We start from the raw sequence: 230686 nt of genomic DNA on the forward strand, positions 1-230686 counted from the left end.
TTGTTTTCGATTATAAGTCTTTTTTCTTTACTTTTCTGCATAAAAGCTGCGGATATCCGTATAGCCCTCTTTTTCAAGCTGGTCTATCTGGAATTTCCGGTTTTTCTTCATCTGTACCACATTGACCTGTACGCCTTTGGCTCTCTCTGCCTTTGCTTCCTCGAAGACTTTGATCAAAGCCTCTCCTGCAATGCCTTTCTCAATCAGGAAAGCTTTTTTCTCCTTTCTGGTAGGGATCTGGTAATCCTTCTCCAGAAGCAGCATAACAATACGCTCAAATCCGACGGAAAAGCCGCAGGCCGGTGTATTCTGACCGGTGAAGCGTCCGATCATCTCATCATAACGTCCGCCTCCGCCTACAGAACCGCCAAAACCGTCAATACTGATCTCAAAAATAGGACCGGTGTAATAAGACATTCCGCGTACCAGGGTCGGATCAAATACCAGATGGAAGTCCGCAGTTTTTACTGCCTCCACGCTGGAAATGATGGTTTCCAGATCTTCTGCGCATTTCGGATCCAGGAAACCGGTAAGTTTCTCCTTCAGATAACGGATACCGGAAAGATCCGGTGTCACTTCCCGGTAAAGCTCCAGATATTTCTCTGCTTTCTCTTTCTCATAACCTGCTTTTACCAGCTCTTCTTCTACACCATCCAGACCGATCTTGTCCATTTTGTCCAGAATGATAAAGACTTCATCGTATGCTTCTTCCGGAAAACCACTGTATGCTGCCATGGCCTTCAGGATCTTCCGGTCATTGATGCGGATGGTAAAGCCCTGGAAATCCAGTTTTCCCACAAGCGTGGAGGTGGCCTGGATCAGTTCGATCTCAGCCAGGATCGTGGGCTCACCCAGAATATCAATATCACACTGCATAAACTGACGGTAACGGCCTCTCTGCGGGCGGTCTGCTCTCCAGACATTTCCCATCTGCAAAGCCTTGAACGGACTGGGAAGCTCGTTGGCATTGTTGGAATAATAACGGGACAACGGAACCGTCAGATCATAACGGAGACCGCCATCCACCAGGTCTGCCTCGCTCTGAGCCGTATCCAGTTTCAGTTTTTCTCCTCTTTTCATGATCTTAAAGATCAGTTTTTCGTTTTCTCCGCCCTGTTTGCTGGACAGGTTTTCAATATGCTCCACACAGGGAGTTTCAATATTTGTAAAACCGAACATTCCATAAGTTTCCCTGATCAGATTCATCACATAATTGCGGATCTCCATCTCCCTGGGCAGAATGTCTTTCATACCGGTGACCGGTTTCTTTTTCAATGCCATTATCTTATGTCCTCCTCATTCAGGTCCAGGACCTGCTTATTGATTTCTATAATTTCTTCTATATGCGGCCCGTGGACCACTCTCTGAAAAGCCAGAAAAACACCCACATCAAAATCCTTGATCTCATCGATCATCAATGCCACTGCCTCTTCCATGGAAAAAGCCTTGCGGTACGGCCGGTCTGAGATCAGCGCCGCAAAGGTATCACAGACTCTTAAAATCCTTGCCCCCAGAGGGATCTCTTCCCCTGCCAGGTTGGAAGGATATCCGGAACCGTCATAATTTTCATGATGATGCAGAATGGACTGCAGGATAAATTCCGAATAATGACGCTCATTCAGGATGGCATATCCCATAGTGGAATGTGTTCTCACATATTTCAGCTCTTCAATCGTCAACGGATCCGACTGCCTGCTGTAAAGATATTTGGAAATTTCAAGCTTTCCGATATCATGGACGACTCCCGCCACTGCCAGCTCGTGGCAAATCTCCGGTTCCAGTCCCATTTCACACGCCACCTGAAATGCCAGATTGCTCACGCACATTCCGTGGGTCAGCTCTGAGGCAAGGTCCAGCCGTAAAATGTGTCCTGTTGTTCTTTTCTCCATTTTAAAAAATCCTTTGTATTTTGTATCTCTGGGGTCTTTTTTTCAGACTTCTGCAAAAAATTTCTTTTTCCGCTCGATCATTTCATCAATACGGGAAAGATACGATGCCACATCTTTCACATTTTCACACCGCTCGATGCGATGTGTTCCGTCTTCATTGGCTTCCGGCCAGACACGCTTGGTGGAGGCACCGGCTCCAAGAGCAAGAATAGACTGCTTTTCCTCCATGATCAGAATGTTGTAAATTCCTTCTTTTCCCGGACGGGCGTAACCCACGTTCTCCAGATTACCGGCCATATTTTTCTGACGGTAAAGATAATAGGGAAATAGACCGGATTCCATACAGGCCTTTTCGGTCATATCCATGATCTCCATATTATTGATAAAGGACATTTCCTTATACTGATCTTTAAACATATTCAGCCGGGCGGCCCGTTTCACTGCCAGAGAGTGGACTGTCACACTGTCCGGATCCAGTTTCCGGATTTCCTGAAGGGTATGCTCCACTTCCTCTTTTCCTTCACCGGGAAGACCAACAATGAGATCCATATTGATATTATCAAAACCAAGCTCTCTCGCCAGAAGAAATGCTTCTTTTGTCTCTTCCACCGTATGTCTCCGGCCGATGATCTCCAGCGTTTTCTGGTTCATCGTCTGTGGATTGATAGAGATCCGTGTGACCGGATGCTTCCGGATCACTTCCAGTTTTTCCCTTGTAATGCTGTCCGGTCTTCCTGCTTCTACCGTAAATTCCTGAACCTTGCTGAGATCAAAATACTTCCCGATCTCCGTAAGCAGCCGGTCCAGCTGCTCCGGTTCCAGAGTCGTAGGCGTTCCGCCGCCAATATATACGGTATCCAGCTGCCGGTCTCTGTAAACCTCCGCTCCATAAGCGATCTCTTTACAGAGTGCATCCAGATAATCATCGACCTTCTTTTTCCAGACAGAAAGAGGACTGGAACTGAAGGAACAGTAGAGGCAGATACTCGGGCAGAACGGGATCCCCACATAAAGGCTGTAACCGTTATCATAATCGATATCTCTCAGAATATGCCTCTCCCGATTGGCAATGGAGATGCCAAGTGACGTTTTCTCCGGACTGATCAGGTACGTCTTTCGCATATGATCTGCAATCTCACGGTTACTCATCCCCTGCTCCAACAGGGCCATAGGGATCTTGGTCGGGCGGATCCCGGTAAGTGTTCCCCACGGAAGGGTCATTCCTGTGTAATCGCTGAGCATCTGGTATACCCGATACTTCAGGTGATTTTTTGTCTCCTTCCGGTTCTTTTCATATTCCACGGTCTCCGTATCTTCTTTTACTGTCTGACCGTCTTTTTCAAACCGGATCTTAATTTCCTGTTCTTTATAGATCACAGAGATTTTCAACAAAGCCTCACCGGCATTTTCCGGTTCTTCATAACAGACCGTCACATCCTCTCCCGGATAAAAAGACTTCACCAGAGAATGCAGATCATACTCAAAATCCTGTTTGTTCAGCTGTATTATGATCATTTTGTTTCTTCCTTACGCATAGGGATTCCAACGCCTTTCCTGTTCAATGCTCGTGTCACCTTCATGCCCCGGATACACTTCCGTATCTCCCGGAAGCTCTTTCAAAAGCCGGCGCACAGAAGTCCTCAGTGCAGAACCGCTTCCCCCGGGGAAATCGGTTCTTCCTACGGAACCGCAGAAAAGCGTATCGCCGGAAAAGAGTACCTTCTCCTCCGGAAAATAAAAGCAGCAACCTCCCGGCGTATGTCCCGGCGTATGAAAAACACGAATGGAAAATCCTGCCAGTTCCAGCTGATCCCCATCCTTCAGAAGCTTATCCGCCTGCATGGTAAACGTCTCTCCGAAAAGACCGGAAGAAAGGTTTTTATCCGCACTCCCAAGCATTTCCTGATCCGCCTCTCCCACATAAACCGGGATTCCGTAATGTTTCCGAAGCTCCGGCACTGCTCCGATATGATCTCTGTGCCCATGTGTCAGCAGAATTGCTTTTGGTGTCACGCCTTCTTCTGTGAGTTTTGCCGCCACAGCAGCCGCTCCGTCTCCCGGATCAATGATCAAAGCTTCTTTTTTGTCCGTCCGGATCATCAGATAACAGTTGGTTCTGATCGGTCCGAGATGGAGTTCCAACAGCTTTCTGTTCTTTGCTTCCTTCATCCTGTCTTCCTTTCTGTCAGCCCGTACTTCTCTCAATATCAATAACGCTCTCAACCTGACGGATCTTCGCAATGATGGAATTGAGTTCTTCTTTACTGTGTACATCAAAACTCATGGTGATCGTTGCTTTGCCCTGCTTGTTGGTTCTGGAATTGACTCCTGTCAGATCGATCTTCATTTCTGTGAGGATCTTGGAAATATCTACCAGCACGCCGGTACGGTTGTTGACATAGATTTTAATCTCTGCCGGGAACCGCTCATTGGGATTCTCGGATTCTGCCTTCTGCCACTCCGCATCGATCAGACGTGCCCTCTCTTCTGCACTCAGATTGATGATGTTGATACAGTCCGTCCGGTGGATGGAAACACCTCTTCCTCTGGTAACGAAACCGACGATCTCATCTCCAGGCACCGGAGAACAGCATTTGGAATAACGCACTGCCAGATCATGGAGGCCCTTTACCACAATGGCACTGTGGTTTTTGCTGCTGCGGTGCTCAATGTCCTGTGCATGCTCCACAACAGATTCCACCAGTTTTTCATCTGTCAGTTCTTTCTTTTTCTTCTTCTCGTAGCCCTCCATGAGCTTATTGACCACCTGGCCCTCTTTAAGGCCGCCGTGGCCAATCGCCGCAAGAATGGAATCCCAGTCCCGGAAACCGTACTTCCGCATGACAGTCTCCATGAACTCGTTCTTCAGGATGTCATTTAAAGGGATCCCTTTTGCTTTACAATAAGCCGACATGAGCTCTTTTCCTTTGATGATGTTATCATCCTTCAGCTCATTTTTAAACCACTGGTTGATCTTGTTCTTTGCCTGTGTACTCTTGACGATCTTCAGCCAGTCACGGCTGGGGCCCTTGGAATTCTGGGAAGTAATGATCTCGATCCGGTCTCCGTTCTGGATCACATAGTCAATGTTTACCAGTTTTCCGTTGACTCTTGCACCTACCATCTTATTTCCGACAGCACTGTGGATGCTGTAGGCAAAGTCAATGGGAGTGGAACCATTGGGCAGATTTTTCACGTCTCCGGCAGGCGTAAAGCAGTAAACACTCTCCGCAAAAAGGTCAAGATCACTTTTCAGAAGACCCATAAACTCCCGGTTATCAGACATGTCTCTCTGCCATTCCAGAATCTGACGGAGCCAGCTTAACTTTTCTTCCTCCTGCTGGGCTGCCGGTTTCACACCATTGGCTGCCTCTTTGTATTTCCAGTGCGCTGCAATACCATACTCAGCGGTACGATGCATCTCAAAGGTACGAATCTGTATCTCAAAAGGCTGCCCGTTAGGACCGATCAGTGTGGTATGAAGAGACTGGTACATGTTCTGTTTGGGCATGGCGATATAGTCTTTAAAACGTCCCGGGATCGGCTTATACATCTCATGGATGATACCAAGGGCCGCATAACAGTCCTTTACCGTATCCACAATGATCCGGACCGCAAAGAGGTCATAGATCTGATCCAGGGTCTTTTCCTGGTTGACCATCTTTTTGTAAATGCTGAAGAAATGCTTTGCCCTGCCGTCGATCTCCGCTTTGATACCGGCTTTATCCATCTGTTCCCGGACATCCTTTACGATGCACTGGACAAACTGTTCCCGCTCACTTTTCCTAAGAGCGATCTTCTCCACCAGCTCATAATAGACCTCCGGCTCCAGATATTTCAGAGAAAGGTCATCCAGCTCTACTTTGATCTTGGAGATACCGAGCCGGTGAGCGATCGGTGCATAAATCTCCATGGTCTCACGGGCTTTTTCTTTCTGTTTTTCCGGCTTCATATATTTCAGCGTACGCATATTGTGAAGACGGTCTGCCAGTTTGACCATGATCACACGGATATCCTTGGCCATGGCCAGAAACATTTTTCTTAAATTCTCCGCCTGCTCTTCTACTTTATCCACTTTGTAGGACAGCTGTGTCAGTTTGGTGACACCATCAACGATCACTTCTACTTCCTCACCGAATTCCTCTTTGATCTCTTCCGGTGTCATGACGGTATCTTCCACTACATCATGAAGAAGGCCTGCCACAATGCTCTCTTTATCCAGCTCCAGATCTGCCAGGATGATCGCCACACAAAGAGGGTGAATGATATAAGGCTCCCCAGACTTACGAAGCTGTCCTTTATGTGCATCGTCAGCGATATGATAAGCCTTCTCTATCATGGAAATATCTGTGGAAGGATGGTATTTCTTTACACTGTCGATCAATTCCTTATATAGAATATCCGGGCTGGTAAAATCTGCCATGGTCTTTACGCTGGCATCCGCTTTTTTCACTTCATCTACTTTATAGTTTCCGCTCTCGTCTTTTGCCATATCTATCACCGCTTTCCGTATCGTTTTTTCACAGTCTCAGACCGTTATTTTCCTTCATAGCTGATGACAGAAGCCACATCATAACCGTTCAGACGTTCTCTGCCCTTCAGACCTTTCAGCTCCATTAAAAAAATCACCTTGACAACTTCTCCACCCAGACGCTCGATCATTTTGATACAGGCCTCCACGGTTCCTCCGGTAGCAATGAGATCATCTACGATCACAACCTTCTGTCCCGGTTTGATCGCATCCTTATGCATCTCGATGGTCGCACTGCCATACTCCAGATCATAATCCTGAGAAATGGTCTCCAGTGGAAGTTTTCCTTTCTTTCTCACCGGAACGAAGGGTTTCTTTTCTTTATAAGCGATGGGTACACCGAAAATAAAACCTCTGGATTCGGTTCCGACTACCACATCAAAATCCGTGCCTTTCAGAAGATCATCCATGGAATCAATGGCCAGCTGCAGACCGTCTGCGTCATTCAGCACACTCGTGATATCACGGAAAATAATACCCGGTTCCGGAAAATCCGGAATACTTCTGACATACTCTTCAATTTTTTTCATCGTCTTGTCCTCCAGTTTTATCTAAGGCGTCTTTCCAACGCACTTTTATTTTTTATGCTGTTGTGTCCAAAAGGCATTTTCGCCACAACGGTTACCTGGGAATTTCTTTGCTGTAGAACAGCAGCTTTTGAACGCAGATAAGCATTCCCCCGCTTCAAGTGCGCGGAGCACTAAGCGGCGGGTGAGGGGGGATGCTTATGTCAGTGGGAGTTGAAAGCTCCCACTGACAGATCGCGAAGCGACTGCGTTCATGAGCAAGTAGCGAAGCGGATTGCGAATGTCCGCTTTACATCATTCGTTTCTAACTATAGTAGTATAACATCGGAAAATCATGATTGCAAGCCGAGATACACAAAAAGGCTTCATAGAACATCCCTGTTCCATGAAACCCTGCTTTCTGCATTGTCACAAAAAGAAAAAGTGCGGAAGGCGGGACTTGAACCCGCACGGTATTGCTACCACAGGCACCTGAAGCCTGCGCGTCTGCCAATTCCGCCACTTCCGCATTTTTGTTCTTATGAACTTTTCTGTGCTGTCTCTCAAGCACAGACCTATCATACAACAGGATCTCTTGTTTGTCAACACCTTTTTTGAATTTTTTATTTTTTTCGCAAATTTAAAAAATTTTGAAAAATTTGAAAAAAGTAGTTGACGAGTTGAAAAAACGATGCTATAATCTGTCTTGTTCCTGAGGAACACAAAACTTAATAAAGTCTGCGGGAGTGCTGGAATTGGCAGACAGGCTAGACTAAGGATCTAGTGTTGGCAACGACGTGTGGGTTCAAGTCCCATCTCCCGCATCCTTCTTAAAAAGTTGGATGCAGCGAACGAAATGCGGAAGTGGCGGAATTGGCAGACGCGCAGGCTTCAGGTGCCTGTGGTAGCAATACCGTGCGGGTTCAAGTCCCGCCTTCCGCATTCTTTTTTTATTTGTAACTGTTCAGAGTCAAGCAGATTTTCATGCAAAAGTGTGAATCATGCTTGCATGAATGAACACTTTTACATGGAAATCTATTTGGCGGATACGCCACACCGACGAAATGCATAGCATTTTGGAGGTGGTTCTGAATCGTTACTTTTATTTATATATATTTTCTTTACACCCTCTTCTATCTTACCATTCATTACCGTCTGCAACACTCTGTCCTCTCTTCGTGACTGACATATACAAGCAGCTCCAATCGCATCCTTAATAAAAACAAAAAAAGATTCAAAACATTCCATTTTTATTCTCCCTGAAATGTTCTGAATCTTTTGTTTCGTTTCTATAGAAGCCTGTAGGAGCACCTGTTTTTTGTATCATGATCTGCAAAAGTTTTCTCTCCCGCCCATTGCCTTACACAATAGAAACAAGAAAGATATTGAAGCAAAAAAAGAATGCGGAAGGCGGGACTTGAACCCGCACGGTATTGCTACCACAGGCACCTGAAGCCTGCGCGTCTGCCAATTCCGCCACTTCCGCATTTCGTTCGCTGCATCCAACTTTTTAAGAAGGATGCGGGAGATGGGACTTGAACCCACACGTCGTTGCCAACACTAGATCCTTAGTCTAGCCTGTCTGCCAATTCCAGCACTCCCGCGCATTCTATGAAGTTTTCTGTTCCTCACGAACATTTAGTATTATACATGCAATTGCATCATCTGTCAACTGTTTTTTTCAACTTTTTTCCATATTTTTTATTTGCAAAATTTAAACGTGCATCTATATGCAAAAAAGCCACTCTCCTACCGTACGTAGAATCCGTTTTCCTCTATGATCTCCATATCAACACAGCTCATGCGGTCGATCCAGGCATAGCTCATACGGTTCAGCCGTTCCAGAAGAGTTGTAATAGCCGCTGGATCTCCCTGCACTTCCATTTCCACACTCCCATCCCATTCATTTTTCACCCAGCCGGTAAGTCCCAGACCGGAAGCCATCCATCTGGCTCTGGAACGAAAGCCTACTCCCTGGACATTTCCATAGAAATAAAAATGCTTCCTTACTTTCTTCATATCGTTTCCTCCGGATAAAACAAAACCCGCAGCAGGCTGCGGGAATTCTTCCTATTATAAAAACATCTTTAAAACGAGCAAAACGATAAGCCGGGTTATGTCATTGGATGGTCATCTATCTAGACCTGCTGTTACCAGCAGGTTCAAGCGACCTACCTGAGACCGACGGGCCGCCGTATGTCTCTATTCGGTCTTGCTTCGAATGGGGTTTACATATGCCCCGTCTGTTACCAGCCGGGCGGTAGTCTCTTACACTGCCTTTCCACCCTTACCCGCCAAAGCGGGCGGTTTATTTCTGTTGCACTGTCCTTGGAGTCGCCTCCACCGGATGTTATCCGGCATCCTGCCCTGTGAAGCCCGGACTTTCCTCGCCTGACACCTTTCGGTCTGTCAGCCGCGACCACCTGTTTTACTCGTTATACTTCTGCCATAGAGAAAAGGCAGTCTTGCCCGGATCTCTCCGCTCAATCTGCCTTTCTGTTCAGATCACATTAAGCCAGTTTGCTTTTTGCCAGCTCTGCCAGAGTTTTGAAGCCCTCAGCATCGTTGATAGCCATATCAGCCAGGATCTTTCTGTTCATCTCAACGCCAGCCAGTTTCAGACCATACATGAATCTGCTGTAAGAAAGTCCGTTCATGCGAGCTGCTGCATTGATACGAGCGATCCAGAGCTGTCTGAACTGACGCTTTCTCTCTTTTCTTCCTGCATAGGAGCTGGTCAGAGCTCTCATGACAGACTGTTTTGCTACTCTATACTGTTTGGAACGTGCGCCTCTGTAACCTTTTGCCAGTTTCAGGGTTCTGTTATGTCTCTTCTTTGCGTTCAAGCCGCCTTTAATTCTTGCCATCTCTTAATTTCCTCCTTCAGTCTTTCGATTATAAATACGGTAAGATCTTCTTCATGTTCTTGAAGTTGGTAGCGTCCACGATCGTAGCCTTTCTCAGGTTTCTCTTTCTCTTCGTGGTCTTCTTGGTTAAGATATGGCTCTTATAAGCTTTATTTCTCTTTAATTTACCGGTTCCTGTCTTTTTGAAACGTTTTGCAGCTGCTCTGCTGGTTTTAATCTTGGGCATTCTTATGTTCCTCCTTATTCTGAATCTATCGCGGCTATGATACCGCACGGTCAAACCCGAAGGTTTTTCCCTATTTTAACTGCGTGATTAACGTTTTTCAGTTAAAAACATTGTCATATTCCGACCCTCGATCTTCGGGGGTTTATCCACGCTGGCAACATCCTTCATCTGTTCTGCGAAATCATCCAGAATGTGTCTGCTGCTCTGCATATGAGCCATCTCGCGTCCACGGAAACGCAGGGTAACTTTTACCTTGTTGCCTTTCTCGATGAATTTTCTTGCCGCTCCTACCTTGGTATTCAGATCATTCACGTCAATATTCGGTGACAGGCGAACCTCTTTGATCTCGATGGTCTTCTGTTTTTTCTTAGCTTCTTTTTCTTTTCTTGCCTGCTCATAACGATATTTTCCATAATCGATGATCTTGCAGACAGGCGGTTTTGCCGCAGGAGCAATCTTTACCAGATCAAGCTCTGCCTCTTTCGCCATCTTCATAGCATCTCTGGCAGACATAATACCTAACTGTTCTCCATTTTCTCCAATTAAGCGGATCTCTTTATCGCGGATCTGCTCGTTAATCATTAATTCGCTAATTGTTTTGCACCTCCGTACCGTTCTTTGTTCATGATGATCAGCGGACATAAAAAAAGATGGACGCGATTGTCCACCATACAAATGCCCCGTTTCAACAGGGAAATCTATAAACCGCCAGTCACTGAAGCGTGCTGAGGTGAGAGTGGACACTCTGCTTTCTTTTCTTAACCTATATTAAGATACCATAGATTTCCCTCATTGTCAACCTGTTATTTTTACTTTTTTATTTTCCGCAGCAGCAACAGAAAGTTCCGCACTGGGTCTCGTCTTTCTCTTTCGCAGAAGCACCATCGATATCAACCTTCGATGCGGTGCAGCACTGTTCTTCGTTATACTGACAGTGACAGGCTTTACAGCCCACATGAATGGTCGCACTGGGAACACCGGCACTGTCCGTCACTTCATTCCCTCTTCTTGCCATAAAGCTCTCACAGCAGGTTTCTTCCGGCTGACCCGCTTCTTTTCCTCCGACTGTGATATCTCCTTTGCTGCAGTATTCTCCTCTGTTGTAGATACAGCTCATTGCAGAACAAACTAATAACGGCATGATATTACCTCCTTTTATCCATCTGATACAAGAAATAATATCTGCCGTTATCCTTCTTTTTATTCACGATTCACGCAAATGTTTTTCTGCCTCGTGATCAGCCGCGTCGACAAAAGAAAATCTTAATGATTATGCTTCCACCTCTACCTTACGGTTCTCACGATTTTTGATCTCTTCTTTTATATCGGAAATAAATGCATCCAGACCCTTCTGGCCTTCATCACCTTTGAAACGGCTTCTTACAGATACCACGCCGTCCTCTTCCTCTTTTGCTCCGACTACCAGCATGTAAGGGATCTTCTGGAGTCTTGCCTCACGGATCTTATAGCCGATCTTCTCAGCCTTTGTATCGATCTCCGCACGGATCCCGGCTGCTTTCAGCTCTGCAAGAACCTTCTGACCATACTCCATGTATTTATCAGAGATTGGCAGTACACGTACCTGTACCGGAGACAGCCAGGTCGGGAACGCACCTGCGAAATGCTCGATAAGAATACCGATGAAACGTTCGATAGAACCAAATACCACACGATGGATCATGATCGGACGATGCTTCTCTCCGTCAGCTGCAATGTATTCCAGGTTGAAACGTAAGGGCAGCTGGAAATCAAGCTGAATGGTGCCGCACTGCCAGGTTCTTCCCAGAGAGTCCTCCAGATGGAAGTCGATCTTCGGACCATAGAATGCACCATCTCCCTCATTCACTGCATAATCCAGTCCCAGATCATCCAGTGCCGCTCTGAGCGCATCGGTAGCCATCTCCCAGTCTTCATCACTTCCCATGGAATCCTCCGGACGGGTTGAAAGCTCTACATGATATTTAAAGCCGAACAGGCTGTATACCTCATTAATAAGTTTCGCAACACCTTTGATCTCATCGCGGATCTGCTCCGGAGTCATAAAGATATGTGCATCGTCCTGTGTGAAGCAGCGTACACGCATCAGTCCGTGAAGCTGACCGGATTTCTCATGACGGTGAACCAGTCCCAGCTCTCCCATGCGCAGAGGCAGATCACGGTAAGAGCGCGGCTCAGACTCATAAACCAGAACGCCGCCCGGGCAGTTCATCGGCTTGATGGCAAAATCCTGCTCATCGATGACGGTGGTGTACATGTTCTCTTTGTAATGATCCCAGTGACCGGAGGTCTCCCACAGCTGACGGTTCAGCATGATCGGAGTGGAAATCTCTACATAACCGGCTTTGTTGTGGATCTCTCTCCAGTAATCCAGCAGCGTATTTTTCAGAACCATTCCCTTCGGCAGGAAGAAGGGGAAGCCCGGTCCTTCTTCTCTCATCATGAAAATACCAAGCTCTCTGCCCAGCTTTCTGTGATCTCTCTTCTTCGCCTCTTCGATACGGCCAAGATACTCTTCCAGATCTGCCTTCTTGGTAAATGCGGTACCGTAGATACGGGTCAGCATCTTGTTTTTCTCATTTCCTCTCCAGTAAGCGCCTGCCAGGCTGGTAAGCTTGAATGCTTTTACCGGTTTGGTATTCATCAGATGCGGTCCTGCACAGAGATCTACAAACTCACCCTGGCGGTAAAAGCTCAGCTCTGCATCCTCCGGAAGATCCTCGATCAGCTGTACCTTGTAGGGTTCTTCTTTTTCCTGCATGAACCGGATAGCCTCTTCACGGGTCATGGTGAAGCGCTCCAGACGAAGTCCTTCTTTAACAATTTTCTTCATCTCTGCTTCGATCTTCTCCAGATCCTCTCCCGTAAAAGGAGTTTCTCTGTCTACATCATAGTAAAAACCATCCTTGATAGAAGGTCCGATGGCCAGTTTTGTCTCCGGATAGAGACGTTTGACTGCCTGTGCCATGATATGAGATGCGGTATGACGGAATGCTGCCTTTCCTCCCTCATCTTCAAAGGTAAGGATGTTCAGCTCGCAGTCGGAATCCACAATCGTACGAAGGTCAACCTCCTCGCCGTTGATCTCTCCGGCACAGGCAGCCCTTGCCAGGCCTTCGCTGATGTCCAGTGCGATGTCATAAACGCTTTTTGCTTCTGCGTACTCTTTTTTAGAGCCGTCTTTCAATGTGATGATCATAATTTTCCTCCTTACAAAATTAAAAGCCCCCTGCAATCCTTCTGTTGAAAGATCACAAGGGGCGAGTTATCTTTTTCCCGCGGTTCCACCCTTATTTCTGGCATAGCCACTCATTCTGACGATAACGGTGTCAACCGGGCCGGATTGGGGCCGCTGAACGGAGCTGGTCTTCAAATGGTTCCTGCCGGGATGCTCACACCTACTCATCCTTCTCTGAGACATTCTGCCATTCTACTCGTCTCCTCGACGCTTTTCCTGACCTTGATTATAATCACCGATTTCCGGTTTGTCAACCCGTGATCTGACTTTTTTCGGAACTCACCTGCCGGACACTGTTTTCCAGTATCGTACGAATGTCTTCCGGAAGATCACTTCCCGGTACGATAAAGGTCTGCAGATAGTTATTTTCTTCCCCGTATGCGGTGATGCAGTAAATATCCTTATCGCTCTCCGGCGCGATACAGTATTGATAGGAAAGCATATCCAACAGTTCTTTTTTCTGACTGTCTGAAATGAGATCCGTTTCTCCGGCTCCCACAGCCAGAAGGTTCACTGCAACATCACTGTTTTCATACCAGACAGAAAGTTCCCTCACCTCGTCCGGATCCAGCGTTTCCGGAAAAGTAACCCCGAATTTTTCCAGCACTGCAATGGTTTTTTTAAACCGCCGGAGAATCGGATAGCCATTATCCTCATCACTGATGAGACTGGTCGGCAGTATTTCGTTTCCTGTTTCCTGTTGTTCCGGCTCATAGCTGATCGTCATATTTCCGAGAAGATCGCTGCCGGAAAGATCACTGTAGTTCAAAGTCAGAAGATCCTGTTTATAGGCTTCTGCAAATTCTTCTTTTTCCTCTTTGGAACGGAACGTGTAACTTCCGCTTCTGGCATTTACACCGTATGCCCAGATAGAAGAAATCTCACTGCTTCTTCTTCCGAAGATCGGATACATGGCTTTGATAAAGCCCGGTTTTTCATATAATTCATCCGCATTTTCCTCAAAGACCTGGCTGTCCACCGGATATGTCCGGTAAACCACCCTGCCGTTTTTCAGGTTATAGCGGATATCCACCAAAATCCGGTCTCCATCTGCCGCTTCTTCCAGTGCTGCATTTTCGCTCCCGTTCTCTGCCATGGCATAAATAGGTTCAAACTCTGTCAGCTGATAGGCATCCAATGTCTGCGTGCTGTCCTCAGTGGTGGTACTGGTACTGGAAAGCTCCGTATAAGTCATCACCTGATGATAGACATTGGAAAGCAAATTGTTATTTACAGACATGCTGGCGATCTTATCCGTATCCGGAAGATAAGAGTCATATCCCAGAAGGTCAAAGCGGAACACCAGCGCAATACCAAAGGTCAATGCAGTAACCGCCAAAAGTTCCAGTGGTTTTTTCAATACATTCCGGATATCTGTATAAAATATAAAATCCAGAACTCCTGTAAAAACCAGGATTCCAAGTGCAATCCCTCCAAAAAACCAGAGATCGCTCTGCGTATAAGAAAAGGTCTTCAGGCAGATCCCCACTCCCAGGGATGCCGCACACACTGCCAGAAGCTTAATAAGGATCCCCAGTTTCGGAAATACCACCGCATTTCCCGCCGCCTCTGTTCTTCTGTTCCGATACAGGCAGACACAGAGCATGATCTCCAACAGTAGAAACAGAATGAGAAGGATCGGTTCTCTCCAGGACATTTTCCCGGAAAGACCATTTTCCACGTACCGGTTCCACCTTTCTGTAAGATCCAGCATACAGGTGCCCGGCGAAGGATATTTTCGAAAAAGATTATTGCTTTCAGACCCCAGATACCCTGTATAAAAAGTCTTCTGAAAAAGCCGGTAAAGCCAGCTCACAACTCCTGTAAAGCCCAAAAGCACCGGTGTCAGAAGGATACCGGTCGGAAGTTTTCCCGTCATCAGCATGGCTAGCAGACATAAAAAGTAAGAAGAGAGAAAAACCAGAAGATACAGAAAAAACTTCCCCAGAACAGCTTCTACAAAACGCAGATCTGTCACATGATAGAACACTCCCATAAAAAGTTCTTCCAGCACAGCCATTCCCGCTGGCAGTGCAAAGATCAAAAAGCTTGAAACGGTTTTCAAAACCAGCCAGCTCTCCCTTTTTACCGGCAGACTGTGATAAAAATCCAGTTTCTGTCTGGAATAGATATAAGAAAATCCGGTAAATGCACAGAATGCAGCCAACAGAAACACAGCCATCGCATAATAGTTATTTCCGCTGTAGGTAAGCGCATTCAGAAAACGGCTTTCCACACCCTGCTCTCCGTAAATACTGATCATCCCCTGCACATTATCCAGAACGATCCCCGGAAAAAACAGACAGAAAAAGAGAACGGAAACCAACATAAGCCAGCTTCTCTTCTTCAGATCATCCTTTAACAGCATCGTGAATGATTTCTTTGATATCATATCCGGCAACCTCCGTCTCGCTGATAAATATTTCTTCCAGAGTCAGTGGAAGCACCTCGGAAAACACCGGATTCTTCTCCTCTATACTCATGAGAATCTCCTGTCTCGTTCCCCTGGCTATGACGGTGAGGAGCGAGCCTCTTTTTTCATATTGTACCACATTCAGTTCTTCCAGCAGTTCTTTTTCTTTTTCCGGGTCACGGATCACACATTGAAGCTTATGAATGTGATATTTCATATCTTCCAGATCTCTGGAAAGAAGGATCCCGCCTTTATGGAGAAGACCGATATGATCACAGATATCCTCCAGCTCCCGCAGACTGTGAGAAGCGATAACAGCTGAAAAATCTCTTTTTGCAAGTTCTCCCGCCAGGAGACTTTTCATAGACTGGCGCATCAGCGGATCCAGACCGTCAAAGGTTTCATCGCAGAACAGATATTTCGTTCCTGCACAGATCCCAAGAAGCATGAGCACCTGACGCTTCATCCCTTTGGAGAAGGAGGCAAGCTTTCTTTTCCGGTTCAGTTGAAACCGCTCCATGAGATCAAAAAAACGATATTCATCAAAATGCGGATACAGGATCTCATAATATTCCGCCATACTCTCACCTGTGGCATTCGGGAAAAAGTAGGCTTCATCTGAAAGAAAACAGATTCGTTCTTTGATCTTCGGATTTTCATATACATTTTCTCCGTCCACCATGACACTTCCCGTATCCGGGCAGATCACGCCGCACATGATCCGAAGAAGCGTGCTCTTTCCAGCTCCATTGGTTCCAACCAGTCCGAAAATACTCTTTTCCTGTACGGCAGCAATGACATTATTCAGGGCAGCTGTCGTAGAAAATTTTTTATTTACGCCATTTATCTCTATCATAGTTTTCTCTCATGCTTTCCTTATAAGAGTTCCGGATCATAATGAGCTCTCTCTCCGCCTACGAACTTTCTTCTCGTCCGTGCGCAGACCACTCTGGCCGCGCCAATGGTTCTCTGGCTGATCCTCACCGGCACAGCCACTCTCTTCAGATGCATGCCAATGAGCGTATCACCAATATCCATCCCCGCATGCGCCCGGATCTCCTCCACAGCCACAGGATCCCGAAAACCTGCATACGCCGCCGTAGCAAAAGAACCGCCGGCTTTCAGCTGAGGAACCACATTCACCTCTTCATAACCGTACTTCTCTGCTGCAGCCCGTTCCAGAATCAGTGCCCGGTTCAGATGTTCACAGCATTGAGCCACCAGAAAGATACCCTTTTTATCCAGTTCCGCCTTAATGCCTTCAAAAACAGCTTTTCCGACCTCTGCACTGGAATGCGTGCCGATCTTCTCTGAACCGATCTCGCTGCTGGAACAACCCACCACCAACAGTTCTCCTTCTTTCATTTTTGCCATTTCCAGAAGCTGAGCCGTCGCACTGGCCGCTTCTTCTCTGATCATTTCAAGTGTCTCCATCTTATTCCTTTCCGGCTTCCCGCCTGTCAAAGGGTAATATCCCCTTTTCCTGCTGCTTTTATCAGAGCAAAAAATTCCCGCACCAGATAATGGATCTGATAAAGAGGATCCGAAGGGGCCGCCACCCCCACTGTATGCGTGTATCCCTGTTTTTCTGCCATTTTCAATGCCCGGTAAATATGGAAGTTATTCGTCACCAGACCGATCTTTTTTTCACGGTCGATGAGTTCTCCCGTATATCTCAGATTTTCACTGGTCGTTGTAGATCGATCCTCCATAATGATCCGGTCTTTTTCAATCCCAAGCTCCAGAAGATAGTTCTCCATCGCTTCTGCCTCTGTGATTTCTTCCCCGGCTCCTTTTCCACCGGAAACCACAACTTTTGTTTCCGGATTTTTTCCAAGATATTCTGCCGCAGTATCCAGCCGTTTCTTCAATGCCCGGCTCGGGACTGTTCCCCGTACCTGTGCTCCCAAAACCACCAGATAGTCCAGTCCTGACTCTCCTTTTGCAAACATTCCGGTCATGATCAGTCCTTCGATCCCTGCGAAAACGAGAAGAAGAAGCAACAGGCAGCCACCTGCCGCCACAGACACCGTTTTCGGCAATTTCCATTTTCCAAAATGGCGGAAAAGCCCCACCATCACAGATCCTGCTCCGGCCAGCAGCCAGATCACTGAAAAATCCATGCCGACACCAAGAAGGAGCAGAAAATAAAGCAGACAAATCCCTCCAAGCACCATCCAGCCCATACCCATTCCTCCGTATGACAAAGGAAGGCGCCCGTTTTCCACAGACGCCTTCTCCCTGATTATTTATTTCTGCCGCAGCAGTATTTATATTTCTTTCCGCTTCCACAGGGACAGGGATCGTTTCTTCCGATCTTCGGTCCTTTCACAACGGTGTTTGCTTTCTTCGCTTCGATGAAGAGTTTCTTCTTGTGATCCGGCTCGAAAATCTCATCCCACATGGGCAGCTCATACAGCCAGTCAGCTTTGGCATCTACCATATTCTTGTAAAGCATCTCTTTATCAAAAGCCAGAGTCACCTCGGTATCCTCGTCCATGGTCTCGATCGGATTCGGCACCTTCAGGCTGTCATTAATACCATCCAGGAAACCAGCCATGGTCAGCACTTTGATACCATATTTCTCAGCCAGTTCTTTTACGGTTCCTTTTACTACTTCGTCCGGATTGGAAAGGAGCTTCTCATAGATTCCTTTTTCAATGAGGAAATACTCGGTCCAGAATTTCTGCAGCTGTTTTTTGTCAGTCTCCTGATTGTAGGCAATCTCACGCCATTCCTGTAATAATCCCATTTTACTTATACCATCCTTTGTTTCAAATTGATCATCTCCATGTCATGAAAACATGGGGTCCTATGACACGTTCATCCTATTATATACTAATTTCTGTTTTTTTTCAACGCTTAATCCAGAAACCTTTTCAAAAATGAGAGGAATCTCTTCCTTCCGGTCTTGTGGCATCGATCCGGTCAAAAAGCTCTGCACAGGCAAGTGTTGTGCTGTGCGGGACCACCGGACTTTCTGTCAGCCCGCCACGGATGCAGCGGATCATCTCCGCAATCTCGTAGGTAAAACCGTTCTTTGTCTCTTCATCCCGGAAATGCTCCAGAAGTTCTCCTTTTTCCCCATAGAGAAAAGCCTCCGATGCATAATGGGGATAGGGAAGCTCGATATGTCCTTTGCTTCCATAGATCACCAGACGTTCATCCGTATCAGCCGCAAAGGTCGTCATCAGACTGGCCAGTGTCTCTTCAAATTCCAGTGTCACAAGACTGCTTTCATCCACACCACTCTCACTCCAGACTGCGGAAACTGTCAGATTCTTCAGCTTCTGGCGGAGCAGATACGTTGTGATCTCATAGGCATAGACAGTAATATCTTTCGATGCCCCGCCTCCGAGTTCCGGTGAATAATATCTTCTTTTGGGATCCGGATCCGCCCGGAATCCAATGGTACAGCTGGCAATCTTCGCCTTGCCGATCCGCCCTTCGTCCAGCCATTCGCCGACTTTACATACAGCCGGAAGGAAGCGGCTCCAGAGAGCTTCCATCACAAAGATGCCTTTTTCTTTTGAAACCGCAAAAACTTCTTTTGCCTCCCGGCTGTTTTGAAACATCGCCTTTTCGCAGAGCACCGGAACGCCATATTTCAGGCAAAGCATGGAAAGGCGGTAATGATCGTTCGGTGTCACCGCAATATAAGCCCCGTCCGGTTTTTCCATCCGGAGCATTTCTTCATAATCCCCATAGGCCTTAAGAACACCATTTTTTTCTGCAAAAGCTGCTGCCCGCTCCAGACTCTTGCTGGCTACTGCAGCAACCGCAGCATGTTCCGTAAGGGAAACAGCTTCACAGAATTTTCCGGCGATATTTCCTGCGCCCAGGATCACAAAACGAAATTCTTTCATGGCAGAAACCTCCCTGATCCGTTCTATACTTCCATAATGATCGGAATGATCACCGGTTTTCTCTTGATCTTCTTCCAGAGGAATTCATCCAGGGCATCCCGGATCTCTCCTTTGATCTTGCCCCATTCCCGGTAATTCTTCTTTTCACAGCGTTTCACTGCCTCCAGGGCAACCGTGCGGAGCTCCTGCATAAGTTCCCCGGACTCTCTCACATAGACAAAGCCTCTGGAAATGATATCAGGTCCTGCCAGAAGGCTGTTGGTTCCCTTTTCCAGTGAAAGCGTTACAACAATGATTCCGTTCTCGGAAAGATTCTGACGGTCACGGATCACGATATTTCCCACATCACCAATGCCAAGGCCGTCTACAAAGACTTCTCTGGCTGTAACTTTTCCGGTAACCCTGCCTTCTTCCTCTGAAAGCTCCAGCACGTCTCCGGACTGGATGAGCATGACCCGCTCCTCCGGAATACCAAGATCTTTTGCCAGACCTGCCGCAGCGGCTCTGTGGCGATACTCACCGTGAACAGGGATCGCATAGCGGGGCTTTAAAAGAGAATAAATAAGCTTCAACTCTTCCTGACAGGCATGACCGGATACATGCGTATCCTGAAAGATCACATTGGCTCCTTTTTCTGTCAGCTCATTGATGATCCTGGAAACCGCTTTTTCATTTCCCGGGATCGGATTGGAGCTTAAAATAATCGTATCGTTTGGCTTGATCCGTACTTTTCTGTGCGTACCATCTGCCATACGGGACAGAGCCGCCATTTCCTCACCCTGGCTTCCGGTCGTGATAAATACCAGCTGTTCATCCGGATAGCGGTTCATATCGTTGACGCTGATCAGAGTCTTCTCCGGAATCTTCACGTAGCCAAGATCTGTAGCGATCTCAATGACCGTCTCCATGCTCCGGCCCTGAAGGATCACCTTCCGGCCATATTTATGAGCGGTGTTAATAAGCTGCTGCACACGATCCACATTTGATGCAAAGGTTGCAACAATAATCCTTCTCTTTCTGTGCTCTGCAAAAAGAGTATCAAAAGTCTTGGCAACCTTGGTTTCAGACGGGGTAAAGCCCGGGCGGAGGGCATTGGTGCTGTCACTCAGAACAGCCAGCACTCCTTTTTTACCAATGATGCTCAGGCGCTGCAGATCAATCGGTTCTCCAAAAAGAGGCGTGTAGTCCACTTTAAAGTCACCGGTATGAAGGATTACTCCTGCCGGTGTATAAATAGCCAGTGCTGACGCTCCCGCAATGCTGTGATTCGTCTTGATAAATTCCACACGCATTTCACCAAGCACCACATAACCGCCCTGCTTGACCACTTTCCGTCTGGTCTTACGGATCAGGTTTGCTTCTTTCAGCTTATGTTCGATGAGCCCCATGGTAAGCCGTGTGGCATACACCGGTACATTCAGCTGAGGAAGGATATAAGGAAGGGCTCCGATATGGTCCTCGTGACCATGGGTGATAACGAAGCCTTTGACTTTCTCTTTATTCTTTACCAGGTAGGAAACATCCGGGATTACCTTGTCAATACCCAGCATGTCTCCTTCCGGAAACGCAATTCCGCAGTCTACCACCACAATGGTATCACCGTACTCGATGGCAGTAATATTCATTCCGATCTTGTCCAATCCCCCTAAAGGGATGATTTTTACTGATTTACATTCTTTTTTGTCCGTTTTCAATTTTCATCTCCTGCTGTTTTTTTCGCATACCCCCACGTTCCGGGCATGCTGTTTCGTTATCTTTTTCATTCCGCCCGGTGTCTCAAAAACAGAGACACTCTCTTTTCACCCTTTTTACAGTATAACCATTTTTTTGCAGATAGGCAAGCCCCGCTTTTTTAATTACCGGATTTTTTCCACAGATTTTTTCCACGACAATAGAAAAAAACGCCAGAAACTGGCAGTTTTGCAGGTTTCTGGCGAATATAATACTTATTTGATATCCTCTTGCGGAAACTTCCGTACAACTGAGAAATAGGTAGTGACCAGGATCACATCGGCCAGAACCCAGGCGGCCGGTGAAGCAAAGGCAACACCCAGAAAGCCCAGTTTTCCAACCAGACCAAAGGCCACTGACGCCCGGCCGACCAGTTCAAAAACACCGGCAAACATGGCGATAAAGCTGTAACCCATTGCCTGAAGGCTGTTTCTCAGGATAAAGATCAGGATCAGGAACGGATAGAAGGATGAGATCACCCGCAGGAAAAGCTGGATCTGTCCCATCAGTTCCATTTCTCCGGCATCGATAAACAGCAGTGCGATGTATCTGCCTGCCAGCCAGACCACAGCAAAAGAAAACACGCAGAGACAACCGGAGATCAGACAGGCACAGCGGATCCCCTTCCGGATCCTTCCGTACTCTTTTGCTCCCAGATTCTGGCTGCAGTAGGTTGCCATGGTGGTTCCCATACTCTCAAAAGCACTGGAAAAAATAAAGGAGATCTTGTTTCCTGCAGTCATCGCCGCTACAGAGACAGAACCAAGGCTGTTGACTGCGCTCTGAAGGATCACACCACCCACAGCAGTGATTGAAAACTGCAATGCCATAGGGATTCCCTGTTTCAGAAGTGCCGCCATTTTTTCCAGAGACACCCGGAATTCTTCTTTCCGGATCCGAAGCTCTTCATAATGCCAGAACATATAAAAGAGACAGAGAATTCCGGAGATCCCCTGGGAGGCTACAGTAGCCACTGCCACTCCTGTGGTTCCCATATGAAAAGCAAGAACAAACAGAAGATCCAGAATGATGTTCAGCACCGATGAAAAAAGCAGGACAAACAATGGCGTCCGGCTGTCTCCGATCGCCCGCAGGATCGCTGATGTCGCATTGTAAAGCATGGAAAAGAAGGTGCCTGCCAGGATCCAGATGAGATAATTGTACGAGTCTGAAAAAATCTCCTCCGGCGTTCCTGTCAGTTCCAGGATATCCTTACAGAAATACATGGTCAGCGGCGTCATGATGGCTGAAATGATGATGATCAGATAAAAACCATTCGCCACATAATTTCTCATACCTTCATAATCCTTCGCTCCGAACCGCTGTCCCACCTTAACGCCGAATCCAATGGTGATGCCCATGGCAAAACCAAGGATCAGAAAGTTGATGGAACCGGTCGCCCCGACACCGGCCAGAGCATTGACCCCCACAAATTTTCCCACCACAATGGTATCCACCATACTGTAAAACTGCTGAAACAGGCTGCCGAGAAGCACGGGAATAAAAAATTTCAAGATCAATCCCAGAGGCTTTCCCCGCGTCATATCCTTACTCATTTGTTTTCCTCCTTTTGTCCGATACGTCAGATGTCATGAAAAGTATAACAGGAGTTTTTCCAAAGAGCAACTGTATTTTTGCCTACCAGCGCACCAGCCGGTAATAGGTCCGCGCCGTAAAAAAGTAAACCAGTGCATAAAAAACCAGAAAGATCAGGAACGTCAGAAACACACCGGCCAGAAAGATTTTCTGGTTGCCAAGGTTCAGAAGAAGCAGAATCCTGCTCATCATCGGATAAGCAAAAATCATATGAACACCCGCCGCCAGCACCGGCAGAAGGAAAACCATCCTTACCTGGCTGTTGATGGTCCGGCGCACTTCACTCTTATCCATCCCCACCTTCTGCATGATAACGAAACGGTCATGATCCTCATACCCCTCCGAAACCTGCTTGTAATAAATGATAAGCACGGTGGCCATGAGAAACAGAACGCCCAGAAAAATACCGACAAAGAAAAGGCCGCCGTAAATAGCATAAAAATTCTCCCTGGACGCAGCCGCCCCTTCGACATATGTCTGGCTCCCCCAGTCCTTTTCCGCCAGAAGGGTGGACAGTTCCGCTGTCATTTCCGCCTGTTTCTCACTGCCCCCATCCAGATCCACACCCAGAAAATACTCCCAGGTCCCGTCCGGCACAAATTCCCGGGTCAGTTCCCGAACGGCTGCCTGATCCGGAAAGATCAGATAATAGATGGATCCCATCATGACCCGCTGGGCACTCACGGAATCCAGTCCCGTCACAAGTCCGCGTACCTTCCACTCTTTTCCCTGGATCGTCACACTTCCCTGCAGTTTCTCCTCACTCCTGCCATAAACACTGTCATAAAAGATCTCATCCTGAGCAAGCGTAAGCTGCTGCCCTGTGATCCGGTTGAAATCCTCCAGCGTCAGACAGTAAAGCTCCGTTGCCGTTCCAAAAACGCCCTCCGGGTCATAAGTAAAGCTTTTTCCCTTCTCCTGTGCAAAAAAACTCCGGTAACGATAGTTTTCTTCGTTATTACGGACAGAAACGCCGCATTTTTCCGCCGTTTCCAGGACGAGGTTTTCCAGTTCCTCTATTTCTCCATCTGTCACGTTTCCGGCCGTCACCTGGATGTTTCTGGGAAAGCGTGTACGCATCAGGTCATCCATCCCGAAATAAAGGCAGGCGGTCGTGGAAACTATAAGAAGTACCGCTGTAGACATGATGCAGATACTGGCAAGCCCTGCCGCATTCTGTTTCATCCGGTAGAGCATACCGGAAACACTGGTAAAATGACGGCTTTTATAATAATAATTCCGATTCTTTTTCAGCACCTTCAGCACAAAAATACTTCCTGCTGTGAAAAGACAGTAGGTTCCCGCCACAACCAACAGCACCGCCAGAAAAAAATATGCCATGGCACTCAGAGGTGACTCGATGGTCACTGCCAGATCATACCCGCTTCCCAGAAAAAACAGCCCCAGAAGAGCAAGAAACCAACGGTTTTTCGGTTCCCGCTCTCCTGCCTGAGCGCTTTTTAAAAGTTCTGCAGCTTCCGAATGTGAAATCTGCCGGATGCCATGGACAGCAAGAAGCAGAAAGATCCCCCCGAAAAGAGCACCGGTATTCTCCATGGCTTTTACAGAAAAATCAAACCCCAGGACCATCGGTTCATGAAGGATCCGGCAGAGTAGAAGAAAGACTGCCTTATAAAGAAGGGTTCCCGTCAGGATTCCAAGTGCCAGACCGGCCAGAACCGTGTAAAAAAGCTCCAGGACCAGAAGCAACGCCACATGACGTTTTTCCAGACCCAGGATATGATACAGACCGAATTCTTTCTTCCGGCGCTTCAGAAGAAAGCTGTTCGTATAAAACAAGAAGATCAGAGAAAAAAGACCCACAACCCACCGGCCCATACGGAGGATTTCCACCATAAAGCTGCCGCCGAACATAGAGGCTACCATCTGGCTTTCTGTCAGGGTCCCCATCACATCATAGATTGCTGCCGTCCCCGCCAGCGTCAGGATAAAAGGCAGGCAGGTCTGACGGTTCTTCTTCAGGTTCTCCGCTGCCATTTTAAAGAACATGGTTTTACGCACGGTTCTCACCTCCCTCATTCAGAACGGTCATGGCATCCGAGATTTTCCGATACATCTCCTCCGGAGAACCGGCTCCACGGTAGATCTGATGGAACACTTCCCCGTCCCGGATGAAAAGCACTCTCCCTGCATGAGCTGCCGCCCGGAGGCTGTGTGTCACCATAAGGATGGTCTGACCTCCCTCGTTGACCTTATCAAAAAGTTCCAGAAGCTTTCCGGAGGCACGGGAATCCAGTGCCCCTGTCGGTTCATCTGCCAGAAGGAGCTTTGGATTGGTGATCAGGGCACGGGCTGCCGCCGCCCTCTGCTTTTGTCCTCCAGAAACCTCGTACGGATATTTATCCAGAAGTTCTCCTATCTCCAGTTTTTCTGCCAGAGGCTCCAGCCTGGCTTCCATTTCTTTATAGGGTACCCCGGAAAGGACCAACGGCAGAAAAATATTGTCCCGCAGGGAAAATGTATCCAGCAGGTTGAAATCCTGGAATACAAAACCCAGATTTTTCCGACGGAACGCCGCCAGTTCTTTTTCCCGGATATCTCCCATACGCTGACCGTTCAGGCGGACTTCCCCCGCCGTAGGCCGGTCCAATGCAGCCAGGATATTGAGAAGTGTAGTCTTTCCGGAACCGGATTCTCCCATAATAGCCACATACTCTCCTGCTTCCACACTGAAAGACACCTGTTTCAGTGCTTCTACCTGATTTCCGCCAAAACGGGTGGTATAGATTTTCTTTACATGACTGACTTCAAGAATTGCCATAAGATACCTCTTTTCTCTTTTTCTCTGTACTTTTTTCACACATCAATTCTGTAACTGCCCAGGCACGAAACCGCTACAGGCATACTATAACAAAAGAGGAAAATGTCTGCCATTTCTTTGGCTTACATTTCCCTCTTCTTCCTTACAAAACGGAAAGGTTGCTTTCTTTTCAGTCATATTCCCGTTTTTCCTGCACAAACCTCAGGACAGCCTTCGTTCCCTTCCCCGGGACAGAAGTAATGGTGATCCCATGGCCAAGCTTCTTCAGAACCTTCTGGCACAGATAAAGACCAATACCCGTGGATTTTTTGTCCAGACGGCCATTGTAGCCCGTATATCCCTTCTCGAAGATCCGGGGCAGATCCTCTGCCGTAATGCCGATGCCCGTATCCTCGATAGAAAGGAAGCCGTCTTTACCATAGATCCGGATGGTACCTTTTTTTGTATATTTAAGAGCATTGGACACCAACTGCTCCAACACAAAAACCAGCCATTTTTCATCCGTGACAACTTCCATGCCTGTCTCATGGAAGTCCAAAGCGATCTTTTTCCGGATGAAGGATCTCGCATATTTCCGTACAGCCTGGCGTACACAGCTGTCCACCTTCACAGACCGGATGGCCAGATCCGGATCCGGACTCTCCAGACGGAGATACTGCAGTACCATCTCCACATACTGCTCGATATGAAAAAGTTCCATGGAAAGTTCGCCATTTTCCGGTGTGTCCTCCTCCTGGAGAAGCAGGCTCATAGCGGCGATGGGCGTTTTGATCTGGTGTACCCAGAGTGTATAGTATTCTTCCATATTCCGGAGTCTTTCCGCGGTTTCCGCATCTTTCCGACCCTTCTCCTTCATCAGGGATTCGATGAGTTCCTGATAGACCTCTTCCTTCGGATCTTCACTCTCCGGAAGATCCCGAATGGAAAAATCCTTCCTCTGCTCTCCTGCAAGCTGTCTTAACAGCTTTTGTTTTTTCCGGAATTTTCCAAAACCGGTAAACAGCCAGAGTGCTTCCGCAAAACATACAAGAAGCGCACTGTACCAGACCGCCTCCAGTGGCAGCTGGTAGAGAAAAAGCACTCCGGAACTGATCAGCAGCCCCAGTGCTGCCGCTCCAAGAACCTGCCTCTTTTCCAGAATATATTCTTTCAGCTCAGTCTTCATCCGAAACCAGATACCCCATTCCCTTTTTGGTCACAATAAAGTCTGAAAGACCCGCTTTTTCCAGTTTCTTCCGCAGACGGGTAATGTTCACCGTCAGTGTATTTTCATCCACAAAACTGTCCGTCTCCCAGAGTCTTGTCATGAGTGCTTCCCGGCTTACGGTTTTCCCCTTGTTCTCCAGGAGCATTTTCAAAATTTTGTAGTCGTTTTTCGTAAGATCGATGCGCTGCCCCTGGTAAGTCAGCGTGGCATCCGCAGTGTTCAATACTGCTCCTCTGTGGGCAACCAGTTCCGCATTAGCTGCAAAATCATAGGTTCTGCGGAGGATCGCCTGGATCTTCGCAGCCAGTACACTCCGGTCAAAGGGTTTTGCAATAAAATCATCCCCGCCCATATTCATGGCGATGACGATATTCATGTTGTCAGAAGCAGAAGATAAAAAGACCACCGGCACCCGTGAGATCTTCCGGATCTCCATGCACCAGTAAAACCCGTTGCAGGATGGAAGCGTATTGTCCAGAATCACCAGATGCGGATTGTAGGAAGCGAAGATATCAAGCACCCTGGTAAAATCTTCCACGCAGCAGGCTTCCCAGCCCCAGTCTTCCATCAGTTTCTGAACAGAGCGGGCGATGACCTCATCATCCTCCACAATGAGAATACGATATTTATTTTTCACGGCGAAGATCCTTTATCAATGCATCCACATCCTCTTCTCTGGTAGCCCAGCTGGTGCAGATCCTCACCATACTGTGAGAAGCATCCACCCGCTCCCAGTAGGAAAAGCTGTATTTTCCTGCCAGCCGGCTCAGCTCAGAATCCGTAAACACGGCAAACTGCTGGTTGGTCGTGCTGGCGATAGGCATCGGGATTCCAAGGTCCACCAGAGTTGCCCGGATCTTCATTGCCATGGCGATGGCATGGGCAGAAAGGTCAAAATAGAGGTCGTTTCTCATCAGTTCCTGGAACTGGATCCCCAGAAGCCGTCCTTTTGCCAGCATACCTCCCCGCTGCTTGATCAGATAACGGAAATCTTTTCCGAGAGCCGGGTTTGTGATGACCAGTGCTTCTCCGAAAAGAGCACCCTGTTTGGTTCCGCCCAGCGTAAAAGCATCACAGTGGCGGGCAATAAAAGGAAGCGTCAGGTCATTGTCTCTTGCCATGAGTCCATATCCCATTCTGGCTCCGTCAATGTAGAGATACAGGCCACAGTCCTGGCAGGCACGGTAAAGCTCCTCCAGCCCTTTCTGATGATAGATCGTTCCGATCTCCGTGGGATTGGAGATGTAGACCATGCCCGGCTGTACCATATGCTCATGGGTCGCATCTTCCCAGTGCTTTCTCACAACCTCCCGGATCTGCTCCCCCTTGAGTTTTCCGTTTCTGCAGGGAAGAGCAAGAACTTTATGGCCGGTCGCTTCGATCGCTCCCGTTTCATGACAGTTGATATGACCGGTATCTGCGGAAATGACTCCCTGCCAGGGCTTCAGACAGGCCACGATCACGGTCAGGTTGGTCTGGGTACCACCAACCAGGAAATGAACCTGCGCCTCCGGCATTTCACATTTTTCCAGGATCATTTCTGCCGCCTGACGGCAGTAATCATCCTCTCCATATCCAACGGTCTGTTCCCGGTTGGTCTCTGCCAGTCTTTTTATAATATTCTCATGTGCTCCTTCATTATAATCACAGTTAAAAAAGATCATTTTCTTTTGTTCCTCCTATTAAACATCTGCCTTATACCCTATCACATTTTCATCAGAATTTCCATCCTTCTTTCCTTGCAATTCTTTGCCAGAAACGCTATAATAGCTTCGAAATCAGCTGAAAATGCTGAGTTTTCGCCGTTTTTACGGCAGAATGGAGCCTTATGAAAAATTTCAAACGCATCCGTCAGATCTTTGCCTGGATCGGCATCGTCGTTCTGCTTGGTCTTTATCTTACCAGTCTGGTCCTGGCCTTTTCCGGAAGCCCCATGGCACAGGCGCTCTTCCGCGGTTCCTTTGCGGCAACTGTGGTCTTTCCGATACTGCTCTATGCCATGCAGATCATCTACCGTGTCCTGAGACCCGGTGATCCCACTGATGAGCCGAAAAAAGATCCGAAAAAAAAGAAAGATGAAAAGCACTGAGACTTTTCATCTTTCTTTTCTTTTAAAAGACAAATCCATATTCATCCTGTTTTTCTTCCTGTCCCTGCAGCATGCTGCTGACCATCTGCGGGAGGGAAGCACTCTTTTTATAAGTCAGAAGGACTTTGCCTTCATCCAGACAGGAAATTTTCATCTCCGGCTCTTCAAAAAGGCTTCTGCAAGGACCAACCCCACGCGCAATAGCCGTCGTAAAGGTCAGATACTCGCCTTTTTTCACCCGGCACATCTCCCGCTGGTAATCGGTGATCCGCCCCGGATAGAGACTGTTCAGCGTAGCCTGCAGATAAAAATCTGCCAACAGTTCTTTCCGGTGATTCTTCATCCATTCCAGATCCCCGTTCAGGATCTTTTCACATTCTGCCCTGGTGAGCTTTACGCACTTTTTAAAATAAAGTCCGTTCTGTGTATATTTTTTCTCCAGGAAGATCTGTTTCTCATCCCGGTTCTTCATACAGAGATAATAGCCTGCAACCGCCTTTTGCTGCCCAGCTCCCTGGAATTCCAGTTTTCTCAGATGAAATTTTTCTATCTGTGCGTTACCGCCTGAAAAACCGGCTTGTTTCAGTTCTTCAAAGCGTTCCTCTGTGATGCTGTCTGTCTGTGCATAATAGGTCGTATATATCACTTATGATCCCCCTTTGATGCTGCTTGTCTGTAGCTTCCTCCGGCAGCTTTCTCCACGAAAACTCCCCTTACCGGATACTAAAAGTATATCAGAGAAATGTGAAGATGTCATGTTAAACTTCTAAATTATTTCTAAATTTTAGAGTGCTTTTTTATTATTTTTCGACACATTATACAAACTCCATCCGTCGGGTCCATAGAAAAGCCGCCCCGGAAAATCCCGGAACGGCCTCTGTTTTTGATTATTTATTTCTGTAGATGATGTCCTCACGACCCGGTCCGTTGGAAACCATGGTGATGGGGAAGCCGATCTGCTCTTCCACAAACTCGATGTATTTGCGGCAGTTTTCCGGCAGATCCTCGTATTTTTTGATGCCACGGATATCACATTTCCAGCCCGGCAGTCTGGTCAGTACCGGTTTTGCCTTCTCCAGAGTCGGAGTGGTCGGGAAATCAGTGGTCACTTTACCATCAATCTCATAACCGGTGCAGACAGGAATCTCATCCAGATAACCCAGAACATCCAGAACTGTGAAAGCCACATCTGTGGCTCCCTGCATACGGCAGCCGTACTTGGTAGCCACACAGTCAAGCCATCCCATTCTTCTGGGACGACCGGTGGTAGCACCGAACTCTCCGCCATCTCCGCCTCTCTTACGAAGCTCGTCAGCCTCTTCGCCGAAGATCTCGCTGACAAAAGCACCTGCTCCGACAGCACTGGAGTATGCTTTTACAACGGTAACGATCCGTTTGATCTCATAAGGCGGAAGGCCTGCACCGATGGCGCCGTAAGCAGCCAGAGTGGAGGAAGAAGTTACCATAGGGTAAATTCCGTGATCCGGGTCTTTCAGAGAACCGAGCTGACCCTCAAGAAGGATCTTCTTGCCCTCTTTCAGTGCGTTCCACAGGTATGCAGAGGTATCACATACAAAAGGAGCCACCATATCACGGTATGTATGAAGCTCTTCCATGATATCCTCAACCTTCAGAGCCGGTTTGTGATAGAGGTGTTCCAGAATCACATTTTTCTGCTCCAGAACGCGTGCTACTTTGTCTTTCAGGAACTCGTCATCAAAAAGCTCGCAGACCTGAAAACCGATTTTTGCATATTTATCAGAATAGAAGGGAGCGATTCCGGACTTTGTAGAGCCGAAGGATTTCTTTCCAAGACGCTCTTCCTCACACTCATCGAAGAGAATGTGGTAGGACATTACGATCTGAGCACGGTCAGAAACCAGGATCTTCGGAGCGGGAACGCCTTTATCCTCGATGCTCTTTGCCTCTTTGAAAAGAAGCGGAATATTCAGTGCAACACCATTTCCGATGATGCTTGTGGTGTGATCATAAAAGACGCCTGACGGAAGCGTATGAAGGGCAAATTTTCCATAGTTGTTTACAATGGTATGTCCGGCATTTGCGCCGCCCTGGAATCTTACGATAATGTCGGCATCTTCAGCCAGCATATCCGTAATCTTACCCTTTCCTTCATCTCCCCAGTTTGCTCCTACAACAGCGGTAATCATATTCATTCCTCCTATAGAAATGCGTTTTTATTTACTTTCATTCGATGTCTGATCCGCAGACAGTTTATATTATAACGCATTTCTTTTTATAAGTAAAGTGAATATTATTTATAGTTTTCATAAGTAAACCTTATATCATTCTTTTATTCCCTTATCTGACGTGGATTCCAGGACTTTATCTTCCTGTATCATCTCCATCAGCTTCTGGGCCGCGGAGGACAGAGTCGCATGGCTTCCCTGAACGATACAGATAAACCGCTCGGGGATCTTTTTCTGGATCTTCAATTCGAAGAGTTCGCCGCTCTCCAGAGCTTCCCTGGCAAAATCATAGACCACAGAAGCCACGCCCAGGTTCCGTCTGGCAAACTGGACGATCATATCACTGGTGGCAAGCTCGATCTCCGGATGGATCATTACCCCGCTCTCCTTCAGGAACTGATCCATATACCGTCTGGTGCTGGTGTTTTTCTCCAGACAGATCAGCGGCACCTCTGCCAGCTCACTCAAAGGAATGATCCGGTTCTTATACTCCCAGAATTTGTATCCCGCCACAAAGATATCCTGTATGGGGCGCACGGGATAAACATTCACTTCCTCATGGCCGGTCACAGGTGAGGTCACTACCCCGAAATCAATGCGCCCCTCCTGCATATACCGGAGTGTCTCCGGTGTCGGTCCGTTGGTGACGGTGATCTTGATCTTCGGATAAGCCTCATGAAATTTCTGAAGATAAGGCAGAAGGAAAAAGCGAAGGGTCATATCGCTGGCTCCGATCCGGAGCTCGCCACTTTCCAGCCCCTTCATTTCCCGGAGCTTTTTCTCCCCACGCAGGATCGTTTCATAGCCATTCTGTACATAAGAATAAAGGATCTCCCCTGCCGGAGTCAGGCGCACGCCTTTTCCAGTCCGCACAAACAGAGGGATCCCCACGGCAGATTCCAGAGCCTTGATGGCCTGGCTCACAGCAGGCTGGCTGACGGAAAGCTCCGCCGCCGCTGCCGTGACGCTGCCCTGCCTGGCAACGTAATAAAAAATTTTATAATATTCCAGATTGATATTCAAAGAACACCTCAACTCCTGCAAAGATCAGAGCTCCGCGGCCTGTGCCGGGAGCTCCAAAAATCCGGAACAGCCGAAACTGCTATCATCAGACATTGATTTCTGCTTTGACTCCAAGGATTTCTTTGTTTGCCTCAAGGATCGGATCCACAACATTTTTCAGGAAATTGTCCACCTGAAGCGGAGCACGGCCTACGTATTTCGCCGGATCCATCGTCTTCTTGAGATCCTCCAGGCTTAAATTAAAGGCCGGATCTGCTGCAATCAGCTCCAGAAGGTTATTCTCTTTTCCTTCTACTTTTACGGTACGTCCTGCTTCCATGGAAAGCTCACGGATCCGCTCATGAAGTTCCTGACGGTCGCCGCCTGCTTTTACGGCATCCATCATAATGTTCTCCGTAGCCATAAACGGAAGCTCACTCATGAGACGCTTCTCGATGACCTTCGGATATACCACCAGTCCGTCTACGACGTTCAGGCAGAGATCCAGGATACCGTCGATAGCCAGGAAGCCTTCCGGAACAGAGAGACGCTTGTTGGCAGAGTCATCCAGGGTACGCTCAAACCACTGGGTTGCGGAGGTGATCGCCGGATTCAGGGCATCTACCATCACATAACGGGACAGGGAAGCAATACGCTCACTTCTCATCGGATTTCTCTTGTATGCCATAGCGGAAGAACCGATCTGTGTTTTCTCAAAGGGCTCCTCTACCTCTTTCAGGTGCTGAAGGAGACGGATATCGTTGGAAAACTTATGCGCGCTGGCTGCAATGCCTGCCAGAACATTCAGCACACGGGTGTCCACTTTTCTGGAATAGGTCTGACCGGATACGGGATAAGCCGCTTTGAAGCCCATTTTTTCAGCGATCATGGGATCGATCTTATCAATGGTCTCCTGATCTCCGTCGAAAAGCTCCAGAAAGCTTGCCTGGGTTCCTGTGGTTCCCTTAGAGCCGAGAAGCTTCAGGGTGCCTGCCACATATTCCAGATCCTCCAGATCCATCAGAAACTCCTGCATCCAGAGAGTTGCCCTCTTTCCTACCGTCGTCGGCTGAGCCGGCTGGAAATGGGTGAATGCCAGTGTCGGCTGGTTTTTATATGTATCAGCAAAGTTACGGAGCTCGGCGATGACGTTAATGAGTTTTTTACGCACCAGCTTCAGGGCCTCGTTCATCACGATAATGTCAGTATTATCGCCTACATAACAGGAAGTAGCTCCCAGGTGGATGATTCCTTTTGCCTTCGGGCACTGTACGCCATATGCATATACATGGGACATGACATCGTGGCGGACGATCTTTTCCCGTTCTTTCGCCACTTCATAATTGATATCCTCCGCATGGCTTTTCAGTTCCTCGATCTGTTCGTCGGTGATGGGAAGTCCCAGCTCCTTCTCTGTCTCTGCCAGTGCGATCCAGAGCCTTCTCCAGGTGCGGAATTTCATATCCGGCGAAAAAATGTACTGCATCTCCTTACTTGCGTAACGCTCGGATAACGGGCTCACGTATTTGTCGGTACCACTCATCTTTTCCAGTCTCCTTTTCTTATCTTTTTTCACTTGAAGAAAGGGGCTGATGTTTCACAGCCCCTGTCCGATTCCTCTTGATTATAGCTCAAAGTATTTTTAAAAGCAAGAGTAACTATTCTTCATTATATTTTCCCAGAAATTCCTGCATTCTCCGGTTGTCTGAATGGAATACTTCTTCCGGGCTTCCTTCCTCCACAATGACGCCTTTTTCCATAAAGATCACATGATTTGCCACATTTTTTGCAAAATTCATCTCATGGGTGACAATGACCATCGTCATATGCTCTGCTGCCAGATCCCGGATGACCTTCAGGATCTCACCGGTCAGCTCCGGATCCAGTGCGGAAGTCGGCTCATCGAAAAAAAGGACCTGCGGATTCAATGCCAGTGCCCGTGCAATGGAGACTCGCTGCTGCTGACCGCCGGAAAGCTGGCAGGGATAATATGCCTCTTTATCGGAAAGTCCCATCTTCTTTAAAAGCTCTCTGCCGATGCGGTAAGCCTCTTCCTTTGATTTCTTCTGGACATGGATCAGCGGATCCGTCACATTCCTGAGCACACTGTAATGCGGAAAAAGATTGAAATTCTGAAAAACCAGACCAAACTTTTTCCGGATCTCCTTCAGTTCTGCCGGTTTTGCATAAACGGACCGGCCCGAAGCATCCATGGAGACTGCCTTTTCTCCCAGATAACTCAATTCTCCGCCATCCATGGTCTCCAGAAGCGTCGCACACCTTAAAAGTGTGGATTTTCCGGAACCGGAAGGACCGATGATAGCCAGCACCTCTCCTTTTTTTACCGTCAGGGAGATGTCTTTGAGCACCTCCAGATTTCCGAAGGATTTTTTGATATGATTGATTTCCAGATAATTCATGATTTTATCTCTCCTTAACGGTAGTAATCGAGTTTCTTTTCCAGCTTTTCCATGACCACGGCTACAATGAGGTTGAACACATAGTAGAAAACAGCTGCCACCACAAAAGGCATGAAGGTGGTCTTGGAAGCGGCGATCTGTTTTGCGATGGTAAACATCTCCATATAAGCCACGGCAAAGGCAAGGGACGTATCCTTTACCAGCGTGATGACTTCATTGGTAACGCTCGGCAGGATCCGTTTCACCACCTGCGGAAAGATGATCCGGAAAAAAGTCTGGCTCCGGCTGTAACCAAGAAGCTTCGCCGCCTCATACTGGCCAACGGGCATGGACTCGATACCGGAACGGTAGATCTCCGCAAAGTAAGCGGCATAATTCAGGGAGAACGACAGGATAATGGCAATAAAACGCCAGTTTCCTCCGATATTCATCCGGAACAGGTAGTAAGGTCCGAAGTAAAACACCATGAGCTGAAGCATCAGCGGCGTCCCTCTCATGACAGAAATATACAGTTTAAACAGGTTTTTCAGCACCGGATTCTTCACCATCCGTCCAAAAGAAACCAGGAGTCCCAGCGGCAGAGAAAAGATCAGCGTCAGGAAAAAAATACCGATGGTCCGCACCATTCCTCCGGAAAGCTGCGACAAGATCTGTGGTAAGCTCATAAATAACATCCTCCGTATGAAACGTCTGTAGCCCCCGGAAGCACCGTCGTCTCCCGGGGGCTGTAAAAAATGATCGTTTTGATAACTGTTCCGCGTCAGATGTTATTCTGCTGCACTCTCTGTTTCGCTCTCAGCCATCTCTGTTTCTGCTGCTGTTTCGCTTTCTGCCTCAGAGGAAGCTGCCTCAGAGGAAGCTTCCTCACTGTCATCATTTCCCAGGCAGACCATATCGGTAAGCTCGTATTTTTCTGCCAGCTTGTCAAAGGTGCCGTCTGCAAGGAGTTTATCCAGATCGGCATTGACGGTATCACAGAGCTCTGTGTTTCCTTTCTTGAAGCCGATCGCATATTTTTCAGAATTGAGGTGTTCCTCCAGGATCTCGTAATCCTCTCCGTTATCCCGGTTCTCGATCTGATACTTGGCTACTCCGATATCCATGGCGATGGCATCCACAGCGCCTGCCTGAAGCTCTACAAACGCACTGTTGTAGTCTGCAAACTCCTGAAGCCCTGCAAAAGTATCTGCCAGAGCCTTCTGCTGCTCCTCATCCTGCAGAACCTGCAGTGCCGCACTGGCAGCCTGGACGCCTACTGTCTTTCCGGCAAGATCCGAAAGAGCGCTGATGCCGGCATCCTTCTTTACCACGATCACCTGACTGTTATCCACATAAGGTTTGGACCAGGTGTAATCCTCTTCTCTTCCGGTCATGGTGAAACCGTTCCAGATACAGTCGATCGAACCGGAATCCAGCTCCATATCTTTAGAATCCCAGTTGATCGGTGTCTTCACCAGCTCCCAGCCTTCCAGGTCGCAGACTGCCTGTGCCAGCTCCAGATCAAAACCGGTATACTCTCCGTCATCACCCATATAACCGTATGGCGGGTACTCTGCATCAAAACCAACGGTAAATGTTTTCGCCTCATCATCTGCAAAAGCTGCCATTCCCGTAAGAGATGCCGCCATCATTCCACAAAGTACTGCACAGATCACTTTCTTTCTCATAACAGATATCCTCCTTTATCGGCAGGCGGTTTTCTTTTTCCTCATAACCGTTCATAACAACAGACCACCGTGCTGCATTCGCAGTTTTTGTCTGAAACCATGTTCTGAACTGGTATTAATATTTTATCAATTGACCACTCTACCTCGCTAAATTAACCTGCCGTTATACTATCATACAGGAACTTCTCTGTCAACCCCTAAATCCCGCATCCTCCCAAGACAAAACGGACCGCCGCATATTCCTTCATGCGGCAGCCCTTCTTTCTCAGGATGCACAGGTACTCTTGTGATAAGCCAGTTTTTCTTCTTCCAGAAAGGTCTGAACCGCCTTCCATCGCTCTTTTTCATCCGTTTCCGGTTCCTCCGGAAGTGCCCGGCATTCCTTGAGCCAGGCCTCAATCTTCTCTCTCTGGACCTTTGGTACCTTCAGCTCATCCAGGCGTTTTTCGTAATCCTCCCTGGAAAGGAACAGGGAGATCGTTGCCAGATATCTCCGGTAGATCTCGTTGGAACGAACGGTCTCATAGGATTTCCAAAGACAGTCTGCCGCTTCTTCAAAGAGAAAAAGTCTCGCGTAGGCAGAGGCCAGATTGGCATAAACCGCCGCATAGAACTGCACGCCCATTTTTCCCGGATTCCGGTTTTTCAGAAGGGTGGCATATTCCTGAATGGCGTTATTATACATCCGGTACTCCACCAGATAGTCCGCCTTCATTTTCCGTCTGAGATCCTCCGGCTGAATCTCAATGGTCCGGATCTTCTCCTGAAGCTCCCGGAACTCGTCATGGGAAAGATAACCGATTTCTTTGAAAATCGGGAGAATAAAGTTTCCGATGGTTTCCCCGTTTTCCAGCTGCTCATAGAGCTTCCGGTAAAGGCGGACAAGCCCCAGCTCATCCCGGATCCAGTCCAGAAGCTTCTCATTGATGATGGTCTGATCCAGAAGATAGATATTTTTTTCCAGATAAAAACAAAGCTCCTCTATGGTAAAAATATTCGTGCTGATGCTCTCGATGAAATAAGGATGTCTGGCCTTTTTCACCTGGCAAAGATGGTAGCCGCTCATACTTCACTCTCCTTTCCCGGCGTCTTTTCCGCCGCAAAGGTAATGACTGCTTCCCAGTGTTTGCCGGAAGACGGATAAAGACTTCCAAGGCCAAGATCCGTCACCCGGACACGGCATTTCCGTTTTCCGATGAAGGAAAGCGACAGATGAAGCCTGGTCGCCCGGTTCGGCCGGTCAGGGAGCCCTGGAAGCCGTACCGTATGAGAAAGCTCTTCTCCTTCCATGCTCTTGGAATACAGGATCACCTCACCGGTATCATCCAGGACAAACTCACATTCCGCCCGTGCCATATACCAGTTGACTCCGGCACTGATCATGGGGTAAAACTCCCGGTGCCCGCGGATGATCATCTGCATGCCCATGTTCTGCTCAATCATATCCGGTCCGGCGTAGAGATAATCGCCTACCCGGCTCATGCGGGCATATTCCATAGCGGCATAGCAGGCTCCCTTGGTATAAAGGTTCTGACCCATAAAAACCTTCCGCCTGTTGCAGAGAAATGCCAGCGAGTTTCCCATCCAGCTCTTATCAAATTCTTCACCCACAAGATAAACACTGGAAAACGTCCGTTTTCCGAACATTTTTTTTGCAAGCTCCAGAAATTTTTCATCCTTGACCTCCAGCCAGAGCTTCTCCGGTCGTCCTTCTCTTGCCATCTCATCCAGATAAACCATACCCTTTTCATCGATGGAAACGAGTGCCGGACGGGTCTTCCTGTCCACAGAAAGCTCAAAAGCCGTCACTTTTCCCTTTTCACAGGAAAAAAGTGCCACCTGGTAAGTCCAGAGATCTTTCCTCTGGTTCATCATATACCAGTAAAAGCTCTCCCGGTAATCCTGAAGAAACACATGATCTCCCGGAATGCCAAGACGTTCAAAAGCGGCGCGGATCCCGTCTGCCCAGGTACCGTTCATTTTCTTCATCGTTACCACCGCAAGAATGGAATCCGGTTTTCCGGCAGTGGCAAGAAGTTCCAGACACTGACCGAAAAAGTCCGCCAGCAGAGCCACGCCCTCCTCGAAATGCTGTTCCATGGTCGAAAACAGTTCTGCCGGCGTGGTGATCTGATAATTTTCCTCTCCCGGCACTACGCTCACGGTTCTCGGAGCGGAATTCTGCCGGTTATAAAAGGTAAGCTGAGAATTCACCGGCCCCAGATCGATTCCCAGCGCCAATTCATTGATTTCACTGATCATTTATTTTTCTTCTCCTCACATCAGCCTGAAAATATGGTCCGCCAAAGCTTCCTGCTCCTTAAACTGAAGAATGGCAAATTCCGCATCCTCCAGATTCTGTTCCAGGAAAGCCTTGGACATCTGGTTCAGAAGATCGTAACGGCTGCTGCGGGAAAGATTGATATCCTGATAGTTCTTTTCCTGCATTTCACTCTCTTTTGTCTTCTGATCCCACTCCTCCATGACCTGATATTTCAGATGATCTCCGTAAAACAGGGTAAATTCTTTCACAAAAATCCCTTCATAGACCCGTGTCATAGGCTCTGTGATCACACGGCCGCCCTTATCCTTGCCATCGGTGATCTGATAACGGATATTGACCAGAGCGCCCGGATTGGCACGGTACTCTACAAACGTCTTGTCATAAAGCTGGCAGGCTCTCTGATCTTCTGCCGGGAAATCTTTAAAAAACGCCATCCTCACTCCCCGGTTGGTAAAGCTCTGAAGAAGCTCTCTTGAAAGCTCCCGCCGCTTCTCTCCCGGCTCCTTCAAAGAGCCATAGAACCGCAAAAGAGCCAGCAGGCAGACATCCTCTTTATTCTTGCCCTTCACATATCCGCGCTCTATATAACGGAATACCGGCTCTTTCACCGGCAGATCCTTCACCAGATAATCATAGGCCCGGTACATGACATAAGCCTGAAGGAGCATTTTCCGTCCCAGTGCCTTCCGGTAGGAATCAAAGATCTCCTCCGTATGTTCCGCCCCGCTCCTGGTAAACATCACCATGATAAGGATTTTTTCTTCCAGAACGAAAGTATCCGCTTCAAAATCCTTTCCAGCCAGCCAGAGTTCTTTCATACTCTCCACCGGTCCGTCATAATAACGGAGCAGATAAGCAAGGATCACTTCATCATATTTCTCATGGACAAAACAGTAATGGCAGAGCGCCAGAAGCATCTCGTCCTCTCCGTACTCCATGGTCAGCACCATCCGGTGACAGAGGCTCACCAGAGAAAGAAGGTTCAGCTTCTCCGGTCCGTAGATCCCCGCCAGCGAAAAAGCTTCCCGGCTCATTCCTTCAGAGATCAGAAGCTCTGTCAGCCGGCAGCGGTCCGTTTCAGCAAAGGGGATCAGATCAATCTCATGAAGAAACTCATAAAGGCTGTCTTCTCCCGGATTCTGATCATAAAAATCCAGAAGTTCCTGCCGGAGTTTCCGCCTGTAAGCATCCCTGATCTCTTCCAGTTCCAGAAGAGCCGCATATTTGGGCACAGTTTCCTGATCCGGCTTTCCACTGCTGCAGATATTCAGAAGAAGCCCTGCACTGTCAGGCGCCAGCTTCAGACAGTATTCCCGGAAACGGAGATCCGTCAGCATATTTTTCACCGTATAAGGAACGGAAGCTTCATACCGGTTTCCTTCCCCGTCCTCCAGAAAGATCCTGTGGTTCTCCGTATAGATCTGAACATTGGCTCGGCCGTTTTTCAATGGGCATTTTTCCTCTTTTTTCAGTTCCTCATGATAGACCAGAACATAGCGGATCGAAGGATCCTCCACCCGGATCTGACAGGTAAAGAGAAGTCTGGAGAGATTCTCTGCCATTCTTCTGTTTAAAAGAGATTCACTGATGAACATTTCATAAAGAAAAGCCAGATCTTCATTGATATGACCGAGCATCAGCTCATCCACCATAAATTTTTCCATGGCAGGGCGATAGCTCTGGTACGCCTTGGGATCCTTGTCCTTGTTTCGGATCACATTGGCATAGACAAAAGCCTTTTTCCGGTAATCCAGTGTATTATTATAGGAAAAATACATGCGGATGATCTGTGGAAGCGGCTTCTCCATCGGTCCTTCCATGGACTCGATATAGTATTCGTAAAGTCCCGTGATCCGAAGATCCTGCTCCACGCCCCGCTCATACCAGACAAAACAGTCCTTGTCCTTTTTCCGGCCCTTGAGCAGAAGGCTTACAATCGCACGCAGAAGACTTTTGGTCGGGTTTTTCGCATAGATTTTTTTCAGCGTCTCCACAAGACCCTGATGATATTCCCGGTACCGGCCTGCCAGCTCTACGATCTGCATGATCAGCTCCGGGTTCAAAAGATCTTCCTTCACCATAAGGCGTAAGACACAGATCTCAAAATCCTCCAGACGCTTCAGAAGGAGCGGCGATTTCTGAAGGACCAGAGCCGCTTCCAGATACATGATCCGGCTCGCACAGCCATAAATATGCTGCTGACGGATAGCCTCCAGCTTCTGCCCCGGATGACGGAGATAATTCTCCCGGATATACAGCAGGAACCAGGTCAGCTTCCAGTTCTCCGGATTACGAAGGCTGAGTTCTCCCAGCTTCTCCTCCACATAGTCGATGTATTTCTTATCCTTATTATAAAAGGTGGTCAGATACAGAAAATATCCCTGCTGCTCCGGTGCGGTCAGATGATTGCGCTGCTGCTCCATCCGGTCCAGAAGGAGGCAGGCCTCCTCTTCTTTTCCCGCAGAAAACAGAAGATGGATATGGATCAGTTCCATCATCGTTCCTGTTCCGCCTGCCTTCGTATATTCATCCCAGGCCTTCAGCGAACGTTCCACCCAGGTCTCCGCCTGGATCCGTTTCAGCCGGAAATCCATATAGCATTCATAGAGTGCGGCAATCTCCTGATGCTGCCGCTTCAGATTTTCCTCCTGTTTCCGCAAGCTTCCGCCGTGGACCTTCACCTCAAAGGTCAGTTCTGTCCCGACTCCATGGATCCGGATCTTTCCAAAATTCCGCCCTGCGTGAAGCGCCTCCCGGTCGATGAGATAATTCAGGGTGTAGGTGCTCCCGATAAACTCATCGGTGGTGACCACCGGACGCTCTACCTTGAGAAAGTCCGCATCAGAAGTCACCTCCAGCTTGAAAAATCCCCAGTTGCTCTTCGTCAGAGTCAGACTCTCCCGAATGGTCTGGGGCATGGCGTCATAAGAAGCCTCCGTTTTATCCGCCTGGATCACCACAGGCTCCTTCAGGCCCGCCGAAACCAGAAACTCTTCCAGACTCCGGTAACTCATGGCACTGCCCTGAAAACCCTCATAGAGAAGCGCCAGCTCCGGTGCTTTTTCACGCAAAAACTCTGAAAATCCTTCCGATGCAAAAAAAACATATGCTTTCTGAAAATCCTTCTGGGCAAGAAAGACAAAGTCCGCCAGACTCTCGCAGGGTCTGACCGTTTCCTTCACTTCCGATGCCTCGATCTCCAGACGATATGGAATGGCATACTCGCCCAGACTGGAAGCCACCGTCAGTTTTCCTTCCAGCACATCTCCCTTTTCCATGCCTTTGGTATCGATCTCATACAGCACCTTCTCACTGATGGAAGAAAAAGCCGCCGGTTCAAAAGCGACTCTGGGACTCTCCGCATAGAGAAATCCCTTCACCTTCTTCTGAGCCGGATTCTCCAGCTGGAAGGTTCCCCGTACCGTCTTGCCTTCCCGGACCCTTGCCTCTATTTTATCCACGGATATCTGAAGTTTCGGCGTTTCATATTCAAAAATTCCGTTTAACAGCTGTTCGATTCTTCTCTTCAAAACTTTCACCTGCACTTTTTCATTGGCTTTTCGTTGCTACATACTCTTAGGAAGTATAACACTAACTCCGGTGGTTCCGCAAGGTTTGTTTTCCTTACAGAAAAAGAGAACAGGAAACAAAGACGGATCCTGTAAGGCCTTTCGTTCCGCCCTACAGGATCCGTCCATCACTTCACGATCCCATCATTCGATTTTTATTCCAGTACCATCTGCGGTGTCCGCTTGATCACACGCACCTTGGTGATCGGACCAAACTGTGCCGGAGCAGACTCTCTGATGTAACTGTCTTTTGTAAATACCTTTATTTCATCGCCTTCCCTCAAAGAAGCATAGCTGATCCTCTTTCCGTTCTGGTCATAAATCCTGGCATTCTTCAGACTGATCAGGAATTGTGATCTGGTGTATTTATTTGTGCTTCCCAGACGCGTATTTTTGCTTCCTATCAAAGACATCGACGTATCTTTTCCAACCAGCTCTTCGATCTTTAAATACGTATATATGGATGTGTTTTTTCCTGTCTTTTTATCAAAGGTATACCAGAAGGTATGACTTTTGGCCTTCGTAGAGATCCGCTTTCCGGTCTTGTCAAACTGATACAGGCTGCCGTTGATCTTATAAAAACAGTTCTTTAAAAGCTTCCCTCTGGAATTGTAATAATAATAAGCCCCGTTCTTCTTCACCCAGCAGCTCTTCAAAGTCTTCTTTGCTGCCTTTTCCGTTGCCTTCGGTGCAGCGGCCTGAACAGAGACTGCTTTCTCATGAAAGCCTGCACATAACAAAAAAACACCAAGTACGATTGCAAATCTTCTGATTTTTGATTTCATAACAAACACCTGCTTTCTCTTCTTTTTTCATCACTTGTTTTTATTCTTTTACCACTTATTATGTTCACCTCTTTCCAGTGGTGTGTCATGTTTCCATTTATAGATTCTTATAAAAATAAGAATATCAATTATTTTTCACATTGTCAAATATTTTTCAATTATTTTTTCTTACTATTTCCTTATGTTTTCCTAAAATAAAGTGTATGTTTTCCTATGTTTTCACGACTCTTCTTCCCCTCTCTTTCCAACTTTTTTATTTTATACTTATATTTATATAAATATATAATACCTTCCTTTCTTGTAATGTCAAGTGAATATCTGTTTTTTATGATACTTCTGATTTTTTTATAAACATTATGATATTTATCAATTTACGATATTTACTTTTTTCCTTTTTATATTATAATAATGTTGAAATCAAACCCCTTATCGTGCAGGCACGAGCAGTTTTTGACACTGGTAACAAGTAACTGTTCGGAACTGTTACACAATAGCAAAAAAGGAGATCCTATGAAATCATCAAAAAAAATCACGCGCAGTGAGGAAGAAGTTCTGACCACTCTCTGGAACGCCGGAGTGCCTCTCAGTTCCTCACAAATTGTTAATGCTGCTGAAAATTGCAGTTGGAAACCAAGCTACACCCATTTACTTCTCAATTCTCTTCTGAAAAAAGAATTGATCCGGGTTGCTGGATTTCAGCAATCTGCCACCAATTATGCCCGTGTGTTCGAACCCACGATCACTCAGGAAGAATACACTTCTTTTCTGCTAAGCAGACAGAAACCTACTTCGTCCACACTGACCAGTATCTTTGCCACTCTGATCAGTCAGGAAACAGATCCCTCTACGATTGATGAACTGGAGCTTTTGCTGGAGAAAAGGAAAAAAGAACTGGAAGAAAAAGCGAAAAAATAAGTTTTACGACGGTTATTATTGTTAGAGGAGATTACACTTGATATGATAACTTTTTATTCTTTTTGCTGGTCTGTGATTATAAGCAGTATTTTTGTACTTGCACTATACTTTCTCAGGAAAAAAACATTCTTTATTCTCAACTTTGGTGTTCCTATCCTGCTGTTGCTTTTTATATTTTCTCTTGTACGAATTCTGATTCCGTTTGAATTTTCCTGGCAAAAAATAATCAATGATCAGTACATTTATGCTGTTCTTATGTATCCATATGTCTGGGCAGAAAAATATCACCATTTCTTATTTTCTGTTGTTATAGGTATTTGGATCATTGGAAGCTGTTTCTTTTTCTATCGCTTTTTCAAGAAAACTTCTTCTTCCTATGCTTATCTGAAGAAAATTGATAAACAGGCTTCTGATCGCATAACAACAATTCTTTCCAGAATAGATGCAAAAAGCAAGCTTTCTGTTTATGAATCCTCTACCATTGAAACACCCTTTTTGGCTGGTCTTTTTCGACCGGTAATTTATATTCCGGCCTATGAATACACTGAGGAACAGCTCTATTACATTTTGCTTCATGAGTATACGCATTACAAAAACAAAGATCTTTGGGTAAAGCTCCTATGCAATCTTTTCTGTATCGTTTTCTGGTGGGATCCGATTGTCTACCTGTTGCCTAAAGATTTAAACGCCATTCTGGAACTGAAATGTGACGCAACTCTTGCAAAGAAATTGACCGAAGAAGAACAGTTTTCTTATTTAGACACAATTTTATTTACCTTGCATTGTATAAAAAATAGTAACAAAATATATACCGACAAACTTCCATTCACGACTGCATTTGTTCGCCCCATTGATGACCTGAACAAACAACGATTTCAATCTTTGACAAAGAGTATCCAAAAGACCAACTGGATTTCTTTTTGCAGCAAATTTGCAGTTGTTTGTCTGTTATTCCTTGCATTTCTTTCATCTTATTATTTTATATTACAGCCTTCCTATGAGACTCCTGAAAATGAATTATGGGAGGAAGGTGTAGATGCTATTTTTGACCCCAGTAATTCTTATCTTGTACCTAATGAAACTAGCGATTACAATCTTTATTATAACAACGAATTCGTGGGAGTTATTTCTTCCAAAGATATTCAGTCAGGATTTTGTGATATTCCTATAAGAAAGAAGGAGAAAAAATAAAAATATGAACTTCAAATTTATAAGAAACTTTTTTCGTTTTTGCACTACTTTTTCTTGTTTCAATCTCAAATAGTTTTTCTTTCATATGTAACGCATCTGAAATCGTTATGCCCTATGCAGATGTCTATGTTTATAAATACCGACGCAAAAATGGTATTCTTCAAAAACGTCTTTGGAATTCCTCAAAAAAGCTTTGGGCCGAACCCTACTGGCATGACGCATAATTTGCTTTCTCTTTTTATGCAAACAGGCAGGAGCATTTACCTCTCCTGCCTGTTTCACTACTTTTCCGCTTTTTGTTTTTCATTTTTTTCACAACCAGCCCCGCGTGCATACACCCTCCGGATTTCCTGTGGAAGCGGAGCAGAAATTCTTGGCCTGCCGGGAACTGCGTTATGAGCAAAAATCCATTGTCTGAGCGAAGCGAGTTATGGATTTTTGTGAATGATCTTAGCAGTTTCCGGCAGGCCTTAGAATTTCGCTCTGCTGCAACGGAAAGCCCGGGAGGGTGTATGCGCGCGGGGCGTCCACGAGAACCAAACCATTTTATTCCCTGCTTCTGGTTTGAATCTTCTGCTTTCCTATTCCTCTACATTATTGATTGGAACTTTAACAAATTTGCTGTACTCATTTTTCCCCTGTAAAGTTCTCATATATCCACAGATATAGTATTCATGATACCCCTGGTATTTCCCGTCCATCTTTCCACTATTCATTTTTTTAATAAACGTGCTGTTTCCGGTGCCTTTTATTGTTTTTACTTTACTCATTTTTCCTGAAGGAAACGATTTCAGATAAATACAATATCCGTCCGCATTTTCCATAGACTTCCAGGAAATTTTTTCTGTATAAACTCTTTTTACGGTCTTTTTCTGCGGCACGATTTTATAATTCCACTCACTCTTCAGAATAACCGGCCTGCTCTTCTTAAACTTTTTCAGTTCTCTTTTTTCTGCCTTTTCCGCAATGCGATAAATATGATTCATATAATTTCTTATTTCCGGAGCTGTCATTTTATCAAACTTCTTGCTATATTCATCCAGAATAAGATTTTCCGAAACATGATCTGCCAAAACAGGCATAGAATGTCCCGTAAGCATTGCCATACACAACAAACCTATAAAAAGTTTCTTTCTTCGCATACAAATTTCTCCCTTCGTATGTTATTATATTTTCGCTCATAGTGTCTTATAATAATATAAATATCATATATTCTTCATTCTGTCAAATCTATTTTTGTTATTTCTCTTCTTATGCAAACAGGCAGAAGCCCGCAAACTTCTGCCTGTTTCTCATTCCCCTTGTCACAACTACCTTCAAAAATTGCTTCCGTCTCCAAGACCAGCCCAGCCTGCTATTTCCCGTCGGGCTTCATGTGGAAGCAGGCCTTAGTATTTCGCTCTGCTGCAACTGAAAGCCCAGAGGGAAATAGCAGGCGGGGCGTCCTCTCATCTGATAATCGCCATCTCAAGACAGATTCTCATGTCACTCCTCATCCTTCGCCCAATGCAGCGCATACTTCACAGCCTTATTCCATCCCTTCAGCTTTCTCTCCCGCTCTTCTGCCGTGATCTCCGGCACAAATGTCCGGTCAATCGCCCAGTTCTTCCGGATCTCCTCCTGATCCTTCCAGTAACCTACTGCAAGCCCGGCAAGATAAGCAGCTCCCATGGCAGTCGTCTCCACACACTTCGGCCGGTTCACCGGTGCATCAATAATATCCGCCTGACACTGCATGAGGAAATTGTTGGCACTGGCTCCGCCATCCACCTTCAGCTCACTTAAGGAAATACCGGAATCCGCCCGCATGGCTGCCAAAACATCATGCACCTGATAAGCGATCGACTCCAGCGTAGCCCTGGTAATGTGGTACTTATTCACGCCCCGCGTGATCCCGACAATGGTGCCTCTGGCATACTGATCCCAGTGCGGAGCCCCGAGACCGGTAAACGCAGGAACCACATAACAGCCATGCGTATCCTTCACCTTCCGTGCCAGATACTCCGAATCCTCAGCCGAATCGATCAGCCGCATCTCATCCCGGAGCCACTGGATCGCTGCTCCGGCCACAAAAATCGACCCCTCCAGCGCATAATTCACCTTTCCGTCAATGCCCCAGGCAATGGTCGTAACCAGACCATTACTGGAAAATACCGGCTTCTCTCCCGTATTCATCAAAAGGAAACAACCGGTGCCGTATGTATTCTTGGCATCTCCTGCCTGAAAACAAGTCTGACCGAAAAGAGCCGCCTGCTGGTCTCCTGCCGCTCCGCCGATGGGAATCGGCCCGCCAAAAAACTCCGGTGCCGTCTCTCCGTAAACACAGCTTGACGGCTTCACCTCCGGCAGCATACAGACCGGAATATCCAGTTCCCTTAAAATATCCTCATCCCAGGTCAGCGTATTCAGATTAAAAAGCATCGTTCGCGACGCATTCGAATAATCCGTCACATGGATCTGCCCCCTGGTCAGCTTATAAATAAGCCAGGTTTCCACGGTTCCAAAAAGAAGCTCTCCCCTCTCGGCCCGTTCCCGCACGCCCGGGACCTCATCCAAAATCCATTTCAGCTTTGTGGCTGAAAAATAAGCATCAATCACCAGACCGGTCTTCTCTCGAAAACGCTCCGTCAGTCCCTTTTCCATCAGAGAATCACAATACTTGGATGTTCTCCGGCACTGCCAGACAATGGCATGATACACCGGCTCTCCGGTATTCTTATCCCAGACGATCGTCGTTTCCCTCTGGTTTGTGATACCGATGGCTGCGATATCTGCCGCCTCTGCTCCCGCCTTCTGCATCGCCTCCACAGCTACGCCGAGCATCGTGGACCAGATTTCCCCCGCATCGTGCTCCACCCAGCCAGGCTTTGGAAAATACTGGGTAAATTCCTTCTGAGCTACGCTCACCATCGTTCCTTCCCTGTCAAATAAAATACAGCGGTTGCTGGTCGTCCCCGCATCCAATGCCATTACATATTTCCCCATGCTCTGTCTCCTCCTTCGTTGCATATGGGCAGCCGTTCCATAGATCACGAACACTGCACACATCTCTTTACGACCAGTGTAACGCGGCAAAACTTATCTGTCAACGATGGTTTTTACCTCGCCTCTCTTGACAAATGACAGCTGATTCTTTAGGATAAAAATAAAAACAATTGGAGGTATACGTATGGCCAGAGAAGATTACCACAGTGCGCGGGTACAAGGCCGCAGAGCGTACCGGGCAGATGTACAGGCCGGCCGCTATCCCTATCTGCCCGCCCTGGATGATATGATATCCTATTCCGAAACCCAGGGGGAATACCCCTTAGGCCGGGTAGACATTCCCCTGAACCTGATCGTGGGCACCAAAACAGCCGGCCGTCAGAAAGCCTTTGCCAGCAATTTCATGCCCCTTCTGGGTGAAACTACCGAGTTTGGCATGAAATGGGCCACTCTTTATGATTCCCAGCTCAATGAAGGCATCCGGGAGCCTATCAAAGTCTATGAATTCATGAATAAATTTTATGTAGAAGAAGGAAACAAGCGTGTCAGCGTCATGAAAGCCGTGGACGCCGCCTATATTCCCGCCAATGTCATCCGGATCCTTCCGAAACGGACAGAAGAAAAGGATAACCTGATCTACTATGAATTCGTGGATTTTTACAGTGTCGCACAGACCAATGAGATCTGGTTCAGCCAGGTCGGAAGTTTTCCGGCTCTCATCCAGGCCATCGGCAAAAAACCGGGAGAGCCATGGGATATTGAATTCCGCCGGAATTTCTTTTCCCTTTACAACACCTTTTCCGAGTATTTTCTCGCCAAAGGCGGTGAAAAGCTCCCTGTGACCACAGCCGATGCTTTCCTCAAATATCTGGAGATCTATGATTATGAAGATATCCTGAAGAAAGCCCCTGCCGAGATCAAAGAAGATGTCAACCGCCTCTGGGACGAGTTCTCCATCACCGGTGAAGGCGAAGGATCCGCTCTCGTAAAAGATACCGAAGACGCTCCCGCTTCCTCCAAAGGTCTCTTAAGCCTGACCAGACTCTTCTCCGGCAGAACCCAGAAGGTCAAAATCGCTTTCCTTAATGAAAAAACAGGAGAAACCTCCAGCTGGACCTACAGCCATGAACTGGGCCGCCTGTATCTGGAAGAAACCTATCCGGACAACGTGGAAACCTTCCACATCGACAATATCGAGGAAGGAGAAAGTGCTGAAAAAGCCATTGAAGCGGCGATCGCCCAGGGCAGTGATCTCATTTTCACCACCTCTCCCTGTCTCATCAAATCCAGTGTCCGGGCAGCTGTGGCCCATCCGAATGTTATCATCCTGAACTGCTCCTTAAACCAGTTCTACCACTCACTCCGCACCTATTACGGCCGGATGTACGAAGCCAAATTCCTGATGGGAGCTATCGCAGCCGCCATGTCTGAGACCGATCATATCGGTTATCTGGCCGACTATCCCATCTACGGAACCATTGCCAACATCAATGCCTTTGCCATGGGTGCGAAAATGATCAATCCCCGTGCCATGATCCATCTGGAATGGTCCCGCATCAATCACTGGAGCGGCCGCCATCTCTCGGAAATGGATGAGGTCCAGGTCATTTCCGGTCAGGATATGATCCGGCCAGATGCTCCCTCCAGAGAGTTTGGTCTCTATATGAAGGGAAAGAACGGGATCGAAAACATCGCCTCCCCCATCTGGCACTGGGGTAAATTTTACGAACAGATTGTACAGAACGTACTGGACGGCACCTGGAAGAAAACAAAAACAGCTATGAACTACTGGCTGGGACTCTCTTCCGATGTCATTGATATCGTTTATTCCAACAGCCTTCCTGTAGGCACCCGCCGGCTTCTGAAGTTCCTGCAGGCCTCCATTATCAAGAATACACTGGAACCGTTCTATGGCGTCCTTTATTCCCAGGACGGCATCGTACAGAAATCCGAAGACGAAAGTCTGACACCGGAACAGATCGTGACCATGGACTGGCTGGCTGACAATGTTCTCGGGGTGATCCCTTCCTTCAGCGACCTGACGGATGAAGCCAGAGAACTGGTGCTTCTGCAGGGCCCCCTGAATACAGAGGAGTAATAAACATGAAAATTTTAGTGATCGGCGATCATGAATCCAAATCTCTCTGGGATTTTTACGATCCTTCAAAGCTGGAGGGCATTGACCTCATCATCTCCTGCGGGGATCTGAGTCCCAGATATCTCAGTTTTCTGGTAACACTGGCGCACTGTCCGGTTCTCTATATTCACGGAAACCACGATGACAAGTATGAAATGACCCCTCCCGAGGGCTGCATCTGTGTGGATGATGATCTCTATGTCTACGAAGGGATCCGTATCCTCGGACTTGGCGGTTCCATGCGCTACCGCTACGGCACGCACCAGTACACCGAAAAAGAAATGCGGACCCGCATCCGGAAACTCTGGATGAAACTGATCCGCTACAAAGGCTTCGATATTCTTTTGACCCATTCCCCCGCCCGGGGGCTCAACGACGGGGAAGATCTTCCCCATCAGGGTTTTGAATGTTTCCGTACGCTGATGGAAAAATACAAACCCAAGTATTTCATCCACGGCCATGTTCATATGAGCTACGGCCGGAAATACAAACGGATCGACCAGTATCAGGACACGGTCATCATCAACGGCTATGACCAGTATGTCTTTGACTATGAAAATCCTGATTTTTCCTCCGAGATCAGCCGTGCCGGAACCCATATGAGCAAATAGCTTCAGGAAAAACGGACCATCTCTTTCCGCAGCCGCTTCATGATCTTTTTCTCCAGACGGGAAATGTAAGATTGCGAGATTCCCAGGATATCCGCCACTTCTTTCTGGGTCTTCTCCTCCCCGTCCAGAGAATTGATGCCGAAGCGCAGGGAAACGATGGTCTGTTCTCTTTTACTGAGTTTTCTTATGGCCCGGTTCAGAAGCCGGTATTCTGCCTCCGTTTCCATATCTTTATAGATCACATCTTCATCTGTTCCCAGAATATCCGATAAAAGCAGCTCATTTCCATCCCAGTCAACATTCAGCGGTTCATCGATTGAAACCTCCATGCGTGTCTTGCTGTTCCGGCGAAGATACATAAGGATCTCATTCTCAATGCAGCGGGAAGCATAGGTGGCAAGCTTGATCTTTTTCTCCGGCACAAAGGTATTGATGGCCTTAATGAGCCCTATGGTTCCGATGGAGATCAGATCCTCCACTCCCACGCCCGTATTATCAAATTTTTTCGCTATGTATACCACCAGTCTCAGGTTGTGCTCGATGAGAAGCGATTTTGCCTCTTCACTTCCGTTCTTTCCCAGGCGTTCAATGGCAGAAGCCTCTTCATCCGGCAGAAGGGGCGGCGGCAGTACATCGCTCCCGCCGATATAGTGGATCTCATTCTCCTTCTGAAAAAGCATCGTCTGAAAGGCCGGAACCATGCGAAACTGAAATTTACCCGGCATTGCTACTTTTATCACCATCATCATTCCCTCCTAATCATCGATCAGCGTACTTGGCAGGATCATCTGATATCTGCCTGCGCCATTCAGTGTTTCTTTACTCACTGCCACGATGGGACGGTCGATCTTTTTTTCTTCTCCATCCCTGTTGATAAAAAGACAGTCCAGACAGATCCCCGGCATACAGCCATTCTGCTTTCCTACCGTATGGTAAGGGATCCACAGGACCTTCGTTTTCTGATTAAAAAGCTCTTTTACCGCCTGGTACTCCACCACAGCTACCGGTTTTCCATGGTAAGGATCCACCAGCCGGTTTCCCGTATCCCGGAGACCGGACAGTTTTTTCTGCCTCCCGTTCCACAGAAGCGTCACTTCACAGAGATTCTCTGTCTCGTACTTCCACTTCTCCTTCAGGCGGAGGGCAGCGTAGATCAAAGCCGTCCCTGCAATACCGGAGAGGATCACCGGCAGTGTAACCCAAAGCCGCAGCACCGGAAGAAGCCCTCCCATCAGAAAGGCCATTCCCAGAAAAACAGCGGTACTTCTTACCAGTCTTTTTTTCTGCCCAAAGGAGATCTGAAAGCTTCCTTTCACCATCAGGAGTGCCAGGACTGCCGCTGCTCCTGTCAGAAAAACGCCTCCCTCCGGAAAAAGAAAAAGCAGCGCACAGCTCCCGACACTTCCACAGGCTGCCCATGCCGCCATGCGTCCAAAGCGGACCGGCAGTTTTGCCGCTATTCCCGTCAGAAAAAGCAGCAGGAAATCCAGGCAGAAGTTTTCCAGAAAGAATGCATCCATATAAAGCTCGTAATACACAAAACACCCCCTGTATCCTTCTGAGCCTCGCTTTTTCAAGCAAGATCCATTATAGAATACAGGGGGTGCATATTTTGTCATAATCAGGAAACGGATCCGTCATTTTCATCGACAGGATTCGTCAGAGAACCGATGGATCAGTCTGCGTAACCGTTGGGGTTATTGCTCTGCCATCTCCAGGAATCTTCACACATACGGTCGATTCCATACTGTGCTTTCCATCCCAGCTCTTTCTCAGCCTTGGATGCATCACAGTAACAGGTAGCGATATCGCCTGCACGACGGGGTTTCACTTCGTAAGGAAGTGTCTTTCCACAGGCTTTCTCAAATGCATGGAGTACATCCAGAACACTGTAGCCAACTCCGGTACCAAGGTTGTAGATATTGACACCGCTGCCCGGTGCCAGTTTCTGCAGAGCCTTCACATGGCCTTTTGCCAGATCTACTACATGGATATAGTCACGTACGCCGGTTCCGTCCGGTGTATCATAGTCATCACCAAAGACTCCCAGACATTTCAGCTTTCCTACAGCCACCTGTGCAATGTAGGGAACCAGGTTGTTGGGGATACCCTTCGGATCCTCACCGATGAGTCCGCTCTCATGAGCACCAATGGGATTGAAGTAGCGGAGAAGCAGGATGTTCCACTCCGGATCTGCTGTATGAAGGTCTGTCAGGACCTGCTCCAGCATGCCTTTGGTACGACCGTAAGGATTGGTGATCTCACCCTTCGGACACTCTTCTGTGATCGGCACAAAAGCCGGATCTCCGTATACGGTTGCGGAGGAGCTGAAGATCAGGTTCTTTACACCATGATTTCTCATGACATCACAGAGATTGAAGGTTCCGGTCATATTGTTGTGGTAGTATTCCAGCGGCTTTGCCACGGACTCACCTACAGCCTTCAGGCCTGCGAAATGAATCACAGCGTCAATCTTCTGTTCCTCAAAGATCTTGTTCATGCCTTCTTTGTTCAGCATATCTTCTTTGTAAAAAACAACTTTCTTTCCAGTGATCTTTTCTACCCGCTCAAGAGCCTTTTCGCTGGCATTGTAAAGGTTATCCATTACAACTACCTCATGACCCTCATTTAAAAGCTCGATGCAGGTATGGCTGCCGATATAACCGGCTCCGCCCGTTACTAAGATTTTCATAGCTGTGTCCTCCTTTTTTTATCAAAACGCTGATGCGTTTCAGGCTTTACAACAGATATGGGACCACAAATCGGGTCCCATATCTAACAATTATCTCTTTCTCAGGAAGTCCGGAATCTGGATATCTTTCTCCTGGATCTTGCTCTCCGGAGTTCTCAGTCTGTTCAGACCGGAAGTGGGAGCAGCAGGGGTCACAGAAGACTTCGGCTGGCTGTAGGAAGGAGCAGGGCTCTTCTTCGGAAAAGCACTGACATTTGCTCTTTCACGGCTGCTCTGGAACGGATTGCTGAAAGAAGAAGCAGAAGTATTATTTACTTTGTGTGTCTCTACACCGGCATTCTGGTTATCCTCTGTATGAAGACCGGTAGCAATGACCGTGATGCTTGCCTCATCTGCGTATGTATCATCATACATCGCACCGAAGATGATGTTTGCATCCTCTCCTACCAGTTCCTCTACATAGCTGGCTGCATCATTGGCATCCATCAGGGAAATGTCTCCGGAAATATTGATGATGACATCGGTCGCACCTTCGATGGTGGTCTCAAGAAGCGGGCTGGATACCGCCTGTTTTACTGCTTCCATTGCCTTGTCATCACCCTTGGCCTGTCCGATACCGATATGGGCAATACCCTTATTAGTCATAACCGTCTGTACGTCTGCAAAATCCAGATTGATCAGGGCCGGCATATTGATCAGGTCTGTGATTCCCTGAACGGCCTGCTGAAGAACCTCATCGGCTTTCTTTAATGCCTCCGGCATGGTGGTCCGGCGGTCTACGATCTCAAGAAGCTTGTCATTGGGGATCACGATCAGTGTATCCACATTGGCTTTCAGTCTCTCGATACCGGCAAGAGCATTGCTCATACGGGTCTTTGCCTCAAAACGGAAAGGTTTGGTCACTACGCCGACAGTCAGGATACCCATATCCTTGGCAAGTCCTGCCACGACCGGAGCAGCTCCTGTTCCGGTTCCGCCGCCCATACCACAGGTAACGAATACCATATCTGCACCCTGCATCACCTGTTTGATGTCCTCTGTGCTCTCCTGGGCTGCCTGCTCGCCTACCTCCGGCTTTGCACCTGCTCCCAGTCCCTTGGTCAGCTTCTCACCAATCTGGATCGTGGTGGGAGCCTTACAGAGCTGCAGTGCCTGCTTATCGGTATTGATCCCAACGAACTCTACACCGCCGATGGTCTCGTCTACCATTCTATTTACAGCATTATTGCCCGCTCCGCCGACACCGATGACGATGATCTTTGCAGCAGACTCAGTTTCATTTGTCATAATTTCTAACAAGGGTATTTCCTCCTTCTCGCGTCTATATACGACCCTTCAGGCCCCTGGCGGAACACTGAACAGCATCTTTCTTTCCGGATTACAGCACACTACACCCACTGCCGCAATCTTTATCATATATCATATAGGTTTTTCCCGAAATTATCAAGTATATATTTTAAAAATTTTCACCAACAGTTCCGAACATGAGCGAAATGAAAAATCAGACTATGCAAACTTGTTTGCAATAGGATGTATTTTCATTTCGGAATGGGCAGAATGCCCATTAGCCTCAGACCTAAGCTGCGAATGCAGCGAGAGCGCATGCAATGCGCGTGTCTGTGGCCTATTGTTCGGAACGTCCGGAACAGTTACCCGTTTCACCAACAGTTCCGAACATGAGCGAAATGAAAAATCAGACTATGCAAACATTCTCTTTACTGGATGTAAGCTCCGGTATAGGGATCGATATAGCCGTATCCGTCTGTAATAATCTCTCCATTGCTGTCCACATAATTGTAGGAATCCACGTTGTAGGTGATATTCCCTTTTTTATCAGTATAATACCGGTTGCCGTCCGCATCTTCGGCAAAGGTTCCGTCCGATTCCTGATAGGTAGGGGCGCCACTGTCCTGGGTAGCAGGTGTCTCCTCACCGTCAGAGCTTCCTGCGATCACATTTCCGTTTTCATCTGTTTCTGTCTGGACTTCCGCTTCTGTTTCCGGTGTGTCACGATACGTTACAGACTGGGACTGACTGGAATAACTCTCCATATTCAGGTTCCCGCTCTTCTCTGCCACATTCGGAAGAATCGATGACAGCACGGAGATCTTGTCCTCCAGGGAAGATTCGTCTCCCATAAGCACATTCAGCTTTCCGAAGATCAGGATCAGTTCCTCTTTGGTGGAATACCGGATTTCATCCGGCACCAGTCCCTCCTGGTTCAGAAGATCTGCCACCCGGATCACCGTATCCAGTTTATCCGGCTCCGAAGCAGAAAGGGCTTTGTAAAGAGTGACCTTATCCACCGTCAGCCCTGTCACCTCCGGCACATTTTCATGGCGTTTCTGGGAGCTTTCGATGACCAGGCCCGTCCGGTCAAAGTAGACATATTTTCCCTGCGTCCGCACATATCCCACGGCCATTTTTTCATAAACATGAACCTGCACCTTAAAGGGACTGACCATTTTCACTTCCACGCTGCTCAGAAACGGCAGTGCATTCTCTGCTTTTTCTTTATCGTTGTATTTCCATATAAGATAAAGAGTATTCTGGCACAGGCCATCCTGAAGGATAGCCTGCTGGATCTGGGTAGAAGTAAAGGTACTGTTTCCGGATACGGAAATTTCCTTTACCCGGAACAGTCCGAAAACAACTGCCGCCGTCAGGAGCAGGATTCCGATGATCCCCCATTTCACTCTGCCTTTTCTCTTCCGTCTTTTATGACTGTTCTTCATTGTGTCCCCCGTAAGTTCTTCTGTCACAGCGGTTCCGTACCCTCAAAGTGGTTCCGGAACGGCTGACTTTTTGTCTATGCAGGCCCCCAGCATTCTCAGATCTCCTGCCAGGTCCTCATAGCCCCTTTCCATGTATCCGTCATCCTGGATCCGTGTAGTCCCTTCTGCTCCAAGAGCAGCCAGGACCAGGGCAGCTCCGCCCCGGAGTTCTTTTGCCCGGACAAAGGCGCCACGAAGGGAAGAAACGCCCCGGATCCTGGCACGGTTCCCTTTTATTTCAAGATCTGCTCCCATCCGGCGAAGCTGATCCGCCGTCTGAAAACGTGCTTCAAAAATCCGTTCCTCGATCTCACTTCTCCCCTGTGCCACCGTCATGGCGGAAAGAAGCGCCGACTGAAGATCCGTTGGAAAGCCCGGATAAGGTCTCGTTGTCACTTTTCCAACCGGCAAAAAAGCTTCTCCTGCATCCAGAAAAATCTCTTCCGGAGCGGTCTTCACCACAGCTCCTGTCTTTCTTATCACATGCAGGACTTCTCCAAGGCTTCCTGCTTCCGCACCGGAAAGAAGTATCCTTCCTCTGGTCAGAACCCCTCCGAAGAGATAGGTGCCGGTCACGATCCGGTCAGTTCCGATGGTAAATTCACTGTCCTGCAAAGCTGTGACGCCTTCCACCCGGATGGTATCTGTTCCATCCCCTTCAATGCGAGCGCCTTTTCCCCTCAGAAACCGGCAAAGTTCCGCGATCTCCGGCTCTTTTGCCGCTCCGGAAAGGACTGTCACTCCATCTGCCAGCACGGCAGCCAGGATCACATTTTCTGTAGTTCCCACGCTTGGAAAAGGGAGAACAAGTCCGGTACCGCAAAGACCGGTACTCCAGGCCTTCAGTAACTGCTCCTCTTCCTGAAATATTGCCCCCATCTGCGTGAGCAGGCGCAGATGAAGATCAATGGGGCGTTTCCCGATGGTACAGCCGCCCGGATAAGGCAGAACCGCTTCTTTGCATCTCCCCAGAAGACTGCCCAGAAAGATCACAGAGGAACGCATCTTCTCTCCCAGCTTTTCCGGGACTTTCGTTTCATTCAACCCCGCTGCATCCAGGATCAGCGTATCCTTTTCCCACCAGACCGTGCAGCCCAGGCTTTCCAGTATCTCAAGGGTATATCTGACATCTGTAATATCCGGACAGTTATGAAGCACTGTCCTCCCTTTGTGAAGCAAGGCTCCGGCCAGAACAGGCAGTGCCGCATTCTTGGAACCCTGGATCTTCACTGCCCCGTCAAGAGGCCTGCCGCCCGATACTTCATACCACGTCAACGAACGTCCCCCGCTTTCTTCCCCTATACCACAGGGTATGCAGTCAGGAAAAATCCGTTCCTTTGCATTTCCGGCTGATCCCCAGGACCAGCCCCATTTCAGCCAGGAGAAAAAGGATCGAAGTCCCGCCATAGCTGACAAAGGGCAGCGTAATGCCCGTATTCGGTATGGTATTGGTGACGACTGCCACATTCAGGATCACCTGAATGGCAATGTGTGCCATGACTCCTGCCGCAAGGAGAGAGCCGAAAAGATCCGGTGCATGGACAGCGATCAGAAAAAAACGCCAGATCAGCAGAAGAAAGAGAAGAAGCAGGATTCCTGCCCCGAAAAGCCCCAGTTCCTCACAGATGATGGAAAAGATCATATCATTCTGCGCCTCCGGAACAAAACCGAGCTTCTGAATGCTTCCGCCAAGGCCGGTACCGAACAGGCCGCCGGAACCAATGGCATAAAGTCCCTGGATCGTCTGGAAACCTTTTTCATAGCTTTCCGGATTTCTCCAGATAGCGATCCTTTCCAGACGGTAACTCTCCATTCCCAGAAAAATTCCCATAAAACCGGCTCCCGCCCCGAAAAGACCTGCAAAAGGCAGATAAGAAGGGCTGGATACAAAAACCAGGATCACAGCAATGCCAAGGATAATGACCGCCGTGCTGAGATTGCTGGTCCCTACCAGTCCTACAATGGGCAGGATCAGGATCAGCGTCCGGAAGAGCTCCAGCATTCCTTTTTTCTTGTTCTCCCGCCTGCTGATGACCCTGGCCAGAAATAAGATCACGGCAGGTTTCGCAAACTCTGACGGCTGAAAGGACAGCGGACCAAGGCTCAGCCACCGTCTGGATCCATTGATGGAGGCTCCCACAAAAAGTACCAGGGTAGACAGAACAAGCGACAGCAGATACGCCGCTACTCCCCATTTTTCCAGCCGGTGATAATCCAGTTCTGCTGCCAGATACAGGACAGCAAGCCCCAGCACGGTGGCAAAAAGCTGTTTTTTAAAATAACTGGCAGGATCAGAAAACTTCACCTGCCCGTTGTATGCACTTGTACTTAAAAGGACGGTCAGCCCGAACAAAAGCAGGATGACCACCAGTATCAGGAGTGTGTGATCCACTGTCCCTTTTTTCCGGTCCATGGCACCCCCTGTTTCACTTTACAGCTGATTTACAAATTCCTTGAACTGCTTTCCGCGGACCTCATAGCTCGGGAACATATCCCAGCTTGCACAGGCCGGTGAAAGCAGGACCGCCTCTCCGCTTCCGGCATGGGAAGCACAGAATTCCACTGCCTCTTTGAGAGAATTTACAAAATAGACCGGCTCAAACCCACAGGCTGCAGCCGCTTCTGCGATCTTCTCCTTTGTGGCGCCCAGAAGAACCAGGCCCTTTACTTTTCCATCAAAGGCACGGATCCATTCCTCATAGGAGGAACCCTTGTCGTAACCGCCGCCGATGAGCCAGGTGGGCCGGTTCATCGCCTGAATGCCTTTGATCGCCGCATCCGGGTTGGTCCCCTTGGAATCATTATAATAGGCAACGCCGTTTTTCTCCGTCACATACTCGATCCGGTGTTCCACCGCATGGAAGCGGAGCAGTGCATAACGGATCTCTTCCAGACTGACACCATAGGCCAGAGCCATGGCAACTGCCGCCATAACGTTTTCAAAGTTATGAAGACCTAAGAGGTTCAGTTCATCCGTATCACAGATCTTGGTAAGAACCGTACCGTCATGGTAGAAGATTGCGCCGTTTTCATAATACATTCCCTGATTCAGCTTACGTGCGCTGGAGAAAAATATGACTTTTGTTTTCAGCGTCTCCCCGAATTTTCTTAAAACCTCATCCTCATAGTTCAGGACACAGGTATCTTCTGCCGTCTGATTGGCTGTAATGAGTTCCTTCACCCGTATGTACTCTTCCATCGTATGATGACGGTTCAGATGATCCGGAGTGATGTTCAGGATCGCACTGACCTTCGGATGAAAATGCTCTGTGGTCTCCAGCTGGAAGCTGCTGATCTCTGCCACAGTGACAGAATCCTCCTTCATCTCTTCCACTGCTGCCGTGTAAGGGTTTCCGATATTTCCCACCACAAAAACAGAACTTCTGGCATGTTCCATAATGGCACCCAGAAGACTGGTGGTCGTCGTCTTTCCGTTGGTTCCCGTAATCGCCAGCACATCGCCCTTTCCAAAAGCGTACGCCAGTTCCACTTCTCCCCAGATCTTCAGACCTTTTTCCTTAAAATGGAGAACCAGGGGAAGATCCGTGGGGACACCGGGGCTTAGAACCACCAGAGATAGTCTGTCGATCTCTTCCTCCGGCAGGTTTCCGACAAAGATCTCTGCCTTCGTTCCCTCTCTCAGCTGACTTTTTACCGCAGCCGGATCTGTTTTCTCATTTCCGTCATAGAGAACCGGAATGCTTCCCATGTCCTCCAGAAGTTTTGCGGCTCCGATACCGCTCTTTCCCGTGCCGAATACCAGCACACGTTTTTCTTTCAAATCCATGATATCCTCCTAGAATAAACCACCCTTACTCAGCGGAGCAGCAAAAGCCCCACGATGCACAGAAGCATGGTAACGGTAGAAAATACGGCAACGATCCGTGTCTCAGACCAGCCGCAAAGCTCAAAATGATGATGGATCGGCGCCATTTTAAAGAAACGCTTTCCACCTGTCTTTTTAAAATAAGTCACCTGGATGATAACAGAAAGGACCTCGACCAGATAGATCAGACCGACAATCAGGATGATCCAGGGCATGCGGAGCATATAGGCAGAGCCTGCCACAAAACCGCCCAGAGCCAGTGATCCGGTATCTCCCATAAATACCTGTGCCGGATGCACATTAAACAGCAGAAAGCCCAGAAGTGCTCCTGCCACAGCTGCTGTCACCGGCTCAATGCCGCCTCCGAGAACCAGAGAAGCGATCGTAAAGAAGACAGCTACCACAGCCGTCACACTGGAAGCCAGACCATCCAGACCATCGGTAAAATTCACGCCGTTATCCGTTCCGATGATGGCAAAGTAAGCCAGAGGGACCGTGATCCATTTGATATCCAGTACATAATCAGTAAACGGAAGAACCATCGTCAGACCGCTCTCGTCCTTCAGGATCATGTAGATCACAAAAACAGTGGTCACTGCCAGCTGACAGAACATCTTCTGCTTGGGAAGGAGTCCGTCGGAACGCTTCAGCACCACCTTCAGATAATCATCCAGAAAACCGATGATCCCAAAGCCCAGCGTCAGAAACAGGACCGGAATGATCCTGGGATAACGACCCACAAAAAACAGACAGGTCACCAGAACACTGATCAGAATGATGGTTCCGCCCATGGTAGGAGTCCCTGCTTTCTTCAGATGGGACTGAACGCCCTCGGCTCTTTCTGTCTGTCCAACCTTCAGTTTCCGAAGGAAGGGAATGACAAACGGACTTAATGCCACACTGACCGCAAAGGCGATGAGCAGCGGGAGCATCACGGAATGAATGATTTCTGTACTTATAACCATTTTGCACCTCTTTAATCTTTATTTTTTCGAATAGTTACAGTATACGTCTTTTTTCCCTATTACGCAAGGTTTTCTTACCCTGCCTCTCCCTGTACATCCGTCACAGGCTCTTCCCGTTTCACTCCCAGGTAAGGCAGGATATTTTCAAAGATATCCCGGATCACCGGCGCTGCCACCGTGCCGCCGTAATAGACTCCCTGCGGATCGTGAATGACACAGATCCCCAGTACGGTTGGATTTTCTGCAGGAGTAAACCCCAGAAACGAAGAAATATAACGGTGTGCACTTCTCGGTATAGTCTCCGAAGTAGCCGTTTTCCCGCCGATGGAATACCCTTCGATGGCGGCATTTTTCCCGGAACCTTCACTCACCACTTCTTTCAGAATCCCACGGACCGTCTCTGAAGTCTCTTCTGAAAGGATCCGTTCTCCCTGTGGATATTCCAAAACTTTTAAAAGTGTCCCATCCCGTTTCCGTACCTGAATGCCAAAATGAGGCGTCACTCTTCTGCCGCCATTGATCAGGGAGCTTACCGTTGCTGCCAGCTGTACCGGAGTCACCTGAAAGGACTGTCCAAAGGAAACGGTAGCCAGTTCTACCAGTCCCATATTTTCCTTCTGATGCATGATCGTCCCTGCTTCTCCCGGAAGATCGATGCCAGTCTTTTTCAGCAGTCCGAACTGCTGAAAATAGCGGTAATAGATGTCGATCCCCAGCCGGAGCCCTACCGTGATGAACACCGGATTACAGGAATTCATGGCTCCATGGACAAAATCCTCACTTCCATGACCGCCCACCTTATGGCAGCGGATCCTCCGGTCCTCCACGATACAGTAACCGGGGCAGTAAAAGGAATCCGACGGATGGACCACACCTTCTTCCAGGCCGGCCGCCATGGTGATGATCTTGAAAACAGAGCCCGGCTCATACGTATCATTGATACAGCCGTTTCTCCACATACGGTTCCTGGCATCCTGAAGTTCCTGTTCCGTCATCCCCGCCGTATCCAGTGTGCCCGGATCAAACGGTGCATTGAGATCAAATTCCGGTACATTGACACAGGCATAGATCTCCCCGTTCTGCGGATTCATAAGAAGGATCGATACTTTTTCCGCCTGCTTCTCTTCCATGACCTTCCGCGCCGCCTGTTCCGCATATTCCTGAATGTTCCGGTCGAGACTGAGCACCAGATCATTTCCGGCCACAGCCTCTTTTCTCGCTTCCCCGGCATCTGCCAGTTCCACTCCTCTGGCATCTGTGAGTGTCAGGATCTTTCCATCCGTCCCCTTCAGTACCGCTTCGTATTCCACCTCCAGGCCGATGATCCCCTGATTGTCACTTCCGGTAAAGCCCAGTACTTTGGATGCCAGGCTCCCGTATGGATAATACCTTTTGAAATCCTCATCCACCTTTACACCGGCCAGATTGTATTTCCGGATCCTGTCGCCGGTCTCCTTCGGTACATTAGTCCGGATCCTTTCCAGTGCACTGACCTTTTCCACCCGTTTCCGTACCTTGTCTTCCGCAAGCTCCAGTTCTTTTGCGAGTACACGGATGACTTCCTCCGGATCCTTCAGCTGGTTATGTACCACAGAGACCGTACAGACCGGCTGATTATCCGCCAGCACTGTCCCGTTAACATCCAGGATCCGTCCTCTGGCCGCCTTGATATCCCGTTCTCTTTCATGAAGATCCGCAGCCTTTTTATAATAATATTCCGAACGGAACAGCATCAGCCAGGCCAGACGCCCCACCAGCCCAAGCAGCATGACTGCACAGAGAACGAAAACCAGCAGGATCTTTTTTTTATGAAAAATCTTCAGTGAGGACATAAAAAACCTCCGGAAAAGCTTTCTATTATGTATAGTCGCTTTTCCGAAGGTCTATGCTTTTATTCTTCTCCCAGATCTTCTCTGGTGATACCGGCGTTATCCGGTACGCCTTCCTGCTGTTCTTCCTCTGTCTTCTCTGCAGGAGGATTGGAAATATTGGGGTTATCTGCCACCTGGCTGTCCGCACTCTGAATCACATTTCCGTCTTCATCCGTTTCCGGTGTCTCTGTTTCTGTGATTCTTCCGGCCTCTGCCTCTTCTCTGGTGATTCCATGATCTGCCAGCTCCTCATCGGTATATTCCTCTGTTACAGGAATATTGAGATATGGCAGGATTTCCATGAGGATCTTTCTGGACATGACATGAGGATATCCGCCCTGGGTCTGATCGTCTACATTCGGCTCATCCACAACCGAATAGATCATCACCTCAGGATCATTGATGGGCGCAGCTCCGATAAAGGAAACGATATAACGTCCCTGCCAGCGCTGTCCGTTCTCCGGATTGATCTTCTCGGCAGTACCCGTTTTTCCGCCCACCCGGTAACCGGGCACCCAGGCCTTCCGGCCGGTTCCGTAAAGAACACCCATCTCCAGAGCTTCCTGAAGCACTTTGGAGGTCGATGCAGAAATAGGCTGACGCAGAAGAATGGGATCATTGGTCTTTACCACGCCTCCCTGGTCGTTTAGGATCTGCTTTACCATATGGGGCTGATAATAATAACCTCCATTGACTACTGCACAGAAGGCAGCCGCCTCCTGGATCATCGTACAGGTAAAACCCTGACCGAAGGTGTTCGTCGCAAGCTCTACCTCATGCATATTTTCTGTGCTGTAAAGACTTCCGATATTCTCATTGGGAAGATCGATGCCGGTACGGCTTCCAAAGTTAAAAAGGCGCTGATATTTACAGAATTTCTCCACCCCCAGCTGGTAACCGATCTGCATCAGTGCATCATTACAGGAATTCTGAATGGCTTCCCGTACGGTCTCCATGCCATGACCGTTAACATTGTCACAGTTGATCCTGGTATCTGTGATGAACTCATAACCGTCACAGTAAAAAGTATCATCCGGATCAATCGAACCTGTCTCAATGGCCGATGAAACTGTGATCGGTTTAAACGTGGAACCCGGTTCAAAAGCATAGGAAACACAGAAGTTACTCCAGAGATCATTGTAAACCTCCGCTTTTTCCTCATCCGTCAATGTCTCCAGATCTTTCTCCTCATACCAGGAGCTCACATCATAAGGATCACTCAGATCATAGCTGTGGTTGGTCGCCATGGCATAGATCTCACCGGTTTTTGGATTCATGACGATCACTGCGATATTTTTCGCTCCGTGACCGTTCAGTTCCTGGTTGGGACCGTCACTGAGTTCTTCATCCAGCTGTTTGATGTATTTTTCCACGATCTGCTGAATGTTCACATCCAGCGTGGACACCAGGCTGTAGCCGTTCTCCGGTTCGATGACCGTACGCTGCAGCTCGGAATCTTCATTGAGATAGCCGAACTCCCGGCCGTTTACACCATTGAGTACATCCGTATAGTACGACTCCAGACCTACGATACCATCACTGAGATCATTGGAAAAGCCTACCACCGTACTGGCCAGGGATTTCATCGGATACTCCCGGACATAGTTCTCTTCAAACCAGATTCCCTGCACATTCTGCCGCTCGGCAATCTCTTTTTCGGTAAGATCTTCTCCCGAAGTGGAGATAGAGGTCTCATAGGCATCTTTTTCTTCCTGTGTGACCTTTTTTTTCAAAATCTGATACTGGCTGTTTCTGGTCGCCTCCGCTGTGATCAGGCTTCGAAGCTCTGTTTCATCCAGTCCGAAAGAAGCAGCCAGTGCTTTTACCGTAGGCTCCAGATAAGCCTCTTTTTCATTGACTGCCTTACAGTCCAGGATCACCGTGTAAACCTTTTCGCTTCTGGCAAGTACATTCCCGTTCCGGTCCCGGATCTCTCCTCGCCGGTAAGGAATGCTTCTGCTGTCATACTCCTTCTGGGAGAGTACCTGTTTGGCATATTTATCGCCACTCTTGATGTTGATGTAGGCGATCCTCAGATTTAATATCACTAAAACCAACAAAACAAATGCAAAAACGCCCAGAAGCTTTTTTTGCATTTGTTTATCAAATTTCTGCTTTCTTCTTCTTTTTTTCAATCAAACCACCTGTATACTATTCCTTCGGCACTTCCTCGTACTGACGGACATAATCTTTGTCCTGTTTGTCGTAAGTAACGATCTGATCCTGGTTTGCGTAAACCATGCCAAGCTCATTGATGGCAATATCGCGGATCGCATCCAGATCCACGGAAGAAACTGCTTTAGAATAAGCTGCATCGTTCGACAGCTTCAAGTCACTGTAAGAACTCTCCATTCTGGAAATCTCTTTTCTGGATTCCGTCACCTGCGCCTGCAGTTTCAGATAATTGACACAGATAAACAGACAGGCTACAGCGGCAATACTCAAAAAGCCCACATAGCCCATATTCATCTGAAAAGCTCTGGCTCTGGCCCTGCGTCTGGCAAGTGCCTTCTGCCTGGTTTTCGGCCGGCTCTGGCTGTTTTTCCTCTGCGGTGCCTGCTGTCTCTTCTCCGGTGCATAATGCCGCTGCGGCATTTCATCCGGCACTGCCTGTTCATACTGTGAAAGTTTTCTCACGGCGGTACCTTCGATATAAGCTCCACGGTTTATTTTTTTGTGAGTGTTCATCTGGCTCCCCATGATATCTCTCCTTTCACCCGGTCATTGCCTGCCTTCCTCAGAGAATGATCTTCCGTTCAAAAACTCTGAGTTTGGAACTCTTGGAACGCTTGTTTTCCTCCAGTTCCTCTTCACTTGGAATAATCGGTTTTCTTGTTATAACCTTTCCCTTGGATTTCCTTCCGCACACACAGACAGGAAACTCTTTGGGACAGATACAAGGATCTTCGTTTTCTTTAAAAATATTCTTTACGATACGGTCTTCCAGAGAATGGAAGGTGATCACTGCGATCCTGCCTCCGTCATCCAGAAGATCGATCATATCTCCAAGGGAATCTTTCAGTACATCCAGTTCCCTGTTCAGTTCGATTCGAATCGCCTGAAAGGTTCTTTTGGCCGGGTGTCCGCCTACGGCACGGACTTTCATCGGAATCGCTGCTTTTATCACTTGAATTAACTCCCCAGTTGTTTCCAATGTTTTTTCACTTCTCGCGCTGACGATGTGTTTTGCGATATTTTTCGCAAATTTGTCCTCTCCGTAATCCCGGATGATCCGATACAGCTCACTCTCGCTGTAGCCATTGACAATATCTCTGGCTGTCATTGTCTGTCTCTGATCCATCCGCATATCCAGTGGGGCATCCTCCCGATAAGTGAAACCGCGTTCCGCGTTATCCAGCTGATAGGATGAGACTCCCAGGTCCAAAAGAATTCCGTCCACTGCTGTAATGTGTAATTTTGTCAGTTCTGCCCTCATATTGCAGTAATTACTGCGAATGATGGTCACTTTATCCTTAAACTCCCCTAAGCGCACCCGTGCAGCTTCTATGGCAGCTTCGTCCTGGTCGATCCCGATAAGGCGGCCTTTGTCCGAAAGCCTGCGGCAGATCTCATAAGAATGTCCGCCGCCGCCCAATGTGCCATCCACGTAGATACCGTCCGGTCGGATGTTCAGTGACTCCATACACTCACTGAGCAGTACAGATTGATGTTTAAATTCCATATTGTCCTCCCCTGACTATATGCCTAAGCCTAAATCTGTCATCTGTTCAGCGATCTCGTCCATTGCCACATCGTCCAGGGAATTATTTTCATTCCACTTGTCCTTGCTCCAGATTTCGATTCTGTTCAGCATACCGGTCAGCACTACATCTTTTTCCAGACCTGCAAATTCTCTTAAGGTTGCCGGTAAGAGAATTCTCCCCTGCTTGTCCAGTTCACAGGGCGTTGCACCCGCTACGAAAAAGCGGGCAAACTGCCTGGCGTTCTTATTGGTAAGTGGTAACGATTTCAGTTTGATCTCAAAAGCTTTCCATTCTTCATCAGAGAACACAAACAAGCAGCCGTCCAGTCCCTTCGTGACAACAAATGTCTCTCCAAGCTCCTCGCGGAACCGGGAAGGGATGATCAGCCTGCCCTTGGTATCAATCGTATGACTGTATTCTCCCATGAACATGGTGGCCACCTACTTTCTGTAAAAACACAGATCACGTCTCATCCGTGTCCTGTGGAAAAACGATATTCTGTGAACCACATGCTTCACTTTCTAACCACTTTCCTCCACTTTCTACCACTTATGGGATAATAATAGCTCATTTTTTCTTAAAAAGCAATGGTTAATTCGGATTATTTTTGCCTTTTTCCTAAACACTTCCGTACGGGATTTTTCTCCGGACAGACAATAACCCCCACTTTTCTGCCACCTTCCTGATCTGGTGGTAAAAAGTGGGGGTTTTCATCGCTTTTCTTTTTCAGGCACTCTGAAGGTCCAGATATTCTTCAACCAGTCTGTCCAGTACAAGACTCTGCTGATAAGTGGCCTCCAGATCATTTTCCAGGGTAAGACGATCCAGTTTCTCCCGTTCTTTTTCAATGCGTTCCCTTAAGTTTTCCATCTGATTCATTGCGTCTGTTTTCTCCTTTCGGTGTATCCCCTTTTTTTCTCAAAAGCACGATCAAAAGTATCGAAACAACAACCATCACACCGGCCAGAAGCTGTGATACCGGCCAATGGACTACGGGAAGCAGAAGCTGATCGGTACGGAGTCCTTCGATCCAGACTCTTCCGAGGCCATAGCCACCCAGATAACACAAAAAAACTTCACCATTGAATTTCCGGTGATTTATCTTATAGAGTAAAAAAATGAGTACGCCTGCATTCCACAGTGATTCATACAGAAACGTGGGATGCACCTGGATGAACTTCACTCCGTCGATGATCTGCAGATGCTCCATCATCTGTGCCGTCACCTCACCGGAGCGGACAGCATCCAGCGGAAGCTGCATGGCAAGAAGGTTATCGGTATATCCGCCGAAAGCCTCCCGGTTGAAAAAGTTTCCCCAGCGGCCGATGATCTGCCCGAGGATGATGCCGCAGCAGGCGGTATCTCCCAGAAGGCCAAAGGGAATTTTTTTCTTCCTTTTAAAATAAAGCATCGTAAGCATGGCGCCTATGACGCCTCCGTAAATAGCCAGACCGCCCTCCCGGGTGTTCAGGATACTGAGAAGATCATCCTTGTATTCTTCCCAGGAAAAGATCACGTAATACAGTCTGGCACAGATCACAGAGATCACGATCCCGACAATGGCCATGTCAAAATAATCATCGGGATTCTGCCCGGTCTTCTTTGCCACATAAAGCGCCAGGAAAATCCCCGCCATCATGGCCACGGCAATGGTCACACCATAATAGGCGATCTCAATGCCGAAAACCGAAAAACTTTTTCCCACATGCTCCAGACAGATGCCAAGATGTGGAAACCTGATCGCTTCGCTCATAAAAAGCTTCCTTTCATCAAACGTTGAAGCGGAATAAAATGACGTCTCCGTCCTGAACTACATAGTCTTTTCCTTCCAGACGGACCAGACCCTTTTCCTTGGCTGCCGCATAGGTCTTGGAATCCAGAAGCTCCTGGTAATTGATCACCTCTGCGCGGATGAATCCTCTCTCAAAATCCGAGTGGATCTTTCCTGCTGCCTGCGGTGCCTTGGTTCCTTTGGTAATGGTCCAGGCTCTGGTCTCCTTCTCACCTGCGGTAAGGTAGCTTAACAGGCCAAGAAGGCTGTAGCTTGCACGGATCAGTTTCTCAAGACCGGACTCGGAAAGTCCCAGATCCTCCAGGAACATAAGCTTCTCATCATCATCCAGCTCAGAGATCTCCTCCTCGATCTTTGCACAGATCACAAAAACCTCACTTCCGGATTTCTTTGCGTACTCGCGCACTTCCTGCACGTACGGATTTTTGGCTCCGTCATCTGCCAGATCATCCTCGGATACATTTGCTGCAAAAATCACCGGTTTGGATGTCAAAAGATTATAGGTAGGAATCCAGGCAAGCTCCTCTTCATCCTCTGTTTCGTAAGAGATTGCAAGGTTTCCCTCCTCCAGATGTGCTTTCAGGCGGTTCAGAAGCTCCAGCTCTTTGGCAAGGGTCTTGTCATTTCTTGCTCCTCTGGTAGTCTTTGCAATTCTTCTCTCCAATATTTCAAGATCAGAAAAAATCAGTTCCAGATTGATGGTCTCGATGTCACGCACCGGATCAACACTGCCGTCTACATGGATCACATTCGTATCTTCAAAGCAGCGTACCACATGAACAATGGCATCCACTTCACGGATATTGGCCAGGAACTGGTTTCCCAGCCCTTCTCCCTTGGATGCACCCTTTACCAGACCGGCAATATCCACAAATTCAATGACAGCCGGAGTGACCTTCTCAGAATTGTAAAGGTCAGCCAGAAGCTTCAGTCTTTTATCCGGTACGGCAACCACACCCACGTTGGGATCAATGGTACAAAAGGGATAGTTGGCTGACTCTGCGCCTGCCTTTGTGAGGGAATTAAAGAGAGTACTTTTTCCTACATTCGGTAATCCTACGATTCCTAACTTCATCTATTAAAACTTCCTTTCTTATCTTTTGTTGTATTGTATGATACTTAATTTTTTCCTGCCCATGAGACAGTTTAGCACAGGAACGGACAGAATTGCAAGTGCTTTGACAGAGAAGTCTTCGACACGATTCGTCAATCCTTTGATTCCATCACAAGGAGTTTTCCGGATGAAAACGAGATATCCCCGTTTTCTGCGGTTATTTCGTTGCTGACTCCCAGAGGGTTCTCCGCCTCCATGTCGTATTCTGTCAACGGATAAAAAAAGCCCCGAAGGGTCAGCCCCTTCACCTGTCCGCCGAAGGCGAACAAAGAAACGTACTTGCCGTACTGTTTCTTTTTTTCGATCGTCAACGGCTGATCGATCAGCCGGATCCGGTTGTGCGCATCCATAAGAATGCATTCTTTTTTCCGCTCGAGTGCATGGGAAAGAAGTTTGATATTTGCCACCACATGATCCAGTCTGGTACCGGTGCCTCCGAGGATATAAATCCTGTCTGCCCCTTCTTCCATGGCAAGCTCCATGGCAATGGAAGTATCTGTAAAATCTTTTACCGGATTAAAGGTACGGATCGGGATCTCCGGAAACTGTTTAAAGTATTCCAGTGCTTCTCCGGAAGCGGAATCAAAATCCCCCACGATATGCGTGGGATGAATCTCTTTCTCTTTCAGGAAACAGATCCCTCTGTCGGCTCCAATGAGAAGCTCCGGTTTTTCCTCTCTCAAAAAAGCAAGGGCAAAGTCCGGATCCAGACTGCCCCCGCTGATAATAACGGCTGTTTTCATTTCTTTTCCTCATAAGCTTTCATGGCTTCCAGAAATGCATGGACATTTTCTGCCGCATTTCCCCGGAATACACTGCTGCCGGCTACAAGCACATTTGCTCCGGCGTCCAGGATCTCCGGAAGGTTGTTAAGGCTGACACCGCCATCCACTTCGATATCGATGTCCCGTCCTGCTTTCGTCAGCATTTTCCGGAGATCACGAATCTTATCCGTCACCGCCTGGATGTAAGGCTGACCGCCAAAGCCCGGGTTTACGCTCATCAGAAGGATCATATCGGTCTCATCCAGCACATAATCCAGAACAGAAAGCGGGGTTGCCGGATTCAGGGCCACACCTGCTTTTTTTCCAAGGGAACGGATATGCTGAAGGGTCCGGTGAAGATGGGTACAGGCCTCTGCGTGTACGGTGATGATATCGGCACCGCAGTCTGCAAACTCGCCCACATAACGATCCGGATCCTCCACCATCAGATGTACATCCAGAACTTTATCTGTCATTTTCCGAAACGCACGGACTGCCGGCATTCCGAAATTGATACTCGGGACAAAACTTCCATCCATGACATCCACATGGATGTACTGGGCGCCTGCCTCATCAATGGTACGGATCTCCTCTCCCAGTCTGCTGTAATCCGAAGCCAGCATTGATGGTGATAAAAGATACATATTAATATTTCCTCCTGTCTTTTAACTCTTCCAGCATTTCCAGATAGCTTTGATACCGTCTTTTACTGATCTTCCCTTCGGTTACGGCATCCTTGACACCGCAATCCGGTTCTCTGTCATGAAGGCAGCCCTGGAATCGACAGTAAGGTTCAAAGGGTGTAAAATCCGGAAAATAGAGCTGTAATTCTTCTTTTTCCATCTCAGGAAGCATCAGGGAGCTGAAGCCCGGCGTGTCCATGAGATAGGTTTCCTCTTCTACATAGAAAAGTTCCGAATGGCGGGTCGTATGCTTTCCTCTGTCGATCTTCCGGCTGATCTCTCCGGTCTCCATAGAGGCACCGGGACAGAGCCGGTTGATCAGCGTGGATTTTCCCACGCCGGATGGCCCGGCCACGGTGGTGGTCTTTCCTCTCAGGATCTCACGGACAGCTTCCATGCCCTTTTCCTGACCGGCACTGACAAAAAGCACCTGACTGTCACAGCCGTCGTAGATCTGCTGAAGCTCTTCCATCTCTTCTCTGGTAGAAAGATCTTCCTTATTGAAGCAGATCACGGTCTTCACTTTCTGGTACTCCATCATGACCAGAAAGTGATCGAGCAGATTGAAATTCGGTTTCGGCTGATTCACTGCAAAAATCACCAGCGCCTGATCCACATTGGCTACCGCCGGACGGATCAGTGTATTCTTTCTCGGAAGGATCTCCATGAGATTTCCTGTCTTCTCTTTCTCATCCAGGATCTCAATGCCTACATCATCTCCCACCAGAGGCTTGATGCCGTTTTTCCGGAAAATCCCCTTCGCCCGGCACTCATAGATCACGTTATCTCTGGTATGTACATAATAGAAACCGCCGATTCCTTTGATTATCTTTCCTTTTTGCATAAAGTCTTCCTTTTACTTAAAAGGTACATTGTTATAGTCGTACTGATATTTCACTTCTCCGCTATCCGGATCCAGGATATAGATCGTGATGGTTCCGCTGCTGTTGGATTCACTGCTCCATTTTACGGAATAGGGGAAGGTGAGCACTTCACCTTTTACCAGAGTCGTGGAATATCCATCCTGTGTGATAACCAGATCTATCGGCTCTCCGGCATAGACATCCGGTGCCTGAAGACTCACGTTACAGGAATACGCTGCATCTGCCGTGGTCGCAGCTTCAGTGGCCGGTTCCGGAGAAGCTGTTCCGTTTCCGGACTCGGCCGGATCTCCGGCTCCTACGCTGACGGTCAATGTGACGGTACTTCCTGCTGCCGGGCTTCCATCGATAGGATCCTGACTGATCACAGTCCCGGCTGCGATATCCGCGCTGACCTGCTCAGTGATCTTTACCGTATAACCGGCTGCTTCCAGACCCGACTGGGCATCAATGATGCTCTGGCCGGTGTAGTTTTTCAAGGTCTGCGTGCCGGCGGAAGAAGTATCACCGTCTGCCGGCTGACTTACCCAGAGTTCAATGGTATCGCCGGCCTTTACCGTACTTCCTGCCTCGGGATTGGCATAGATCACATGATTTCCTTCCACATTCTGATTCGTCGTATATTTTACATTGTATTTGATACCCACTTTATCGCAGGCACTCTGTACATCGCTCAGGAGAAGTCCTGCCACCTCAGGCACCGTAACCTCCGTCACACCGCTGCTCACTACATAATAAACGGTAGTATTTTTCTCCACAGAGCTTTCTGCTGCCGGTGTCTGTGAAATGATCTGGCCTGCCGGATAATCGGCAGAAGGCTGCTCGCCGCTCTTGACTCCGCCGATGCTCAGGGCATTCAGAGCCTCCAGCGCTTCTTTTTCTGTTTTTCCGGTAAGAGACGGTACGGTAACGGGAACATTGGCTTCCTCTGTCACCTTCTGTACGATATCACTTTCGCTCTCCGTGCCGGTGCCGGTCTCTGTCTCCGTAGAGGCTTCCGTTGCGGGCTGCTTCAGTTTTGTCTTGCTTCCTTTAAAATTGAAAAGCCCCGTCGCATTTCCCACCAGTGCCAGGAAAATGCAGAGAATGATCAGACCGATGATGATGCTTCCAATGGTCATGAATTTTTCCAGTCTGGGACTGATGCCATCTTCATCCTCGTCCTCATCGGGATCAAAGTAGTTCTCCTGATAGGGATTTCTCTGAGGTGGATAAGAGCTGCCGGCTCCCGCCGGACGGTTTCCCTGCGGAGGATACGCATTTCCATAACTGCCGTAACCTGAATTTCCATTTCCGGGAGCTACTGCCGGTCCCTTCTGTACCGGAGGCACATTGGGAACACTGTTTCGCTGAGGATTCACTGGCGTTTCCCCATAACTCTGCTTGATCTGATTCAGCTCGTCTCCGGAGATCACTACCGTACGGGCATTGTTGTTGATGGGTGTCAGCTGCACAAAATCGCCCTCGGGATTGACCAGTGATTCTTTGAGATCACGGATCACCTCCGCCATATCATTGTAGCGGCGGTCCGGGCTCTTCTGTGTACATTTGTAAATGATCTGCACTGTGCTCTTTGGCAGATCCGGCACATATTTTCTCGGGGAGGGAAGCTCCTCCTGGAGATGTTTGATGGCAATGGCCACAGTGCTGTCCCCGTCAAAAGGCACGGTTCCTGTCAACATCTCATAAAGTGTGATGCCCAGGGAATAGATATCGCTCTTATAATCGCTGTATCCGCCTCTGGCCTGCTCCGGTGAACTGTAATGGACCGATCCCATAACGCTGGAATTGATCGTATTGGAGCTGGCTGCTCTGGCAATACCAAAGTCCGTAACTTTTACCTTTCCATCCGTGGAAATAATGATATTCTGCGGCTTTACATCCCGGTGGACGATCCCGTTCCGATGTGCCGCCTCCAGTCCCATGCAGACCTGAATTGCAATACTGGTCGCTTCGCGGACTGCCAGCCGTCCCTTTTTGTCTATGTATTCTTTCAGAGTGATTCCTTCCACCAGCTCCATGACAATATAGCTGATGCCATGATCCTCTCCTACATCATACACATTGACGATATTGGGATGGGCAAGACCTGCCGCTGACTGGGCCTCCACACGGAATTTGGAGATAAACGCCTTATCTTCCCGAAACTCCTGCTTCAGCACCTTCATCGCCACAAAGCGGTTCAGCTTGTGGTCCTTTGCCTTATAGACATCTGCCATCCCGCCGGAACCGATCCGTCCGATGATCTCATATCGTTCCTGTACAAACATTCCTTCTTTTAACATTCTTTCACCTCACCTGGTAGTGGCTCCACCAGAACAACTGAAATGTTGTCCTTTCCACCGTTCTGATTTGCCGCTGTAATGAGTTTCCTGGCTCTTTCTTCCACATCTCCTCCGCTTGTCACGATCTCACGGATCTCATTGTCCTCCAGCATATTGCTGAGGCCGTCAGAACAGAGCAGTATCTTATCTCCTTTCCGTATACGCAGATCAAAGAAATCAATGTTGACTTCCTTTTCCACTCCCACGGCTCTTGTAATCACATTTTTATTGGGATGGTTTCTGGCTTCCTCTCTCTTCAGCTTTCCGCTTCGCACCATCTCTTCCACCAGGGAATGATCCTTGGTGATCTGACGGATGTCCTTGCGGATCAGATAGAGACGGCTGTCTCCCACATTGGCCACATAAAGGTATCTGTCTTCGATGACAGCAACCACCACCGTAGTCCCCATTCCCGCCAGATTTTCATTCTCACGGGATTTTTCATATACCCGGCTGTTGGCCTCTTCCACCGCATTCCGGATAATTTTGATGGGATTCGTCTCCTGGCTTTTTCGAACACTGTCAAGCAAAGTACCAACGGTATCTCTGGAAGCGGTATCACCGGCTCTGTGGCCTCCCATTCCATCTGCAACCACAAAGAGGTTCGGAAGATTCCCTACCGGTGTCTCAGACGCGAACACAAAATCCTGGTTCATGGACCGGCTCTGGCCTACATCAGTGATGCAAAACGCCTTCATATTTCTTCCTCTCCTTTGTTCTTTTCCATATAACTTCTTCGAAGCTGTCCACAGGCCCCATTGATATCCCGGCCCATTTCCCTTCTTATAGTAACATTTATTCCGTATTTTTCAAGTTTATTTTTGAACGCCTGCGTCACGCTGCTGCTCGGCTGCACAAAATCCCGCTCCTTGATGGGGTTTACCGGGATCAGATTTACATGACCGTTCAGCCCTTTCAGAAGGTCCGCCAGTTCTCTGGCATCTTCTGCATGATCATTGACACCGCCTACCAGACTGTACTCAAAGGTCAGTCTCCTGCCGGTTTTGTCATGATAATAACGGCAGGCATCCATGACCTCAGAAAGCTCATACTGCTTCGCGATCGGCATGAGTTTTTCCCTTTTCTCCTGACTGGATGCATGGAGAGAAAGGGCAAGTGTGATCTGAAGTTCCTCGTCTGCCAGCCTCCGGATATTCGGCACGATGCCGCATGTAGAAAGCGTGACATTTCTCTGACTGATATGTAAGCCGTTCTCATCCGTCAAAAGCTGAATGAACTTCCGCACATTGTCATAATTATCCAGCGGTTCTCCTGTTCCCATAAGAACCAGGTTGGAGACCCGTTCTCCGGAAATCTTCTGGATCTCATAGACCTCTTCCAGCATTTCCGAAACGGTCAGATCCCGTTTTTTTCCTCCGATGGTAGAGGCACAGAAACGACAGCCCATACGGCAGCCGACCTGAGAGGAAATGCACACGGAATTTCCATGGTGGTATTTCATGAGCACACTCTCAATGACATTTCCGTCTTTCAGTTCAAAAAGGTATTTCTGTGTGCCGTCAATCTCGGAGGTCAGGATCTCCACCGGCTTTAATACCGTATATTCCGTCTCTTCCGCCAGCTTTTCTCTCAGGCTTTTGGAAAGATTGGTCATCTCGTCAAAGCTTCCGGCCAGCTTCTGATGCATCCACTGATAAAGCTGACCGGCCCGGAAGGGCTTTTCCCCCTGTTCTTTGAACCAGGCTTTCAGTTCTTCCAGAGACAATGATCGGATATCTGTTTTTTCCATCATTTTTATCTGTTCCACTTACTCCTCCACACGTTTCAGTCTGGCAAGGAAAAAGCCGTCGCTCTCATGCACACCAGGCAGCAGCTGAAGATAACCGGCCCGGGTGGTTTTTCCCTGCAGTTCTTCCGGAAGATAGGGATCAATGCTTTCCAGCTTAAAAGGATAGTTGTCCAGGAACCATTTGAGATTGTACTGGTTTTCTTCTGCTCCGATGGTACAGGTGCTGTAGACGAGCGTGCCTCCCACCTTCACATATTTCCAGACGGTATCCAGGATCTGACGCTGGAGTTTCACGATATCTTCCTGTTTTTTTTCTGTCATCTTGTAACGGATATCCGGTTTTCTCCCGATCACTCCGAGACCGGAGCAGGGAACGTCTGCCAGAAGTACGTCCGCTTTTTCCACAGAAGCCGGCAGAAATACCGTAGCATCTGCCACAACGGCATTCATATTGATCAAAGCGGTCCGCTCAATGTTGTCCTGCATCAGCTGTACCTTGGACTCGGTAATGTCTCTTGCCTCCACAAAACCACTGCCCTCCAGCTTATCTGCCAGATGAAGCGCTTTTCCTCCGGGAGCCGCGCAGACGTCGATGCAGTAATCTCCCCATTTGGGAGCCGCCACCTCTGCCACCAGCATGGAGCTGACATCCTGCACCTGGATCCAGCCATTCCGGAACGCATCCAGCGCTTTCAGGTAGTTATAATCGGAAAGGTTCAGCGCATAATCCAGGTACGGATGCTCCGTCACCGTCACGCCCTGGCTTTGCAGACTCTCCATGATATCCTTTTTGGAAGCCTTGTTGAGATTGCAGCGCACGGTAGTGGCATGCTCTTTGTGGATCCCACGGCAGATCGTCTCCACTGTCTCAAAATCATAGAGACGAAGCCAGCTCTGAAGGATCCATTCCGGCATGGAATAGGTAACGGAAAGATACGGCACCGGCATTTCCTTCGGATCCGGATATTTTACCTTGTCCAGATTCCGTGCCACACTTCTCAGCACACCGTTTACAAAACCTTTCAGATTGAAAAACCCTTTTCTCTGCGCCAGCTTCACGCCTTCGTTGCAGACGGCAGAATCCGGCACGGAATCCATATATTTCAACTGATAGACCGACATCCGCAGGATATTGCGGATCACCGGTTTCATACGGGAAACCTTTACACTGGAAAACTGAGAAATGATATAGTCCATCTCAATGAGATTTTCCAGGGTTCCTTCGGCCACTCTCGTAATAAAGGAACGGTCTCTTTTCTCCAGATACTGATATTTTTCCAGTACCTCCCGAAGAACAATATGGCTGTATTTATCCTCCTCCAGAACTTCTGTAAGAACGGCAAGTACGATTTCTCTTGTATTTATCACATCAGTCACGGTCTTTTCTTCCTCCTGCCAGAATGATCAGTCTTAAAAGCTGCAGAACAGAGGCAGCAAGACTTGCCACATAAGTCATGGCTGCTGCCCGGAGTACTTTTTTGGCTCCGTCGATCTCTGTCGAACCCAGCATTCCCGTATTCTCCAATACCCGAATTGCTCTTGCGGAAGCATTGAATTCCACAGGAAGCGTTACCAGCTGAAAAAGGACTGCCAAGGAAAACAGCACGATCCCCACCATCACCAGTGCTCTGAGAGACATGACAAGCCCCAGGATAAAGATCGGCCATGCTGCAGTGGATCCGAAGTTTGCCAGCGGCACCAGGGTACTCCGAAGCACCAGAGGGCCATACTGCTTCTGGTCCTGGATTGCGTGACCGCACTCATGGGCGGCTACACAGACGGCTGCCACAGACCGGGAAGCATAGGTGCTGTCCGATAAGCGTAAGACCTTGCTCCTTGGATCGTAATGATCCGTCAGTTTTCCGGAAATATGCTCGATGGAAACATTGTAAAGACCACAGCTGTCCAGAACTTTTCTTGCTGCTTCCGCGCCGGAAAGATTGGACATGCAGCGCACTTTGGAATACTTATTAAATGTGCTGTTTACCACACTGGAAGCCCAGAGTGATAACAGAAGGCCAATGATCACAAGAATGTACGTCGGATCGATATGATAAAAACCATATCCGCCATACCGGTAGGCTGCTAACAGCATAAATTGATCCCCTCCTCAATCGTGTAGCCGCGGAGAAAAGCTGCGGTATCCATCCGTTTCTTTCCTTCCAGCTGAAGCTCCGTGATCTTTAACGCATCCTTTCCCGTCTGAATGAGAAGTTCTCCTTTTCCTCCGGAAAGAACGGTACCGGGAGCCTTCGTCTCATCTCCGTCCGTCACCTCCGCCCGCCAGATCTTCAGTGTCTTGCCGTGAATATGCGTGTAGGCACTTGGCCACGGATTTAAGCCACGGATCAGACGTTCCACAGAAACGGCATCTTTCTTCCAGTCAATAGCCCCCATGTCCTTGGTAAGCATCTTTGCATAAGCCGTCGGGCTCTCCTTTCTCTGTTTTTCCGGTGTTACCGTACCTTTTTCCAGAGCGTCCAGCGTTTCCAGAAGAAGCTCTGCACCGGCAACACTGAGCTTGTCGAAAAGGCTTCCTCCGGTCTCCTCTTTTTCCAGAGGGATCACTTTCTTTAAAAGCATGTCCCCCGTATCCAGCCCCTCATCCATCTGCATCGTGGTAATACCGGATTCTTTTTCCCCGTCAATGACAGCCCACTGGATCGGAGCTGCACCGCGGTATTTGGGAAGCAGAGAACCATGTACATTGATGCAGCCGTATTTTGTCAGTGTCAGGATGCTTTTCGGGATCAGCTGACCAAAGGCCACTACCACAATCACATCCGCATCAAATGTTCTTAATTCTTCCACAACTTCCGGATCCCGCACTTTTCTCGGCTGCAGGACCGGAATATTCTCCCGGACGGCAACCTCTTTGACCGGTGTGGGCTGCATGGCCTTTCCTCTTCCTTTTGGTTTGTCCGGCTGTGTGACAACAGCCACAACCTCATGCTCAGACTTTACAAGCGCTTCCAGCGTTCCTACTGCAAAGTCCGGTGTTCCCATAAAAATGACTTTCACTCCATATCCTCCTCTTCTTCTCCGGCCGGCTCTACATCCATAAGCTCGCCTTCCACTTTGGAAACATACATCAGTCCGTCCAGATGATCGCACTCATGACAGATCGCTCTTGCCAGAAGACCGGTACCCTCCAGAACAAATTCTTCCATATTTTCATCCAGGGCTTTTACCTTCACATGATCCGGCCGTGTCACGATACCGGCTTTTCCCGGAAGGCTTAAGCATCCCTCCTGACCGGTCTGAGAACCGGAACTCTCAATGATTTCCGGATTGATGAGTACGTAAGGGTCTTCTCCTGTGGTATCGATGACAACGATCCGTTTCAGGATGCCCACCTGGTTTGCCGCAAGGCCTACGCCGCAGCCGTCATACATGGTGTCAAACATGTCATCGATAAGCTGGCGTGTCCGCGGTGTCATGCTTTTCACCGCCTTACAGGTCTTGTCCAGTACATCGTCACCCATGATTCTTATATTTCTGATTGCCATTTTTATATATCCTCCTTCGTTTAAACTCTTTCGTATTGTATATGGATCTTCTGATAACCTTCGTTCATTTCAATATATTGTTCCACTTTTTCTTTTACTACAGTCAACCGTTTTTCATCGGAATGACGGATGTAAAGCACTTTCCGGTACACATCCTGAATCCTTGCAATCGTCTCATCTCCGGGACCGATCACCTGGATCCCGGTACGGTTTTCCAGAAGCTCCAGAAATTTCTTCAGGTATTCCATCGCCATGGTCAGATACGCTTCATCCTCAGAAGAAGCGTGGACCGCCAGCATACCGCCTGCCGGCGGATAGCCTCCCAGAATCCGAAAAGCGATTTCCTGCCGGTAAAAGGCTTCGTAATCCTGCTCTGCCGCAGCCTGAATGCTGTAGTGTTCCGGATCGTAAGTCTGAATCACCACTCTTCCCGGAAGCCCACCACGGCCCGCTCTTCCGGCCGCCTGGGTCAGAAGCTGAAACGTCCTCTCTGCCGCCCGGAAATCACTGGCATGCAAAGAAAGATCCGCCGCCAGGATCCCGACCAAAGTCACATTTGGAAAATCATGACCTTTTACGATCATCTGGGTTCCTATGAGGATCTCCGCCTCTCCATTTGCAAAAGCAGACAGAATCTTTTCATGGCCATCCTTCTCCCGGGTGGTATCAAGATCCATACGTAAGATCCTCGCCCCCGGGAATTCCCTTGCCACCACAGACTCCACCTGCTGCGTTCCGATCCCGAAATCACGCAGGAACGGACTTCCGCAGGAGGGACAGGTTTTAGGAACGGTTGTTTCATAGCCGCAGTAATGGCAGACAAGCCGGCCGCCCCGATGCAGAGACAAAGACACATCGCAATGCGGACACTCGATTACCTGACCGCAGGAACGGCAGGAGAGAAACCCCGCATAGCCTCTCCGGTTCAGAAAAAGCATCATCTGATGGCCGGCACCCAGGCATTGGGCCATTTCTTCTTTTAAAGCATTGCTTAAAACAGAACGGTTTCCCTTTTTCAATTCTTCCCGAAGGTCTACGATCGAAACCTCCGGAAGGGCTGCATGTTTCACCCGCTGCCGGATCGTGAAAAGCCGGTATTCTCCCTTTTCCGCCTTATAATAAGCGTCCACGGAAGGGGTTGCTGTTCCGAATATCACATGCGCATGCTCCAGTTCTCCCCTTTTTACCGCTGTCTCCCGGGTCAGATACCGGGGGACGGTCTCACTCTGATAGGATGTCTCATGCTCTTCATCCTGAATGATGATTCCCAGATTGGGAAACGGGGTAAAAAGAGCGGATCGTGGGCCGATCATCACATCAATGAGGCCTTTTCTCGCCCGCTCATACTGGTCAAAACGTTCTCCCGGAGAAAGCCGGGAATTCATAACGGAGATCCGGTCCCCGAACCGCCGGTAGAAACGCATAACTGTCTGATACGTCAGGGCGATCTCCGGAATCAGGACAATGGCCTGTTTTCCTTCTTTCAGGACACCGGCAATGAGCTCCATATAGATTTCCGTCTTCCCGCAGCCTGTGACACCATGGATCAGACAGGGTCTTGCATTTTCGTTTTCCCATTCTTCCCGGATCCCGTCCACCACGCCCTGCTGCTCCCGGTTCAGGATGACGGCCTGCTGTCTGGCTGCTTTTACATGAACGGGGTTCCGGTAAACGGTATCCACCTGGATCTTCAGCAAGCCCATTTTTTCCACACTCCGGATCACTGCAGGAGGTATGCTAAGCTTTGCGGTCACAAGTTCCCATGGAAGGCAGCCTTCCTCTAAAAGTGCTTTCAACAGGCGATATCGGGCTGTCTGATGCTTCTTTTCAAAAAAGGTCAGGCGCTCCCGGGCTTCTTCTTCGGATACCGCCAGCAGCACCTGTTTTTTTTCTTTTGGCTTTTCTTTTTTCCGCACCGGGATCACGGTCTTCAGCGCCTGGATCATGGTAGCTCCGTAATAATCCCGCATCCATGCTGCCAGAGCGATCAGCCTGGACTCTACGCCAATGCCGTCTGTGGAAACCGCATGAATGCATTTGATACGTTCCGGCTCGATCTGCGCCTGTTTCGTTGTTCCTATGACATACCCTTTGATCAGCCGGTCTCCCCGGCCAAACGGGATTTCCACCACCATTCCTGGCAGAAGTTTCCCCCGCATATCTTCCGGGATCCGGTACTGAAAAGGTTTATCCAGTTTTTCGTGGGAAATGTCCACGATAATATTGGCATATGGATCTGTCACTGTAATTTCTCTTCCTTCAGGATCTCCTGAATCAGTTCTCTTTCGTCCATGTGATACTTTCTGCCCTCGATCTCCTGATAATCCTCATGACCTTTTCCGGCCAGAACAATGACATCGCCGGGCTGTCCGTGAAGGATGGCATAACGGATGGCCTCCTTACGGTCTGCGATCTTGATGTATTTTCCATCTGTCTTTTTGATTCCGGTCTCGATATCATTCAGGATATCCTCCGGCTTCTCAAAACGAGGATTATCGGAAGTGATGATCGTAAAATCAGCCAGTCTTCCGGAAACCTCTGCCATCTCAAAGCGGCGGGCTTTGGAACGGTTTCCGCCACAGCCAAAGAGGCAGACCAGTCTGCCCGGCTCGTATTCTTTCAGGGTAGTAAGAAGGCTTTCCAGACTCATCGCGTTATGAGCATAATCGATCATCAGGGTAAACTTGTCGGAAACCTTGACCAGTTCCACTCTTCCCTTCACCGTTGCCTGTTTCAGGGCAATCTTGATGTCTGCCTCACTCACTTTAAAATGCAGGCAGACAGCGATGGCCGCCAGAGAATTATAAACACTGAATTTACCCGGAATATCGATCTCCACATCCATATCCAGAAGACCGGCAGCATGATAGGCGATGCCGAGATAACCGGGGGTATGGATCATTTTGAGATTTTCTGCACGAAGATCGTTTTTCTCAGAAAGACCGTAGGTCTCCACTTTACAGGTATGACCTTCCAGGACTTCAGAAAGATGCTCTGCATCTCCGTTTACAATACCGATCCGGCACTGACGGAACAGCAGCCCCTTGCAGTGCATATAATCTTCGAAGCTTTTATGCTCTGCCGGTCCGATATGATCCGGCTCAATATTCGTGAAAATGCCAATCTCAAAGGGAATTCCTGCGGTACGGTTCAGCATCAGTCCCTGAGAAGAGACCTCCATAACGGCTACATCACAGCCTTCTTCCAGCATCCGGTGAAAATACTCCTGGATCTTTACTGATTCCGGAGTGGTGTTGCTGGACGGGATGTGCGTCTCACCGATGATCGTCTCAATGGTTCCGATCAGACCTACCTTATGACCAGCAGATTCCAGAATGGATTTGATCATATAAGTGGTAGTGGTTTTCCCCTTGGTTCCGGTGATGCCGATGACTTTCAGCTTTTCTGCCGGATAATCATACCAGGCGGCAGAAACCAGAGCCATGGCATAACGGGTATCTTTCACCAGGATCACTGTAACAGACTCCGGCACAGACACCGGTTCTTCCACCAGGAGAACAGCAGCACCCTTTTCTGCCACTTCCGCAGCATAAGTATGCCCATCCGTCACAGCTCCCCGGATACAGAAAAAAAGCGTCCCGGGAACCACCTGTCTGGAATCATTGGCGATACTCACGATCTCCCGATCCAGACTTCCCTGTACGCAGGTATATTCCAAACGTTCCAATAACTGTTCAAGCTTCATATATCATTCCTCCATATGGCGCCCGGCCATAAAAGCGGGCGGGTACAATCGCTTCCTTATAGGATAACATATGGGGGAGGATTTTTCAAGAATTTGGAGGAGGGTGTTTCTGGCTTTTTGCAGGGCCACTGCAGAACAGGCGGCTTCGGGAAGCCATGAGGAAGCTTTTGTTGATGGGCGGCTTTGGAAGCCGGCAGGGAACGTAAATGCGAGGGGGACGGCTCCAGGGCCGCCCTCCCCCTCAGCCTCCCCCTTATGGCACTTTAAGGTCAAAAAACAGGGGGCTTACGTCAACAAGTAGACATTATACGTCTGTTGTGGCGTGACAACAGGAAAGATATGTGATATGGTAAATAACGCAAGCATGATTCATGGATGATTTATGGATGTTTTTCGGAGAATATACGGCCAGCCACCTGACTTGCTACTCACTCAAATAAATAAAAAGTTTCTTTATATTATATGCTATACGAATCCACGACTACCCGTCATTTCACGCATCATCTGTATGACGTAAGCGCCACTATTTTCCAGCGTGCCCTGGAAGGGGGTGCAGTGGGAAACCAGGACTAGCGCAACTCCGATGGTTTCCCCCTGCATATTTTAAGAAAAAATCAGAAAGGAATCTCTTTTATGGAAAAATTTACCGGCAATAAAATCCTCGTCCTCGGCTGCTCTGGCAGCGGCAAAAGCACTTTCTCAAGAAAGCTTGCCGCACGCACCGGTCTCCCTCTGATCCACCTCGACAATATCTGGTGGCGGCCTGACCAAACGCACATTACGCGGGAGGAATTTGATCAGAAACTTAATGAAATACTGCATGATGATTTCTGGATCATTGATGGCAATTACAGCCGGACCTATGAAGAGCGGATCCGTGCCTGTGACACCATTATCTTTCTTGATTACAGCGAAGAGGTCTGTATGGACGGAATTACCCGCAGAGTAGGACAAGACCGCCCAGATATTCCCTGGACAGAGCAGCATCTGAATCCTGAACTTGTGAAGTTTGTTCATGATTTCCACGAAACCGACCGTTTTCAATTGCTTGCTCTTATAGAAAAATATTCCGATAAGAAAGCTCTTATTTTTAAAATCCGCGAAGAGGCTGGCGAGTGGTTATCGCAGACTTAAAAAGGTTTCGCAGCTTTTTCTGCGAAACCTTTTTATTGTATACTTATTCTGAAAATCAGCGGATCAGTCCGACGCTTGCGATGAGTTCAACCTCACACAGAACGTTCTTCGGCAGAGTTTTTACTGCGACACAGGAACGTGCCGGTTTGGAAACGAAATATTTTGCGTAAACTTCGTTGAAGGCTGCGAAATCATTCATATCTGCCAGGAAGCAGGTGGTCTTGATGACGCTGTCAAAGCTTGCGTGAGCCTCTTTCAGGATCTCGCCCAGGTTCTTGCAGACCTGCTCAGCCTGTGCTTTGATGTCACCGTCTACCAGTTCACCGGTCTCCGGGATGATGGGAATCTGTCCGGACGTATACAGGATATCGTTGGCAACGATGGCCTGAGAATAAGGTCCGATTGCTCCGGGTGCTTTATCTGTGGAAATCACTTTGTTCATGGTATGTTCCTCCTTTTCTGCCGGTTCGATGCGGCAGTCATTTTTTCGACATCCGGGAAAGTTCTTTTACAAAAATTTTCCCGTATCGTCTCTTTATTACATACAATTCTATTGTATCACAACTTGTTTTTCTTTTCTACTGAATTCTGTCAGATGATGTCTATATAGCGCATTGCCTCATTCCAGTAAAAAACTGTTATTTTTCCTTTGTCCTGCTCTCGCAGCTGTTTTTCCCGGAACATCCGCTGCAGCCGCAGCCACAGCCTCCGTTTTTGATATCCCGGTGTTTTTTCCGGATCACCAAAAACGCATACAGGACGATCAGAAGAACGATCACAATTCCTGCTATCATATATCTATCCATCCTTTCCGCCAAACACGCTTTTTTCATTTTCTGTCAGCCGATGAACAGTCTTCCGATCTGATATACCAGAAGTGTCACTACCCAGGCGGTCCCAAGCTGAAACAGAGCTGCCTTCAGAGCCCATTTCCAGCCACCCATCTCTTTTTTGATCGTAACAAGGGTGGCTGCACAGGGAATATACAACAGGCAGAAGATCATCAGACAGTAGGCATTCAGACCGCCAAAGCCCATACCCGCAAGCAGCTTATACAAACTGTCCATTCCCGTCTGAGAGTTGACATTGGAAATTCCGAAAAGTACGGCACAGCTGGTAACAACCACCTCTTTTGCAGAGATTCCGGCAATGAGCGCCATTGCGATCTGCCAGTATCCCAGTCCCAGTGGAATAAAGAACGGCACGATAAACTTTCCGAGAACTGCTCCAAAACTATTTTCCATATCCGTCGTATAGCCGCCGGGTCCGAAGTTCAGGATAAACCACATGATAACGGAAGCCACAAAAATCGTTGTCCCTGCTTTTGTGACAAAGTCCTTTACCTTTTCCCAGACGTAAATTTCCACGGTCCGGGCGCTGGGAGCCTTGTACTCCGGAAGCTCGATGAGCAGGATGTTTGGATTTTCACCTTTGTCTGTCAGGTGAAGGATCGCAGCAATACCAATGGCTACAAAAAGTCCGATCACATACATGGAATAAGCAGCGATCATCGCATGCTTTCCAAAAAACATTTCAGAAAACAGGATATAGATCGGAAGTCTCGCGCTACAGGACATAAACGGTGTCACCAGCATGACCCGGTACCGGTCTTTGGGATTTTCCAGTACTCTGGAAGCCATCAGTGCCGGAACGCTGCAGCCAAAACCAAGGATCATCGGAATAAAGGCACGGCCGGAAAGTCCCAGTCTTCCCATAATACCGTCCATGACATAAGCCACTCTGGACATATATCCACTATCTTCCAGAAATGCCAGTGCCAGAAACAGGATAAAAATATTCGGAAGGAAGGTCAGCATACCGCCTACTCCGGCAATGATACCGTCCGTCACCAGTGAAATGATCTCCGGCTGCACATGAAGCGAGGTCAGCCCCTGCCCTACTGTTTTCGAAAACAGCTCCATCAGAAGCTCCACATAGCCCTTCAGCCAGTCACCAACCGTAAATGTCAGAAGAAAGACCAGAGCCATGATACCAAGGAAAATGGGGATTCCCCAGATCCTGTGCGTCAGGAAATGATCCACCTTATCCGTAAGTTCTGCTTTTTGTGCCTTATTCACCACAACTTCTTCCACGATCTCCTGGATAAAGTCATACTTCTGATTGATGATATCTGTCTCATAGCTCCGATCCAGTACATCCGGCAGTTCTACCGGATATTTGGCCGTGATCTCCGGATCCTGTTCCAGAAGCTTTAAAGCCACCCAACGATGATTGGTGATCTCCGGATAGTTACGCTTCAGTACATCCTTGATCTGATCGATCTTATCCTCGATCTCATCAGAATAGACCATCGCATAATCTTCGTGATGATTATGTCTGTGATGAGAAACGCTGGAATGATTGTGTTCCAGTCCTTCCGGATGGGAAGAATCTTTATGATGCTCTGCCGCATGGATCAGGATATCAAGGCCTGTCCTTTTTCTGGCAGAAACCGGAATAACCGGGATTCCCAGCATTTCCGGAAAACGGTGCAGGTCGATCTCCATGCCCCGCTTTTCCACGATATCCATCATATTCAACGCCATGATCACCGGTTTTCCAAGTTCCAGCAGCTGCAGCGTCAGGTAAAGATTCCGTTCCAGTGCAGATGCGTCCACCACATCAATGATCACATCCACCTCATCACTCAGAATAAACTGCCTGGATACCTGCTCTTCCATTGTATAGGAAGTCAGACTGTAGGTTCCCGGAAGATCTACCAGTTTGAATTCATGGCCATGGTACTTCATGGCTCCTTCTACTTTTTCCACCGTCACGCCCGGCCAGTTGGCCACCTTTAAATTGGCACCGGTATAGGCGTTAAAAAGAGTCGTTTTTCCACAGTTTGGATTTCCAATAAATCCGATTCTCAAGTCTTCACTCATGCCTTTTTCCTCACCGTAATCTGTTTTGTGATTCCTCTTCCCAGGGCAAACCTGGTTCCCCTGACATTGACGATCAAAGTTCCCCTGCTCTTGGCATTCAGGATAAGAATCGAGGTTCCCTCCGTCATCCCCAGAGCCTCCAGCCGTTTTTCCAGTTTCAAAGGAAGCTCCAGCTTTTCAATCGTATAGGTTTCATTTATTTTTCCGGTATCGAGAGTCATAAGAAATCGCCCTCCTTTTTCTGTTTTTCAAGGGCTATGATAGACTTGTTGATAACTTTTGTCAATAAGCAACTCTTTCGAATGTGCCACTTTGCATTCGCATTTGCAGCTTTTGTCTCCCGTTCTGCCAGATCCGGGATCGTTGTTATGACAGACTCATCTCTTTCAATGCAGCCGCCGCCCGATGCACCTCTTCCTCCGTATTCCCATGAGAAAAGCTGAAGCGTACCATTCCCTGTTTTTCTGTATGAAACAACCGATGCATCAAAGGTGCACAATGCCCGCCCGGCCGGGTACAGATCCCGTACTCCTGAAACAGCCAGTCACTGACTTCTCCGGAATCTTCACTTCCCAGATTCAGAGAAAGCACCGGTGCGCGCAGTTCCCCATCTGGATCTCCGTAAAAAAGAAATTCCGGACAGTCCTTCAGTTCTCTGTAAAAAAGATCCGCAAGACGCAGTTCCTTTTCCTGAAATTCCTTCCGGCGTTCCTCTTCCATAAGATACCGGACACCGGCCAGAAGTCCGGCAAGCCCATGTGTATTCAAGGTTCCTGCTTCCAGTCGTACCGGCATGGCAGAGGGCTGTTCTTTTTCAAAAGTAAGGATCCCGCTTCCTCCGGAAAGCAGCGGCTGTATCTCCACACCCTTCCGCACACAGAGTCCGCCTGTCCCCTGAGGTCCCATAAGACTTTTGTGACCGGTAAAGCAGACCACATCGATCGCATCCTCTTTCATGGAAATGGGAAAAATCCCGGCTGTCTGTGAGGCATCCACGATCAGAAGCGTCCCGTTTTCCCTGCAGATTTTTCCGATCCGACGAAGATCATTCCGGTTTCCTGTTACATTGGAAGCATGCGTGACCACAGCAAGCTTTGCTCCTTTTCGGATCTTTTCCTCCAGATCTTCATAAAGAAGACGCCCCTTTTCATCACAGTCTGCCAACAAGAGGGCAACTCCCTGTTTTTTCATTTCATAAAGAGGTCTCAGCACACTGTTATGCTCCATCACGGTAGTGACCGCCAGATCTCCCGGCTTTAAAAGGCCTTTGACAGCCATATTCAGACTTTCCGTAGCATTTGCAGAGAAAGCCACCCGTTCCGGTCCGTCTCCGTCAAAAAGAAGATTCAAGGCTTCTCTGGCCTGAAACACCATGCGGGAAGCCTGAAGAGCCGGTCCGCAGCCGCCCCTGGAAGGATTTCCAAACGAATTCATAGCCTCCGTCACCGCCTGCAGCACTTCCGGCGGGCGGTGAAAACAGGTGGCTGCACTGTCCAGATAAATCATCCCTCTGCCTCCCTTATAAGCGAAAACAGGCCTTCCAGAACACCCCCGCCGATGCATCTGGCTTTATCAGAAATCGTAAAACAATTTTCATATTCCGACAGTCTTGGATCCACATCTGCCATCTTAAGTCCTTTTGTCACAGGAAAACCGTCCGGAAGGATTCCTCTTAAGAGACCGGAAAGCGGTGACGGAACTTCCACTTCTCCGATTTTCCCCAGTGCCTCTCCTTTTTCCACGGAATCACCGATATCATGAAAAATATGAAGGTTCCCTTCCACCGGTGCGTGAACCACCCGTTCCTTTCCATAACCGGCAATGACCCCCGGCACTCCCGTATTCGGCATAGCCATTCCTTCCCGTATAATCCGTCCAAGCGAATGTCCGCGCATGGTCTCGATCACCAGATCCACATCCACACCGGCTGTAAATCCCGGCCCCAGTGCAATGGTATGTTTTGCCATCGTTTTGTCTGTTCCAAGATTCTGTTTTGCCAGAATGGCATCCACCAGCGCCATCGGTTTTAATTCTTTCAGATAACTGCAGTCCGCATCTACCAGAAGCGGAATCCGTCCTCTTTTCCAGACTTCTTCGATCTCTTCCGGACACTCGATCCGCTCTGCTGTCACTTCTTCGACGGCAGCTGTCCCTTCATAAACCGCCTGTGACAGAGCCACTTTCCTGCGGATAGCCGTAGGGCGGTCTGTTTCCAGGATCACAACTCCAAAGCCACTGTTCCAGAGCTTCTGAATCGTTCCTGTTGCAATATCTCCGCCTCCACGGACAACTACCAGTTCCTCTCGTTTTCTCTGCATGTTTCCTCCATTGCCTGTGTCAGGCTGCTCTCTTCCTTACGGCTTTACGAGCAGGTCCGCGTGTGTCATACGTTCTGCGATCTCATACATATTCGTCACCTGCCCAACAGCCAGCTTTTCTGCCAGGTTATAATGGTTCAGGCAGGTTCCGCAAGTCAGGATCTCCACACCGCTTTCCTCCAGGAAACGAAGATCTGCCAGAGCTTCACTCCCCTCAACCGTCATGAATGCACCACTGTTATAAAACAGCAGGGTCTCCGGAAACTTGTCCTGCTGGGTCAGCGCATAGAGAAAGCCCTTTAAAAGCAATCTTCCCAGGACAGGATCTCCCTCTCCCATATGATCTGCACTGATGACCGCCACCATGCCTCTGCGCCGCTCATCTTTTTTCTCCGGTTCCAAAGCCGCTTCCTCTTCCAGCTTTTTCAAGGCTTCCTCACCGGAATCTCCGGCCACGATCTTGACCAGATACTCACGGTCCCCCGTCTTTGCAGAAGCAGAAGCCAGACCTTTGTGTTCTGCCATCTTCATAAGATTCTGCACAGCGATCTCATTGTCCACCAGGATCTCAACTACTTCTCCTTTTTCCGCATCTTTCAAAGCATTTTTTGCTTCGATCACCGGTAAGGGACACTGTTTTCCTCTTGCATCAATTTTCATTTTCTTCCATCCTTTCAGTTTTCATAGACTGCTTCGTAAATCACTCTGCTGTTTTCCGCCAGTTTTTCCATTTCTTCCCGCCAGGAGCGCTCCGCCATCCAGGCAAGACCACAGCCTGCTGTGATCTCACCCGGCACCGGAACCAGACGCCCCGGAAGACCTGCCGCATGACAGCATGCTTCCATCTTTATGGCTTCCGTCGTATTGGGAAAAGTCATAAAGCAGCGGTTTTCTCTGTCTCTTCTGAGAAAATTCCGACGGGTATGTGTCTCTTCTGCCATATCCTGTTTTGAACCTTTCTTTTATATAACGTAACTATTCAGACCCCATCTCGATTCCGCTTCGCTACATCTCGATGTGGCTTCTCGCCAAATAGATTTTCAATCAAAAGTGTTCATTCATGCGAGCATGACTCACACTTTTGACAGAAAATCTGCTTGGCTCTGAATAGTTACTATATAACGTTCTTTCTCATTCATCATACGTGATACTTGATGAAAAATCAATCGCCGAAGCGTACATTTGAAAACCCCGAAAATTCCGGCTTTCATCCGCATTTTCGGGGTTTTGCATCATACAACAGCAGAACGCCGGCTGTTCCCGCATATACCCAGACAGAAACCGCCCAACCAGCTGCATGATTCAGTTGAAATATACCATTTCTTCCGCGGGTGCCTCACAGGGAACCACATCAGAAGCATAGAAAACCGGTCCTTTGCCGCGGTACTGCTTGGAATATTCGAAAGCCACTTTCGCAGTCACCTGTACCCACTGACCGTGGCGGAGGTTTTTCGCCAACGGTGTCTTGCAGATATAACCAATGACACGCGTATCATCCACACAGCAGGTCATGGCTTTTCTGCCGGGAACAAAGTACTCTGCCTCTTCTTTGCGGCTCTTCATCGCACGGGCCTTGAAACGTACCGTCTTGCCTACATATTTCTTCGGATTATCTTCCATATCAATGTAGAAAATACCGTAATCCACATCATCGATATCAATGATATCCGCATTCATATCATACGGCATACTTTCTTCAAACAGATCAATGATGTCACCATTTTCATCTTCAAAGCTGATATCACAAGCCGGATTGACTACCTTCAGGCCTCTCCGGTAATTCGCCAATGACATCGTTGTCTTACAGCGGTTAAAGATCACCATATCCGCATCCTGTACCATCTCCGTAAAGACAGACTGCATATTATTGCGGTAGATCTCATAGCTGCCGCCATCGATGATAACGATCTCCTGACAGATCCCCCATCCCGGAGGCATCTCCATAGCTCTCAGCTTATTAACTCCCCAAAGAGGATTGTACTCAATGATCACGCGCTCTGGCCGGTATTTTTTCTCCAGTGCCCTTAATGCGGAAAGTGTCAAGTCCTCCGGTTCTTCCATCGTTGCCACTACCGTATGGTATTTCAGAAGATCTTTTTCATCGTACTCTTCCTCACCTTCTTCACAGTTGATCAGAAGAGTGGTTCCATCCACCTGAAAGTAATCCTGACGAAGGGTGAAATTCAGGAAAGATGTTTTTCCGCTTTCCAGAATTCCATCCACCAGATAGACCGGCGTTGAAATTTCAAAATCGTCCATAATTAACCTCTTTCAAACCAGAGTTTTTCCAGTTTTTCTTCATCCATTTTTGAACCGATCACACAGATACGGCCTGTATACTCCGGATTTCCGTCACGAAGCTCATACTCTTCCGGAACCATATCGAAATATGTCCAGACACCGTTCTCATCCTCCAGCATACCCTTTGCACGAAGGATCACGCCGTAAGAAGCATCCTCGGAAAGAGTTTTCAGGATCTCCTCGATCTCAGCTCTGCTGAATTTACGAACGGTCTCCTTGCCCCAGCTGGTAAATACCTCGTCGGCATGATGATGGTGGTGATGATGCTCGTGATCATGGTCGTGGCAGCCGCAGGTGCAGTTCTCATCATGCTCGTGGTCATGATGATGCTCGTCATGCTCGTGATGGTGCTCATGCTCTTCGTGGTCATGGCAGCCGCAGGTGCAGTTCTCATCATGCTCGTGGTCGTGATGATGCTCGTCATGCTCGTGATGGTGTTCATGCTCTTCGTGGTCATGGCAGCCGCAGGTGCAGTTCTCATCATGCTCGTGGTCGTGATGATCGTGATCATGCTCCTCCTCTACATGAGAAAGATCAATTTTCTTGCCCTCGATCGTATCAAGGATCTTTTTGCCTTCCAGCTGTTCCACAGGAGTGGTGATGATCGTTGCATCCGGATTCAGCTCACGGATCATGGCGATAGCAGTTTCAATCTTTTCATCCGTAGCTTTTGAAAGATCGGTACGGCTTAGAATAATGGTTCCGGCAGCCTCCACCTGATTTTTGAAAAACTCACCGAAGTTTTTCAGATACATTTTGCATTTCAACACATCCACAACCGTAACGGCACTGTTCAGGACTACATCCTGATCATGCAGACGCTCTACCGCATGGATGACATCAGAAAGTTTTCCTACACCGGAGGGTTCGATGACGATACGGTCCGGATGATATTTCTCCACAACTTCTTTCAGCGCAGTTCCAAAATCTCCCACAAGAGAACAGCAGATACAACCGGAATTCATCTCACGGATCTCGATACCTGCATCCTTCAGAAAGCCGCCGTCAATACCGATCTCACCAAATTCATTTTCAATCAGAACGATCTGCTGACCTTTGAAGGCATCCTGTAAAAGTTTTTTGATCAAAGTGGTTTTTCCGGCACCAAGGAAACCGGAAATAATATCGATTTTTGTCATTTTCTACATCTCCTGTCTTTTACTACAAAAGCGGACGAAGAATCCCTCCGCCCGTATTATCTCTTAAAGATACTGCATTTATTACCTTTTTCTTTCCAATGCATGATTATACTACGAAAAAAATTTTCTGTAAATGGCATTATTGAAAACTTTTCTCTTCGTACCGCTATTTAGAATCTGCTTTCTTTTCTCTTTTATTTGATAATTCCCCATGTTCTTCCAGATATTTCAGGAAGCCTTCGCATCCCTCAACCACATCCTCATAAGTTTCATCAAAATTGCCTGTGTACCACGGATCCGCTATATCTCTTCCCGATCCAGCAAATGAAAGGAATTTATACACCTTCCCCTCAGGATCTCCTTTCAGCATCCGGTTAAGGTTCCGTATATTGGCGGTATCCATGCCAATAATATAATCAAACTTATCATAATCTGCCAGCGTGATCTGCTTTGCTCTATGAGGCACCAAAGGAATCCCTACCTCCCTTAATTTATTTACAGTTCCTCTATGCGGAGGATTGCCAATCTCCTCCCGGCTTGTTGCAGAACTGTCTATCACAAACTGATCCGCCAGACCAAGAGCCTTTACCTTGTGTGTGAAAACGCTCTCGGCTAAAGTTGACCGGCAGATATTGCCGTGGCAAATGAATAGTATTTTTATCATTGTTGCATAACCTCGCATTTCTTAGTTTTTCTTGGTTTTTCGGGCTTTGTAAGCCTTTGTGAATTTTTCTTTTCTGGCATAACCTGGTTTATTTTCTCATAATATCGTCCGCAAAAGGTGTAAAATAAGGTGTATGTTTTTCCATTTTACACCTTGCTATTTTCAATTAAAAATCGTAATTACACAACCTGAATCCGGGCAACTTCTTCCCTGGCATCCTCAAGATTTACGTGCGTATATGTATTCAGCGTTACGCTGATGTCTGAGTGGCCCATCAAATATTGCAATGCTTTTGGATTCATTCCGGATTTTGCCATATTTGAGCAATAGGTATGCCGACATACATGAGGGGTGATGACAGGCATCTGTACTTTGTAAGTATTATTATACTTCTGAATGATGTGTTGAAAATAATGCTCCCAGTGCAGGGAATAACAGATACTTTCATTTTTATCAAAGTATAAGAATCCACTTTTTCCATCTACCATAGGTTCTGCTTTGGGCGGGTTTCGTTTTTCTATAATTTTCCGAAAACATTCCTCTACATCTGCAGTCATAGGTATCTTTCTTGTTCCGCTGGTTGTTTTAGTCTCTTGAATATAATATCCGATTTTTGATTTTTTCTGCAATTGATGATCGATGTTGATCGTATGCTCCTTGAAATCAATATCAGAAATCGTCAAACCACAAAATTCCGAGATGCGAAGGCCTGTTTTAAATAATATGTAAATTCCTTCATAATACCTGCAAAAATGAGGGTCTTCCTTCACAAACCGTAGGAACTTTCGTTCCTCAGCCCTGCTGATTGCCTCTCTTGTCACACTGTCATTCACAACCACTTCCATTAGCTGAAACTGAAATGGATTTTTCCTGATCAGGTCATCATCCACTGCCAACTGAAATGCCGGACGAAGAACTCCTCGGATTGAATGGATGGAACTATAGCTTTTCTTTTCTACCTGCTGAAGATGTATCAGCCAACATTTTGCATCCGAAATCCGAACCGTATCAATCCTTCTTTTTCCAAATGGATCTTTCTTCAATAAATTGATAACTGTTCCGTATCCTGCAACTGTAGTAGGTCTGACACCGGTTTTTGTTGATATATATTTTTCAACCAGTTCCAGTACCGTCATATTTCCGCCATTTGTTGCAATCTGTTCAAAATGATCTGCCTGGATTTTCTTCTCCATCTCCCGAAGCGATAAAGCCCGGCGCTTTCCTTTCGGAGTTGCATCGTTATGGTCTAAGCGCCAGCTATATACGCAGCGCTCCTTTCCCATCTCATCGACATACTTAAATCTATATCTGCCATCAGATAACTGTATTTCTCCATTGTGTAATATACGTCCTCTATGATCTCTCCTTTTTTCACTCATAATATTTCGTCTCCTTCATTAAATGCTCATTTAACTTGGAAGACCGTCTCGGTTTATTCATTATACCACAAGACCTTCTCTTCGCTAAGATAAAATGAACATTATTTTCATTACCATTTCTTCTATTCTGTCACTTAAACTGTACTGGCTGTGTCCAGATAATCTTCAAATAATTTTCTTTTGAACCGGATATGCGAACCAACTTCCAAAATAAAATCTGCTCCTTCATTTTCACCTGCGATTTGTCTCAATCTCTTTTCTCCAATTCCGTAATATTCTGCTGCTTCGGAAACATTTAAAGAATATTTCTTCCAAACAGGTATTGTTTTTTCTGTATGATTCATTCGCATTCCTCCTTCCCTCTGTTTGTGTTCAACAGCGTTTTCGCTTTCTCCATTTTCATACTTGCAATCGCTTCTCGTTTGCTTGTGCCTCCAACATACACGGGTGTACACATTTCTAAAATACGGTCATAGATACGCCTTTTATCCAACATGGTCTCGCTTTTTATTTCTTTCAGCGGAAGATTCGTTGTGATGATCAAAGGTCGTCCCGAACGGATCCTGCGGTCTATGACACTAAAAATAATTCCTAACGCATATTCTGAATTTCGTTCCACTCCAAGATCATCAATAATCAAAAGCTGATAAGACGCCAATGCATTGATATATTCCGTTTTGTCTGCCAGTGGAAATATATCATCAATAATGGTATTGAAATTTGTCATCTTTACCATTACTTCTTGCTTAAGAAGTTCATTGGCAATGCACCCCGCAATAAAACTTTTCCCGGTACCAACCGGTCCCCAGAACAAACAGCCTATATGATTTCTTTTCATTTCCTCCCAGTTATCAACATATTTTTTTGCTCTATGCATTACCGTATCTGACATATCTGCATTCTCAAATGTCCACTCTTCCATTCTGCTCTCGTCAAAACAGATGCTCGTATTTCTGCTGACTAATTCCCGGTGCTCTTTGTCTTTAAAATATTTTTGTTCTTCTTCATACGCTTTTCTGTCACAGGCACATTGCCTGGAATGTTTCTTCATCCCCATAAATCCACCCTCAGGAAAAAATGCTTCTTTCGCTTCCCCACAGACTTTACAGTATTGCAAACCATCACTGCCTACACATACAGTATCTTCTTCTCTCATCACAAACTCTCTCCTTCCCCATAGCAATAATTTACTTCATGATATTTATTTCTTTTATATTTCTCAGTTACTTTACTAGGTGCCACATTTCCGACTCCTGCACAGCCATTTTTACGACCAGATGAAGGTTGCTTTTCCGACTCTGTTGCAACCATCTTTTCAACCGCCTTATTCTCAACCAGCTGTAAACCAATCTCATCAGATGGAATTTTTACATATAAATGATTGGGTTTTGAAAAACCACCAGATCTGCGAACCAATAGTCCCACATCATCTAATTCCTTCAATGCTGTTTTTACAGAAGATTTACATTTGCCGATTTGAGCAGACAATTCCTCTATCGGAAAAATCAGATAAACATTTCCATACTTGTCTATCCAGCTATTCTTTCTCGATATCCGTGCCCGGTCATACAAAATCATATAAAGAAATTTTGCAGTTTGGGAAATGCGCAGTTTGAGCAAAAACTTCGGAAACTGGAAGTACTGAAGCATCTGCTCTGACTCCTTCATGTATTCATATTTCATTCTTTTCTCGCCTCGTTTCTGTTTCTAATTGTTGTAAAAATCATTTTTATACCGGCTCAAAAATGTCCTTACACATATTCAAAAGATGAAGGGCATAAATACAGGTTCTTGATAAAAATTTTTTAAATTTTTCCTGTCCAAAATACCCTTACATAAAACGAAACGCTGAGAGGCATTTTTACAGCCCCCTAATGAAATTTTTTTAATTTTTTTGATTAATTGAATATTTGAAAACAAAAAAACACTCACCTATTCCAGGTGAATGCCTTATCAAAATTTCCTTATTTTGTTGTCTATGACGCTTATTCAGATATGCCTGCATATCTGCTAAAATGTAATTGCCAGCAATTATATTTTCACGTGGGTATGGGGACGTAATCCCCATCAAGTCTGCCACTCGTAAGTAATACAATATTGTCAAAATGACAATACTGTAATACACGGGTGGATCTTGCTCTGGTTGTAACGTATGAATTCATACAATAATAGGCCCAAATGGGCACTTTCACCATTTGAGCCTATATATTATATATGTCTTTCAAATGATAGCTTAAAAAATAGCTGTCTAGACGGTATGTTTTTAACGTAGAATTGATTTTATGGAAGACAAGGCATGGAATGCTTTGTACCTTTAATGGAAAAATTTAATGATATTTACCATGTACAAAAAAGAAACGGCAGATAAAAAACATCACACGAATCCTTATCGTGCTGTAAACTATATAAGAGATGAGAACGGAAATCCTATATGCCCTAATGGACGTAAATTTCTTTTCAAACGAAAACAACATGTAAGATATAAAAAATATGGACGTACAGAAGAAATCTATCCAAGCTTATTAAGTGTACCCTTTTTACATAAAACAGTGACGATTTTCAAAAAACATATATTAATGTAAAGAAACGCCAGAACCAGCATTTGTCGGAACTAGCGTTTCTTTAGCAGAGACTTATTTTACAGCCCCGTTTTTTGCTTATATTATTTTCCTCCGTTGGATTTCAATTTTGGAAAGAAGATGACTATCTTAAAGCCCTTTTCCCACGGGGAAGCAGCTTCCAGACGAAGGTTTAGATCGTCAGCCATCTTCTTAACCAGGTAAAGCCCTATACCGGTAGCTTTCTTTCTGCTGTCAGTAGAATCCCCGGTAAAGCCCTTTTGAAAAATATACGGCAGATCATATTTTTTTACACCGATGCCATTATCCTCAACTGAAAGGACATCTGCGATCTCCGAATGTATCATAGAGATTGTTAGCATGGGACTATCGCTGCTATATTTTATGGCATTGCTCACGATCTGTCCCAACATAAACTGAAGCCCTCTACGGTCTGTATAGACTGTTTCAGATTGCAGTTTATTGATAATTACAAACTGCTTTTCTTCCAGAAGTGGGGCATAGTCCTCCAGAACTTCCCCCAAGCAGTCATTCAAATTGATATCCTTAAACTGATAATCCTTTGTACTGCTCTTTAACCGGGCATAGTATAACATCTGAGTGACATCCTCCTGAAGCTGACTGCGGACATAATCCAGTTTTGCTTGCAGGGGAGGAGACATTTCGTTGCTCCGATTATCCAGGAGCATGGTCAACAACGATAGGGGCGTTTTCGCTTCATGTGCCCAGCCCTCCACATATTCTTCATAGTCCTGTAGGGCATCTGCCATACTGTTACTCTCAGTTTTGTGTTCCTGTAAAACTGATGCCAGAAGCCGGATAGATTCTCCTTCTTCCCGGCTGATGGCACTGAGCAGCCGTTCCTCGTTGCAGATGGCAGGATCACTGAGGAAATCCCGGAACAGCTCTCGGCGGGTGGTCTCCCGCTTGTTTAGTACAAACAGAATTGCTGAAAACAAAAGGAGGCTTGTCAGAACTACTAACCCACTCAAGGTTTGAAATGCCTGAATGTCAGAAATCCAAAGAATGATAGCACAAAAGCAATCCACGCCCAACAGCAACAGCAGCCAGGGGTAGTACCGTTCTATCATGCGCCAAAGCCGCTTCATGGAGCCACCCCCGTTTCCAGACGATAGCCCATCCCACGAACCGCAACGATTCGCTGCTTCATCTCAAGACCGGACATCGTCTTTTTCAGCCTGGTCAGATTAACCTGCAAGGCATTTTCGTCTATGTATTCCGTGGTTCCCCATAGTGCTATGCAAAGTTGCTCCGTCGTGACCAGAGCATCGCCGCCGGACAAAAGAGCAACCAACAGTTTTCCCTGATTTTTTGGAAGCACGACAGAGGTATTATGAATATAAAGCGTGTAGGTCTGCTGGTCTAACAGGAAATCTGGTCCCTCTATGAGATTGGTACGGCCTTCATACCTTTTGAGAATATTGGATACCCTGGCAAGAAGTCGATCTTTTCTGCACGGCTTCGTCAAATATTCATCAGCACCCAAGTGGAACGCTTGCAGTTCATCCTTTACCTGATCTCTGGAAGTCAGTATCAGGACGGGGATAGCGGTTTTATTCTTTAGTTCCTGGCAGATTTGAAAGCCACTGATCTCCGGCAAATTCAGGTCTAAGATCACAAGGTCAGGACGGAGGGCTGCCAGGAGCCGAGCGGCATCTTCCAACTCGGTGATTGCCTCCGCAAGATATCCGTCCTTTTGAAGCATATTGCAGAGTTCTTCCCGCATATAGACTTCATCTTCCACAACAGCAATTCTTTTCACGGCAGCACCTCCTTCCAAATTATTCTTCTCTCTGTGGCTGCATCAGTGTCAGCAAATACCGATCACTGGAGCGCTTGACCACTCTCATATAAATATATTCTATCACGCAAAGCAGCAAAATCATAGCAGCAGATACAAACATCATTTCAGCCACTGTCCCACGGGTTCGGGACGAGAGTATCCCTGTAAATAACGCCCTGACTCCAAACAAACTGCTGACAGCCGCAACCAATACAGGAAGTCCCATAAACCAGGTAATTTGCTTTCCAGCAGACTGGCAAAGGGTTTCGTAAGTAGCTCCCAGGCGGATCAGAGTCTGGTATCTGCGCCCGGTTCTCTGCTGACTCATCAGGAACTGAACACCCACGATGGTGTTGGCAACTACCAGGAAAACAATCGCAAGATAGAGGGTAATATAACTGGATGCTATGGTGTAGAAAAGCTGACGACCCATATTCTGAAGATAGCTTTCATATTCAATGTCAGTTTCGTCCAGCTTCTCGTTCAAATCCAAATATGCAGTCATAAGGCTATTTCCATTCAGAGCTTGCTCACTGAGCACCGCATTGACATGGGTATCATACATTCCCTGACTATAATATAGGAATGCTTCATCCGGAAGAATCAATGCAAAGGACAAGGTTATAGAACGGTCCGTGACCAAATTCACAGACTGAACCTCTCCTGTAAGATGAATCGGACTACCATCCAGTTCCACCTTGGGATGCCCGGCCAATACTTGGTTCAGCATTGCGGTACGGCTTACCGTAGTAAACTCTGTATCAATATAGACAGCGGCCTCCTTTTCGCCTAATTGGAGAGCCGGATTGCCGGACAATTCCAACAAACGATTATAGTCCGATAAACAAATCAAATATGGGTATGTGGCATAACCAAGATTGTTCAGAAGGACATCCCGGTCTTCCGACTGGGGCAGGCTCCGAAGAGAGTCCATAACAGCGTCCATGCTGTAGGCATTATCATAATCTTCTGTGGTGCGAATACGCCCAACCCTCATTTCAAAAAGCTCTGAAAATTGATTTTCCAAACTGTTTTCTTTCAGGACTGCCTTTATATTCGGAAGAACCTGCGATGAATCTTCTGCAGTATGATCTTCAAAAGTATAGTCGATTACATGGTCAGAAGACAGGTTATTCGTTCCTGCAATTCCTACGCCCGCACCAAAACAACACAGCGCCGCCAGAATCAGCAGGGAGCTGATGGCCATGGAGTTTGACTGATGAATGACATTCTCCTGAATCTGCCGGAAGGTAAATACATGAAGCTGCTTATTTCCTTTTCCTTTCTTAACAATCAAAGCAATCAGTGCACGCATCCCATAGAAAAGCAGCATCGTACCAACTATGCCCAACAGCAAAGTCAGTCCCATCATACTTACCTTTGTCCATGCAATTCCCTGAATCGCCATGTAGTAAGCCACTGCCAACATCACACTTCCGCATATAGCAGCCAGTCCATAGATAACAGATGGCATTTGCTTTTTGGGGCGGTTCGTTGGCTGGGATAGCAAAGTACCGATCTCCTGGCGGCTGATTCGTCCACTCAAAATCAGAAGTGCCGTCAGCTTAATTGCCAGAAATCCTGCCAGCGTCCATTCAATCGCAAACCAGGATAAAGAAAACTGATGACCGATGATCCCCATGCCTACCAGCTTGGCGGTGACAAGACTGACAATTTCTGAAAGCACCACAGCCACAGGTAATCCTATGAGCATGGCAAGAATACTGGTCAGGAAATCTTCCGCCAGAAGCATACCAAACAGTTTACTTCTACGCATCCCCAACATTAGATAAACACCAAACTCATGCCGTCTGCGCTCGAACTGATACTTGCAGGCAAAATAGATCAAAAAGAACAGAATACCGAGAGTCATCCCATAAAACGCAGGAATCAGAAGCAGGAGTTTGTCAACTGCGTCACTCTCCATTTTCTGCAAAAAGAGCATCACATCTTGAGTGGAGATGGAAAGAATCATGTAAAATGCAACAATAGAAATCACCAGGGAGCTGAAAAACAGACCGTTTTCCTTTCGGCTGCGGCGACTGTTCCGAAGAATGAGATTAGAGAACATTTGCGCTGCCCCCTCCCAGTTGCGCCATCACCTTCAGGATGCGCCCGTAGAACTCCTGCTGGCTTTCGTCTCCACGCCGAAGCTCATGAAAGATCACGCCATCCTGGATGAACAGGATGCGCTTACAGAAGCTGGCGGCATTGGAATCATGGGTTACCATCAGGATCGTAGCTTGTTCGTCACGATTCAGGCCGGACAGCTTCTCCATAAGACTTCTTGCGTTCTTAGAATCCAGCGCACCCGTCGGTTCATCGGCAAGGATCATTTGGGGATGTAAGATCAGAGCCCTTGCTGCCGCAACACGCTGACGCTGGCCACCGGACATCTTGGACGGAAACTTATCCAGAACATCAGAAATTTCCAGATAGTCAGCCAACTGCTTCAGCCGCTGGCTGCTTTCTGTTTCGGCTACCCCATGCAAGGAAGTCGGGAGCAGGATATTTTCCCTGCCAGTCAGGTTGTCCAGCAATTCAAAGTTCTGGAATAGATAACCAACTTTTTTGCCACGGTACTCGGCAAGAGCCTTTTCCTTGAGGGATTGCAGAGTATCTCCCTCCACCTGAATGCTTCCACCTGTAGGCTGAATCACAGTTGCAATACAGTTGAGAAGCGTGGATTTGCCGGAACCACTGCTTCCCATAATACCGAGAAACTCTCCCGGCATGACCTGAAAAGTGATTCCGTTCAGTGCTCTCGTCTGGTTTGGCAACGTCCCATAGACTTTGGTAAGATTTTCAATATTCAAAATTGGTTTCATGTGAATGCCTCCTATCCATTTCTGGGTAAATGATAGCACAGAAGCACAATAAATAACACTTACAGTCGCTGTAAGGATTCTGTTCCTGTTTTCAGAACAAGAATGACGCATCAAGCGGAATAAGTATATGTTTTGTAAAAACGTCGGGTGACAATGAAAAAATATACTGGACTACCGGATTGGCTAACTTGCATTTCTTTGTCAATTCTGGTAACCGCTTCAAACATGGAAGTTTCTGTTCTTACTTTTATTATACTCAATCAATAAAATCAACACGGTTCAGCAAATTTTAATTATTTCCAATATGACAAAATTGCTTCCTGTTATATTTATCTATTTCTTTATTTCTCTATTATTCCGATCCGGTCTTCCAAAGGTATAAATAAGGTGTAAATTATTCGTCAATCATCAAAAAATCCTTTAAAGCCTAGGCTTTCACAGCATCCATTAAACACTGCCGTGGCAGATGAAAAGTACTTTTATCATTGTTTTATTTCTCCTTGATTTGCCCCGGAATGCCCTTGTTTGCAAGGGATTTCGGGGATTTGTGAAATGTGTGATTTAGGTGGCATCTTGGCAAAATAGGGCAAGATGAAGCAAGTTGTTGCGGGCTGTTAGTAGTAAAAATAGTAGTAAAAGGAAAATACTTACTACTAAGGATTATTAAATTCTCCCGTGACATTTTTTATATTTTAATCCACTCCCACACGGACACTTTTCATTTGGATATATCTTTTCCTTTCTTCTTTCCTTTGTTGGAAATTCAACTGGCAAAGGTTTCACTCCCTTTGATAAAAGTTCAAGTTCCCTTAATCTATAAAGATATTCCGAAATAACTAAAACTGTTTTAAACATAGATAATGCCTCTATTTCAAACTCAAGCAAGTATTCCGATAATTTCTTCTCTCTCTTTCTAGGATCTGGGATATATATTATTTTTTGAGTTGAGGTTTCATACTCAACATCATTATGTCCAATTGCATTTCTAAGTTTTTGATTATACCTCACATCTATTGTGCGCATATAAATTTCATTTGTATTATACAAACGGAATCTATGTGCTTTTGATGAAGTTATGAATTTATCTAATGAAACTATTCCAGCATCATTATTAATAAAATTATTGGCATCATCTCTGTTTTTTATATTATCAATCGCCGCAGGAATAATAAGCAAATTGCCCAATGTTTCATATGTATCTAAATAAAACTGTTTTACATCATCGTAGGTACTCGTTGTAGTTCCTTCTGTTTCAAAATCAATATTCTCTTCTTCACAAAACTGTAATGAAAAAGCCGGAACTAAATAAGGAAACGTTTCTATGAACTCACCCAGCAAAACATTAATTTGTTCTTGCATTTGATTTAATCCATATCCATCATGAGAATTAAGATATTCTATAAAAGAATTTATTTGTTCCTTTTCTAATTTCAAAATGCTTGAACCGATTTCAGGTAAACTTATAATTTCAGGTTTAAGTGGTAAAAGGAATCCATGAACTTCTATCATACGAACTGCACGTATAATTTCAAGTTCATTTCTACACATAATAAAATCCTCAGGAAATATCTTCTTAATCTCTTGAATCAAATACTCCCGGTTTCCACCCTTATACAATTGCAATACCCTCTTATATTGAGGCCAAATATTAATTGTATGCTTAAGCGTTGCCACTCTTCTTCCAAAATCTTTATAATTATTAAAGTCGGTCATTTTCTGCTGATATCGAATAAATGGAGTAACAAAGTTGTCTTGTAACACCCATCCTTCGCACATCTTTATTGTGGGGAACTCTCCCGAACATTCCACTACATAATCCGGCAAAGTAGTTGGAGTAGCATTTACCATTTCGGCATTTTCAAATTTAAACTTAAGCTCTGGAATTTCTTGTCCAATCTTTACTTTTCCTTTTAATGAGATGCCACATTTTCCACAGGTTACAGCAATTGGATGTTCATCAAGCCAACCGACTTGTAATCTTATTCTAGTAACACATCCGCAAACCTCACACTTTATAAACTCATTATATACCAATGACCTCACACTCCTGACCGTCTTGATTACATTGTTTTAACCGCAACAAATATAATAATGCATATGCTCTATTATACAAATATTCAACAAATTGAGAGTCATTCAATGCTTCTCTTTGCTGTTTTGCACCGTTTAAATAATCATTATGTCTAATATCAAAATACTCATTTGATAGTTTCATTAACTCATTTAGTTCGTTTTTAACCACAGCATATACTTTTGAATTCGTGTCTTTGTTAACAGACAAGGCTAACTGAGAATATTGACTATTTCTATTACCTTCTTGTGTTGATATCAAGTACTGTAAAGCATCAATCAAAAAATCCAAAGCACTTTTTTTCTCCATAAGATCATTGCTATTAATCATATCTTCAGAAAATCTGATTTTTCTTTCAAACATACGATAATTCAATATTTTATCAATACCATAAGTGCTCTTATATCTTCTTTTTCCTCAACAACCATTGGATTTGAAATCGCCTTATTAACTTTTGTAATATAATCAATTACCATTTGTGACTTTCAGGCAGCATGTTTCTGATGTTGATGCTTCTGTTAAAGCGGCTGATCAGAGAATAGCACACATCACCAGTGAGCTAAGCACGCAGAAAGTCATTCAGAAACACTGTGATTCTTACCGGCTCTGCCGTAAAGTGATAGAAGATTGCAAATCTGCAAAAAATCCAAAAGAATACCGTTCCAAGCATCTGGCAGAATACCAACTCCACGATTCACTAAAAAAAGAGCTTCAGGATCTCGGTGTTACCAAAATCCCTAGCTCTGAAAAAATCCAGAAGCGGATTGAAAATCTTGAATCTGAACAAGCTGCTACCGTCCGGGAAAAACAGAAATTACAGAAAAAGCAGAAAACACTGGATATCATTCAGCAAAATTTCTCTGTGCTGCTCGATGCTCCTGAAATCAATTCAGACTTACTTCCGGCAAAACGGGAACCTGTTTCTGTCACAAGAGATAAATAAGATTGCACTGACAACTCAATTATTCTCTTCCAAATCTTCCCAAGGTTTCAGACCCATTTCCTCCCAGGTGACACCATACGGTGCACCTCCGGAGGTATAACCGGCAATAACGAAAAATCTGTCATCTTGCAAGATTTCTTCTTTAGCCAGATTATCTCTTGTTTCTTGTTTCCGTCTTGCTCGCCTCTGCTGCTTCTTTTGTTTCGCAACAGCTGCTTTTTCTTCCGGCGTTTTCTTATGTTTTTTTGCCATAAGTGTTTCTATTATAATTCCATTCTGAATGTCTCTCAGGATACGTTCTTCATAACTCTTTTCACGCTTTTCAACAATTTTATAAAATTCTTCATATTCCGTTTTAGGAGCAAGCGATTGAACTGCCGTAAACAAACTTTTGCATATATCATTCATTTCAGTAGCATCCGGCATTCGCTGATTCTCAAGATAAAACTTCAAGTGCATTTTGTATGTTTTATCTGCTATTGCACTCTTCTGTTTTTGTTTTAAGTCTTTATAGCTTCTGTCGTTCCTCTGCATCTACAATTCCTCATCTGCCTTCTTTCTCCCGTGCCATCAAAAGCATTTTTTCAAAAGACTGAGCGAATCTTTCATCATCTTCCTCCGTCCGCTTCTTCGGTCCCTTGACATGACATTTACGGGAACTTCTTCTGGCTTTTTTACTCAGGTGACGTTCCATTAGCATCTGATCAATATTATCATCCGTGTACCATTTACCTGATTGATGAATAGCATAAGCACCTTTTCCCAATGCCATTGCAGCCACACCATAGTCCTGTGATACGACAATATCTCCTTTATGGCAGATACTAATCAGTTTATAATCTACTGCATCTGCTCCTGCACCGACAACAACAACTTTACTATAAAAACTCTTTTCCGTGCTGCTGATAAAGCACAATCAAGTTATAGTCGTCAGACAGAGAGCCAGTCTTAATTCCGCATACATTTTCGTTGTAATATTCGGATGTCGGATCAAGGAAGGCGTTTGTATTCTGCCATATTTGTGTACTGCCATCAGGCAGTGTTGCCGTATAAGTGTTTTGAGATACAATTTCTCTAAACCACGAGTATTCCAACAACCGATATACTACTTCTTTCAAATCTAAAGTGGTGGTAAGTGCCTCCATATCAAAACCACTCGGATCATATAAAACTGTGTCTAAGTACCCCTGCTGTTGCAAATGCAGGTTTAAGTTCTCCATGAAAATCCTCACACGCTCTTGACAGCTTTCTGCTTGCGGCGAAAGTAATCCTCCACAATAATCAGCAACCACATAAGCTGCGTCATTCCCTGACGGTACTAACATTGCCGCAAATAGATTGTGTAAAAAGTATTCTTTTTCCTTGATTTGAGCAACAGACGAGCCAGGTTTCGTGAGTGAAATAGCACCATAGTCTGCAACAACGATACTATCAAGGTCTGCTAAAGTTGACGCATACTCAATAACAAACAGCTTGGCTAAACTTGCAGGAATTTGTGGCTCGTTCTCGTTTTTTGAAACAAATATTTCATCATCAGAACAATCCACCAAAATCAGCGATTTTGCATTATAAGAGTCAGGAAAATCTTCTTTGTAGAGAAAACCATTTATTTTATTCTTTACCTCTCTGAAATTTTCCGGCTGCATTGCCCACGGCACAAACATTATACCTATGCCGATACAAACTACAAGCAAAAACAAAAATACTCCAAATCGTTTTTTCTTACGGCGTTTTCTCTGCATATATGTGCTCACCTCCCAACACCAAAACTCCTATGTGCCATTTTTAATCGGCATAATTTGCCTGAATACACTCTGTAAATCCAGACGGATCTCCCAACTTAGCTTTATCAATATTATCACGAAGATATTTGCGTGTGGCGTCATCACAGCGATCTGTTCCCATATAAGGCATATCAAAGGCTTTTTCGAGTTCAGCTAAGGCTTTTGCCGCCCTTTCCGAATCCGTATTGTAAGTATCAAGCCATTCCTGCATCCAAGAATATTCCCAAAGGTTAGATGCTCTTGTATCGCCATATCCTATCTGAAAAGACGCTCCCGTATCTTCGCCTTCCAAAGCATCAGGCGGCGTAAAGCCCTCCGGCCAATTCAAACTCTCAATGGTCGTTAGGTATTCTTCTTCAATGGTAGCAAAGTCCGTGAAACCTCTTGTGTTTGTGTCGGAGTCCGAAGAAGTGGAGCAGCCTGCCAGCATAATCACCAGCAAAGAAATCATAACACACAATAACAGTCTGTACGGTCTTTCGGATTTTGAGATTGTTCGTTTCATTTTGTTTCCTCCTTGAATTGAGTTTTATTATCTAAGAGCCAATGCAGGCTCTAATTTTGCTGCTTTCAATGCTGGTAATAATCCGCCCAATAATGCTGTAAGCACAGACACAGCAACTGCAACAACAGCAACGCTGATTGGATAACTCGGTGTTCCCACCGGGGAATCCACAGGGAGCAACGCTCCAATACAATGCACCAAAATCAGCGAAATCAAAATAGCTGCAAAGCAAACGAATATTGATAAAATCAACTGTGAGCCTAAAACCAATGCCACAATATTTGTTCGTGAAGCACCTATCGCTCTGCGGATCAGCAACTCATGTGTGCGCTGTTCCAATGAAGATAGTCCGATATTGATCTGCCCTAATACGGAAACAAACAGCAACAAAAGCGAAGTAACCAAAAGCCCTAATTGCAGTATGGACAATACCGAATCATAGGTATCTCCAATATCACTCCGCCCAGCACTTTCCCAGTAACCGCCAATGGTATCAGTCAAAATGTCGCCAAGGGCAGAATGTATCTGTTCGATTGTCAGTCCTGTTGTGGGATGCCAATACACATTTGCATTTTGTACTTGCCACATTGCTGGTGCGAAATTGAGGATCGCCGCAGAATCCGCATAGATAGTCGGAAAATCCCTGCCATCGTTTACTACTCCGACAATATTGAATGGGGTTAACGAAAGTGTGCTTTTTACATTTCCTGCAGCATAGGGCGAATCATTAAAATAGTTTTTAGCTTCTTTGTTTATGACCACTTCAAGCGATCCGCCCTCACTCGAAGGCTCTAACCATCTACCGGATGTCATTGGAAGATTATAGACTTGACTATATGCCTCCGTGGTGCAAACTAAATCAAAAGCCATCAGGTTTTGGTAAACATCATTCGGCGGTATTGGCGTTAAATCTTTCATTGGTGCAAATCGAATATCTTCTCCCATAGAAAAAGTAACAGCGGCTACATCATCAATGGCTTCAAATCTCTGGAATAATTGTTCCATTTTATTTCTATCGTGAAAATCGGATTCCGTTATCACGAATGAGTAAGTAGGTGACCAGCCATATACCTGTGCGTTTACGGAAATCAAATACTCCCGTCCAAGCGTACCAACTAATACCGATCCAAGCATTGCGATAATGCCTACAAGCATTGAAACACTTGTCAGAATACTTCTAAGTGGAGACAGACGAAGGTCTTTAAGTATCATTTTTAGCACAAGTTATCCTCCCTCCATCCATTTCAAAAATCGTATCACAGGTATCTGCAATATCAGGATCGTGCGTAACCAACAGCAGCATAATTCCATTTTCTTTTACGACGCTGTGCAACAGTTCCATAATCTGCGTTCCCGTCTTTTTATCCAACGCTCCCGTAGGCTCATCACATAAAATGGCTTCCGGAGATACTGCAAGCGCCCTTGCGATTGCAACTCTTTGTTGTTCACCGCCGGACAAATTGATTGGGTAATCATTTTCCTTGCTTTCTAAGCCGACACTTTTTAGCAAGCCTGTAATTATCTCGTGACGCTGTTTGGCGGTAAACGACTTTTTGGCATAGAGTAGGGGTAATTCGATATTTTCCCATACCCGCAAGTGCTTAATCAGAGAGTAGTTCTGAAATACAAATCCGATATTATTGGCTCGCAGTATAGACAGATCACGGTCTTTCAAAGCAGAAATAGATATACCATCATAAAGGTACTCGCCCTCATATTCCCGATTTAACAAGCCAATAATGGATATAAGGCTTGTTTTGCCTGAGCCGGACTTTCCGACAATGGCATAACTGCGCCCTCGTTGCAATTCCATATTAGCGTTGGTTACTGTTGTCAGCATATCGCCATTATTCAATTTGACGCTTGCTTTCAAATCCTTTATTTTGATTAAAGTCTTTTCGGAAATTCCTTTCATTTTATCAAATCCCCCTCGGATCAAGGTTTGGCGGAGTAGCAGAAACTACATCGCCCTCCTCTAAGCCGGACAGTATTTCTATATTGGCTCCGTCTGTCACACCCAATGTCACTTTTGTTTCCACTCTTTCTCCATTCGGAGTAATTACAGTAACCAATCCCGTCCCTTGTCTACCCGCTATTACCGACAGCGGCAATATAAGGACATCATTTCTCGTTGTCGCCGTTATGACTACCGTTGCACTTTGCCCCGATTTCACATCGACTGTTTGACTGATCAAGCATTGCAGAATGCCCTCTTGCGGCACGATTCCCGTAAACGCATTTTCATCTGCGGCAGGCGACACCACGGCAATCATATCGGTTGGTCCTACACCATCATATACTTGAAATTTTGCTTTCAACTCTGCATACTCCGGTAAGGTACTCAAAAAATTATCTGCCTCTACATTGAGGGCAAATCCTGTATAATGCACTATCGCTACGGGATAATTACTCGGTACGCTTTCATTGGATGGGGCAATAGAGGTAATTGTACCATCCACCGGAGATTTCAATTCTTTGCCGTTCACAGTTCCAATAATTTGCCCGGCAGTGATTTTTTCTTCTAATTCTACCGCTGTATTAAATATGCCATTTTCGGGTGAGAAAATAATAAACGGTACTGCCGGAACAATAGTCGTTTGCGTTGAAACGGTTGGAGTAATTGTCCCTCGTACAACTGATACCGTTTTTTCTGCGGATGTTGCGCTATCTGTAAGATTGTTTTCGTCTGTCTGCCCAATTGCAGAGCAGGCAGATAGCGTAAATACAAGAAACAAAATAGAACATAGCAGCATTTGTTTTCTTAGCAACTTCATCATTCCTCCTTATGCTGTATCACAAAAAATACGAGCCTCTATCTTGATACTTTTATTGTACCAAAACAGAAGCCCGTATTTTCTTGATTGCTCGTAAGATATTCCTCTTTTTTTCTATGCAAATTCTTACAATTTTCCTACGCCAACGGCAAAGTAATTGAAAACTTGTTTTGATCCTCTTGGCTCTCTGCAACGATTGTACCATTGTGTAGTTCAACAATCTGCTTTGCAATCGCCAAACCTAATCCAGCTCCTCCACTGCTTGTACTTCTCGCTGCGTCAAGCCGATAAAACTGCTCGAAAATCCTGTTTAACTTTTCTTCCGGCAGAGTATCGCCGTGGTTACAAAAAATAATGCTGACCGTATCTTCCTGACATTGTGCGCTGATCGTGATATCCGTATTTTCAAAACTGTAGATAACCGCATTTCTCAAAAGGTTATCAAAAACACGCTGAATTTTGTCTGCGTCACATCGAAGCATTATATCATCATCAACACAAAGATTACATTGCAAATTCTTTGATTTGAGCATAGGCTTAAATTCATATACAAGTTGCTCCAGCAGGCGAGTTAAATTGATTTTCGTGTATTGTAATGTAATATCGTATATATTGAATCGTGTTATCTCGAAAAACTCGTTAATCAGATCCTCTAACCGTTCTGCCTTACCAAGAGTGATTGAAAGGTACTTTTCTCGAAGTTCCTTTGAGATTTGCGACTCATCACGCAGTAAAGTAAGATACCCGATTACAGAAGAAAGCGGTGTTTTCAAATCGTGTGCAAGATACATAATCAGGTCATTTTTTCGCTGCTCATTTTCTTTTGCAAGCCTTGCATTACTTTCAGCCTCTTGTTTTAACTGATTGATGTTAGCGGCGATTTCACTCAACTCCGGGGACATTTCAATGTAACTGACATTCTGATCGAACATTTTTCCTGTCGCAGCCTGTACCTCGTACACATAGGCGACTACTTTTTTCAAAAGTAGGTATGTCATGTATATAATACAGCCACCCCACACGATTACAGCCACTATATAAAGATATACTGTTCTGTAATACAAGTAATAATACAAAACATACTTGCGGAGAATTTCCTCTGCCATAATTCCTAAAAGAAAAGTACCGCCAAAAATAAGCACAGAGCAAATCGCACATTGAATTACATACCCTTTGAACAAGGTAGAGAGCAGATAGTTTTTTTCTTTTTTATTCAATTTCATACCCTACCCCCCAAACAGTTTTAATGAACTTCGGATTTTTTGAAGGTTCATTCAATTTTTCCCGAAGCCGCCCAATGTGCGCCATTACCGTATTGTTACTGTTGCGAAGATACTTTTCTTTCCACACGGCTTCAAATAATTCCTCCGAGGCGACAACTTTACCCTGATGTTCGCACAGATACCACAGAATAGAAAACTCCAACGGAGTCAAGGCTATTTCTTTGCCATACAAGTAGCACTTGTGGCTGACTCTGTTTATCAGTAGACCTCTGATGTCATACTCGTCTTTTTCTTCGGATTGGCTCAAATTAGGACTGTTATAGCTCTGATAACGCCTTAATTGCGTCTTTACTCTTGCCACAACCTCTAAAGGATTAAACGGTTTCGTTATATAATCATCCGCACCAATCGTAAGCCCCATAATCTTGTCGCTATCCTCAATTTTGGCGGTAAGCATAATAATAGGGAAGTAAAACTTTTCCCGAATTTTTTGGCAAAGTCGAAAACCATCAATATCCGGCAGCATAATATCAAGTATCGCTAAATCAATCTGCGACTGTTTGATACATTTCATCGCCTCTAACCCATTATAACATTTATATACTGAATAACCATCGTTACTCAAATACACTTCAAGCAGATCAACGATTTCTTTTTCGTCATCCACAATTAAAATCTTCTTGTTCATTGATCCTACACCTCATTTTCGGGTACGGCTTCCATTATGTCGCCAAAATCACACTCTAAGTATTCGCATATATTCAACAGCACGGGAAGGGTAACATTTTCATTTTTTCCGAGTTTCGCAAATGTACTTTTGCTTGCCCCGACCGCTTCTCGTAATTGACTCTTTTTCATTCCCTTGTCAATCAGAAGTTTCCAAAGTTTGTTGTACCGTACTTTCATTTCCGCACCTCCACCCAAATATAGTTTGTATTATAGCACTTTGAGAGTGAAATCGCAATTATTAAGTCTGTATTTTGAGACTTTTAGTTTTCAAACCGGCACAATATCTTTCTGATATGTAATCCAACCGCCTGCAAAATGCAGGCGGCTTGTGTATTTTAATAGGCAGGTGCGCCGTAGCCAAGAATCTCGTAATAACCGATAGAATACTCATTGACTCGGCAACTGTCGCCGGAGTTGCCCTCGACCGTATAAACCTTGCCGTTTTCGACCTTTTGAACAATACCCGTATGGTCGGATAATCCATCCTGACCACTTTCGTCTGCCCAATCGAAGAAAATAATCATTCCGGGGGCAGGCTCGGCGCTGCCATCCAGCCATTGTCCACGATCCTTAAACCATTGTACTCCGTTGACACAGCCTGCATATTTTGGGATAACTCCAGCGTCGATATAGCCGCACTCGTTGGCACACCAAGATACAAAGCAAGCACACCATTCTACACGGGAGTTAAAACCGTACCACGACCAATACGGCTGACCGCCCACATTGCCAACCAGAGAGAGTGCAACGGTCACGATCTGTCCGTCGCCGCCTGTAATGCCGTAAAGCACCTGTGACCAAAGGTAATTGTTTTCATCTGCAAGCAGTTCAGCGAGGTAGCCTTTCTGTTCTTCGTTAAAACCATATTGCGCCGCCATTTCCTCGGCAGTCTTGTGGCTGACGGTAATATACAGATAGGTTTGTGTGACCGTGCTTTCAGTTTCCACGATATTACCGTGTCCGTCATCGGTTTCGGTAATAACTGTTTCGGTCTTGCTCTCTGTTCGGGAAGATATTTGATTCATCTCCCAAAAGATGTCTTTTAAGAGTTGCTTTTTGCCATCGTCCATTGTGGCAACCTCTTGGGGGTTATCTTGATCCGTATTCGTTTTTACAGAGTAAACGGCAAGCACCTCTTTCCAAACGGCTCTGCTGCCACTCATTTCAAGAACATCATAGGATACCGAGTTCTTTTCCTCTTGCAGCTTGGTATCGTATTCGGTATTGATTTCCTGCACAACGGTCTGCATACTCATTCCAGTGCCGGAATCTTCGTCTGAGAAGAAAATGCCAAATACTGAGCCGAGGATCATACCAATCAGGCAAATCACGATAATAACCAAAACCGCCACCCAGCCGCCTGCGGCGATAGCGGCAATCAAGGCTTTCGTTCCGGCAATAATCGCTTTAATGGCAAGTGCGGTCGCTTTGGCAATCGCCTTTACCGTAACCACGGCGGCTTTTGCCGCAGCCCTTGCCGCTTGTGCTGCTCTCTGTGCAGTTTTAACCGTAATGATTGAATCCACCTAAAAATCCTGGATTGCTATGCCCCCGCTTATGCCCCTTGTCATCATAATGGTTTAAACCGCCAAAGAATCCTGGTCGACTCTCACCTACTTTATGCCCGTTATTGTCATAATGATTCATACCACCAAAAAAGGAAGGCGAACTATGTCCGATTTTCTTTCCATTTGCATCATAGTCGTTCATACCACCAAAGAATCCTGGTCTGCTCTCGCCTACTTTTTTCCGTTTGCATCATAATGGTTTATGGATCCAAAGAATCCTGGTCTGCTATATCCTTTTTTACTCATAATGTCATCCTCCTGACTCTATTAGCCTCTTGTTTGATCTCAGAATAGCACACTTTTCTCATTTGGAAGTCGCATAACAGGCGACATTCTTTTATCGCATTTACATTCATTATACCATTTATAATTCTTCCGACAATACGCAATAAAGCCGGAAGCCACGTTATCATCCATGACCTCCGACTCGTTCTGCTTATTCTACACTGTCCTTACACCCAAATCAACTCCTCTCTCCGTTTTATCTTTTCCCTGCTTTTCTTGAATAATCCTCTTATTGATCTCAAGCCGTTCATGAATGGATAATTTCTTATCTTTTCCATCTACCGCCTGCTTCTGCTGTGCCGGTTTTCTATCTGTTTTTCCTACATCCTTAACAACTTCATTCGCTTCGGTACTTGTTACCCTCTCATCTGCTCTTCCTTCATATCTTTCTGCTATCTGCTGTTCTCGTCTCTCCTTCACACCTTTTTCCTCCAGATTGCAAAAACTCTGCAGATACGGAAGCACATGATTCTGCATGTCTGTCAGATCTTCCATATACTTTTGGAACTCTTCACTTCCTTTGCCTTTCTGGTAATTGATCCAATACTCATCTGTAAGCTTCATTTCATTATCATACTTCAACTGACTCACAATACCGCCATGTCCATTTCCAATATCCATTGACTTCTTAAAATGATGCAGCATCTGTTCACCTTTTTCCGCATAATATACAGTCACATATATCTTTGCAATTTTTGTAGGTTCCTCTGTCTTCGGATCACGTTTTGCATACCATTCTTTATCCATTTCTGCTGTTTTTGCATCCAGCTCAGACAGCTTCTGACATCTTGGATTCATGAGATCACTTTCTTCACAATAGTTTACATACACCATTGGTTCCATATCCTTTGGAAGTTCAGGTTCATAGGCTTTCAGTCTTTCAATCAATACTCCTGCACGAACAGACAGATCGCATTCTTCGTCTACAATATCCTTCAGATATGAAATATAGGAATGAATATTTCCACTTCTCAAATCCAGCATTACTTCCTGCACCGTATTTTCTCCCCTCTCCACATTATCTCGATACTCATACGGATCAAAAGCTTCTGCAATCTCATCCAGTGCCTCTGCCAGCTGTTCTGTGGTCATTTTCTCAGGATACATTGCTTCTCGAACATCCCTCATCGGTACATACTTGTAGTCCGGCAATGCTTCATGAATTTTCTCGATCCCTTCCCGTACCAGTGCAAGTTCTCCATAAAATCGAACATCATCCATCAGATTTCCGAATACGGTATTCCCTTTAACGATCGCAAATTCGGCTTCATCATAGTAACTGTCTTCCGGATCACGATAAATAATTCCCATTGAGCATCCCAGATACGCAGTTTTAGGATTCTCCCTATATTTTTCATAGACCGCAGCAATCTGATTAACATCGGTACTTTTTTCATAAGCTCCCATATCATGGAACTCATCACATTCTGTGGCGAAATATTCCAGATAAGGCTCTTTCTTCGGTGGCATATTATTAAGGACGTTATCAATCATGTTATAATTCGCCTCTTCCAGTTCCTCCACCTTTGCCAAAGGCTTATATTCGCCCTGGCTTTTCTGAATCTCTGCCATTACAACTTCATCCATTTCTTCTACTTTTTCCATCAACTGATCATAATCTCCACGGATGCGTTCTCCAGTCCAGCCTTCGTCTTCCAGAAGTTCCTCTGCCGCTTCTTCAATAGAAATTTGATCATTTTCATAGACGCCACCATCCATCAGACGAAAATCTTCATCGTAAAACGAATAATCATATCCTTCTTCTGTTCTCTGAATAGCAAAGTAACGTTCTCCTACCTCATATGCCAGTTCACTAAGAACCTGTTCTTCCAGATTCAGGAAAGAATCCAGCTGTTCAAAACTGATACTGTCTACAAAATGAGCGGTTACTTTTTCCCCGTCATTCAGAACTATGATATCACTGACAGACAGGGAATGCCCACGGAAATCTTCCGGTCTATCAATGTTGAACCTTTCAAAAATATCATCCAGTGACATATTTCCCGATAATTCCCCAACATAGACCAGCTTATAATCTTCTTTTTTTATCTGCATACCATGACTTTCAATAAAGCGCATATTCATAAATGCATAGTTTTCGCCCGGTGAATCGTCCTTGATCTGATAAATACCAAAGGTTCGCCTTGTTCCTAACAACAGGTTTGCCTCTTTCAAAGACTGAATCTGCGGATATTTCTGCATTTCCCATTCCAGGTTACGGAAACGCTCCAGTTCTGTCATAGACATCTGATAATGCTCCGGTCCTCGTTCAATTTCCATGCGTTCCGTGACATACATTGGTGATGAAAAATTAGTGATCAGATAGATATCTGCTCCGGCATCGTATAATTTCAGTGCTTCTTCCTGCTCAATGACACTCATAGGCTCCTGAAATGCTCCAAAATCTTCATCGGCATAATCCAGGTCATTCTCCTCTATCCGTTCCCACATCTGCGATTCCATGCCAAACAGACCTTCATGCGCCTGTATCATTTCTTTACTTGCATACTCTCCCTTGCTGCCATCGCTGCCCAGGCAATAAATCTTAGAACCCATTCTGTGATAATCCAAAGCTGCTTCTTTTCTAAGCGGCACCATGTCTTCTGCTGTATATCCATAATCACGTAATTCCAGCTTACCTATGGTTGGATCTGGTAGATCCTGAATATCCATTCTTGCATCATCCAGTAGATCCTCTACCCCTTCTTCATCTGCCTGGATCACTGCATCTGCTAGATTTCTTACCAGAGTCCTAACTTTCTCTTCCTCACCGATCAGATTCGCATATTCAAAAAGCTGTTCTTTTACATCTGTTGGAAATTCTATGCCTCTACGCTCTGCCTGACTGATCTGTCCCTGCGTGTATTCCTGCATTTTCTGTGTTTCTCTACCCGTTATCCTGTTTCTTGCCATATAAATTCCTCCTGTGTTCTAAAAAATGGCATAACCGACAGAACCTTCTTCTACCAAATTATGCCATCTTTCCTCTTTATTCCAGACCGAAGTCCCGTTTTCTGGTTTCCTTGCCAGTTTCACTTTCCCGCTGACTCTTTTCCTTATAAATCTGCAGTTTCTCATGGATAGAACCTCGTGCCGGTCTTTCTTCTTTCTCTTTTGATTCCGACTGCTCTGTTTCTGTATCTTCCCGTTCATCCATATTGAGAAGTGCATTTAACTCTGACAGTCGCTCCAGTTTTTGGTTCAGTTCCTCTTCTTTTGGAAATGGCTTCCCGACTTCCTCTTTGGCGTTTGTCATCTGCTCCTGTACCGTTTCCAGCCGTTGTTCTGCTTCTGCCAGTTTCTCCGGATAACTTTCTAAAAGATTATTGATACGAGTGATATTTCCTAGAGCATCGGCTCCCAATCGAACTTTAGCTACCGATTCATGCTTTACAGACAGGATAAACTCTTTGCTCCAACTGTCGAATTGGATTCTCATGTTAAATCCCTGATAGCTTCCAATATCCATAGCTGCATCCACAGACTTAATTTCTTTGCAGACCGCCAGAAGAGCCGCTCCTGCCTCTTTCTTTTCTGTGAACACTTTGCCACTGATTTCCATAGAAAACTGCTCTGGATCTGTGATTTTGTACTCAGAAAAATGAGCGATGTCTGCCTTGTAGCTGTCAATGATCTCTGTCAGTTTTGCAATCTGTTGTGGAAAATTCCTTGCAATATCATCTTCCAGTCGATACTGGTTATTCATGTGGTTGGCTTTTAAAAGTTTTAATTTTGCCACATCAACATCCAATGCCATCTTCTCTTTTACTGCCGGATTTCCGGTTGCAAGAGCTTTGACCTCTGCATAGGAAAGTGCCGCTTCGTCTACATCTTCACAGCTTCGCACAGGTGCTTTGCTGGTCATAATCTGAGAAATGAATTTCTGCTTGTTCTCAATCAACTGCCACATGTAGCTGTCAAATGTGGATTCAGTTACATACCGGAAGATATGAACCTTTTTATTATGGTTTCCCTGACGGATAATACGTCCTTCCCTCTGTTCCAAGTCAGATGGTTTCCAGCCAATATCCAGATGATGCAACGCAATCAGACGATCCTGCACATTGGTTCCTGCACCCATCTTTGCTGTAGAACCAATCAAAAAACGAACCTGTCCGGATTTCACTTTTCCAAACAGCTCCGTCTTCTTTGCTTCTGTATTTGCATCATGAATAAAAGCAATCTCTTTTTCCGGCACTCCTTTTTCCATCAGTTTCCGTTTCAGGTCGTCGTAGACATTAAAACTGCCATCGCCTTTCGGTGTACTCAAATCACAGAAAATCAATTGTGCTGATTTCTGTGCTGCTGTGTCTTTCCAGATTTCATAGCTTTTCTCTGCACAGACTGATATCTTGCTTTCCGGATTGTCTGGCAATAATTCGTTCACTAAACGCTGATCCAATGCTAACTTTCTTCCATCATTGGTGATTTTCAGCATATTATCAACCGCGGCATCTACTCCGCCATTTCTGACAACTTCCGCACGTTCTCCAAGGCTTTCTACGATTTCTTTCTGCTGTTCCGTTGGTTTCAGCACCACTGTTTCATATTCTGCTTCCGGCACAGGAAGCTTTAACTGATCGGAAGTCTTGATATCTGCAATCTCCTTGAACATATTCATCAGTTCCGGGATATTATAAAACCGTGCAAATCTGGACTTTGCACGATATCCTGTTCCTTCGGGAGCAAGTTCGATGCTCGTGACAACTTCTCCAAAAGTGGAAGCCCAGGAATCAAACAGTCCAAGTCCCATATTTTGTAATTTACTGTTCTGCAGATATCGCTGCATAACATATAATTCCGTCATACTATTGCTGATTGGTGTGCCCGTGGCAAAAGTAATGCCTTTTCCTCCAGTAATCTCATCCAGATACTGACATTTATTGAACATATCTGCCGACTTCTGTGCTTCGTTCTGTGCAATCCCGGCTACATTCCTCATTTTTGTATAGAGAAACGCATTTTTATAGCTGTGTGCTTCATCTACATACAAGTGATCTACTCCCAGTTCTTCAAACGTAACTACCTGATCTTTTTTTTCTTTCTGATTCAGCTTTTCCAGCCTTGTCTGCAGTGTCTTTCTGGTTTTTTCAATCTGTTTGACGGTATAACGTCCGCCATCCTGTTCATACCTTGCACTCTGAATCGCCATTTCCAGATCATCAATCTGCTTCCGCAGCATAGCTTCCTGCCTCTCATCAGAGATTGGTATACGCTCAAACTGGGAATGACCAATAATAATAGCATCGTAATTTCCCATAGCGATTCTGGCACAGAACTTTTTCCGGTTCGCCGGTTCAAAATCTTTCTTGGTTGCTACCAGGATATTGGCTCCCGGATATAACTGCAGGAATTCTGCTCCCCACTGCTCTGTCAGATGATTCGGCACGACAAATAAATTCTTCTGTGATAATCCCAGACGTTTGCTCTCCATTGCAGCCGCTACCATCTCGTAAGTCTTCCCAGCTCCTACTACATGAGCCAGAAGCACATTCTCTCCGTAAAGCTGATGTGCAACAGCATTTTTCTGATGCGGGCGAAGCTCTATTTCCGGATTCATTCCTGGGAAAGTCAAATGACTGCCATCATATTCACGGGGACGGATACTGTTAAATCGTTCATTGTAAACTTTTACCAGTCTTTCACGCCTCTGCTGATCTTTAAAAATCCAATCCTTAAATGCTGCTTTCATGGCATCCTGCTTCTGTGATGCCAGCATGGTTTCTTTCTTATTGAGGACACGGATTTCATCACCATTCTCATTGACACTCTTATCATAAATGCGGACATCTTTCAGGTTCAGGGTATCTTCCAGAATCTTATAGGCATTTGCTTTCTCAGTTCCATACGTTGCATAGGCAAACGCATTCCTTGGACTATCTGCATTTTTTCCAGTAATACGCCATTCACCATTGACCTCAGAGTATTTTACCTGTATTTCCTTCTGTGCAAGATACCACGGGGTATGAAGCAGTTCCACCATAAAAGCCTGATAATCCGAAGGCTCAATCCATGTAGCTCCAACACGCACCTCAATCTCAGACGCTTCCAGATTTCTCGGCTGAACTGCCTCTAATGCACGGACATTCGGTGTAAATTCCGGACGATTCTCTGCAAAGGTTCTCGCAGTATTTAATTTATCCCTGACATTTCCGGACAGATATTCATCTCCGCTTTCCCACTGGTCTGTCAGTGGATTCTTAAAGATAACTCCAACCAGTTCTTCTGTGATTTTCTCTTCGGTCTTTCCAGTCAGCTTTGCCATATAAGGAAGGTCTACCTTTGCCCTTTCGTTAAGAGACAATGCAAGTGCTTCTGTGGCTGTCTCAACGCTTGTCACAGCGACCGCCTTTTTAATGGTTCGCTTAGTAAACATGTCCGCTTTTCGTTTCAGCGTTCCATCTTCATTCAAGTCTTCCAGTGAACACAGCAGACAATAAGAAGAGTCATCAGAAAATGCACGTTTGTTAGCATTACTTCCAATGACTCCATACTTTGCTGTGTAGGTATCATATACCTGATTCAGTTTCTCCTGCTGTTTCTGGATTTCTTCGTCTGCTACAAATTCCTCCATCTGCATGGCGATCAATTCACGAACAGTATCACGGATTGCAACCATGCCTTTCACACGTTCTGCAGTGGCGGCAGGCATTTTCACCTGATTCATCAAAGAGTTGACACGGTAATATACCTGATCATCTACCACCGTATAGCTGTAATTTCTGACATTCGGATCTGCCGGAATACTCTCTGGCATCTCATCCAGTTCTGTTTCCACATCTACTGCCGATACCATGCTTCCATGAATGTTCTTGACCGCTTCTGCAAGCTGGAGTTCAAGGTCAGCACCTTCTATCGGCATACAGGTTGTTTCCATACCATATGGACCCGATACTTCTTTCATCTCACCCAGAATCATTTCAGGATGGTCTGCAAAATACTGGTTGACTGTAATTCCATTGGTATCACTTCCAAGATTCACCCACTCCGGCATCTCTTTTGTCATGCTGTCACGCTTCTGGAAAAACAAAATATCAGCACTGACTTCTGTTCCTGCATTTGCCTTAAAAGCTGTGTTGGGCAGTCGGATTGCTCCCAACAGATCTGCCCTCTCTGCCAGATATTTTCGAACTTCTGGTGATGCCTTGTCCATAGTTCCCTTTGTTGTGATCAGAGCAGCCACACCACCTGGACGTAACTGATCTATCGTTTTGGCAAGAAAGTAATCATGAATCATGAAATTGAAGCGATCATACTGACGGTCATTGACCTTGTATGCACCAAATGGCACATTTCCGATTGTCACGTCAAAGAAATCATTGGGATAATCTGTCTTCTCAAAACCTTTGATCTGAATATTGGCATCAGGATAGAGCAGCTTTGCAATTCTGCCGCTGATGCTGTCCAATTCCACACCATAAAGTTTGGACTGGTTTAGATTCTCCGGAAGCATTCCAAAAAAGTTCCCGACTCCCATAGATGGCTCCAGGATATTTCCCTTTGTAAATCCCAGATTCTCCAACACCTGATACATACTGTCAATCACAATCGGCTGTGTATAATGAGCATTTAAGGTGGAAGCTCTGGCTGCCGCATATTCCTCTGGTGTAAGAACCGTCTTTAATTCCAGATATTCTGTCTCCCATGCAGCTTTTGTTTCATCAAATGCATCTGCAAGACCTCCCCAGCCAACGTATCGGGATAAGATTTCCTGTTCCTCTGGTGTCGCATTACGGTTCTCATCCTCACATTTCTTTAACAGCTGGATAGCCATGATATTGGCACGGAACTTTTCTTTTGCTGTCCCCTGCCCAAGCTCATCATCTGTGATGCGGAAGTTCGTTGCTGGAATCGGTTCTGATATTCCGTTAATCTCTTCCAAAGATTCTTTTTCTTCCGATACCTCAACTTCTCCAGATAATTCTTTTTCTTTTTTATCATAATCTGTCCACACACGATTAGAAATAGCAGTGAAATACGAGGACTCTTCCTCCATTATTTCTTCCCTGATTTCCCGTAATTTATCTAGGGTATCCGCATTTACTGTTTTGTTGTGATAATGATAATAAAGTACTTCTTGTCCAAGTTTTACATCCAGACGTTCCAATTCTTGTGTTGACATTCGATTCCAAATATCATCTTTTTCCGTATGAATCGTGAAACCTTCTCCATCATCATGATATTCTAATGTGTATTGAAGTTGATTCTCTTCTCCCTTAACTTTGCAATCAAAATCATGAATTGTTGTTCTGGTACCAGACATATATTCTGAATCAACTAATTGCAAATCAGTTATATCTTCAGCGGTTAAAGTATCCTGCTCCTGTTGTTCTCCTAACATCTGCTGTGCTTCTTCCAAGTCTGCCAGTTTTTGTGCTTCCTGTCGCTCTTCGTACTTTTCCATTTCCTCCGATGACAAATAATCATCTGTGCGGATTAACTGGCGGACACGTTCTGCAACCTTATTCCACTTTAATAGAACTTCTACTTCTGGATTGCCAATTTTTCCTTTTGCAAGTTTTAATCCTTTTGCATCATGTGATGCGTCGGAAGCACCTGCTCCTGGTATTCCGGGTGAAGAACCACCTGTTCCATATTCATTTTTCAGGAACTCAGCTGCATCTTTCATATCATAATGTTCCATGAAATATTCGTAAATCCGGTTACGTCCTCCGGCAGTAATGCCACCTCTTCTTAACACTGCATCAATTTCATCCTGTGTGATAAAGGAAAGCCCTAGACGTTCTACTTTAAATTGTTGATCCACCCAGGAGAAATCTCTCTGAAGGTCACGAAAACGCTGAGAATATACTGGATTGTGCTGAATTTCCCAACGATGATAATTACTCGGATTTTCATTCATATCCGCTTGTAACCATTCAAACTGCTGATAGATTTCTTTTTTTCCTTCTGGATCTGTCCAAGCGTTCCGAATGGTATCCTGCCAATCCGTATAAGACCGGTATTCTTCCGTATTTCTATTTGTATCTCGGAAATGAAGTGCCAGAAGATCTGTCATTTCTTTCTGTTCCTGCTCGATAGCATTATTGGAGATAAGATTATCAACGTAATTTCCCTCCTCATACATATCCCGGATCCTGTCAGCAGCTTCTTCCCACGTAACGATACGGTCAAAGTTTCTTCTTGCAGAGTCACCTCGCCGGATACGGATACCATCGTTGTCGTACCAGATACTGATTTTCTGATTATCTATGGTAAATCCTTTTCCTCCGGTGCCATATTCATCTTTCAGGAAGCTTTGCATTTCTTCATTGTCCAGACCTTCGATCAATCTTGCAGTAATATGAAACAGTGTATTTTTCTGCCCACTACCTGTGCGAAGGATATGATCGACTACTTCATCGGAAATAAGAAAAGCGGCCGGCTGTTCTAATGCAGCTGCCGCTTTCCTTATTTCTCCAAACTGTTCCTCTTCTGTTGGGAACAGGCTTAACTGTAAATAATCTCCTGGATCACCAGTTCCTCTGCCTGTGCTTTGATCTGGTTCATGTGTCTGGTCCATGCCATTGTGTCTGCCATCTTGTCTGGTGCCGGATCTTTCTCTAGAAGTTCGTTCATCAGGTTGTCTACTCTCTGTCTTGCCTGACTGTCGATCTCCATCAGATGACTGTCCAGACGGTTCTGCAGTGTCAGAATGTTGAACCTGGCTACCTTGTAATTTCTCAGATACTCTTTCCTCATCATTCCGTACTTCCCGATTGTTCCTCTTGTCTCTTCCAGGCTGATATCTGGAATCTGATACTCTCCGTTCTGGCTGTAAGTGATCTCTCTCATGCTCTGTTTCCTCCTTATTTTTTTCTCTATCTTCTGTGTTCTTTGTTTCACTTTCACGAATTAACGTGTTAAATTTATTATAAGCTACTTTCTTTTCTTTTGCAACCGTTTTCAGATCTTTTTCCAGATCATCCAATACATATCGTCCAATCTGCATCAATACCGGTCTGCTGATCTCATTCACAGAACTTCCAAGATGTCCCATAACCTTTAACTGGTTAAAATCCGTAATATGCCGAAAATCCTCTGCATCCAGATATTCCTGTACATCCAGTCCACATCGGTTCAGTAATACATACCAGACACTGTTTGTCATCAATTCCCGGAACTCCACTTTCTGATTCTGCTCGTCCAAATCTTCCAGAAAAGTACCTGATACATCCATTTGCAATTCATCGAAAGCATCCGGTAGCCAGGCCTGCACACTTTCTTCTGCCGCCTGGTGAAGAACCTCTGGCAAGCCTCCCTCTGTTGTTTCCAGTGCAAGCTGTTCCTGCAGATAATCTGCCACCAGTTGTTCTCCTTCCGGATTAAGGTTCCATAACTGTGGATCTCTGCCAAGATTTTTTACCTTATAAGTATCCTGCACATCAAAAACATATCGTAACTTCGTTTTTGGTCCGGATGTGTTATCTATCAGGGCAATTCCTTTGGAACCCTTTTTAATCCATCGGTACATCTTCTGGTTCCAGATTTCCATGGAAGCCACCGCTGTTGCTCCCGGACGCTGTGCATAGATCAAGAGCTGTTCCGGAAAAGTGTACCGGTACAGCCTGGATGCAGTATTTAGAAAACGTATCCACTCCTGCGGATTAGCGGAAACGTCCTTTGCCACTTCCTCCGTCAGCTGCTCCATTGCATATAATTTATTTGCCATCTGTTACTCCCTTTCTTCTTCCCACTTTTCTTCTACAACATCGGCAATCCGTTCCATTGCCCTTGTCACGGAAGGAAAGCTACTGCTATTATTTGCTTTTCCAATCTGATCAACAAGAAATTCCGGCATATCTGCAAGTGCTCCGGCAATCATAGCCTTTACCCTGATATCCTCCAGCATAAGAAGTTCTTTCACACCAAACTCTTCGCCAAATACATCCTGATATCTCCGTAAATCATCCAAAAGATATTCCGGTTTTAAATCTCTATCAATTTCCCTCCTTTTGTCTTCACCATATAAACACCAATCCATATTCTTTTCTCCTCCAACTTCAAAAAATTGGGGACTGCTCTGCACAGTCCCCATAAGCCATCGTTTTCTTTTCACTTTATAATGCTGTAGCAAGATCTCTCGCCTTACTCTTTGGGATTGTATCCGTCCCTTTTGCCTTGATTTCTGCCTTAGCTTTCTCCAATCTTCCATGGATTCCACCTTTTACTTCCGCTTTTTCGGCTACTTTTTCTTTCTCCAGACGTGCTTCCCTGCGCTCAGCATTTTCCAATACTGCGGTCTTTTTGTCACAGAACTGAACCTTATCAGAAAGCTGTTCCTGTCTTTCCACTTGTGTCTCATTGACTTCCTGTACCATCGCATTTAATTCTGGAACCTGTAAAATACCGTTATCCGGGAGAATCAGCACTTCATGAACGGAAGATGGGATGACAAAGTAATCACTTCCCAGGCATTCCCCAATCTGTTTTCGAATATCTTCCTGCAGTAACAGGGAAGCTCCATTCATCTTAGATTCATTGGTAAGGCAGAACATTGGATTCTCCACAGTTTCCATATCCAGTTTTTCATTCAAAAGATTCTTCGGTGTTCCTCCAAAAATCATAGATTCGATAATCTGTGTCATATCCACCAGTTGCACGCCTCTGTTCTTATCTGCCATCATCGCATCTGCCTGAATCTGTTCGACAGATACTCCCCATTCGTTCATCAGAGAAACAGTTACTGGAATACTGCTGATTCCCTCTCCATTTTCCTCCAGATTTACTGCATAATAAGCTGCAAAATCTCCGTGTTCTGTGACTACTTTGTCTGCCAAACGATCGGTATTCCATTCTTTGTCACAAATTCTCATCTGTAATTTGTCCTTCATCTTTTCATAATCAAGAATATCCGGAACTCCCATATCAAAAAATTCTGCTTTACCCTGTGCTTCAATACGCATATCAGCTACATCCCCAACACAAGAATCTACATCTTTCCCATTGATATATTCCTGGTAGAGGGAATCCAGATAGACTGTCGGTACGATTCTCTGATTCCCATTTGGAATTGTAATGCCAGTAAGCTTCAGTCCATTGTTTTTTTCTACTTCCTGAAGTTTAATTTCTGCGTCCCTGTAAGACTCTGGCAGATACTCCTTTACATTGTCTTTGACATATTCATAAAATTCTTTTCTGTTCATCATACGCTTTTACCCCTTTCTGATCATGTGATGGTTCATTCTTTTTCTGTTGACCATCTGCTCAGCTTTCTTCTGATAAGCCATCATTCTCTTTACTGTTTTCTCCTGGTTTTTTCGTGCTTCCTGTCTTTTTTCCATTGCTTTCATCATAGTTTTCTGTTCCTTTCTGTGATTTTTTGTATGAAAAAGGGAGCCTCACATAGAGGCTCCCAATCATAACCGTTGGTTTTAGTTTCCTTATTTGTTTTTCCTTTTTCTGCTGATATAAAGTCCTGCCATACCTCCTGTGGAGATTATCAGAAGCAGGATCGGCAGCCAGATATTTGTGCTGTCACCTGTTTTTGGTGCGTTTGATACCTTCGTCTCTTCATGGGACTGTGGTGTATCCGGTGTGTTCGGTGTTTCTGGAACTTCCGGCTTCTCATTTGTCAGATTAAAGGTAACTTCTACAACCGGTGTACTGTCATCTGCATAAGCAAATGTCACTTCATGCTTGGTTTGATCCAGTGTGTATCCATCCAGTGTCTTTGTTTCCACCAGATAATACTTGATCGCTGTATCATATTTGCCGTTCTTAAATGTGGCAATCTCATACAGCTTACTTTCTGCATGACCGGCAGCATCTGTCTTTAAAGTTTCCAGAACTTTTCCTTTGCTGTCACGGAGTTCAAATTCTACCCCTTTCAGTGGTTCTCCTGACGATTTATCTGTCTTATTGAGAATCACTTTTCCCTTGGCAGTATCATCTTTCATAGCCACTTTCTGGATTTCTCCGGTATCTTTCACCTCAAATGTCACATCGGCTGTCAGAAGATATCCTTTCGGTGCCTGCTCTTCACGTAAGGTGTATTTACCGATTGGCAGTTTTTCAATATAGTGTGCTTCCTCTGTGGAAATCCAGCTCTCTACTACCTGATCATCCTTATCGAGAATTGTCAGTTTCGCACCCGGAATCTCAGTTTCTCCTGTGATATCCGTCTTACTGATCTGCACTTTTGTCACATCATCTTTCATCTCATGCTTCTGAACCTCTGCTGTATTCTCTACTGTGAAAGTAATACTTTCTGCAGTGACATATCCATCTGCCGGTTTTGTCTCTGTCATGGTGTATTCCTTACCAACAACCAGTTCTTTGATCACATGGGATTCTTCCGTAGAAGTCCATTCATCTACTGTATTGCCATCTGAATCCGTTACTTTCAGGTGTGCACCTGGAAGTTCTTTGCCTGTTGTCAGGTCTGTTTTGGTCAGCTCTACTGTGGTTGGCTGATTTTCAAAAGTAAAGTCGTAGCTTACTTCTGCCTGGTCTTCTCCAGCATATTCAAAGGTAAATTCCTGTACTTCATCTGTTGTAACAAATCCGTCTGGTGCAAAGATCTCTTTCACATAGTATTTTCCGTCTACCGGAAGATCTGCCGTAAAAGTGATCTGTCCTTTTTCATCCGTTACCCGCTGCTCAATCAGACTGTCTTTCTCAAGAAGTACCTCGCCCTTTGCATTTTTGATATTTTCACTGGTATAAAGACCGAAGACACCACCTGCAAGGACACGTTCTGTATCCTTTTCTTTCTTCAGAACCGTAATCTTTACTTTCTGACGGGCATTCTGCCATTTCTCATCATAAGTGATGACTGGTGTGTCCTGATCACGGTAAGAAAGATCAACATATCTCGGCTCTTTGTCCAGCACATAACCATGGGCTGTTTTTACTTCCTTCACATAGTATTTTCCAGCCGGGAGATCTCCCATCTGTGCAATACCATTGGAATCTGTAGTAATGGTTCCCACTTTTTCATCTGCTTTGAAATAATCTTCACTGACACCATCTGCCGCTTTGATATCTTCCGCAGCAAATACATCGAACGTCACATCTGTAAGGCTTCCGGTTACATACTCAAAAAGATGCTCCACGGTACCTTTTACATGATCCAAAAGTGTTATCTTATCCAAAAACTCTCCATTTTTGTTGATGATCAGAAGTCCTGTCGGTACTTCATCTTTCATCTCTACTTTCTGAATCTCGGCGGTATCTTCCAGAGTGAACTTCACATCCGTTGCTTTCAGATATCCATAAGGTGCCATTTCCTCACGAAGAGTGTATTCCTCTCCAACTGTCAGGCGTTTGATCACATGTGGCTGATCTTTTACAGACGTCCACTGATCCACAACATTTCCTTCTTTATCAAGAACGGTGAGTTTTGCCCCATCCAGCTCCACACCTGTTGTTACATCAGATTTCGTGATTTCTACTGTTGTCGGCTGGTTCTTTTTCACAGTTTTCAGTTTTACTGTCTTCACATCCTGTCCCTGGTAAGAAGCATCCAGATTCAGAACTTCATCAGAGGATACAAATCCCGCCGGTGCCTTTAACTCCTTCACATAATACTGTCCAAGTGGCAGATCCAGCGTACATGCCGCAAGACCATCATTATCAGAAGTCATTTCCTGTAAGAGTGTGTCTGCTTTCACGATTGCTTTTCCATCTGCCTTGATATCCGCTTTGTTATAGATACCAAAGACAGCTCCTGCTACGGTTGCACCATTTTCTGCATCCTGTTTTTCTACCTGGATTGCAACTTTCTGTCGGTCATCGCCAACAGTCACTTCCTGTTCGATCACAGGTGTATCCTGATTGGCATAGACAAATGCGACTTCTGATCTGTCATGGTTCAGTACGAATCCTTCCGGTGCAGTCTTTTCTACCACATAGTAAGAACCAAGCGGCAGATTCTCTGCAACTGCTTTTCCGTCTTCTCCAGTCGTTACCGTTGTTACCAGTGCATCTTTTGCATAGATCAGCTGTCTGTTTCCGTTTTCATCTTTCTGATAATCCGGTGTATAGATATTTTCAGCTGCATAGACATTAAATTCCGCACCCTTAAGGTATCTTTCTTCATAAACAAAATCCTTTTTGAATCCGGTCAGCATTTCACCTTTTTTATAGATCGTCAGCTTTCCTTTTACCGGATGGTTCTCGTAATCTACCGTAATAATGGCATCTCCGCTCTCAGAATCCATCTGGTATGCTGTGTTTGCATCCACCGCAATCTCTACATAGTTCTTGTTGATTGTGTACCCTTCCGGTGCGTTGACTTCCTCAATGCGGTAATGTCCGATCTTCAGATTCTTCGGCATGATCAGATATCCCTGGCTGTCCGTAAAATAGGACTTATGGGTTGTTGTCACTGGGTAAGTTGTTACCTGTTCCACATACTTCTTGTTGTCCAGGTCGTACACTTTAAATTCTGTTCCTGCAATCAGGACGGATTTCTTTGTTTCATCGTCTTTTTTCACGATTTTCAGTTTTGCCTTAAACTCTTCATCCAGAAGCACTCGCCAGATCTGTGGCTCATTTGGATGATGCTCTGTGATATTCACTTCAAAATCATCGACTGGCTTGTAGTTGTGCGGTGTTGTTGTCTCACGCACGATATAGCTTCCAAATGGTAATGGAATACTGCAGGCATACCCTTTTTCATCTGTGAAAATCTCAGTTGCTCCTTTTTCTCCACTCACTACTGGTTTTGCAGAATCAAAATCATAACTGCCATCTGCTTTCTTTGTAAGGGAAGATTTCAGATAAACTGTAAATCCAGCTCCGGATAACAGATCTGCATCTGTCTTTCCATTGTTGGCTGCTTTAATAATCTGGAATGGCTGCTTGATGACCTGCTCACTGGAAGTGCACTCTCTTTTCACTTCTGCTGTCATATCTCCTTCATAACTGCACGTAAGATCATGCTCTTCTGTATCTGCCAGGTATCCGGTCGGAGGTGTAATCTCTTTGATATAATATTTGCCAAGATACAAGCCATTTACAGAAGCCTGTCCTTTGTCATCTGTTGTAAGAGATGCTATCTGTTCTCCTGCTTTATAAATAGTTCCGGTTGCTCCGTCCGGATGCACAATATCTTCACGGGCATACAGACCATAAACTGCACCTTTCAGTGTGGCATCTCCCTGCGGTACTGCTTTTCCTGTTTCTTTATCAACTTTGAATAAATTGATCTTTGCTGTCACACGGTCATTACTGAAGGTATGGGCAAAAGATACGGTTGCTTCTTTATCATTGGTGTAAGAAAACTTGAACGTATACACATCTTCTGTATTTCTTACATAGCCTTCCGGTGCCTGATCTTCTTTTACAAAATAGGAATATCCAATCGGAAGATCCGCTGTGAATTTTGCATTCCCATCTGCTCCAGTAGTTGCTTTCTCAATCAGTGTTCCTTTTTTCACAACAACGGTTCCGTCTGCATTTCTAATATCATCGGATGCATACAGAGCAAAAATACCGCCATTCAGTGGTTTCTTGGTGTCTTTATCCTGTTTTACTACGGAAACATCTGCTTTCTGTCTCTCGTTGTTAAAAGTCACATCTGCAAATACAACTTCTTTATTCTGTCCGGCATAGGTCAGAGTCACTGGCTTTTCTTCGCTGCCGTTATAGAAATTGTCCGGTGCTTTTGCTTCTTTTACCACATAGGTTCCAAGATGCAGGTTTTTCAGTGTGACAGAACCATTCTCACCTGTTGTCAGATTTTCTTTTACCAAGTCACCTTTGCTGTACACTTTTGTGCCATAAGCAGTTACGATATCCGCTCCGGCATACACGTTATATACTGCATTTTTCTGTCTGCGGTTCTCATACTGGAATACGGTTCCACTCTCACTGACTTCTGCACCGATAAGAACCTGACCTTCTTTGTAAATGGTAAGCTCTGCCAGCTGCTCCTTGTTTTCCACGGTCACAGCCGAGGTCTTACTTGCTACCAGTTTCACATTTGTTGCCGTTGCATTTACTACATATCCCTGTGGCGCTGTGATCTCTTTCAGATAAACGGTATCCTGTGTCTTGATGATCGTAACAGAGGATTTTCCATTCTTATCTGTTGCCGGCATCTGAGTGATCAGCTTTGTACATGCCTCATCGCTGTATACACCGAATACTGCACCTGCAAGATTGACATCCGCTGTATCGTCTTTCTTTACGATTTCGATCGTAGCCTGTTCAATCCAAGACACTTTGAAATCAATATATTTTTCATCTGTCACACCTTCACCAAATACCAACGCAAGATCCTGCGTGTCAGATCCGGTGGTGATTTTATAAGCAGAGTAATCTTTTGTAATACTTCCCTTCATTGTAGAAGACCAGCTCTGTGCCACGTCACTCACCTGTGTCAGTGGTGCAGAAAGATAAAACTTTGTTCCTCCGCAAATTTCTACACTTGCACCAGCTTTACTTGTTGTGCCTGTGCTTAGATTATGAAGTTTCACACCAGACGGAAGCTTCATCGTAATTGTCTGTAGCTTATCTGCTTTGAATGTAATATCTTTGGTTCTCTGTGAATTGCCATCCACATAAGCTTTTACATCTCCATCAGAAAATGACATTGCTACATCCGGTATTTCTGGCTGTGAAACACAATAATTATACAATTTCATTGCTAAATTCTTGGCTGTACTATTCGCTCCGGAAAAAGCGTCGCCACTTCCATTAGCATAAGAAGCCGCCAGATGAACAAGAATGAATTTTGCTCCAGCACTAAGATTTCCATAACCATTCTCTTCTGTAAAGAATCCTTCATCTCCTGCTGCCTTGGTTCCGTAATAACATACCTTAGCTAATGTTTTTCCATCTCCGACTTTACTAATCGTGTAATTACCTGTTCCTGGTCCCGGTTTTGATGGCTGTACACAGTAAGCAGTCGCAGATACATTTCCAAACTGAACCGTATACTGATAGGTAAGATAAGAACCATAACCATAATCCGCATAACGATACAGAGTTCCTCTTGTAACAGATACTTTCTGTACACTTCTTGCACTTGTCTTTGCCATAAAAGTGACTGTTTCACCAGCTTCCATGGCGTATAAATCAATTCCTTCCTCTTCCGCCTGCTCCATTGCATCCGATACTGTAAGACCTGTTTCCGAATCCGTTGTATTTTCAGTATCTTCTTCCATATCCGGTAATAGTTCGCTTGCCTGAGAATCAAATTCTTCTATCTCGCTTTCCGTCACTTCCTCTGTTGGAAGCAATTCCGAGTCTGCTTCTGAATTCTCCGTTTCCTCTGTCTGCTGTTCACTGCCAGCTGTTTCTGATTCGGTTACTGCTTCACTCCCTGCAGTTTCTGTCTGCACTTCTGTTTCTTTCTCACGCACAATCAGCTTTCGGCTGATCTGGTACTTCGGATGCTCCTGATTTACCGGTTCCACATAATAGACCGCTTTGTAAGTGTCCGCATGATCTGTCGTAAAATCCTCATTCTTATCATTCTTTGCTTCCTCAAATGTGACTTTACACTCATAGTTGTTTTTTCCATAAGATATTGTTCCTTTCGTAGATTTTGTTGCGTCCGTCTCTTCAATGGTCGTTTCTCTGCTACCGCTCTTGGCGCCTACCAGTCCCTGCAGTAACAAAGGCTTGTTCATTGAGAACGGAATGAAATTGTCAAGGTACAAATCCGTCACATCATTTTGTGTAACTTTTTATTGTTTTCATGAATATTTTAAGCTATAATGTAACCGAAGTCCAAAAACTGACGGTAACGCTAACGGTTACGAATTAACGATTGGAATGAGGTATGATATGCCATTAAACTGGAATGATGAAACGATTCCATCAGAAGCAGATAAAACAACAGATATATTAGGATTTAAAGAGATCGGTGGTGTCGGCCAACTGATTTACCATCCTTTCCGCTTCAAGAAATATGAACTTGATATTGATAAAAGCGGTGATTATTGCGCAACACCATTTTGCCGCCCCGGATATGAACCCATCTTTCCTAAAGAAGATTTTCTTTCTGGGCAGGGACTGCTTGCCAGCCTTTGCAATCTAGCAATGCAGATAAACAGCTTTGATAATAAAATTCCATATACACAGCTCATCATGGAATGGTGTACAAATAATATGCATCCATATACTATTGATTTCATCTATTCTGAATTGAATGAATCATTTGATATAAATAGCTTCGATGCAGAAATGGTAGAAAGAGACGGAACATTTGAGATTAACACCTTCCTAGATGATCTTGGAAAATTATATAATGCAGTCATGTTTTATGTTGCTCTCGAAGGTGTCTGTATTGCCGATGACGAATCTGCATATGATTTATCCAAAGAAGGAAAATACTTTGAGGGGTACTCTTTCTTTGATAAATATAAGCATCCTATCATTGCAATACCGGATGACTTAGATTATGGAGATGCAAAAGGAAACCTCATAGAAGAAATGCGAATTGATAATGAGTACATTAAAAATCATCCGGCAAAAAAACCTCCAACCGGAGAATTTGCTATTACACCATATGACGATTACGATGAATTGCGGAATGCGCTTATTGACATCATTCCGGAATTTACCATGAAATTAAAGGTAGATCTCCGCACTAACCGATTAGAATTTTCTACCGATATTAATTCTGTATTTGATATTGCATGGCTGACACTTGCAAGAATGCTTTCCGAAGACCCTGCACCAGAAGATAAAGGCAAATCGGATAATCGTCCAGAAGGCATTATGATTCGTTGCCGGAACTGTGGTAAATTCATAATTCGAAAAAGTAACCGACAGGAATTTTGTGATGCCGAAGAATGCCAAAAAGTTCGAAATGCCCGAAAGCAAAAGGCCTACCGTGAACGAAAAGCCATTGAAAAGGCTCAAAAAAGTAAGAAAAAAGCACATTAATTTATATAATTTGGCGGAAAAGCAAATAGATTATTGTATCTAATGTCAGCCAGATACATGCAATTATGTGCTATGATATTATATAAAATATGTTTAAAAGACACCGGAATCCCCCTATGCAATTTCGCGAAAAAACGAGTGTGAGGGGGCATCTGTCTTTAGGACAAAAAGGCACAGAGATAATACTCCCCCATGGGGGCTAAAGGAGGACATATGGCAAAAGCAAATATCGAATTACCTATGTTTTCAACAGATATAGATGAAATAAAGATTTATGAGCTTAATCACGTGATTTTAGATTTATTATTAGCAGACAAAAGTTCCAAAAGAAACATTCTGTGGGCCACAAAAGACTATCTCTCGTATGGTAACTTATACGATGAACATTGTCAAATAATGCCGGAGCAAATCACTTATGATAATCTAAATGTTATTCAACCACGTGTTTTGAAAGAGAAAGACAAACAAACATCACGTACAAAAGGAAAAGCAGAAGTTTTTACACCAGCTTATGTTTGCAATAAGCAATTAAATCTTGTTGATGATGCATGGTTTGGTCATAACAACATTTTTAATAAAACAACACGTTTTGGTTGGAAAACAATAAAAAGAAAAATCGTATTTTCAGATAAAAAGCCTTACAGATGGCAAGATTATATTGACCTAAAACGTCTTGAAATCACTTGCGGAGAAGCTCCATATATAACAAGTAGATATGATATGCAGACAGGTGCTTTTATTCCTGTACAAGACAGAATAGGCATACTTGACCGAAAACTACGCATTGTATCCGAAAATACTTCTTGTTTAGAGGATTGGATAAAATGGGCAACACGTAGTATCGAAAGCGTTTATGGATTTGAATTTCAAGGAGATAGTTTAATTATTGCTAGAGAAAATGTACTATTTACATTTATTGAAAATATGTACATGAAATTTGAATGTGTTCCAGATGTTAAATTGCTCAAGAAAATAGCCAATATTATTGCATGGAATATATGGCAAATGGATGCATTTACATATTCTATTCCCTACAAAAAAAAATTACCTCAATATCAACAAACCAGTCTATTTGCTGATGAAGTGAAAAATAATCTTTGTAAGATAAAAGATTGGCGTTCAAAGGAAACCCTCACATACTCAGAATTATTTAAGGAAGGTGATTGATTTGGAAAATATAGAACTTATTTCAGAACTAATAACAGGCCGAGTTAAACCTCATATTTATGCATTTACAACTAATACAATCCCAAACTATTTAAAAGTTGGTGATACTTATAGAGCTCTCACTGTAAGACTGAACGAATGGAGAAAACACTTTCCAAATTTACAACAAGTGTACAGTAATCCTGCATCTATTGATGACGAGATATTTTTTAGAGATTATGCTGTGCATGATTTTCTCATTCACGAAAAAGGGAAATATCGTTTATTGATTGAGGATATGGTTGATTTTCCTCCCGGCACTTATTATTCTAAAGAATTTTTTAAGGATACTACCAAAGCTGATGTTGAAGAAGCTATTATTGATATCCAAACAAGCTACAAGAATAATGACAATAAATATCAATTCTATAATGCCAATACTGCTCTACCGGAAACATATACATATGCTTCAACCGGATATTGGACTCCTAGACCCAATCAGCAGGAAGCAATTGATAATTTTATAAATGCTGTAGATAATGGCAGAACTAATTTACTGATGTATGCAGTAATGAGATTTGGAAAATCTTTTACTGCAATGTGCTGCGCTAAAGCCAAAAATTTCAAAAAAGTTTTAGTCGTATCTGCGAAAGCAGACGTTCGAGAAGAATGGAAAAAAACTGTGCAAAGCGCAGATAATTTTAATCAAGATTATGTTTTTCTATCATCAGAAGAGTTATTAAGAGATGAAAATATCGTATCAGATACATTAGCTTCAGAAAAAGGAATTGTACTTTTCTTGACTCTTCAAGATTTGCAAGGCACCGAAATTAAAACTAAACATAAAAGCGTGTTCGAAAATGAACTTGATTTACTAATAATCGACGAAACTCACTATGGAGCCAGAGCCGAGAGTTACGGGCGAATAATAAAAACAGCTAATACGGTCAAAGATATTTCCTTAAATCTATCTGATGATGGCGATGATTCTGTAGATGCAAACATTGTTGATAAGCAAATAAAAGAATTAAATGTACGAATAAAGCTTCATCTTTCAGGAACACCATATAGAATACTAATGGGAAGTGAATTTTCTCAAGAAGATATTATTTCATTTTGTCAGTTTTCAGATATTGTAGCAGAACAAGAATTATGGGATAAGCAGCATATCTCCTATGAAGATGATAAATATATTGAAGAAGACGAAGACAAATATCAAGAATGGGATAATCCTTATTTTGGATTTCCACAAATGATTCGATTTGCATTTACACCAAATGAGTCTGCACTAAGAATTTTGGATAGTTTAAAACAAAATGGTTCTACATATGCACTTTCTGAATTATTAAAACCTATGTCAATAAAAAAAACATCAGATGGAGACCATAAAAAATTTATACACGAAAAAGAAGTATTAGACTTGTTTGAAGCAATTGATGGTTCCAAAGACGATGAAAGTATTTTTGCTTTTTTAGACTACGATAAAATTTATGAAGGAAAAATGTGTCGACACATGGTTATAGTTTTGCCTTACTGTGCTTCATGCGATGCATTAGAAGAATTGATTATTACTAATAAGACTTCATTTAAAAATCTTTGTAATTATGAAATTATAAATATATCTGGTGTTGACGGTGCCCGAACATACAAAACTGTACAAGCTATAAAAGATAAAATCAGAAATTGTGAAAAGTCTGACCAAAAAACTATAACTCTTACAGTTAACAGAATGCTTACCGGAAGTACAGTTGAGCAATGGGATACAATGATTTTTCTCAAAGACACTTTCTCTCCTCAAGAATATGATCAAGCCGTATTTAGATTACAAAATCAATATGTTCAATCTTATGTAGATGAAGAAGGAAAAGTCATTAAGTTTAATATGAAGCCACAAACATTATTAGTAGACTTCGATCCTCATAGAATGTTCATAATGCAAGAACAAAAATCTTTAATTTACAATGTGAATACTGATAGTTCAGGAAATCATCATCTTAGAGACAGAATGGCATCTGAACTTAAAATATCACCTATCATTACTATCAATAAGGGAAAAATCCAGCAAGTATCAGCAACGGATATTATGGCTGTTGTTAGCGAATATTCAAGCAGTCGTGGAGTAAAAGATGAAGCAAACGACATTCCTGTAGATGATAATCTATTTGATATTGATGAGATAAAATCAGAGATAGAACGTCAAGCTGAGCTTGGTTCAAAAGGTGGATTAAAGACTGAAGCACACGAAGGTAATGGTACAGGATTTGACAATACTGATGAAAACGATGGCAATCGTAATGCAAATACTACAGGAACAAATTCAAATGGTGGAAATGATGATACTGCTGCTTCATCTACAACAGATATTGAAAACCAGATTCAGATTTTAAGAAACAAATTTAAAACATACTATTCCAGAATACTCTTTTTTGCATATTTGACAGAAAAAAAAGTCACTTCATTATCCGACATTATAGACATTTCTACAGAATCGGATAGCAAAAGAATTATGAAAAATCTGGATATAGATATAAATATCTTAAAGCTAATGGTTTCTCATATGTATCCATTTATACTGACCGCTTTAGATTATAAAATACAAAACATAAATGCTCTTTCCCATGACGAAAGCATTCCTGCTATGGAAAGAGCAATTACTGCTATGGGTAAATTCGGTAAATTGTCTGAATCTGAGATAACTACTCCTATTTCTGTAGCAACTAAAATGATTGAACTAATTCCAGATGAAGCATTTTCATCATTAGCAAGAGACAATCATCACATATTGGATATCGCAAGCAAGATGGGTGAATTTGCAATTGTAATATTTAACAAATGCACTTCTCTTGGAATAGACATAAATCTCTACAAAGATAAGATTTTGTCCGTTCCAACTTCGTCCGTAGCATATGAATTTACACGAAAGATTTATTCAATTCTAGGAATGGATATTTCATGTATTGCAGAACAGTTTACATCATACGATTTATTAAGTATTGTTGATGATACCCAAAATGTAGATTATGCTCATATACAAAAAATATTGTCACAAAATAAATGTTTTGCAGATATTTCATTAGAATGCGATGCAAAGGAGGTTGAAACATTGAAATTTAACGCAATTGTTGGTAATCCACCATATCAAGAAGATGACGGCGGCGCCGGTGCAAGCGCAAGACCATTATATCCATATTTCGTTAATATGGCGAAAAACTTTTCATCAGAATATTCAACCCTAATAATTCCAAGCAAATGGTATGCAGGTGGAAAAAATCTTGATAATTTCCGTGAAATGATGCTGTCAGATAAAACAATTAAAGAATTACACGACTGTTTACATCCAGAAGAATACTTCCCAGATACCAATAACCGAGGCGGTATATGCTATTTGTTATGGGATACTCAATACGATAATTCACATTCAAAAATGAAAGTAGTAACCCATGAGGGATCAGGAATTGAAACATCTTACATAAGAGATTTGAAAATACGTGATTTGGATATTTTCTTCCGAAACAATAAGGCTCTTAGTATTCTTGATAAAGTAATACCCGATAATACTACACCTGTTTTGCGAGATTATGTATCAGCTGCAAAGGCTTTTGGTTTCCGTACTTTTTTCATTTCTGATGCTCGATTTAGACCAACTCCGAACGGACTTACCGAACCAATCAAGTGTTACGGACGTGCAAACAATATTGGATTTGTTGAGAAAACGGAAGTATCTTCACACATTGAATGGATTGATAAATGGAAAGTATTTATTCCAGAATCAAACAACATAGGTACGGAATTAAACGATGATAATCAGAATTCATTTGTTGGTGCACCGCAAGAAATCTGCACAGAAACATTTTTATGCGTAGGAGCTGAATTAAATCTAACTCAACAATCAGCAAGAAACCTATCAAATTATCTTAGAACTAAATTTGCACGTTTTCTTCTAAGTCTTGCAAAAATCAGTCAACACGGAACAAGTAAAACATACCGATTTGTTCCTCTTCAAGATTTCAACGAGGAATGGACTGATGAAAAGCTTTACAAGAAATATTCACTAACACAACAAGAAAGAAATTACATAGAATCAAGCATCAAATCGATGTAGAAAAAAGCCACAATCCCGGTAGTCCTACTATCAACGATTGTGGCTTTTACCGTAATCGCAAAATGGTGTTTACCTTTTACCCTCTCTATTCACTTAAGCATTCATCCTTGCTCCGTCAGTAGTAAGGTCGGTAGTATCGCCCTTTCCCTCTGCCTTATTCTGCCCTGTGTTGCCCCAGTCTGCGAAGGTATGCATTATCATAAAACTGGAGTGCCGTGGCAGATGAAAAGTACTTTTATCATAGTTTTGTTTCTCCTCATTTCGCCCGGGAATGCCCTGTTTTGCAAGAGTTTTCGGGATTCATGTAGTTTGCTCTAAAATTACAGATTGTGGCAAATCAGAGCAGAATTAAGTATCACAACTGTAAACTGGTACCAATCTGATCTAAAAGACGGCTTTTTACTTTCATTTTTCCATTTCTAATCACTTCTCCATATCCATTGCCATATGTATCATTTTCTCGAAGGATTCTCTGAAATGCTCATCATCCTCCGATGTCCGTTTTCTTGGTCCTTTTAAATGATTCTTTCCGGATGCCCTTCGTGCCTTCTTATTCAGATGCCGTTCCATAAGCATCTGGTCAATATTCTCATTGGTATACCATCTTCCGGATTGATGGATCGCATACGCACCTTTTCCAAGAGCCATTGCCGCCACTCCATAATCCTGTGATACAACAATATCGCCTTTATGACAAATACTGATCAATTTATAATCCACTGCATCTGAGCCGGCTCCAACTACAATCACCTCACTGTAATCAGAAGACAACACATGATTTGTATCACACAATAACGTTACTGGAACACTGTGCTCTTTTGCAACTTTTTCAACAATGCCAACTACCGGACAGGCATCTGCATCAACAAAAATCTGCATATTCTTTCCTTTCATTACACCTGAACGGACTGCGAACCTCAATGAGATTACCACTCGGATCATACAGCCTTACAAGCTTCTGTCCACCTGCAAGTTCTGTCAATTCTGTGGCATATCGGACGAAATACTTACCGGATTCATATGTTGCAAGCAATCCATCTATATCAAATTCCTCGAAATACAGTTCCATCCTGTTATTGAATGGCGTGGAAGTCCCATCCAGCGTCTTCCTCCATACATCAGCATCCTGCAAAACAAGACCCTCCGATAAGATCACATTACCTTCATTTTTAAGAATCACTTGCAGTTCAAATAAGTCCCTATAAAACTCTATGGATTTTTCTATATTGTTCACCACGATCAATACATTTTTCAGCATATCCGTCACCTCGCAATCCGCATGCGGTTAAATAATCTTTCCGGACAAATGATCAATTTCATGCTGACAGATCTGCGCCGTCCATCCGGACAGTTTCTGACGCTGTTTTTTCCAGTTGAAGTCATAATACTCCACTTCTATTTTCTGGTATCTGGTCGTCTTACGAACACCGTCCAGGGACAGACAACCTTCTTCTGTCTCATACATGTCATGCTTTGAAACGATCACCGGATTAAACATCACAACATCTATGAATCCCATATTCACAATGATGATATTCTTCTTTACACCAATCATATTCGCAGCCATGCCAACGCACCGTTCCCGGTTTGCTTGCAACGTATCCTGCAAATCCCTTCCAACCTGGATATCTGCTTTCGTGGCTGGTTCAGATAGTTGTCCCAAAAAGAAAACGTCTCTTACGATTTGTTTTACCATTTATTTTCTCCCTGTAGCTTTTTTCCAATTTATTATTTATATCGAGACAAACTTCGTCTCCTTCATTCACTTTTTTCCTGATAAATCCACAAGAGTCACTATTACCATGACTGGTGCATCATCCGATCGTTCTTCACAACCAAAATTCAGATTTTCCTTTTAAATGATCAGTTGCTCCTTGCAACCGTCTATAGGTATCTGCCGGTTTACGTGCAAAGTCGGACACGGTTCTTTTTTCAACGATTATTCCATTCTTTATCCACTTCTATCGTTGCTGTATCATTTCGTTTGTATGCGTTCGATTGGTATAAATACGGCTTCTGAAGATCACTTTTTACAGTGAGTTTTTTCGTCTGGTCATTATTCTGTGTTTCAAGCATATAGTCTGGTTAGGTGATATACTATCATTGATTTTATTTTCGATATCCAGACAAGCCTGCTTTACATCTGGCAATCCTTTCACATTTCCATCATCATCAACACCAAAAAGAATTGCTCCACCATTGTAATTCGAAAAGGCACTGACTGTTTTCAAAAAAGTATTTGAACTTGCCATTAAGGCATCCATCCGGATGCCAAGTGATCTGCTGAGAGTAGTATCTGCCATTTCGTCAACAGGATCAACCATTTAATTCCTGGAACATTTTTCTGCATCAATCGCAAGTACAAACATCAGAGCATCCAATGCATTTCCCGGATCCTGTACATCAATAACATATGTATCCGTCATATGAAACAGTTCTTTACTAACCCGTGCAATTGAATAACTGTTTCGATCAAGAATGGTATAATCCCATTCCATAATGGTTCCATCAATATGCCATCCATTGTAGTCAATATTATAATGTGGTGTCAGGAATGAGAACTCTTTGCTCAGGCGTCCGATATAACTGCCGCTTTTATAAATCTCAAATTTTGGAAGAAAAGTAAGAACTTTCTGAACAACCATTCCTACTTCATTTCCATAGGCATCATAAATTACAAGTTTATGTCCCCAGGACAGCTGGCCTTTTACTATATAAACAGTGTTGCCGGCTTCATCATAAATATCATAGCTGTCAAACCATGAAAACAACCTTTGTTTAAACAATAGCTTCATAACTTTTCACCTCTCTCTTCGACTATTTATCATCTTTGCAATTTTCTTATATTATTCCCTAATATATCTGCTTCACTTGTGAATACTTTAAATAGAATATCCCATATCGTAGGCTTTTTGGAAAATACTTTGGTTCTTGACCAATCCAGCATCCATCACGTTTGCTGCATATAGCTTTCCTGCAATCCTGTATTCTTCCAGATGCTCTACAAAACCATTCAGATCACCAAGGGATCTTTCAATAATGTCCTCACCCAGACCAGCCGATATAATATAGTAAACCTCTTTTTTACCAAGATGCTGCCAGATTGGATAAGTACGGTCAATAAAAGTCTTCATCTGGGCCAGCCATATCATCTTTTAATACACAGATGCCGCCATTTCTCATACAGCCGTCACAGGCTCTGCAAAAGCCTATATTCTTCTCCATGATACGTACGATTTCCACCTGATGTCCTTTTGCTTCTGCACCTTTTTTGAACACAGATAAGCATTCCCCCGCTTCAAGTGTGCGGAGCACTAATCGGCGGGTGAGGGGGGATGCTTATGTCAGTGGGAGTTGAAAGCTCCCACTGACAGATCGCGAAGCGACTGCGTTCATGAGCAAGTAGCGAAGCGGATTGCGAATGTCCGCTTTACCTGCTCACACAAAATTTGTGAATTTCCTTTTTTTCTTGGTGAGCTTGAAATTATCAATACATTTTTCATTGTTTTGTCTCCCTTTGTTTAAAAATTTCCCATTTCATCTATGACATCTTCTGCTTGTAGAAACACTCCGATTCTACAACGTCGGATATGCATTTTCGGGTACTAAAAATAAGCAAAGGAATGCTCCTGTATGGCATTTTTTGCCCAGGTCACGGAATCCCGACAATAGTTTTACCCCATAATCCAGCCCATCAGTGCTGACATTACGATCATTACCATGGAAAACAAAAAGGAATTTACCGATATCAGTGTTGCCCTCTGCCCCGATGGGATCATCTCATTTAACAGTACATCTGTCCGCACTTCCAAAAAATCATCGGACAGAGCGCCGACAAAACCGCCCAGAATCATAAGATAAGGTCTCCCCGTAAAAGTCATCCCAAAGGCAAACAGCACCCCTGCTCCGCCTGCCAGCAGCATTCTGACATAAGAACAGTCGGAAAAATACTGCGATATTTTTGCGCCTGCTGCCGCGCCGAGCCCCATCACAAACAGGGCCGGTCCGAGAAGAGCACCGTCAAGTCCCGCAAGAGGAAGTTTCGCCTGCAGGAAAAACAATACCAGCGTTGATACTGCGCCGATCAGCGCATTTGTAATCATGATAGTTCTTGCTCTCTTATTTGAGCGAAGAAAGGTCCAGCTTTCTTTTACAACCTCAAAAAGCTGTTCCCTGCTGCTGTTGTTTTTTGTCTTCGTATCTTCCATGACCTCCTGAAGGCTGCCTGCAATGAAAAGGGCGACAAGGCAAAACAACAGATCCAGAGCATAGGCCTTCCGATAACCCAGCCACAGTGCAAGCCCTGCACATAAGGTAGCCGCAGATTGCGTGATACGATAGAACATCATCTCTGTTGATGAAAATCGATTATAAGAGTCTTCATTCCCGTCTTTCTTAAGACTGTCGTAAGCCAGAGCCTCCCGCGTTCCGGAGGCAAGATTATAACTGAGGGCGCTGCTGCTGATGGCCAGTGCCACGGTTCCAAAACTGTCTGACAGGATCATGAGTCCCCCAGACAAAAGCATCATCACCTGACTGAGTACGAGGGTCTTTTTCCGCCCAAACACATCGGCTATCACACCTGATGGCAGTTCAAAACAGAAGCTCACGATATGAAAAATACTTTCCAGCAGTCCGATTTCCAGAACAGAAAAACCTCTCAGCGCCAGAAGAGCCACCCAGGAGGAACCTGCCGGCAGAAAATATCCCACAGCAGTTAAAAGATACAGCTTATTGATTTGTTTTTTTGACATAAAAAATCTCCTTTTTAAAATATTGATAAGATATCTTAATCAGGAGACAGTGCTTGCTTTTTGTCCGTTTATTATAAACTGTTTACCTGAAAAAGAGCGCACTATCCCTGTAAACAGCGAAAACGTTACCTTTCATCAGATGAAGTGTTGTTGTTTTCCAGCTCATTGTGTGCTCCTTTCCTGTCCATTTGGTATTAGATTATCACAGAAATCCGCGGACTGCAAGAATTTCTTAAAGTGCGGTTCCTTTCTTCGGAACAAAGAAGCCTTTCTTATTCGTATGCTCCAGCTCCAACAGAGCAATTTTCTTATCCATCCCCCCTGCATAACCCGTCAGGCTACCGTTCGTTCCCACCACACGATGGCAAGGGATAATAATGGAAACCTCGTTGTGTCCCACCGCCCCGCCTACAGCCTGGGCAGACATGGAAGACGTGTTTTGCATAGCCGCCAGTTGTTTTGCAATCTCTCCGTATGTAGTTGTCTGCCCGTATGGAATCTCTAGCAAAATCTTCCACACGGCCTGTCGGAACGGAGAACCTGCAGGATGAAGCGGCGGCGTAAAATCCGGTTTTTCTCCAGAAAAATAAAGATCCAGCCACTTTTTCGCCTCAGCGAGCACCTGCGTCTCCTCCGAAATTCTTTCCTTCGGAAGTGTATTGGCAAAATACTTCTGTCCCTCAAACCATAGCCCCGTAAGCCCAATTTCATCTGCTGCCAGCAGAATACCGCCCAACGGTGACTGATATGTGCTTGTGTATGTCATATTTCTCCTTGCAGTAATCTCCGTTTCTTTAGATTCAACACCAGGAACTGTTCTTTTTAAATATAAAAGTGTCTTTAATAATAAACTCTATTGTTTTTTCCTTCATAAACTTTTACCCCTTTATCATTTTTGTTTTAACAGTTTCTTAAAATATTGTGCCAAGGCAGTATCTGTGCAATATACATAACATCCCTTCATACCTCTTGTCATGAGTGTTCTGTATGTATTTTTTATAATTTCATCTGCAACCTGATTCGCTTTTTCTTTATCTTTCTTTGCTAGTGTTTTTATTCCTTTCAAAGAATTATCGGTCTTTGCACGTTTTGTGTAGTCTGTAATCACTTTCCCGTTTTCATATCGCAGATCATCACCAATAATGACACCCGTATAATCAAATTCTAGTCCTTGCGATGTATGAATACATCCAGCTTCATGAACTGACTCTTCACTGATTGCAAAAGCATCTCCACCATTTAGATTCCAGCTTATGGAATAATCTCCGATCTCGATATCATGGAAATCGGCTTTTATAATCAGATTACTTCGGTTTCTTTCTTTTCCCTGTTATTTTTTCTACCTCCAGAACATATACCAGTGTTCTGGAAATTGCTGCCGGATTAAAATAAACATCTTTTCCCTTATGATAATGAGCCATAAGTTTCTTTAATGCATCCATTTTTTCTTCTTCATCAAGAATTCTAATCTGCCCTCTGCCAATCACACTTTCATATGCCATTGTACAATAGCCTTTTTCCTCAAAATACTGGAGTTGATGTTTACAATCCATTTCAAAAGACGCTCTGTTATCTTTTTTAATAAGGTCTACTTTATAACCTTCAAGCGCACTGTGAAAATACAGGTTAACTTTTCCATCGACTATTTCCATTCCAAAATTCAATGGTAAAATATACGGATACTCATCATCGTTAAGTGCCAATCTGCACACATCGCAATTTTTCATAACTTCTATGATTTCATTAAACTCTTTGATTTCTCTATTTTCCTGTCTCATATTTACCTGCCTCTCCTTGCTTTTGTGTGAACCCCAGACAAGAGAAAATTGAGTAAAGCGGACATTCGCAATCCGCTTCGCTACTTGCTCATGAACGCAGTCGCTTCGCGATCTGTCAGTGGGAGCTTTCAACTCCCACTGACAGAAGCATCCCCCCCTCACCCGCCGCTTAGTGCTCCGCGCACTTGAAGCGGTGGAATGCTTATCTGCGTTCAAGGTATATTATATCTACATAACTGCCCTGAAATTATCTGTAATGTATTCCGCTCCAGTAAATATTATCTTTCACGATTGTTTCCGGTGGAAGCTCCACACCATCCAAAGCCCATTTTTTATATTCTGCAAAACCCACACGGTCTATAATATATCCCACATGTTCCTTACCGCCAGGCGCATTTGGATCAATATATTCTTTCACAAATTTATAGGTATTCAGGATTACTTTGATGATGGTGTCTTCATCTGCCCAGATCAGAAAATCTTCTCCCAGACGTGGATTTTTCTTTCCTGTTCGTCCCATAAGTGTCAGACGATAGTATTTTTTTGTGCTTCTGGTCCATGCTCTGGTTGGACATTTTGTCACGCAGACTCCACATCCTACACATTTTTCCTCATTGCGCACGATCCGGTAGTTTTCCATCTTTAATGCATCCACCGAAAGCTTATCACAGCCTTTTACACAAGCGCCACAGGAAACACAACGGTTAGGATCATACTGTGGCTCTGTCATACCAATAATTCCAAAATCATGCATTCTCGCCTTGATACAGTCATTGGCACAACCTGTAAGTGCAATTTTAAAATGAAGATCATTAGGAAATATAGCCTTTTCAATTCTCTTTGCAAAAGCTGCTGTATTATAATTTCCAAAAGGGCAAACTCTGTTTCCGATACATGCACAGACATTTCTGGTTCCTGATGCAGGATATCCGGCACCTGGAACCATTTGATTGATATGGAGATTATCAATAATCGGTTGAAGCATCTCGTTAACTTTATCCATATCTTCCAGATGGATCCCTTCGATTTCAAATCCCTGTCGTGTGGTAAGATGGATCTGGCCGTTTCCATATTTTCTGGAAATATCTACCACCTGCTGCATAACATCTGCATTACAGCAGCCTCCCGGAACACGCACTCTGGAAGCCGTAAGCCCACGGACCTTTGATACACGGAAGGCATTTTTCTTCAGTTTCTTTGTATTGATATCCATTACGATTTCCTCCCTAATCAAACAGTTTTTTACCTTCTGAATAACAGAATACCGGACCATCCAGACAAATATAGGTGTCATTCATTCGGCAATGGCCACATTTACCAAGTCCACAACACATTTTTCTTTCCTGTGAGATCCAGATTTGTTCTTCTTTCATTCCCAGCTTTAACAGCTCTGCTACTGCAAATTTCATCATGATCGGCGGTCCGACAACAATAGCTGCAGTCTCATGAATATTATCAAGTTCAAGTTCCGGAATATATTTTGTAACAAGCCCGGTTCTATAAGAAGGATCATCGGATGAATCCACCGTCAGGATCATATCCATCTGCTGCTCCCATCTCTTCAGATCATCACGGAATAAAATATCTGACGGAGATTTAAATCCCAGGATCGTATGTAATTTTTTCACTTCATCCGGATGCTCACCAAAGTAGCTGATCACTCCTCTCACAGGAGATACTCCTGTTCCACCAGCTATCACAATCAGTTCTTTTCCCTGATAATTCTTCTTTTCAAACCCATTTCCATAAGGACCACGCATAAAAAAGCTGCTTCCCTCATTCAGTTCAAAAATTTCTCCGGTTACCTTGCCAACCTTACGTATCGTCAGATCAACAGAATCTTCTCCTATGCCACTGACAGAAATCGGCGCCTCTCCATATTTGGGAATAGAAACTTCAAAAAACTGTCCTGGTCTTACTTCACCTACATATGTCATACGGAATGTATATTCTGTCTCTGTATGCTTTACAATTTCTTTTATCTTAGATAAGAAAGGAATATATTCATTTGTCATCTTATTTTTCCTCCTTTTCTTTCAGTTTCCGAAGACATGCAATATAGGAAATATACTCCGGACAGACATTTTCACAACGTCCGCAGCCAACGCACATATGGTATCCAAATCTTTTCTTATAATCTGAAATTTTATGTAATACTTTAAAACGCATTCTTTCGCCCTGGCTCTGACGGAAGCTGTGACCACCGGCAATGTCAGAATATCCATCCACCTGGCAGGAAGCCCATACGCGGCGTCGCTCTCCAGCCTTTGGATTGTCTTTATAAAAAATATCCTGCATAGTAAAACAGGTACATGTCGGACAGACAAAATTGCAGCGACCACAGCTAATACAGCGGCTTCCATATTCCTGCCACATGGAATCCTGATGAATGGTATCCGGAAGTTTCTCCGGAACCTCTACATGGATTTCATTCTTTTCTACAAAAGTCAGCTTCTCCTGAACATTCTGCCCATAATCCCATAATAGTTCTTCCAGCTCTCTACATCCCAGTTCCATGTAACAGCCCTTTTCATCTTGAAAAATATACATATCATATTCTTCGCAACGATTTGTACCCATACTTACACAAAAACAATTTTTGCCGGATTCCTTGCAACCCATCACAGCAAAAACTGTATTTTCCCGCATCCTTCTGTAATAATAATCCTCTGCACCGTTTTTCAGGTACATCTCATCCAGACGTCTCAACGCATGAAAATCACAGCTTTTCAAAAAAATCAATCTCTGCCTTGCTGCTCCGTCTGCTGTTTTCATCTCATTCTCCGTAAAATAAAGAATCGTCTCTGAGACCGGAAATAGCACTTCCTTAAAACTGTAATCCGACTTCTGGTTCCAGACAAGTTCTTCCCAACTGTTCAGCCGTCCGTAACGAACTACATCTGTATCTGAAAAACAGCCGGTTCCCCGGTAAATTTTCGGTCCATACACATCATAGGATTCCTGCAAAATTTCAAAAATCTTCTGCTTCTCATCACTGTTGAATCGTTTTCCCATCAAATACTCCTTTCTCATGATCACATTTTGTAAAATTCCGCAAGACCTTCAAAATTTATCAGTGTAAATCGCTTATTACCATAACGGATCAGACCTCTGTCCGTTAGAACCTTACAGGCACGAGATACATTTTCTCTTGGCGCTCCAACCAGATCCGCCATCAAGGTAATCGTAAGATCAATATCTATCATCTTCCCGTCTTCCGTATCTATGCCAAAATCACGACCCAGCTTCCACAATTTTGCAGCTATTTTTCGCTCCATCTGCATGTTTCCGGTCGTATTTTTTAACTGATGACCCATTCGCCAGAGATTTCTTTCATATTCTCTCAGAACAGCTCTTGTTAAAGCATGACTCTGCTCCATAAGATGAAGAAATTCTTTTTCTGCAATCTCCATTACCTGCACCGGACAGGCAGCTTCACAAAAAAGTGCGTTTGGCTTTTTGCTTACAATACTCTGATTTAAAAGCCGTCCTTTTCCCAGGATAAAAATCACCTTTCGATTTCCGTGCTTGGTCAGATTGTAAAGCATCACCTCACCAGAATACACAAAATATACTGTCTTCGTTCTGCTGCGTGAATGAAATATCACTTCTTTTTTCTTATAGGAAACAACTTTACTTTCATTAAGCAGATTCTGCAGAATATCCTTTGGGATTTCTTTAAAAAAATCCATATTCTCCAGTTCTCTGATTGTTATCTGTCCCATTGTCTCAACCTCGCTGGCATAACTTTTGCAGTCTTTGATAATAAACCACTTCTGTCTTGCTTTCCTTTTGCATTATAATGAAAAAGTTTATCCTTTTCCGTGATGTATGTCACATTTTTATTTCAGAGACGAAACCATGTAAAACGGACATTCGCAATCCACTTTCGTGACTGCGTTTAGACAGTCAATTCAAAATGGTTTCTTTTTGTTTTTATAAAGCCTTCTTTTTGCAATTTTGATATTTCTGCAGACATTGCCGCACGGTCAATGCACAGATAATCTGCCAGCTGCTGACGGTCAAAGGGAATATCAAAGGACAGAGATGAATGTCTGGTGGATTCTGCAGACAGATATGATAACAGTTTATCCCTGGTCGTTCGCTTGCCAACATGCGTGATTTTATCGTTAAGAGTCAGTATCTTGTCTGCCTGGACACTGACCAGGTTGCGGATCAGCTTCTGATGATGTTCGCATGCAGTTGGGCAGGAAACCAGAAGCCTCTGGACATTTAAAAAAATAATCTCACAATCCTCATCTGCCACCACACTGATATTCAGAACAGCTCCTGGGCTTGCTGCGTACGGCTCACCAAAAAAATCACCGACATGACATTTAGACAGAATATTCCGATGCCCCCAGAGATCTTCCTGAATAACAAGAACACAGCCGGACACCACAAGTCCCATTACTTCGGTAGAATCTCCTGCTCTGAAAATATAAGAGTCTCGTTCTTTGAAAGTGGTTGTTGCATTTACACAATGCAGGATAGATACTATCTCGTTATCCGAAAGGCCTTTAAAGAAAGGGCTGTTTCTTAGGACTGATAAATATTTTTTCAAAATCATTCCTCCTGTTGGAAATCAAACATACAAGTTGTATTTATCATACTATAATGTCAGCAGAAACAAAAGTAAAAGATTGCTGACGGAGGGTAAACATGATAAGAAAGATTATCCGGATCGATAAAGAAAAATGTAACGGCTGCGGTGCCTGTGCAGATGCCTGTCATGAAGGTGCCATTGATATCATTAACGGAAAAGCAGAATTGGTAAGAGAGCATTTCTGCGACGGACTGGGCGACTGTCTCCCGGAATGTCCTACAGGTGCCATTTCTTTTGAAGAAAGGGAAGCGCCTGAATATGATGAAGAAGCGGTAAAAGAAGCGCAGAAGAAACTATTTGCCAAAAAACAGGCAATGTCTGCACATACCGGCTGTCCCGGATCTAAAAGCATGCAGATCCAGCGGCCGGTAACACCGGAAGCCGTAAAACCATCTTCAACCGCAGATCAGGTATCAAAACTTCAGAACTGGCCCGTACAGATCAAACTGGCACCTGTCAGTGCATCCTATTTTAACGGTGCAAAACTTTTGATCGCAGCCGATTGTACTGCTTACGCTTACGCAAGCTTTCATCAGGATTTTATCCGGAATAAGGTGACATTAATCGGCTGTCCTAAGTTGGATCAGGTGGATTATAGTGAGAAACTGACTGCAATCATCCAAAATAACGACATTCAAAGCGTAACGATCGTAAGAATGGAAGTTCCGTGCTGCGGCGGTCTGGAGATGGCAGCCAGAAAAGCGCTTCAAAACAGTGGAAAATTCATTCCCTGGCAGGTTGTAACGATAAGCATTGATGGAAAAATATTGGAATAAAAGGAGAATAGACAAATGGATAAGAAAATGTTTTGTTTTCAGTGTGAACAGACCGTCGGATGTACCGGCTGCACAGGAAATGCCGGTGTCTGTGGAAAAAAGGCAGATACCGCCAGATTACAGGATGAACTGACGGGCGCCTTGATCGGTCTTGCAAGAGCTGTCGATGGCGCAGAAACTATTTCCAAAAGAACCGGACAGGTCATAATTGAAGGACTTTTTACTACCGTTACAAATGTGAGTTTTGATGATGAAGCAATCAAAACTATGATACAAAAGGTCAGAGCTGAGAAAGAAAGCCTGGTTCCTGACTGCAGCAACTGTCAGTCACCTTGCGGCCGAACAGATGAATACGATATGCAGCAGCTGTGGAATGCTGACGAAGATATCCGCTCTTTGAAGTCTCTTATTCTTTTCGGGATCCGCGGAATGGCTGCCTATGCCTATCATGCAAATGTTCTGAATTATGAAGATACCGAAGTGAACCGCTTCTTCTGCGAAGCATTATTTAAGATCGGTTATGAAGAAACCGTGGAAAGACTGCTTCCTACGGTACTGAAAGTAGGAGAAATCAACCTGAAGTGCATGGCACTTCTTGATAAGGCAAATACAGAAACTTATGGAACACCAGAACCAACCGATGTTACACTCACTGTAGAGAAAGGACCTTTTATTGTCGTGACCGGACATGATCTGAAAGACCTGCAGCTTTTGCTTGAACAGACAGAGGGAAAAGGAATCAACATCTATACACATGGTGAAATGCTTCCTGCCCATGCCTATCCACTCTTAAAGAAATTCTCTCACTTAAAGGGAAATTTCGGAACTGCATGGCAGAATCAGCAAAAAGAATTTGATCATCTTCCAGCCCCGATCCTCTACACCACCAACTGTCTGATGCCCCCAAAAAACAGCTATGCTGACAGAGTGTTTACAACAGAAGTGGTGGCTTTCCCGGGTGCTGTTCATATCAACGAGAAAAAAGATTTCACACCAGTTATTGAAAAAGCACTGGAACTGGGTGGTTACAAAGAAGATCAGAGATTCTCTGGCATCAACGGCGGTACAAAAGTGACAACCGGTTTTGGTCATGCAGCGATCCTGTCCCATGCAGGTACTGTAGTAGAAGCCGTAAAATCAGGCGCGATCCGCCATTTCTTCCTGGTTGCCGGCTGTGATGGGGCCAAACCGGGTCGAAACTATTATACAGAATTTGTGAAACAGACACCTTCTGACAGCATCGTCCTCACCCTGGCCTGCGGCAAATTCCGTTTCAATGATCTCGATCTGGGCGAGATCGGCGGGCTGCCACGACTGATGGATATGGGCCAATGTAATGATGCCTATGGTGCGATCCAGGTTGCTGCAGCCCTTGCGGATGCATTTGGATGTTCCGTAAATGAGCTTCCGCTTTCCTTCGTTCTCTCCTGGTATGAGCAGAAAGCAGTCTGTATCCTGCTGACCCTTCTGCACCTGGGTATCAAAAACATCCGTCTTGGTCCTTCTCTTCCGGCATTCCTGTCTCCGAATATTCTGAACTTTCTGGTGGAAAATTACGGTATAGCACCTGTCACCACACCGGAAGAAGACATCAAAACACTGATGAACCATTAAAAATAGATTTTCCTCCATAAATCACAAAAAGTACGCCATCTTCCTGTTTGCAATTTCATCAGATAGCAGAAAAAGACCTCCCGCTGAATCGTCTTCAACGAGAGGTCTCTGTTCTTTCTTATTTTCTTATTCTGATACGGTCTCTGTCTCAGCTACGCTTTCCGTTTCAGCAGCTGTTTCTGTTGCTTCTTCAGATGCAGCCTCTGTTTCGCTCTCAGCCTCAGACTCTGCAGCCTCTGTGCCGTTCTCAGTCTCTGCTGGCTCTGTCTCTGCATTCATCTCTGACATATAGTCATCCAGTGCTGTACTGTCTACGGAATACGTATTCACTACCGTCGGCTTGTGATTCTGGTAAAAAGAATAACCTGCCCATGCAATAAGAGCAACTACAACCACACAGACGATCACTTCCGCGATGATACGCTCCCTCTTCTCACGCTTCATGATCTTGTCGCGGTTCTTTTTCTGCTCCTTATACTTGTCTACTTTTGCCTGGCTCATTTTTTCCACTCCTTGTAAAGTCTTTCCTGGCAGTGCCGTTCTCCGTCACAGCCATTTTCCCTATTATACAATACATTTGTGAAAAATGCATGTACTTTTTACATAAAAATGATGTTGGGGTCAAAAGGTCTTTTGCCCCCAACTGATGCCTACGAATTGCTCCGCTGCAAAGCAACTCCCGCAATTCTATAAACATTCGAAATCCGCTGATTTACTACGTAAATCGCTACTTTCTCATGTTTGGCGGGTCCCAAGTTCAAAAGCCTTATCATGCAAGCATGAACAGCTTTTTGACCTTTTGACCCTAGCATCATAAAAATCAAGCCACCACAATAATTCCGCCATCATTGGCATACATGCTGCTGACTCCTGCGGTATCCAGGACAAGTACTCCCTTTGGATGAAGCCTGTTTATCAGGGTTTCTTTCACCATCTGGGCACGTTCCGGACAATTACAATGAGAAATGGCGATGAGTGTCTGCTCTGGGTTGCTGACTTTCTCCACAATGCTGTCCACCATACGTACCAAAGCCTTGTTCATTCCTCTGGCCTGATCCAACTGTGCGATTTCTCCCTCAGGAGTAGATACCATCACCGGTTTGATTCTGAGAGCCGTTGCCACAAAAGCCTTTACTTTACTTAAACGACCATTCTTCCTTAATGTTTCCAGATTTTCCAACACGAACCAGGTCATCTGGCTGTCGATATAAGCCTCCACTTTCTCAATGATTTCTTCAAAAGAAAGTCCCTGTTCCTCACATTCCTGGATCTTAAGACCGATCAGAGTCTCACCAACGGATGCAGAACGGGAATCAAATACATAAATCTTTGCGTCCGGTTTTTCCTCTTTCAGAAGATTCATTCCCAGAACGGCACTGTTATAGGAACCGCTGAGCTTCGCTGATAAGGTAACTGCGAAAATGTGATCTGCATCGCAGTCAAAAGCGGACCGGTAAGCCTCCGGTGAAGGACAGGAGGATTTGGGACAGTTCGGGCTGGCTGCCACTCTCCTCAGGAAATCTGCCTGGTCAAAGGATTCATCATCTATAATATTATGATCATCCACCTGTAACATAAGAGACGCTGCCTTAAAACAGCCACTTGCTTTCATCTCATCTGTCAGCTCACCACAGCTGTCAATCACTACTCTGAAACTCATATATCATTCCTCCAAATGTGGATTATTATGTTCTGAACTATCACGAAACATAGTTTTTAATACTACCTCATCATAGCATATCCCTGTCTGTTTGAAAAGAGTTTTTTCAAAAAAACTTTTTCATTGTCAAATTTCCTGATTCGGGCTATGATATAGGAAATGATTTTTTCCGGAGGTTTTATCCATGCGTGCATTTCAGATCCAGGATGTGAAAGGTTTCATGTCCCATCTTCTCTTATCTACTACCTTCGACCGTTTTCTTCTGGCGGAGGCTTCTATCACGACCTTTAATACCTTTTTTATTGATGGACATTTACATAAGGACTACTTTTCCTATGATGAAGAGGAACAGGAAACGGCAGAGCTCTGTACCTACTCCTTCTGGGAACAGCTGCGTCCCTTCGCGCTCTCTCTTATTAAAGGAAAGAAGACACCTCTGGCCATGAAGATCGTCTTCGCTCTCGCCCCGAAAAATGTAGAAAAACTGATCCAGCAGAACCATCTTTCACTCCGGCCGGAAGAGATCGGAGGTCTCTTTTTCAACGTTCTCTACGATGGTCAGAAGCTTACCGTCACCACCGGTGTTTCGTTGAAAACCTTCACTCTGGATCAGACGCTTTCCCAGCTCTGGGATGAACTGGCAGCCGTATTTTTCCGGAAACACGGGATCCCTTTTACAACTTTATAAAAAATTTACATTCTTTACATAAACTTGTTAGCACTCACCTCGTTTGAGTGCTAATTTTCTCTTGACTTTTCACGGGAATGGTATTACACTGAGAAACAGCAGGGGCCGGAACGGTATCGGTACACGAAACGGCCCGCCGATTGATAAAAAAAGGAGTGTTTCATATGAGTAAAACCGGTAATTTATCCATTAACAGTGAAAATATTTTTCCGATCATAAAAAAATGGCTCTATTCTGACCATGATATTTTTGTCCGTGAGCTGGTTTCCAACGGCTGTGATGCCATTACCAAGCTGAAAAAGCTGGAAGCAATGGGGCAGTACACTTTCCCGGATGATTACAAAGCAAAGATCGAAGTCATCTGCGATCCGGATGCCAAAACCCTGAAGTTCATCGATAACGGTCTTGGTATGGATGAAGATGAGGTGGAGAAATACATCACACAGATCGCTTTCTCCGGAGCTACCGACTTCCTGGAAAAATACAAAGACAAAGCAAACAACGATGAGATCATCGGTCATTTCGGACTGGGCTTCTATTCTGCTTTCATGGTTGCCGATGATGTATACATTGATACGCTTTCCTGCAAGGAAGGTGCAAAACCCGTTCACTGGGAGTGCGACGGCGGATCCGAGTATTCCATCGGTGAAGGAAACAAGACGACCGTTGGTACCGAGATCACTCTTTTCCTCAACGAAGAGAGCGTAGAGTTTGCCAATGAGTACCGTGTGCGCGAGGTTCTGGAAAAATACTGTTCCTTCATGCCTGTTGAGATCTTTCTGAGCAAGGCAAATGCGCCTCAGGAGTATGAGACCATCGACGAGAGCGAGCTTCGTGACGATGATGTGGTTGTTGAGCACATCCACGAAGACGCAAAGACTGAGGAAAAAGAGAACGAGAACGGTGAGAAAGAAACCGTTGAGATCTCTCCGGCCAAAGATCAGGTGAAGATCAACAAGCGTCCGGTTTCCATCAGTGATATTCATCCGCTGTGGACCAAACATCCCAACGAATGTACCGCTGAAGAGTACAAAGAGTTTTACCGCAAGGTCTTTATGGATTATAAAGAGCCCCTGTTCTGGATCCATCTGAACATGGATTATCCCTTCAACCTGAAAGGTATCCTTTACTTCCCGAAGATCAATACCGAGTATGATTCCATCGAGGGAACCATCAAGCTCTACAACAACCAGGTATTCATCGCCGACAACATCAAAGAAGTCATCCCGGAATTCCTGATGCTCTTAAAAGGAGTGATCGACTGCCCGGATCTGCCGCTGAACGTTTCCAGAAGTGCACTTCAGAACGATGGTTTTGTTAAGAAGATTTCCGATTATATTACTAAAAAGGTTGCAGATAAGCTCACCGGCATGTGCAAGACCGACCGTGAAAACTATGAGAAATACTGGGATGACATCAGCCCGTTCATCAAATACGGCTGCATCAAAGAGCAGAAATTCAGTGAGAAGGTCCTGGATTACACCCTTCTGAAAGATCTGAACGGCAAGTACTTCACTCTTCCGGATTACATCGCATCCGTAAAACCGGCTGAGGAAGAAAAAACAGAGGAAGCTGCTGATTCTGCTGAGAAAAAAGAGGATGAGAAGAAGCCGCAGACTATCATCTACTATGTGACCGATGAGATCCAGCAGAGCCAGTATATCAACATGTTCCGTGAGCAGGGTATGAATGCTGTTATCCTGAAGCACAACATTGATTCTGCTTTCATCACTCATATCGAGCGTGAGAAAGAGAAGGAAAACATTCATTTCCAGCGTATCGATGCAGATGTGACCAATGACTTCAAGGAAGAAGTTTCCGCCGACGAGCTGAAGGATGAGACCGATACTCTGACTGCACTCTTCCGGAAAGCTCTTGGCAAAGACAAACTGGAGGTCAAAGTAGAAAAACTGAAGAATGAGAACATCTCTTCTATGGTTACTCTTTCTGAGGAAAGCCGCAGAATGCAGGATATGATGAAGATGTACGGTATGGCAGGCATGGATCCCTCCATGTTCGGAAGTACAGAGACTCTGGTCCTGAACGCCAACAACAAACTGGTTCAGTACATCTTTGAGCACAAGGACTCCGAGAATGTTCCCATGTTCTGTGAACAGCTCTATGATCTGGCTCTTTTAAGCCACAAACCGCTGAATCCGGACGAAATGACCAAGTTCATCGCCAGAAGCAACGAGATCCTGATGCTCCTTGCAAAATAACTTGTAACTTTTCAGAGCCAAGCAGCTTTTCGACAAAAATGTGAGGCATGCTTGCATGAACGAAAAAACGGGACTCCCTCAAGGGAAGTCCTGTTTTTTTGTCCACCTCTTTTCTTTTAAAGGCTTGTCTGCTATACTATTACAGTCAGGGTCAGAATGTACTGCTTCTCCGTCAAACACACAGACAACCAATCAGGTGCAGCCTGTTCTTCAGAAATATTGTTCCGACCCGACAAATTCGATTTCTCCAGGAGGATCTTATCCATGATGGAAAAACTTGCCCCGTACCGGGTGTTTACTTCCAGTTCTTTAAAACTCATTGCCGTCATCACTATGTTCATTGACCATTTCGGAGCCACTGTCATGGGGCAGGCGGTTTTAAGACTTCCTGCCGTCAAGGCAGATGCCGTTCTTTACCAGAACATGCTCCTGCTCTACCGCCTGATCCGCTATATCGGGCGTATTGCCTTTCCTATCTATTGTTTTCTTCTGGTAGAGGGTTTCCTGCATACCCGTAACAAAATGAAATATCTGCTGCGGCTTGGGATTTTTGTACTGATTTCCGAGATTCCTTTTGACTATGCGATCTACAATCACTGGTTTTATCCGAACAAGCAAAATGTGTTTTTCACTCTGTTTTTCGGTATGCTGGTCATGGTACTGGCTGACCGTTTCCGGAATGACTGGCTGCAGTTTCTCATCATGGCTGCCGGTGTTTATCTGGGATGGCTCTTTAAGACTGACTACGGTGCAAGAGGCGTTTTCCTTATCTGCACTCTGTTTCTGGTGCGTTACGCCCGTCCGATCCAGTGTCTTGCCGGTGCTCTCATCATGCAGTATGAACTCACCGCACCGCTGGCATTCATCCCCGTTCTTCTTTATAACGGAGAAAAAGGAAACTTAAAAATGAAATATTTCTTCTACTGGTTTTACCCGGTTCATCTTCTGCTGCTGGGTCTTGCCAGAGATATCGTCCTCTTCTATTTCGGATAATATCTGTCCTGGCTCTTCTGTCTGGCAGGCGTAGATCAGCACTCCACTCCGATCATTACGAAACAGCTGCACAACCATTTACAGCCCGCAGGTATCACTCACATTTCTGTGAATGAGCCTGCGGGCTGTTTGATCTGATCCAGATTCTCTTCTGGATCATTCCTGCTCTTCTGCAAGTTTCTTTAAAATTCCCAAAACACCATTTTCTTCATAAGAAGGCGCCACATATTTTGCGGCCTTTTTCACTTCTTCAGCGGCACTGGTCACGGCATAGCTCGCTCCTGCCTGCTGAAACATGTCGATGTCATTGAAATTGTCACCAAATACCATGGTTTCTTCTTTTTTGATCCCCAGGATGTTCTGAAGTTCTTTCAGCGCATTTCCCTTGTCTGCCGCCGGATCCACGAAATCGATCCAGCACTCTCCTGCCTGGAACACCCGGAAGGTGTCCTTCCACCTTGCCTCTACAGCGTCCCCAATCGCCGCGATACCGGCTTTCCGGTAAAGGGCCAGCTTCTGGATCTCCACCGGCTCCTTCGTCACATCTTTTACCAGATGGATCTGATTGTGATAGCCTTCCATCTGAAGCCGCTCAAAATCCTCGTCCTGCTGTTCATAATAGATCCCGTCCAGAGTAGATGCCGTAAAAATACAGTCCGGAAGCGTCCGCATGTAGACGATGAGCTTCGCCACATCTGCCTGGTTCATTCCCATGGAGTAGAGTTTTTCGCCCTTCCGCATGATATTGGTTCCGTTTCCGGAAATGAAAATGATATCGTCAAAAACCGGATCCAGAAGTGCCCGCATACTGCTGTACTGCCGGCCGCTGGCTCCTGCAAAAAGGATTCCTTTTTTCTTCAGTTTCCGGATGATCTCATAGAATTCCGGATCAATGCTGGTGGTTCCCTCCGGCACCAGAGTTCCATCGATATCAGAAGCAACCAGTTTAATCATATTTTCCCTCCAGGATCTCCCGTAAGGTATCTTCAACAAGAGCGGTACGGTAAGGACAGATTTTCTTCACCGCTTCGGGGGCATTTTCCATAGCCACACCGTTTTTCACTTCTGAAAGCATCTCCAGATCGTTGTAATTGTCACCGAAAGCCATGATCTCCTCCGGTCTGACGTTGAACTGTTTTTCCAGTGCCCGGATGGCCGAACCTTTATCCACGCCGTCCTGGATCGTGTCCAGCCACTCCATTCCAGAGGTCACGACACGAATCAGCCCTTTGAAGCGTTCCACCCACTCCTCGTAATGCTGAGCGCCGTCTTTTTCATAGAGAGAAATCTTGATGTAAGGCTCTTCCACCTTGAAAATGTCATCCACCACGGTGACGTTATTTTTCACCACATGGATCAGATGCTCCGCATAAGCCGGATCCTTTGGCTGCACATAGCAGGTATTCATTCCGGAAAGAAGAAGCTCCGTATCCCCGTGCTCCAGGATGATCTTCATGATCTTCTGTCCCAGTTCCCGGTCGATGATATGCTTGTCGATGACCTGACCCTGGTACATGACCAGCGCACCATTTTCACAAATATAGGCGATCTCATCCTCCACGCCATGAAACAGACGGTAAAGATTCGGATACTGCCGACCGCTGGCTGCCGCAAAGATCCGTCCCTGCTTTGTCAGCTCATGGATCAGCTCTGCGGTACCGGGATTTAAAGACTGGGCATGATTTAAAAGAAGCGTTCCATCCAGGTCACTTGCAATGAGTTTTATCATCGTTCTGTCTCCTTTTCTACAGCAAACTGAAAAATTTCTTCCGGTTTCGCTGCGATATGACAGGCTTCGCTTTCTTCCAGTTCTTTTCTGTCACGGAAGCCCCAGAGAACGCCTACTGTTTCCATTTCTGCTGCTTTTCCAGTCTCCATATCGGTAGCAGTATCTCCGATATAAAGGCAGTCCTTTTTTTCTGCCTGAAAAAGCTCTGCCAGACGGTTGGCACCGATGGGTGAAGGCTTTCTCGGAACGCTGTCGGTCTGTCCCTGTACCGCATCAAAATAGCCTTTCCCAAAAAGTGTCTCCACCACATCCACTGCCTGGGCATGTGGTTTATTGGAAAGAACCGTGATCCGGATGCCTGCTTCCTTCAGCTTTTCCAGAAGCTCCGGGATCCCCGGATAAGGAACGACCTTGTACATGCAGGTCTCACTGAAATATTCCCGGTATTTCCGGTACATTTCTTCATAATGGGCACACTCCATATCTCCGGCAGCCCGAAGACAGCGCCGGCAAAGCTCTTTCGCTCCGTCTCCGGCGAAATATTTAAAACTTTCTGTGGGCTGTTCTGGCAGATTCAGCTCTCTTAATACCCGGTTGGCTGCTACAGCCATAGACTCCAACGTGCTGGCAAGCGTGCCATCCAGATCAAATATACATAATTTCTTCATGAAAAATCACTCTTTCTTTTGTTCTTGAACACGCTTAGGATACCATGTTTTTTTCAGGTTTACAATGGACCAAAAACACAAAAAAAACGCCTTACCAACAAGGAATGAAGGTAAGGCGTACAATTTTATATCAGACCTTTCTGGTCAGTTTCAGCAAACGCGCTGCTTTTTTCTGCAGCATTTTCACAATAAGCCTGTCTTTTTCCAAACGACAGTTGCATCGTTCCTCTCTTGGATAGAGCACAAAAACGTCCGCAAATTCTTCCGGGCTGTTCAATAAAATTTCCGCTTCATCTGTCCCTGATGTCCAGACAGAAAGATAAAGATTTCTTCCTGTATCTATCCCATAAGCCAGAACATCTGACTCCAGTGTACCAAAGCCTAGTGGAAATACTGGCACTCCCTCCCGGACTTCTTCTCTGATTTCCTTATATAAAGCAATTCCTTCCTTTAAAAGATCCATGGATTTTTCGCCTAATTTCCAGACCTGGCCGCTCATATACGGGCGCAGCAGAAGCCCGTTTACCATGTTGTAGATAACATGCTCTTCTTCATCCTCGTAAGGATAAACCCACATGCCTCCCTGCTCTGGTGTCACAGCACTGGTTACATTACAGGCAATATTGGCATTGCAGGTGACATCCGTCTGGTCACTGGTAGACTGCAGGCTCAGAAGCTTCAGCAGGCCATAATCCATACGCTGTCCACCGGAACCACAGTTTTCAATAACAAGTTCCGGATAATCCCGGAAAATTTCTTCATACCAGCGATACAGACACTCATAATGATCTCTCATAGCTGCCGCACAGCTGTCGCTTTTATAGTCGCTTCCATATCCCATCGTCACATTGTAATCGATTTTAAAATATTCTACGCCATAATCGCGTATCAGCCGATCCACCACATCCCGGCAATATTTTCTGACCTCCGAATTCCGAAAATCCAGAAGATATCTGCCATTATCCACATGACGTTTCCCATGTCTGCACACAAACCAGTCATCCGGAAGCTGCGCTGCCAGCTCACACTGGGTACCCATAGCCTCGATTTCAAGCCAGAGTCCCATCTTCATTCCTTTGCTGTGAGCATAATCACAGATCCTTTTCATACCACCATCGGGAAATCTTGTTTTTGACTCCTTCCATTCTCCTACCCGGTCCCACCAGAATCCGTCATCATACCAGCCGCAGTCCATGCAATAATATTCGCAACCCAGCTCTGCCGCCCGATCAATCATCGGTAGTTCTCTTTCCGTTGTCGGATCTCCATCCAGACAGTTCATGTAATCATTAAATACTACATTTAATTTTTCATCATCCGCATTCGGCCTGCGGATTCTTCTCCGGTACCTGGTCATTGTTGCCATTGCCGGATTTAACCCGAAACAGGATATGCAATCCATTTTCCTCAATTTCTATCGTTTTCATTTCAACCCTCCTGGTACCTCTTATTACTGCTACTATATCAGAAAATCTTCCAAATGCCCCGCGACTTTTTTTATTTTTTATGATATAATTTGATTGATATTCAGCAAAATGCGAGGTTTTTTTATGAAAAAATACCAAATTCCAAAATCTTCTTTCCTGTATAAATTCAGCATGCGTTTTCTCCTGCTGATCCTGATCCCGGTTATTGTGGGGTGGCTGATCTTCATCGAGGCCATGAATTACTTTTATGTGGACAATCTTCTCACTGCCCAGCAGATCAGCATGGAAAAATCCCTCTCCTCGCTGGAGACCTCACTGAACGCCACCTCCAACGCCATCACTGCCCTGGAAAGCAATACGGAGATCATTTACTACCTCGATTACTACTCGGATAAACCGGAAATGCTCTATTCCCTTGAAAAAAACATCCGCACCTTCTGCGGCAGCCTCTATTCCATGAGCCCCTATCTTTCCGGAATCAAGATCTATAGCGACAGCCCGATCCTTCTCTACTCGACGCCTTTTGAAAAAATGGAAAACATTCCGCTAGAAGACGAACAACTGGACGCGCTCCTCTCCTCCAAACCGCAGGAATCCGTCTGGCGGGTTGTCATGGATGAAAAAAGAGCCTTTCCTTCGATCTATCGCTATCAGAAATTTTACGCCTACAATTATGCCAAAGTCATCGGCTATATTGAGATCAAAATATCTCCACAGATTTTTTCTGACTACTTTGAACTGCTGGACAGCATGGTGGGAAATCCGGATTCCTCCATCACTCTATATCACAATAATGCTCCTATTTACTCCACAGACGAGCAGATGAAATCTTCCATCTCTTACTCTGAAATTCAAAATGGCTACGAGATGAATTACTGGAAACAGACCTATGAGAACCGACTCAAAATTCCGGAGCTTCATTTCTGCCTGATCCGTACCGGAAACCTGAATGATCTTAATGCAGCCGGAGGGAAAGTGATCCTCACGGTCATCAGTATTGTAATCGTATTTCTCCTGCTCCTCATTCTGATTTATTTCTCCTCCGTGGCTTCTCTTTCCAAGCGGATTCTGGATTTTTCTTCCTTTATCCGCCACTCGGACACGGATAACCTGGCTTCCTATCAGCCGGATCCCAAATACCGGGCGGACAGCGACGAGCTGGCTCTTCTCATCAATGCCTATAATGAGATGATCACCGAGAATACCTCACTTATCAGTAAGGTGCAGAAAATGGAGCTTTTGAGCCAGAATGCCCGCTATCAGGCGCTTCAGGGCCAGATCCACCCTCATTTCATCTACGGAACGCTGGAGGCCATCCGGATGACTGCCCTGCAGAATAAAGACCGGGAAGTAGCCTCCATGATCTTTTCCCTCTCCGCCCTGATCCGATACTCCATTTCCATCTCTCCCAAGGCCGTCACCTTAAAAGATGAAGTAGAGATCGCATCCCATTACCTGAACATCCAGAAGATCCGCTTCGACGAGCGACTGGAATACGAGTTTTCCATTGATGAAGAGCTCCTTTCCATGGAATTGCCCTCCTTCATCCTCCAGCCTCTCTTGGAAAATGCCATCATCTATGGAGCCTCCAATTCCCTGGAAACCTGCCGTCTCCTGGTTTCCGTCATCCGGGCAGAAGGAACCGTCACACTGAAGGTCTCCAATTCCGGCCTTCCTATCACGGAGGAGCGACTCAAAGAAGTCAACGACCTGCTCTCCGGTCAGCTGGAACCGGAAAATTTCCACGGCAACCGCAATGGCATGGCCTTAAGCAATATTCGTGAACGTCTCCTGATCTTTTTCCACGGAAACGCTTCCATCTGCATGACCTGTGACGGCATTTACACCAGCACCGTCATTACCATAAAAAATCATTTTTAGGAAGGAAAGAATTGAAATGTTTCGTATTTTAATCGTAGATGATGAGAGAATTGTTCTGAACGGCGTTCGCATGATGATCGAGGAAGATCTGGCGCTTTCTTTTCCAACGGATATCGCCACCGCTTCCAACGGCCCCCAGGCCCTGGAACTTCTGAAAAATTTCACGCCGGATCTGATCCTGACGGATATCCGTATGCCCGTTATGGACGGCTTCACCCTGGTCCAGCATATCCGGGAGCGGTTTCCGGATATCGCCATTGCCATCCTCACCAGCCATGCGGATTTCGACTATGCGATAAAAGCCATCCGCTATCAGGTCACTGATTTCATTCTGAAACCCATCGATGAAAACCAGCTGAAGGAAACCATCGAAAAAGCCCAGGTCAAAAAGACCCAGGCAGAACAGGCGCACCTTCGCTCTTCGGTTCTGGAGCTCCGGAATATGATGCTTTATGATCTTTCTCCCACTGAGCTGATCTCTTCCTCCGAACAGATTCAGCAGCTCTTTCCGTATACCTATTTTACGGCTATTGTCCTTTCTTTTTCTGAGCTGTCCGGGCAGAATGGCTCTGAGGCGGTATTTCAGGAAATCTTCAGCCGCTATTACGATGTCTGCCACACCTTCCTGCTCCCTGACCGGAAACAGATTGCTGCCATCTGTAACCACGAACATTTTTCCGTAAAATCCACAGGACTGAAGCGAAAACTGGCAGAACTTGGCACCTCGCCGGATTTTTATATTGGAATCAGTATCAGTTCCAATTCCTACAAATCCCTCCACAATCTGTACAGCAATGCCGTTCAGAGGATCTTTTATGAAAAAAGTTTCGGTAAAGACTCTGACCTGACTGGATTTTCTCTGCTCACTTATCAGGATTGTGTCCATATTTTTACGGAAAAAGATCCGAAAAAAGCCCAGGAGCTTCTGCGGGAATACATCAAAAACAACTGTTCCGTTTCTCTGGAGGGTCTTTCGCCGAAGTCTGTTTTCAGCAGTTTCTTCCATAATATTTCTCTTTACCTGGAAAGTGTGGAACTCTCTCTTCCAGAAGACAGACAGGCTGTCTATTCCGGTAAAGAAGATTTTTTCGGGCTTGCAGATGAAATTTTCCAGGCGCTCTCTTCTGTGAAAAAGACACTTCAGCAGACCGCCGACCATCAGAGTTCCGGAAACGATGCTCAGATCCAGCAGCTCCTGGAATATATCCGAAAAAATTATCAGTACGATATCTCCCTGGATGACCTGGCAGAAGCGGTAAAAATGCATCCCAACTATGTCTGCACTCTTTTCAAAAAACACATCGGTCAGTCTTATCTTTTCTGTCTTCATCAGGAGCGCCTTCGTGCTGCCAAACAGTTGTTGATCAATACAGACTTCACCATTGAAGAGATTGCCAGACAGGTCGGATATAACAGTGCCTCACAGCTGGCCCGTGTATTCCGGAAATATGAATCCACTTCGCCCTCCGATTTCCGGAGCAAACATTAAAAAAATGAGGCACCTGCCATTTTAATTGATGACAGTGTGCCTCATTTTCATCTCTTTAGTTCAGTTCTCCATCCAGGATATAAAGCATACCTGCTTTCAGTTCAAGCTCTGCCTTTTCTCCTTTTCCAATACGGACAACAATGTTCTTATCTGTATCGGAATAAAGCTGTGCTTCTGCTTTGCCGTTTTCCCAGCTGATATCCACGGTGATATCCCCTCTGGCTTTCAGACCTGTCACCTCACCTTTTTCCCATTTTCTGGGAAGTGCAGGAAGAATATGGATCACACCTGCATGACTCTGGAGCAGAGCTTCTGTCACCCCTGCTGTATATCCAAAATTTCCATCGATCTGATAAGGCGGATGGGCACAGAGCAGATTGGCATAAACACCGCCTCCCATCACCTGCATCGCTTCATCCGGTTCCACCAGATGAAGGATATGCTCCAGAAGTTCACCTACATGAACACCATCTTTCATTCTGGCCCACATAAGGATCTTCCATGCCAGACTCCAGCCGGTTCCTTCGTCTCCTCTTCTTAAAAGACTGGCCCTTGCTGCCTCATAAAGTTCCGGTGTCTTCTCCGTGATTCCACGTCCCGGATGCAGCTCATAAAGGTGAGAAAGGTGACGGTGGTGCTGATCCACCTCTTCAAACTCCTCATTCCACTCCAGAATCTGTCCTTCGCTTCCGATAGCAGTCGGCACCATCTGGGCTCTCACCAGTTCTGCCTGTTCTGTCAATTCATCTTTGATCCCCAGAAGCTGACTGGCTTCCAGATAGTCTCTTAAAAGATTTCTTATAATGGCATTTTCGTTTTCTGTATACTGAGCCACAGTCAGCCGTTCTTTTTCAAAGAAAAATTCATTTTCCGGAGAAGTAGCCGGAGAAGCTGCATAGCCTTTTCCTGTCTGAACAACCGTTTCCACACAGAAACGTACATTTTCCTTCAGGATTGGATAGATTTCTTCCAGATATTCTTTATCTTCCGTAAACAGATACTGATCATACAGATTTCTGCAAAGCCATGCATATCCGAGAGGCCAGAAATTCCACTGAGCTCTTCCATCCGCAGGAGTCGTCTTTCTCCAAAGATCTACGTTATGGAAGCTGCAGGCTCCCTTGACACCGAAATAGTTTTCTGCCGTTTCTTTTCCATCTGCTGCCATCTCTTTACAGAGTTTTAATAGCGGCTCTCCCATCTCTGCCAGGTTACAGGGGCCGGCCGGCCAATAGTTCATTTCTGTATTGATATTGACCGTATAATCCGAAAACCACGGTGGAACCAGCTCTGCATTCCAGATTCCCTGAAGGTTAGCCGGCTGAGTCCCCGGTCGTGAGGAAGCAATCAGAAGATATCTTCCATACTGGAAAAGAAGGGCGCTTAAGGCTATATCCTCAGGGTGGTCTTTAAAATCGAGCAGACGCTGACGAAGATCTCTCTCGTCCTCCTCTTCTCCAAGTAAAAGCCGAACCCGGTCATAATAGCTCTGATATTCTACCAAATGCTCCGTTCTCAGAGCCGGATAGGACTTTTCCGTACAGGAAAAATCTTTTTCCAGGAGCGGTACCGGAGAAACTCCTTCCAGTACCGGATGTTTGTCAGAACCGTTAAAACTGGTACGGATCGCATAGTAGAGTGTCAGCTCTTTCGCATTTTTTACGATAAGCGTATCTCCTGCTTCTTCTGTCTCTCCGTCTGTTACAGCTTTTCCCCAGCCTTCATACCACATACCCTGTTTTTCTGGCTCTTTCGGGAATACAGGTACTGCCTTTTCAGAACCGCCCTCACCTACGGTAAAAGGAACCCTTCCCGGGCATTGCCCTTTTGTTTTTAAAACACCCGCTTCACAGCTGGTTTCCTTCGGATAGCCGCCTTCTACATAAATTTTCAGAGAAAATGCTTTCTCCGAATGGATATGGTAAACCAGTACCTGGGCCGGATGGCTGATCAGACACTTTCTTTCTACCTGTGCGCCATGATTTTTATAAGATACGGTCACTTCTGCTGTATCCAGGCAGAGTTCTCTGGCGTAATCTGAAATTTCTTCTTCCTCCAGCATTTCCATACAGAGATTACCGAACGGTATATACATCTGCACATCTTCTGAAGTTTTAAAACAATTCTCCAGATACTCCAAGGCTTTCTGATACTCTCTTTTTTCTGTCAATTCCCGTACTTTGGCAAGATATCCTTCTGGAAGTTCTTTCTGTGTTTTCTCCGGATATCCTGACCAGAGCGTTTCTTCATTCAGTGCCAGTGTTTCTTTTTTGGTTCCCCCATACACAGTGGCACCCAGTCTTCCATTCCCAAGCGGAAGACTCTCATGCCAGTTTCTGGCTGGCTGGTCGTAATACAGTTTCATATTGCCTCCTCCATTTCCGTCCGTTTTTTCGGTCGTTTGATGTACCTTCATCATAGCTGAAAAAACAGCTTCCGGCAACCGTTTTTCCTATCAATTTTCACCAAAAGATGCCTGGATCGACCGATCATTCGCTGTCTCTATACAAAATATTCTTTCTGCTGTCTGCATTCAAAAAGCAGGTGATATTCTTTTCCGGGCTCTGTTACAAATTTATAGATTTTGTGTGTTTCATCCCAGGTGCCTTCCATTCCTTCCACTTTTTTTAATCCGACAGCCTTTACTCTACAATTGCCTCCGTTCTTCGAAAAAATCACCGCGGACTGCAGCTGGCCTTCTTTCCATACAGCAGAGACTTCATATCCGCCTCGTGCACAAAGCCCCTGGAAATTTCCATCTGGCCAATCAACCGGAATGCATGGAAGGATTTCCACATATCCCTGATGGCTCTGTAAAAGCATTTCCTTTACTCCGGCTCCTGTACCAAAGATTGCATCTATCTGCTGACTTCCCTTTGTCAGAAGGCCACAGCCAAAATTCTCTCCTATACTCTTCAAAATATGTCCGCATTCCAGAGAGTTTTTAAATCTTGCCATCAGAGAAACCCTCCAGGCACCCGGCCAGTCACTTTCTTTTTTTTCATGGAGCATCCTTCGCTCCAGACTCTTTCTCGCTGCCTCCAGAAGCTCCGGTGTTTTTTCTTCATTGATGACAGAAGAAGGATATACCGGATACAAATGAGAAATATGTCCCATTCCCGGCGTGCATTCTTCATAATCTTCATACCACTCCAGCAGTTGTCCATAGCGACCGATCTTATACGGTGGGAACTTTTGCATAACCGCTTTCAACTTATTTTCCAGATCCTTTTTCTCTCCCAGAATGTTTCCCGCCTGAATCGTGTTTTGAAACAGTTCTCTTAAAATACTCATATCCATGGTTGAAGCCTGTGTTACTGCGCTGATTTTGGGATGGTTAGAGGAACAACGGCTTCCTGCTGCCATTTCTTCTGCCAGAGCATCCAGTTCCTCTGCATTTCCCATAAAAAATTTATTTTCGGGAGAAATGGAAGGTGCCGTTACCAGATAACCCTCTCCGTTTTCCACCAGCTGTTCCAGCAGAAACTCACAGGCGCCTTTCAGCACCGGATACATTTCCTCCAGAAATTTTTTATCCCCTGTATACTCATAATGCTGCCAGATATGTTCACAGAGCCATCCTCCGCCCAGAGGCCACCAACTCCAGGAAGCATCCTCACAGCTTGGTTCCGTTGAGCGCCAGAGATCCGTATTATGATGCGTCACCCAGCCAGCAGAATGATAATATTCCTTCGCTGTCTGTTTTCCTGCTATGGAAAGTTCACGGATAAGCCTCATCAACGGCAAATGACATTCTGAAAGATTTCCTGCTTCTGTCAGCCAGTAATTCATTTCTACATTTATATTGTTTGTATAATTACTGGACCACGGAGGCATTGTTATGTCATTCCAGATTCCCTGCAGATTCAACGGCTGGCTTTCCGGCCGTGATCCTGAAATGATCAAATAACGGGCATATTGAAAATAAAGAGCATAAAGAGACGGGTCATCCATTCCTCCTGTTGAGAATACCATTCTCTGGCTGGTAGCCATTTTTTCTCCTCTATCTCTTCCAAGATCCAGATCTACCCGGTTATAAAGAGTCTGATAGTCCTTCTGATGTTCAGCAAATACTTGCTCTCCGCTACACTTTTTTCTTTTAAATTTCTGAATTTCTTTCTGAAGCTTTTCCTGAATTTCTTTTTCCCCTTTGAACCGTTTTTTCTGGAATCCCTCATAGCTGGTTCCTGTCTTTATGATGATCCATACATAATCCGCATCATTAACATACACGCGACGTCCATCAGCCCATACCTTTCCATTTGTCTCAAAGACTTCCGCGCAACAGGCGAAGCGCAAAGCCTTTGATTCTTCCTGATCATTGTAGACCAGAGACGGAGTAATCGTCGTATAACTGGGTTCTGCGTGGTCAGGTGCAATGCCTCTTACATAAGCCCCCTCATCCATGGTTCCATTTACTGCATGTAACTTGGAATCCATCCCAAAAGCCAGATTCAGACAATGTTCTTCTTTCCCTCTGGCTTGAATAAATACAAAAGCAGCATCTTCCGGATAACTTACAAAATACTGCTGCTGATAGCTGATTTCGTCCCGTTTCCAGGATACAGAACACACAGCCCGGCTCAGATCCAGTTTTCTTTCATATTCGGAAATATCACCTGGTTCCGGTTCAATGACCTGTTTTAATGGCATATTCCGTCTGTTATCTCTCTGACCAACCGTCAGATGAAGATCCGCCATAGGAAGATAGGTTTCAAACCATCTCCCTTCCATTTCATCATTGATGATCTGGTTTGCTTCTTTTACATTGCCGGAAAGCACCTTCTTCCGTGCCTCCAACATACATTCATAATGTTGCGCATTCTTATGGAAGCTTTCACTTCCGGACCACAAGGTATCATCATTAATATGCAACGTTTCTTGCGGAACTGTTCCCTTGGATGTAAGTCCCAGTCTGCCATTTCCCATATAATATGCGTCTGAAAAAGTTTCAGCTGGTGTATATTCACGCAAATAATAGTCTCTCATTTTTCCTCCATAGTCTAAAATAGTGGAGTCACGCTCCAGAGGAACATGCTCCACTATTTTCTTACAAGAATCAGAATCCAAACTGTTCTCTTACTTCTTTTACTTTTTCTGTCATGTAGGAGTTCAGCTCCTGTACGCCGATCTTATCCAGCAGATTCATGTAGTTCTGGTATGCTTCCTCGAAGGCCTCGTCGGAATCTGCGGTATAGATTTTAACCAATTCCGCCGGTTTTGCTTCGTCGATCTTTGCCTTGATAATACCCATATCAGAGGTGGAAACCGGCTGTGCAATGGCAATTTCCGGATAGTTGGTGATCTTGTCTTTGTTCTTTCCAAAGATCTCTACGATTTCCGGATCTGCGCTGGAATAATAAGCATAAAGCTCATCCAGTTCAGTGGTGCACATATAGTAGTTGTTATTGTATACGGTGTTCATCTTATCGCCGTCTTTTGCAGTCTCAACCCACTCGTCAGAGAAAGAAGGCATACCGTTGTCACCCAGGGTCCAGTCAGTTCCTTCTCTTCCCCACATAGCCAGGTGCTGTCCCTCGGAGCTGTTCATGTAAGCGATCATCTTGATAGCTGCTTCCGGATCTTTGCAGTTCTTGGAGATAAATACGCCTGCCCAACCGGCATTGCTCCGAACCAGTCCCTTGGAATCATCTATCAGCGGAGCCAGCGGAACCCACTCTGCTTCCGGAATATTCTGCTGGGTGGAGGTATTCAGCTGATCCAGATGGGTCGGTCTTGCACACCACTCATACATGAAGCATTTTCCGTTCAGAGCCAGCTGTTTTGCATCATCCTCATTTGTAATAGCCAGATCCTCTTCCGGGAAGAAACCTTCGCGGTACATATCGTTAATGCATTTCAGATAATCGTGATAGTCTGCTGTGGTATCACTTAAAACGGTATTTCCGTCTTCATCAAAGATATAAGTACCATTCACGCCGTACCATACCTGCATGGCCTGGAATCTCCAGCTCGGATTTCCTCCGTTTAAGGGGATCATATCCGGATACTGCTCTTTTACCATCTTTAATACGTTGATAACATCCTCTATTGTATCCATCTTCGGGCTTCCCAGTGCCTCCCAGATGTCTTTCCGGTAGTATGCGCAGGGGATTGTAGGAACAACTCCGTCAGCTGCATTTGCCCAGTCATCGGCACTGTTGTAGTTCTGGATGATTGTGTAGTAATGTTCATCATCTGCACTGGCATTGTGGCTTCTCGCAATGGCAATCCGGTCATCGGAAGGGGTCCAGTCAACACCGTACTGTTCGATCAGCTCATCATAGCTATAGCAGAGATTGCTGTCGCTGAGACGATCGATTTCCTTATCCGTAAAAATCACATCCGGAAGATCACCGGAAGCAATCATCAGACCTAACTGGCTGTCATCTGCGGATCTCGTCACATCAAAGGTAACGCCGCCATTTTCCGTCAGGGTCTCCGGAATGATACCGGTCCAGCTGTCTGTGGGGAACCAGGTAAAGTCCAAATACAGATCCAGCGTCACCGGCTCGTCCGCCGACACGGTCATACCGGTCATCATGGAACCGATCATACTTGCACACAGCATGGATACCAACACTTTTCTCTTCATAAATCTTTCCTCCTTTTTTCCGCTTTCCGCGGAATTTCACGTTTTTCTCTAAGCTTCACCGGCAGGACCGGAAACTTATTCTTTGACTGCTCCTACCATCATTCCTGTAACGAAATATTTCTGCAGGAAGGGGTAGATAAAGATGATGGGTACCACAGAAACTACCATGGCTGCCAGCTGAATGGAAAGGCTGGTGGTCCCGGAGGTCTGATGGGCTGCCGCATTCATATTTGTACTGCTGCTCGTCTGGAACTGATGCACAATCTCCATCATCAGATATGGCAGGGTACGCAGGGACTTTGTTTTCACAAAGAAGGTAGAATCATACCAGTTATTCCAGTGGCCAACACCGATGAACAGCGCCAGTGTCGCCATAAAGGGCTTGGAAATCGGAACGATGATTCTCGTAAATACCTTAAGTTCTGTCGCTCCGTCGATCTTTGCCGATTCTCTAAGTGCTGACGGAATCCCTTCAAAGAAGGTTCTTCCGATCGTGATATAGAAAAGACTCAGCATACCCGGAATCACATACACCGCAAAGGTATCGATCAGATGCAGAGTTCTCAGCAACGTATAATAGGGAATGATACCGCCCGAAAAATACATGCAGAAGATCACGAAGGTCATGTAAGCTTTTCTTCCCACCAGATCCTTGAAGGATAAGGCGTATGCCACCAGTGTGGTAAAAGCCACGCCAAGACCCGTTCCGACGAGAGTTCTGAGAACAGAAACCCCGAGGGCCTGCAGCCATTTGACATCATCGAAGAAACGGCTGTAGTTGGAAAGGGTAAATTTTCTCGGGAACCAGTAGATTCCGCCGAGACTCGCATCAATTCCTTCATTGAAGGAAAGCATAAATACATAGTAAAAAGGATATACCGTCATAAACAGGATGATGATGGACAGGATATAGATAATGGTATCCATGATCCTGTCTTCCCTGCTTCTTCTTCTCTTTGACTTTGTTCTTGCCATCTCATTTTCCTCCTAAAACAGTCCCTGGCTGGTCAGCTTCTTCGATACGAAGTTGCTGACGAAAATAAGAATCAGAGAAATCACCGACTGGATCAGTCCTACTGCTGTCGCATATGCGTAACGTCCCTGGGAAAGTCCCACATCAAACACATAGGTCTGAATGATATCGGAAGTCGCCGCATTGACGCTGTTTCCGAGAAGGTAACACTGTTCAAAGTTGGAACCGCTTAAGCCACCACCGAAAAGATTTCCCATGGTCATGATCAGAACGACTACGATAGTACTCTTGATACAAGGCAGAGTGATATACCAGATTTTCTGCAGTCTGCTGGCTCCGTCAATCTCAGCAGCTTCATAATAATCCTGGCTGATACCAGTAATAGCTGCCAGGAAAATGATCGTCCACCAGCCCATTTCCTTCCATACATCCAGAAAAACTGCCAGCCCCCAGAATTTACTTGCCTCGGTAAGGAAGCCGATGGGTTTGCTCGTCAGATGCAGCGCCTGAAGCAGCGTATTGATGATTCCGCTCTGGGACAGGAACTGATAGGAAATGCTGGAAATAATAACCCAGGAAATGAAGTGTGGCAGATAGCTGCAGGTCTGAAGGATCTTTTTAAAAGGATAATTGTGAATCTCGTTGATCATCAGAGCAAACAGAATCGGCAGCGGGAATGTGAAGATCAGCTTCAGCACACTGAGCATCACGGTGTTTCTCACCAGTGTCCCGAATTTGTAATCTGTCACAAATTCCCTGAACCACTTCATTCCTACCCAAGGACTTGTAAAGATTCCTTTCACTCCACTGGTGATGGAATAATCTTTGAATCCCATAATAATTCCAAACATAGGAATCAGGTTGAAAATAATGAGATAAATCATCCCCATCCATACAAACACCTGCAAAGCTCCCTGTTTCCGAAACAGCTCCCATTTTGTTTTCTTTTTCGTTTTCATTCTCTCCTTCCTCCCGTTCTTTTCTTAAGATGTATTTATTATAACAGGCTGATATCCTCGGGAAAATGAACAATTTTTAATCCATTCCACAGTTCTTAATCATTGATACAAATCTTCAGAAAAAAATGGAGAGATGAAAAGAATCATCTCTCCGGGGATTTTTTTGAGTTGCATCAAGTTTTATTTTGGATTACTGCATAATAAGTCTGTGTTGCAGTTGAATTTTTCTCTATGACCTGCAATAATTTTTCTATCTGTGCCTTTCATAGACACTCATTCGTGTCATTCCACAACCACCACCCGGAAGGGAAGTTCTTCTCCCATTCCCAGATAGCTGCCTTCTCTTTTCTCTTTTATCAGTTTCTTTTCATTCTCTTTCCACCGGAACTTTGTCACCGCATATTCACCCTTTTCGAACCCATATCCGTTGCCTGCATCTTCATAAAGAGTAAACTCTGCATTTTTCCCCGGATAAACACGGATTTCAAGACCGTTTTCCGGCCGTTCGTCCGCATACTGGATGCCTCCGGACAATGCAAGAACCGTTCCTTCCTTTACAAAAACAGGGATCTTGTCAAGCGTTGCCTCTGCCTGGATCCACTGTCCTCCGTCATACTTTCTGCCGCTCCAGAAATCGTACCAGTCACAGCCTTCCGGCAGATAGCAGGTTCTTGCTTTTTCTTTTTCCAGTTTTCTGCTTTCTTTTTCATAATATAATGGCTCCAGCACCGGACAGATCAGGAGATTCTTTCCAAACAAAAACTCATCCCATATCTTTTTTGCTGCCTCATCATCTGCAAAATCAAAGAGCAGACTCCGCATGATCGTTGCATCTTCAAAGTACACCTGTGCCGCCAGAGAATAAATATACGGCATCAGTTCATATCTAAGCCGGATTGCCTTCTCAATAGCATCATAGAAAGGCTCTCCCTTTTTTCCAAACTGCCAGATCTCCCTTGGTGTATCCGTTCCATGAGAGCGGAAAACAGGAAGGAAAACAGCAAACTGCAGCCATCTCGTATAAAGCTCCCGGTACCCCAGATCCTTTACACCTTCTTCATAATCCCCTTTCCAGAACCACTTCATGGAAGGATCCTGATCACAGCCGCAGCCCCGATTCTGCCATTTTTTATGAACCGTAAAGAATCCTCCGATATCCAGCGTCCAGTAGGGGATTCCGCTCATGGCCATATTCAGGCCTTCCTTTACCTGGACTGCCAGAGTGTCCCAGGTGGCACTAGTATCTCCGGACCAGAGTACTGTTCCGTACTTCTGGGTGGACGGATATCCGGAACGGGTCAGGTTCATCACCCGCTTTTCTTCCGTCACCTTACGCTGGTTTTCATAAATTCCCCTGGAATGGAACAGGGCATAAGCATTTGCCTGCAAAGCTCCCAGATACTTTTTATGCTCTTCCCCTACCGCCAGATATCGTTCCCAGGGTTCTTTTTTTATCTCTCCGCACCAGTCCGGACCGGAAAAGGGCTCCGTAGAATCACACCACCAGCCTTCAAAACCCTCATCAAGCAGGCCACTTTTTGTCTGGTCAAAGTAAATTTTTCTTGCTTCTTCATTAAAAGCATCATAGGTGGTGAAATCCATGAGCATATGACCTTTTGCAGCCAGTTCTTCATAGTTTTTCCCTCCCGGCGTCATCGTCGGCCAGATGGAAACCATGGAATGGGCATGCATCCGGCTGATCTCTTCATTGGCAGCCTTCATATCCGGGTAACGCTTTTTATCCAGAATCTTTTCTCCCCAGTTTCCATCCTCCCAAGAACACCAGTCCTGAATGACTGCATCAAGAGGGACCTGCCTGCGGCGGTATTCCGCTGTAATGTCAATGAGCTCCTGTTGACTTTTGTAGGCCTCCTTCGACTGAAGATAGCCGTAAGCCCATCTGGGAAGCAGCTTTGCTTTTCCTGTCAGGAATCGAAATCCTCGGATGACTTCATCCATATTGTCCCCGGCAATAAAATAATAGTCCATCTGTTCCACAGCATCAAAAAAGAAATGTGATTCGTTCTCCTGGCTTTCAAAGGTCATCAGCGATGTACAGTCTGCCAGAATCCCGTATCCGTTATCTGAGACAAAGCAGGGCATGGGAATCCGCATATTGTGCTGATAGAGATACTGGGTATGCCCACGATAATTGTAGATTCCCTCTTCTCCCTGGCCCAGGCCATAGATCCCTTCCTCCTGGAGAAATCGAAAACCCAGCTTTCCCCGGTAAGCATCCCGGTCTTTTACTTTTATCAGGTTCTGAATAAAATTTCGCTCCCCATCCACGGTATACACATGATCGATTACCGGTTTTTCTCCTTCCAGCTGATATTTCATAAGAGTAACGGGTGTCAGGCTTTTTTCTCCTTCCTGAAGAAGTTTTTTTCCGGAATCATTCCGGTACCAGCTGATCGTTCCGCTGCCTTTTTCTATTTCTGCCCTTATTTTGCCATAAGAAAGGATCATCTTTCCTTCTCTTTCTTCTTTTTGAAGATCTGACATTTTTTCCGGATGTTCTACCATACAGGAATGATTCTGCACCTCATCCCGACCGGTATAAACAACACGGACTATATTTTCTGAAACAGCTCCAACAAACAGCCGTTTGTTTCCGGATATTTCCATGCGAAGCATAACCTTTCCTCCTGTACTCCCGGCAAATGATTTCTCATTCTTCTACCGTAATCTCCAGACAATTTGTGTACTCAACCGGAAGCTGTTCCGGCAGTTTTGCCACAAGGATGCCCAGGACCTGATGATAGTCCACTGGTCCGTATCCAAGGAGGCTTACTCCCTGTACTTTTTCCTTCTGCAGACTTTTAATTACTGCCACCCTGTTTTCGGGTGCTTTCATCAGAAACGCATATATTTTATTTTCTTTCTTTGTAAAACGATAATCAGAAGAATTCCATTCTGTCTTGTCTTCCTGAAAACCATTGATAGCAACCCGTGTATCTCCTTCACCAAATACCCGGTATGGTCTTGTTCCATGGATTCCTTCCCCGCACACAGCCATCCAGCCTGCCAGTTCTGTCAGAATATACCGGGCCTCTTCATCAATTGTTCCATCCGGTTTCTGCAAAACATTCAGCAGCATCGTTCCATTCTTGGAAACGATATCTACCAGCATTTCAATGATCTGTTCCGGCTTCTTATAGGTCTGTCTGGCATCATAGAACCAGTTTCCAATACAGGTATCTGTCTGCCAGGGATCTGTCTGAAGTCCTGGAAGCTGACTTTTTTCAATATCCAGAGTACCTACACGGTAAATCTCCCTGTTCCTGTTTTTCTGTGTATAAACCGCACTCTGAATACCACGCTGCGAAATGGAATCATTATAAAGATAAGAAACTGCTTCCAGTCCCGGTTCATACCCGTTCTCTTCAAAGGGCAGGCCACTGTCCGAATACAAAAGTTCTGGATGAAAACGGTCGATCATTTCTTTTACAGAATCCAGCCAATATTTCTGGAATTGTTTATTTCCAGTAAGCCACTCAGCCAGCTCACCATGAGGCTGTTTTCCAATATATTCCTGGTTTTCATAATAAAAATCTTTATATTCCGGATCATTGCCATCATAAGGTACTCCTGCATAAGGACCATAACTGTCCGTACCCTTATTCACATACCACCAGGAAAAAGAGGCTCCCAGATGTTCCGTCAGTCCAAAATGCATTCCATATTTATCAGCCGCCTTTTTCCACAGGGCACAGATGTCCTTATGCGGGCCGATCTGCACGGAATTGAAGCGGTTGCATTTGGAATCATAATTAAAGAAATTGTCATGGTGCGTTGCCTGAGCTACGAAATATCTGGCTCCTGCCTTCTGATAGAGTTCCATTAGTTCTTCCGGGTCAAACTTTTCCGCTTTCCACTGCTGACAGATATCTTTATAGCCAAACTTTGATGGATGTCCATAATGACGCACATGATAATAATACTGTTCCGTTCCCTGAATGTACATGTTTCTTGCATACCAGTCGCCAAACATAGGCACACTCTGTGGTCCCCAGTGACTCCAGATACCGAGTTTTGCATCCCGAAACCACTCCGGGCACTGATAGTTTCTTAAAGAATCAAATGTTGCTTCAAATTTTTCCATTGTCGTTCCAGCTCCTCTCATTTATTGTAAAATGAATATTTGCCCTCTTCCAGCATATTCTGGAGTTTTGCCTCAATAGCTTCTTCTCCCGCCAGATAGGTATCCTTTAGAAATACAAAAGGAACCATCTGATCCTCATCCGGCACCTGATATTTTTCAAACAGGTTCTGGATCAGCTCTCCGTTTTCCCCGGTGCGGGATTCCAGCTCTGCAATCTTATATTCTTCTGGAAAATTCTCCCAGAATCCTTCCATATCCTGACATTCCGGGCAGTCCTTCCGGTAAAAATATACCGCAGATATGTCACAAGCTTCCAGGAATGCTTCCTGTAGGTTCTCTTTGATTTCCTCCATTCCCCGGTACATTTTTCCATCCAGCACCATGACAGGATAAATATATTCCTCATTTTTCAGACCATACATTTCCGCTGTCTTTTCCCACTCCTGCTTTCCGGTGGTTTGAAACACATTGTAACATTGCAGTTCATAAGGATAAGCCTCTTTATAATAAGAAATCTCTTCCTGCACCGCCGCTACAAAGTCTGCTGTTCCGTCACAGCTTCCACAGGCAGTATTATGAAAAAACAAAATCGGAAGCTTTTCTTCGGCAGCTTCTGTTTCTGCTGCCTCCATCACCTCTGTTTCTTCTTTTGTTTCCTGCGCTTCTGTCTGAAGACTTCCCATACCAAGTATGAGAATCACTGCCAGAATCCCCAGTCTTTTCATTTTTTCATCAACCCTTTCTCAGAGTAAAACCTTTAAAGCTTGCCATTCCTGCCCCACGATAGGTAAAATACAGGGTATCCGCTCCTTCCGGGAGTGTAAGATCAGAAGAAATATCCGCCCAGATGTTGGAATAATGCAGCGGAATGACTTTTACCACCGGACCGTCAAAAGCTGTCCGTAGCTCCATGCTTCCATAAGCATAGCCACGAATGGTAAGGGTGATTCCAGAGACACCTTCCAGGTTAAAATACCGGAAACCTGCCGTAGCCGAATCCCTGAGATTTGTAAGATATCCTTCATTCCGGTCTCCGTCCCAGCCCTCTTTTACGATTTTCGGAAAGGATCCATTGCTGTACGCCGGCTCTGCACTATTCCCCACATAGAGCACCGGCTGATCGGTAAACAAATGACACGCAATATAGGAAGGATAATAGCCTTCTCCTTTTAAAGGACCTCCGTTCAGACCACAGGAAGTCAGCTCTGCCTGGCCAAAAAATCCATCTTCCCGGATAGGCAGCTTTTCTGCGCAGCCCTGTCTGGAAAACCAGGTGCCGTTTGTGTGTCTGTGATAAAAAATATACCAGTCTTCCCCAATATTTACAACACTGCCATGATTGTTTGCCCCATAGGCCGCCGGAAGATCTGCCGGTTTATAAGTATCGATTCCGATATCTGCATTGCTGTTTAACACACCTCCGTACTGAAAACCGGAAAGTGGTGATCTACTCCAGGCATAACACAGTTCATGCATGACAATAGAGGAATAAATAAAAAGATACAAGTCTCCTTTTTTCCGGATGGATGCCGCCTCAAAATATTCATGCCCTTCAAAACCGGTTCCTTCACTGTATTCACAGCCGGGAGCTACAAATACCGGTCCTTCCGTGATCGTCAGCATATCCGTATCCAGCACCATTCCCATGGCTCCATGTCTGGACTTATCCCCTCTTCCGCAGAAACCGGTATAAAGATACGTTTTATCACCCTCTGTCAGAACGCCGGGGTCAAACTGCGGCTCGTCCTCCGGCCGTTCTCCAAGTCGTTTTCCTTCTTTGTCATGTACATAACCCAGAAATTCGTATTTTCCGGCCGGCTGATCGCAGACAGCCACAGAGATCAGACTTCTGCTGGACAGTGCGTAGTAAAGATAATATCTTCCATCCGGTCCCCTGGTCACATCCGGTGCGTAGAGACAGCCTTCTCCGGTCTTATTTTCCGGATCATCCTGCCGTCCATAGATCACGCCTTCATACCGCCAGTTTCCCAGCTCATCCACCGGAGCCGACCAGCACACATAATCTCCCATGCAGAACACATCACCGTTATAAAAATCATGAGAACCATAAATATAAACTCTTTCACCAAACACATGGGGTTCCCCGTCCGGAACAAACTCCCAGGACGGAAGATAGGGATTTACTGCCTGTTTCTTTTCCATTTTCTTTATCCTCCTAAGCTAAACGTTTAAAAAATCAGCTGATAAACCTTTCCTTTTTCCATTCTAATCTCATAACCATCTTCCAAAACTTCCCAGAAAACTTCTTTTTCCTCTGTCTCTGCTTTCAACGGTGCTTTTCCAATAAATTTCTGTACTCCGTCATGCATTGGCTTTACAATCGCCTGTTTGAGTTTTCCATCTTTCCAGGTTTCGCTGATCTCTGCTCCACCTCTCGCCTTCAGGCCTCTGACCGTTCCGTTTTTCCATTCCGGTGGAAGTGCAGGAAGAAAATGGATTCCCAGATGGCTCTGTAATAGACATTCCGCCATACCGGAAAGAAGTCCCAGATTTCCGTCGATCTGAAATACCGGATCCACATTCAGCCAGCTTTTCCCAAGGCCTTCGTACAGCATATGATGGATCACTTCTCCCGCCATTTTTCCATCCAGGAATCTGGCAAACAGAGAAATCTGCCAGGCTCCCGGCCAGCCGATCGTGTTGCAGCCGCTTGCTCTTCTGACTTCTACAGATTTTCTAGCTGCTGCAAGATATTCCGGTGTATCCTTCCAGTTAATCTCATCTCCTGGGAAAGCTGCCCACAGGTGGGAGACATGTCCCATATCCGGAGTCAGTTCCTTTTCTTCCTTCGCCCATTCCATGATTCTTCCCTGGGAATCAATTCCATTAGGCCGGAGGCTTTTCAGAATCTTCCGGTATTCTGCCTCATGAGGATTCTTTTCCTGCAGGATCTCTGCACCTTCCAGAACTGCTCTCATCAAAGCCCTGATAATCTGGTTGTCCATAGTCGGCCCCGCACAGATGGGCGTATCATAACCTTCCTCCGTGATAAATCGGTTTTCCGGAGAAACGGACGGGCAGGTAACAAGATATCCTTCCGGGTCTTCAATCAGGAAATCCACAAAAAACAGAGCCAGATCATCCAGAATCGGATAATATTCTTTCAGGAACTTTTTATCCAGGGTATAACGATAATGCTCCCAGATGTGAAGGCCCAGCCAGGCGCCGCCGCACTGCCAGAAGGTTGCCGCACTGTACATATCCTGGGTTCCACAATCTCCGTAATAATCGGTATTATGATGGGCCATCATTCCCCGGCAGCCGTACATCTTCCGTGCTGCCTCTTCTCCCGTTTTCTGCATCTTTTTCAGCTGTTCAAAAACCGGTTCATGAAGCTCGGAAAGATTGCAGACCTCCACCGGCCAGTAGTTCATCTGTTCATTGATATTGATCGTATATTTACTGTCCCAGCTCGGCTCAAACTGATAATTCCAGATTCCCTGCAGATTCATAGGAGAAGAATGTTCTCTTCCTGCCGATACGATCAGATATCTTCCATAGGTGAAATACCGGGAAGCCTCAGGATCTTCTTCCAGGCTGAGCCCGCATCGCTTCATATAGGCTGAAAAATCATTCCGATGTCTTTCCCGTATGGCATCATATCCCTGAAGGACTGCTTTTTTCAGGATTTCCCTCACCGTCTCCGGACAGTTTTCCACCCGGTTATCCGTCACCCCTGTAAGATAGATGACTACCTCCTGGGCATCCAAAGCGATCAGTCTGGAGCCGGCATTTTCAAGTTTTCCATCGGTATACACTTCCGCTCCCATGGCAAACGTCGTTTCTGCTTCATGGGCTTCCAGAAGGATCCGTTTATCTTCTTCTATTGTAAGCCTGTCATATCTGGTAGAACCCCAGACTCCTGCGCTGACAAACTTTCCAGGTCTTCGGTCATCTGGTACTTTCCGGTCAGTAAAGGGATAACGGTTCAGCGCAATATCCAGCCGCATGGCCTTTGGCTCACTGCTCTTCAGCCGAATGCAAATCACGTTATCCGGATAACTGACAAACATCTCTCTTTTATAGGAAATCCCCTGATCCGTATGGGAAATGTTGAGAATTCCGTTTTCCATATCCAGATCAGATATATAATTTTCTCCGTCAGATTCCGGAAACCAGCCCATAGCAAATGGATTTTTCTGATTCATTGCCAGATCCAGTTCTCCCATTGTGGAATAATTTCTCATATTAAAGGGTGCAGAGACCATATAGGAAAACATCAGATCCTCTGCCTCCGCAAATTTCTGCTGCAGAACCAGCTGCTGGATCTCTTTTAAGTGTTCTGCCGCCTTCGGATTGATTCTATCCTGCCCTTTTCCATACCACAAAGAATCTTCATTCAGCTGAATCTTCTCTTTTGAGGTATGACCGTAAACCATTGCACCCAAAAATCCGTTTCCCAGAGGAATTCCGTCCTCCCAGCGCATGGCCGGTTCTCTGTGAATATAATGCTTCTGTTCCTCCATAATCCTGTCCCTCTCTGTTTAAAAAATATCCTGGCAAAATAGAATTCTGCCAGGATATTCTTTCACTTATGACCGTTTATTTCAGATTTGCCATATAAGTATCATATGCTTTCTGATAGGTTGCAATATAGTTTTCAACACCCATCGCATTCAGTTTTTCAATATAGGTATCCCAGTCTTTTTCCACATCCAGATCACCGGTGATGAACTGTACACAGGCCTGGTTTACATAGCCACCGATGGTCAGAGTACCTTCGGAGACCACCTGTGCATCCTGTCCTTCAAATACCAGGTTCGGAACGATGGTAGATTCATCCGGTGCAAATTCAGAATACTGCTCTGCTGCTTTCTGAAGGAAACCTTCTCCCTTATCCGGATCCTCTACCCTCTGACTTGCACGGAAAGCTTTGGTACCGCAGCCGATGGTCGCATCTGATGCCCAGTAATAATTCTTACCATAATCCGATTTATATCCGTTTCCAAGCCAGTCATAATCATCCGGAATTGCATGTTTCTCATAAACAGGCGGATTGCCATCCAGACCAACACCCTCTGTTGTATAATCCCATCCAAGGCCTTCCGGTCCACAGGACTGAACGATACTTGGCTCTGTGTTACAGAGGAAATCAAAAAGTGCGACTGCGATCTCCGGATATTTGCAGTTTGCAGAAACAACACCCTGACAGGATGCAAAATAGTTATTCAGACCCATAACAGAAAATCTGACACCATCCGGTCCCTCTACCGGACTGAATACTGCCCAGTTCTGCCACGGTCCGTCGGTGTTGGACCAGAAATGCGTTCCGTCTACCTGCGGAGCACCGCCGGCATGGACTGCTACCAGATTTGCATCCTCATTATCCAGAAGAGAAGTAAACTGGGTGCTGTCCTGTGTAAAGGTCTGGTTGTCCAGGAGACCTTCCGCATACAGTTTGTGGATATACTCCATTGCCTTTTTGTACCCTTCCGACATCGGAGAATACTCGATCTTGCCATCATTAATAACCAGTCCGGCTGCAACGGTCGGATTGGTATTGCTCAGCGGGTTGTTGTTCTCAACAAAGGCATTGACAAGCCAGTTAGTCGGATCGGTAGCCCAGCCGCCGATGTAACCGGTCATGGGAACTTCATCGGCGATCCCGTTTCCGTTCGGATCGTTCTCTTTTACTTTCTTCAGAAAATCATAAAGTTCGTCCGTAGTTTCGGGAACATGACCGTCATTGAGGGATTCTACCCAGGGCATGTAGATATACATACGGTTCTGGAACTGGCAGTGATAACACTCATTGGTCTGACCATAATTATAAATGTGACCGTCTGACATCGTGATATCTCCCAGTCTGCTGGGACACTCTTCGTTCATATCATTCCAGCGGGGTGCATCTTTCAGGTAATCATCCAGCGGAATCACCAAGCCCTGCTGTCCATAAGACTGCAGCTCGGATTTGTTCCAGTTGGTTGCGAGGAAAATATCCGGCATACTGCCAGGATCCGTCATGATCAGGTTCAGTTTTGTCTTCGCATCATCGCCGTCCAGATCATATACGAAGTTCAGATGAATATTCGTCTTTTCTTCGATATAATCGGTCACATAGTTGGTCTGGAAGGTTCCTCCGCCTGTGTTAGTCGCATACACAAATACGGTCAGCTCCAGCTTCTCCTTCAACGGAAAAGTGACATCACTTACGGACTCAAAACTGAACGGATCCTCGTCTGCCGCAACGGATAAGGCTCCTCCGCTCACGGTCATAGCTGCTGCTGTCATCAGCGCCAAAAGCTTTTTGATGGTTCTTTTCTTCATGTTACGTTCCTCCTTTTTTATTCCCTCTTATTCTAAACGGGGACTCAGCGCCCTGTTTATTCATTATTGAATGTCAGCCCTTTACCGAACCGATCATGACACCTTTTACAAAATATTTCTGTACAAAGGGGTAAATAAGCATTAACGGCAGGCTGCTGATAATGATAGTCGCATATTTCAGCATTTCACTTAAGTACTGATTCTCTGCGATCCGCGCCGGATCGATATTGGAAGAGCTCAGATTGACCTGTGACATCAGGATGATCCTCCGGAGAATCAGCTGCAAGGTATACCTATTTTCTGAATTCAGATAGATCATCGGGTTAAAATAAGAATTCCAGAGCCCCACTGCCACCCACAGGGCCAGTACAGCCACGATAGGCATAGACAACGGAATGACAATACTCATAAAAAACCGGAAATCGGAACAGCCATCCACCTTTGCCGCTTCCAGAAGCTCCTGCGGAATATTCTGCCTGAAAAAAGTTCTTGCCACGATCACGTTATAAGCACTGACAGAACCTGGAAGAATCACAGCCCACATGGTATTGACCAGTCCCAGATTCTTTACCAGAAGATAGGTCGGAATCAGCCCGCCTGAAAACATCATGGTGAAAAGAAAAAGTGCCATAAATACCTTTCCGCCTCGCAGATCTTCCCTGGAAAGTGGATAAGCTGCCAGTAATGTCAGTGCAACACTGAGAAGTGTTCCCAGTACCGTATAAATAATTGAGTTCTTATACCCCACCCAGATTGCACGGTATTCAAATACTGCCTTATAGCTCTGCAAAGTCGGTTCCACCGGCAAAAATTTTACCTTTCCTGATACCAGTGCATTGCCCGAACTGAACGAGCAGCTGACGATATAGATCAAAGGATACAAAACGATCAGAAGCATCAGTGTCAGAAAAACATAGTTGAAAAAATAGACAACTTTGTCCTGTGTGATTTTTTTCTTTTTCATATTCCCATTCCTCCAATCAGATAAATCCATCCCCGGTAACTTTGTCTGCAATCTTATTCGTAACCAGGATCAGCACCAGCCCTACCAGTGACTGGAAAAGGCCAATAGCTGTAGAATATCCGTAATCCGGGAAGGTCGATACCAGTGATACTTTATAGGAATAAGTCGTAATAACTTCTGACACCGCCATATTGTTCTGATTCTGCATCGCCAGGACTTTCTCATAACCGATATTCAGAACACTTCCCATATTCAGGATCAGCATAATGATCGCCGTGGGAAGAATTGCCGGAATATCCACATACCGGATTCTCTGAAGAAGTGTTGCCCCATCAATGATAGCTGCTTCATGCTGCTGCATATCAACCCCTGCCAGGGCTGCAATATAAATGATGGCTCCGAACCCTACGCCCTGCCAGACACCGGTCCATACATACAGGGAAGGAAAGATCTCGGGACTTCCAAGCACATTGATTCCAAATTTATTATGAAGAAAGCTTCCAAGCACACCCATCCGGTTATCAAACATCATATTGATGATTCCCACAAATACAATGGTGGAAATAAAGTAAGGACAATAAGTAACCATCTGCACGGTTTTCTTAAAACGGTAATTTCCCACATAGTTCAGACCCAGTGCAAGAAGAATGGCACATGGCATGGACACCAGCAGGGAATAAATGGAAAGTACCAGTGTATTTCTCAGACACTCTTTAAAATTATAGTTATTAAAGAAGCGGATAAAATTGTTCAGCCCGTGGTTTTCTGCCCAAGGGCTCTTCCATATTCCCAAGCTCACCTGATACTTCTTAAATGCAAGAATGATTCCATACATTGGTGCGTAGGAAAAAACTACCAGAACGATCAGGGGTGCCACCAACATCGCGTACAGCTGCCAGTGACCTTTCAGGTAAGTTTTCCATTGTTTTTTTGATCTGCGATCTTTCTCTTTCATATTCCCCAGCCCTCCTTCAACTGCGTATGAATTTTTCTATCCCCACTATAAAAGCCGGACTGGAAAAAGTAAATATACACTTTCCAAATCCGGCTACTCAATAATTTTCAGCTGTTTATATTCTTTTTTTCTGTTGATTATTCCCTTTTTCAACGCATATACCCAGCAAAATTCCTACTTTTTCCGGTATTCTGAGGTATTCATCCCCGTCACCCGGCGGAAAGCCCGACAGAAGGAATTGGCTGAGGTATACCCTGTTTTCTCCGCAATATCTTTTACCGTAAGATCGGTATTCTCCAGCAGTTCCTTTGCCTTTTCAATCCGGACATCTTCCACATAGCAGGAAAACTTTGTTCCCTGTATATTTTTAAAAACAGTGGAAAGATACGATTCACTCACTGAATACAGGGATGCAGCCTGCGTCAGGGACAGAGTACTGTCTGCATAATTCATATGGATAAGCTTTATTACTTCCGTCACCAGCCCATCCGCATCTTGTGCCTGCCTCCGGTCACTTATAAAACTGCACAGCTCCCGGTACAGATTGAGGGTAATATGGATCTGATTGATCAGCGGCTCCCCCTGGTTTTTTTCCAGTCTTTCATAGAAAGGACGCAGTTCCTCTTCTTCCGCATCTATTTTTTCCAGCATCCGAAGAAAGATCAACTGAAGTTCACTGAACAGCATCTGCTGCAGATAGGATGACATACTGGTGCCGAGTACCCATTTTTTCATCAGCTGCTCCAGTTCATCATGCAGGGCAGACTGATCTCCGGAAAAAACACAGGAAACCAGTCGTACTTCCAATGCACCGGAAGGATAAATTTTCCGTCCTCTTCCACCTGCCTGCTGCCAGTAGATCGTTTTCTCTAATTTTTCAATTCCATACTGTTCCAGCCCCATACTGTTCCGGTAAGCTTCACTCAGTTCTGTCAGATGATCCACTGCCTCACTTCCGAAAACAAACAGGTGACTGGCAATTTCAGAAGGCATCTGCTTTTTCATACATTCTACATGCTCTTCCATTTGCTGGCGGAAGGTATCCTTTTTGTCCGTATTGACTGCCATCACAAGCACTGTCTGATTGCTTCCGAGATTTGTAGAAAAACTTCCTGGAAGTTCTTTTTCCATCGCCTCCGTCAAAGACAGTGTACAGGTCGTCACCAGTTCCGGTTCCATGGTATCCCAGGGTATTTCAAAGCTGAACAAAAACAGGATAAACTCTTTTCCTCTATGCTCCAGCCCCACATACTCTGCCCTTTTTTCTGCTTCTTCTTCCGTACTGATATCTCCCAGAAGGAGGCGCAAAAGGAAGGCAGACTTAAGGTAAGGCTTCTGACTTTCAATTACCGCAGACAGATCACTGTTTTGTTTTACGAGATAAGCGAAATTATTTTTCAGGCTGGTAAACACCGGCTGATGATCTTCACCTTTTTCCGTTATTCTTGCAATTTCACCAAGAATCTCGTTGATGGGCACAACCGTCTTTCTTGACATCAGATAGCTGAGCCATATTCCAGCAAGGATACTGAAAATAATGATCAGAAAGGCGATTCGGAAAACAGACAGCATTCTCTCTTTCAGTACATTATCTGCATACAGAACAGAATAGCTGAAGCCAAAAGTATCGGAAGCAGTGCTCATCAGATGATAACTTTTTCCGTCTATTTTCAGGTTCGCAGCTTTTCTTCCATCTTCTCCCGCAGCTTTTCCGGCCAGATCCAGGACCTTTTCCTGATTTTCTTTTACATTCTCCCCGGCTGCATAATAAATTACTTCCCCGGCTGCATTTTTAATATACTGTATGCTGTTTTCATCCAGAGCCGGCATCCGGTTTTCGATCGAAGACCGGTCAAAAAGGATCCAGATACTGGAACGGGTAGCAACATCGCTGGTCAGCAGCGGTTTGGCAAAGCAGAACAGTTTTTTTTCTCCAGTCTTCCGATAAGTATAATTCTTCTCTGGATTCACTCCGGAAACAACAGCATTCTCCAGCATATAGGCTTTCCACTCTTCAAAAGAAGCAAAACCTTCTTCACGCAGATAGAGATCATAGAAATCTTCCCATGTATAAATATCTTTATCGTTGATCACCAGATCGCTTTTATCAAAAAAGATAAAATAATGATCCACGTTTTGGTTAATCAGCCCGATTTTGGGCAATGCATCCCTCAGTTCATTTAAACGATAGCTGTCCGGACTCTGCCACACCTCTGTTCCTTTATACTTCATCTGATTCACATAATTGTTGGTAGTCAGTGTATTGCCGATGCTTTCAAAATCATCAATCATGCTGTCCATCTGGTCTGACGCATGCTCCAGTTCCTTCTGGCGCATGTCAAAATCATCCGTTTCCAGCATTCCTATGATCCGAAAGAAATAAATACTGCAGATCAGAAGCGGCACAAGAAATACGATCAGATATGTAGGCAGAAACTGGCGGAGAATATGGTTTTTCTGCTTTTTTACTTTATAACTGCTTTTATTCTCCACCATATTTTCTGTCCTCCTCGCATTTTCATCAACCAATTACAACCTGCACCTGTTTCATGCCTTCTGCCGATACTGTCAGAACCGTTTTTCCCGTTTCATAACTGCTCCGGATAACAGCTGTTGCATGACCGCCAAAGCTTGTTGTTTTATTATCTGTATAATTTTCTTCTGTCACAGGGTTACCTGTTCCAAAACCTGCCAGATAGCCGCTGCCTTCCGTAAATGCCGTCAGCTCTATGGCTGCATCCGTCACCAGTCTGCCTTTTTCATCCAGAACATCAATGTTTACATAGACCAGATCATGGCCATCTGCCCTCATGACCGTTTTCTCCGGAATGACGGAAAGCTTTGCAGGTTTTCCGGAAGTTTCCAACTGATCCCTACTGATCTCCTGCCCTTTGCTGTAGCTGACTGCCTCCAGTTTTCCGGGCGTATAGATAAGTTCAAAGCTGACAGAACCCGGCATTTTGCCATCCTTTGTAACTGCCTTTCTCTCCACAGGCTGTCCGTCTTTGATAAGCTCCACTTCTTCTGCTCCTGAGAAAATGAGGACTTCCACCGGCTTATTCTCATAACCGCTGTAATTCCAGTTTCTGTCAACCGCCGGAAAGCCCCACAGACTGGTAATCTCTGTCTTTCCATAAGTTTCCGGATGCCTGGAAAACAGATACGTCTTGTCACTTCCCCAGACAACACTCCGGTATGCTCCCTGAGGACGCATGTGACCTGTGATATCAAAATCGGCATCGTTTGCCGTCCTCCAGGGATAAGGCGACGTTTCATGCGCCATTAAAGCTCCAGGTCCTTTTTTCAGCAGTGGATCGTCCTTCTCTACGGATACGGCTTTACCGATTCCTGCCTCTCCGATGTAATCCCAGGCTGTCCAGGTAAAATCTCCGATCACATAAGGAAGCCTCTCCACCATAGGCCAGCGGAAACCGATTTCTTTCGGGAAATTTTCGGACCCCAGGATCACTCTCTCCGGGAAAAGTTCATGGTCTCTTTCGTAAAGATCTTCCATGTAGTTGTACCCGACAATATCCAGCCCATTGGTAAAGGGTTCCGTACACCGTTCCCAAAGATCAGAATGGTTCTCATCCTTCGCATTCTGGCTCTGATCCTGTCCTCTGGCCATGGCATCATCCAGGCCGCTCCAGAAGGAACAGATCCCATTGCTCACCGGTCGAGTCGGATCCAGTTCTCTTATGGCTTCCGCCAGCTGAGTCGCCCGCGTATATCCATTGTTTAAACCGCCCCGTTCCGGGATCTCATTACCCGTAGACCAGATAATGACAGAGGGATGTGGTCTGTCTCTCCGCACAAAGGCTGTCAGATCTTTTTTCCACTGGCTTTCAAAGTACTGGCTGTAATCACCTGTCCGCTTTGCGATTCCCCAGGCATCAAAAGCTTCATCAAACACATACATGCCCAATCGGTCGCAGGCTTCCAGCAGAGCCAGAGAAGGCGGGTTATGTGTGGTCCGGATCGCATTGAAACCGATCTCTTTCAGTTTTTTCACTTTTCTGACTTCGCTCTCATACAGAGAAATGGCACCGAGAAGACCATTGTCATGATGCAGGCAGCCGCCTTTTAATTTTTCTGTTTTTCCATTGATGCGAAGTCCGCGGATGGAATCTGCAGTGATCGTCCGGATTCCAAACAGGGTGGTTGCTTCATCAACGGTATTCTCTTCATTTTTCACAAAATGCGTACGGAAGGTACCGATATTCTCAGCGGTTGCCCTGACCTGATAAAGATTGGGCTTTTCAACGCTCCAGATTTCCGGCTGTTTCAGGTGAAGAGCCATTCTTGCCGTCTCCTGGCTGTTCGGATTTATCTGAACAACACGTTCTGCCTTTGCCTTGATCTTCGTACTTCCTTCTTCCATCAGCATAACCGTCACTTTCACCAGACGGTTTTCCAGAGTGGCATTCGAAAGATCCACCTGTGCTTCCAGGAATGCGGTTTCACCGGTAACTTCTTTTGTATAGACAAAAACTCCATCGTTTTGGATATGTACTCTGGGGCTGTGGCAAAGCACCAGTCCGCGGAAAAGTCCGGATCCGGTATACCATCTGGAGCTCGGCTGCACACCGGTATTCACATTCACCGTGATACGGTTTTCTTCTCCAAAGGCGACATAATCCGTGATATCCACATAAAAAGGCGCATACCCGTAATGATGTTCTCCCACCTTACAGCCATTGATGTCAATGCTTGCATGCATCATCGCTCCGTCAAACTTAAGCCCGATGCATTCCTCTTTCCATTCCACCGGAACTTTTATGTTTTTTGTATAATTACAGGTATCTCCCGGAAAATATCCGGAATCCACACTTGCCGCTGCTTCTTTGGAAACAGAAAGGCTGATCATTCCATCATGGGGCAGATCCACTGCTTTTCCCGGATCTGCTTCCAGCATTCCAATAGAATCCAGCATTCCTCTTCTGAACGTCCATTTCTCATCAAGCATTATCTGCTGCATATTTGTTCCCCCTTTCATTCATATACCCTATATATTTTTAATATAAAATACCATACTTTATAGTGCTTTTCAACAATTATTTATGCTGATTTCCTTTGTTTTGTGTTATTTTTAGACAAAAACAGACCGGTTTAGCTCTTTCTGCATCTCCGGTCTGTTTTTATCTTCTGCCAGTGGCTACGTCGATTGACGACAACGCAGCAGATGAAAAATCAGACAAGTCAATATGGCGGTTACTTAGTATTCACTGTGCTAGTTATCAGAGGATCTCCGAATAGATATCCTTCAGTGCCGGATAAATTTTAGCAAATTTCCGGTATTTTTCTTCGTATTTTCCTGTAAGCTCCGGATCCGGTTCTACGGTATCTACCACTTTAACGATATGGGCCGCCGCATCTTCCACGGAGGTATATTCGCCGCAGGCTACCGCTGCCAGCATGGCTCCGCCAAGACCTGGTCCTTCCTCGCTTTTCATGATATCAACCGGAATACCAAGGACATTTGCCACGATTTTTCTCCAAAGAGGGCTCTTGGCACCACCGCCGCAGATCTTTGTGCGGGTGATGGGAATGCCGAGAGATCTGGCAATCTCAAAGGAATCGCGGATGGCAAAGGCTACACCTTCCAGGACAGCCTGCGTCATATCGGCTCTTGTAGTATCCATGGTCATACCAATAAACGTGCCGCGGGCATCCGGATTGTTGTGAGGAGAACGCTCACCCATGAGATAAGGCAGGAAAAAGACATGATTTTCGCCAAGCTTCGTGATGTTCTTCTGCTCACCTGCATAATCCTTCGTGCCGATGATCTCGTCCATCCACCATTTGTTACAGGAAGCTGCGCTGAGCATGCAGCCCATGAGGTGATATTTGCCGTCCGCATGGGCGAAAGCGTGAAGCGCATTGTTGCTGTCTACGCAGAACTCTTCACTGGAAACGAAAATGGTTCCGGAGGTTCCAAGGGAAATGTTGCACTGGCCGTCGCCGACCGTTCCGGTTCCCACAGCCGCTGCTGCGTTGTCTCCGGCTCCTGCTGCCACTTTGACGTTCTCCGGCAGCTTTAAAAGGGCTGCCACATTCGGTTTCAGAGTGCCGACACATTCATAGCTTTCATAGATCTTTGCCACCTGATCCTTACGGATGCCACAGATCTTCAACATTTCTTCTGACCAGCATTTATTTTTCACATCAAAGATCAGCATACCGGAAGCGTCAGACACGTCTGTACAGAAGGTTCCTGTAAGGCGGTAAGCCAGGTAATCCTTCGGCAGCATGATCTTGCTGATCCGGGCAAAATTTTCCGGCTCATTCTCTCTGACCCAGAGGATCTTCGGAGCGGTAAAGCCTGCGAAAGCGATGTTGGCGGTATATTCGGAAAGCTTGTCTTTTCCGATGACTTCATTTAAGTAATTGGTCTCTTTTCCGGTTCTTCCGTCATTCCAGAGGATAGCCGGACGGATGACTTCGTCATTTTCATCCAGCATGACAAGACCGTGCATCTGTCCGCCAAAGCTCAGGCCGGCAACTTTCTCTCTGTCCGTTTCCGGTACCAGCTCCCGGATGCCTTCCACCACAGCGCTCCACCAGTCCTCCGGCTTCTGTTCTGACCAGCCCGGATGGGGGAAATATAAGGAATATTCCTTTGAAACCATATTTCTGATGGTACCGTCCGCCTTCATAAGAAGCAATTTAACAGCGGAAGTACCAAGATCTACTCCAATATAGTACATATTCATTCTCCTTTTGAATCGTTGCCGTTTTTTGATAGAAAGAAGCCGGACTGCCTGTGACAAGTCCTAAGCAGTCCGGCTTTTTCTTTTGTCCGATGTCAGGCAAAGGGATTCTCTGTCTTATAGAGCATGCCCTTCGGCTGATTGAAACCGATCTCATCTACTTCTACACCGATGTATTTGAATACTTCATAGAGTGCTTTTCCATAATGGCCGAATGCAACAGCTCCATGATGCGGATAGTTCTTCTCAATGAGAACATGACGATAGAATCTTCCCATCTCCGGAATTGCAAAAACACCGATGGAACCGAAGGATTTCGTTGCTACCGGAAGGATCTCGCCCTGTGCCACATAAGCGCGGAGCTTGCAGTCTGCGGTACTCTGCAGACGATAGAAGGTGATGTCGCCCGGTGCGATATCTCCCTCCAGAGTTCCCTGCGTTACCTCTTCCGGAAGAGATCTTGCCATGATGAACTGGTATTTCATAGAACAGAAGGCCAGCTTTCTGGAGCAGGTATTTCCGCAATGGAAGCCCATGAAGGTATCCTTCAGAGTATACGGGAATTTGCCCTCGATGCTCTCTTTGTACATATCCTTCGGAACGGTGTTGTTGATATCCAGCAGGGTAACAGCATCCTCACTGATGCAGGTTCCGATGAACTCGCTGAGTGCTCCGTAGATATCAACCTCACAGGATACCGGAATTCCTCTTCCTGCAAGGCGGCTGTTTACATAGCAGGGAACAAAACCGAACTGGGTCTGGAATGCAGGCCAGCATTTTCCGGCAATGGTCACATACTCACGGTAGCCCTTGTGTGCCTCTACCCAGTCAAGAAGGGTCAGCTCGTACTGAGCCAGTTTCGGCAGGATCTCGGGTTTCCTGTTGCCCTCACCCAGCTCTGCCTCCATATCCTTTACAACCTCCGGAATTCTCGGATCATCGGCATGTTTGTTATAAGCCTCGAAAAGATCAAGCTCTGAGTTCTCCTCGATCTCAACGCCCAGGTTGTAAAGCTGCTGGATCGGCGCATTGCAGGCAAGGAAGTTTAACGGACGGGGACCAAAGCTGATGATCTTCAGTTTGGAAAGACCGATGACTGCTCTTGCGATGGGCAGGAACTCATGGATCATATCTGCACAGTCCTCTGCATCACCCACCGGATACTCCGGAATATAAGCTTTTACGCTTCTCAGTTTCAGGTTATAGCTGGCATTGAGCATTCCGCAGTACGCATCTCCTCTTCCGCCTACCAGGTTGTCACCGCTCTCCTCAGCTGCTGCGACAAACATTTTCGGTCCGTCAAAATGTTTTGCCAACAGAGTCTCCGCGATCTCCGGTCCGAAGTTTCCAAGGTATACGCAGAGGGCATTGCAGCCGGCTTTCTTGATATCCTCAAGAGCCTGAACCATATGGATCTCACTCTCAACGATACAGACGGGACATTCATAGATGTCTGCTGCGTCATATTTCTTTGCATAAGCCTCCACGAGAGCTTTTCTTCTGTTTACAGACAGGGGCTCCGGGAAACAGTCACGGCTCACTGCCACGATACCAACTTTTACTTTGGGAATGTTGTTCATTGTTAAAATCCTCCTTAATATATGTAAATCAATCGAGTTTCAAATTTTCTCCGATGATGCCGTTGAAAGCGCCTTCGATCTTTGCATCCGGATGGGCGATGACCCATTTGTTTGTGCCGAAAAGCAGCTTCTCCTCGTCAGTGGCGTTCTCGTGCTTTTTCATGAGATCCAGGTTGGTTCCCTTCGGAAGAATAACGACCATTCGGAAACCACTCTCCTCTGTGTTGCAGGGTGCATAATGCAGGGTGTCGGCAAAAACTTCCACAGCCGTTCCGGCGGGAACCAAGAATGCCTCCACATTTGCGGAATCATACTGGAAATCCTCGGTGATATCTGCGAGTTTTCCAAGCATCAGTACCAGATCGCTGACTGCCACATCGATCTCGGAAGAACGATGATACTCCAACGCATTCAGAAGCTTGTTCTTTCCGTTACAGTAACCGATCTGTACCGGCATTTCGCCATAGGTACGCTCCACAAGCTCATAGAAAACAGGAAGCGCCTCCAGTTCCGGGACAGAAGCCACATAGACCACATCCTCAGGACAGGGAGTCTTCTTCATCTCCTCAATCAGTTCTTTGAAATCAACATCTTTTACCACACGGCCGTATTTTTTGAATTTTACGTCCGTGACCGGAATCAGGTTCATGAGAAAATTCCTCCTTTTACATTTAGTTTAATGACTGAACTTTTTATTTCAGTATAGAAAAAAAGGAGCTGTTTGTCAACTGTTTTTTCTGATCAAAAAGGCTTTTTTCTATAGCAATTCAATAAAATAATGCAGTCAAGGCGATTTAGCAGGGTGCGAAAGACAAGGATGAAATCTGCAGGCGTGCTGACGCACGACAAAGATTTCTGACACAGTATTTCACACTCTGATGAATCGGATTGGATGCAGTATTTTGCAGAATTGCTATAGCATGGAATCCTGACGGATTCTATGATAAAATGATGCCAACATGAAGAAAGGAGCAGTTTCATGCATTTTTTTGATCCCATTACAGATTTTATTTTTATAGAACATGAAGCGGAAGCGGCAGATGTGATTTTCATCCCAGGAGGCCCCTGCGGAGAGATTGCTCTGCACGCTGCTGAGCTTCATCACCAGGGTTATGCCCCTCTTCTGATTCCTTCCGGAAAGCACAGCATTCTGGATCCCGTCTACCGCGGTGCTCAGTCACCGGAAAAATACCGTGGACGAGAATTCCCGACGGAAGCAGATTTTTTCTCAACGATCCTTCTGGATCAGGGTGTTCCTTCCTCCTGTATCCGACCGGAGCGCCAGGCTACTTTCACTTATGAGAATGCCATCTATACCAGAAAGCTTACGGATGCGCTCGGTCTTACCATCCGGACGGCACTCCTTTCCTGTCAGGCCTATCACGCACGGCGTGCACTCCTTTACTATCAGGCTCTTTTTCCGGATACGAAGATTCTGGTCTCCCCCACCGTCACACAGGGAATCCGAAAGGAAGACTGGTTCCTGAAACCGGAGAGCATCGATGCGGTATTGAAGGAAATGGAACACTGCGGCAGCCAGTTCCATGAAATTATTAAAAAATATCCCGATTACGCCATTCCCATCCACTGATTTCCCCTGATTTTTCGGAAATTTCTGGCAAAACCACCACAAATTTGAATTCCCCCCTTTCTTTTTCAGCTAAAATATATTAAAATAAAAGCAATTACTTCGAAACGAGAAAGGAGATCCCTTATGGCTAGAAATGATAAACTTGGCAAGATCCTGTTAGGAAGTGCTCTGGCAGGTGCTGCTGTAGGTGCCCTTACGTATTTTCTCAAGAAAAAAGGCGAAAACAGCTCCTGGGATGATGAAGATCTGGAGGATTTCGATGATAATCTGAACGATCACAAAGCAGAAGACGAAGAAGATGATGATACTCCCATTTCCAGAGAATATGTGACGATCCATACCGATCACAGTCATGCAGCAGAAGCAGGCGAAGGCAGCGAGTCTTTCGAGAATGAAAAAGAAGATGTCGTTCCGGAAGAAAACGCTTCTGAAAAAGAAACCGAAGAAGCAGAAAAGACCGAAGTTCCTGAGGAAACTGCTCCCACTGAAGAAGCAGAAGAAAACGCTCCGGAAGAAGACTCTCCCGCTGAAGAAGCGAATGAAACCTCTTCCAAAGAGGAAGAAGCCTGAAATCGATCGGATATAAAAGAACGGCCAGCTGATCCTGATATCAGATCAGCTGACCGTTTTTTATGTTTTCCACACGTCTTTCAGAAGCCCAACGGCTTCCCGTATGGCTTCCTCTTTCAGATTTGCATATCCAAGGATCACCGTATAGGTCTCCTCTTTTTCCCTGACATAATAATCCGACAGGCCATAGACATGGATCCCTGCCTGTTTTGCCTGGGCACAAGCTTCTGCTTCTGTTTTTCCGTTCCGGAAACGTACCAGAAGATGAACTCCCGCATTTTCTCCGGAAACCTCTATATCGGGGATCTCTTTTAACCCATCCAGAAGCACATCATGGCGGCTCTTATAGACTGCCCGCATCTTATTCAGATGTCTTTCATAATAGCCTTCCTTCAGAAAACCGGCCACGATCCGCTGATCCACCCGCGATACCGTGGAGGAGAAGGCCGTTCCTCTCTCTTCGTATAATCTCAGAAGTTTTTCCGGCAAAACCAGATAACTCACACGGATGGCAGGAGCTATCGATTTGGAAAACGTTCCGATGTAGATCACCTTTCCATGGCTGTCATAGCCCTGCAGTGCCGGTATCGGCTTTCCTTTGTAACGGAATTCACTGTCATAATCATCTTCAACGATGTATCGGCGTTCGGACCCATCCGCCCATTTCAAAAGCTCCAGTCTCCGTTTGATGGGCATGACCGTTCCAAGCGGATACTGATGCGATGGCATGACATACGCAATCTCCGCTCCGGAAGCCTCCAGCTTTTCCACATTTATGCCGGAACGGTCCATATCGATGACCTGCATGGAATTTCCCAGATTTTCCAATACCCGGTAAGCCTTCTTATAGGTAGGATTCTCCATGGCAATGGAACGTTTTTCCCCGAAAACAGCCCGCAGGAGCATCAGAAGATAGTCGGTTCCTGCTCCCACCACTACCTGCTCCGGGAGACAGTTGACACCTCGGGACTGATGCAGATGTGCCGCAATGGTATTTCGAAGCTCCAGCTCTCCGGCCGGCTCTCCCAGCATGAACAACTCCTTTTCATCCGCCTGCAGGATCGCGCGGGAAAGCTTTCTCCAGGCATTGTGCGGAAAGCTGTCCAAGTCCACACCGTTTGGTGAAAAATCAAAGCGGTAGTGTTCTTTTTTCCTTTCTGCCCTTCTGACTTCTCCTTTTTCCTGAAGCACTCCCTTATAGATCCCGTCCAGTTCACTGACAAAATATCCTCTGCAGGGGATGGATTCGATGTATCCCTCAGACAAGAGCTGTTCATAGGCCATATCCACCGTACTCCGGCTCACCTGAAGATACTGGGCCAGTTTACGGGTAGAGGGCAGCCTTTTCTGAAAAGGCAGCCCTCCATTTAAAATTTCAGTCTTTATGTGATGGTAGATCTGTTCGTAAAGAGGCCGGCCGGAACCGGTCTCCAGACTGATGGTAAGCTCCGTCATGCTTATGCCTTGGGAAGCTTAAAGGAACTCTTCAGAGAAACGATCCGGTTGAAGACCAGATTTTCATCCGTAGAATCCTTGGAATCCACACAGAAGAAACCGTTTCTTACAAACTGGAAGCTGTCATAAGCCTTTGCTCCCTTGAAGTTCGGCTCCAGATAGCAGTCTTTTACAACCGTCAGAGAATTCGGATTCAGGTTCAGGGAACCATCCTCGTTGTATACACCCTTGCTCTCATCGATGATATTCTCATAGAGACGGCACTCTGCCTTAATAGCTGTAGAAGCATTTACCCAGTGGATCGTTCCTTTTACTTTTCTGCCGTCCGGTGCGTTTCCACCCTTGGTTGCAGGATCGTAGGTGGCATGGATCACGGTGATATTACCGTTCTCATCCTTTTCACAGCCGGTGCAGGTTACAAAATACGCATTCATGAGGCGTACTTCGTTGCCCGGAAAGAGGCGGAAATACTTTTTCGGCGGTTCTTCCATAAAATCTTCTGCCTCAATGTAAAGTTCTCTGCCGAAGGGAACCTCACGGCTTCCCAGAGCTTCGTTCTCCAGATTATTCGGAGCGGTCAGATATTCCACCTGTCCCTCCGGATAGTTGTCGATGACCAGTTTTACCGGCTGAAGGATTGCCATCATACGCGGTGCTTTGGTCTTCAGATCCTCACGGATGCAGTACTCAAGCATTGCATAGTCTGCGGAAGACTGCGCTTTGCTCACACCACAGAGGTCTACGAACATTTTGATGGATTCCGGTGTAAAGCCTCTTCTTCTGAGAGCTGCGATGGAAACCAGTCTCGGATCATCCCATCCGTCCACAATGCCTTCTTCCACCAGACGTTTGATGTAACGTTTACCGGTAACAACGTTGGTCAGGTAAAGCTTTGCAAACTCGATCTGCTTGGGCGGGAACTCAAACTCGCACTCTTTTACCACCCAGTCATACAGCGGACGATGATCCTCGAACTCCAGCGTACAGATGGAGTGAGTCACACCCTCGATGGCATCCTCGATGGGATGAGCAAAGTCATACATCGGATAAATGCACCAGGTATCACCGGTACGGTGATGATTCATATGGGCTACACGATAGATGATCGGGTCACGCATGTTGATATTCGGGGAAGCCATATCGATCTTGGCACGGAGTACTTTCTCTCCATCCTGGTATTTGCCGTTTTTCATATTTTCAAACAGTTCCAGATTTTCCTCCACGGAACGGTCACGGTAAGGGCTGTTTTTACCCGGTTCTGTCAGCGTTCCTCTATATTCACGGATTTCTTCCGGAGACAGGTCACAGACATAAGCTTTTCCCTTTTTGATGAGTTTGATCGCATATTCATACATTTTTCCAAAGTAATCGGATGCAAAGTACAATCTGTCTTCCCAGTCGGCACCCAGCCACTTGATGTCGGCTTTGATGGACTCTACGAACTCTACCTTCTCTTTGGTGGGGTTGGTATCATCAAAACGCATGTTGAATTTGCCATGATATTTCTGTGCCAGTCCATAGTTTAAAAGGATGGATTTTGCATGTCCAATATGAAGATAGCCGTTGGGCTCCGGCGGGAACCGGGTACAGATCTCTTTATATTTTCCTTCTGCCAAATCCTTCTCTATTATCTGTTCAATAAAATTTTTGGAAACTGTTTCGTTCTCCATTCTTTTTCCTCCAGTCATTACCCAGGAGTATCCCTGGAACGTTCATGATAGTTCAGTCTACCATAAAGTTTCAAAAAAAACAACGCATGAATTGTATTCCCCGTTAAAAAATGCTATGATGTCCGTGGATCATCACATGATTAAAGGAGAGTTTTATGTACTATTTTATTATAAATCCCAACTCAAGCTCCGGAAAAGGCCTTCTCATCTGGAAATCGATCGAGCCTGTTTTAAAGGAGCGGGGCGTCACTTATCATCCTTTTTTTACAAAAGACAGGGAGAGTACTGCTCATCTGGTTCACAGACTCTGTACGGAAAAAGCACCTGCCGTTATCGTGGCAGTCGGAGGAGACGGCACCGTCAACGATGTGCTGAACGGTCTTACAAACTTTGAGCAGGTCACGTTCGCCTACATCCCTTCCGGATCCGGAAATGATCTTGCTCGTGGGCTCCATCTGGAAACGGATCCATTGAAGGCTCTGGAACAGATCCTTTCTGGCGGTCAGACGGGGAGCATCCGGGTCGGAGAGCTGTCCACTCCCGCTTTTTCCAGACGTTTTCTTGTGAGCAGCGGACTTGGCTTTGATGCCGCTGTCTGTGAGGGTGCCCTCCATTCAAAATTCAAAAAATTTCTGAACCAGTTTCATCTAGGAAAGCTCACCTACACAGGCATTGCCCTAAAAGAGATCTTCCTCTCTCACTGCCCGAAAGCAAAGCTCATTCTGGACAACGATACCGTGATCGAGACACCGACTCTTCTTTTTGCCTCTGCCATGAATCTTCCCTATGAAGGCGGCGGCTTTCAGTTCTGTCCGGAAGCTGACTCAAAAGATGACCACCTAGATCTGATCCTGGTGGAAAAAATGCCAAAGCTGAAGGTTTTTCTCCTTCTCCCTACTGCTTTTTTTGGAAAACACACCCGTTTCCGCGGCATTCATATCCATACCTTCCGGGAAGCCCGTCTTGTCACGGAGAAGCCGCTTTTCTTACATACTGACGGTGAAATCCCTGGAAAGACCAGTGAAGTGGTCTGGAGGCTGCTTCCAGAGTCTCTGACCATGATCCTGTAAGAGAAAAACTCCTGCTTTATACAGCCAAAATCTGTATACCGCAGGAGTTTTCTTTAGTTAAATCCGAAAAATTTCTGAGTCAGACGGTAGGCGGCAACAGAAACCTTTCTTCCTCCTTTACCGGGAAGGTTCATGGTCCGTCCGAGAAGGCTGCGGCGCAGTTTGTAATAGAGACGCAGATCCGCTCTCTTCAGATACTGCCAGAGCTCCTGTTTCTTCTCAAAGTTCTCCTCCGTACCGGAACGAAGGAGCAGCACGGATGATACCGTCGTGATGATATCCAGATAACTCATCATATAATTTCTCAGTCGTTTTCCCTTGATATTCCGGCCTGCCATGAAATCGATCATGATCTTGTTTACCCGGATCTGCTGGTCGATACGGCCGATCATAATGCTCTCATTAACCGACTGATCTTCTCTTCCGATAAAATAATGGTAAAACTCAGCATCCAGATAATAGAGGTTTTTTACAAAAGGAAGCGGCTGGAACACAAAAATATTGTCTACATAGAAAGTATGTCTGGGAAGCTTCAAACCACATTCTCGCAGAAGACCTGTCCGGTAAATAACAGAATGCATGAGAATGTAATGCCCGATACGCATGCTTCCCATCTCTTCCCAGGTAAATACGCGGTCTGTCGGCATGGCAGATCGATACTGCATGATCCGTTTTCTTTTCTGACCCACTTTATCATAAATATAATTGCTGATGAACATATCAACCGTATCCGGTCCGGAAATCAGTTCTTTTAAAATACCAATGATCTTCAGAAGGACATCGGAATCCACCCAGTCATCACTGTCCACCACTTTAAAATAAACGCCGCTGGCATTGGCGATACCCGTATTTACCGCTTCCCCGTGACCACCATTCTCCTGATGGATGGCTTTTACGATGGTCGGATATTTTTCCTGATAAGCATCTGCAATGGCAGCCGTCTGATCCTTTGCAGAACCATCGTCTACAACAAGGATCTCGATATCCTCTCCTCCCGGAAGCAGGGATTCGATGCATTTTCTCATATATGCTTCAGAATTGTAGCAGGGAATTGCCACTGATAAAATTTTCATATTGTCCTCCAATCATTTCTTTTTCCTTAGAAAATCCACATAGGCCGCAAAGGCGGAAGGAATGGGATATTCCTGTTCCAGCCGTTCCGGTTCTACGAAAAGAAAAGGCTCTTTCTGATCGTTTTCTCTGTCTTCCAGCCGGATCTGATACCCGATCATCTGCCACTCCACATGGCTGAAGATGTGTTTTGCCTCCGGAAGTTTCCGGATATGTAACGGAGAAAACCCTTCTTTTTTCAGATATTCCAGCACTTCCTCCTGTTTCAGATGACCGGAAAGATTCGGCAGCTCATAGAGACCGGAAAGCAGTCCCTTCGGCGGTCTTTTCCGGATCCCTCTGGCTTCCCCTCTTAAAAGGACCAGCACGGTCCGCTCCTCCAGCCTCCTGGGCTTTTTTGCCGCTTTTTTCGGAAATTCCATTTCGATTCCGTCTCTGTGCCCCCGGCAGATGGCTTTCAGCGGACATTCCTCGCATTTTGCCTGTCCGTTGGGCACACATACGGTCGCGCCAAGCTCCATCAGAGCCTGATTAAACGCCCCTGGCCTGTCTTTCGGCATCACTGCCTGAAGTTCTGTCTCCACTGCTTTTTTTACGGACTGCTTCAGGATATCCCTGTCATCCTCTGTCACTCTGGAGAGAACCCGCAGAACATTTCCATCCACCGCCGGATAACATTTTCTATAAGCAATGGAAAGAACTGCTCCCGCCGTATAGGAGCCGATACCCGGAAGAGCCAAAACCGCCTCATACTCCTGCGGCATGACTCCTTCATAGTCTTCCACCAGGATTTCTGCCGCTTTCTTCAGATTTCTTACCCGGTTATAGTAGCCAAGCCCCTCCCAGAGTTTCAGGAGACGCTCTTCCGGACAGGCAGCAAGCTCGCGGATTCCCGGAAGAGCTTCCATAAAACGTTCATAATAAGGCTTCACTGCCTCCACTCTGGTCTGCTGCAGCATGATTTCCGAAACCCAGACCCGGTACGGGGTGGGCTCTTCCCTCCAGGGAAGGATCCTTGCATGGCCGTCATACCAGGAAAGCAGGGGTTCTGCCAGTTCTTCCAGCATAGTCTTGTTTCTCCTGTCTTTTTCATTTTCGACAGCGGGCAGGCAGCGTCTGATTCCAGTCTGCCCCTGTAATGCTGTCATTGTTGTGTCTGAGGTATTATAGTGAGATTTTCATCTCTTTGTCAAGGACTAACGGTAATAGCAGATGATCGGATAGCCTGCTTCGATGTTTTCGTACATCTGGGCAGCTGCCCAGTTTGGCAGGTTTACGCACCCGTGAGAACCGCTGTAGGTATAGATATTTCCTCCAAAAGCCCCCCGCCAGTTCGCATCATGGAAGCCAATCCCTCCATTGAAAGGCATCCAGTAAGTCACCGGTGTTTCATAGGAATCTCCCGGTGTATCACTTTTCAGTACAAACGGAGAAGTTTTGTAATACAGTGCATAAGCTCCCGCCGGGGTGGTGTTTCCCTTGGACGTATCTCCGGAAACAAAATCGCTTTCCAGGATCACCACACCGTCCCGGTACATCCAGAGATGCTGACGGCTCAGATCTACCTCTACGTAAGAATTCCCCATATCACAGTTTTCTCTGGTGGCTGCCGTCTGGGCATAGACAGGCTCTCTCTCGACCTGGCGTCCATCCTTCAGAATGGACAGCAGCTGTTCATTCTCCGCATTCTGGTCAATAAGCCAGCCATAGGCGCCTCCGCTCACCTCCACATAACTGCCGTCATGCGTCTCAAAATTTCTCGTTTTTCCATACGTATCGTATTTCTGTGCCAGACTGTAAACATATTCTGCAACGGCATCCTGATCCAGAGAAACCGTTCCGTCTTCATCGACCGTCAGCCAGGTATTGATCGTACTTCCGTCCAGTGTTTCCTTTTTATCCCCGAAATCGTAGACTACCCGGACACTGGTGTAATGATACAGCCTCTCATATTTCTTCCGGAGCGTCGGATCACCGGAAGTAAGCTTCGGTTTTTCATAACAATCCTCTGCTTCCAGATCCACCGTTGTCTTTCCTGTCTCAATGGCCTTTTTGATCGCAGCCTCCGCTTTTTCCCGGATGACCTTCTGGCCCTGCTGCTCCTTTTTCATTTCATAGGTGGTGCCATTAAAGGTAAGCTTTGCGTCCTCCGGCGCTTTTTCCATCTCCGGCTTCAGACAGGTCAGCCCGTCTACTGCTGTTTTCAGCTCTGCTGTATTGTAGGTTGCTGCTGACGCAAACTCATAGGAAAAGCTTTGAAACAGCATCAGCGGCCATTTATAAGCCTTCTGTTCCTCCTTAAAGCCTCGGATCTCTCCCGCCGGCGCATACTGATAACCGATGTCGGCTGCCTGAATGGTATCCTCATAACCGCCCCGTTCTTTCACCAGCAGACGGTACTTTGCCACCTGGGAAGCAACGATCTGCTCCACCTCTTCCACTGTGTCGTATGATGCCTCAATGGAATTGATGGTGGTTCCTGTGAAAAACTTATCCTTGAAATAAAGAATCCCACAGGCATAGATCACTCCCAGAAGCAAAATTACCAGAATCAGAGTGATCCCTGTTGCCGTTTTCCACCGGCTGTTTTTCTTTTTTGGTACTTCTGCAAATACTTCTCGCATGTCTTCTTTCCTTTTACCCCTTTTTGCTATCATTCCGCCTCTTATCATACCATTTCCCGGGTATTAGAAAAAGCTATTTTCTTCATATTCAGATAAAATTAAGATTCGTCCGTCCTGGTGATATAAGCAGCATATCCAAGACGTTTCAGCTTCTGTTCCATTTTCACTGCATTATCCAGTTTCTCATAGTTTCCCACCCATACCAGGAAAAAATCCTCGTTTTTTCCGATCTCTGCCGGAAAACACTGTTTCAAAAGCTTCTGATAAAGTTTCCAGGCATTTTCCTCCCTCCGGAAAGCGCCGGTCTGTACCCGGTAACGGAAGCTTTTGTGTTCACTCCCGTCCGGCTCCTCCGAATACTCCAGGGCAGTGCTTCTGTTTTCTTCGGAAAGAAGCCCGTTTTTCCGAAGCGTCATCAGGATCCCGTCAGCAATAGCCCGGACCACTCCGTCAAAATTCTGATCCAGCAGTTCATTGTCTGCCTGTGTATTGATAAACCCCACCTCGATCAATGCTGCCGGCATCCTGGTCCGCCGCAGGACCACCAGTCCGGGGCGTTCCCGTATCCCAAGATTCTGAAATCCCTCTTTTGCCAGCTCTCTGTTAATATTCTCAGCAAGCTCCTTCTTTATTCCGGACTCATCATACAACAGGGTCTCCACGCCGGAATACTGATCTTTTTCCGGACTGGAGTTTCTGTGGATCGAGATAAAAAGGTCCGCTCCCTCCTGATTTCCCTTCTGTGCTTTCTGAAAGGGTGTCTCGTAAGTATCATCCGTTCTGGTATAAACCACATCTACACCATTTTCCGCCAGAATACTTCCTACTGCCAGCGCCAGTGCCAGGTTGTCATCCTTTTCCCTTCTTCCATCAGACACTGCTCCGGGATCGCTGCCGCCGTGCCCCGCATCCATCACCACTTTTGCCATAAAAAAACTCCTGCACATGCTTTCTTTTCAGCATATGCAGAAGTCCTTATGATGATACCAGGGTTCCAAAGTCAAACGCTGTTCGTGCTCGCACGATAAAGCGTTTGACCTTGGAACCCGCCAAACATGAGAAAGCAGCGATTTACGCAGTAAATCAGCGGATTTCGAATGTTTGCAGAATTGCGGGAGCTGCTTTGCAGCGAAGCAATTCGCAGGTATCAGTTGGAACATAAAAGTCAAAACGCTGTTCGTGCTCGCACGATAAAGCGTTTGACCACTGTATCACACCCTTGCTTTCTCGATCAGTCCACGGATTTTCACGGCCGCCCAGTCTTTCAGCTGATAGGCGAGGATCACCAGCTGCCTGAATGCTCTGGAAACGACCAGAACCATACAGATCATCGGAAGAGCAAATACACATTCCCAGCGGAAAATGGAATAGATCCCAAGAAGACCGGGGAACAGAATAATTCCAAGAGCGAAAATTCCGATCAGGATCACAGTCATCGTCCTTCGTACCCAGTTCATGGGCCGGCAGACCTCGATAACGACCATAAAGCTCACAGTACCGCCAACCAGCAGGTTGAACATGTACGTCATGGTCGGATCGTCGTTCCAGAAAGGTGTCAGCACCTGGATCGTCAGAAGACACACCACCATAGCCAGTGCCTGCGGAAGCGCGATCCGCAAAACATGGCGCAGGAAACCGCCGCCGTCCATGCTTTCGTTCTGCTCCAACGTCAGTAAAAAGCTCGGAACACCGATAGCCATGGCACTCATCCAGGAAAGCTGGATGGGAATAAAGGGATATTCTCTCGCCAGAAGGATAAACAGTACACAGAGGATCACGGAATAGACGGTCTTTGTCAGATACAGAGAGCTCACACGCTCAATGTTTGCAATGATCGTACGACCTTCACTGACAATGTTCTTCAGGCAGGAGAAATCCGAATCCAGAAGAACGATATGTGCCACCTGTTTGGCCGCGTCACTGCCTGCCGCCATGGCAATCCCGCAGTCCGCATCCTTTAAGGCAAGAACATCGTTGACACCATCACCGACCATGCCGACCACTGCCTTGTTTGCCTGATAAGCCCGGATGATGTTCTGCTTCTGTTCCGGTTTTACACGACCGTAAACGGTATAATCACCAACCACCTGTTTCAATTCTTCAAAGTCCTCCGGGAGCTCATTGGCATCAATATAATGCTCTGCTCCGTTCAGACCGGCTTTCAAAGCAATCTGTGAAACCGTAGCCGGATTATCTCCGGAGATCACCTTGATGTTTACATTCTGATCTTCAAAATAACGGAAGATTTCCGGTGCCTCTTCGCGAATGCAGTCGGAAATAATGATCAGTCCCATGGGTTTTACACCCCATACCATTCCATCCTCTGCCGTGATGGTATCACAAGAGGCAAGAAGCAGGACTCTTAAGCCCTCTGCTGCATAGGAATCCACCTTGAGAAGAAGCTCTCTTTCCTCTTCTCCCAGCAGAAATTCCGGAGCTCCCAGGACAAAACAGCCTGCCTGGTCATAACGGATCGCCCGGTATTTCCGGTCTGATGAGAAAGGAATCTTCTCCAGAGGACGCCAGCGGCTGCTCTTTTTGAAATATTTCATCAGAGCACTCTGCGTGTTATTGACATCATCAAAGGCAAAAGCCATTTCATTCATTACCGCTTCTACCTGTGCTCTTTCCGTATCTCCTACCCCTACGACATCCACAACCTCCAGTTTTCCGGTTGTGATTGTGCCGGTCTTGTCCAGACAGAGTACGTTGACACGCGCAAGCGCTTCAATCGCTTCCATCTCCTGGACCAGGGCTCTTTTTCTGGCCAGACGGCCCACGCCAAGGATAAAGGAAATACTGGTCAGAAGTACCAGTCCCTCCGGTATCATTCCGATCACACCGGCCACCGTACCTACCAGACAGTCGGAAAAACCACTTCCGGCATTCTTCTGGGAAAGATAAAGCATGATACCGATAGGAATGATAAGTGCACCAACCACTTTGATGATCCGGTTGATGGTCCGCTGCATCTCAGAGCTGGCCCGCTTCTTGGTCTTGGCTTTCTTCATGAGCTGATAAGCGTAACTGTCTTCGCCCACATATTCCACCTGGACCACACCGCTTCCGGCAGTCAGAAAGCTTCCTGACATGAGACGGTCCCCGGCATTTTTCTTCACCGGACGGGATTCTCCTGTCAGCATGGATTCGTTGACTTCCATTCCGTCAGATTCCATGACGATCGCATCGGCACAGACCTGATTGCCTGTCGTAAGGACCATGGTATCCTTCACGACTACCTCATGGATATCGATCTCTTTGACCTCACCATCACGGATCACAGCCGCTTTGGATGCAGTGATCACTGCCAGCTTGTCTACCAGTTTTTTTACCTTCATCTCCTGAACGATACCGATCAGGGTATTGATGATGATAACTCCCATAAAGGTGATGTTCTTAAACTGACCGGATACCAGGATCAGGATTCCCAGGAAAAGGTTCAGGAAGTTAAAGTACGTCAGTGTATGATCCCGGATGATCTCTTTATTGGTCTTGAAAATATTTTCTCCGGTCTGGTTTACACGACCCATGTGTACCTGGTTTTCCACCTCGGCTTCTGTCAGGCCCTTATAAACATACGTACCGTTTTCCAGCTTTTCCTTCGCTTCCAGTTCGGCTTTTTTCTCCGCATCGGAGTACACCGGGATCTCCACATAAGGTTCCTCTTCCGGTTCCTCCGGCTCCTGTTTCTTTTTAAATGGAAGATGAAAGCCTCTCTTTTCCTTTTTCTGCTCCTGTTCAGAAGCTTCTTCCTCATTTTCTCCTTCAGACGACCGGACTGTGTCGGCTGCCTCACTCTGCTCTTTGGCAGACACCGGAGCTTCGCCCGGCTGCGTGCTTTCATCCGCTGGTTCTTTCTCCTTCTTCTTTCTGAATCTGGAAAGGAACTTCTTCTTTTTGGGGGCTTTCTCAGCAGCATTATCTGCTGGCGGCTCCTCTTCGGAGTTTTTTTCTGACTCTCTTATTTCCGGCTCTTCCTTCGGCTCTTCCGTCTGTCCGTTCTTTTCCCCGGCTTCTTCTATTTTATCCTCTTGCCCAAACAGAGGCTCCATATCCGGATCGGTTTTTTCCGGTTCTTCCTTTTTTTCCGGCTCTTCATCAAAGAGAGCCTCTTTGATCTCAGTCATATTTCCCTTCTTTCGCTTCTTCCACAATGCATTCATGGAAAAATACTGTATTTTTATCTTTTGATTCTAATACAAATCCCAATAATTGGCAAGCCTGTCCGGGAAGTTAATGAAAGCTTAATCTTTGCAACAAAAACCTTGGAGATTTATCTGGTGATTTTTTCGAAATTCTTTACAATTGAAAAGTATTCCAGACCGTTTTTTATAGATTCATATATGGAATGATTCATTCATCTGTCATTCATTTTTGAATCACAGTCATACAAAATGTTTTCTTGTCGTTTTCGAGCTCTTCTGCTATAATTTGACAAGGTGCTTTAGCACGATAAAGGAGGAAAAGATAAATGTCTTATGTAGATGAAACCATTGCAAGAGTAGTAGCACAGAATCCCTCCCAGCCTGAATTTCATCAGGCCGTCAAAGAGGTTCTTGAATCTCTCCGCGTAGTGATTGAAGCCAATGAAGAAGCTTTTCGTAAGGATGCCCTTCTGGAGCGTCTGACCACTCCGGAGCGCATTATCATGTTCCGTGTTCCCTGGGTAGATGATAAGGGACAGGTTCAGGTAAACAACGGATACCGCGTACAGTTTAACAGTGCCATCGGCCCGTACAAGGGAGGTCTCCGTTTCCATCCTTCCGTTACTTTAAGTATTATCAAATTCCTGGGCTTTGAGCAGGTATTTAAAAATTCCCTGACCGGTCTTCCCATCGGCGGCGGCAAAGGTGGCTCCGACTTCGACCCGAAGGGCAAATCAGACCGTGAGGTCATGGCTTTCTGCCAGAGCTTCATGACTGAGCTTTGCAAACACATCGGAGCAGATACGGACGTTCCCGCCGGAGATATCGGCGTAGGCGGACGTGAGATCGGTTATCTCTTCGGTCAGTATAAGAGAATCCGCAACCTCTATGAGGGCGTCCTCACCGGAAAGGGCCTGACCTACGGTGGATCCCTTGCAAGAAAAGAGGCTACCGGCTACGGTCTTCTTTACTTCACCAAAGAGCTTCTGAAGCTCAACGGAATCGATATCGCAGGAAAGACTGCCTGCATCTCCGGTGCCGGAAATGTAGCGATCTATGCAGCTGAGAAAGCAACCGAGATGGGCGTTAAGGTTCTGACCATGAGTGATTCCACCGGATGGATCTACGATGCAGAGGGTATCGACCTGGATGCAGTCAAAGAGATCAAAGAGGTGAAAAGAGCCCGCCTTTCCGAGTATACAAACTATCGTCCTAACGCTGAATATCATGAGGGCAGAGGCGTATGGAGTGTGACCTGTGATCTGGCACTTCCCTGCGCTACACAGAATGAGCTCCTTCTTGAAGATGCAAAAGCTCTGAAAGCAAACGGTACCATCGCTGTCTGCGAGGGTGCTAACATGCCGACCACTCTGGAAGCTACCCAGTATCTCCAAGAGAACGGTATCCTCTTCGCACCGGGTAAAGCTGCCAATGCCGGCGGTGTTGCCACTTCCGCTCTGGAAATGTCCCAGAACAGTGAGCGTCTGAGCTGGTCCTTTGAAGAGGTTGACGCAAAACTTCAGCAGATCATGATCAACATCTGCCATAACATTTCCGATGCCGCTGAGAAATACGGTCTGAAAGGAAATTATGTTGCCGGTGCCAACATTGCCGGTTTTGAAAAAGTTGTTGATGCCATGAATGCTCAGGGTATCTGCTGATTTTCACAGGAAAGCTTCGAAATTTTGATCATACCCCCTAAAAAAAATCCTCTGTCTGACGACAGAGGATTTTTTTATTATGGAATCAGATTTGCAAAAATGGAAGCACCAACCACCGTCAGGATGCCTGCCACTGCAATGGAAAGGCTGCTCATGGCTCCTTCGATTTCGCCAAGCTCCAGTGCTTTGGAGGTTCCGATGGCATGGGCAGAGGTTCCAAGAGCCAGTCCTTTGGCAATGGGTTCCTGGATTCGGAAAAGTTTGAACACCAGCTCTGCGATTACATTTCCCAATACACCGGTGACAATGATCACTGCAACGGTAATGGTCGTAATACCATGAAGCTCTTCAGAAACGCCTATACCGATCGCTGTGGTAATGGACTTTGGAAGAAGCGTCACATACTGTTCGTGATTCAGTCCAAAGGCAAGTGCCAGAACAAAAATACCTCCCATGCTGGCGATCACTCCGGACACGATGCCCAGGACCACTGCCAGAAGATTTTCTTTCAGAAGCTTCAGCTGCTGATAAAGAGGAATCGCCAGGCAAACCGTAGCCGGTGTCAGAAGATAACTCAGATAACGGGCTGTCTCGTTATAAGTTTCATAGTCGATCTGAAAGACCTGCAGAAACAGGATCACAAAAACAATCGACAGAAGAAGGGGATTTAAAAATGCCCACTTCAGTTTTTTCTTCAGAAAAAGCCCAAGCCCGTAAGCGATCAGGCTCACTGCCATACCGAAAAATAAAGATTCTTCCAAAAAAGCGGTCATTTTTCACTCTCCTCCTCACTTTTTTCTTTTGTCAGCCAGATCACCCGCTGAGACACCCGGCCGGTCACTACCATAACAACGACGGTTACAACAACGGTGATCACCAGTACAGGGATCAGGACCGGTTTCAGATCCGGCCATGCCGTCAGAAGACCGACGCCTGCTGGAATAAACATCGGAGGCATAATATCCAGCAGAAAATCTCCTGCCACCTTCACCTGTTCCAGTTTGATAATTTTTGTACACAATGCAAAAAGCATCAGAAGAAGGCCATAAATGCTGGCAGGGATCGGAAGCGGTAAAACCGCATGACAGATCTCACCCAGAAATGTTACAGCCATGATCACTCCAAATTCATAAAGCAGTTTCATTTAATGTCTTTCCTCCCAGTTGTCATAAGTTTCGCAGTATCGTCCTGCAAAGGCAGGCTCTTCACCGCCTGCATACAGATGAGAAACATCTCCGATTCGTGTTGCACGGAAATATGCTTTTCCCTTTTCTCTTTCTTCCGTGACCAGTTCTGTCACAGAAGTAGGTGCCATCATCAGAGAATGCCATAAACTGAAAGGTGAAATTCCCCAAAGATAAGACAGCATCACACAGCTGACACCAAAATGACAATAGAGAGCAATGGTATCCTCATTTCCTTTTTCCGTGTGATAGAGTTTTCCCTCTCTGCAATATCCGTGAGATGCCAGAAGTTCATCCAACCCTTTTGCCACTCTGTCATAAAGCTCCGGCATACCGCTCATAAGAGCAGCTTCTGAGGTTCTCCAGCCGTCCTTCGTACAAAGTTCCGGATGGTTCATCCAGTACTCCGGCAGCATATCCCATACCACCCGGTTCACTGTATTTTTATGTGTCCCGTAAGCATTTTTCAGCCCTATTGATTCCTGCGGATTCAGTGTTGCAGGAAATTCCTCCATCCAGTCCAGTATCGTTGCTTCTCTTCCGGTCTTTTTCAGCGTATAGTCGATCGTTGCCCGTGCTCTTCCCAGCGGGGACACATAAAAAGCCTTTACCGGCACATGCTGCATTTTTTCCGCAAGAAGCTGTGCTTCCCGGTGGCCTTTCTCGGTAAGAGAATCGATTTCATAATCCGGATCTCCGTGCCGGATCAACAACAGTTTCATTTGTCTTTTACCTCTCTTCTATCGATTTCTGCATTATTTTATCACAAACCATATATTATGAAAAATAACAATTCTGCATGGTTACCATAAAAAATATACCCCAAAACCGGAATAGCACCGATTTCAGGGCATAAAAAAAGCGCGAGACGGGACTCGAACCCGCGGCCTCGACCTTGGCAAGGTCGCGCTCCACCAACTGAGCCACTCGCGCATTTCTGTGCTCTTCTCTGAGGTTCTTTGTTTTCCCTCAAGCACAGGTATATAATATCATGAGATTTCCAGAATGTCAAGCATTTTTTAAAACTTTTTTGAAAATTTATATTTTTAACAAAATACTGATAACATACTGATTATTCGGGATGGATTTATGCGTGATATTATTCAGCTTGATCAGATCCAGATCGATCCATACCTCTTCCGCTGCCACCATCACATTCGCCAGCATGATCCCGAAATTCAGTTCGGTAAACGGATTCAGAAGACTCCGCTCTCCCAGCGGCTTTTTGGAAAACACATGGATCCGGTTCTCATAGACTACAAAGCGCCATGGCTGGCTGTTTGTACTGGATGGCGCCAGACGGGCTGCTTCCAGCATCTCTTTGACCCAGGCCTTCGGAGGCTCCTTATACACGCACAGTTCATCCAGGGCCATGCGTTTCGGCTCCTTATCCCGGAATTTATTCGGATCCTTCGGCATGCCGAAAGCAAGAATGATCTTCTGGACAAAGCCCTTCGCTTCCAGTTCCTTATCCCGGTGCTTTGCCATTCCCACAAAACAGCTTCCTATGCCTCTGGTCTCCAGATACAGGGACAGCTGTTCCATGAGAAAACCTGCATTCATATCACTTTTTTCCTTTGGTTCCGAATAAAGCACCGCATAGTAAGGCGCCTTTACATTACAAAGGCCACCGATCTTTTTCTTTCCCGTACAGCGATCCACAATTCGGATCTCTGTGCGTATATCAGGAAACAGCGGCTCGACTTCATCTAAAAAATCCAGAATCCCTTTTAAAATTGTATCGTCTAAAGGCTCCATCCGGTAAGCCCGGACAGACCGCCTTGCATAAATCGCTTCATATAAATTCATAGTACGCTCCGTTATTTTTTTGTAATATAATTGTAACATACTTTTTTTATTTTACAACCCATACGGAGCAATTTCAGAAAACCTTAAGAACTACCCTTCGTATTCAAGGATATAAAGCCGGCTTCCTGTTTTTTCCTGGATCAGGAAAGATTTCAACAGCTTCAGACCATTACTCTCCCTGAAAGCACTGTGAAAAGCATTTTCTTCCGAAGTGTAAAGGAAGAGACGGCCGCCTTTTTTCAAAAGCTCCGGCACCCGTGCAAAAAACGCCTGGTAGAGTTCCTTCAGCTCCAGAAGATTTCTGCTGCGTCCGGTAAGCGGAAGATCCGAAATGATCTCATCAAACAGATATTCATGGCGGAAATCGCGGACATCACGGTTGATGTAATGGATCGTGATACCGGCCGCCTCCGCATTGACTCTTGCCTTCAGCACAGCCTCCTCATTGATATCCAGTCCGTAGAGCGGATCGGCACTTCCTGCTTTCACACGCTCCACCAGAAGTGTTCCCACGCCGCAGAAGGGATCCAGGACCTGTGCGCCTTCCACAAACCAGGGTCTGGAAAGTTCCATAAGAAGAGCTGCCTGGACAGGAGCCATAGCTGCCGCATAGCTTTCCTTCCGATAAGAGAAACGGCCGTCTTTCAGCGTAAACAGCTTCAAAAGCGGTACAAATCCGCCATTCTTTCCTTCGATCAGACGAAGCTCCACTTCATAGTCCGAAGTGGAATTGACCAGTTCTCTTCCGGAAGCTTTCTCCAGTGCTGCAGAAAATACTTTTACCCAGGAGGCCTTTTTCTCCGGAGCCGTCGGACTCTTCAGCTCTGTACGGAAGTAGAAGGCACCTCCGCCTGTATGAAGGCTTTTCAACTGTTCCAGCACAGGCGCTGCCAGCTGTGAAGCCACGTTTTCCGGTGTTCCGCTGACGGTTTTCAAACCTTTTACCGGGAAGAGAAGTTCTCTCCAGGTCCGAATCGGAAGTATTGCCTCCAGATCACAGGTGAAGAAACGCATGCCTCCTGCCAGCATGGTCACTTTTTCTTCTTTCAGCTGATTTCTTGTAGCTTCTCTCTGTTCCCGGTTGGTGAGAAGGATCACTTCCACCTGCCGGTCAAAACCGTCAAACGTATGCTTTTTCCGTTTCTCTTTCTGAGAGATCAGCTGCTGAAGCATACCTGCCTCTTCCCGGATATGCTTCTGATTCGCTTCTGTTACCGGTTCCTGATCCAGTTCCTGTAACCGTTCCTTTAAATAAGGAAGCTCTTCTTCATAATTCAGATTCAAAAGAGCTTTCAGATAAGCACTTTTTACAAAAAGAGTATCTTCTTTTTTATAGGCATTCAAAAGCACCCGTACCAGATCATCACTTTCCATGGCTCCGAGAACCAGTGCCGCGTTTTTCCGCACCTTGGGATCTCCATCGGAAAGACAGCGGGTCAGGACCTTGAAATCGCCTCCCAGCTGATATGCCAGTTCTCTCCTGTTTTTCTCTTCCTTCAGAAGATTTTTTATTTCAATCAGTCCGGCACGAAGTTCTGTCCCTGTACTGATTTTTTCATAAGCATTTTTTAATTCCTGTTTCAAATAATTTTTCCTCCTTCAGGCATGTGCTGCCAGAACTGTCTCTTCATCAGAGCAAACCTTTTCCCACAGTTCTTTTCTCAGTATACATGGCTTTATCTCAAAAAGACAGCAGAAAACTCTGAATTTTTTATGAAGAAAAAAATGCCCTGCAGGCAGACCTGAACGGATCTGCTCTGCACGGCATCTTGATCTTTCACAATGATTCTTATTCGTCTACGCTGTAGTTCGGTGCTTCTTTGGTGATGTGAATATCATGCGGATGAGACTCTTTCAGAGAAGCGGCAGAAATCTTAACAAAACGGCCATTCTCTTTCAGTGCTTCGATCGTAGAAGTTCCGCAATAACCCATACCTGCTCTTAAACCGCCCATCAGCTGGAATACGGTATCTTCTACACTGCCCTTATAGGCAACGCGTCCTTCCACGCCTTCCGGAACCAGTTTCTTCGCATTGCTCTGGAAGTAACGGTCTTTACTTCCATTCTCCATAGCAGCGATGGATCCCATACCACGGTAAACTTTATATTTTCTTCCCTGATAAAGCTCGAAGGTTCCCGGGCTCTCGTCACAGCCTGCAAAGATGGAACCCATCATGCAGACATTCGCACCTGCTGCGATTGCTTTGGTCATATCACCGGAGTATTTGATTCCGCCATCTGCAATGATGGGAACACCATACTCCTTGGCAACCTCGTAACAGTTCATAACGGCACTAATCTGCGGAACACCGATACCTGCTACCACACGGGTAGTACAGATAGAACCGGGTCCGATACCGACTTTGACAGCATCCGCACCAGCCTTGATCAGATCTCTGGTTGCCTCGCCGGTAGCCACATTTCCTGCAATGACCGGAAGCTCCGGATATTTCTCTTTGATCATCTTCACGCAGTTCAGTACATTGACAGAATGACCATGAGCGGAATCCAGAACAACAACGTCTACGTGAGCTTTTACCAGAGCATCCACACGATCCAGAACATTGGCAGTGATACCTACTGCAGCTCCGCAGAGCAGACGGCCCTGTGCGTCCTTTGCAGACAGGGGATATTTGATCTGTTTTTCAATATCTTTGATAGTGATCAGACCACGGAGGTTGAAATTATCATCCACGATCGGAAGTTTTTCCTTTCGTGCTTTTGCCAGGATCTTCTTTGCCTCATCCAGAGTGATGCCTACCTTGGCAGTGATCAGATTTTCAGAAGTCATGGATTCTTTGATCTTCTTGGTGAAATCTGTCTCAAATTTCAGGTCACGGTTGGTAATGATACCTACCAGTTTTCCATTTTCAGTAATGGGTACGCCAGAGATCCGGAACTTGGCCATCAAGTCATTGGCATCTGCCAGTGTATGCTCCGGTGACAGATAAAAAGGATCTGTGATTACGCCATTTTCTGAACGTTTCACCTTATCTACCTCATCTGCCTGTGCTTCAATGGTCATGTTCTTGTGAATGATACCAATTCCTCCCTGACGTGCCATAGCGATCGCCATCCGATGCTCTGTAACCGTATCCATACCGGCGCTCATCATCGGAATGTTAAGCTTAATGGTCTTTGTCAGATATGTGGTCAGGTCTACCTGATTCGGAATTACTTCAGAGTATGCCGGCACAAGCAGCACATCGTCAAAAGTAATACCATCGCCAATAATCTTACCCATTCTTATCCTTCCTCACTTTCAGATTTTAACGTTAATTTTAGCACAGCGTGTCACAAAATGTCAACCGCTCAATAGATCAGCTCAGTATTTTTTTCAGTTCATCCATGAAAGTGTTGACATCTTTAAACTCCCGATAAACAGAAGCAAACCGTACATATGCCACGGCATCCAGGTTTTTCAGCCGTTCCATAACGATCTCACCGATGACTTTGCTGTCGATCTCCTTTTCTTCCCGGCTGAAAAGTTCGGTCTCCACAGAGTCTACCAGCTCATTCATTTCCGACACCGGGATGGGTCTTTTATAGCAGGCACGAAGTACACCCGCCTCCACCTTTCTCCGGTCATACTGCTCCCTGGTCTGATCTTTTTTGATCACGATCAGTGGAATGGTCTCTACCTTTTCATAAGTTGTGAATCGTTTGCCGCAGGCATCACAGAGCCTCCTTCTACGGATCGATGAATTATCATCTGCCGGTCTCGAATCCACAACCCGTGTGTTGTCCTGATTACAGTAAGGGCATTTCATAGGTTTCCTCCTTATCGTACATTCCGCTACTCTCCATAGTTTTGAGTATAGTCAATCTGCGAAACGGTGTCAATGCATACTTGCGACTTTTTTCGCATATTATAGAAGGAATAACTCCGGAGGTATCTCGTTTGCGCCTTCTGGAACTCCGTCAGAAAGAAGTCATCAATATCCGTACCTGTGCTTCCTTAGGCTGCGTCATGGATCTTCTCATCAATGAGAAAAACGGCTGCATCCTCGCACTGATCATCCCCGGTCCCGGACGGTTCTGCTGCGTCCTCGGCCGGGATACGGAATATATCATCCCCTGGCAGCAGGTCTGCCAGATCGGCCGGGATATCATTCTGGTAGACATCGATGAAAAAGAATGCCGGAAAAAATGTGAATGAGTTTACCCTTCATCCGCCGGGAAATGGATTCCTCCGTCTTTACGGGCTGCTTCCAGAAGCTTCATGACCGTCAGGCTGTGCTCCAGAAGCCGGTCTGCTGTTTCCCGGTCATCTTCTGTCAGAATCCGGTCAAACTCCAGCATTTCATCCACCATCCGGTGTCTCTTCTGATTTTTTGTGAAAGTCCTGGTCACTCCACCGGCAAAAACCGTCAGCTCTGCCACCTGGCTCGGAATACCATTGACCCGGATATAGCCGTCTTCTCCCTGAATGACTGCATATCCCGGACTCTCCGAATCCTTGGCTCCCGAAAGCACCGCATGAAAATCCGGATATTCCAGCACTGCCGTTCCGGAAGTATCGATCCCGTTGAATCCGATTCTCGGATAATAATGGATCTTCTCCGGCATCCCGAAAAGCCCTGCCGTAAAATGCAGGTTATAGATATTGATATCCATCAGGGAACCGCCGGAAGAAGCCGGATCAAAGGCCGGAAGCACTTCCCCTTTCCGATACTGGTCATAGCGGCTGGAATACTGGGAATAATTACACTGGACCATTGTGATCTTTCCCAGCTCCCTGATGTGTTCCCGGATCCAGTGATAGTTCGGAAAATGAAGAAGTGTGATCGCTTCCAGCAGAAACAGCTTTTTCTCTCTTGCCAGCGAAACCAGTTTCTCCGTCTCCTTCACCGTGGAAGTGAAAGGCTTTTCGTTGATCACGTTCCGACCTGCCAGAAGCGCTTTTTCCGCATAAGCCGCATGCATCTGGTTGACGATTCCAAGATATACCGCATCCATCTTTGCTTCCTTCAGAAAGCTTTCATAATCGGTATAAAGAGCCGGGATCTGATAGATTTCCTGCAGTTCCCGCCCTTTTTCCACACTCCCGGGGCGGCAGACCAGTGATGTCACCTCGATCCGCTCCTGTGTTTTCTGCATTTCCAGAAATTCCCGGACAATTTTTCCGGTTCCCACAATTCCTACTTTCATCTTCACTTCCTCCTTGATTTTTCTAACACTATAACACACTTTTTCAGAACACGCCACAGACACACGGCAAACGGTCTGTCTGAGACAAAAAGAAAGCCGCCGGGAGAAAGAGTTCGCGGTTACTCTGCTCCGGGCGGCTTTCCTAATATGATTTAGGAGAAAGTATGAAAAAGAATATCTTTGTTGCACCTTTAATATAATGGCAAAATATGTCTAAATTATGAAGAAGGCCGGAAGGTTTTGTGAACTTTTTGTCAGCTTATCTCAGATAATGACGCAGTGTTCTCAACGCATTTTTTTCCAGCCGGCTGACCTGTGCCTGAGAGATCCGTATAAAGCCTGCCACCTCCATCTGTGTCTTTCCTTCATAAAAACGCAGACGGATGATCTGCCGTTCCCGTTCTGTCAGCTTTTTTACTGCCTCATTCAAAGCAAGCACTTCGATCCAGTTTTCTTCCCTGTTCTTTTTATCGCTGATCTGATCCATGACATAGAGCGTGTCACCTCCTTCTGTATAAACCGGATCATAAAGACTCATAGGCGTCTGGATCGCATCCATGGCGTAAACGATCTCTTCTTTTGGAATACCGATCTCCTCTGCGATCTCCATGATGGTCGGCTCCTTCAGATTTTTCTTCACATAGCCATCTCTGGCATAAATGGCTTTATAAGCCGTATCCCGGAGTGAACGACTGACCCGTATGGAATTATTGTCTCTGAGATACCGGCGGATCTCTCCGATGATCATCGGCACCGCATACGTGGAAAATTTCACATTCAATGTGGGATCAAAATGATCAATGGCTTTCATCAGTCCGATGCAGCCGATCTGAAACAGATCATCCGCATTCTCGCTGCTGCTTCCAAAACGGCGGATCACGCTTAATACCAGTCGCAGATTTCCTTTGATATACAGTTCTCTTGCCTCCAGATCTCCTTCTTTTATCCTCTCAAAAAGTGCTTCCTTCTCCTCATTTTTCAAAAGCGGCAGCCTGGCCGTATTGACGCCGCAGATCTCTACTTTATTCAGAGCCATGGTTTCATCCTCCTATACAAGCTGTTCGTCTGTACAGTAAGATCATTCACCATCTGATTTTCAAGTATACGTTTTTCGCCAAAATTTTAGAAACTTTTCGGCCTTGACAAAAAGAGCGTGACATTTCGTGCAAAAAAGGTATAATGAAACTGAAGCATTGATCCGAAACTTTTACCTGAAGGAGGAATTTTCATTATGCGTGTATTATACAAGGATTTTTCTGACGGATATCTGTCTGTGGCAGAAGTGACCGGCACTACTTATTACGAAGAAGAAAAGGTTCTGGAATTCATTGGTTCCGACCGTGATTTCGCCATTCAGGCCGATGAGAAGCTGGCTGAAAAACTGGTCCGTGAGCTTTATGAAAACGGCCGGCTGGATGTCAGCGGATATGAACCGGCAGATGTGGATTTCCTGTTTGAAGAGGATGAAGATTTCGAAGAGGAGGATGCGGATTTTGATGATGACGATGTTCTGAATGTTTATTTCGCTGATGACGAAAATGACGGCATCCGGATCCCCCGCACCATCCGTTTCCCGAAAAAACCGTGATAAAAAAGCAAGCCTATGCAGCGATCCTGCCATAGACTTGCTTTTTTATTTGTAACTGTTCAGAGCCAAGCAGATTTTCATGCAAAAGTGTGAATCATGCTTGCATGAATGAACACTTTTACATGGAAATCTATTTGGCGGATACGCCACACCGACAAAATGCGAAGCATTTTGGAGGCTGGCTCTGAACAGTTACTTTTATTTTTTGAAAAGAACCGCGATCTTCGTTCCTTTTCCTTTTTCACTTTCCACCCGGATCTTTGCCTGATGAACCATAGCTGCATGCTTCACGATCGAAAGCCCAAGCCCCGTTCCTCCGGTCTCTCTGGAATGGCTTTTATCCACCCGGTAGAACCTTTCAAAGATCCGTTCCTGGTCTTCTTTTGCAATGCCGATCCCGTTATCCTCCACGCTCCAGGCAATGCCCTCCGGCACTTCCCGAAGGTCCACATGGACTTTTCCCTTCGCTTCTGTGTATTTCACCGCGTTATCCGTCAGATTATAAAAGATCTCATAAAGCAGCCGGTAATTCCCACGGATCGTTCTCGTATCTTCTCCGGTGAAAATAAGAGCAAGCTCTTTTTTATCCGCCTGCGGTTCCAGATTTTTCAGCACTTCCCGGCTCATTTCACCGATGTCCACGGTTTCAAGGGGCAGTTCTCCGCTGTTTTCATCCAGCTTGGAAAGTTCAATGATATCCTCCACCAGATTCTTCAGCCGCGTGGCCTCATGATGGATCCTTCCCGCAAATTCCGGAATGTCCTCCGGTCTTACCATACCGTTTTCCATGATCTCCGCATAACCGGAAATGGACATGAGCGGTGTTTTCAGTTCATGGGAAACATTGGCAGAAAATTCCTTTCGGACTTCTCCCGCTTCCTTTAGTTCTTCCATCTGCTGCGCGATCTGCCGCTTCTGTTCATCCAGACGCACCAGCAAAGGCCGCATTTCCTCGTAGACCACATTTTTCAAAGGATGTTCCAGATCCATCTCGTTGATCGGCTTCATGATCTTCCCCGTCTGCACCGTGATGATACAGAGGGTAAAAAGAAGGACCAGAAGAACCACAGCACCGAGGATCAGTGTGCCGGAAAACAATGTTTTAAATACACTGTCAGTTGTCCTTGCCACACGAAGAATCTCACCGTTATCCAGTCGCACGGCATAATAGTACGTCTGCCTGGAAAGTGTTTCGGAATAACGGACCATCTCACAGGAGCCATTTTCCTGTGCTTCCACAAATTCCGGACGGTCCGCATGATTTTCCATGGTTGCCGGATCTTCTTCTGAATCATAGAGAACCGTTCCTTCCGGATCTTCCAGAGTGATCCGGTTTGCTGTCGTCTGACCGACGGTAGACACCAGATAAACGTCCCCGCTTGCTCCCGGTTCCCTAGCTGCATCCATCAGCGTGCGCACATACTCTGCCTCGTCCCGGATGCTGCTTTTCACTGCCTCCCGTACCTTTTCATACATGACAAGACTGGCTGTGAGAAACGACAAAAATACTGCAACGATCACCAGAAAACTGGCGTTTTTCAGCATTTTTTTCCTCATTTCAGCTCTCCGATCCGATATCCGACTCCACGGACGGTTTCAATCAAAGTACCGGCATCTCCCAGCTTCTGTCTGAGTGAACGGATATGGACATCCACCGTCCTGGTCTCTCCATCAAAATCATATCCCCAGACATGGCCGAGAAGCTGGTCTCTGGTAAGTACGATGCCTTTGTTCTCTACCAGGTATTTCAGAACTTCAAATTCTTTCAGTGTCAATTCCACAGGACGACCGTTTTCCTGTACTTCATGCCGTTCCACCAGAATGGTGATCGGACCGCAGTTCAGTTCCTTTTCCCCCTGTTTCTGACCGCTCCGCCTTAACACGGCTTTTACTCTCGCAAGGAACTCCATCATACCGAAGGGCTTGGTGATATAATCGTCCGCACCCCCGTCCAGACCTTTTACCTTATCAAATTCAGCTCCCTTGGCCGTAACCATGATCACTGGGATCTCCTTTGTGGAGTTGTTTGATTTCAGTTTGTCCAGGATTGCATAACCATCCTCACCCGGAAGCATGATATCCAGAAGGATCAGTTCCGGGCGGTTGTTCTTCAGTTCCTGAAACAGTTCTTTTCCGGACGAAAAGCCCTGTGCCTGATATCCGGTAGTACTCAACGTATAGACAAGAAGTTCCCGGATATTTCGGTCATCTTCCACACAAAAAATCATAATTTTCCTCCTCGCTTACGGGAGAACATACTGTTCCCTCTCCTGTGCCACGATCCGGTGGAATTCTTCATTGCTCTGGGATTTTACCTGCTCCAGATAACTGTGCGTATCGAAAGAATCCTCCTGCACCTGAAGAATACAGACGGCAATATTGGAACAGTGGTCTGCCACCCGTTCCAGATCGGTAATGATGTCTGACAGGATAAAGCCCATTTCAATGGTACACTTTTCCTCTCTCAGACGCTGCACATGACGTTTTTTCACTTCCTGGTTCAATTCATCGATAACTTCTTCCAGCGGTTCCACCTTACCGGCAAGAACCGTATCTTTCTCTTCAAATACACTCACTGCTGTTTTTACAATATCTTTCACTGCCCGGCAGAGGACATTCAGTTCTGCCAGTGCTTCGTCAGAAAAAGCCAGTTTTTTCTGATCCAGTTCCCTTGCCGCTCCTAGGATATTCACCGCATGGTCAGAAATACGTTCAAAATCTCCGATGCAGTGAAGCATAATGGACAGATCATGGCTGTCCCGGCTGCTGAGATCTTTCTGATTCAGTTTCACCAGATAGGTACCCAGTTCGTCCTCGTAACGGTCTACTTTCTCTTCTGTATTTTCTATAAAAGAAGCTTTTTCTTCCTCATAACCCCCAAGAAGGGACAGTGCCGCTGAAAAAGATTCTTTTGCACACTCTGCCATTTTGGCTGCCGCATGGCGGCTCTGCTCCATAGCAAAAGCCGGTTTTTCCAGAAAACGCTGGTCCAGTACAAGAAAGTCTGTATCCACTTTTTCCACTGTCTGGCTGTCTTTTTTGTCCCGGATGGTAAGACAGGCCAGCTTCTCCAGTCCTTTGGAGAAGGGCAGAAGAACAAGCGTCGCAAAAATATTGAACATACTGTGGATCACTGCGATACCTGCCGGACCTGCTGCCTGAGACATAAATGAAAAGTCAACAAAAAGATGCAGGAAATAAAACAGCAGCATAAAAATGGTCGTTCCGATGATGTTAAAGTAAAGATGTACCATAGCTGCCCGTTTTGCATTTTTGCTGGCTCCTACTGCAGAAAGAAGAGCCGTCACACAGGTACCGATATTCTGACCCATGATAATAGGAAGTGCCACATCATAGCTGACTGCACCTGTCACGCAGAGCGCCTGCAGGATACCTACGGAAGCAGAGGAACTCTGGATCACGGCAGTCAGAAGTGTTCCTGCCAGCATACCGAAAAGCGGATTGGAAAAGTGGGTCAGGATACCGGTAAATTCCGGCACATCTGCCAGGGGTTTTACCGCTCCGCTCATAGTCTCCATTCCGGTCATCAGAATGGAAAAGCCAAGAAGGATCGCTCCTACATCCTTCTTTTTCTCACTCTTGCAGAACATGACAAGAATCACACCGATAAGAGCCAGTACCGGTCCGAAAGTGGTCGGTTTACACAGCTGAATAAAAAAATTGCTGCTTTCGATACCGGAAAGGCTTAAGATCCAGGATGTCACAGTCGTACCGATGTTTGCACCCATGATAACGCCGACTGCCTGAGAAAGTTTCATGATCCCGGAGTTTACAAAACCGACTACCATAACCGTTGTAGCGGATGAAGACTGGATCACTGCTGTTACACCGGCTCCAAGAAGCACTGCCTTGATAGGATTGGAGGTCAGATTCTCCAGGATCTGCTCCATTTTTCCACCGGAGATTTTGGCCAGGCCGTCACTCATCACATTCATTCCATAAAGAAACAGTGCCAGCCCGCCAAGAAGTGTGATTATACTAAAAAAATCCATAAGTTATAAATTCCTCCCTCGATTCATTCATCTTCGCATGGTTTCGAGGTATTATACGGAATTTATGTTAAATCAACGCCGGTATTATGTAAAATCTATGTAAAATCTCCTGCTGTTTTTCTGTTTACAGAAGTTCTGTGAAGTCATGGATAACGAGATCTGCCGTTTTCCGGATGTTTTCCCACTCTTCTTTTGAGCAGTCATCCAGGATTCCCGTCGTCCCGAAGCCGCCATCCCGTGCCCCCCGGATCCCTGCTGCAAGGTCTTCAAAAACCATGCAGTCCGCCGGAGCCACACCGATCCGTTCTGCTGCCGCTTCATAGATATCCGGAAAACCTTTCCCTCTTTCCACTTCTGCCACCGTCACAAAAGCATCAAAATACGTATAGATCTCATTGTGTTTCAGACAGGGTACAAAAAGCTCTCCGTCGCCGGAAGTCGCTGCTGCAATGGGAATGCCCTGCTCTTTCAGCAGTTCCAGATATTCTTTCACACCCGGCTTTAAGGTCACATGAAAGGCATACGCCTCTCTTGCCATCTCACGCCATTCTTTCACAAGCATCTCCGGTGTATCCGGAAAACCAAACCGCTCTTTCGTATATTTTGCCGCTTCCGGGAACCCCATCGCTGCAATCTTCTGCATGTAATCCTCCGGTACAGCAAGGTTTCTTTTTTTCAGGAAATCAATATCGACCTGGCTCCAGACTCCCATGGAGTCCAACAGAGTGCCATCCAGATCAAAGATTGCTCCTTTCCACTGTATTTCTGCCATTTTTTACTCCTTTTTACCGAATTTTTCTATTTTGTCCGGCTCTGTGTAAAGCGGACATTCGCAATCCGCTTCGCGATCTGTCAGTGGGAGCTTTCAACTCCCACTGACATAAGCATCCCCCTCACCCGCCGCTTAGTGTTCCGCGCACTTGAAGCGGGGGAATGCTTATCTGCGTTCATTCTAGTATAAACCCGGACAATTGACAACATCTTTTCTGCATAGAAATATTTCTTCTTGACAACTTCCTTTTTTCGTGTATAATACAAAGCCATAGAGCAAAGGCGTTCTGGAAGACTTCCGGAGCGCCTTTTGTTTATCATAAGACCGGTTTTGTCGTTGGACAGACCAGAAACGTAAGGGCGCGTTTTTTCCAGGTGGAAAGAGCGCGTTTTTTATTTTCTCTTCAGACATGCCGGTCAACAAAAAGGAGGAGAAAATTATGGAATTCTCAGCAGTAAACACAATCTGGGTCCTTGTAGGTGCCGCTCTGGTCTTCTTCATGCAGGCCGGTTTTGCCATGGTAGAGGCTGGCTTCACCCGTGCAAAAAATGCCGGCAACATCATCATGAAAAACCTCATGGATTTCTGTATCGGAACCCCCGTCTTCTGGCTCGTCGGTTTCGGTATCATGTTCGGAGCCGGCAACGGCTTCTTCGGTCAGATCGGCGGTATCGCCTCGGAAGCCAATTATGGAACAGCCATGACACCTGACGGCGTTCCTTTCTGGGCTTTTCTCATTTTCCAGACCGTCTTCTGTGCAACTGCTGCCACCATCGTTTCCGGTGCCATGGCAGAACGTACCAAATTTCTTTCTTATTGTATTTACAGCCTGATCATCAGTCTGGTGGTTTATCCGGTTTCCGGTCACTGGATCTGGGGCGGCGGCTGGCTTTCCCAGCTCGGTTTTCATGATTTCGCCGGTTCTGCCGCTGTTCATATGGCCGGTGGCGTAGCCGCTTTCATCGGTGCCCTGATCCTTGGTCCCCGTATTGGAAAGTATGACAAAAACGGCAAGCCAAAAGCCATTCCCGGCCACAACCTGACCATCGGTGCCCTTGGTGTTTTCATCCTCTGGTTCTGCTGGTTCGGTTTCAACGGCTGCTCCACTGTCAGCATGGAAGGAGAAGCGATCGTCACCGCCGGCAAGATCTTCGTCACCACCAACCTGGCAGCTGCTGTTGCCACCTGTACCGTTATGATCATCACCTGGGTCCGTTACAAAAAGCCAGATGTTTCCATGTCCTTAAACGGAACCCTGGCCGGTCTGGTAGCCATCACTGCAGGCTGCGATACCGTTTCTCCGACTTCTGCTGCCATCATTGGTATCCTGGCCGGTTTCGTCGTTGTTTTCGGTATTGAATTTGTTGATAAAGTCCTGAAAGTAGACGATCCGGTCGGGGCAGTCGGTGTCCATGGGCTCAACGGTCTTTTCGGCACTCTGGCCGTCGGTCTTTTCTCTGATGGAACCGGTACCGAATGGAAGGGACTTTTCACCGGCGGCGGTTTCCATCTCCTTGGCATCCAGATCCTCGGCATTATCTGTGTTATTGCCTGGGTTGCCGTTACCATGACGATCGTTTTCCAGGTTCTGAAACACACGATCGGTCTTCGTGTTCCCGCTGAGGAAGAGATCGCAGGTCTTGATATCGTCGAGCACGGCATCGCAAGCAGTTATGCCGGTTTCTCCGTTCATGATAACGTCGGTCCGGTTCCTGCTCCGATGACCGGTGTCACCAAGGTTTCCGCAGGTACCGCATCCGCCACCCAGGCTCCTGTTGAAGTTTCTCCTTCCGAGGGCTCCCAGGGTACGCATAAGCTCACCAAGGTGGTCATCGTCACCCGCCAGAACAAACTGGAAGAGTTTATGCACGCCATGAATGCCATTGGTGTCACCGGCGTCACCGTTACCAACGTTCTTGGCTGCGGTGTGCAAAAAGGTGCTTCTGCTTACTACCGCGGCGTCGAGATGGATATGAGTCTCCTGCCCAAGGTAAAGATCGAGATCGTAGTCAGTGCCGTTCCGGTACAGACCGTCATCGACACCGCCAAAGCCGTTCTTTATACCGGTCAGATCGGTGATGGAAAGCTTTTTGTCTACGATATTGAAAATGTAGTCAAGATCCGTACCGGTGAAGAAGGATTCGATGCCCTTCAGGATACGCTGCAATAACAACAAAAGCCCGCGTCCGGCTGCTCTCTACAGTCAGGACGAGGGCTTTCTTATGTTTAGAAAGAAAAGATCGCTGCTCCGAAACCGTTCAGATCATAGCAGAAGGACTGCTGCATCTGACCGGAAGGGATCGATTCTGCTTCATATACCTCCGCTTTTTCTTCTTTCTCTCCGCCAAATCTTTTCCAGCTGCTGTCCAGAAGCAGTTCATAGCTTCCGCTCTCCGGCGTTCCCAGGCGGTACTCTTTCCGCTCCACCGGAGTGAAATTGATGACAAAAAGAAGATTTTTCCCTTTTTTTCCAAAGCGTGCAAAGCTAACAATGCTCTCTTCGGAATCATCCGGATCCATCCAGCGAAAACCGGCCGGATCATAATCCAGCTCATAGAGAGCCGGGTACTCCCGGTAGATCTCATAGAGGGCTCTCATATACCGCTGCATCCCCAGATGCTTCGGCTCGGTCAGAAGAAACCAGTCCAGTTCCCGTTGTTCGCTCCACTCCCGTTCCTGGGCAAATTCCTGCCCCATGAAAAGAAGCTTTTTCCCCGGATGCCCCATATAAAAACCATAATAGGCCCTGAGATCTCCGAAGGGATCCAGGCCTTCCCCTGCAGGCATTTTTCCCAGAAGGGAATGTTTTCCGTGGACCACCTCGTCGTGGGAGAGTGCCTGGATAAAATGCTCCGTATAAGCGTAAACCATGCCAAAAGTCAGATGGTCGTGATGATAGCTTCGGTAAATCGGGTCTTTTTCCATATAGGCCAGGGTGTCGTTCATCCAGCCCATGTTCCATTTCATATGAAAGCCCAGACCCTGCCCCTCCGGCTCCCCGGTGACACCCGGCCAGGAAGTGGATTCCTCCGCGATCATCACGGTTCCGGGAGCAAACTTCCGGGTCGTCCGGTTTAAAAGCTGGAGAAATTCCACTGCTTCCAGGTTCTGATTGCCGCCGTAAATATTGGGAATCCACTCCCCCGGTCCTCTGCCGTAATCCAGATAGAGCATGGAGGAAACCGCATCCACCCGAAGACCGTCCAGATGGTATGCCTTCAGCCAGAAAACTGCGCTGGCGCAGAGAAAGTTCCGCACTTCTTTTTTTCCATAGTCAAAGACCTTCGTGCCCCACTCCCGGTGCTCGCCCTTCCGGGGATCTTCGTACTCATAGAGGGGCGTCCCGTCAAAGCAGGCCAGCCCGTGGGTATCCTTCGGGAAATGAGCCGGTACCCAGTCAAGATACACGCCGATCCCTTTCCGGTGCAGGTAATCCACCAGATACATAAAATCTTTCGGATTTCCATATCTGGATGTAGGTGCAAAATACCCGGTTACCTGATAGCCCCAGGACCCGTCGAAGGGATACTCCAGAATCCCCAAAAGTTCCACATGGGTGTAGCCCATCTCCTCCGCATAATCTCCCAGCGCATGAGCCAGCTGCTTATAATTAAGGAAGCCGTCGGGATCCGCCTCAGTTATGGGCCGTTTTTGAAAGGAGCCCGGATGGACTTCCAGGATATTGATAGGCTCGGTCCGATAGTCTTTTTTCTCCCGCCTGGTCATCCATTCCTGATCCCGCCAGCGGTAATCCTCAATGCCGGCCACCCGGGAAGCGTTTCCCGGTCTTACCTCGCTCTCGAAGGCATAGGGATCTGCCTTATAAAGGACCTCACCGGTCCGTGTGTGGATACAGTATTTATAGAGATCCCCCTCGATGGCTCCCGGCACAAAAAGCTCATAGATTCCGGAAGCTCCCAGCCGCTCCATGCACCCGGTAGCCTCCCGCCAGCCATTAAAAGTCCCCACCACGCTGACAGACTTCGCCGCCGGCGCCCAGACAGAAAAACACACGCCTTCCATCCCGTCTTTCTCCGCCAGATGTGCTCCAAACCGTTCATAAACCTCAAAATGCTGCCCGATTCCAAAAAGATACTGGTCCACCTGCCCTGTCATGGTCACATCCTGATACCTCTTCATTCTCTCGTACATCCTTCCCAAACAATTCTGTCAATTTCTGTTTACCATAATAGCATTGGATGGGGCGGATGTCTACATCGTAAACATCACAATCAGCATTTCCACGCTCATCTGGTCGTTCATGCAGCCTGTTTTGACGGCTTCTTCGGCTTCTACGCACTCTCTGACGGCCCGTTCCAGTTCTTCGTAGGTGAAACTTTCCATCTGCCTCCAGGAATTTTTTACGATAAAAGGCTGGATTTTCATACGGGAAGCGATGCTGTTCTGGTCATAGCCCTGGTTTTTCAGTTCTTTCATCTGCAGAAGCTGATTAAACTGCCGGGCGATGAGGAAGAGGATCCGCATGGGTGGCTCCTTCAAGGCCAGGAGGTCATAATAAAGGTCCATGGCTTTTTTCTGCTGCTTCTGAGCCACCGCCCGGATCATATCAAAGATCTTGTTTTCCGTCCGGGTGATGCAGATCTCTTCTACATCTTCCGGGCGGATTTCGTTTTTGTCCAGCGTATAGCAGAAAAGCTTCTCCAGCTCCATCTGGATATTACCCATGTCGTCCCCGGCCTTCTCAAGAAAAAGATGCATCGCGGATTCCGTGATCTGTTTTCCCTCCTTTTTCACACTGGAAAGGATCCAGCGCATGAGGCTCCGTTCGTCCTGACGGCCGAATTCCACAATACGGCCTGCTGCTTTCACTGCTTTATAGAGCTTTCCTCTTTTGTCCACTTCTTCTTCCACGAAGACCATACAGGTGGTGTCCGGCATAGTTTTTATGTAGTCCGCCAGCTCCGGGCTGGCGTTTTTGAAAAAGCCGGTATCCTCCAAAAGGATCAGCCGCTTATCCGCAAAAAAGGGCATGGTCTCCGCCTGATCGATGACCGCTTTCGGATCCACGTTTTTTCCCGTATAAATGGAAAGATTCATCGTATCCCCCTCAGGAAGCACGGCCTCCGTCAGCTTTTTCTTATAGAGCTGGCGGAGATAAGGCTCCTCCCCGCAGAGAAGATATACCTTTTGAAACTCTTTTTTCCGAATGTCCTCTATTAAATCCTTCATGGTTCCTCCTGTTGTCCGGTAAAATTACTGTCTCCATTATAGCGCATTCTCTTCTTCCGGAAAACCGGAAATTTTCCGGCTTTTTATTCCGCTTTCTCTGCCACCTGTTTTTTCATTTCTTTTTTCCGGCGGGTCATAAGGCCTCCCACCCGGCCGGTCTCCTTGGCAGACAGGCTTCTCCAGCCGTCCTTCATTACCCGGTCCAGAAGCCCCAGTTCTTCCGCGATCTCGTATTTCAGTTCCTCTTCCGGTGTCAGATTGTGAAGATCGATCTTTTTCTTCTTTGACATGATAAAAGCCACACTCCTTTTTTCTTTTTCTGGAGTATGGCCTTTTATCGTTACTCTTATGCTTCTTTTTCGAAATCCACCTCAATCTCACCCATTCCACATTTCAGAGTGAATTTTTTGTCGGAACCGTTACTGATCTCCTGGCCGCTGCCAAGGCCTGAAAAATCGCGATCCCCAAGACTGATGTTACCCATTCCGCATTCCAGGCTGTAATCGTAATCTTTTTCGGAGCCGACAAGATTCAGATACATGTAACCGATGCCGCATTTCAGATTTCCAAATTTTTTAATTTCCCCGGAGAAATCAAACTCGCCGACGCCGCATTCCCCGTCCAGCTCTTCCACCTGAA

General features: G+C 45.8%; 194 protein-coding genes, 6 tRNA genes and 1 other RNA gene (1 of these 201 running past the window's edge). 26 read left to right on the forward strand and 175 right to left on the reverse strand.

What is annotated here, in order from left to right:
- Positions 1-27: 27 nt before the first annotated feature.
- From hisS to DXA57_RS00340, 7 genes are all read right to left on the reverse strand, one after another.
- Positions 28-1281 (reverse strand): histidine--tRNA ligase, encoded by a 1254-nt coding sequence (hisS, locus tag DXA57_RS00310; protein ID WP_117763948.1) that lies wholly within the window; start codon positions 1279-1281, stop codon positions 28-30.
- Complete coding sequence (locus DXA57_RS00315) at positions 1281-1889, reverse strand: HD-GYP domain-containing protein (protein WP_243005665.1); 609 nt, start codon at positions 1887-1889, stop codon at positions 1281-1283. The genes hisS and DXA57_RS00315 overlap by 1 nt, the downstream gene beginning before the upstream one ends.
- A gap of 42 nt (positions 1890-1931) precedes the next feature.
- Positions 1932-3404 carry a coproporphyrinogen dehydrogenase HemZ gene (gene hemZ, locus DXA57_RS00320; protein ID WP_117763949.1) on the reverse strand — a complete coding sequence of 491 codons (1473 nt, stop codon included), beginning with the start codon at positions 3402-3404 and terminating at the stop codon, positions 1932-1934.
- A gap of 12 nt (positions 3405-3416) precedes the next feature.
- Positions 3417-4058 (reverse strand): MBL fold metallo-hydrolase, encoded by a 642-nt coding sequence (locus tag DXA57_RS00325; RefSeq protein ID WP_117763950.1) that lies wholly within the window; start codon positions 4056-4058, stop codon positions 3417-3419.
- A gap of 16 nt (positions 4059-4074) precedes the next feature.
- Complete coding sequence (locus tag DXA57_RS00330; protein ID WP_117763951.1) at positions 4075-6381, reverse strand: RelA/SpoT family protein; 2307 nt, start codon at positions 6379-6381, stop codon at positions 4075-4077.
- 44 nt (positions 6382-6425) lie between these two features.
- Positions 6426-6950, reverse strand: coding sequence for an adenine phosphoribosyltransferase (locus DXA57_RS00335; protein WP_117763952.1), 525 nt, complete (start codon positions 6948-6950; stop codon positions 6426-6428).
- A 421-nt stretch (positions 6951-7371) separates the two neighbouring features.
- A tRNA-Leu gene (locus tag DXA57_RS00340) sits at positions 7372-7455 on the reverse strand.
- Between the two features lie 211 nt (positions 7456-7666).
- Here DXA57_RS00340 and DXA57_RS00345 point away from each other — a divergent pair.
- Positions 7667-7750 (forward strand) — tRNA-Leu (locus tag DXA57_RS00345).
- A 34-nt stretch (positions 7751-7784) separates the two neighbouring features.
- Positions 7785-7868, forward strand: a tRNA-Leu gene (locus DXA57_RS00350).
- A gap of 460 nt (positions 7869-8328) precedes the next feature.
- Here DXA57_RS00350 and DXA57_RS00360 read toward each other — a convergent pair.
- From DXA57_RS00360 to DXA57_RS00465, 22 genes are all read right to left on the reverse strand, one after another.
- Positions 8329-8412, reverse strand: a tRNA-Leu gene (locus tag DXA57_RS00360).
- Between the two features lie 34 nt (positions 8413-8446).
- A tRNA-Leu gene (locus tag DXA57_RS00365) sits at positions 8447-8530 on the reverse strand.
- A gap of 145 nt (positions 8531-8675) precedes the next feature.
- On the reverse strand, positions 8676-8945 hold the full coding sequence (locus tag DXA57_RS00370) for an acylphosphatase (protein ID WP_117763954.1): 270 nt from the start codon (positions 8943-8945) through the stop codon (positions 8676-8678).
- Positions 8946-9015: 70 nt separating this feature from the next.
- Positions 9016-9361: RNase P RNA component class A (gene rnpB / locus DXA57_RS00375), an RNA gene on the reverse strand.
- A gap of 75 nt (positions 9362-9436) precedes the next feature.
- The gene (gene rplT, locus DXA57_RS00380; RefSeq protein WP_117763955.1) at positions 9437-9793 is read right to left on the reverse strand and encodes a 50S ribosomal protein L20; all 357 of its coding nucleotides are present in this window, start codon (positions 9791-9793) and stop codon (positions 9437-9439) included.
- A gap of 28 nt (positions 9794-9821) precedes the next feature.
- Positions 9822-10019, reverse strand: a complete 198-nt coding sequence (gene rpmI, locus DXA57_RS00385) for a 50S ribosomal protein L35 (protein WP_117763956.1) — start codon at positions 10017-10019, stop codon at positions 9822-9824.
- An 87-nt stretch (positions 10020-10106) separates the two neighbouring features.
- Positions 10107-10601 carry a translation initiation factor IF-3 gene (gene infC / locus DXA57_RS00390; protein ID WP_117763957.1) on the reverse strand — a complete coding sequence of 165 codons (495 nt, stop codon included), beginning with the start codon at positions 10599-10601 and terminating at the stop codon, positions 10107-10109.
- 235 nt (positions 10602-10836) lie between these two features.
- Complete coding sequence (locus DXA57_RS00395) at positions 10837-11160, reverse strand: DUF1540 domain-containing protein (protein ID WP_117763958.1); 324 nt, start codon at positions 11158-11160, stop codon at positions 10837-10839.
- A 129-nt stretch (positions 11161-11289) separates the two neighbouring features.
- A complete protein-coding gene (gene thrS, locus DXA57_RS00400; RefSeq protein ID WP_117763959.1) occupies positions 11290-13215 on the reverse strand; it encodes a threonine--tRNA ligase in 1926 nt (641 codons plus the stop codon).
- A 289-nt stretch (positions 13216-13504) separates the two neighbouring features.
- Positions 13505-15646 (reverse strand): DUF6449 domain-containing protein, encoded by a 2142-nt coding sequence (locus tag DXA57_RS00405; RefSeq protein ID WP_147345639.1) that lies wholly within the window; start codon positions 15644-15646, stop codon positions 13505-13507.
- Positions 15606-16523 carry an ABC transporter ATP-binding protein gene (locus DXA57_RS00410; protein WP_117763961.1) on the reverse strand — a complete coding sequence of 306 codons (918 nt, stop codon included), beginning with the start codon at positions 16521-16523 and terminating at the stop codon, positions 15606-15608. The genes DXA57_RS00405 and DXA57_RS00410 overlap by 41 nt, the downstream gene beginning before the upstream one ends.
- 20 nt (positions 16524-16543) lie before the next feature.
- Positions 16544-17086: a TIGR01440 family protein gene (locus tag DXA57_RS00415; protein ID WP_243005666.1), complete on the reverse strand. Its 543-nt coding sequence runs from the start codon at positions 17084-17086 to the stop codon at positions 16544-16546.
- Between the two features lie 41 nt (positions 17087-17127).
- Positions 17128-17853: a YdcF family protein gene (locus DXA57_RS00420; protein WP_158571197.1), complete on the reverse strand. Its 726-nt coding sequence runs from the start codon at positions 17851-17853 to the stop codon at positions 17128-17130.
- Positions 17854-17912: 59 nt separating this feature from the next.
- Positions 17913-18419, reverse strand: coding sequence for an SEC-C metal-binding domain-containing protein (locus tag DXA57_RS00425; protein ID WP_199612639.1), 507 nt, complete (start codon positions 18417-18419; stop codon positions 17913-17915).
- Between the two features lie 127 nt (positions 18420-18546).
- Positions 18547-19533, reverse strand: coding sequence for a Gfo/Idh/MocA family protein (locus tag DXA57_RS00430; RefSeq protein WP_117763964.1), 987 nt, complete (start codon positions 19531-19533; stop codon positions 18547-18549).
- Between the two features lie 23 nt (positions 19534-19556).
- Positions 19557-21158, reverse strand: a complete 1602-nt coding sequence (locus DXA57_RS00435) for a ribonuclease J (protein ID WP_117764380.1) — start codon at positions 21156-21158, stop codon at positions 19557-19559.
- Between the two features lie 321 nt (positions 21159-21479).
- The gene (locus DXA57_RS00440; RefSeq protein WP_117763965.1) at positions 21480-22820 is read right to left on the reverse strand and encodes an MATE family efflux transporter; all 1341 of its coding nucleotides are present in this window, start codon (positions 22818-22820) and stop codon (positions 21480-21482) included.
- A gap of 82 nt (positions 22821-22902) precedes the next feature.
- Positions 22903-24882: an ABC transporter permease gene (locus DXA57_RS00445; RefSeq protein WP_158571198.1), complete on the reverse strand. Its 1980-nt coding sequence runs from the start codon at positions 24880-24882 to the stop codon at positions 22903-22905.
- Positions 24875-25642: an ABC transporter ATP-binding protein gene (locus DXA57_RS00450; protein WP_117763967.1), complete on the reverse strand. Its 768-nt coding sequence runs from the start codon at positions 25640-25642 to the stop codon at positions 24875-24877. The genes DXA57_RS00445 and DXA57_RS00450 overlap by 8 nt, the downstream gene beginning before the upstream one ends.
- Before the next feature lie 169 nt (positions 25643-25811).
- A complete protein-coding gene (locus DXA57_RS00455; protein ID WP_117763968.1) occupies positions 25812-26807 on the reverse strand; it encodes a sensor histidine kinase in 996 nt (331 codons plus the stop codon).
- Entirely contained in the window at positions 26797-27486 is a 690-nt protein-coding gene (locus DXA57_RS00460) for a response regulator transcription factor (RefSeq protein WP_278309121.1), read from the reverse strand. The genes DXA57_RS00455 and DXA57_RS00460 overlap by 11 nt, the downstream gene beginning before the upstream one ends.
- The gene (locus DXA57_RS00465; protein ID WP_117763969.1) at positions 27476-28513 is read right to left on the reverse strand and encodes a threonine aldolase family protein; all 1038 of its coding nucleotides are present in this window, start codon (positions 28511-28513) and stop codon (positions 27476-27478) included. Before DXA57_RS00465 ends, DXA57_RS00460 begins: the two co-directional genes overlap by 11 nt.
- Before the next feature lie 164 nt (positions 28514-28677).
- Here DXA57_RS00465 and DXA57_RS00470 point away from each other — a divergent pair, with 164 nt between their 5' ends.
- A complete protein-coding gene (locus DXA57_RS00470) occupies positions 28678-28938 on the forward strand; it encodes a hypothetical protein (protein ID WP_117763970.1) in 261 nt (86 codons plus the stop codon).
- A 22-nt stretch (positions 28939-28960) separates the two neighbouring features.
- Here the strand turns inward: DXA57_RS00470 and DXA57_RS00475 are convergent, their stop codons facing one another.
- The 11 genes from DXA57_RS00475 to DXA57_RS00525 all read right to left on the reverse strand — a co-directional run bounded on the left by DXA57_RS00475 (position 28961) and on the right by DXA57_RS00525 (position 42872).
- Positions 28961-29584 carry a VTC domain-containing protein gene (locus DXA57_RS00475; protein WP_117763971.1) on the reverse strand — a complete coding sequence of 208 codons (624 nt, stop codon included), beginning with the start codon at positions 29582-29584 and terminating at the stop codon, positions 28961-28963.
- 241 nt (positions 29585-29825) lie between these two features.
- On the reverse strand, positions 29826-31106 hold the full coding sequence (locus tag DXA57_RS00480) for an adenylosuccinate synthase (protein WP_117763972.1): 1281 nt from the start codon (positions 31104-31106) through the stop codon (positions 29826-29828).
- Between the two features lie 135 nt (positions 31107-31241).
- Positions 31242-32168: a LysR family transcriptional regulator gene (locus DXA57_RS00485; protein ID WP_117763973.1), complete on the reverse strand. Its 927-nt coding sequence runs from the start codon at positions 32166-32168 to the stop codon at positions 31242-31244.
- Between the two features lie 85 nt (positions 32169-32253).
- A complete protein-coding gene (gene purB / locus DXA57_RS00490; RefSeq protein WP_117763974.1) occupies positions 32254-33690 on the reverse strand; it encodes an adenylosuccinate lyase in 1437 nt (478 codons plus the stop codon).
- 115 nt (positions 33691-33805) lie between these two features.
- On the reverse strand, positions 33806-34567 hold the full coding sequence (locus DXA57_RS00495; RefSeq protein ID WP_117763975.1) for an amino acid ABC transporter ATP-binding protein: 762 nt from the start codon (positions 34565-34567) through the stop codon (positions 33806-33808).
- Positions 34568-34581: 14 nt separating this feature from the next.
- Positions 34582-35232: an amino acid ABC transporter permease gene (locus DXA57_RS00500; protein ID WP_117763976.1), complete on the reverse strand. Its 651-nt coding sequence runs from the start codon at positions 35230-35232 to the stop codon at positions 34582-34584.
- A gap of 102 nt (positions 35233-35334) precedes the next feature.
- Positions 35335-36198 (reverse strand): amino acid ABC transporter substrate-binding protein, encoded by an 864-nt coding sequence (locus tag DXA57_RS00505; protein ID WP_334294758.1) that lies wholly within the window; start codon positions 36196-36198, stop codon positions 35335-35337.
- A gap of 301 nt (positions 36199-36499) precedes the next feature.
- Entirely contained in the window at positions 36500-37300 is an 801-nt protein-coding gene (locus tag DXA57_RS00510; protein WP_117763978.1) for a hypothetical protein, read from the reverse strand.
- Positions 37297-38496, reverse strand: coding sequence for a DUF5716 family protein (locus DXA57_RS00515; protein ID WP_117763979.1), 1200 nt, complete (start codon positions 38494-38496; stop codon positions 37297-37299). The genes DXA57_RS00510 and DXA57_RS00515 overlap by 4 nt, the downstream gene beginning before the upstream one ends.
- A 15-nt stretch (positions 38497-38511) precedes the next feature.
- Positions 38512-42048 carry a DUF5717 family protein gene (locus tag DXA57_RS00520; RefSeq protein WP_117763980.1) on the reverse strand — a complete coding sequence of 1179 codons (3537 nt, stop codon included), beginning with the start codon at positions 42046-42048 and terminating at the stop codon, positions 38512-38514.
- Between the two features lie 194 nt (positions 42049-42242).
- Positions 42243-42872 carry a hypothetical protein gene (locus DXA57_RS00525; protein WP_117763981.1) on the reverse strand — a complete coding sequence of 210 codons (630 nt, stop codon included), beginning with the start codon at positions 42870-42872 and terminating at the stop codon, positions 42243-42245.
- Between the two features lie 510 nt (positions 42873-43382).
- Between DXA57_RS00525 and DXA57_RS00530 the strand changes: the two genes are divergently transcribed.
- The 3 genes from DXA57_RS00530 (at position 43383) to DXA57_RS17100 (ending at position 45377) form a co-directional block, all read left to right on the forward strand.
- Positions 43383-43787, forward strand: a complete 405-nt coding sequence (locus DXA57_RS00530) for a BlaI/MecI/CopY family transcriptional regulator (protein ID WP_158571199.1) — start codon at positions 43383-43385, stop codon at positions 43785-43787.
- Between the two features lie 42 nt (positions 43788-43829).
- Positions 43830-44978 (forward strand): M56 family metallopeptidase, encoded by a 1149-nt coding sequence (locus tag DXA57_RS00535; protein WP_117763983.1) that lies wholly within the window; start codon positions 43830-43832, stop codon positions 44976-44978.
- 126 nt (positions 44979-45104) lie between these two features.
- A complete protein-coding gene (locus DXA57_RS17100) occupies positions 45105-45377 on the forward strand; it encodes a hypothetical protein (RefSeq protein ID WP_147345641.1) in 273 nt (90 codons plus the stop codon).
- 182 nt (positions 45378-45559) lie between these two features.
- Here the strand turns inward: DXA57_RS17100 and DXA57_RS00540 are convergent, their stop codons facing one another.
- Complete coding sequence (locus tag DXA57_RS00540) at positions 45560-46120, reverse strand: hypothetical protein (RefSeq protein WP_117763984.1); 561 nt, start codon at positions 46118-46120, stop codon at positions 45560-45562.
- A 343-nt stretch (positions 46121-46463) separates the two neighbouring features.
- A complete protein-coding gene (glpK, locus tag DXA57_RS00545) occupies positions 46464-47963 on the reverse strand; it encodes a glycerol kinase GlpK (protein WP_117763985.1) in 1500 nt (499 codons plus the stop codon).
- Positions 47964-48147: 184 nt separating this feature from the next.
- On the opposite strand from glpK, the gene DXA57_RS00550 reads away from it, so the two are divergent.
- Complete coding sequence (locus tag DXA57_RS00550) at positions 48148-50061, forward strand: BMP family ABC transporter substrate-binding protein (RefSeq protein ID WP_117763986.1); 1914 nt, start codon at positions 48148-48150, stop codon at positions 50059-50061.
- A 5-nt stretch (positions 50062-50066) separates the two neighbouring features.
- The gene (locus DXA57_RS00555) at positions 50067-50711 is read left to right on the forward strand and encodes a metallophosphoesterase family protein (RefSeq protein ID WP_117763987.1); all 645 of its coding nucleotides are present in this window, start codon (positions 50067-50069) and stop codon (positions 50709-50711) included.
- Between the two features lie 2 nt (positions 50712-50713).
- Here the strand turns inward: DXA57_RS00555 and sigE are convergent, their stop codons facing one another.
- From sigE to DXA57_RS00695, 29 genes are all read right to left on the reverse strand, one after another.
- Complete coding sequence (gene sigE / locus DXA57_RS00560; RefSeq protein ID WP_117763988.1) at positions 50714-51454, reverse strand: RNA polymerase sporulation sigma factor SigE; 741 nt, start codon at positions 51452-51454, stop codon at positions 50714-50716.
- A gap of 12 nt (positions 51455-51466) precedes the next feature.
- Positions 51467-52249 (reverse strand): sigma-E processing peptidase SpoIIGA, encoded by a 783-nt coding sequence (locus DXA57_RS00565; RefSeq protein ID WP_158571200.1) that lies wholly within the window; start codon positions 52247-52249, stop codon positions 51467-51469.
- 137 nt (positions 52250-52386) lie between these two features.
- Entirely contained in the window at positions 52387-53403 is a 1017-nt protein-coding gene (galE, locus tag DXA57_RS00570; RefSeq protein ID WP_117763990.1) for a UDP-glucose 4-epimerase GalE, read from the reverse strand.
- Positions 53404-53493: 90 nt separating this feature from the next.
- Entirely contained in the window at positions 53494-54690 is a 1197-nt protein-coding gene (gene ftsZ / locus DXA57_RS00575; RefSeq protein ID WP_117763991.1) for a cell division protein FtsZ, read from the reverse strand.
- A 428-nt stretch (positions 54691-55118) separates the two neighbouring features.
- Entirely contained in the window at positions 55119-56138 is a 1020-nt protein-coding gene (locus DXA57_RS00580) for a cell division protein FtsQ/DivIB (RefSeq protein ID WP_117763992.1), read from the reverse strand.
- A gap of 42 nt (positions 56139-56180) precedes the next feature.
- A complete protein-coding gene (murA, locus tag DXA57_RS00585) occupies positions 56181-57452 on the reverse strand; it encodes a UDP-N-acetylglucosamine 1-carboxyvinyltransferase (RefSeq protein ID WP_117763993.1) in 1272 nt (423 codons plus the stop codon).
- A gap of 43 nt (positions 57453-57495) precedes the next feature.
- Positions 57496-58590: an FtsW/RodA/SpoVE family cell cycle protein gene (locus tag DXA57_RS00590; protein ID WP_117763994.1), complete on the reverse strand. Its 1095-nt coding sequence runs from the start codon at positions 58588-58590 to the stop codon at positions 57496-57498.
- Positions 58591-58608: 18 nt separating this feature from the next.
- The gene (gene murD, locus DXA57_RS00595) at positions 58609-59964 is read right to left on the reverse strand and encodes a UDP-N-acetylmuramoyl-L-alanine--D-glutamate ligase (RefSeq protein ID WP_117763995.1); all 1356 of its coding nucleotides are present in this window, start codon (positions 59962-59964) and stop codon (positions 58609-58611) included.
- A 29-nt stretch (positions 59965-59993) separates the two neighbouring features.
- The gene (gene mraY / locus DXA57_RS00600; RefSeq protein WP_330423165.1) at positions 59994-60968 is read right to left on the reverse strand and encodes a phospho-N-acetylmuramoyl-pentapeptide-transferase; all 975 of its coding nucleotides are present in this window, start codon (positions 60966-60968) and stop codon (positions 59994-59996) included.
- A gap of 74 nt (positions 60969-61042) precedes the next feature.
- Complete coding sequence (locus tag DXA57_RS00605; protein WP_117763996.1) at positions 61043-62800, reverse strand: peptidoglycan D,D-transpeptidase FtsI family protein; 1758 nt, start codon at positions 62798-62800, stop codon at positions 61043-61045.
- Positions 62801-62859: 59 nt separating this feature from the next.
- Positions 62860-64974 (reverse strand): peptidoglycan D,D-transpeptidase FtsI family protein, encoded by a 2115-nt coding sequence (locus tag DXA57_RS00610; protein ID WP_117763997.1) that lies wholly within the window; start codon positions 64972-64974, stop codon positions 62860-62862.
- A gap of 16 nt (positions 64975-64990) precedes the next feature.
- Positions 64991-65539 carry a hypothetical protein gene (locus DXA57_RS00615; RefSeq protein ID WP_117763998.1) on the reverse strand — a complete coding sequence of 183 codons (549 nt, stop codon included), beginning with the start codon at positions 65537-65539 and terminating at the stop codon, positions 64991-64993.
- A 37-nt stretch (positions 65540-65576) separates the two neighbouring features.
- Entirely contained in the window at positions 65577-66521 is a 945-nt protein-coding gene (gene rsmH / locus DXA57_RS00620; RefSeq protein ID WP_117763999.1) for a 16S rRNA (cytosine(1402)-N(4))-methyltransferase RsmH, read from the reverse strand.
- 15 nt (positions 66522-66536) lie between these two features.
- Positions 66537-66974 carry a division/cell wall cluster transcriptional repressor MraZ gene (gene mraZ, locus DXA57_RS00625; RefSeq protein ID WP_117764000.1) on the reverse strand — a complete coding sequence of 146 codons (438 nt, stop codon included), beginning with the start codon at positions 66972-66974 and terminating at the stop codon, positions 66537-66539.
- 295 nt (positions 66975-67269) lie between these two features.
- Positions 67270-67422, reverse strand: coding sequence for a hypothetical protein (locus DXA57_RS17150; RefSeq protein ID WP_158571201.1), 153 nt, complete (start codon positions 67420-67422; stop codon positions 67270-67272).
- Entirely contained in the window at positions 67388-68296 is a 909-nt protein-coding gene (gene lgt, locus DXA57_RS00630) for a prolipoprotein diacylglyceryl transferase (RefSeq protein WP_117764001.1), read from the reverse strand. The genes DXA57_RS17150 and lgt overlap by 35 nt, the downstream gene beginning before the upstream one ends.
- A 16-nt stretch (positions 68297-68312) precedes the next feature.
- Complete coding sequence (gene ychF, locus DXA57_RS00635; RefSeq protein WP_117764002.1) at positions 68313-69410, reverse strand: redox-regulated ATPase YchF; 1098 nt, start codon at positions 69408-69410, stop codon at positions 68313-68315.
- Between the two features lie 131 nt (positions 69411-69541).
- Positions 69542-70192 (reverse strand): thiamine diphosphokinase, encoded by a 651-nt coding sequence (locus tag DXA57_RS00640; RefSeq protein ID WP_117764003.1) that lies wholly within the window; start codon positions 70190-70192, stop codon positions 69542-69544.
- Complete coding sequence (gene rpe, locus DXA57_RS00645) at positions 70189-70857, reverse strand: ribulose-phosphate 3-epimerase (RefSeq protein ID WP_117764004.1); 669 nt, start codon at positions 70855-70857, stop codon at positions 70189-70191. The genes DXA57_RS00640 and rpe overlap by 4 nt, the downstream gene beginning before the upstream one ends.
- Position 70858: 1 nt before the next feature.
- Positions 70859-71740, reverse strand: coding sequence for a ribosome small subunit-dependent GTPase A (gene rsgA / locus DXA57_RS00650; protein ID WP_117764005.1), 882 nt, complete (start codon positions 71738-71740; stop codon positions 70859-70861).
- 12 nt (positions 71741-71752) lie between these two features.
- Entirely contained in the window at positions 71753-74062 is a 2310-nt protein-coding gene (pknB, locus tag DXA57_RS00655) for a Stk1 family PASTA domain-containing Ser/Thr kinase (protein ID WP_117764006.1), read from the reverse strand.
- Complete coding sequence (locus DXA57_RS00660; RefSeq protein WP_117764007.1) at positions 74056-74799, reverse strand: Stp1/IreP family PP2C-type Ser/Thr phosphatase; 744 nt, start codon at positions 74797-74799, stop codon at positions 74056-74058. Before DXA57_RS00660 ends, pknB begins: the two co-directional genes overlap by 7 nt.
- Positions 74796-75851 (reverse strand): 23S rRNA (adenine(2503)-C(2))-methyltransferase RlmN, encoded by a 1056-nt coding sequence (rlmN, locus tag DXA57_RS00665; RefSeq protein WP_117764382.1) that lies wholly within the window; start codon positions 75849-75851, stop codon positions 74796-74798. The genes DXA57_RS00660 and rlmN overlap by 4 nt, the downstream gene beginning before the upstream one ends.
- An 18-nt stretch (positions 75852-75869) precedes the next feature.
- On the reverse strand, positions 75870-77228 hold the full coding sequence (gene rsmB, locus DXA57_RS00670; protein WP_117764008.1) for a 16S rRNA (cytosine(967)-C(5))-methyltransferase RsmB: 1359 nt from the start codon (positions 77226-77228) through the stop codon (positions 75870-75872).
- A complete protein-coding gene (locus DXA57_RS00675) occupies positions 77221-77946 on the reverse strand; it encodes a zinc metallopeptidase (RefSeq protein ID WP_117764009.1) in 726 nt (241 codons plus the stop codon). Before DXA57_RS00675 ends, rsmB begins: the two co-directional genes overlap by 8 nt.
- Entirely contained in the window at positions 77937-78872 is a 936-nt protein-coding gene (gene fmt / locus DXA57_RS00680; protein ID WP_117764010.1) for a methionyl-tRNA formyltransferase, read from the reverse strand. The genes DXA57_RS00675 and fmt overlap by 10 nt, the downstream gene beginning before the upstream one ends.
- A complete protein-coding gene (gene def / locus DXA57_RS00685; RefSeq protein ID WP_117764011.1) occupies positions 78869-79360 on the reverse strand; it encodes a peptide deformylase in 492 nt (163 codons plus the stop codon). The genes fmt and def overlap by 4 nt, the downstream gene beginning before the upstream one ends.
- Before the next feature lie 20 nt (positions 79361-79380).
- Positions 79381-81603: a replication restart helicase PriA gene (gene priA / locus DXA57_RS00690; protein WP_158571202.1), complete on the reverse strand. Its 2223-nt coding sequence runs from the start codon at positions 81601-81603 to the stop codon at positions 79381-79383.
- A complete protein-coding gene (locus DXA57_RS00695) occupies positions 81600-83066 on the reverse strand; it encodes a UDP-N-acetylmuramoyl-L-alanyl-D-glutamate--2,6-diaminopimelate ligase (RefSeq protein ID WP_117764012.1) in 1467 nt (488 codons plus the stop codon). The genes priA and DXA57_RS00695 overlap by 4 nt, the downstream gene beginning before the upstream one ends.
- Before the next feature lie 633 nt (positions 83067-83699).
- Between DXA57_RS00695 and DXA57_RS00705 the strand changes: the two genes are divergently transcribed.
- Positions 83700-84200 (forward strand): adenylate kinase, encoded by a 501-nt coding sequence (locus tag DXA57_RS00705; RefSeq protein WP_117764014.1) that lies wholly within the window; start codon positions 83700-83702, stop codon positions 84198-84200.
- 55 nt (positions 84201-84255) lie between these two features.
- On the opposite strand, the gene DXA57_RS00710 is transcribed toward DXA57_RS00705, so the two are convergent.
- The 39 genes from DXA57_RS00710 to DXA57_RS00910 all read right to left on the reverse strand — a co-directional run bounded on the left by DXA57_RS00710 (position 84256) and on the right by DXA57_RS00910 (position 132551).
- Positions 84256-84642 (reverse strand): RidA family protein, encoded by a 387-nt coding sequence (locus tag DXA57_RS00710; RefSeq protein WP_117764015.1) that lies wholly within the window; start codon positions 84640-84642, stop codon positions 84256-84258.
- A gap of 196 nt (positions 84643-84838) precedes the next feature.
- On the reverse strand, positions 84839-84994 hold the full coding sequence (locus DXA57_RS00715) for a FeoB-associated Cys-rich membrane protein (protein WP_117764016.1): 156 nt from the start codon (positions 84992-84994) through the stop codon (positions 84839-84841).
- Between the two features lie 45 nt (positions 84995-85039).
- The gene (feoB, locus tag DXA57_RS00720; protein ID WP_117764017.1) at positions 85040-87085 is read right to left on the reverse strand and encodes a ferrous iron transport protein B; all 2046 of its coding nucleotides are present in this window, start codon (positions 87083-87085) and stop codon (positions 85040-85042) included.
- Complete coding sequence (locus DXA57_RS00725; RefSeq protein ID WP_117764018.1) at positions 87082-87306, reverse strand: FeoA family protein; 225 nt, start codon at positions 87304-87306, stop codon at positions 87082-87084. Before DXA57_RS00725 ends, feoB begins: the two co-directional genes overlap by 4 nt.
- 145 nt (positions 87307-87451) lie before the next feature.
- Positions 87452-88591: an aminotransferase class V-fold PLP-dependent enzyme gene (locus tag DXA57_RS00730; RefSeq protein WP_117764019.1), complete on the reverse strand. Its 1140-nt coding sequence runs from the start codon at positions 88589-88591 to the stop codon at positions 87452-87454.
- Positions 88588-89403: a selenium-dependent molybdenum cofactor biosynthesis protein YqeB gene (gene yqeB, locus DXA57_RS00735; RefSeq protein ID WP_117764020.1), complete on the reverse strand. Its 816-nt coding sequence runs from the start codon at positions 89401-89403 to the stop codon at positions 88588-88590. The genes DXA57_RS00730 and yqeB overlap by 4 nt, the downstream gene beginning before the upstream one ends.
- A gap of 36 nt (positions 89404-89439) precedes the next feature.
- Positions 89440-90063 (reverse strand): sulfurtransferase-like selenium metabolism protein YedF, encoded by a 624-nt coding sequence (gene yedF, locus DXA57_RS00740; RefSeq protein WP_117764021.1) that lies wholly within the window; start codon positions 90061-90063, stop codon positions 89440-89442.
- Positions 90064-90077: 14 nt separating this feature from the next.
- Positions 90078-90344 (reverse strand): DUF3343 domain-containing protein, encoded by a 267-nt coding sequence (locus tag DXA57_RS00745; protein ID WP_117764022.1) that lies wholly within the window; start codon positions 90342-90344, stop codon positions 90078-90080.
- Between the two features lie 361 nt (positions 90345-90705).
- On the reverse strand, positions 90706-91662 hold the full coding sequence (locus tag DXA57_RS00750) for a TIGR03943 family putative permease subunit (RefSeq protein ID WP_117764023.1): 957 nt from the start codon (positions 91660-91662) through the stop codon (positions 90706-90708).
- Positions 91663-91664: 2 nt separating this feature from the next.
- A complete protein-coding gene (locus DXA57_RS00755) occupies positions 91665-92843 on the reverse strand; it encodes a CobW family GTP-binding protein (protein WP_117764024.1) in 1179 nt (392 codons plus the stop codon).
- Between the two features lie 166 nt (positions 92844-93009).
- Entirely contained in the window at positions 93010-93507 is a 498-nt protein-coding gene (locus tag DXA57_RS00760) for a low molecular weight protein-tyrosine-phosphatase (RefSeq protein WP_117764384.1), read from the reverse strand.
- Between the two features lie 179 nt (positions 93508-93686).
- Positions 93687-94886 (reverse strand): site-specific integrase, encoded by a 1200-nt coding sequence (locus tag DXA57_RS00765; protein ID WP_117764025.1) that lies wholly within the window; start codon positions 94884-94886, stop codon positions 93687-93689.
- A gap of 134 nt (positions 94887-95020) precedes the next feature.
- A complete protein-coding gene (locus DXA57_RS00770) occupies positions 95021-95230 on the reverse strand; it encodes a MerR family transcriptional regulator (protein ID WP_004844954.1) in 210 nt (69 codons plus the stop codon).
- Entirely contained in the window at positions 95227-96042 is an 816-nt protein-coding gene (locus DXA57_RS00775; RefSeq protein WP_109216668.1) for an ATP-binding protein, read from the reverse strand. Before DXA57_RS00775 ends, DXA57_RS00770 begins: the two co-directional genes overlap by 4 nt.
- Positions 96042-96569, reverse strand: coding sequence for a replication initiator protein A (locus tag DXA57_RS00780; RefSeq protein WP_055218792.1), 528 nt, complete (start codon positions 96567-96569; stop codon positions 96042-96044). Before DXA57_RS00780 ends, DXA57_RS00775 begins: the two co-directional genes overlap by 1 nt.
- A 979-nt stretch (positions 96570-97548) precedes the next feature.
- Entirely contained in the window at positions 97549-98574 is a 1026-nt protein-coding gene (locus DXA57_RS00795; RefSeq protein WP_109216666.1) for a sensor histidine kinase, read from the reverse strand.
- Positions 98571-99248 (reverse strand): response regulator transcription factor, encoded by a 678-nt coding sequence (locus DXA57_RS00800; protein WP_055218786.1) that lies wholly within the window; start codon positions 99246-99248, stop codon positions 98571-98573. The genes DXA57_RS00795 and DXA57_RS00800 overlap by 4 nt, the downstream gene beginning before the upstream one ends.
- 19 nt (positions 99249-99267) lie before the next feature.
- The gene (locus DXA57_RS00805; protein WP_117764026.1) at positions 99268-101340 is read right to left on the reverse strand and encodes an ABC transporter permease; all 2073 of its coding nucleotides are present in this window, start codon (positions 101338-101340) and stop codon (positions 99268-99270) included.
- Positions 101330-102097: an ABC transporter ATP-binding protein gene (locus DXA57_RS00810; RefSeq protein WP_062304187.1), complete on the reverse strand. Its 768-nt coding sequence runs from the start codon at positions 102095-102097 to the stop codon at positions 101330-101332. The genes DXA57_RS00805 and DXA57_RS00810 overlap by 11 nt, the downstream gene beginning before the upstream one ends.
- A 663-nt stretch (positions 102098-102760) precedes the next feature.
- Complete coding sequence (locus DXA57_RS00815) at positions 102761-104131, reverse strand: YecA family protein (RefSeq protein WP_117764027.1); 1371 nt, start codon at positions 104129-104131, stop codon at positions 102761-102763.
- Entirely contained in the window at positions 104121-104531 is a 411-nt protein-coding gene (locus DXA57_RS00820; RefSeq protein ID WP_243005668.1) for a hypothetical protein, read from the reverse strand. The genes DXA57_RS00815 and DXA57_RS00820 overlap by 11 nt, the downstream gene beginning before the upstream one ends.
- A 595-nt stretch (positions 104532-105126) precedes the next feature.
- Positions 105127-105645 carry a hypothetical protein gene (locus DXA57_RS17395; protein WP_012744275.1) on the reverse strand — a complete coding sequence of 173 codons (519 nt, stop codon included), beginning with the start codon at positions 105643-105645 and terminating at the stop codon, positions 105127-105129.
- Between the two features lie 10 nt (positions 105646-105655).
- Positions 105656-106027: a DUF188 domain-containing protein gene (locus DXA57_RS00835; protein WP_117764028.1), complete on the reverse strand. Its 372-nt coding sequence runs from the start codon at positions 106025-106027 to the stop codon at positions 105656-105658.
- The gene (locus DXA57_RS00840) at positions 105990-106853 is read right to left on the reverse strand and encodes a peptidase S11 (protein ID WP_243005669.1); all 864 of its coding nucleotides are present in this window, start codon (positions 106851-106853) and stop codon (positions 105990-105992) included. Before DXA57_RS00840 ends, DXA57_RS00835 begins: the two co-directional genes overlap by 38 nt.
- Positions 106854-106896: 43 nt before the next feature.
- Entirely contained in the window at positions 106897-107400 is a 504-nt protein-coding gene (locus DXA57_RS00845; RefSeq protein ID WP_015514509.1) for a hypothetical protein, read from the reverse strand.
- A gap of 27 nt (positions 107401-107427) precedes the next feature.
- Positions 107428-108612: an ABC transporter permease gene (locus DXA57_RS00850; protein ID WP_117456454.1), complete on the reverse strand. Its 1185-nt coding sequence runs from the start codon at positions 108610-108612 to the stop codon at positions 107428-107430.
- Positions 108602-109315 (reverse strand): ABC transporter ATP-binding protein, encoded by a 714-nt coding sequence (locus tag DXA57_RS00855; RefSeq protein ID WP_004853372.1) that lies wholly within the window; start codon positions 109313-109315, stop codon positions 108602-108604. The genes DXA57_RS00850 and DXA57_RS00855 overlap by 11 nt, the downstream gene beginning before the upstream one ends.
- A gap of 4 nt (positions 109316-109319) precedes the next feature.
- Entirely contained in the window at positions 109320-110177 is an 858-nt protein-coding gene (locus DXA57_RS00860) for a hypothetical protein (protein ID WP_117449615.1), read from the reverse strand.
- Between the two features lie 134 nt (positions 110178-110311).
- Positions 110312-111397: a sensor histidine kinase gene (locus DXA57_RS00865; RefSeq protein WP_008703821.1), complete on the reverse strand. Its 1086-nt coding sequence runs from the start codon at positions 111395-111397 to the stop codon at positions 110312-110314.
- Positions 111384-112085, reverse strand: a complete 702-nt coding sequence (gene vanR / locus DXA57_RS00870) for a VanR-ABDEGLN family response regulator transcription factor (protein WP_004853366.1) — start codon at positions 112083-112085, stop codon at positions 111384-111386. Before vanR ends, DXA57_RS00865 begins: the two co-directional genes overlap by 14 nt.
- Positions 112086-112090: 5 nt before the next feature.
- A complete protein-coding gene (locus DXA57_RS00875) occupies positions 112091-112303 on the reverse strand; it encodes a helix-turn-helix domain-containing protein (RefSeq protein ID WP_008703822.1) in 213 nt (70 codons plus the stop codon).
- Positions 112304-112461: 158 nt separating this feature from the next.
- Positions 112462-113652 (reverse strand): CHAP domain-containing protein, encoded by a 1191-nt coding sequence (locus DXA57_RS00880; RefSeq protein ID WP_008703824.1) that lies wholly within the window; start codon positions 113650-113652, stop codon positions 112462-112464.
- Entirely contained in the window at positions 113630-113836 is a 207-nt protein-coding gene (locus DXA57_RS00885) for a hypothetical protein (RefSeq protein WP_012744284.1), read from the reverse strand. The genes DXA57_RS00880 and DXA57_RS00885 overlap by 23 nt, the downstream gene beginning before the upstream one ends.
- Positions 113837-114135: 299 nt before the next feature.
- Complete coding sequence (locus DXA57_RS00890) at positions 114136-116892, reverse strand: YodL domain-containing protein (protein ID WP_117764029.1); 2757 nt, start codon at positions 116890-116892, stop codon at positions 114136-114138.
- 76 nt (positions 116893-116968) lie between these two features.
- Positions 116969-124651 (reverse strand): DEAD/DEAH box helicase family protein, encoded by a 7683-nt coding sequence (locus DXA57_RS00895; protein WP_117764030.1) that lies wholly within the window; start codon positions 124649-124651, stop codon positions 116969-116971.
- A gap of 3 nt (positions 124652-124654) precedes the next feature.
- A complete protein-coding gene (locus tag DXA57_RS00900) occupies positions 124655-124963 on the reverse strand; it encodes a hypothetical protein (protein WP_023922639.1) in 309 nt (102 codons plus the stop codon).
- A gap of 76 nt (positions 124964-125039) precedes the next feature.
- Positions 125040-126128, reverse strand: a complete 1089-nt coding sequence (locus DXA57_RS00905; RefSeq protein ID WP_012744288.1) for a DUF5688 family protein — start codon at positions 126126-126128, stop codon at positions 125040-125042.
- Positions 126129-126134: 6 nt separating this feature from the next.
- On the reverse strand, positions 126135-126275 hold the full coding sequence (locus tag DXA57_RS17270) for a hypothetical protein (RefSeq protein WP_012744289.1): 141 nt from the start codon (positions 126273-126275) through the stop codon (positions 126135-126137).
- Positions 126276-126362: 87 nt separating this feature from the next.
- Positions 126363-132551 (reverse strand): SpaA isopeptide-forming pilin-related protein, encoded by a 6189-nt coding sequence (locus DXA57_RS00910; RefSeq protein WP_330423167.1) that lies wholly within the window; start codon positions 132549-132551, stop codon positions 126363-126365.
- A 169-nt stretch (positions 132552-132720) separates the two neighbouring features.
- Here DXA57_RS00910 and DXA57_RS00915 point away from each other — a divergent pair, with 169 nt between their 5' ends.
- The 3 genes from DXA57_RS00915 (at position 132721) to DXA57_RS00925 (ending at position 139072) form a co-directional block, all read left to right on the forward strand.
- Positions 132721-133824: a hypothetical protein gene (locus tag DXA57_RS00915; RefSeq protein ID WP_117764031.1), complete on the forward strand. Its 1104-nt coding sequence runs from the start codon at positions 132721-132723 to the stop codon at positions 133822-133824.
- A 213-nt stretch (positions 133825-134037) separates the two neighbouring features.
- A complete protein-coding gene (locus DXA57_RS00920; RefSeq protein ID WP_199612643.1) occupies positions 134038-134991 on the forward strand; it encodes a restriction endonuclease subunit M in 954 nt (317 codons plus the stop codon).
- 1 nt (position 134992) lies between these two features.
- Positions 134993-139072 (forward strand): Eco57I restriction-modification methylase domain-containing protein, encoded by a 4080-nt coding sequence (locus DXA57_RS00925; protein ID WP_117764032.1) that lies wholly within the window; start codon positions 134993-134995, stop codon positions 139070-139072.
- Between the two features lie 423 nt (positions 139073-139495).
- Here DXA57_RS00925 and DXA57_RS00930 read toward each other — a convergent pair whose 3' ends face one another.
- The 16 genes from DXA57_RS00930 to DXA57_RS01005 all read right to left on the reverse strand — a co-directional run bounded on the left by DXA57_RS00930 (position 139496) and on the right by DXA57_RS01005 (position 150174).
- Complete coding sequence (locus tag DXA57_RS00930; protein ID WP_117764033.1) at positions 139496-139951, reverse strand: YaiI/YqxD family protein; 456 nt, start codon at positions 139949-139951, stop codon at positions 139496-139498.
- Positions 139935-140330, reverse strand: coding sequence for a VOC family protein (locus tag DXA57_RS00935; RefSeq protein WP_117764034.1), 396 nt, complete (start codon positions 140328-140330; stop codon positions 139935-139937). The genes DXA57_RS00930 and DXA57_RS00935 overlap by 17 nt, the downstream gene beginning before the upstream one ends.
- Positions 140331-140357: 27 nt before the next feature.
- Positions 140358-140768 (reverse strand): peptide deformylase, encoded by a 411-nt coding sequence (locus DXA57_RS00940; RefSeq protein ID WP_117764035.1) that lies wholly within the window; start codon positions 140766-140768, stop codon positions 140358-140360.
- Positions 140769-141102: 334 nt separating this feature from the next.
- Positions 141103-141396, reverse strand: coding sequence for an ATP-binding protein (locus tag DXA57_RS00945; RefSeq protein WP_243005671.1), 294 nt, complete (start codon positions 141394-141396; stop codon positions 141103-141105).
- Positions 141397-141867, reverse strand: a complete 471-nt coding sequence (locus tag DXA57_RS00950) for an LURP-one-related/scramblase family protein (RefSeq protein ID WP_117764036.1) — start codon at positions 141865-141867, stop codon at positions 141397-141399. It abuts the gene before it with no gap.
- An 87-nt stretch (positions 141868-141954) separates the two neighbouring features.
- The gene (locus tag DXA57_RS17400; RefSeq protein ID WP_243005672.1) at positions 141955-142206 is read right to left on the reverse strand and encodes a hypothetical protein; all 252 of its coding nucleotides are present in this window, start codon (positions 142204-142206) and stop codon (positions 141955-141957) included.
- Entirely contained in the window at positions 142190-142351 is a 162-nt protein-coding gene (locus DXA57_RS17405) for a hypothetical protein (RefSeq protein WP_243005673.1), read from the reverse strand. Before DXA57_RS17405 ends, DXA57_RS17400 begins: the two co-directional genes overlap by 17 nt.
- 395 nt (positions 142352-142746) lie before the next feature.
- Positions 142747-143826, reverse strand: coding sequence for an MFS transporter (locus DXA57_RS00965; protein WP_117764037.1), 1080 nt, complete (start codon positions 143824-143826; stop codon positions 142747-142749).
- Between the two features lie 232 nt (positions 143827-144058).
- Positions 144059-144592, reverse strand: a complete 534-nt coding sequence (locus tag DXA57_RS00970) for a methylated-DNA--[protein]-cysteine S-methyltransferase (RefSeq protein WP_117764038.1) — start codon at positions 144590-144592, stop codon at positions 144059-144061.
- A gap of 123 nt (positions 144593-144715) precedes the next feature.
- On the reverse strand, positions 144716-145129 hold the full coding sequence (locus DXA57_RS00975) for a DNA/RNA helicase domain-containing protein (RefSeq protein WP_330423178.1): 414 nt from the start codon (positions 145127-145129) through the stop codon (positions 144716-144718).
- A gap of 1 nt (position 145130) precedes the next feature.
- Complete coding sequence (locus tag DXA57_RS00980) at positions 145131-145604, reverse strand: pyridoxamine 5'-phosphate oxidase family protein (protein ID WP_117764039.1); 474 nt, start codon at positions 145602-145604, stop codon at positions 145131-145133.
- 247 nt (positions 145605-145851) lie between these two features.
- The gene (asrC, locus tag DXA57_RS00985) at positions 145852-146817 is read right to left on the reverse strand and encodes a sulfite reductase subunit C (protein ID WP_117764040.1); all 966 of its coding nucleotides are present in this window, start codon (positions 146815-146817) and stop codon (positions 145852-145854) included.
- 13 nt (positions 146818-146830) lie between these two features.
- Entirely contained in the window at positions 146831-147619 is a 789-nt protein-coding gene (asrB, locus tag DXA57_RS00990; protein ID WP_117764041.1) for an anaerobic sulfite reductase subunit AsrB, read from the reverse strand.
- 1 nt (position 147620) lies between these two features.
- On the reverse strand, positions 147621-148619 hold the full coding sequence (gene asrA / locus DXA57_RS00995; protein ID WP_117764042.1) for an anaerobic sulfite reductase subunit AsrA: 999 nt from the start codon (positions 148617-148619) through the stop codon (positions 147621-147623).
- Between the two features lie 20 nt (positions 148620-148639).
- Complete coding sequence (locus DXA57_RS01000) at positions 148640-149329, reverse strand: Crp/Fnr family transcriptional regulator (RefSeq protein WP_117764043.1); 690 nt, start codon at positions 149327-149329, stop codon at positions 148640-148642.
- A gap of 176 nt (positions 149330-149505) precedes the next feature.
- Entirely contained in the window at positions 149506-150174 is a 669-nt protein-coding gene (locus DXA57_RS01005; RefSeq protein WP_330423168.1) for a Crp/Fnr family transcriptional regulator, read from the reverse strand.
- Positions 150175-150266: 92 nt separating this feature from the next.
- Here DXA57_RS01005 and DXA57_RS01010 point away from each other — a divergent pair, with 92 nt between their 5' ends.
- Together DXA57_RS01010 and hcp are read left to right on the forward strand one after the other, a co-directional pair.
- Positions 150267-150986 (forward strand): 4Fe-4S binding protein, encoded by a 720-nt coding sequence (locus tag DXA57_RS01010; RefSeq protein WP_117764045.1) that lies wholly within the window; start codon positions 150267-150269, stop codon positions 150984-150986.
- Between the two features lie 15 nt (positions 150987-151001).
- Positions 151002-152600 carry a hydroxylamine reductase gene (gene hcp, locus DXA57_RS01015; protein ID WP_117764046.1) on the forward strand — a complete coding sequence of 533 codons (1599 nt, stop codon included), beginning with the start codon at positions 151002-151004 and terminating at the stop codon, positions 152598-152600.
- A 126-nt stretch (positions 152601-152726) separates the two neighbouring features.
- Here the strand turns inward: hcp and DXA57_RS17275 are convergent, their stop codons facing one another.
- Positions 152727-153101, reverse strand: coding sequence for a hypothetical protein (locus DXA57_RS17275; RefSeq protein ID WP_199612645.1), 375 nt, complete (start codon positions 153099-153101; stop codon positions 152727-152729).
- Between the two features lie 319 nt (positions 153102-153420).
- Complete coding sequence (locus DXA57_RS01025; RefSeq protein ID WP_117764047.1) at positions 153421-154260, reverse strand: DegV family protein; 840 nt, start codon at positions 154258-154260, stop codon at positions 153421-153423.
- A 184-nt stretch (positions 154261-154444) separates the two neighbouring features.
- On the opposite strand from DXA57_RS01025, the gene DXA57_RS01030 reads away from it, so the two are divergent.
- From DXA57_RS01030 to DXA57_RS01040, 3 genes are all read left to right on the forward strand, one after another.
- Entirely contained in the window at positions 154445-154948 is a 504-nt protein-coding gene (locus DXA57_RS01030) for a DUF5721 family protein (protein ID WP_117764048.1), read from the forward strand.
- A gap of 164 nt (positions 154949-155112) precedes the next feature.
- Positions 155113-157167 (forward strand): molecular chaperone HtpG, encoded by a 2055-nt coding sequence (gene htpG, locus DXA57_RS01035; RefSeq protein WP_117764049.1) that lies wholly within the window; start codon positions 155113-155115, stop codon positions 157165-157167.
- 264 nt (positions 157168-157431) lie between these two features.
- A complete protein-coding gene (locus tag DXA57_RS01040; protein ID WP_243005674.1) occupies positions 157432-158160 on the forward strand; it encodes a TraX family protein in 729 nt (242 codons plus the stop codon).
- 156 nt (positions 158161-158316) lie between these two features.
- Here DXA57_RS01040 and DXA57_RS01045 read toward each other — a convergent pair whose 3' ends face one another.
- The 4 genes from DXA57_RS01045 to DXA57_RS01060 form a co-directional block, all read right to left on the reverse strand.
- Positions 158317-159114: an HAD family hydrolase gene (locus tag DXA57_RS01045; protein ID WP_117764050.1), complete on the reverse strand. Its 798-nt coding sequence runs from the start codon at positions 159112-159114 to the stop codon at positions 158317-158319.
- A complete protein-coding gene (locus tag DXA57_RS01050; protein WP_117764051.1) occupies positions 159107-159889 on the reverse strand; it encodes an HAD family hydrolase in 783 nt (260 codons plus the stop codon). Before DXA57_RS01050 ends, DXA57_RS01045 begins: the two co-directional genes overlap by 8 nt.
- The gene (locus tag DXA57_RS01055; RefSeq protein ID WP_117764052.1) at positions 159886-160557 is read right to left on the reverse strand and encodes an HAD family hydrolase; all 672 of its coding nucleotides are present in this window, start codon (positions 160555-160557) and stop codon (positions 159886-159888) included. Before DXA57_RS01055 ends, DXA57_RS01050 begins: the two co-directional genes overlap by 4 nt.
- A 130-nt stretch (positions 160558-160687) precedes the next feature.
- Entirely contained in the window at positions 160688-161923 is a 1236-nt protein-coding gene (locus DXA57_RS01060) for a glycoside hydrolase family 36 protein (protein ID WP_158571203.1), read from the reverse strand.
- A 184-nt stretch (positions 161924-162107) separates the two neighbouring features.
- Between DXA57_RS01060 and DXA57_RS01065 the strand changes: the two genes are divergently transcribed.
- Complete coding sequence (locus DXA57_RS01065) at positions 162108-163865, forward strand: sensor histidine kinase (RefSeq protein ID WP_158571204.1); 1758 nt, start codon at positions 162108-162110, stop codon at positions 163863-163865.
- Between the two features lie 16 nt (positions 163866-163881).
- Entirely contained in the window at positions 163882-165354 is a 1473-nt protein-coding gene (locus DXA57_RS01070; RefSeq protein WP_117764055.1) for a response regulator, read from the forward strand.
- 55 nt (positions 165355-165409) lie between these two features.
- On the opposite strand, the gene DXA57_RS01075 is transcribed toward DXA57_RS01070, so the two are convergent.
- The 18 genes from DXA57_RS01075 to DXA57_RS01160 all read right to left on the reverse strand — a co-directional run bounded on the left by DXA57_RS01075 (position 165410) and on the right by DXA57_RS01160 (position 195132).
- Complete coding sequence (locus DXA57_RS01075; protein WP_158571205.1) at positions 165410-167719, reverse strand: glycoside hydrolase family 95 protein; 2310 nt, start codon at positions 167717-167719, stop codon at positions 165410-165412.
- Between the two features lie 137 nt (positions 167720-167856).
- Positions 167857-170343, reverse strand: coding sequence for a glycoside hydrolase family 95 protein (locus DXA57_RS01080; protein WP_117764057.1), 2487 nt, complete (start codon positions 170341-170343; stop codon positions 167857-167859).
- Between the two features lie 70 nt (positions 170344-170413).
- Complete coding sequence (locus DXA57_RS01085; RefSeq protein ID WP_117764058.1) at positions 170414-171949, reverse strand: extracellular solute-binding protein; 1536 nt, start codon at positions 171947-171949, stop codon at positions 170414-170416.
- A 75-nt stretch (positions 171950-172024) separates the two neighbouring features.
- Positions 172025-172924: a carbohydrate ABC transporter permease gene (locus DXA57_RS01090; protein WP_117764059.1), complete on the reverse strand. Its 900-nt coding sequence runs from the start codon at positions 172922-172924 to the stop codon at positions 172025-172027.
- 12 nt (positions 172925-172936) lie between these two features.
- A complete protein-coding gene (locus tag DXA57_RS01095; protein ID WP_117764060.1) occupies positions 172937-173881 on the reverse strand; it encodes an ABC transporter permease in 945 nt (314 codons plus the stop codon).
- A 282-nt stretch (positions 173882-174163) separates the two neighbouring features.
- Positions 174164-176518: a glycoside hydrolase family 31 protein gene (locus DXA57_RS01100; protein WP_117764061.1), complete on the reverse strand. Its 2355-nt coding sequence runs from the start codon at positions 176516-176518 to the stop codon at positions 174164-174166.
- A gap of 34 nt (positions 176519-176552) precedes the next feature.
- Positions 176553-177986: an alpha-L-fucosidase gene (locus tag DXA57_RS01105; RefSeq protein WP_199612647.1), complete on the reverse strand. Its 1434-nt coding sequence runs from the start codon at positions 177984-177986 to the stop codon at positions 176553-176555.
- 17 nt (positions 177987-178003) lie between these two features.
- Positions 178004-178711: a hypothetical protein gene (locus tag DXA57_RS01110; protein ID WP_117764063.1), complete on the reverse strand. Its 708-nt coding sequence runs from the start codon at positions 178709-178711 to the stop codon at positions 178004-178006.
- 7 nt (positions 178712-178718) lie between these two features.
- Entirely contained in the window at positions 178719-180149 is a 1431-nt protein-coding gene (locus DXA57_RS01115) for a family 43 glycosylhydrolase (RefSeq protein ID WP_117764064.1), read from the reverse strand.
- Positions 180150-180175: 26 nt separating this feature from the next.
- Complete coding sequence (locus DXA57_RS01120; protein WP_117764065.1) at positions 180176-182473, reverse strand: glycoside hydrolase family 95 protein; 2298 nt, start codon at positions 182471-182473, stop codon at positions 180176-180178.
- Positions 182474-182549: 76 nt separating this feature from the next.
- A complete protein-coding gene (locus DXA57_RS01125; RefSeq protein WP_117764066.1) occupies positions 182550-184274 on the reverse strand; it encodes a hypothetical protein in 1725 nt (574 codons plus the stop codon).
- 73 nt (positions 184275-184347) lie between these two features.
- Positions 184348-185238, reverse strand: coding sequence for a carbohydrate ABC transporter permease (locus tag DXA57_RS01130; RefSeq protein ID WP_117764067.1), 891 nt, complete (start codon positions 185236-185238; stop codon positions 184348-184350).
- A 16-nt stretch (positions 185239-185254) separates the two neighbouring features.
- Positions 185255-186193, reverse strand: a complete 939-nt coding sequence (locus DXA57_RS01135; protein ID WP_117764068.1) for an ABC transporter permease — start codon at positions 186191-186193, stop codon at positions 185255-185257.
- 174 nt (positions 186194-186367) lie between these two features.
- The gene (locus DXA57_RS01140) at positions 186368-188689 is read right to left on the reverse strand and encodes an AraC family transcriptional regulator (RefSeq protein WP_117764069.1); all 2322 of its coding nucleotides are present in this window, start codon (positions 188687-188689) and stop codon (positions 186368-186370) included.
- Positions 188690-188714: 25 nt separating this feature from the next.
- Entirely contained in the window at positions 188715-191171 is a 2457-nt protein-coding gene (locus DXA57_RS01145; protein ID WP_117764070.1) for a glycoside hydrolase family 2 TIM barrel-domain containing protein, read from the reverse strand.
- A gap of 259 nt (positions 191172-191430) precedes the next feature.
- Positions 191431-192900 carry a xylulokinase gene (xylB, locus tag DXA57_RS01150; protein WP_117764071.1) on the reverse strand — a complete coding sequence of 490 codons (1470 nt, stop codon included), beginning with the start codon at positions 192898-192900 and terminating at the stop codon, positions 191431-191433.
- A gap of 98 nt (positions 192901-192998) precedes the next feature.
- Complete coding sequence (locus tag DXA57_RS01155; RefSeq protein WP_117764072.1) at positions 192999-194483, reverse strand: L-fucose/L-arabinose isomerase family protein; 1485 nt, start codon at positions 194481-194483, stop codon at positions 192999-193001.
- A gap of 28 nt (positions 194484-194511) precedes the next feature.
- On the reverse strand, positions 194512-195132 hold the full coding sequence (locus DXA57_RS01160; RefSeq protein WP_117764073.1) for a DUF4867 family protein: 621 nt from the start codon (positions 195130-195132) through the stop codon (positions 194512-194514).
- A 330-nt stretch (positions 195133-195462) separates the two neighbouring features.
- Between DXA57_RS01160 and DXA57_RS01165 the strand changes: the two genes are divergently transcribed.
- Positions 195463-196074: a YdcF family protein gene (locus DXA57_RS01165; protein ID WP_117764074.1), complete on the forward strand. Its 612-nt coding sequence runs from the start codon at positions 195463-195465 to the stop codon at positions 196072-196074.
- A 123-nt stretch (positions 196075-196197) separates the two neighbouring features.
- Entirely contained in the window at positions 196198-196644 is a 447-nt protein-coding gene (locus tag DXA57_RS01170) for a hypothetical protein (RefSeq protein WP_117764075.1), read from the forward strand.
- A gap of 60 nt (positions 196645-196704) precedes the next feature.
- Here DXA57_RS01170 and pdxR read toward each other — a convergent pair whose 3' ends face one another.
- Entirely contained in the window at positions 196705-198099 is a 1395-nt protein-coding gene (pdxR, locus tag DXA57_RS01175) for a MocR-like pyridoxine biosynthesis transcription factor PdxR (RefSeq protein WP_117764076.1), read from the reverse strand.
- Between the two features lie 2 nt (positions 198100-198101).
- A complete protein-coding gene (locus DXA57_RS01180; protein WP_117764077.1) occupies positions 198102-199769 on the reverse strand; it encodes a glutamine--tRNA ligase/YqeY domain fusion protein in 1668 nt (555 codons plus the stop codon).
- 155 nt (positions 199770-199924) lie between these two features.
- Here DXA57_RS01180 and DXA57_RS01185 point away from each other — a divergent pair, with 155 nt between their 5' ends.
- Complete coding sequence (locus DXA57_RS01185; RefSeq protein WP_117764078.1) at positions 199925-200839, forward strand: diacylglycerol/lipid kinase family protein; 915 nt, start codon at positions 199925-199927, stop codon at positions 200837-200839.
- Between the two features lie 53 nt (positions 200840-200892).
- On the opposite strand, the gene DXA57_RS01190 is transcribed toward DXA57_RS01185, so the two are convergent.
- The 5 genes from DXA57_RS01190 to DXA57_RS01210 form a co-directional block, all read right to left on the reverse strand.
- Positions 200893-201912, reverse strand: coding sequence for a glycosyltransferase (locus DXA57_RS01190; RefSeq protein ID WP_117764388.1), 1020 nt, complete (start codon positions 201910-201912; stop codon positions 200893-200895).
- Positions 201913-201924: 12 nt separating this feature from the next.
- A complete protein-coding gene (gene mutY, locus DXA57_RS01195; RefSeq protein ID WP_117764079.1) occupies positions 201925-202977 on the reverse strand; it encodes an A/G-specific adenine glycosylase in 1053 nt (350 codons plus the stop codon).
- 129 nt (positions 202978-203106) lie between these two features.
- A complete protein-coding gene (locus DXA57_RS01200) occupies positions 203107-204534 on the reverse strand; it encodes a L,D-transpeptidase family protein (RefSeq protein ID WP_158571206.1) in 1428 nt (475 codons plus the stop codon).
- 98 nt (positions 204535-204632) lie between these two features.
- Positions 204633-205463, reverse strand: a complete 831-nt coding sequence (locus tag DXA57_RS01205) for an N-acetylmuramoyl-L-alanine amidase (protein ID WP_117764081.1) — start codon at positions 205461-205463, stop codon at positions 204633-204635.
- A 282-nt stretch (positions 205464-205745) separates the two neighbouring features.
- The gene (locus DXA57_RS01210; protein WP_243005675.1) at positions 205746-208661 is read right to left on the reverse strand and encodes an HAD-IC family P-type ATPase; all 2916 of its coding nucleotides are present in this window, start codon (positions 208659-208661) and stop codon (positions 205746-205748) included.
- A gap of 344 nt (positions 208662-209005) precedes the next feature.
- Between DXA57_RS01210 and gdhA the strand changes: the two genes are divergently transcribed.
- On the forward strand, positions 209006-210340 hold the full coding sequence (gene gdhA / locus DXA57_RS01215; RefSeq protein WP_117764082.1) for an NADP-specific glutamate dehydrogenase: 1335 nt from the start codon (positions 209006-209008) through the stop codon (positions 210338-210340).
- 77 nt (positions 210341-210417) lie between these two features.
- On the opposite strand, the gene DXA57_RS01220 is transcribed toward gdhA, so the two are convergent.
- The 8 genes from DXA57_RS01220 to nrdR form a co-directional block, all read right to left on the reverse strand.
- Positions 210418-211113, reverse strand: coding sequence for an LrgB family protein (locus DXA57_RS01220; RefSeq protein ID WP_117764083.1), 696 nt, complete (start codon positions 211111-211113; stop codon positions 210418-210420).
- Positions 211110-211484 (reverse strand): CidA/LrgA family protein, encoded by a 375-nt coding sequence (locus DXA57_RS01225; protein ID WP_117764084.1) that lies wholly within the window; start codon positions 211482-211484, stop codon positions 211110-211112. The genes DXA57_RS01220 and DXA57_RS01225 overlap by 4 nt, the downstream gene beginning before the upstream one ends.
- Complete coding sequence (locus DXA57_RS01230; RefSeq protein WP_117764085.1) at positions 211485-212246, reverse strand: histidine phosphatase family protein; 762 nt, start codon at positions 212244-212246, stop codon at positions 211485-211487.
- A gap of 138 nt (positions 212247-212384) precedes the next feature.
- Positions 212385-212457 (reverse strand) — tRNA-Gly (locus DXA57_RS01235).
- 105 nt (positions 212458-212562) lie between these two features.
- A complete protein-coding gene (locus DXA57_RS01240; protein WP_117764086.1) occupies positions 212563-213333 on the reverse strand; it encodes a nitroreductase family protein in 771 nt (256 codons plus the stop codon).
- Positions 213334-213423: 90 nt separating this feature from the next.
- Entirely contained in the window at positions 213424-214917 is a 1494-nt protein-coding gene (locus DXA57_RS01245) for a methyltransferase domain-containing protein (protein ID WP_117764087.1), read from the reverse strand.
- A 205-nt stretch (positions 214918-215122) separates the two neighbouring features.
- Complete coding sequence (gene guaB, locus DXA57_RS01250; RefSeq protein WP_117764088.1) at positions 215123-216577, reverse strand: IMP dehydrogenase; 1455 nt, start codon at positions 216575-216577, stop codon at positions 215123-215125.
- Positions 216578-216653: 76 nt separating this feature from the next.
- Entirely contained in the window at positions 216654-217103 is a 450-nt protein-coding gene (gene nrdR / locus DXA57_RS01255; RefSeq protein ID WP_117764089.1) for a transcriptional regulator NrdR, read from the reverse strand.
- Between the two features lie 131 nt (positions 217104-217234).
- Here nrdR and DXA57_RS01260 point away from each other — a divergent pair, with 131 nt between their 5' ends.
- A complete protein-coding gene (locus tag DXA57_RS01260) occupies positions 217235-217492 on the forward strand; it encodes a YlmC/YmxH family sporulation protein (protein ID WP_117764090.1) in 258 nt (85 codons plus the stop codon).
- 2 nt (positions 217493-217494) lie between these two features.
- On the opposite strand, the gene DXA57_RS01265 is transcribed toward DXA57_RS01260, so the two are convergent.
- Together DXA57_RS01265 and sigG are read right to left on the reverse strand one after the other, a co-directional pair.
- Positions 217495-218484 carry a Gfo/Idh/MocA family protein gene (locus tag DXA57_RS01265; RefSeq protein WP_117764091.1) on the reverse strand — a complete coding sequence of 330 codons (990 nt, stop codon included), beginning with the start codon at positions 218482-218484 and terminating at the stop codon, positions 217495-217497.
- Positions 218485-218743: 259 nt separating this feature from the next.
- On the reverse strand, positions 218744-219520 hold the full coding sequence (gene sigG, locus DXA57_RS01270) for an RNA polymerase sporulation sigma factor SigG (protein ID WP_117764092.1): 777 nt from the start codon (positions 219518-219520) through the stop codon (positions 218744-218746).
- Positions 219521-219715: 195 nt separating this feature from the next.
- Between sigG and DXA57_RS01275 the strand changes: the two genes are divergently transcribed.
- On the forward strand, positions 219716-220072 hold the full coding sequence (locus tag DXA57_RS01275; protein ID WP_117764093.1) for a hypothetical protein: 357 nt from the start codon (positions 219716-219718) through the stop codon (positions 220070-220072).
- A 198-nt stretch (positions 220073-220270) separates the two neighbouring features.
- Here the strand turns inward: DXA57_RS01275 and DXA57_RS01280 are convergent, their stop codons facing one another.
- The 4 genes from DXA57_RS01280 to DXA57_RS01295 all read right to left on the reverse strand — a co-directional run bounded on the left by DXA57_RS01280 (position 220271) and on the right by DXA57_RS01295 (position 224857).
- Positions 220271-221629 carry a sensor histidine kinase gene (locus DXA57_RS01280; RefSeq protein ID WP_117764094.1) on the reverse strand — a complete coding sequence of 453 codons (1359 nt, stop codon included), beginning with the start codon at positions 221627-221629 and terminating at the stop codon, positions 220271-220273.
- Complete coding sequence (locus DXA57_RS01285; protein ID WP_117764095.1) at positions 221626-222300, reverse strand: response regulator transcription factor; 675 nt, start codon at positions 222298-222300, stop codon at positions 221626-221628. The genes DXA57_RS01280 and DXA57_RS01285 overlap by 4 nt, the downstream gene beginning before the upstream one ends.
- Positions 222301-222315: 15 nt before the next feature.
- The gene (locus DXA57_RS01290; RefSeq protein WP_117764096.1) at positions 222316-224085 is read right to left on the reverse strand and encodes a Na/Pi cotransporter family protein; all 1770 of its coding nucleotides are present in this window, start codon (positions 224083-224085) and stop codon (positions 222316-222318) included.
- A 124-nt stretch (positions 224086-224209) separates the two neighbouring features.
- A complete protein-coding gene (locus DXA57_RS01295; RefSeq protein WP_117764097.1) occupies positions 224210-224857 on the reverse strand; it encodes an HAD family hydrolase in 648 nt (215 codons plus the stop codon).
- Between the two features lie 439 nt (positions 224858-225296).
- On the opposite strand from DXA57_RS01295, the gene DXA57_RS01300 reads away from it, so the two are divergent.
- Positions 225297-227027, forward strand: a complete 1731-nt coding sequence (locus tag DXA57_RS01300; RefSeq protein WP_117764098.1) for an ammonium transporter — start codon at positions 225297-225299, stop codon at positions 227025-227027.
- Between the two features lie 56 nt (positions 227028-227083).
- Here DXA57_RS01300 and glgB read toward each other — a convergent pair whose 3' ends face one another.
- The 4 genes from glgB to DXA57_RS01320 all read right to left on the reverse strand — a co-directional run.
- A complete protein-coding gene (gene glgB, locus DXA57_RS01305) occupies positions 227084-228997 on the reverse strand; it encodes a 1,4-alpha-glucan branching protein GlgB (protein ID WP_117764099.1) in 1914 nt (637 codons plus the stop codon).
- Positions 228998-229069: 72 nt separating this feature from the next.
- Positions 229070-230047, reverse strand: a complete 978-nt coding sequence (gene holA, locus DXA57_RS01310; RefSeq protein WP_117764100.1) for a DNA polymerase III subunit delta — start codon at positions 230045-230047, stop codon at positions 229070-229072.
- An 83-nt stretch (positions 230048-230130) separates the two neighbouring features.
- Entirely contained in the window at positions 230131-230337 is a 207-nt protein-coding gene (locus DXA57_RS01315) for a small, acid-soluble spore protein, alpha/beta type (RefSeq protein WP_117764101.1), read from the reverse strand.
- Between the two features lie 56 nt (positions 230338-230393).
- Positions 230394-230686, reverse strand: partial view of a DUF4097 family beta strand repeat-containing protein gene (locus tag DXA57_RS01320; protein WP_117764102.1) — the 3' portion only. It continues 478 nt past the right edge of the window; the window shows 293 of its 771 coding nt (coding positions 479-771); the start codon falls outside the window, past its right edge; its stop codon occupies positions 230394-230396.

Source organism: Blautia sp. OF03-15BH, assembly GCF_003463065.1.
Classification (GTDB): domain Bacteria; phylum Bacillota; class Clostridia; order Lachnospirales; family Lachnospiraceae; genus Limivivens.

What these genes read in the sequence shown, in the direction of transcription:
- DXA57_RS00450 (WP_117763967.1), bottom strand. Translation starts at nt 25,642, where the DNA reads ATGGCAATTCTTGAAGTCAGTCATGTAAAGAAAATCTATACCACCCGT.
- DXA57_RS00555 (WP_117763987.1), top strand. Translation starts at nt 50,067, where the DNA reads ATGAAAATTTTAGTGATCGGCGATCATGAATCCAAATCTCTCTGGGAT.
- DXA57_RS01075 (WP_158571205.1), bottom strand. Translation starts at nt 167,719, where the DNA reads ATGAAACTGTATTACGACCAGCCAGCCAGAAACTGGCATGAGAGTCTT.
- DXA57_RS00935 (WP_117764034.1), bottom strand. Translation starts at nt 140,330, where the DNA reads ATGCTGAAAAATGTATTGATCGTGGTGAACAATATAGAAAAATCCATA.
- DXA57_RS00745 (WP_117764022.1), bottom strand. Translation starts at nt 90,344, where the DNA reads ATGGCAGAAGAGACACATACCCGTCGGAATTTTCTCAGAAGAGACAGA.
- DXA57_RS00335 (WP_117763952.1), bottom strand. Translation starts at nt 6,950, where the DNA reads ATGAAAAAAATTGAAGAGTATGTCAGAAGTATTCCGGATTTTCCGGAA.
- DXA57_RS00675 (WP_117764009.1), bottom strand. Translation starts at nt 77,946, where the DNA reads ATGCTGTTAGCAGCCTACCGGTATGGCGGATATGGTTTTTATCATATC.
- DXA57_RS00795 (WP_109216666.1), bottom strand. Translation starts at nt 98,574, where the DNA reads ATGAAGCGGCTTTGGCGCATGATAGAACGGTACTACCCCTGGCTGCTG.
- DXA57_RS01205 (WP_117764081.1), bottom strand. Translation starts at nt 205,463, where the DNA reads ATGGCAAAAGTGGTGATGGATGCGGGGCACGGCGGCAGCGATCCCGGA.
- DXA57_RS00900 (WP_023922639.1), bottom strand. Translation starts at nt 124,963, where the DNA reads ATGGATTGGTGTTTATATGGTGAAGACAAAAGGAGGGAAATTGATAGA.
- DXA57_RS01105 (WP_199612647.1), bottom strand. Translation starts at nt 177,986, where the DNA reads ATGGAAAAATTTGAAGCAACATTTGATTCTTTAAGAAACTATCAGTGC.
- DXA57_RS00330 (WP_117763951.1), bottom strand. Translation starts at nt 6,381, where the DNA reads ATGGCAAAAGACGAGAGCGGAAACTATAAAGTAGATGAAGTGAAAAAA.
- rpe (WP_117764004.1), bottom strand. Translation starts at nt 70,857, where the DNA reads ATGTATCTTTTATCACCATCAATGCTGGCTTCGGATTACAGCAGACTG.
- asrC (WP_117764040.1), bottom strand. Translation starts at nt 146,817, where the DNA reads ATGGATATCAATACAAAGAAACTGAAGAAAAATGCCTTCCGTGTATCA.
- DXA57_RS01275 (WP_117764093.1), top strand. Translation starts at nt 219,716, where the DNA reads ATGCGTGTATTATACAAGGATTTTTCTGACGGATATCTGTCTGTGGCA.
- DXA57_RS01090 (WP_117764059.1), bottom strand. Translation starts at nt 172,924, where the DNA reads ATGGCAAGAACAAAGTCAAAGAGAAGAAGAAGCAGGGAAGACAGGATC.
- DXA57_RS00500 (WP_117763976.1), bottom strand. Translation starts at nt 35,232, where the DNA reads ATGAGCTTACCACAGATCTTGTCGCAGCTTTCCGGAGGAATGGTGCGG.
- DXA57_RS00525 (WP_117763981.1), bottom strand. Translation starts at nt 42,872, where the DNA reads ATGAAATCAAAAATCAGAAGATTTGCAATCGTACTTGGTGTTTTTTTG.
- DXA57_RS00480 (WP_117763972.1), bottom strand. Translation starts at nt 31,106, where the DNA reads ATGATTACCGCTGTTGTAGGAGCAAACTGGGGAGATGAAGGAAAGGGT.
- holA (WP_117764100.1), bottom strand. Translation starts at nt 230,047, where the DNA reads ATGAAGGATTTAATAGAGGACATTCGGAAAAAAGAGTTTCAAAAGGTA.
- DXA57_RS00505 (WP_334294758.1), bottom strand. Translation starts at nt 36,198, where the DNA reads ATGATGGCGGCATCTCTTACGGGAATGGCAGCTTTTGCAGATGATGAG.
- guaB (WP_117764088.1), bottom strand. Translation starts at nt 216,577, where the DNA reads ATGGGTAAGATTATTGGCGATGGTATTACTTTTGACGATGTGCTGCTT.
- rsmH (WP_117763999.1), bottom strand. Translation starts at nt 66,521, where the DNA reads ATGGAATTTAAACATCAATCTGTACTGCTCAGTGAGTGTATGGAGTCA.
- DXA57_RS00715 (WP_117764016.1), bottom strand. Translation starts at nt 84,994, where the DNA reads ATGATAGCAGGAATTGTGATCGTTCTTCTGATCGTCCTGTATGCGTTT.
- gdhA (WP_117764082.1), top strand. Translation starts at nt 209,006, where the DNA reads ATGTCTTATGTAGATGAAACCATTGCAAGAGTAGTAGCACAGAATCCC.
- DXA57_RS01285 (WP_117764095.1), bottom strand. Translation starts at nt 222,300, where the DNA reads ATGATTTTTTGTGTGGAAGATGACCGAAATATCCGGGAACTTCTTGTC.
- DXA57_RS00315 (WP_243005665.1), bottom strand. Translation starts at nt 1,889, where the DNA reads ATGGAGAAAAGAACAACAGGACACATTTTACGGCTGGACCTTGCCTCA.
- DXA57_RS00750 (WP_117764023.1), bottom strand. Translation starts at nt 91,662, where the DNA reads ATGGACGATTTTGAAATTTCAACGCCGGTCTATCTGGTGGATGGAATT.
- DXA57_RS01030 (WP_117764048.1), top strand. Translation starts at nt 154,445, where the DNA reads ATGCGTGCATTTCAGATCCAGGATGTGAAAGGTTTCATGTCCCATCTT.
- DXA57_RS01000 (WP_117764043.1), bottom strand. Translation starts at nt 149,329, where the DNA reads ATGGGACAGATAACAATCAGAGAACTGGAGAATATGGATTTTTTTAAA.
- DXA57_RS00550 (WP_117763986.1), top strand. Translation starts at nt 48,148, where the DNA reads ATGGCCAGAGAAGATTACCACAGTGCGCGGGTACAAGGCCGCAGAGCG.
- DXA57_RS01120 (WP_117764065.1), bottom strand. Translation starts at nt 182,473, where the DNA reads ATGGAGGAACAGAAGCATTATATTCACAGAGAACCGGCCATGCGCTGG.
- rpmI (WP_117763956.1), bottom strand. Translation starts at nt 10,019, where the DNA reads ATGCCCAAGATTAAAACCAGCAGAGCAGCTGCAAAACGTTTCAAAAAG.
- DXA57_RS00930 (WP_117764033.1), bottom strand. Translation starts at nt 139,951, where the DNA reads ATGCAGATTTTTGTTGATGCAGATGCCTGTCCGGTAGTTGGCATTGTT.
- DXA57_RS00920 (WP_199612643.1), top strand. Translation starts at nt 134,038, where the DNA reads ATGGCAAAAGCAAATATCGAATTACCTATGTTTTCAACAGATATAGAT.
- DXA57_RS01185 (WP_117764078.1), top strand. Translation starts at nt 199,925, where the DNA reads ATGTACTATTTTATTATAAATCCCAACTCAAGCTCCGGAAAAGGCCTT.
- DXA57_RS01160 (WP_117764073.1), bottom strand. Translation starts at nt 195,132, where the DNA reads ATGAACCTGATTCCGGTCACGGACGTAAAATTCAAAAAATACGGCCGT.
- DXA57_RS00805 (WP_117764026.1), bottom strand. Translation starts at nt 101,340, where the DNA reads ATGTTCTCTAATCTCATTCTTCGGAACAGTCGCCGCAGCCGAAAGGAA.
- DXA57_RS00940 (WP_117764035.1), bottom strand. Translation starts at nt 140,768, where the DNA reads ATGGTAAAACAAATCGTAAGAGACGTTTTCTTTTTGGGACAACTATCT.
- asrA (WP_117764042.1), bottom strand. Translation starts at nt 148,619, where the DNA reads ATGGGAAAACGATTCAACAGTGATGAGAAGCAGAAGATTTTTGAAATT.
- sigG (WP_117764092.1), bottom strand. Translation starts at nt 219,520, where the DNA reads ATGGCTCTGAATAAAGTAGAGATCTGCGGCGTCAATACGGCCAGGCTG.
- xylB (WP_117764071.1), bottom strand. Translation starts at nt 192,900, where the DNA reads ATGTACTATATTGGAGTAGATCTTGGTACTTCCGCTGTTAAATTGCTT.
- DXA57_RS00725 (WP_117764018.1), bottom strand. Translation starts at nt 87,306, where the DNA reads ATGACTCTCGATACCGGAAAAATAAATGAAACCTATACGATTGAAAAG.
- DXA57_RS01135 (WP_117764068.1), bottom strand. Translation starts at nt 186,193, where the DNA reads ATGAAAGAGAAAGATCGCAGATCAAAAAAACAATGGAAAACTTACCTG.
- DXA57_RS01010 (WP_117764045.1), top strand. Translation starts at nt 150,267, where the DNA reads ATGATAAGAAAGATTATCCGGATCGATAAAGAAAAATGTAACGGCTGC.
- DXA57_RS00970 (WP_117764038.1), bottom strand. Translation starts at nt 144,592, where the DNA reads ATGACATACACAAGCACATATCAGTCACCGTTGGGCGGTATTCTGCTG.
- DXA57_RS00820 (WP_243005668.1), bottom strand. Translation starts at nt 104,531, where the DNA reads ATGTTTGAAAGAAAAATCAGATTTTCTGAAGATATGATTAATAGCAAT.
- DXA57_RS00840 (WP_243005669.1), bottom strand. Translation starts at nt 106,853, where the DNA reads ATGCAGAGAAAACGCCGTAAGAAAAAACGATTTGGAGTATTTTTGTTT.
- DXA57_RS00420 (WP_158571197.1), bottom strand. Translation starts at nt 17,853, where the DNA reads ATGGGCTGGATGGTGCTTGGAGGGATTTGTCTGCTTTATTTTCTGCTC.
- hisS (WP_117763948.1), bottom strand. Translation starts at nt 1,281, where the DNA reads ATGGCATTGAAAAAGAAACCGGTCACCGGTATGAAAGACATTCTGCCC.
- DXA57_RS00515 (WP_117763979.1), bottom strand. Translation starts at nt 38,496, where the DNA reads ATGATCAGTGAAATCAATGAATTGGCGCTGGGAATCGATCTGGGGCCG.
- DXA57_RS01040 (WP_243005674.1), top strand. Translation starts at nt 157,432, where the DNA reads ATGATGGAAAAACTTGCCCCGTACCGGGTGTTTACTTCCAGTTCTTTA.
- DXA57_RS01140 (WP_117764069.1), bottom strand. Translation starts at nt 188,689, where the DNA reads ATGGTGGAGAATAAAAGCAGTTATAAAGTAAAAAAGCAGAAAAACCAT.
- DXA57_RS01005 (WP_330423168.1), bottom strand. Translation starts at nt 150,174, where the DNA reads ATGATTTTGAAAAAATATTTATCAGTCCTAAGAAACAGCCCTTTCTTT.
- DXA57_RS01025 (WP_117764047.1), bottom strand. Translation starts at nt 154,260, where the DNA reads ATGAGTTTCAGAGTAGTGATTGACAGCTGTGGTGAGCTGACAGATGAG.
- murD (WP_117763995.1), bottom strand. Translation starts at nt 59,964, where the DNA reads ATGGATTTGAAAGAAAAACGTGTGCTGGTATTCGGCACGGGAAAGAGC.
- DXA57_RS00860 (WP_117449615.1), bottom strand. Translation starts at nt 110,177, where the DNA reads ATGATGAAGTTGCTAAGAAAACAAATGCTGCTATGTTCTATTTTGTTT.
- DXA57_RS00430 (WP_117763964.1), bottom strand. Translation starts at nt 19,533, where the DNA reads ATGAAAGAATTTCGTTTTGTGATCCTGGGCGCAGGAAATATCGCCGGA.
- DXA57_RS17100 (WP_147345641.1), top strand. Translation starts at nt 45,105, where the DNA reads ATGTTTATAAATACCGACGCAAAAATGGTATTCTTCAAAAACGTCTTT.
- pknB (WP_117764006.1), bottom strand. Translation starts at nt 74,062, where the DNA reads ATGTTAAAAGAAGGAATGTTTGTACAGGAACGATATGAGATCATCGGA.
- DXA57_RS00710 (WP_117764015.1), bottom strand. Translation starts at nt 84,642, where the DNA reads ATGAACAAAGTGATTTCCACAGATAAAGCACCCGGAGCAATCGGACCT.
- DXA57_RS00530 (WP_158571199.1), top strand. Translation starts at nt 43,383, where the DNA reads ATGAAATCATCAAAAAAAATCACGCGCAGTGAGGAAGAAGTTCTGACC.
- DXA57_RS00865 (WP_008703821.1), bottom strand. Translation starts at nt 111,397, where the DNA reads ATGAAATTGAATAAAAAAGAAAAAAACTATCTGCTCTCTACCTTGTTC.
- DXA57_RS00775 (WP_109216668.1), bottom strand. Translation starts at nt 96,042, where the DNA reads ATGAGAGAAGAAGATACTGTATGTGTAGGCAGTGATGGTTTGCAATAC.
- DXA57_RS00640 (WP_117764003.1), bottom strand. Translation starts at nt 70,192, where the DNA reads ATGAAAACAGCCGTTATTATCAGCGGGGGCAGTCTGGATCCGGACTTT.
- infC (WP_117763957.1), bottom strand. Translation starts at nt 10,601, where the DNA reads ATGATTAACGAGCAGATCCGCGATAAAGAGATCCGCTTAATTGGAGAA.
- DXA57_RS01070 (WP_117764055.1), top strand. Translation starts at nt 163,882, where the DNA reads ATGTTTCGTATTTTAATCGTAGATGATGAGAGAATTGTTCTGAACGGC.
- DXA57_RS00435 (WP_117764380.1), bottom strand. Translation starts at nt 21,158, where the DNA reads ATGAATATTACTGCCATCGAGTACGGTGATACCATTGTGGTGGTAGAC.
- DXA57_RS17400 (WP_243005672.1), bottom strand. Translation starts at nt 142,206, where the DNA reads ATGAAGACTTTTATTGACCGTACTTATCCAATCTGGCAGCATCTTGGT.
- rplT (WP_117763955.1), bottom strand. Translation starts at nt 9,793, where the DNA reads ATGGCAAGAATTAAAGGCGGCTTGAACGCAAAGAAGAGACATAACAGA.
- DXA57_RS00980 (WP_117764039.1), bottom strand. Translation starts at nt 145,604, where the DNA reads ATGAGACAGGAAAATAGAGAAATCAAAGAGTTTAATGAAATCATAGAA.
- DXA57_RS01240 (WP_117764086.1), bottom strand. Translation starts at nt 213,333, where the DNA reads ATGAATTTATATGAAGCGATTTATGCAAGGCGGTCTGTCCGGGCTTAC.
- DXA57_RS01220 (WP_117764083.1), bottom strand. Translation starts at nt 211,113, where the DNA reads ATGACCGCTTTTTTGGAAGAATCTTTATTTTTCGGTATGGCAGTGAGC.
- DXA57_RS00540 (WP_117763984.1), bottom strand. Translation starts at nt 46,120, where the DNA reads ATGCGAAGAAAGAAACTTTTTATAGGTTTGTTGTGTATGGCAATGCTT.
- DXA57_RS17275 (WP_199612645.1), bottom strand. Translation starts at nt 153,101, where the DNA reads ATGAGCCAGGCAAAAGTAGACAAGTATAAGGAGCAGAAAAAGAACCGC.
- rsgA (WP_117764005.1), bottom strand. Translation starts at nt 71,740, where the DNA reads ATGCAAAAAGGAAAGATAATCAAAGGAATCGGCGGTTTCTATTATGTA.
- yqeB (WP_117764020.1), bottom strand. Translation starts at nt 89,403, where the DNA reads ATGCAGAGAAAACGAGAGGAACTGGTAGTTGTCCGTGGAGGCGGAGAT.
- DXA57_RS00915 (WP_117764031.1), top strand. Translation starts at nt 132,721, where the DNA reads ATGCCATTAAACTGGAATGATGAAACGATTCCATCAGAAGCAGATAAA.
- DXA57_RS00410 (WP_117763961.1), bottom strand. Translation starts at nt 16,523, where the DNA reads ATGATAGAGATAAATGGCGTAAATAAAAAATTTTCTACGACAGCTGCC.
- DXA57_RS00885 (WP_012744284.1), bottom strand. Translation starts at nt 113,836, where the DNA reads ATGAACGACTATGATGCAAATGGAAAGAAAATCGGACATAGTTCGCCT.
- glpK (WP_117763985.1), bottom strand. Translation starts at nt 47,963, where the DNA reads ATGGGGAAATATGTAATGGCATTGGATGCGGGGACGACCAGCAACCGC.
- DXA57_RS00765 (WP_117764025.1), bottom strand. Translation starts at nt 94,886, where the DNA reads ATGAGTGAAAAAAGGAGAGATCATAGAGGACGTATATTACACAATGGA.
- mraY (WP_330423165.1), bottom strand. Translation starts at nt 60,968, where the DNA reads ATGGTTATAAGTACAGAAATCATTCATTCCGTGATGCTCCCGCTGCTC.
- DXA57_RS01200 (WP_158571206.1), bottom strand. Translation starts at nt 204,534, where the DNA reads ATGCGAGAAGTATTTGCAGAAGTACCAAAAAAGAAAAACAGCCGGTGG.
- DXA57_RS00905 (WP_012744288.1), bottom strand. Translation starts at nt 126,128, where the DNA reads ATGATGAACAGAAAAGAATTTTATGAATATGTCAAAGACAATGTAAAG.
- thrS (WP_117763959.1), bottom strand. Translation starts at nt 13,215, where the DNA reads ATGATCATCACATTGAAAGACGGCTCTAAAAAAGAGTACGCAGAAGCA.
- DXA57_RS01125 (WP_117764066.1), bottom strand. Translation starts at nt 184,274, where the DNA reads ATGAAGAAAAGAACCATCAAAAAGCTTTTGGCGCTGATGACAGCAGCA.
- DXA57_RS00465 (WP_117763969.1), bottom strand. Translation starts at nt 28,513, where the DNA reads ATGATCTTTTTTAACTGTGATTATAATGAAGGAGCACATGAGAATATT.
- DXA57_RS01060 (WP_158571203.1), bottom strand. Translation starts at nt 161,923, where the DNA reads ATGGCAACAATGACCAGGTACCGGAGAAGAATCCGCAGGCCGAATGCG.
- DXA57_RS00615 (WP_117763998.1), bottom strand. Translation starts at nt 65,539, where the DNA reads ATGGGGAGCCAGATGAACACTCACAAAAAAATAAACCGTGGAGCTTAT.
- DXA57_RS00850 (WP_117456454.1), bottom strand. Translation starts at nt 108,612, where the DNA reads ATGATACTTAAAGACCTTCGTCTGTCTCCACTTAGAAGTATTCTGACA.
- DXA57_RS00415 (WP_243005666.1), bottom strand. Translation starts at nt 17,086, where the DNA reads ATGATCAGAGAAGAAGCGGCCAGTGCGACGGCTCAGCTTCTGGAAATG.
- DXA57_RS00755 (WP_117764024.1), bottom strand. Translation starts at nt 92,843, where the DNA reads ATGACAAAAATCGATATTATTTCCGGTTTCCTTGGTGCCGGAAAAACC.
- DXA57_RS00325 (WP_117763950.1), bottom strand. Translation starts at nt 4,058, where the DNA reads ATGAAGGAAGCAAAGAACAGAAAGCTGTTGGAACTCCATCTCGGACCG.
- purB (WP_117763974.1), bottom strand. Translation starts at nt 33,690, where the DNA reads ATGAGTGGTACCGACAAATACGTGAGCCCGTTATCCGAGCGTTACGCA.
- DXA57_RS17270 (WP_012744289.1), bottom strand. Translation starts at nt 126,275, where the DNA reads ATGATGAAAGCAATGGAAAAAAGACAGGAAGCACGAAAAAACCAGGAG.
- DXA57_RS01280 (WP_117764094.1), bottom strand. Translation starts at nt 221,629, where the DNA reads ATGAGGAAAAAAATGCTGAAAAACGCCAGTTTTCTGGTGATCGTTGCA.
- ychF (WP_117764002.1), bottom strand. Translation starts at nt 69,410, where the DNA reads ATGAAGTTAGGAATCGTAGGATTACCGAATGTAGGAAAAAGTACTCTC.
- DXA57_RS00510 (WP_117763978.1), bottom strand. Translation starts at nt 37,300, where the DNA reads ATGAGCGGCTACCATCTTTGCCAGGTGAAAAAGGCCAGACATCCTTAT.
- DXA57_RS01155 (WP_117764072.1), bottom strand. Translation starts at nt 194,483, where the DNA reads ATGAACAACATTCCCAAAGTAAAAGTTGGTATCGTGGCAGTGAGCCGT.
- yedF (WP_117764021.1), bottom strand. Translation starts at nt 90,063, where the DNA reads ATGAAAATTGATGCAAGAGGAAAACAGTGTCCCTTACCGGTGATCGAA.
- glgB (WP_117764099.1), bottom strand. Translation starts at nt 228,997, where the DNA reads ATGAAGAGGTATCAGGATGTGACCATGACAGGGCAGGTGGACCAGTAT.
- DXA57_RS00535 (WP_117763983.1), top strand. Translation starts at nt 43,830, where the DNA reads ATGATAACTTTTTATTCTTTTTGCTGGTCTGTGATTATAAGCAGTATT.
- DXA57_RS01265 (WP_117764091.1), bottom strand. Translation starts at nt 218,484, where the DNA reads ATGAAAGTAGGAATTGTGGGAACCGGAAAAATTGTCCGGGAATTTCTG.
- mraZ (WP_117764000.1), bottom strand. Translation starts at nt 66,974, where the DNA reads ATGTTCATGGGAGAATACAGTCATACGATTGATACCAAGGGCAGGCTG.
- DXA57_RS00695 (WP_117764012.1), bottom strand. Translation starts at nt 83,066, where the DNA reads ATGAAGCTTGAACAGTTATTGGAACGTTTGGAATATACCTGCGTACAG.
- DXA57_RS01300 (WP_117764098.1), top strand. Translation starts at nt 225,297, where the DNA reads ATGGAATTCTCAGCAGTAAACACAATCTGGGTCCTTGTAGGTGCCGCT.
- DXA57_RS00405 (WP_147345639.1), bottom strand. Translation starts at nt 15,646, where the DNA reads ATGATATCAAAGAAATCATTCACGATGCTGTTAAAGGATGATCTGAAG.
- DXA57_RS01130 (WP_117764067.1), bottom strand. Translation starts at nt 185,238, where the DNA reads ATGAAAAAGAAAAAAATCACACAGGACAAAGTTGTCTATTTTTTCAAC.
- DXA57_RS00660 (WP_117764007.1), bottom strand. Translation starts at nt 74,799, where the DNA reads ATGAAGGCGTTTTGCATCACTGATGTAGGCCAGAGCCGGTCCATGAAC.
- DXA57_RS01315 (WP_117764101.1), bottom strand. Translation starts at nt 230,337, where the DNA reads ATGTCAAAGAAGAAAAAGATCGATCTTCACAATCTGACACCGGAAGAG.
- DXA57_RS17395 (WP_012744275.1), bottom strand. Translation starts at nt 105,645, where the DNA reads ATGCAGAGGAACGACAGAAGCTATAAAGACTTAAAACAAAAACAGAAG.
- DXA57_RS00845 (WP_015514509.1), bottom strand. Translation starts at nt 107,400, where the DNA reads ATGAAACGAACAATCTCAAAATCCGAAAGACCGTACAGACTGTTATTG.
- nrdR (WP_117764089.1), bottom strand. Translation starts at nt 217,103, where the DNA reads ATGAAATGCCCTTACTGTAATCAGGACAACACACGGGTTGTGGATTCG.
- DXA57_RS01225 (WP_117764084.1), bottom strand. Translation starts at nt 211,484, where the DNA reads ATGAAACTGCTTTATGAATTTGGAGTGATCATGGCTGTAACATTTCTG.
- htpG (WP_117764049.1), top strand. Translation starts at nt 155,113, where the DNA reads ATGAGTAAAACCGGTAATTTATCCATTAACAGTGAAAATATTTTTCCG.
- DXA57_RS01095 (WP_117764060.1), bottom strand. Translation starts at nt 173,881, where the DNA reads ATGAAAACGAAAAAGAAAACAAAATGGGAGCTGTTTCGGAAACAGGGA.
- DXA57_RS01115 (WP_117764064.1), bottom strand. Translation starts at nt 180,149, where the DNA reads ATGGAAAAGAAACAGGCAGTAAATCCCTATCTTCCGTCCTGGGAGTTT.
- DXA57_RS00705 (WP_117764014.1), top strand. Translation starts at nt 83,700, where the DNA reads ATGGAAAAATTTACCGGCAATAAAATCCTCGTCCTCGGCTGCTCTGGC.
- DXA57_RS00370 (WP_117763954.1), bottom strand. Translation starts at nt 8,945, where the DNA reads ATGAAGAAAGTAAGGAAGCATTTTTATTTCTATGGAAATGTCCAGGGA.
- DXA57_RS01295 (WP_117764097.1), bottom strand. Translation starts at nt 224,857, where the DNA reads ATGGCAGAAATACAGTGGAAAGGAGCAATCTTTGATCTGGATGGCACT.
- DXA57_RS00395 (WP_117763958.1), bottom strand. Translation starts at nt 11,160, where the DNA reads ATGCCGTTATTAGTTTGTTCTGCAATGAGCTGTATCTACAACAGAGGA.
- DXA57_RS01080 (WP_117764057.1), bottom strand. Translation starts at nt 170,343, where the DNA reads ATGAGAGACTATTATTTGCGTGAATATACACCAGCTGAAACTTTTTCA.
- asrB (WP_117764041.1), bottom strand. Translation starts at nt 147,619, where the DNA reads ATGACAAATGAATATATTCCTTTCTTATCTAAGATAAAAGAAATTGTA.
- hemZ (WP_117763949.1), bottom strand. Translation starts at nt 3,404, where the DNA reads ATGATCATAATACAGCTGAACAAACAGGATTTTGAGTATGATCTGCAT.
- DXA57_RS00580 (WP_117763992.1), bottom strand. Translation starts at nt 56,138, where the DNA reads ATGAAGAACAGTCATAAAAGACGGAAGAGAAAAGGCAGAGTGAAATGG.
- DXA57_RS00855 (WP_004853372.1), bottom strand. Translation starts at nt 109,315, where the DNA reads ATGAAAGGAATTTCCGAAAAGACTTTAATCAAAATAAAGGATTTGAAA.
- DXA57_RS00770 (WP_004844954.1), bottom strand. Translation starts at nt 95,230, where the DNA reads ATGAATCATACAGAAAAAACAATACCTGTTTGGAAGAAATATTCTTTA.
- DXA57_RS01050 (WP_117764051.1), bottom strand. Translation starts at nt 159,889, where the DNA reads ATGATAAAACTCATTGCAAGTGACCTGGATGGAACGCTTCTTTTAAAT.
- DXA57_RS00440 (WP_117763965.1), bottom strand. Translation starts at nt 22,820, where the DNA reads ATGAGTAAGGATATGACGCGGGGAAAGCCTCTGGGATTGATCTTGAAA.
- DXA57_RS01210 (WP_243005675.1), bottom strand. Translation starts at nt 208,661, where the DNA reads ATGACTGAGATCAAAGAGGCTCTCTTTGATGAAGAGCCGGAAAAAAAG.
- sigE (WP_117763988.1), bottom strand. Translation starts at nt 51,454, where the DNA reads ATGGTGATAAAAGTAGCAATGCCGGGTAAATTTCAGTTTCGCATGGTT.
- DXA57_RS00590 (WP_117763994.1), bottom strand. Translation starts at nt 58,590, where the DNA reads ATGGACCGGAAAAAAGGGACAGTGGATCACACACTCCTGATACTGGTG.
- DXA57_RS01045 (WP_117764050.1), bottom strand. Translation starts at nt 159,114, where the DNA reads ATGATTAAACTGGTTGCTTCTGATATCGATGGAACTCTGGTGCCGGAG.
- DXA57_RS17150 (WP_158571201.1), bottom strand. Translation starts at nt 67,422, where the DNA reads ATGAATCAGATGGAAAACTTAAGGGAACGCATTGAAAAAGAACGGGAG.
- DXA57_RS00730 (WP_117764019.1), bottom strand. Translation starts at nt 88,591, where the DNA reads ATGATTTATCTGGACAGTGCAGCCACCTGTTTTCACCGCCCGCCGGAA.
- pdxR (WP_117764076.1), bottom strand. Translation starts at nt 198,099, where the DNA reads ATGACGGAGCTTACCATCAGTCTGGAGACCGGTTCCGGCCGGCCTCTT.
- DXA57_RS00965 (WP_117764037.1), bottom strand. Translation starts at nt 143,826, where the DNA reads ATGTCAAAAAAACAAATCAATAAGCTGTATCTTTTAACTGCTGTGGGA.
- DXA57_RS00605 (WP_117763996.1), bottom strand. Translation starts at nt 62,800, where the DNA reads ATGTCCTCACTGAAGATTTTTCATAAAAAAAAGATCCTGCTGGTTTTC.
- DXA57_RS01085 (WP_117764058.1), bottom strand. Translation starts at nt 171,949, where the DNA reads ATGAAGAGAAAAGTGTTGGTATCCATGCTGTGTGCAAGTATGATCGGT.
- DXA57_RS01055 (WP_117764052.1), bottom strand. Translation starts at nt 160,557, where the DNA reads ATGAAGAAATTATGTATATTTGATCTGGATGGCACGCTTGCCAGCACG.
- galE (WP_117763990.1), bottom strand. Translation starts at nt 53,403, where the DNA reads ATGAAAATCTTAGTAACGGGCGGAGCCGGTTATATCGGCAGCCATACC.
- DXA57_RS01290 (WP_117764096.1), bottom strand. Translation starts at nt 224,085, where the DNA reads ATGGATTTTTTTAGTATAATCACACTTCTTGGCGGGCTGGCACTGTTT.
- DXA57_RS01100 (WP_117764061.1), bottom strand. Translation starts at nt 176,518, where the DNA reads ATGCTTCGCATGGAAATATCCGGAAACAAACGGCTGTTTGTTGGAGCT.
- DXA57_RS01110 (WP_117764063.1), bottom strand. Translation starts at nt 178,711, where the DNA reads ATGAAAAGACTGGGGATTCTGGCAGTGATTCTCATACTTGGTATGGGA.
- ftsZ (WP_117763991.1), bottom strand. Translation starts at nt 54,690, where the DNA reads ATGACAAATGAAACTGAGTCTGCTGCAAAGATCATCGTCATCGGTGTC.
- DXA57_RS00890 (WP_117764029.1), bottom strand. Translation starts at nt 116,892, where the DNA reads ATGGCAAGAAACAGGATAACGGGTAGAGAAACACAGAAAATGCAGGAA.
- DXA57_RS01230 (WP_117764085.1), bottom strand. Translation starts at nt 212,246, where the DNA reads ATGAAACTGTTGTTGATCCGGCACGGAGATCCGGATTATGAAATCGAT.
- mutY (WP_117764079.1), bottom strand. Translation starts at nt 202,977, where the DNA reads ATGCTGGAAGAACTGGCAGAACCCCTGCTTTCCTGGTATGACGGCCAT.
- def (WP_117764011.1), bottom strand. Translation starts at nt 79,360, where the DNA reads ATGGCAATCAGAAATATAAGAATCATGGGTGACGATGTACTGGACAAG.
- DXA57_RS01190 (WP_117764388.1), bottom strand. Translation starts at nt 201,912, where the DNA reads ATGAAAATTTTATCAGTGGCAATTCCCTGCTACAATTCTGAAGCATAT.
- DXA57_RS00425 (WP_199612639.1), bottom strand. Translation starts at nt 18,419, where the DNA reads ATGGGATTATTACAGGAATGGCGTGAGATTGCCTACAATCAGGAGACT.
- DXA57_RS00810 (WP_062304187.1), bottom strand. Translation starts at nt 102,097, where the DNA reads ATGAAACCAATTTTGAATATTGAAAATCTTACCAAAGTCTATGGGACG.
- DXA57_RS01180 (WP_117764077.1), bottom strand. Translation starts at nt 199,769, where the DNA reads ATGGAGAACGAAACAGTTTCCAAAAATTTTATTGAACAGATAATAGAG.
- DXA57_RS00875 (WP_008703822.1), bottom strand. Translation starts at nt 112,303, where the DNA reads ATGAAAGTACGGTACAACAAACTTTGGAAACTTCTGATTGACAAGGGA.
- hcp (WP_117764046.1), top strand. Translation starts at nt 151,002, where the DNA reads ATGGATAAGAAAATGTTTTGTTTTCAGTGTGAACAGACCGTCGGATGT.
- DXA57_RS01145 (WP_117764070.1), bottom strand. Translation starts at nt 191,171, where the DNA reads ATGCAGCAGATAATGCTTGATGAGAAATGGACGTTCAGAAGAGGAATG.
- lgt (WP_117764001.1), bottom strand. Translation starts at nt 68,296, where the DNA reads ATGAGCGAAGCGATCAGGTTTCCACATCTTGGCATCTGTCTGGAGCAT.
- DXA57_RS01170 (WP_117764075.1), top strand. Translation starts at nt 196,198, where the DNA reads ATGGCTAGAAATGATAAACTTGGCAAGATCCTGTTAGGAAGTGCTCTG.
- vanR (WP_004853366.1), bottom strand. Translation starts at nt 112,085, where the DNA reads ATGAACAAGAAGATTTTAATTGTGGATGACGAAAAAGAAATCGTTGAT.
- DXA57_RS00470 (WP_117763970.1), top strand. Translation starts at nt 28,678, where the DNA reads ATGAAAAATTTCAAACGCATCCGTCAGATCTTTGCCTGGATCGGCATC.
- DXA57_RS00780 (WP_055218792.1), bottom strand. Translation starts at nt 96,569, where the DNA reads ATGAAATATGAATACATGAAGGAGTCAGAGCAGATGCTTCAGTACTTC.
- DXA57_RS00895 (WP_117764030.1), bottom strand. Translation starts at nt 124,651, where the DNA reads ATGGCAAATAAATTATATGCAATGGAGCAGCTGACGGAGGAAGTGGCA.
- DXA57_RS00455 (WP_117763968.1), bottom strand. Translation starts at nt 26,807, where the DNA reads ATGAAGACTGAGCTGAAAGAATATATTCTGGAAAAGAGGCAGGTTCTT.
- feoB (WP_117764017.1), bottom strand. Translation starts at nt 87,085, where the DNA reads ATGAGTGAAGACTTGAGAATCGGATTTATTGGAAATCCAAACTGTGGA.
- DXA57_RS01165 (WP_117764074.1), top strand. Translation starts at nt 195,463, where the DNA reads ATGCATTTTTTTGATCCCATTACAGATTTTATTTTTATAGAACATGAA.
- DXA57_RS00950 (WP_117764036.1), bottom strand. Translation starts at nt 141,867, where the DNA reads ATGAAGCTATTGTTTAAACAAAGGTTGTTTTCATGGTTTGACAGCTAT.
- DXA57_RS00945 (WP_243005671.1), bottom strand. Translation starts at nt 141,396, where the DNA reads ATGGTTGATCCTGTTGACGAAATGGCAGATACTACTCTCAGCAGATCA.
- rlmN (WP_117764382.1), bottom strand. Translation starts at nt 75,851, where the DNA reads ATGGAAAAAACAGATATCCGATCATTGTCTCTGGAAGAACTGAAAGCC.
- DXA57_RS01065 (WP_158571204.1), top strand. Translation starts at nt 162,108, where the DNA reads ATGAAAAAATACCAAATTCCAAAATCTTCTTTCCTGTATAAATTCAGC.
- DXA57_RS00760 (WP_117764384.1), bottom strand. Translation starts at nt 93,507, where the DNA reads ATGATAAAAATACTATTCATTTGCCACGGCAATATCTGCCGGTCAACT.
- DXA57_RS00495 (WP_117763975.1), bottom strand. Translation starts at nt 34,567, where the DNA reads ATGAATTATCTGGAAATCAATCATATCAAAAAATCCTTCGGAAATCTG.